211 protein-coding genes and 1 other RNA gene (2 of these 212 only partly in view) are annotated in these 230,686 nt (G+C 45.0%); 65 read left to right on the forward strand and 147 right to left on the reverse strand.

Features of this window, described 5'->3' with window-relative positions:
- The 3 genes from OW491_RS14265 to OW491_RS14275 all read right to left on the reverse strand — a co-directional run.
- Positions 1-100, reverse strand: the 5' end (the start) of a protein-coding gene (locus OW491_RS14265; RefSeq protein ID WP_075171573.1) for a carbohydrate ABC transporter permease. 734 nt of this gene lie to the left of the window's left edge; the window shows 100 of its 834 coding nt (coding positions 1-100); it begins with the start codon at positions 98-100; the stop codon falls past the left edge of the window.
- 16 nt (positions 101-116) lie between these two features.
- On the reverse strand, positions 117-959 hold the full coding sequence (locus OW491_RS14270) for a sugar ABC transporter permease (RefSeq protein ID WP_290036873.1): 843 nt from the start codon (positions 957-959) through the stop codon (positions 117-119).
- Positions 960-1,152: 193 nt separating this feature from the next.
- Positions 1,153-2,469: a sugar ABC transporter substrate-binding protein gene (locus tag OW491_RS14275; RefSeq protein ID WP_290036596.1), complete on the reverse strand. Its 1,317-nt coding sequence runs from the start codon at positions 2,467-2,469 to the stop codon at positions 1,153-1,155.
- 460 nt (positions 2,470-2,929) lie between these two features.
- On the opposite strand from OW491_RS14275, the gene OW491_RS14280 reads away from it, so the two are divergent.
- The 6 genes from OW491_RS14280 to OW491_RS14305 all read left to right on the forward strand — a co-directional run bounded on the left by OW491_RS14280 (position 2,930) and on the right by OW491_RS14305 (position 9,182).
- On the forward strand, positions 2,930-3,130 hold the full coding sequence (locus tag OW491_RS14280) for a DUF2788 domain-containing protein (RefSeq protein ID WP_075171570.1): 201 nt from the start codon (positions 2,930-2,932) through the stop codon (positions 3,128-3,130).
- A gap of 43 nt (positions 3,131-3,173) precedes the next feature.
- Complete coding sequence (locus OW491_RS14285) at positions 3,174-3,752, forward strand: LemA family protein (RefSeq protein WP_290036597.1); 579 nt, start codon at positions 3,174-3,176, stop codon at positions 3,750-3,752.
- 1 nt (position 3,753) lies between these two features.
- Positions 3,754-4,635 (forward strand): GIDE domain-containing protein, encoded by an 882-nt coding sequence (locus OW491_RS14290; protein ID WP_290036599.1) that lies wholly within the window; start codon positions 3,754-3,756, stop codon positions 4,633-4,635.
- A gap of 138 nt (positions 4,636-4,773) precedes the next feature.
- Complete coding sequence (gene kdsA / locus OW491_RS14295) at positions 4,774-5,619, forward strand: 3-deoxy-8-phosphooctulonate synthase (protein WP_075173419.1); 846 nt, start codon at positions 4,774-4,776, stop codon at positions 5,617-5,619.
- 110 nt (positions 5,620-5,729) lie between these two features.
- Positions 5,730-7,709, forward strand: a complete 1,980-nt coding sequence (locus OW491_RS14300) for an SUMF1/EgtB/PvdO family nonheme iron enzyme (RefSeq protein WP_290036600.1) — start codon at positions 5,730-5,732, stop codon at positions 7,707-7,709.
- A 60-nt stretch (positions 7,710-7,769) separates the two neighbouring features.
- Complete coding sequence (locus OW491_RS14305) at positions 7,770-9,182, forward strand: hypothetical protein (protein ID WP_290036601.1); 1,413 nt, start codon at positions 7,770-7,772, stop codon at positions 9,180-9,182.
- Positions 9,183-9,199: 17 nt separating this feature from the next.
- On the opposite strand, the gene OW491_RS14310 is transcribed toward OW491_RS14305, so the two are convergent.
- The 3 genes from OW491_RS14310 to OW491_RS14320 form a co-directional block, all read right to left on the reverse strand.
- Positions 9,200-9,664, reverse strand: a complete 465-nt coding sequence (locus tag OW491_RS14310; protein WP_215150009.1) for an SEL1-like repeat protein — start codon at positions 9,662-9,664, stop codon at positions 9,200-9,202.
- Positions 9,665-9,727: 63 nt separating this feature from the next.
- Entirely contained in the window at positions 9,728-11,869 is a 2,142-nt protein-coding gene (locus OW491_RS14315; RefSeq protein WP_290036602.1) for an EAL domain-containing protein, read from the reverse strand.
- A 10-nt stretch (positions 11,870-11,879) separates the two neighbouring features.
- Entirely contained in the window at positions 11,880-14,615 is a 2,736-nt protein-coding gene (locus tag OW491_RS14320) for an ATP-binding protein (protein WP_290036604.1), read from the reverse strand.
- A gap of 200 nt (positions 14,616-14,815) precedes the next feature.
- Between OW491_RS14320 and cysK the strand changes: the two genes are divergently transcribed.
- On the forward strand, positions 14,816-15,784 hold the full coding sequence (gene cysK, locus OW491_RS14325; RefSeq protein WP_075178795.1) for a cysteine synthase A: 969 nt from the start codon (positions 14,816-14,818) through the stop codon (positions 15,782-15,784).
- A 69-nt stretch (positions 15,785-15,853) separates the two neighbouring features.
- Here the strand turns inward: cysK and OW491_RS14330 are convergent, their stop codons facing one another.
- From OW491_RS14330 to OW491_RS14345, 4 genes are all read right to left on the reverse strand, one after another.
- Entirely contained in the window at positions 15,854-16,426 is a 573-nt protein-coding gene (locus OW491_RS14330) for a YfiR family protein (protein ID WP_290036605.1), read from the reverse strand.
- Positions 16,427-16,440: 14 nt separating this feature from the next.
- The gene (locus OW491_RS14335; protein ID WP_290036606.1) at positions 16,441-18,624 is read right to left on the reverse strand and encodes a TonB-dependent receptor; all 2,184 of its coding nucleotides are present in this window, start codon (positions 18,622-18,624) and stop codon (positions 16,441-16,443) included.
- Positions 18,625-18,886: 262 nt separating this feature from the next.
- Positions 18,887-19,801, reverse strand: coding sequence for a Dyp-type peroxidase (locus OW491_RS14340; RefSeq protein ID WP_290036608.1), 915 nt, complete (start codon positions 19,799-19,801; stop codon positions 18,887-18,889).
- 147 nt (positions 19,802-19,948) lie between these two features.
- Complete coding sequence (locus tag OW491_RS14345; RefSeq protein ID WP_290036610.1) at positions 19,949-21,226, reverse strand: tryptophan--tRNA ligase; 1,278 nt, start codon at positions 21,224-21,226, stop codon at positions 19,949-19,951.
- Between the two features lie 238 nt (positions 21,227-21,464).
- Between OW491_RS14345 and yaaA the strand changes: the two genes are divergently transcribed.
- The gene (gene yaaA / locus OW491_RS14350; RefSeq protein ID WP_290036612.1) at positions 21,465-22,241 is read left to right on the forward strand and encodes a peroxide stress protein YaaA; all 777 of its coding nucleotides are present in this window, start codon (positions 21,465-21,467) and stop codon (positions 22,239-22,241) included.
- 60 nt (positions 22,242-22,301) lie between these two features.
- Here the strand turns inward: yaaA and OW491_RS14355 are convergent, their stop codons facing one another.
- The 4 genes from OW491_RS14355 to OW491_RS14370 are packed head-to-tail and all read right to left on the reverse strand — an operon-like array spanning position 22,302 to position 26,197.
- A complete protein-coding gene (locus OW491_RS14355) occupies positions 22,302-23,183 on the reverse strand; it encodes a TIM44-like domain-containing protein (protein ID WP_290036614.1) in 882 nt (293 codons plus the stop codon).
- Between the two features lie 7 nt (positions 23,184-23,190).
- Positions 23,191-24,087: a DMT family transporter gene (locus OW491_RS14360; protein ID WP_290036616.1), complete on the reverse strand. Its 897-nt coding sequence runs from the start codon at positions 24,085-24,087 to the stop codon at positions 23,191-23,193.
- Between the two features lie 31 nt (positions 24,088-24,118).
- Entirely contained in the window at positions 24,119-25,813 is a 1,695-nt protein-coding gene (locus OW491_RS14365) for a potassium channel protein (protein ID WP_075171555.1), read from the reverse strand.
- Positions 25,814-25,816: 3 nt separating this feature from the next.
- On the reverse strand, positions 25,817-26,197 hold the full coding sequence (locus OW491_RS14370) for a DUF6394 family protein (protein ID WP_075171554.1): 381 nt from the start codon (positions 26,195-26,197) through the stop codon (positions 25,817-25,819).
- A 238-nt stretch (positions 26,198-26,435) separates the two neighbouring features.
- On the opposite strand from OW491_RS14370, the gene OW491_RS14375 reads away from it, so the two are divergent.
- On the forward strand, positions 26,436-29,246 hold the full coding sequence (locus tag OW491_RS14375) for an insulinase family protein (RefSeq protein ID WP_290036620.1): 2,811 nt from the start codon (positions 26,436-26,438) through the stop codon (positions 29,244-29,246).
- Positions 29,247-29,302: 56 nt separating this feature from the next.
- Here the strand turns inward: OW491_RS14375 and OW491_RS14380 are convergent, their stop codons facing one another.
- On the reverse strand, positions 29,303-29,788 hold the full coding sequence (locus OW491_RS14380; protein ID WP_290036622.1) for a hypothetical protein: 486 nt from the start codon (positions 29,786-29,788) through the stop codon (positions 29,303-29,305).
- Positions 29,789-29,843: 55 nt separating this feature from the next.
- Positions 29,844-31,298 (reverse strand): exodeoxyribonuclease I, encoded by a 1,455-nt coding sequence (gene sbcB, locus OW491_RS14385; RefSeq protein ID WP_290036623.1) that lies wholly within the window; start codon positions 31,296-31,298, stop codon positions 29,844-29,846.
- A gap of 129 nt (positions 31,299-31,427) precedes the next feature.
- Between sbcB and OW491_RS14390 the strand changes: the two genes are divergently transcribed.
- Together OW491_RS14390 and OW491_RS14395 are read left to right on the forward strand one after the other, a co-directional pair.
- Positions 31,428-31,853 carry a YchJ family protein gene (locus OW491_RS14390; protein WP_075171550.1) on the forward strand — a complete coding sequence of 142 codons (426 nt, stop codon included), beginning with the start codon at positions 31,428-31,430 and terminating at the stop codon, positions 31,851-31,853.
- A gap of 107 nt (positions 31,854-31,960) precedes the next feature.
- Positions 31,961-34,798 carry a DUF349 domain-containing protein gene (locus OW491_RS14395; RefSeq protein WP_290036625.1) on the forward strand — a complete coding sequence of 946 codons (2,838 nt, stop codon included), beginning with the start codon at positions 31,961-31,963 and terminating at the stop codon, positions 34,796-34,798.
- Between the two features lie 65 nt (positions 34,799-34,863).
- On the opposite strand, the gene phbB is transcribed toward OW491_RS14395, so the two are convergent.
- The gene (phbB, locus tag OW491_RS14400; RefSeq protein WP_075171548.1) at positions 34,864-35,613 is read right to left on the reverse strand and encodes an acetoacetyl-CoA reductase; all 750 of its coding nucleotides are present in this window, start codon (positions 35,611-35,613) and stop codon (positions 34,864-34,866) included.
- 179 nt (positions 35,614-35,792) lie between these two features.
- Positions 35,793-37,139: an MATE family efflux transporter gene (locus OW491_RS14405; RefSeq protein WP_290036627.1), complete on the reverse strand. Its 1,347-nt coding sequence runs from the start codon at positions 37,137-37,139 to the stop codon at positions 35,793-35,795.
- A gap of 100 nt (positions 37,140-37,239) precedes the next feature.
- On the opposite strand from OW491_RS14405, the gene OW491_RS14410 reads away from it, so the two are divergent.
- The 3 genes from OW491_RS14410 (at position 37,240) to OW491_RS14420 (ending at position 40,873) form a co-directional block, all read left to right on the forward strand.
- Positions 37,240-37,968 (forward strand): 16S rRNA (uracil(1498)-N(3))-methyltransferase, encoded by a 729-nt coding sequence (locus OW491_RS14410; RefSeq protein ID WP_290036628.1) that lies wholly within the window; start codon positions 37,240-37,242, stop codon positions 37,966-37,968.
- Between the two features lie 113 nt (positions 37,969-38,081).
- Entirely contained in the window at positions 38,082-39,110 is a 1,029-nt protein-coding gene (locus OW491_RS14415; protein WP_075171545.1) for a Fe(3+) ABC transporter substrate-binding protein, read from the forward strand.
- 98 nt (positions 39,111-39,208) lie between these two features.
- Entirely contained in the window at positions 39,209-40,873 is a 1,665-nt protein-coding gene (locus OW491_RS14420; protein WP_290036629.1) for an iron ABC transporter permease, read from the forward strand.
- Between the two features lie 24 nt (positions 40,874-40,897).
- Here the strand turns inward: OW491_RS14420 and OW491_RS14425 are convergent, their stop codons facing one another.
- Together OW491_RS14425 and ampD are read right to left on the reverse strand one after the other, a co-directional pair.
- Positions 40,898-41,941, reverse strand: coding sequence for an ABC transporter ATP-binding protein (locus tag OW491_RS14425; protein WP_290036630.1), 1,044 nt, complete (start codon positions 41,939-41,941; stop codon positions 40,898-40,900).
- 119 nt (positions 41,942-42,060) lie between these two features.
- Positions 42,061-42,615 (reverse strand): 1,6-anhydro-N-acetylmuramyl-L-alanine amidase AmpD, encoded by a 555-nt coding sequence (ampD, locus tag OW491_RS14430; RefSeq protein WP_290036876.1) that lies wholly within the window; start codon positions 42,613-42,615, stop codon positions 42,061-42,063.
- Between the two features lie 197 nt (positions 42,616-42,812).
- Here ampD and nadC point away from each other — a divergent pair, with 197 nt between their 5' ends.
- Positions 42,813-43,652: a carboxylating nicotinate-nucleotide diphosphorylase gene (nadC, locus tag OW491_RS14435; RefSeq protein WP_290036631.1), complete on the forward strand. Its 840-nt coding sequence runs from the start codon at positions 42,813-42,815 to the stop codon at positions 43,650-43,652.
- Positions 43,653-43,771: 119 nt separating this feature from the next.
- Positions 43,772-44,161 (forward strand): 3-phosphoshikimate 1-carboxyvinyltransferase, encoded by a 390-nt coding sequence (locus tag OW491_RS14440; protein ID WP_075171541.1) that lies wholly within the window; start codon positions 43,772-43,774, stop codon positions 44,159-44,161.
- A 95-nt stretch (positions 44,162-44,256) separates the two neighbouring features.
- Here the strand turns inward: OW491_RS14440 and OW491_RS14445 are convergent, their stop codons facing one another.
- From OW491_RS14445 to OW491_RS14455, 3 genes are all read right to left on the reverse strand, one after another.
- Positions 44,257-44,604, reverse strand: coding sequence for a hypothetical protein (locus OW491_RS14445; RefSeq protein WP_290036632.1), 348 nt, complete (start codon positions 44,602-44,604; stop codon positions 44,257-44,259).
- A gap of 13 nt (positions 44,605-44,617) precedes the next feature.
- Positions 44,618-45,973 (reverse strand): sulfatase-like hydrolase/transferase, encoded by a 1,356-nt coding sequence (locus OW491_RS14450; RefSeq protein ID WP_290036633.1) that lies wholly within the window; start codon positions 45,971-45,973, stop codon positions 44,618-44,620.
- A 64-nt stretch (positions 45,974-46,037) separates the two neighbouring features.
- Positions 46,038-46,484, reverse strand: a complete 447-nt coding sequence (locus OW491_RS14455) for a pilin (RefSeq protein ID WP_290036634.1) — start codon at positions 46,482-46,484, stop codon at positions 46,038-46,040.
- 241 nt (positions 46,485-46,725) lie between these two features.
- On the opposite strand from OW491_RS14455, the gene pilB reads away from it, so the two are divergent.
- The 5 genes from pilB to OW491_RS14480 all read left to right on the forward strand — a co-directional run bounded on the left by pilB (position 46,726) and on the right by OW491_RS14480 (position 51,474).
- Positions 46,726-48,438 (forward strand): type IV-A pilus assembly ATPase PilB, encoded by a 1,713-nt coding sequence (pilB, locus tag OW491_RS14460; protein WP_290036635.1) that lies wholly within the window; start codon positions 46,726-46,728, stop codon positions 48,436-48,438.
- Between the two features lie 14 nt (positions 48,439-48,452).
- On the forward strand, positions 48,453-49,676 hold the full coding sequence (locus OW491_RS14465; protein ID WP_290036636.1) for a type II secretion system F family protein: 1,224 nt from the start codon (positions 48,453-48,455) through the stop codon (positions 49,674-49,676).
- 2 nt (positions 49,677-49,678) lie between these two features.
- Positions 49,679-50,560, forward strand: coding sequence for an A24 family peptidase (locus OW491_RS14470; protein WP_290036637.1), 882 nt, complete (start codon positions 49,679-49,681; stop codon positions 50,558-50,560).
- Positions 50,561-50,584: 24 nt separating this feature from the next.
- Positions 50,585-51,184, forward strand: a complete 600-nt coding sequence (gene coaE, locus OW491_RS14475) for a dephospho-CoA kinase (RefSeq protein WP_290036638.1) — start codon at positions 50,585-50,587, stop codon at positions 51,182-51,184.
- A 68-nt stretch (positions 51,185-51,252) separates the two neighbouring features.
- Entirely contained in the window at positions 51,253-51,474 is a 222-nt protein-coding gene (locus OW491_RS14480) for a DNA gyrase inhibitor YacG (protein ID WP_075171534.1), read from the forward strand.
- Here the strand turns inward: OW491_RS14480 and OW491_RS14485 are convergent.
- From OW491_RS14485 to rsmI, 22 genes are all read right to left on the reverse strand, one after another.
- On the reverse strand, positions 51,455-52,426 hold the full coding sequence (locus OW491_RS14485) for a Nudix family hydrolase (protein WP_290036639.1): 972 nt from the start codon (positions 52,424-52,426) through the stop codon (positions 51,455-51,457). The two genes, OW491_RS14480 and OW491_RS14485, sit on opposite strands and share 20 nt — an antisense overlap.
- Before the next feature lie 54 nt (positions 52,427-52,480).
- Positions 52,481-53,698: a bifunctional glutamate N-acetyltransferase/amino-acid acetyltransferase ArgJ gene (gene argJ / locus OW491_RS14490; protein ID WP_290036640.1), complete on the reverse strand. Its 1,218-nt coding sequence runs from the start codon at positions 53,696-53,698 to the stop codon at positions 52,481-52,483.
- Between the two features lie 112 nt (positions 53,699-53,810).
- Positions 53,811-56,561, reverse strand: a complete 2,751-nt coding sequence (secA, locus tag OW491_RS14495; protein WP_290036641.1) for a preprotein translocase subunit SecA — start codon at positions 56,559-56,561, stop codon at positions 53,811-53,813.
- Between the two features lie 180 nt (positions 56,562-56,741).
- Positions 56,742-57,662: a UDP-3-O-acyl-N-acetylglucosamine deacetylase gene (gene lpxC / locus OW491_RS14500; RefSeq protein ID WP_075178768.1), complete on the reverse strand. Its 921-nt coding sequence runs from the start codon at positions 57,660-57,662 to the stop codon at positions 56,742-56,744.
- Positions 57,663-57,768: 106 nt separating this feature from the next.
- A complete protein-coding gene (gene ftsZ, locus OW491_RS14505) occupies positions 57,769-58,932 on the reverse strand; it encodes a cell division protein FtsZ (protein WP_290036642.1) in 1,164 nt (387 codons plus the stop codon).
- Between the two features lie 72 nt (positions 58,933-59,004).
- Positions 59,005-60,327, reverse strand: coding sequence for a cell division protein FtsA (gene ftsA / locus OW491_RS14510; protein ID WP_075171528.1), 1,323 nt, complete (start codon positions 60,325-60,327; stop codon positions 59,005-59,007).
- 4 nt (positions 60,328-60,331) lie between these two features.
- Entirely contained in the window at positions 60,332-61,144 is an 813-nt protein-coding gene (locus OW491_RS14515; protein ID WP_246813245.1) for a cell division protein FtsQ/DivIB, read from the reverse strand.
- Between the two features lie 3 nt (positions 61,145-61,147).
- Positions 61,148-62,092 carry a D-alanine--D-alanine ligase gene (locus OW491_RS14520; protein ID WP_290036643.1) on the reverse strand — a complete coding sequence of 315 codons (945 nt, stop codon included), beginning with the start codon at positions 62,090-62,092 and terminating at the stop codon, positions 61,148-61,150.
- Positions 62,089-63,534: a UDP-N-acetylmuramate--L-alanine ligase gene (gene murC / locus OW491_RS14525; protein WP_075171526.1), complete on the reverse strand. Its 1,446-nt coding sequence runs from the start codon at positions 63,532-63,534 to the stop codon at positions 62,089-62,091. The genes OW491_RS14520 and murC overlap by 4 nt, the downstream gene beginning before the upstream one ends.
- Complete coding sequence (gene murG / locus OW491_RS14530; RefSeq protein ID WP_290036645.1) at positions 63,531-64,610, reverse strand: undecaprenyldiphospho-muramoylpentapeptide beta-N-acetylglucosaminyltransferase; 1,080 nt, start codon at positions 64,608-64,610, stop codon at positions 63,531-63,533. Before murG ends, murC begins: the two co-directional genes overlap by 4 nt.
- Positions 64,607-65,902 carry a putative lipid II flippase FtsW gene (gene ftsW, locus OW491_RS14535; protein ID WP_083610053.1) on the reverse strand — a complete coding sequence of 432 codons (1,296 nt, stop codon included), beginning with the start codon at positions 65,900-65,902 and terminating at the stop codon, positions 64,607-64,609. The genes murG and ftsW overlap by 4 nt, the downstream gene beginning before the upstream one ends.
- Before the next feature lie 41 nt (positions 65,903-65,943).
- Positions 65,944-67,293: a UDP-N-acetylmuramoyl-L-alanine--D-glutamate ligase gene (gene murD, locus OW491_RS14540; RefSeq protein ID WP_277253299.1), complete on the reverse strand. Its 1,350-nt coding sequence runs from the start codon at positions 67,291-67,293 to the stop codon at positions 65,944-65,946.
- Between the two features lie 12 nt (positions 67,294-67,305).
- Entirely contained in the window at positions 67,306-68,388 is a 1,083-nt protein-coding gene (gene mraY, locus OW491_RS14545) for a phospho-N-acetylmuramoyl-pentapeptide-transferase (protein ID WP_075171523.1), read from the reverse strand.
- Entirely contained in the window at positions 68,389-69,771 is a 1,383-nt protein-coding gene (gene murF, locus OW491_RS14550; protein WP_290036646.1) for a UDP-N-acetylmuramoyl-tripeptide--D-alanyl-D-alanine ligase, read from the reverse strand.
- The gene (locus tag OW491_RS14555) at positions 69,768-71,270 is read right to left on the reverse strand and encodes a UDP-N-acetylmuramoyl-L-alanyl-D-glutamate--2,6-diaminopimelate ligase (RefSeq protein WP_290036648.1); all 1,503 of its coding nucleotides are present in this window, start codon (positions 71,268-71,270) and stop codon (positions 69,768-69,770) included. The genes murF and OW491_RS14555 overlap by 4 nt, the downstream gene beginning before the upstream one ends.
- On the reverse strand, positions 71,267-72,985 hold the full coding sequence (locus OW491_RS14560) for a penicillin-binding transpeptidase domain-containing protein (protein ID WP_075171521.1): 1,719 nt from the start codon (positions 72,983-72,985) through the stop codon (positions 71,267-71,269). Before OW491_RS14560 ends, OW491_RS14555 begins: the two co-directional genes overlap by 4 nt.
- Positions 72,975-73,370, reverse strand: a complete 396-nt coding sequence (gene ftsL, locus OW491_RS14565) for a cell division protein FtsL (protein WP_290036650.1) — start codon at positions 73,368-73,370, stop codon at positions 72,975-72,977. The genes OW491_RS14560 and ftsL overlap by 11 nt, the downstream gene beginning before the upstream one ends.
- A 16-nt stretch (positions 73,371-73,386) precedes the next feature.
- Complete coding sequence (gene rsmH / locus OW491_RS14570; protein ID WP_290036651.1) at positions 73,387-74,337, reverse strand: 16S rRNA (cytosine(1402)-N(4))-methyltransferase RsmH; 951 nt, start codon at positions 74,335-74,337, stop codon at positions 73,387-73,389.
- A gap of 42 nt (positions 74,338-74,379) precedes the next feature.
- Entirely contained in the window at positions 74,380-74,832 is a 453-nt protein-coding gene (mraZ, locus tag OW491_RS14575) for a division/cell wall cluster transcriptional repressor MraZ (protein WP_075178762.1), read from the reverse strand.
- 295 nt (positions 74,833-75,127) lie between these two features.
- The gene (locus OW491_RS14580; protein ID WP_290036653.1) at positions 75,128-75,976 is read right to left on the reverse strand and encodes a hypothetical protein; all 849 of its coding nucleotides are present in this window, start codon (positions 75,974-75,976) and stop codon (positions 75,128-75,130) included.
- A 137-nt stretch (positions 75,977-76,113) separates the two neighbouring features.
- An RNA gene (rnpB, locus tag OW491_RS14585) (RNase P RNA component class A) lies at positions 76,114-76,467 on the reverse strand.
- 33 nt (positions 76,468-76,500) lie between these two features.
- On the reverse strand, positions 76,501-77,337 hold the full coding sequence (gene rsmI, locus OW491_RS14590; protein WP_290036656.1) for a 16S rRNA (cytidine(1402)-2'-O)-methyltransferase: 837 nt from the start codon (positions 77,335-77,337) through the stop codon (positions 76,501-76,503).
- Positions 77,338-77,370: 33 nt separating this feature from the next.
- Between rsmI and OW491_RS14595 the strand changes: the two genes are divergently transcribed.
- Genes OW491_RS14595 through OW491_RS14610 form a run of 4 tightly spaced genes read left to right on the forward strand, consistent with a single transcriptional unit; the run spans position 77,371 to position 80,756 of the window.
- Positions 77,371-79,194, forward strand: coding sequence for a penicillin-binding protein activator (locus OW491_RS14595; protein ID WP_083609919.1), 1,824 nt, complete (start codon positions 77,371-77,373; stop codon positions 79,192-79,194).
- 10 nt (positions 79,195-79,204) lie between these two features.
- Entirely contained in the window at positions 79,205-79,564 is a 360-nt protein-coding gene (locus OW491_RS14600; protein ID WP_075171515.1) for a YraN family protein, read from the forward strand.
- Between the two features lie 15 nt (positions 79,565-79,579).
- Positions 79,580-80,167, forward strand: a complete 588-nt coding sequence (locus OW491_RS14605; RefSeq protein ID WP_075171514.1) for an SIS domain-containing protein — start codon at positions 79,580-79,582, stop codon at positions 80,165-80,167.
- A 4-nt stretch (positions 80,168-80,171) separates the two neighbouring features.
- Complete coding sequence (locus OW491_RS14610; RefSeq protein ID WP_075171513.1) at positions 80,172-80,756, forward strand: BON domain-containing protein; 585 nt, start codon at positions 80,172-80,174, stop codon at positions 80,754-80,756.
- Positions 80,757-80,870: 114 nt separating this feature from the next.
- On the opposite strand, the gene OW491_RS14615 is transcribed toward OW491_RS14610, so the two are convergent.
- The 17 genes from OW491_RS14615 to OW491_RS14695 all read right to left on the reverse strand — a co-directional run bounded on the left by OW491_RS14615 (position 80,871) and on the right by OW491_RS14695 (position 95,075).
- A complete protein-coding gene (locus OW491_RS14615; protein ID WP_290036659.1) occupies positions 80,871-81,278 on the reverse strand; it encodes a ClpXP protease specificity-enhancing factor in 408 nt (135 codons plus the stop codon).
- Between the two features lie 79 nt (positions 81,279-81,357).
- The gene (locus OW491_RS14620) at positions 81,358-81,990 is read right to left on the reverse strand and encodes a glutathione S-transferase N-terminal domain-containing protein (protein WP_075171511.1); all 633 of its coding nucleotides are present in this window, start codon (positions 81,988-81,990) and stop codon (positions 81,358-81,360) included.
- A gap of 96 nt (positions 81,991-82,086) precedes the next feature.
- On the reverse strand, positions 82,087-82,848 hold the full coding sequence (locus OW491_RS14625; RefSeq protein ID WP_075171510.1) for a cytochrome c1: 762 nt from the start codon (positions 82,846-82,848) through the stop codon (positions 82,087-82,089).
- Positions 82,848-84,095, reverse strand: coding sequence for a cytochrome bc complex cytochrome b subunit (locus OW491_RS14630; RefSeq protein ID WP_075171509.1), 1,248 nt, complete (start codon positions 84,093-84,095; stop codon positions 82,848-82,850). The genes OW491_RS14625 and OW491_RS14630 overlap by 1 nt, the downstream gene beginning before the upstream one ends.
- Positions 84,095-84,694 carry a ubiquinol-cytochrome c reductase iron-sulfur subunit gene (gene petA, locus OW491_RS14635; protein ID WP_075171508.1) on the reverse strand — a complete coding sequence of 200 codons (600 nt, stop codon included), beginning with the start codon at positions 84,692-84,694 and terminating at the stop codon, positions 84,095-84,097. Before petA ends, OW491_RS14630 begins: the two co-directional genes overlap by 1 nt.
- Positions 84,695-84,960: 266 nt before the next feature.
- Positions 84,961-85,353, reverse strand: a complete 393-nt coding sequence (gene rpsI / locus OW491_RS14640) for a 30S ribosomal protein S9 (RefSeq protein ID WP_075171507.1) — start codon at positions 85,351-85,353, stop codon at positions 84,961-84,963.
- A gap of 14 nt (positions 85,354-85,367) precedes the next feature.
- The gene (rplM, locus tag OW491_RS14645; protein WP_075171506.1) at positions 85,368-85,796 is read right to left on the reverse strand and encodes a 50S ribosomal protein L13; all 429 of its coding nucleotides are present in this window, start codon (positions 85,794-85,796) and stop codon (positions 85,368-85,370) included.
- Between the two features lie 203 nt (positions 85,797-85,999).
- The gene (zapE, locus tag OW491_RS14650) at positions 86,000-87,106 is read right to left on the reverse strand and encodes a cell division protein ZapE (RefSeq protein WP_290036663.1); all 1,107 of its coding nucleotides are present in this window, start codon (positions 87,104-87,106) and stop codon (positions 86,000-86,002) included.
- A gap of 97 nt (positions 87,107-87,203) precedes the next feature.
- Positions 87,204-87,914: an LrgB family protein gene (locus OW491_RS14655; RefSeq protein ID WP_290036664.1), complete on the reverse strand. Its 711-nt coding sequence runs from the start codon at positions 87,912-87,914 to the stop codon at positions 87,204-87,206.
- Positions 87,914-88,309, reverse strand: coding sequence for a CidA/LrgA family protein (locus tag OW491_RS14660; protein ID WP_290036665.1), 396 nt, complete (start codon positions 88,307-88,309; stop codon positions 87,914-87,916). The genes OW491_RS14655 and OW491_RS14660 overlap by 1 nt, the downstream gene beginning before the upstream one ends.
- A 56-nt stretch (positions 88,310-88,365) precedes the next feature.
- Positions 88,366-88,956, reverse strand: a complete 591-nt coding sequence (locus OW491_RS14665) for a TMEM165/GDT1 family protein (protein WP_290036666.1) — start codon at positions 88,954-88,956, stop codon at positions 88,366-88,368.
- Between the two features lie 190 nt (positions 88,957-89,146).
- Complete coding sequence (gene moaB, locus OW491_RS14670; protein ID WP_075171501.1) at positions 89,147-89,659, reverse strand: molybdenum cofactor biosynthesis protein B; 513 nt, start codon at positions 89,657-89,659, stop codon at positions 89,147-89,149.
- A 16-nt stretch (positions 89,660-89,675) separates the two neighbouring features.
- Entirely contained in the window at positions 89,676-90,344 is a 669-nt protein-coding gene (locus OW491_RS14675; RefSeq protein ID WP_075171500.1) for a hypothetical protein, read from the reverse strand.
- Positions 90,344-91,072 (reverse strand): CpsB/CapC family capsule biosynthesis tyrosine phosphatase, encoded by a 729-nt coding sequence (locus OW491_RS14680; protein WP_075171499.1) that lies wholly within the window; start codon positions 91,070-91,072, stop codon positions 90,344-90,346. The genes OW491_RS14675 and OW491_RS14680 overlap by 1 nt, the downstream gene beginning before the upstream one ends.
- Complete coding sequence (locus OW491_RS14685; RefSeq protein ID WP_290036667.1) at positions 91,072-93,276, reverse strand: polysaccharide biosynthesis tyrosine autokinase; 2,205 nt, start codon at positions 93,274-93,276, stop codon at positions 91,072-91,074. The genes OW491_RS14680 and OW491_RS14685 overlap by 1 nt, the downstream gene beginning before the upstream one ends.
- A gap of 26 nt (positions 93,277-93,302) precedes the next feature.
- Entirely contained in the window at positions 93,303-93,836 is a 534-nt protein-coding gene (locus OW491_RS14690) for a polysaccharide biosynthesis/export family protein (RefSeq protein WP_075171497.1), read from the reverse strand.
- A gap of 36 nt (positions 93,837-93,872) precedes the next feature.
- Positions 93,873-95,075 (reverse strand): outer membrane beta-barrel protein, encoded by a 1,203-nt coding sequence (locus OW491_RS14695; protein ID WP_290036669.1) that lies wholly within the window; start codon positions 95,073-95,075, stop codon positions 93,873-93,875.
- A 237-nt stretch (positions 95,076-95,312) separates the two neighbouring features.
- On the opposite strand from OW491_RS14695, the gene galU reads away from it, so the two are divergent.
- The 3 genes from galU to OW491_RS14710 all read left to right on the forward strand — a co-directional run bounded on the left by galU (position 95,313) and on the right by OW491_RS14710 (position 99,169).
- Positions 95,313-96,200 carry a UTP--glucose-1-phosphate uridylyltransferase GalU gene (gene galU, locus OW491_RS14700; RefSeq protein WP_075171495.1) on the forward strand — a complete coding sequence of 296 codons (888 nt, stop codon included), beginning with the start codon at positions 95,313-95,315 and terminating at the stop codon, positions 96,198-96,200.
- A 117-nt stretch (positions 96,201-96,317) separates the two neighbouring features.
- Positions 96,318-97,904, forward strand: coding sequence for a glucose-6-phosphate isomerase (pgi, locus tag OW491_RS14705; protein WP_246283348.1), 1,587 nt, complete (start codon positions 96,318-96,320; stop codon positions 97,902-97,904).
- Positions 97,901-99,169 carry a nucleotide sugar dehydrogenase gene (locus OW491_RS14710; RefSeq protein ID WP_290036671.1) on the forward strand — a complete coding sequence of 423 codons (1,269 nt, stop codon included), beginning with the start codon at positions 97,901-97,903 and terminating at the stop codon, positions 99,167-99,169. The genes pgi and OW491_RS14710 overlap by 4 nt, the downstream gene beginning before the upstream one ends.
- Here OW491_RS14710 and OW491_RS14715 read toward each other — a convergent pair.
- From OW491_RS14715 to OW491_RS14785, 15 genes are all read right to left on the reverse strand, one after another.
- Positions 99,144-99,506: a VanZ family protein gene (locus OW491_RS14715; RefSeq protein WP_075171492.1), complete on the reverse strand. Its 363-nt coding sequence runs from the start codon at positions 99,504-99,506 to the stop codon at positions 99,144-99,146. The genes OW491_RS14710 and OW491_RS14715 overlap by 26 nt on opposite strands.
- Positions 99,499-100,857: an MBL fold metallo-hydrolase gene (locus tag OW491_RS14720; RefSeq protein WP_290036673.1), complete on the reverse strand. Its 1,359-nt coding sequence runs from the start codon at positions 100,855-100,857 to the stop codon at positions 99,499-99,501. The genes OW491_RS14715 and OW491_RS14720 overlap by 8 nt, the downstream gene beginning before the upstream one ends.
- Before the next feature lie 40 nt (positions 100,858-100,897).
- Positions 100,898-101,908, reverse strand: a complete 1,011-nt coding sequence (galE, locus tag OW491_RS14725) for a UDP-glucose 4-epimerase GalE (RefSeq protein WP_075171490.1) — start codon at positions 101,906-101,908, stop codon at positions 100,898-100,900.
- Between the two features lie 261 nt (positions 101,909-102,169).
- Positions 102,170-103,504 carry a hypothetical protein gene (locus OW491_RS14730; RefSeq protein ID WP_290036676.1) on the reverse strand — a complete coding sequence of 445 codons (1,335 nt, stop codon included), beginning with the start codon at positions 103,502-103,504 and terminating at the stop codon, positions 102,170-102,172.
- 163 nt (positions 103,505-103,667) lie between these two features.
- The gene (locus tag OW491_RS14735; protein WP_290036678.1) at positions 103,668-104,654 is read right to left on the reverse strand and encodes an acyltransferase; all 987 of its coding nucleotides are present in this window, start codon (positions 104,652-104,654) and stop codon (positions 103,668-103,670) included.
- A gap of 21 nt (positions 104,655-104,675) precedes the next feature.
- Positions 104,676-106,085: a mannose-1-phosphate guanylyltransferase/mannose-6-phosphate isomerase gene (locus tag OW491_RS14740; RefSeq protein WP_290036880.1), complete on the reverse strand. Its 1,410-nt coding sequence runs from the start codon at positions 106,083-106,085 to the stop codon at positions 104,676-104,678.
- A 141-nt stretch (positions 106,086-106,226) separates the two neighbouring features.
- Complete coding sequence (locus OW491_RS14745; protein WP_290036679.1) at positions 106,227-107,393, reverse strand: nucleotide sugar dehydrogenase; 1,167 nt, start codon at positions 107,391-107,393, stop codon at positions 106,227-106,229.
- Positions 107,394-107,402: 9 nt separating this feature from the next.
- A complete protein-coding gene (locus OW491_RS14750) occupies positions 107,403-108,626 on the reverse strand; it encodes a polysaccharide pyruvyl transferase family protein (RefSeq protein WP_290036680.1) in 1,224 nt (407 codons plus the stop codon).
- On the reverse strand, positions 108,610-110,016 hold the full coding sequence (locus tag OW491_RS14755) for an oligosaccharide flippase family protein (RefSeq protein WP_290036681.1): 1,407 nt from the start codon (positions 110,014-110,016) through the stop codon (positions 108,610-108,612). Before OW491_RS14755 ends, OW491_RS14750 begins: the two co-directional genes overlap by 17 nt.
- Positions 110,017-110,026: 10 nt before the next feature.
- Positions 110,027-110,890 carry a glycosyltransferase family A protein gene (locus OW491_RS14760; RefSeq protein WP_290036682.1) on the reverse strand — a complete coding sequence of 288 codons (864 nt, stop codon included), beginning with the start codon at positions 110,888-110,890 and terminating at the stop codon, positions 110,027-110,029.
- Positions 110,883-111,788 (reverse strand): hypothetical protein, encoded by a 906-nt coding sequence (locus OW491_RS14765; protein WP_290036683.1) that lies wholly within the window; start codon positions 111,786-111,788, stop codon positions 110,883-110,885. Before OW491_RS14765 ends, OW491_RS14760 begins: the two co-directional genes overlap by 8 nt.
- On the reverse strand, positions 111,782-112,705 hold the full coding sequence (locus OW491_RS14770; RefSeq protein WP_290036684.1) for a hypothetical protein: 924 nt from the start codon (positions 112,703-112,705) through the stop codon (positions 111,782-111,784). Before OW491_RS14770 ends, OW491_RS14765 begins: the two co-directional genes overlap by 7 nt.
- Positions 112,686-113,888: a hypothetical protein gene (locus OW491_RS14775; protein ID WP_290036685.1), complete on the reverse strand. Its 1,203-nt coding sequence runs from the start codon at positions 113,886-113,888 to the stop codon at positions 112,686-112,688. Before OW491_RS14775 ends, OW491_RS14770 begins: the two co-directional genes overlap by 20 nt.
- Positions 113,885-114,595 carry a WecB/TagA/CpsF family glycosyltransferase gene (locus OW491_RS14780; RefSeq protein ID WP_290036687.1) on the reverse strand — a complete coding sequence of 237 codons (711 nt, stop codon included), beginning with the start codon at positions 114,593-114,595 and terminating at the stop codon, positions 113,885-113,887. Before OW491_RS14780 ends, OW491_RS14775 begins: the two co-directional genes overlap by 4 nt.
- Positions 114,595-116,046 (reverse strand): undecaprenyl-phosphate glucose phosphotransferase, encoded by a 1,452-nt coding sequence (locus OW491_RS14785; RefSeq protein ID WP_290036689.1) that lies wholly within the window; start codon positions 116,044-116,046, stop codon positions 114,595-114,597. The genes OW491_RS14780 and OW491_RS14785 overlap by 1 nt, the downstream gene beginning before the upstream one ends.
- Before the next feature lie 210 nt (positions 116,047-116,256).
- On the opposite strand from OW491_RS14785, the gene OW491_RS14790 reads away from it, so the two are divergent.
- The 3 genes from OW491_RS14790 to OW491_RS14800 all read left to right on the forward strand — a co-directional run bounded on the left by OW491_RS14790 (position 116,257) and on the right by OW491_RS14800 (position 119,026).
- The gene (locus tag OW491_RS14790; protein WP_075171472.1) at positions 116,257-116,547 is read left to right on the forward strand and encodes a hypothetical protein; all 291 of its coding nucleotides are present in this window, start codon (positions 116,257-116,259) and stop codon (positions 116,545-116,547) included.
- Positions 116,548-117,056: 509 nt separating this feature from the next.
- A complete protein-coding gene (locus tag OW491_RS14795) occupies positions 117,057-117,611 on the forward strand; it encodes a hypothetical protein (RefSeq protein WP_290036690.1) in 555 nt (184 codons plus the stop codon).
- A 68-nt stretch (positions 117,612-117,679) separates the two neighbouring features.
- Entirely contained in the window at positions 117,680-119,026 is a 1,347-nt protein-coding gene (locus OW491_RS14800; protein ID WP_290036691.1) for an O-antigen ligase family protein, read from the forward strand.
- 77 nt (positions 119,027-119,103) lie between these two features.
- On the opposite strand, the gene OW491_RS14805 is transcribed toward OW491_RS14800, so the two are convergent.
- The 7 genes from OW491_RS14805 to pdhR form a co-directional block, all read right to left on the reverse strand.
- Complete coding sequence (locus tag OW491_RS14805) at positions 119,104-119,694, reverse strand: PEP-CTERM sorting domain-containing protein (protein ID WP_290036692.1); 591 nt, start codon at positions 119,692-119,694, stop codon at positions 119,104-119,106.
- 169 nt (positions 119,695-119,863) lie between these two features.
- Positions 119,864-121,048, reverse strand: a complete 1,185-nt coding sequence (locus tag OW491_RS14810; RefSeq protein WP_290036694.1) for a DUF1501 domain-containing protein — start codon at positions 121,046-121,048, stop codon at positions 119,864-119,866.
- Positions 121,049-121,063: 15 nt separating this feature from the next.
- On the reverse strand, positions 121,064-122,455 hold the full coding sequence (locus OW491_RS14815; protein WP_290036695.1) for a DUF1800 domain-containing protein: 1,392 nt from the start codon (positions 122,453-122,455) through the stop codon (positions 121,064-121,066).
- Positions 122,456-122,586: 131 nt separating this feature from the next.
- Positions 122,587-123,591: an NAD-dependent epimerase gene (locus OW491_RS14820; protein WP_178968269.1), complete on the reverse strand. Its 1,005-nt coding sequence runs from the start codon at positions 123,589-123,591 to the stop codon at positions 122,587-122,589.
- Between the two features lie 199 nt (positions 123,592-123,790).
- Positions 123,791-125,764 (reverse strand): pyruvate dehydrogenase complex dihydrolipoyllysine-residue acetyltransferase, encoded by a 1,974-nt coding sequence (gene aceF, locus OW491_RS14825; protein WP_290036696.1) that lies wholly within the window; start codon positions 125,762-125,764, stop codon positions 123,791-123,793.
- Positions 125,765-125,817: 53 nt separating this feature from the next.
- The gene (gene aceE / locus OW491_RS14830) at positions 125,818-128,478 is read right to left on the reverse strand and encodes a pyruvate dehydrogenase (acetyl-transferring), homodimeric type (RefSeq protein ID WP_249263562.1); all 2,661 of its coding nucleotides are present in this window, start codon (positions 128,476-128,478) and stop codon (positions 125,818-125,820) included.
- A gap of 299 nt (positions 128,479-128,777) precedes the next feature.
- Positions 128,778-129,539: a pyruvate dehydrogenase complex transcriptional repressor PdhR gene (pdhR, locus tag OW491_RS14835; protein ID WP_075171465.1), complete on the reverse strand. Its 762-nt coding sequence runs from the start codon at positions 129,537-129,539 to the stop codon at positions 128,778-128,780.
- A 382-nt stretch (positions 129,540-129,921) separates the two neighbouring features.
- Here pdhR and OW491_RS14840 point away from each other — a divergent pair, with 382 nt between their 5' ends.
- From OW491_RS14840 to OW491_RS14860, 5 genes are all read left to right on the forward strand, one after another.
- A complete protein-coding gene (locus OW491_RS14840; RefSeq protein ID WP_075171464.1) occupies positions 129,922-130,986 on the forward strand; it encodes a TRAP transporter substrate-binding protein in 1,065 nt (354 codons plus the stop codon).
- A 126-nt stretch (positions 130,987-131,112) separates the two neighbouring features.
- Positions 131,113-131,667: a TRAP transporter small permease subunit gene (locus tag OW491_RS14845; RefSeq protein ID WP_075178727.1), complete on the forward strand. Its 555-nt coding sequence runs from the start codon at positions 131,113-131,115 to the stop codon at positions 131,665-131,667.
- Positions 131,657-133,042, forward strand: coding sequence for a TRAP transporter large permease subunit (locus tag OW491_RS14850; RefSeq protein ID WP_075171462.1), 1,386 nt, complete (start codon positions 131,657-131,659; stop codon positions 133,040-133,042). The genes OW491_RS14845 and OW491_RS14850 overlap by 11 nt, the downstream gene beginning before the upstream one ends.
- Before the next feature lie 104 nt (positions 133,043-133,146).
- A complete protein-coding gene (dld, locus tag OW491_RS14855) occupies positions 133,147-134,877 on the forward strand; it encodes a D-lactate dehydrogenase (RefSeq protein WP_290036700.1) in 1,731 nt (576 codons plus the stop codon).
- 156 nt (positions 134,878-135,033) lie between these two features.
- A complete protein-coding gene (locus OW491_RS14860) occupies positions 135,034-135,927 on the forward strand; it encodes an AEC family transporter (RefSeq protein WP_290036701.1) in 894 nt (297 codons plus the stop codon).
- A gap of 81 nt (positions 135,928-136,008) precedes the next feature.
- On the opposite strand, the gene pyrF is transcribed toward OW491_RS14860, so the two are convergent.
- The 10 genes from pyrF to gyrA all read right to left on the reverse strand — a co-directional run bounded on the left by pyrF (position 136,009) and on the right by gyrA (position 148,504).
- The gene (gene pyrF, locus OW491_RS14865; RefSeq protein ID WP_075171459.1) at positions 136,009-136,719 is read right to left on the reverse strand and encodes an orotidine-5'-phosphate decarboxylase; all 711 of its coding nucleotides are present in this window, start codon (positions 136,717-136,719) and stop codon (positions 136,009-136,011) included.
- A 60-nt stretch (positions 136,720-136,779) separates the two neighbouring features.
- On the reverse strand, positions 136,780-137,967 hold the full coding sequence (lapB, locus tag OW491_RS14870) for a lipopolysaccharide assembly protein LapB (protein ID WP_290036702.1): 1,188 nt from the start codon (positions 137,965-137,967) through the stop codon (positions 136,780-136,782).
- 1 nt (position 137,968) lies between these two features.
- Positions 137,969-138,274, reverse strand: a complete 306-nt coding sequence (locus OW491_RS14875) for a LapA family protein (RefSeq protein ID WP_290036703.1) — start codon at positions 138,272-138,274, stop codon at positions 137,969-137,971.
- Between the two features lie 41 nt (positions 138,275-138,315).
- Positions 138,316-138,609, reverse strand: coding sequence for an integration host factor subunit beta (locus tag OW491_RS14880; protein ID WP_075171456.1), 294 nt, complete (start codon positions 138,607-138,609; stop codon positions 138,316-138,318).
- Positions 138,610-138,724: 115 nt separating this feature from the next.
- A complete protein-coding gene (gene rpsA / locus OW491_RS14885; RefSeq protein ID WP_290036705.1) occupies positions 138,725-140,401 on the reverse strand; it encodes a 30S ribosomal protein S1 in 1,677 nt (558 codons plus the stop codon).
- A gap of 44 nt (positions 140,402-140,445) precedes the next feature.
- Positions 140,446-141,132 (reverse strand): (d)CMP kinase, encoded by a 687-nt coding sequence (gene cmk, locus OW491_RS14890; protein ID WP_277252900.1) that lies wholly within the window; start codon positions 141,130-141,132, stop codon positions 140,446-140,448.
- A complete protein-coding gene (locus OW491_RS14895) occupies positions 141,132-143,348 on the reverse strand; it encodes a bifunctional prephenate dehydrogenase/3-phosphoshikimate 1-carboxyvinyltransferase (RefSeq protein WP_290036707.1) in 2,217 nt (738 codons plus the stop codon). The genes cmk and OW491_RS14895 overlap by 1 nt, the downstream gene beginning before the upstream one ends.
- A 90-nt stretch (positions 143,349-143,438) precedes the next feature.
- On the reverse strand, positions 143,439-144,536 hold the full coding sequence (pheA, locus tag OW491_RS14900) for a prephenate dehydratase (RefSeq protein WP_290036709.1): 1,098 nt from the start codon (positions 144,534-144,536) through the stop codon (positions 143,439-143,441).
- Positions 144,537-144,552: 16 nt separating this feature from the next.
- Positions 144,553-145,635: a 3-phosphoserine/phosphohydroxythreonine transaminase gene (gene serC / locus OW491_RS14905; RefSeq protein WP_075178721.1), complete on the reverse strand. Its 1,083-nt coding sequence runs from the start codon at positions 145,633-145,635 to the stop codon at positions 144,553-144,555.
- A 211-nt stretch (positions 145,636-145,846) separates the two neighbouring features.
- Entirely contained in the window at positions 145,847-148,504 is a 2,658-nt protein-coding gene (gyrA, locus tag OW491_RS14910) for a DNA gyrase subunit A (protein WP_290036710.1), read from the reverse strand.
- Positions 148,505-148,746: 242 nt separating this feature from the next.
- On the opposite strand from gyrA, the gene ubiG reads away from it, so the two are divergent.
- The 3 genes from ubiG to OW491_RS14925 are packed head-to-tail and all read left to right on the forward strand — an operon-like array spanning position 148,747 to position 150,953.
- Positions 148,747-149,466, forward strand: a complete 720-nt coding sequence (ubiG, locus tag OW491_RS14915) for a bifunctional 2-polyprenyl-6-hydroxyphenol methylase/3-demethylubiquinol 3-O-methyltransferase UbiG (protein ID WP_178968240.1) — start codon at positions 148,747-148,749, stop codon at positions 149,464-149,466.
- A gap of 5 nt (positions 149,467-149,471) precedes the next feature.
- Positions 149,472-150,161: an HAD-IA family hydrolase gene (locus OW491_RS14920; protein ID WP_178968238.1), complete on the forward strand. Its 690-nt coding sequence runs from the start codon at positions 149,472-149,474 to the stop codon at positions 150,159-150,161.
- Positions 150,162-150,209: 48 nt separating this feature from the next.
- Entirely contained in the window at positions 150,210-150,953 is a 744-nt protein-coding gene (locus tag OW491_RS14925; RefSeq protein ID WP_075178717.1) for a YciK family oxidoreductase, read from the forward strand.
- An 82-nt stretch (positions 150,954-151,035) separates the two neighbouring features.
- Here OW491_RS14925 and rluB read toward each other — a convergent pair whose 3' ends face one another.
- The 4 genes from rluB to OW491_RS14945 form a co-directional block, all read right to left on the reverse strand.
- Positions 151,036-151,878 carry a 23S rRNA pseudouridine(2605) synthase RluB gene (gene rluB, locus OW491_RS14930; protein ID WP_075171446.1) on the reverse strand — a complete coding sequence of 281 codons (843 nt, stop codon included), beginning with the start codon at positions 151,876-151,878 and terminating at the stop codon, positions 151,036-151,038.
- A 74-nt stretch (positions 151,879-151,952) separates the two neighbouring features.
- Positions 151,953-152,345 carry an H-NS family nucleoid-associated regulatory protein gene (locus OW491_RS14935; protein WP_075171445.1) on the reverse strand — a complete coding sequence of 131 codons (393 nt, stop codon included), beginning with the start codon at positions 152,343-152,345 and terminating at the stop codon, positions 151,953-151,955.
- Between the two features lie 95 nt (positions 152,346-152,440).
- A complete protein-coding gene (locus tag OW491_RS14940; RefSeq protein WP_290036713.1) occupies positions 152,441-153,061 on the reverse strand; it encodes an L-threonylcarbamoyladenylate synthase in 621 nt (206 codons plus the stop codon).
- Between the two features lie 13 nt (positions 153,062-153,074).
- Positions 153,075-153,920, reverse strand: coding sequence for a PHP domain-containing protein (locus tag OW491_RS14945; protein ID WP_178968236.1), 846 nt, complete (start codon positions 153,918-153,920; stop codon positions 153,075-153,077).
- A gap of 69 nt (positions 153,921-153,989) precedes the next feature.
- Here OW491_RS14945 and OW491_RS14950 point away from each other — a divergent pair, with 69 nt between their 5' ends.
- The 3 genes from OW491_RS14950 (at position 153,990) to OW491_RS14960 (ending at position 155,615) form a co-directional block, all read left to right on the forward strand.
- Positions 153,990-154,535, forward strand: coding sequence for a septation protein A (locus tag OW491_RS14950; protein ID WP_075178715.1), 546 nt, complete (start codon positions 153,990-153,992; stop codon positions 154,533-154,535).
- Positions 154,536-154,538: 3 nt separating this feature from the next.
- Complete coding sequence (locus tag OW491_RS14955; RefSeq protein ID WP_075178714.1) at positions 154,539-154,838, forward strand: YciI family protein; 300 nt, start codon at positions 154,539-154,541, stop codon at positions 154,836-154,838.
- A 174-nt stretch (positions 154,839-155,012) separates the two neighbouring features.
- The gene (locus OW491_RS14960; protein WP_075171440.1) at positions 155,013-155,615 is read left to right on the forward strand and encodes an OmpA family protein; all 603 of its coding nucleotides are present in this window, start codon (positions 155,013-155,015) and stop codon (positions 155,613-155,615) included.
- Between the two features lie 172 nt (positions 155,616-155,787).
- Here the strand turns inward: OW491_RS14960 and purL are convergent, their stop codons facing one another.
- Positions 155,788-159,690 (reverse strand): phosphoribosylformylglycinamidine synthase, encoded by a 3,903-nt coding sequence (gene purL, locus OW491_RS14965; RefSeq protein ID WP_075178713.1) that lies wholly within the window; start codon positions 159,688-159,690, stop codon positions 155,788-155,790.
- A gap of 93 nt (positions 159,691-159,783) precedes the next feature.
- Between purL and mltF the strand changes: the two genes are divergently transcribed.
- Complete coding sequence (mltF, locus tag OW491_RS14970; protein WP_075171438.1) at positions 159,784-161,286, forward strand: membrane-bound lytic murein transglycosylase MltF; 1,503 nt, start codon at positions 159,784-159,786, stop codon at positions 161,284-161,286.
- Between the two features lie 36 nt (positions 161,287-161,322).
- Here the strand turns inward: mltF and tadA are convergent, their stop codons facing one another.
- Positions 161,323-161,844 (reverse strand): tRNA adenosine(34) deaminase TadA, encoded by a 522-nt coding sequence (tadA, locus tag OW491_RS14975; protein ID WP_178968233.1) that lies wholly within the window; start codon positions 161,842-161,844, stop codon positions 161,323-161,325.
- A 234-nt stretch (positions 161,845-162,078) separates the two neighbouring features.
- Here tadA and OW491_RS14980 point away from each other — a divergent pair, with 234 nt between their 5' ends.
- Both OW491_RS14980 and OW491_RS14985 read left to right on the forward strand, forming a co-directional pair.
- Complete coding sequence (locus OW491_RS14980) at positions 162,079-162,525, forward strand: MarR family transcriptional regulator (RefSeq protein ID WP_075178711.1); 447 nt, start codon at positions 162,079-162,081, stop codon at positions 162,523-162,525.
- 178 nt (positions 162,526-162,703) lie between these two features.
- Entirely contained in the window at positions 162,704-163,909 is a 1,206-nt protein-coding gene (locus OW491_RS14985; RefSeq protein ID WP_290036718.1) for an MFS transporter, read from the forward strand.
- 136 nt (positions 163,910-164,045) lie between these two features.
- Here the strand turns inward: OW491_RS14985 and guaA are convergent, their stop codons facing one another.
- The 10 genes from guaA to OW491_RS15035 all read right to left on the reverse strand — a co-directional run bounded on the left by guaA (position 164,046) and on the right by OW491_RS15035 (position 174,615).
- A complete protein-coding gene (gene guaA / locus OW491_RS14990; RefSeq protein ID WP_075171436.1) occupies positions 164,046-165,626 on the reverse strand; it encodes a glutamine-hydrolyzing GMP synthase in 1,581 nt (526 codons plus the stop codon).
- A 101-nt stretch (positions 165,627-165,727) separates the two neighbouring features.
- Positions 165,728-167,200, reverse strand: a complete 1,473-nt coding sequence (gene guaB, locus OW491_RS14995) for an IMP dehydrogenase (RefSeq protein ID WP_290036720.1) — start codon at positions 167,198-167,200, stop codon at positions 165,728-165,730.
- Positions 167,201-167,479: 279 nt separating this feature from the next.
- Positions 167,480-168,403: a biotin-dependent carboxyltransferase family protein gene (locus OW491_RS15000; RefSeq protein ID WP_075171434.1), complete on the reverse strand. Its 924-nt coding sequence runs from the start codon at positions 168,401-168,403 to the stop codon at positions 167,480-167,482.
- Positions 168,393-169,103: a 5-oxoprolinase subunit PxpB gene (gene pxpB, locus OW491_RS15005; protein ID WP_290036723.1), complete on the reverse strand. Its 711-nt coding sequence runs from the start codon at positions 169,101-169,103 to the stop codon at positions 168,393-168,395. The genes OW491_RS15000 and pxpB overlap by 11 nt, the downstream gene beginning before the upstream one ends.
- Entirely contained in the window at positions 169,103-169,855 is a 753-nt protein-coding gene (locus OW491_RS15010) for a 5-oxoprolinase subunit PxpA (protein WP_290036725.1), read from the reverse strand. The genes pxpB and OW491_RS15010 overlap by 1 nt, the downstream gene beginning before the upstream one ends.
- A 15-nt stretch (positions 169,856-169,870) precedes the next feature.
- A complete protein-coding gene (locus tag OW491_RS15015; RefSeq protein WP_215150185.1) occupies positions 169,871-171,175 on the reverse strand; it encodes a TRAP transporter large permease subunit in 1,305 nt (434 codons plus the stop codon).
- 4 nt (positions 171,176-171,179) lie between these two features.
- A complete protein-coding gene (locus OW491_RS15020) occupies positions 171,180-171,695 on the reverse strand; it encodes a TRAP transporter small permease (protein ID WP_215150187.1) in 516 nt (171 codons plus the stop codon).
- Positions 171,696-171,745: 50 nt separating this feature from the next.
- Complete coding sequence (locus OW491_RS15025; RefSeq protein ID WP_277252414.1) at positions 171,746-172,708, reverse strand: TRAP transporter substrate-binding protein; 963 nt, start codon at positions 172,706-172,708, stop codon at positions 171,746-171,748.
- 95 nt (positions 172,709-172,803) lie between these two features.
- The gene (locus OW491_RS15030) at positions 172,804-173,604 is read right to left on the reverse strand and encodes a putative hydro-lyase (protein WP_215150191.1); all 801 of its coding nucleotides are present in this window, start codon (positions 173,602-173,604) and stop codon (positions 172,804-172,806) included.
- Positions 173,605-173,718: 114 nt separating this feature from the next.
- Positions 173,719-174,615, reverse strand: a complete 897-nt coding sequence (locus tag OW491_RS15035; protein WP_075171427.1) for a LysR family transcriptional regulator — start codon at positions 174,613-174,615, stop codon at positions 173,719-173,721.
- A 144-nt stretch (positions 174,616-174,759) separates the two neighbouring features.
- On the opposite strand from OW491_RS15035, the gene xseA reads away from it, so the two are divergent.
- From xseA to OW491_RS15055, 4 genes are all read left to right on the forward strand, one after another.
- Positions 174,760-176,226, forward strand: a complete 1,467-nt coding sequence (xseA, locus tag OW491_RS15040; RefSeq protein WP_290036728.1) for an exodeoxyribonuclease VII large subunit — start codon at positions 174,760-174,762, stop codon at positions 176,224-176,226.
- The gene (locus OW491_RS15045) at positions 176,223-177,083 is read left to right on the forward strand and encodes a peptidoglycan DD-metalloendopeptidase family protein (RefSeq protein WP_075171425.1); all 861 of its coding nucleotides are present in this window, start codon (positions 176,223-176,225) and stop codon (positions 177,081-177,083) included. The genes xseA and OW491_RS15045 overlap by 4 nt, the downstream gene beginning before the upstream one ends.
- Positions 177,084-177,137: 54 nt before the next feature.
- The gene (locus OW491_RS15050; protein ID WP_075171424.1) at positions 177,138-177,764 is read left to right on the forward strand and encodes an FKBP-type peptidyl-prolyl cis-trans isomerase; all 627 of its coding nucleotides are present in this window, start codon (positions 177,138-177,140) and stop codon (positions 177,762-177,764) included.
- A 120-nt stretch (positions 177,765-177,884) separates the two neighbouring features.
- Positions 177,885-178,658, forward strand: a complete 774-nt coding sequence (locus tag OW491_RS15055) for an alpha/beta fold hydrolase (RefSeq protein ID WP_277252417.1) — start codon at positions 177,885-177,887, stop codon at positions 178,656-178,658.
- A 14-nt stretch (positions 178,659-178,672) separates the two neighbouring features.
- On the opposite strand, the gene OW491_RS15060 is transcribed toward OW491_RS15055, so the two are convergent.
- From OW491_RS15060 to bioB, 7 genes are all read right to left on the reverse strand, one after another.
- A complete protein-coding gene (locus OW491_RS15060) occupies positions 178,673-179,542 on the reverse strand; it encodes a putative metalloprotease CJM1_0395 family protein (RefSeq protein WP_290036730.1) in 870 nt (289 codons plus the stop codon).
- A 39-nt stretch (positions 179,543-179,581) separates the two neighbouring features.
- Positions 179,582-179,827 (reverse strand): hypothetical protein, encoded by a 246-nt coding sequence (locus tag OW491_RS15065; RefSeq protein WP_075171421.1) that lies wholly within the window; start codon positions 179,825-179,827, stop codon positions 179,582-179,584.
- A 182-nt stretch (positions 179,828-180,009) separates the two neighbouring features.
- Positions 180,010-180,696: a dethiobiotin synthase gene (gene bioD, locus OW491_RS15070; protein ID WP_075178698.1), complete on the reverse strand. Its 687-nt coding sequence runs from the start codon at positions 180,694-180,696 to the stop codon at positions 180,010-180,012.
- Positions 180,696-181,511, reverse strand: coding sequence for a malonyl-ACP O-methyltransferase BioC (gene bioC, locus OW491_RS15075; RefSeq protein WP_178968206.1), 816 nt, complete (start codon positions 181,509-181,511; stop codon positions 180,696-180,698). Before bioC ends, bioD begins: the two co-directional genes overlap by 1 nt.
- Positions 181,511-182,329, reverse strand: a complete 819-nt coding sequence (locus OW491_RS15080) for an alpha/beta fold hydrolase (protein ID WP_290036733.1) — start codon at positions 182,327-182,329, stop codon at positions 181,511-181,513. Before OW491_RS15080 ends, bioC begins: the two co-directional genes overlap by 1 nt.
- Positions 182,326-183,486, reverse strand: a complete 1,161-nt coding sequence (gene bioF / locus OW491_RS15085; protein WP_290036735.1) for an 8-amino-7-oxononanoate synthase — start codon at positions 183,484-183,486, stop codon at positions 182,326-182,328. The genes OW491_RS15080 and bioF overlap by 4 nt, the downstream gene beginning before the upstream one ends.
- Before the next feature lie 83 nt (positions 183,487-183,569).
- Positions 183,570-184,613 (reverse strand): biotin synthase BioB, encoded by a 1,044-nt coding sequence (gene bioB / locus OW491_RS15090; protein ID WP_075171417.1) that lies wholly within the window; start codon positions 184,611-184,613, stop codon positions 183,570-183,572.
- Positions 184,614-184,756: 143 nt separating this feature from the next.
- On the opposite strand from bioB, the gene OW491_RS15095 reads away from it, so the two are divergent.
- From OW491_RS15095 to OW491_RS15115, 5 genes are all read left to right on the forward strand, one after another.
- Entirely contained in the window at positions 184,757-185,470 is a 714-nt protein-coding gene (locus OW491_RS15095; RefSeq protein WP_290036736.1) for a double zinc ribbon domain-containing protein, read from the forward strand.
- Positions 185,471-185,616: 146 nt separating this feature from the next.
- Positions 185,617-186,360, forward strand: coding sequence for a sulfite exporter TauE/SafE family protein (locus OW491_RS15100; protein ID WP_290036737.1), 744 nt, complete (start codon positions 185,617-185,619; stop codon positions 186,358-186,360).
- 8 nt (positions 186,361-186,368) lie between these two features.
- The gene (gene tsaA / locus OW491_RS15105; RefSeq protein ID WP_290036738.1) at positions 186,369-187,070 is read left to right on the forward strand and encodes a tRNA (N6-threonylcarbamoyladenosine(37)-N6)-methyltransferase TrmO; all 702 of its coding nucleotides are present in this window, start codon (positions 186,369-186,371) and stop codon (positions 187,068-187,070) included.
- 51 nt (positions 187,071-187,121) lie between these two features.
- Positions 187,122-188,444 (forward strand): adenosylmethionine--8-amino-7-oxononanoate transaminase, encoded by a 1,323-nt coding sequence (gene bioA, locus OW491_RS15110; protein WP_290036739.1) that lies wholly within the window; start codon positions 187,122-187,124, stop codon positions 188,442-188,444.
- 101 nt (positions 188,445-188,545) lie between these two features.
- Entirely contained in the window at positions 188,546-188,977 is a 432-nt protein-coding gene (locus OW491_RS15115) for a thioesterase family protein (RefSeq protein ID WP_075171412.1), read from the forward strand.
- A gap of 95 nt (positions 188,978-189,072) precedes the next feature.
- On the opposite strand, the gene dnaB is transcribed toward OW491_RS15115, so the two are convergent.
- The 4 genes from dnaB to rpsF form a co-directional block, all read right to left on the reverse strand.
- Entirely contained in the window at positions 189,073-190,461 is a 1,389-nt protein-coding gene (gene dnaB, locus OW491_RS15120; protein WP_075171411.1) for a replicative DNA helicase, read from the reverse strand.
- A gap of 234 nt (positions 190,462-190,695) precedes the next feature.
- On the reverse strand, positions 190,696-191,145 hold the full coding sequence (rplI, locus tag OW491_RS15125) for a 50S ribosomal protein L9 (RefSeq protein ID WP_075171410.1): 450 nt from the start codon (positions 191,143-191,145) through the stop codon (positions 190,696-190,698).
- Between the two features lie 125 nt (positions 191,146-191,270).
- Positions 191,271-191,498, reverse strand: a complete 228-nt coding sequence (gene rpsR, locus OW491_RS15130) for a 30S ribosomal protein S18 (protein WP_075171409.1) — start codon at positions 191,496-191,498, stop codon at positions 191,271-191,273.
- Positions 191,499-191,518: 20 nt separating this feature from the next.
- A complete protein-coding gene (gene rpsF / locus OW491_RS15135; protein WP_075171408.1) occupies positions 191,519-191,938 on the reverse strand; it encodes a 30S ribosomal protein S6 in 420 nt (139 codons plus the stop codon).
- Between the two features lie 188 nt (positions 191,939-192,126).
- On the opposite strand from rpsF, the gene OW491_RS15140 reads away from it, so the two are divergent.
- Entirely contained in the window at positions 192,127-192,471 is a 345-nt protein-coding gene (locus tag OW491_RS15140; RefSeq protein WP_075171407.1) for a DUF4124 domain-containing protein, read from the forward strand.
- Positions 192,472-192,505: 34 nt separating this feature from the next.
- On the opposite strand, the gene OW491_RS15145 is transcribed toward OW491_RS15140, so the two are convergent.
- The 10 genes from OW491_RS15145 to OW491_RS15190 form a co-directional block, all read right to left on the reverse strand.
- A complete protein-coding gene (locus tag OW491_RS15145) occupies positions 192,506-192,913 on the reverse strand; it encodes an OsmC family protein (RefSeq protein ID WP_075173409.1) in 408 nt (135 codons plus the stop codon).
- 16 nt (positions 192,914-192,929) lie between these two features.
- Positions 192,930-193,739, reverse strand: a complete 810-nt coding sequence (gene trpC / locus OW491_RS15150; RefSeq protein ID WP_075178692.1) for an indole-3-glycerol phosphate synthase TrpC — start codon at positions 193,737-193,739, stop codon at positions 192,930-192,932.
- 3 nt (positions 193,740-193,742) lie between these two features.
- On the reverse strand, positions 193,743-194,765 hold the full coding sequence (gene trpD / locus OW491_RS15155) for an anthranilate phosphoribosyltransferase (protein ID WP_178968192.1): 1,023 nt from the start codon (positions 194,763-194,765) through the stop codon (positions 193,743-193,745).
- Between the two features lie 17 nt (positions 194,766-194,782).
- Complete coding sequence (locus tag OW491_RS15160; RefSeq protein WP_290036743.1) at positions 194,783-195,361, reverse strand: aminodeoxychorismate/anthranilate synthase component II; 579 nt, start codon at positions 195,359-195,361, stop codon at positions 194,783-194,785.
- 173 nt (positions 195,362-195,534) lie between these two features.
- Positions 195,535-196,047, reverse strand: coding sequence for a deaminase (locus OW491_RS15165; protein WP_290036744.1), 513 nt, complete (start codon positions 196,045-196,047; stop codon positions 195,535-195,537).
- An 11-nt stretch (positions 196,048-196,058) separates the two neighbouring features.
- Positions 196,059-197,129: an ABC transporter ATP-binding protein gene (locus OW491_RS15170; RefSeq protein WP_290036745.1), complete on the reverse strand. Its 1,071-nt coding sequence runs from the start codon at positions 197,127-197,129 to the stop codon at positions 196,059-196,061.
- Positions 197,130-197,155: 26 nt separating this feature from the next.
- The gene (locus OW491_RS15175) at positions 197,156-197,944 is read right to left on the reverse strand and encodes an ABC transporter permease (protein ID WP_277252858.1); all 789 of its coding nucleotides are present in this window, start codon (positions 197,942-197,944) and stop codon (positions 197,156-197,158) included.
- The gene (locus tag OW491_RS15180; RefSeq protein ID WP_290036747.1) at positions 197,941-198,843 is read right to left on the reverse strand and encodes an ABC transporter permease; all 903 of its coding nucleotides are present in this window, start codon (positions 198,841-198,843) and stop codon (positions 197,941-197,943) included. The genes OW491_RS15175 and OW491_RS15180 overlap by 4 nt, the downstream gene beginning before the upstream one ends.
- Before the next feature lie 14 nt (positions 198,844-198,857).
- Positions 198,858-200,009 (reverse strand): extracellular solute-binding protein, encoded by a 1,152-nt coding sequence (locus tag OW491_RS15185; protein WP_075178687.1) that lies wholly within the window; start codon positions 200,007-200,009, stop codon positions 198,858-198,860.
- Positions 200,010-200,275: 266 nt separating this feature from the next.
- A complete protein-coding gene (locus tag OW491_RS15190; protein WP_290036749.1) occupies positions 200,276-200,944 on the reverse strand; it encodes a flavin reductase family protein in 669 nt (222 codons plus the stop codon).
- A 209-nt stretch (positions 200,945-201,153) separates the two neighbouring features.
- Here OW491_RS15190 and OW491_RS15195 point away from each other — a divergent pair, with 209 nt between their 5' ends.
- Positions 201,154-201,882 carry a GntR family transcriptional regulator gene (locus OW491_RS15195; RefSeq protein ID WP_075178685.1) on the forward strand — a complete coding sequence of 243 codons (729 nt, stop codon included), beginning with the start codon at positions 201,154-201,156 and terminating at the stop codon, positions 201,880-201,882.
- A 239-nt stretch (positions 201,883-202,121) separates the two neighbouring features.
- Here OW491_RS15195 and ugpC read toward each other — a convergent pair whose 3' ends face one another.
- The 5 genes from ugpC to OW491_RS15220 form a co-directional block, all read right to left on the reverse strand.
- Positions 202,122-203,189: a sn-glycerol-3-phosphate ABC transporter ATP-binding protein UgpC gene (gene ugpC / locus OW491_RS15200; RefSeq protein ID WP_290036750.1), complete on the reverse strand. Its 1,068-nt coding sequence runs from the start codon at positions 203,187-203,189 to the stop codon at positions 202,122-202,124.
- A 63-nt stretch (positions 203,190-203,252) separates the two neighbouring features.
- Positions 203,253-204,131, reverse strand: a complete 879-nt coding sequence (locus tag OW491_RS15205; protein WP_290036751.1) for a carbohydrate ABC transporter permease — start codon at positions 204,129-204,131, stop codon at positions 203,253-203,255.
- Positions 204,131-205,213 carry a sugar ABC transporter permease gene (locus OW491_RS15210; protein WP_075171401.1) on the reverse strand — a complete coding sequence of 361 codons (1,083 nt, stop codon included), beginning with the start codon at positions 205,211-205,213 and terminating at the stop codon, positions 204,131-204,133. The genes OW491_RS15205 and OW491_RS15210 overlap by 1 nt, the downstream gene beginning before the upstream one ends.
- A 75-nt stretch (positions 205,214-205,288) precedes the next feature.
- Positions 205,289-206,551 (reverse strand): extracellular solute-binding protein, encoded by a 1,263-nt coding sequence (locus OW491_RS15215; protein WP_075171400.1) that lies wholly within the window; start codon positions 206,549-206,551, stop codon positions 205,289-205,291.
- Positions 206,552-206,661: 110 nt separating this feature from the next.
- Positions 206,662-207,708, reverse strand: a complete 1,047-nt coding sequence (locus OW491_RS15220; protein WP_290036752.1) for a LacI family DNA-binding transcriptional regulator — start codon at positions 207,706-207,708, stop codon at positions 206,662-206,664.
- 144 nt (positions 207,709-207,852) lie between these two features.
- Here OW491_RS15220 and OW491_RS15225 point away from each other — a divergent pair, with 144 nt between their 5' ends.
- Positions 207,853-209,286 (forward strand): glycoside hydrolase family 32 protein, encoded by a 1,434-nt coding sequence (locus OW491_RS15225; RefSeq protein WP_290036753.1) that lies wholly within the window; start codon positions 207,853-207,855, stop codon positions 209,284-209,286.
- Between the two features lie 74 nt (positions 209,287-209,360).
- Here OW491_RS15225 and OW491_RS15230 read toward each other — a convergent pair whose 3' ends face one another.
- On the reverse strand, positions 209,361-209,993 hold the full coding sequence (locus OW491_RS15230; protein WP_290036754.1) for a TetR/AcrR family transcriptional regulator: 633 nt from the start codon (positions 209,991-209,993) through the stop codon (positions 209,361-209,363).
- A gap of 235 nt (positions 209,994-210,228) precedes the next feature.
- Here OW491_RS15230 and OW491_RS15235 point away from each other — a divergent pair, with 235 nt between their 5' ends.
- From OW491_RS15235 to OW491_RS15245, 3 genes are read left to right on the forward strand one after another with little or no spacing between them, the layout of a single operon-like run.
- Positions 210,229-211,428 carry a multidrug effflux MFS transporter gene (locus tag OW491_RS15235; RefSeq protein WP_075171396.1) on the forward strand — a complete coding sequence of 400 codons (1,200 nt, stop codon included), beginning with the start codon at positions 210,229-210,231 and terminating at the stop codon, positions 211,426-211,428.
- Between the two features lie 53 nt (positions 211,429-211,481).
- Complete coding sequence (locus OW491_RS15240) at positions 211,482-212,168, forward strand: response regulator transcription factor (protein WP_246813250.1); 687 nt, start codon at positions 211,482-211,484, stop codon at positions 212,166-212,168.
- Positions 212,152-213,423: a HAMP domain-containing sensor histidine kinase gene (locus tag OW491_RS15245; protein ID WP_290036755.1), complete on the forward strand. Its 1,272-nt coding sequence runs from the start codon at positions 212,152-212,154 to the stop codon at positions 213,421-213,423. Before OW491_RS15240 ends, OW491_RS15245 begins: the two co-directional genes overlap by 17 nt.
- On the opposite strand, the gene OW491_RS15250 is transcribed toward OW491_RS15245, so the two are convergent.
- Together OW491_RS15250 and OW491_RS15255 are read right to left on the reverse strand one after the other, a co-directional pair.
- Entirely contained in the window at positions 213,420-214,316 is an 897-nt protein-coding gene (locus OW491_RS15250) for a D-alanyl-D-alanine carboxypeptidase family protein (RefSeq protein ID WP_290036756.1), read from the reverse strand. The genes OW491_RS15245 and OW491_RS15250 overlap by 4 nt on opposite strands.
- Positions 214,317-214,385: 69 nt before the next feature.
- Positions 214,386-215,801 (reverse strand): AAA family ATPase, encoded by a 1,416-nt coding sequence (locus OW491_RS15255; protein WP_215150245.1) that lies wholly within the window; start codon positions 215,799-215,801, stop codon positions 214,386-214,388.
- A gap of 296 nt (positions 215,802-216,097) precedes the next feature.
- On the opposite strand from OW491_RS15255, the gene OW491_RS15260 reads away from it, so the two are divergent.
- Complete coding sequence (locus tag OW491_RS15260; protein WP_290036757.1) at positions 216,098-216,946, forward strand: ATP-binding protein; 849 nt, start codon at positions 216,098-216,100, stop codon at positions 216,944-216,946.
- Between the two features lie 34 nt (positions 216,947-216,980).
- The gene (locus OW491_RS15265; RefSeq protein ID WP_075171390.1) at positions 216,981-217,727 is read left to right on the forward strand and encodes a GAF domain-containing protein; all 747 of its coding nucleotides are present in this window, start codon (positions 216,981-216,983) and stop codon (positions 217,725-217,727) included.
- Here OW491_RS15265 and OW491_RS15270 read toward each other — a convergent pair.
- The 6 genes from OW491_RS15270 to OW491_RS15295 form a co-directional block, all read right to left on the reverse strand.
- Positions 217,719-218,816, reverse strand: a complete 1,098-nt coding sequence (locus OW491_RS15270) for a nucleotidyltransferase family protein (RefSeq protein ID WP_290036759.1) — start codon at positions 218,814-218,816, stop codon at positions 217,719-217,721. The genes OW491_RS15265 and OW491_RS15270 overlap by 9 nt on opposite strands.
- Entirely contained in the window at positions 218,803-219,717 is a 915-nt protein-coding gene (locus OW491_RS15275) for an HprK-related kinase A (protein ID WP_075171388.1), read from the reverse strand. The genes OW491_RS15270 and OW491_RS15275 overlap by 14 nt, the downstream gene beginning before the upstream one ends.
- Before the next feature lie 3 nt (positions 219,718-219,720).
- Positions 219,721-219,972 (reverse strand): hypothetical protein, encoded by a 252-nt coding sequence (locus OW491_RS15280; protein WP_215150253.1) that lies wholly within the window; start codon positions 219,970-219,972, stop codon positions 219,721-219,723.
- A gap of 14 nt (positions 219,973-219,986) precedes the next feature.
- Positions 219,987-220,751 carry a hypothetical protein gene (locus OW491_RS15285; protein ID WP_075171386.1) on the reverse strand — a complete coding sequence of 255 codons (765 nt, stop codon included), beginning with the start codon at positions 220,749-220,751 and terminating at the stop codon, positions 219,987-219,989.
- 254 nt (positions 220,752-221,005) lie between these two features.
- Positions 221,006-222,313, reverse strand: a complete 1,308-nt coding sequence (locus OW491_RS15290) for a nucleotide sugar dehydrogenase (protein ID WP_290036763.1) — start codon at positions 222,311-222,313, stop codon at positions 221,006-221,008.
- A 78-nt stretch (positions 222,314-222,391) separates the two neighbouring features.
- Positions 222,392-223,414, reverse strand: a complete 1,023-nt coding sequence (locus OW491_RS15295) for an SDR family oxidoreductase (RefSeq protein WP_075178678.1) — start codon at positions 223,412-223,414, stop codon at positions 222,392-222,394.
- A 151-nt stretch (positions 223,415-223,565) separates the two neighbouring features.
- Between OW491_RS15295 and prsK the strand changes: the two genes are divergently transcribed.
- Both prsK and prsR read left to right on the forward strand, forming a co-directional pair.
- Positions 223,566-225,629, forward strand: coding sequence for an XrtA/PEP-CTERM system histidine kinase PrsK (prsK, locus tag OW491_RS15300; RefSeq protein WP_290036764.1), 2,064 nt, complete (start codon positions 223,566-223,568; stop codon positions 225,627-225,629).
- 38 nt (positions 225,630-225,667) lie between these two features.
- Entirely contained in the window at positions 225,668-227,038 is a 1,371-nt protein-coding gene (prsR, locus tag OW491_RS15305) for a PEP-CTERM-box response regulator transcription factor (RefSeq protein WP_075178676.1), read from the forward strand.
- 63 nt (positions 227,039-227,101) lie between these two features.
- Here the strand turns inward: prsR and OW491_RS15310 are convergent, their stop codons facing one another.
- Both OW491_RS15310 and OW491_RS15315 read right to left on the reverse strand, forming a co-directional pair.
- Positions 227,102-228,598, reverse strand: a complete 1,497-nt coding sequence (locus tag OW491_RS15310; RefSeq protein WP_170870311.1) for a TIGR03013 family XrtA/PEP-CTERM system glycosyltransferase — start codon at positions 228,596-228,598, stop codon at positions 227,102-227,104.
- 196 nt (positions 228,599-228,794) lie between these two features.
- Positions 228,795-229,550, reverse strand: a complete 756-nt coding sequence (locus OW491_RS15315; protein WP_290036765.1) for a PEP-CTERM/exosortase system-associated acyltransferase — start codon at positions 229,548-229,550, stop codon at positions 228,795-228,797.
- Between the two features lie 172 nt (positions 229,551-229,722).
- Here OW491_RS15315 and prsT point away from each other — a divergent pair, with 172 nt between their 5' ends.
- Positions 229,723-230,686 carry the 5' end (the start) of an XrtA/PEP-CTERM system TPR-repeat protein PrsT gene (gene prsT / locus OW491_RS15320; RefSeq protein ID WP_290036766.1) on the forward strand. The gene runs 1,637 nt beyond the window's last position, so the window shows 964 of its 2,601 coding nt (coding positions 1-964); its start codon is at positions 229,723-229,725; the stop codon falls past the right edge of the window.

The raw sequence follows: 230,686 nt of genomic DNA on the forward strand, positions 1-230,686 counted from the left end.
TCATCCAAAAAATAGGGAAGAAAATGATCAGCGCAACCAACCAACCTAATGTGCCTAATAGAACCGTACGTAATTGACGGGCTTGTTTAAGTGTTAACATGTTTAGTCTCCCCGCCTTATTGCTTATCAGTTAAGTTTTTGCCAATGATGCGAATCAAAATAAACGCGGCAATATTGGCAATAATGACAGCTACTAGACCACCGGCAGACGCCATACCCACATCAAATTGCAGCAAGGCTTGGGTGTAAATTAAGAAAGCCAAGTTTGTCGTTGCATAACCAGGGCCACCGCCTGTTGTAGTGAAGATCTCGGCAAAGACTGATAGCAGGAAGATCGTTTCAATCATCACAACAACAGCAATTGGACGCATTAAATGCGGCAAGGTGATATGCCAGAAAATAGCCAGCGGTCCGGCACCATCCAAGCGTGCTGCATCCTTTTGTTCTTGATCCAGTGACTGCATAGCGGTCATCAATAACAAGACGGCAAATGGAACCCATTGCCACGACACAATCATTATGATGGCACCCATGGGGTACTCTGCGAACCAGTCAACGGGCTGGGCTCCAAAGAACCGCCAGACGGCAGCAAACACCCCAGAAACCGGGTGTAGCAGTAGGTTCTTCCATACCAACGCAGTCACGGTAGGCATGATAAAGAAAGGTGATATCAACAGGACTCGAACAATGCCGCGTCCCCAAAAATCATGATCTACTAGCACAGCAATGAGTACGCCAAATATCACACTAATCGCTAGCACTGACAAAACCAGATACAAGGTATTGAATGCCCCTGCTGCAAAGCCTTCGTCAGTCAAAAAGTAGTAGTAGTTTTCTAACCCAACGAATGGCTCATCGCCTGGGTAGAGTAAGTTATAACGGATTAGCGAGAAGTAAATCGTCATGGCCAATGGAACAATCATCCATACCAGCAAGACCAGTACCGAAGGCGATACCATCGCTAAGCTGATCCGGCTTTTTTGACGATTTTGGCTTTTTACAGACGAAGCAGACCCTTCTGCACCTGTCGCTTTATCGACTTGCAGGTTTGAAATACTCATAGCATGTGCTCTTAAGATTCTTATTGTGTCAGTGAAGTCAGGTAAGCGATCTACCCAACCTCACTGCAAAACGCTTTGTGCTTATTGACTATTACTTGTAATAGCCAGCACGCTTCATTTGACGATCAGTGGTCGATTGAGCGCTTTTCAACGCGTCATCAACTGACATTTGCCCTGCTAATGCACCAGCAAACACTTTGCCAACTTGCGTACCTATCGCCTGGAATTCAGGGATTGCAGCAAATTGAACACCAATGTACGGCTTAGGCTTGAGCGTTGAGTTAACCGCGTCCGCCTTGTTCATTGATTCTAAAGTCATGGCAGCAAAACTAGCGGCTTCCATGTAATCTTTATTTTCATAGGTTGAATGACGCGTGCCCGGCGGGATACTAGCGATGCCATATTTTTCGGCAACTAAGTCGCTATACTCTTTAGATGTAGCCCATGTCATAAATGACTTTGCAGCCTCTTTTGCATCTGAGCTTACTGGCGCAGCCAAAGCCCATGACCACAACCACCCCGCACCGCGCTCTGTAACTTGCTTAGGCGCCAACGCAAAACCTACATTATCTGCAATATTACTTTGCGCTTTATCTGTTACAAATGATCCCGCTACGGTGGCATCAATCCACATAGCACACTTGCCAGAGTTAAATAACGCTAAGTTTTCGTTAAAGCCATTAGAAGATGCTCCTGGAGGGCCATAATTGCCTAGCAGATCCACATAGAAGCTCAATGTATTTTTCCAATCAGCACCGTCAAATTCTGGTTTCCATTCTTCATTAAACCAGCGAGCACCAAACGCATTAGACATTGTTGAGATAAGGGCCATGTTCTCGCCCCAACCCGCTTTACCGCGCAGACAGATACCGTATTGTTCTTGATCTGGTTTGTGCAACGTTTTAGCGAAGGTCATCATTTGATCCCAGCTAGGACGTTCAGGCATTTCCAAACCGGCTTTTTCAAACAAATCTGTACGATAGTACGTCATTGAACTTTCAGCATAGAAAGGCAATGCAAACAACTTTCCATCAGCGGTTAATCCGTCTTTTACAGACGTGAAAATATCATCTACATCGTATTCAGCAGGTAGCTCTCCAACAGGCTCCAACCAACCTTTGGCTCCCCAGATTGGCGCTTCATACATACCAATTGTCATCACATCAAACTGACCACCACCTGTGGCAATGTCCGTTGTGAGGCGTTGACGCAAGACGTTTTCTTCGAGTACTACCCACTCCAGCTTGATATCTGGATATTTAGCTTCAAACGCAGGCGATAACTCTTGCATACGAATCATGTCACCGTTATTTACAGTACCAATTGTTACTGTAGTGGCAGCAAAAGAAGATGCAGAAGCCATAGCGATAGCCGAGGCCATAAGGGTAGGAATCATATAGTTTTTCATTAGTAGTCTCTCCATTACTGACAACTAAGCCAGTGGATTTTTATATTTTTTGTAACTCCTACGAAGCGCTCTTATAAACACTTCAGAAGTGAGAGCAAGCCCATTACACTCCTCAAACCAAATAGAAACAAATCCAAAATTTACCTATCAAAGATACTTTTTTGCACTATAAAGCAGAGGAAATATGAGAGGAAATACATAGCTACTACAAAATAACATTAAAAAACAACAAGTTATTAAAAAACCCTGTTTTTCCCACCTCTATAGAATGTATAGATCTAAAACTTCTATTTCACAATTAATTCGTATCTATCCACACTCGACTACACTAGACCTTTTCAAGACAACCTTCTACTAGGCAATGAAATACCACAGCGAATCACCTATAATCTTTCAGCATTTCGGTAGCGTTAGCTCACCGTTTTTCACAAAAGCAATTAAATAAAATACGAGAGTTTACATGCGCTTAGCTGACTGGGAAGGTTTGATGCTCAATATCGGCATTTTTGTTTTTGCCGCTTTTGTTTTTTTTATTATTTACGACTTAGCTAAACGATCCAATGCCGGAAAATTCGGAACTATTATTTTGTTTTTAGCGCTAGGCTTAGGTTTGGCTGCCTTTGTTATAAAAACCATTATTGTTGAACTGATGGGTATTTAGACGTAAAAGCTCTAACAAATCACACCGCCAAGGAACCAATTAGATGACGATTAGCACTTGGGTTACGTTAGCTATTTCCATTCTAGTCTTACTTTATGCCATTTCTATCTATAATCACCTCATTCATTTACGCCATAACGTGGCCCAAGCTTGGTCAAACATCGATGTGTTAATGAAGCAGCGACATGATGAAATACCTAAATTAGTCGACATATGTCGCGAACACATGCGCTATGAACAAGAAACTTTACTCAAAATAACACGTGCTCGCGCCCGCGTGAGTGATGCAGCGAACGCAGAAAATATGGTGGCCTTGGGGGCAGCGGAAACAGCCTTACGAGGAGGTTTAGATGAGTTATTTGCTGTAGTAGAAAACTATCCTGATCTAAAAGCCAACGAGTCCTTCCAGCACCTTGAAAGTCGCATCACGGGCCTAGAAAGCAGCATTGCCGACCGCCGTGAGTTCTATAATGCATGCGTCAACATTTATAACATTCGTGTAGACCAGTTTCCGGATATTATCATTTCCAAGGCTTTTAGCTTCAAGCATAAAGAGTTGCTGGTATTTAGTGACTTGGAAACCGCGGATGTAAATATCCACCAGCTATTCAAACGCTCATAAAATGATCTGGCTAACGCTCCTATTATTATTTAGCTTAGTTGCCACAACGTGGATAGGCTTTCGTTTTTTAAACCACTATCGTTTAATTACCGGAACACCAACCTCCCTAATACGCTCAGCCCATCAAGGGTATGTCGAAGTAATCGGCCACATCCAAGACGGTGAAGGAGACATTTTACGAGCACCGCTCTCCAATATGGAATGTGTCTGGTACCGTTTTAAAGTAGAAGATCTACACGAAAAGAAAACGGGACCGGTAAACTCTGGCGAATCGCAGCAGTGGTTCCAAGTTTCTGATTCCAGTGGGACATGCTTGGTTGATCCGAACGGGGCAAGAGTAAAACCAGACTATACCCGCACCTGGCACGGCAACACCTTAAACCCCAGAGACGAAACCTACCACCACACCAATACGACAAGCCGAAGCCTGCTGACTAAAGAATTATCTGGGCCGCGTTACCGTTACACTGAAAGCTTGTTAATGCGACACGAAAAAGTCTATTTACTCGGGCAGTTTCGCAGCGTAGGTGGTGGTCGGCATGTAGAATCCGTAAAAGATCTGACAAAAGAAGTCATCACCGAGTGGAAAGCGAATTATACCGCTTTGCTCGAGCGCTTTGATGAAAACGGCGATAATAAAATCGACATGACGGAATGGGATGCCGTTCAAAAAGCAGCAGCGGTAGAAGCCAATGAGCGTCGGCGCTCTCAAATAAACAGCCCTTCAATGCACGTCATGATCGCCCCAAACAACCCAGCTCAACCTTATTTGATATCTACCCTAAACGAAGAAACCTTAGCGCGCCGTTACGGCCTTTACTCACTCGGCTGCCTCGTGGCCATTACAGCGGAGATTTACGGTTTATTGTACCTCTGGTATTAACCGGTCTTCTCGCAGCGGTTTCGTACTCCACATCTCATCTGATTCGCGTATACTTTGCGCTTTAATCAACGAGCAAGTAATCCTGCTTACTCGTTGATCATTAGCTTTCGTTAAGCGTAACCGACAGAGATTTAAATGATGGAACAGAAAACAATTCAGGTAGGCGCGTTAGAAGTCTCTAACGACAAACCCATGGTGCTGCTAGGTGGCATGAACGTTTTAGAGTCGCGTGATTTAGCTATGAAAATTGCTGAAACTTACGTAGAAGTCACCACTAAACTGAATATTCCTTACGTTTTTAAAGCCTCTTTCGACAAAGCTAATCGCTCATCTCTAACGTCTTATCGTGGACCAGGCTTAGACGAAGGCTTGCGAATACTGGAAGAAATCAAAAATACGTTTAACGTGCCTTTAATTACCGACGTCCATGAGCCCTTCCAAGCGGCGCCAGCTGCTGAAATATGCGATATCATCCAACTTCCTGCTTTTTTGTCGCGCCAAACAGACCTTGTTGACGCTATGGCGAAAACAAAAGCGGTTATTAATATTAAAAAGGCTCAATTCTTAGCTCCCCACGAGATGAAGCATATCCTCCATAAGTGCGAAGAAGCCGGTAACAGCAATCTAATCCTCTGCGAACGCGGTACAAGCTTTGGCTACAATAATCTAGTGGTAGATATGCTTGGCTTTAGCGTAATGAAAGAGTTTGGCTACCCTATTGTCTTTGATGCTACACACGCACTTCAATTACCCGGTGGACGTTCAGATTCAGCGGGTGGTCGCCGAGCCATGGCCGCCCAATTGGCCCGTGCAGGTATTTCGCAAGGGATAGCAGGGTTATTCTTAGAGGCCCACCCAAACCCTGCCGAAGCAAAATGCGACGGTCCATGTGCACTGCCACTCGACAAACTTGAGCCATACCTAGCCCAAATGAAAGCAGTGGATGAGCTTGTAAAAAGCTTCGCACCACTACAAACAGACTAACTCGCTGTATTTATTAAAGAGTGGGTAAAGATCTCAAGTAGAGTATTGCCCGATCTTGTCTATTATTAGTGATATTGTATATGACTAGTTTCAATGGATAGGTTCGGGTAATGCCATCACAACCAAACACGCTGTATCAATCACTTAGCAAAGATCAAATTTTAGGCCCTGAGCATCGCCGTTTTAAGCTAGACACCCTGCTAGGGAAGCACTTATTAGGACAGCTTTGGTCTGCCACAGACCTTTCTCATGCTAATGCTCCCGTTGCGGTGGTGGTAATTAGCCCAGAATTAATGGCCGACAAAGGCTTTCAAGAAGCCTTAAAAAAACAAGTCATTATTGCACGTAAGTTAACCCATCCTCATTTACTAAAAACCCTTGGCTTTTTTGTACACCGTGCCGGGCTGCTACTGTTAGCCACCGAGCCTGTTGATGGGCTTACCCTTCAAGGGATGATCGAAAAGAAACACATCAAAAAACTTAAACCCAGTCAACAACGCGGATTATTGATGCAAGTCGCTGCTAGCATCGATCATTATCACGAAAAAACTCGTCTACCGTATGGGTCATTAGCGCCCGATCAAATTTTTATCAATCGCCAAGGCGGAGTTAAGGTATGGCCGCTTTCCAACAAAGTGCTGCTTGAGGCGTCTAATTCCGCGTTAACTGGCGACTACATCGCCTACCAGTCTGAAGAAAACTTCCACCCTAATCTATTACCAATCAACAGTGACACCTATGCTGTAGCGACGATTGCGTATACGGTCTTGAGCGGAAAAAGCCCATTTACCCAAGCACAAGGGCCTGATTCACGACTTTCCGCTTCTTGGAAGGCACCGCAAGGCCTTGAGCCCCCTCAATGGGACGCCCTACTAACAGGGTTAGACAACGATAGCGTACAACGCCCTGAGTCATCCGCAGAATTGATTTCCGCTATTTTTGCCGAAGCTGACAAACCGGAACAGCCGGAAGCAGCCAGTGATGATCCCGAACCAAACGAACCACCCTTGGTTAATACAAAAGCGACCTCTAAACAAACCAATGATAATACGCCCAAAAAGTCCAGAAGCGTCTTGCCTAGTTTTCGCTTTCACTGGATAAAAGGAGCCGGTTTGTTTACAGCGGGTCTTCTCCTTGGATTATCGTTAAGCCTTTGGTTTTTTCTGCAACAGCAACAACTTAATCAGCAAATCAATGCGTGGAAGGAGCAAGCGTTTGCTTTGAAAGAAAGTGCACAAGCCAATGCATTAGTTAACGAAAACTTACAACAGCAGTTAAACCAACTTCAGGAGAAGCCTACAGCGCTTGATACTGCCCAGCCCCCTAAAGCCCGTGATGCTGCAGAAGCTGATGCCAACTTTGCGCACTTCCAAGACCAATTAAGCACAGGCGTTTACGGGCCAGAAATGGTTAGCTTACCGGCCGGACGGTTCTTTATGGGAGACCAACATGGTCTGGGTGATGACAATGAACGCCCCGTCATTGAAGTGGTTATAGACAAACCTTTCGCTCTAGCTAGACACGAAGTCACCTTTGCTGAGTATGACCGTTTCGCCACAGCCACCAACCGTACTATGCCGGATGATAATGGCTGGGGCCGCGACAATCAGCCGGTGGTTAATGTCTCATGGCTTGACGCAACAGCCTATGCAGCCTGGCTTTCTAAGGAAACAGGGCAAAATTATCGGCTCCCCAGCGAAGCAGAATGGGAGTACGCAGCCCGCGCGGGAACTAATACAGCCTATTGGTGGGGCGATGAACTTTACCCCAATCGCGCAGTCTGTGATGGATGTGGGACGCAATGGGATGCCCAACAACCTGCACCCGTTGGCTCTTTACCAGCAAATCCATGGGGGTTACTGGACATGAATGGCAACGTAGATGAATGGGTGCAAGATTGCTACCTAGAAAATTATCAAAACTACCCAAAAGATGGTTCAGCCTACAGTGAACCTCGCTGCGCCTACCGGAGTATGCGCGGTGGCTCATGGTTTGATATTGACCGCGTTGTTCGATCTGCTAGCCGTTACCGCCATCCAGCAGACACGTCACGCAATGCATGGGGGTTTCGTGTCGCACTAGATTTGTAGGTTTACATTAGGATTGATTAGGCCACGGCGCCTTTACACTGTTAAGAAAGGATGACTTTTATGCGTTTCACCTCATTTAGCGGAGCACTGTTTCTGTCGTGCTTACCGGTATTTACACAAGCAGCTACTCACCTGCGCGCTGACCAACAAACGCAACTCGATGTCACTTTATACACCGACAACCTAGGGCTGGTTCAAGAGACTCGCTCCCGCCCTGCTTTACCCGCTAATCAGCCGGTCTACCTCGAAGACATCAGCCAGCAAATGCAAACAGAGACACTACGTTTAAACAAGGTGGGCCGCATCAAAGAGCAAACGCTCAACCAAGCCGTACTGAATTTAACCACTTTATTAGATAACGCTATTGGTAATAATATTATTTTAGCCAGGCGCGGCGCAGACGGACAAGAGTTACAGCAAACCGTTCGTTTATTAAGCGCGCAAGGTAATACCTTAATGATAGAACATAACGGGCGCATTGAGACTATTACACGGGGAGATGAATGGCGCATTATATTCCCTGATATGCCTGATAACCTTGTGCTCAAACCCAGTCTTCAATTCACTACTGCAGGTGCACCTAAAGCTGGCGAAGCCGACATTAGCTACTTAACGGCGGGCCTGAGCTGGCAAATGGATTATGTGATGACACTTAACACCGCCAGAGACGCCATGCAATTACAAGGGATGGCATCGTTACAAAATATGACAGGTACCGATTTTAAAAACGCGCGTATCAAATTACTTGCGGGTAACGTAAATCAAGTACAGGGCAATGGGCGCATGTATGCCAAAGAGGCCATGATGCGAGCAACCATGGACGCACCGATGGCTTCAGCCGTATCTGAACAGCAATCGTTAAGCGATTACCAACTCTACACATTAGAGTCACCTGTAAACCTACTGGATCAACAACGTACGCAAGTTCCTTTTATATCCCAAGAGGATGTTAGCGTAGAGCCCGTTTTAACTTATCGCTTTAGAATTGGAGCCAACCCAGAGCAACAAACAACAACACTCAAGCCCAACTCAGTTATTCGGTTTTACAACAACCAACATCACGGAATCGGCAAACCATTGCCAGCGGGAAATGCGCGTTTTTTCATACCGGATAATGACGGACAGCTCCAATACGTAGGTGCCGCTCACTTACAACAAACGGCTATTGGCGATCGAGTCGAACTACCGATGGGACAAGCCTTTGACCAATCAATTGTGCGCAAACAAACCGACATTCAAGAAGCCTTCGATGGAACCGTAGTCGCGCATGAGCTTTTACTACGCAACAATGCGAAAGAAAGCCGCGTTTTCGAAATCAGTACCGACTTTTACCAACCTTGGTCCATAGTGAGCAGCACCATAGACCCAACTGAAAAAACCGGCGGGAATGCTGTATGGCGAGTAACCGTACCCGGCAATGCCGAAACTACGCTCAATATGCGTATTCGATTGCGTACGGAAAAGAAGCAATAGACAAGCTCACGCAAAGATTATGCTTTCTGCCCTTGCCAGTAAAGGTATTGGGCAGTATCTACTGGCTGCGATAACTCTCCGTGCTGATAGATCGCAGCCAGCCTTGATATAGCTAAACCATGGCCTTGCTCTGCAGCTAGCCTATAAAAAGCCAAGGCCTTAGTGGGTGAAGGCATGAAATAATTCTCAAACCCAGATTCATAAACCCGTCCCATTTGATACTGAGCCTTACTGTCTCCTGCAGCGGCTGCACGCTCTAAATATATCCCACCTTGTATTCGGTTTTGCTGACCATCCCCTTTATAAAACAACAGGTGTCCGTATAGGGAGAGAGCCCGAGTACTTCCATTATCAGCCGCTACACGAAAAACCTTCATGGTAAAGTTATGAACAGCTTTAGAACGACGAGCAAAAGGAGATCTAAAGAGAAAGTAACCCAAGTAAAAAATAGCCGGAGCTATGAGCTTTAGGACCAGACGCATAACTTTGCCCAATGGATAATTAAGATAAATCTAATATATCAAACATTACACCACCAAACTACATTAGGCGCGACTAGGCAGTGCAGTATGATTTGGCTTGTTAGGCCAGCTGGTCAGTAATTCGGTAAATGCCTCAGCGCTAATTGGCTTAGAAAAAAGAAAGCCTTGAAACTCATCACACGACTTTTCCAACAAAAAAGACGCTTGCTCTTGCAGCTCAATTCCCTCGGCCACTACTCTTAAATTTAGCGACTGTGCCATTGCTATAATGGCTGTCGCTAATGATTTATCTTCATCATTCGTGGTTAAATCTCGAATAAAGGCGCGATCAACTTTCAGCGTATCAAGTGGGAAGCTGCGTAAGTAACTTAACGATGAGTAGCCTGTTCCAAAATCATCAACAGCGATACGTAACCCCATCTCTTTTAAAACCATGAGCGTGGCTTGCGTTTGGGAGACGTCTTCCATGATGGAGGTTTCTGTTAGTTCAACTTCTAATGTGCTTGGGTGGATACCTGCATTTTGTATAACGTCCCGCACTTCTTGCGCTAGACGAACATCGCGAAACTGTACAGCACTCAAATTGACAGACATAACAAATTCGTGATGCCCCATGTCTTGCCATATTTTTAACTGTTTACACGCCTCCCTAAATACCCAAGCACCAATATTATGAATCAACCCCATTTCTTCGAGTAAAGGAATAAACTCAACCGGAGAAACGAGCCCTAGCGTCGGATGCTGCCAACGCAGTAAAGCCTCAGCCCCTACAATAATGTTTTTAGCCGCATGGATTCTCGGCTGATAGTGTAAATACAGCTGATTTTCTTCCAACGCCTTTTGAAGGTCTCCTTCTAGTAAAACCCGACGTTCTGACGCCTGGCTCATTCCCGAATGATAGCAATGTGCCGAGTTTCGTCCTTGACGCTTAGCGTGGCGTAACGCCGTTTCAGCATTCCGGACAAGAGTATCTGTATCTGCAACCCGATCAGATACATGGGCATAGCCAATACATCCCGTTAGCGACACTTCATGACCATTAGCCGATATTGGTTCTACGAGGGTCGCTAACAAGGCTACGGGTATTTCGCCTGACTGATCTGATGAACGCTTAGCATGAACAGCCACACCATAAATATCACTGCCCCAGCGGCAAATTTCCGTACCGACATATTTATCGCTTTTCGAGAACGTTCCCAAGCAGTGTTTTAAACGACTAGCAACTTCAATTAAGACATGATCACCGGCGGTATGACCAAAGATATCGTTTATTCGCCCAAACCGGTTAATATCCAGCAACACCAGTGTTACCACGCCCCCTAAACCTTGATATAAGCGGATCATGCCGTCTAAAGAGCGTGCAAACGATTCTCTGTTTTGAAGATGCGTTTTCCGATCAAAGTGGGATAAAAAACTAATTCGCTCTTCTGCGTTAACGCGCTCGGTCACATCTTGCACAGTTCCATGAATAGCAATCGCCTCCCCTTGCAGGTCACACTCCAAGCTCGATTGCACGTGCATAGTGCGCTTTCCTTGCTGACAGACCAATATGTGCATGAAAAAGTCGGTAGGAAAACTGGTGGGTAACGTCTGGGCTAAAGAGATAACTTGACGCAAGTGCTCTCGATCTTTAGAAACGACGGCATCCAAAATACGATCGACTGAATCAATCTGGGTACTCGGGGATTTAATTATTTCTTGCAGCTGTTGCGACAGCGTTAGCACCTTCCGCTTTAAATCCCAGTGCCAATACCCCAACTTAGCAATGTCTTGCGCCTTGGCCAATCGAGCCTCACTATCAGACAGCTCTTTAATAGCAGTGGTTGCGCGCAGCATAAACTTCAAACGCTGTTTGAGTAATGTCCAGTTCACAGGCTTGGCAATAAAATCCGTTGCCCCTACTCTATATGCCTCTTCTATAGAGCTATTGCCTTCAAGTCCCGTCATCATCAAAATAGGTAAGTTTTTACAAGACTCGAATTCACGAATACGCTTACATGCCTCAAAGCCATTCATGGTAGGCATATCAACGTCTAATACAATGAGATCAGCCTCGTACTCAACAAGAAGCTCTAATAGGCGATGGCCGTTTTCGGCTGTAACTACCTCATAACCTTCTTTGCGAAGATGAGCCGCAGCTACCATACGCAAAGTAGGGTCATCATCTGCCAATAGCACTGTTTGCGCTTTTTTATAGACTTCCAATTAAAGCTCCTTACATCCACTCTGGCAGGCTGACTAACCCCACAAGCTCTTCGTTAGCCTGCCGACACGCGTTAGCAAGCAATACGATCTCATCGTCAGCTGCATCGACATTTCCTCGTTGGCACCTTAATTCGATAGATCGCGATAATTGCGTTACTTCACTTAAACCTAAATTGCCGCTACTCGATTTCAAGCTGTGAGCCAAACGGCGTATTTCTTCAAAGTCTTGCTGCTTTGCAGCCTGCTTGAGATTGGCCAAAATCTCATCCGCATTTTTAATATAAATATCTATCAAACCCCGAATCAATGGCTGCCCATCTTCATCATAAAGCTGCTTTAAGTGCTCTAAATGAGCATAGTCAATAATTTGTGTTGGCTCGCTGCTGTATTGATCACTTTCTTGCTCAAGATCACTGAATGCAGAACTTCCATCACTCAACCAGCGAGTCAGCGTCTTATGTATACCCGCTCGGCTAAATGGCTTGCTTAAGTAATCATCCATTCCATTGCTTAAGTACAGTTCTCTATCACCGTCCATTGCGTTTGCGGTAACAGCAACAATTGGCGTGTAAGCCTGCTGCCCGGCTATTTCAGCTTCGCGAATTTCAGCTGTAGCAGAAATCCCGTCTAAAATAGGCATTTCGATATCCATTAAAATGATATCAAAGCGATCATTCCTCCACTTTTCAACGGCTTCTCTACCATTGTTCGCAATCACAAATTCATAACCGATAGAACGCAATAAGCCTGAAGCAACTTGTTGGTTGACCAAGTTATCTTCGACCAAAAGAACACGGCCATTTAAGTGTTCATGGTCAGTTTCATCAAGGTTATTAGCATCACCTGTGGGCTGAGTGCCCCCAAAAGAAAGAGAGTCAGGAGCTAACATTCCTGACAAGGTATCCAATAAAACAGAGGGGCGCACTGAGTCTGAATGTTTGAAAATCACCTTTGCATTGGTGGGTAAACAGCTATAACTCTGCTCGGGAGTACTCACCAATAAATAGGCAGGTTCGCTGAGGTTCGCTCGCCGTTTCACCGATTGCATTAAAGAGATACTTTCTCGTGCTATACCTTCCCGATCGATGATCATCACATCGAATGATTTACCCCGTTCGGAAGCCATTTGAAGCTTCTGCTCTGCCATATGAACTGAAGCCGCTATATCGACATACACATCCCAACAGTGAAGTTGCTCTTTCAGCTGTTGCGCAAAGGTACTGTCCAATGACACAACCAGCATTCGATAACCGCCGAGTAAAGTCGCGCCATCATGCCCTTGCTGAATATCCGACTGTTCTACCGGTAGCTCAAACCAAAAAGTAGCGCCATCCCCGGGAACGCTCTGCACACCAATACGCCCTGACATGCTCTCCACTAACTGTTTACAGATCGCCAAACCTAGGCCGGTGCCTCCATATTTACGGGTAATGGATGAGTCGGCTTGCGAAAAAGACTCAAAAATACGCTCTTGAGCTTCAGGAGAAATACCCGGCCCACTGTCAATGACATCAATTCGAATAAACGGTGAATCGTCTGAGAAGAAGCTACGTACTTTGATGACTATAGAGCCGTCCTGAGTAAACTTAATCGCATTACCCACCAAATTAATGAGCACTTGGCGGATACGAGTAGAGTCTCCTTTTAAGTGCCCACTAAACTTAGGGTCGTATTCGGTGTGAAGCTTAATCTGCTTATTGTGTGCAGACTCGCCAAGCAGCTCGAGCACATGATCTATCTGCTCATACATATCTAAACGAATCGATTCCAGCTTAAGCTGCCCGGCTTCAAATTTAGAGTAATCTAATATGTCGTTAATAATACTTAATAACGATGCGCCTGAGCTATGAATCGTTTGGGCGTAACGTAACTGCTCTTCATTCAGCGGTGTGCTCATTATCAGCTCAGCCATGCCGAGCACCCCGTTCATAGGTGTACGAATTTCATGACTCATTGTCGCTAAAAAGCGTGACTTTGCGTGGTTGGCCTGCTCGGCAACATCCCTAGCGTGTTTTAGCTCGGCGTCCCGGTTTTGAATTTGAGCCAACATGTTGTTAAAGCCTTCAACGAGCTGACCAAGCTCGTCTTTTGAACGGTAACGCACACGGCTGCTGTAATCGCTAGACTTAGCTACCTCGCTCATCGTGTTTACCATTTTATCAAGCGGCTTAATAATAAAGCGCTGCAGCCTTAACGAGATAAAATAGCCGACTAATAAGACGAGGAATAAAATACCTACACCGTATAACACCCAGCGCCGAATACTCTCTTGGTAGTTCTCTAAACTCACCGCAACCCCGAGCATACCTATCAAGCGTTTCTCAACCATGACTGGCTGCTCAATGATTAAGTAATTATCAATAAAGTCGTAGCTCCAATCGGTGCTCTGAACAGACATAAAGTTTTCGAATTGAGTTTTATCTTGAGGTGAGAGTAAATCACCGTATCCCGCAAAGAAGGCGCCTTCTACATTTTGCAGCACGGCATACTCAACATTAGGGTTGGCATTGAGTGTGTTAAGGATTTCTGTTGCCGTTAAGCTATCATCAAAAATCACCGCCGCTGATACGTTCGCGCTAACGGCTTTCGTAAGCGTATGAAGCGACTCAACCAGTTGATCTCGACTGGTCAGCCAAAAATTCACAATAAATATAGAGTAAGACAGCATAACAACCGCTAATGCAGTTGCCATTACGATAGCAGATAACTTGTGGCGAACAGGTAGGTCGTACAGTAACTTTTTCAAATATCACCAATTTCAATTCTCAAAGTTTAAGCCAGCAAAGCGACTATGGTTGGGTCTTACACTGTCCCTAGACTCTTTACCTAATTAAGGGCATACGCTTTATTCATTAGATAATATAGATATAGCAAAGGAATCTGTGAAAACAAACTTATCGGCAGGTACACTACAAATTAAAGTACATTTTCGTTATAGGAGGCACTATGAAGGCTTTTTCAGACAATTCCCTTAGTATTGGCAATACCCCACTTGTTCGCTTGGCTCGTCTTGCTCCAGACGCAGAAATTTACGCCAAAATAGAATCTCGTAACCCAGCCGGTTCAATCAAATGCCGCATAGGCGCCAGCATGGTATGGGAAGCAGAGAAGTCGGGAAAACTAAAACCCGGTGTTACACTTGTTGAACCAACAAGTGGGAACACGGGCATCGCCTTAGCCTTTGTCGCTGCATCACGAGGCTACAAACTCATACTCACGATGCCTTCTTCAATGAGTATCGAGCGTCGCAAACTAATGAAGGCATTAGGGGCTGAAATTGTACTGACACCGCCTGAAAAAGGCATGAAAGGTGCTATTGAGCAAGCGCAGTCAATTGTCGATGCCGATCCAGACAATGTCATTATGCTCCAACAATTTCAGAACCCAGCCAACCCGGCCATCCACGAAAAAACAACCGGACCAGAAATCTGGGAAGATACGGAAGGTGAAATTGATATTTTGGTGGCCGGTGTCGGTACAGGCGGTACGATAACGGGTGTTTCGCGCTATATTAAAAACACTAAAGGTAAGGCTATCAAAAGTGTAGCTGTCGAGCCTACAAGTTCACCTGTCATCAGCCAAACTATCAACGGCGAAGAAGTAAAACCGTCTCCGCATAAAATCCAAGGTATTGGTGCCGGCTTTGTGCCTGGCAATTTAGATTTATCTTTAGTGGATCAAGTTGAACAAGTCAGTAACGAAGACGCTATCGCCACTGCACAACGTTTAATGAAAGAAGAAGGTATCTTAGCAGGGATATCATGTGGTGCGGCCACAGCAGCAGCACTAAGGGTAGCGGCTTTACCTGAGAACGCTGGTAAGAAAATCGTTGTTATATTACCTGACTCAGGTGAACGTTATTTATCTACCGCTTTATTTGAAGGCGTCTTTACTGAAAACGAAACTCAACAGTAAAAGCGTCTAAATCACCTAAGCCCTATCAAATGATGGGGCTTAGGCTTACTAAAACGTTTGCTAGACCGATTAACGTTCAATCCGCACTACGCGCAGCAACTTAGAACTCACTTTAAAGCCTGCATTTTCCATCGCCGTTAAATTCATAGCTACTCGCACCTTACGGCCCCGAGTCTCAAAAGCAACCATGCCCACGCCGTTGGAAATAAAGTTGTTCTTGTCACTCACCAATAGCGCATTACTCGCCTTCAGTTGCGCAAGCTCTGCATCACTTATTGGCATGCCGGCTTGCCAATAGACAAGATGGCACCCGCGTATATCACTCTCTAACATGCGCATGCTTATGGGTCGCCCCTCGATTTGCTCACCACTTACAACAGCCGCGATACGCTCATACATAGAGCGCTGAGCAACAATGCATAACTGGTAGTGATCATCTTGAGGCTCAGGCCAATCGATAAATGATAAAAAGTTAAAGATATAAACAGACTTGATATCATCCAACGGGTTAGAAACTTCCTCTGCGCGTGCCGTTGAATGGTACATAAATAGCATCGCCAACAAGATTAACGTCAATCGCGGCAAAGCACGTCTTTGAGGAAGGTGGCGCCCAATTTTTAAGGTTTTGAGTGTAGACATCATTTTCATCTCCACCCCTAAAACCGCAATGTGAATTTAGCAGAAACACTGCGCTTCACATCGGTGTTTTCAGAAACACCTCCGACATTGATGGGCGATGAAAAAAACTCCTCATGTGTGCTATCAAAAAGGTTTTGTCCAATTAAGCTAATTTCTGCTTGAGGTGACAGTTGCCAACCTAGCCTTATGTCCGTGCGCAAGTAGCTATCGATTGAGTGTTCGTTACCGAGTAATATTTGCGACCCTGATTCGCCAATGTCTGATACATAGTAAAGACTAACATCAAGCTCAACATCCTCGGTGACATCCCAGTAGGAGCGGAGGCTCCACTGTTGTTCGGCCGACTTCTTGGTCGAGATGATTGATTCAATATTAGAAGCCAAGCGCTTTTCGTTCTGAGAAATCCAGCTATAAGACGCCTGTAGCTTCCAACTAGGAACCACTTGCCAGTCGACTGCCAACTCTGCTCCATAGGCATCCACCGCTGCATCATTACCAAACGTTAGCTCACCAGGGGTGCTCGCAATAGGATCAAACGCCCGTAAGATTACTAACGAGGTAAGGTTTCGATACCAGTACTTATAAGCCGATAGGTCGATAGACAGGTTATTGGTAAAACTGTGTCGCAGCCCTAACTCTAATGAGCTGAGCTGCTCTTCTGCATGATCACCATTTGTTTCGACCCTATAAGCAGAGTTAGCAATTGCGCCCGTTTCAATTCGCGAAGCGGTACGCGAAGAGAAAGACATAGCACTCCACAATTGTGTGTCAGGAGTAACACTCCATAACCCTCTTATGGTCGGTTGCCATTGCACACCTGTTTGGCTTGAATATTCATAACCTAAACCCGATAAAATCCGAATATCATCAGTTAATTGATACGAATTTTGTATAAACAGGTTAACTATATTATTTCGACTATTAGATGGGTTTAACTGTAGTACTGGTGTAAACGAGCGATTAGTTTTAATTGAATCATCGGTTGAACGAAATCCGGCTCCTATCGCAAAATCACCCAAATCCGAATTCCAACCATGCTCTAAATCGATATCAAGTGACAAAGCCCTTTGCTTAATCTGATACTCCGACCTTTCTACATAATCTACATAGGCTTGAATGCTATACCACTCTTTCCCCGAAACTTGCCGCCATTTACCCAGTAGATGTGCACCTTCATAGGTTTGCTCATCGCGGATATCATAGGTGCAGTGGCTTGTTAAGCAATCCCAACCTAGAGACGAATCCCCATTTTCATCTAATAATAATGAGGTGAACTCGTTAGTATTTATTAAACCTTGTTGAAAGAGCCCTAGAATATTGTAAAGCTCTAGCCCTCTATATTGCTGATACAGGGCAGGGTCGGTTATTTGGTTTTCTTCAGCAACGAACATCCGCTGCTCTGACTTTCCTCTAAAAACGCCAGCTTCTAACATAAGAGAAGAGCCCTTACCGAAATCGGTATCGGTTCTAAAGTTTAGCCGGCCTTGCGAGGATTCGTCCTCAGCCAATTTCTCTCTAAAGCCAAGTCCAGAGGTTTGAGTCGGGCTATTTTGCTCGGTGGACTGCACCTTACCACTAACTCGGTAAGTGGTATCAGTGTTTAATTCACCACCATAACGTAAACTCAATTCATTCCGTTGATTACCAAGGGTTGTACTGACTTCCCCTCCTTGAGCGTTGAAACTTGAACGGGTAATGATATTAATTACTCCGTTCATCGCGTTAGCTCCCCACACGGCAGAACCTGGACCGCGAATGACTTCAATACGTTCAATATCCTCTGTACGGATATCGTTCATATCCCAGTAAACACCACCAAATGTCTGGTTATATAAGCTACGACCATCTAGAAGGACTAAGAATTTATTCGAAAATGTTTCTTGGAAACCGCGCGAATTAATAGCCCATGAGTTTCCTGAAACAGATCCGACATTTAAACCCGGAACCATTCGCAATGCTTCCGCTACGCTGCTGTGGCCAGAGCGTCGGATATCTTCTGACGTTAGTACATATACCGCTGCCGGGGTTTCTTCTACTTTTGTGGGTATTTTGGAGGCGATACCTACTTCAATTGAAGATAACTCTTCAATGTCCATACTTTTGAGTTGCTCAAGGCTGAGGCTATCAGCAGCTAAACTGCTTTGGCTTGCAAAGAATAGAAATAAACCAGCACTCTTCCTGATATGTCGGCTAAACAGCATAGGATGAAAAACTCTCCGCTAAAATGATGAACCAACCCTAAACTTTATGGCTTACCTTCAGTATAGAAACGAATGCTGAAAACGCCTTATTTAATAAAGTTTTTTCGTATCTAAGGTTAGTTGAACAATGTTAAGCGAGCTATCGGCCAGTAGACGTAAAGCTTGTGGGGTTTTTTATGGAATTGAATGATTTTCTAAACAAATAAAAAAGCACTGGTAGTTGCCAGTGCTTTATTTCTAGAAACGCCGCTGCGCATTATAGCTAGCCGTTGGTTTTCAACCATTGAGGCGATGGCGCAAAAAAAGCCTGCCCAGTCACAGCACGTGTAAATTGCAGCATTCGATCTGTATGGCCATGCCCATCACCGTCAACCATACTCTTCAAGATCAAATTGAAATTGTCAGGTGTACGACAATAACTAGCGAACATCAAACCTGATTCTTTAACGCCTCCATAAGGTAGGCTCTGCCTCAACAGTTCCAAAGATTGCCCTTGGGCATTCTTGATAGACGCACGTTTAGTATGCGCTGTTAATGGTTTATCAGCCGATGCATATTCAATGTTATCGTCTTGAGTTCGGCCGTATGTATCCTCTTTTTCTTTTAAACTTTGAGTAGACCACTTCTTCATATTGTGGACATATCGCTGTAGGTGTAAATATGATCCGCCCACAAACTCAGCGTCCTCGTCACCAACCAACGCCACGCTTAAACGGTCTTCACCTTGCGGATTTTCTGTCCCATCGACAAAGCCGGTCATATCTCGGCTTTCTAAGAAACGGAAACAGAATATTTCTTCTACCACATCTACATATTCAGACAGCGGCTTATACAAGGCTTCTTCTAATAAGTGAGTGATATCACGACGATCAGAACGAATGTGAAGCAAAAGATCAACAGGTGTGTTGGGCATTACTCCGGGAGTTTCAAGCGTCGGGAACGCTTGTAAAAGCGCAGGCTTTGTATCATATAGCCTACCCCATACCTCTGAACCAATCGCCACAACTGCATGAGGATTCACATCACTATAGCGTGCCGTAAACTCAGTGATAACCTGAGGTAACAAAGCAAGAATAGATTTTACAGCAGGCTCATTTCCCGCCTTGATAGACAAGGTCAAAAAACACGCATCAACGGATGCTTCTGCAACAATGCCTGTTTGGAATTGATTAGCCATTACTGCATCTCCTTAACGTTTCTAGAGCTAATTTTGGCGGAATTGACTACATCTAAAAATTTAGCTCACTTCTAAGCTAGCGACCAATAACATATATCAACCTTATTAATAGCAAGGCCTTATCAGTGAGCGTTAATCACGCAAATCTTAAAAAAACTTAGCCAACTCCTCTTTTAAGATATCCAGTTCGTTTTGTGCTTTTTGCTTCGCTTTTTTCTTTAACTGCTCCACTTCCTCTGCTTTTTCAGCCAGCACTACCGCTGCTTCTTTCGCTTTATCAGCAGCCGAATCAATACGTTTAAATACCGGCGTTAATTGCATAAGGATCGCTCGTCGACGACCTTCCTCAGCACGCGCCGAGTCTTGGGCTGGCTTTTCTTTGGTTTCAGTTTTTACTTCTTTAGCGACAGGCACATAATTAAGCGGGCGTATTCCCGCAGCGATGCGCACTTTTTCCATAAAAGGTTCTGAAACAGCTTTGGCTTTCTCTGCACCTTTTTGCAAAATAGCCTCTACGGTGCCTAAATCGTTCATTAGCTCGTTATAACGATTACGCGGCTGCGTAAGCTGACTATCCAAAAATTCAAAAAGCTCTTTTTTGGCATCGCCCCACCCTATACCTTCTAAGAAGCGCTGGCGCATAACTGATGCTTCTTGCTCGTTAGCAAATAAGCTGTATAACTGGAACAAGGTGCTGTTATCAGGGTCTTTTGGTTCACCTGGGGCTTTGATGTCCGTTACAATTTGGTTAATGAGCTTACGTAGTTGATCTGATGAGCAAAAAAGCGGAATCGTATTATCATAGCTTTTTGACATTTTACGGCCATCTAACCCCGGAATGAGCTGAGTTGCTTCATCTACTTGGGCTTCTGGCAAGGCAAACAAAGGCTCATAGGCGTGATTAAAGCGCCCTGCCACATCACGAGCCATCTCAATGTGTTGAATTTGATCTTTACCAACCGGCACAATATCCGCATTAAACATCAAAATATCGGCAGCCATTAAAACAGGGTAGCTAAACAACCCCATGGTAACACCGTCATCTAAATCTGGATTACCTGCATCACGATTCGCATCAACCGAGGCTTTATAGGCATGCGCACGGTTCATTAAACCCTTAGAAGTCAAGCACGAGAGAATCCATGACAACTCCGTTATCTGAGGAATATCCGTTTGGCGATAAAACGTCGCTTTATCCGTATCTAGGCCTAATGCTAGCCAAGTTGCTGCTATTTCACGAGAAGATTGCGCTACACGAGCCGGGTCCTGACATTTAATCAATGCATGGTAGTCCGCCAAAAAAAAGAAGCTCTGAAAAGCATCATTTTGGCTAGCATTGATTGCAGGCTTGATAGCACCCAAGTAGTTACCAATATGTGGGGTACCTGAGGTGGTAATACCGGTTAAAACCGTCTTCTTAGACATAACAGATCGATCCTGAATAACATAAACTCGATAAAAAAACTTTAAAACGAGGCCACATGATACACAAATTTAGCCACTGGTTCGCCTGACATTTAGATCCATTCACGTTATGCCACTCATTACTTTTTTCTAACACGGCAATAGCCACAACTCATAAAGAACCGGTGGTAAATCTGTCAGATGCGTGCAAAATAGTCATCATACTTACTGACCCAGATAACAGAGTTGAGCGATTGTTATGTTAATTGTTATTTCACCAGCTAAAACCCTCGATTACGACACACCACCTACCACCAAAACATCAACGATGCCTCGGTTCTTAGAGCGCTCTAGTGCACTGATAGATGAACTCAAACAGCTATCTGTTCAAGACGTTGCCCAGTTAATGAAGCTAAGCGATAAGTTGGCCAGTTTAAATGTGGCGCGCTACAACTCTTGGGTAAAAGATTACGACGATAGCCAAGGCAAGCAGGCTATTTTAGCCTTTAAGGGCGACGTATACACAGGCTTAGATGCCCAAACCCTCAGCGAAGAAAAACTCGCTTATGCACAAGATCATCTTCGTATGCTGTCCGGCCTCTACGGCGTTTTACGGCCGCTGGATTTAATGCTGCCCTACCGGTTAGAAATGGGAACGAAGCTAACCAACAAAGCCGGCAAAGATTTATACCAGTTCTGGGGCAATGAGCTAACGGAGTCACTCAATGATGATTTAGCAAAGCAAGACAAACCCGTGCTTGTAAACCTAGCATCGAATGAGTACTACAAAGCTGTCAAAGCTAAACAAATAAACGCACAAATTATTACACCAGTGTTTAAAGACCAAAAGAATGGCCACTATAAAATCATTAGTTTTTATGCGAAAAAAGCGCGTGGATTAATGACACGGTTCATTATTGATCAGGCTATTACAGACCCTGAGCAACTCAAACAGTTTGACTACGAAGGCTACTATTATTGCCCTAGTGAATCGGAAGGCGATACTTTTGTGTTTAAACGCGAAGAACAAGCTTAAAACACAAAGTTAATCCACAAAAAAGGCACCTAGATAGGTGCCTTTTAATATGACTAGCCCTTAAGAAGTCTGCTCTTGCTCCATCCCTACGATAAACCAATCTGCGTTTGGCTGAGTCATGTCACGCGTTAAATGCCACACTTCACCAAACTCTTTTGGTTGTTCTGCACGGCTCTCTTTAATCCAACCATAAAAGTGAACACTAGCAACAACATTGCTCTGATTGTCGATAAAGTTAAATAAATCAGCCATCACAGAAACCACTTCGGTTGTTTGATCTGCTGGGTGCTTTGCTCGCTCAGCTTTTAATTCAGCGAGTAGCTCAGGAGTCGTGTAGGTAGCAATTTCTTCCCAATTTTGTTCGTCCCACGCTTTTTGTAAGTTTTCAAAGTGGCTTTGAGCTCCCTTAACAAACGCCGCTTTATCGAACCATGTAGGTGTTTCGGCCTGCCCATATTGACCATGCGATGTCGTCGGGAGTGTATCGACAGACGCATTACTAAGATCTTGCCCATTGCCCGACGGCTGCTCGGGTGCTGTCTCACGATACTGAGCGCCACCCGCCCCCGCATACTGGGCTTGAGACTGCGCTTGCTTCTTACTTGCAAACAATTTGAAAAGCACAAACGCCACCAAGGCAATGAGTAATACATCCATTAACTGGATACCATCGAAAGCACCCCCAAAGAATAAAGCAGACAATAATCCACCTGCTAACAAGCCACCCAGTAAGCCCCCCATCATCCCTGGCTTTTTACCTGAAGCAGCCGTTTGAGTTGGCGTTTTCTGTTGCGTATTACTGGCCGCCGGTGAGCTTTTTTTAGGCGCCGTAAAGGTTTTACCCAGCTTAGCACCGCCACCGAATCGGGCGGCATCAGCTACTGGGGCTGTGATTCCCACAACAAAGAAAGACATTAGTAGAGCAATAAAGAAGTTACGCATAGGTACCTCAAGTAGTTTTTTGAATTCTTTTCAATGCATCCGCAACAACGGCTAGATATATCCCGCCGAAAATAAGAGCCATCCCAACAAAATGGTAGCTACGAATCGCTTCACCTAAAAATATAGCGGACAGCACAATGCCAAATAGCGGCATAAGATGAATAAATAGACCTGCTTTAGGAGCACCAAGTTCCGCGACACCTCGGTTCCAAAAAATATACGCAAGAATAGATGGGCATATCGCCATATACACGATGGTTGCTATTGATTTAATTGACCAAGCTGGGGGCGCTACCGTTTGCAGCTCTAACAAAGATAGGGGCAACAAAACCAGTACGCCTACGACAACCGTTACACCAAAAAACGTAAAACCATCCAATTCAATAGGCTTCCAGCGTAACGAAATCGAATAAAGGGCCCAACTAAAAACGCCTCCCAGCACCCATAAATCACCTTGATTGATCGATAAATGAAGTAACGTTTCCAAATGCCCTGCTGTAATTAGCGTCAGCACTCCCATTAACGAACAGGCCACCCCACCCCACTGACGAAGCGAAACTGGCTCCTTAAAAAACAGACCGGTCACTAGCAAAATAACAATAGGAACCGCCGACTGCAGCAAGGTAGCGTTGGTTGCAGTAGTATGGGTTAAGCCTACATAAATAAGCGTATTAAAGCTTGCAACGCTCAAAACGCCCATGAAAAGTAAGCGTTTCCAATATCGACAAATAACAGACCAATGCAAACGAAGGCGTGGTAATAAGAAGGGCAAAATCAATAAGAGCGCCAAACTCCAACGCATTTCCGCCATTGTTATTGGCGGTAACACCAAGTGCATTGCGCGCCCTAAAACAAAGTTCCCAGCCCAAAAAAGAGCTGTGAAACACAATAAAACATAAGCCATGAGGGATCCCTAGCGACGTTACCGTTTTTTATTATTCAGGCTTTTCCCGAAACCAGCGCGATAGCAAGGTACGGCTCCTGTCCTCTCCGGTTAAAACGTAGTACAGCACATTATAATTATTAATAGTCCATTCAATTTGGCTAAAACTAGTCGTTAGACCACACAGCAGAATTTGATCACCGGCCATGAGCTTATCTAACTCGCCGGGTAGCATATACACCTCGCCACGACGGTACAAGAGTAACGGAAAGACATTCAACATACGTTTGCGTTCTCTTGGATCTTTCATGAAAACATTAAGCTTTAATGATTTCCCTTCATTCAACGCCATCATTAAAGCCGGCGTTTGTTCTTCATTTACAGTAAAGGCCCAGCTATCGACTTCTTGATCCCCAACTACACGGCTCATGCGGTTAAGTAACTCATGTGCCCAAATATCGTTATAAGCATTCATTGATTGAATAAACTTTGCTAGTAACGGCGTTTTTATTTGGGCAAGAATCTGATTAGCAATGATTCCACCCGATTCCATAATGAAGTTTGCCTTAGAGTTAGAAAATATCAGGTGATTGGCGTCTAAATTTTGGCGAACCACTGTAATTAATTTAGGGTTTAATTCCCGTGCCGTCATGATGATCGATAAATTGTCCGCATCATTATTGGTACCCGCAATAATCCCTACTGCTTCCTCAACACCCGCTTCTTTTAAAGTATGAGCTTCTGTACCCACACCCCATACTTGCTGTTGTGTTTTATTAACATTGATAGGGTCTGAGTCGATGATGGTTACCGTAACGCCACAATCACGAAACGCCTTATATAACTGTCGTCCAAAGCGGCCAAAGCCACAAATAATCCAACGACCAACGATTTTTTGATTAGCACTGGACAGAGGCCGGTGTGTGGGGTTGATTAGCCAATCGTATACCAAGTGCTTGTATCGGGCGTTTATTGCCATCGACAAATAACGAGCGTAGGTAACAAAAGGATCAATCACGATATCAGTGCCGAATGACAATAAATTGCCCGTTGTAACATCAGACTCCGTTCGGCTAATGACGAGACGATTAGGTTTGAGCAATTTACTAGCGATAGAAATTGAAAGGTTAGCGTTATCATCGTCAGTTAAAGCCAACACTCCGATGCAGTTATCACGCTGTACACCAGCATCATCTAAAATGTCAGGTAACGCCGCATCAGCGCACAAGCCGGGAACCCTTAAAGGTAAACCACACATATCGAGCTCATCGATGCAGTCTTGGTCCACATCAATGACGACGGTTCTGATATCCCGCAGTGCTAATTTTTCGACCACTATTTTTCCGGTCACGCCATAGCCACACACAAGATAGAAAGGCTCTGTAATAGAAAACACTTCATTAGTGAACGACCGGCGGCGCAGCATGCGACCAAAACCTGGCTCTTGCAAAAGCGCCAGCATGGAACCGATGCTATATAGCCACGAGATAACCGTGGCATAAATCATAATAAGCGCCCACATGCGTTGCGCATCAGTAAACGGATAAGGGATCTCACCAAAGCCTATTGTGGACCCCATGAAGGAAACAAAATAAACGGCATGAAAAAATCCCATGCGCCACGGGTTGCCCTCATCATCTTGGCCCGGAATAAGCACAAAGCCCAACACAGAAATTGCATAAATCACAATCAATGTGATGAGCGGCATTCGTAACCGGCGTAGTACCAAATAAATAATATTATTCATGGACTAGCGACGTACCACTACCGTCTCAACCACTAGTAATACAACCGATACCACATTGGCCAAGACGGCCCCACCCGACAATGACACAATACTAGACATCATATGAGGTGTGAGCCCTCCGCTAATTTGCTCAGCAAAGCCCCATAGGAAAGCCGCTATAATAAGCTGCAAATCGGCCACCAAACTGGTCGCCAACATCAGTGCTCCTAAGTGAGTGCGATCACCAAACTTAAGTACGGTACAAATCAAACTGACGACTAAAGCGGCAAACAACTCGAACTCATTGTGATGAATAGGGTCATCGATATCACCGATAAAAAAACCAAAGTTAATGGTTAGCGCTAACACTATAAAAAAAGCAAAGATCACTTTCTCGCGATTCATCAATTCATCCTTTGTCTGTTTGCCACTTATCCCAAGTGAACACCAATTCTTCATTCTAAGGCGTTTAACCAGAAGAACAACCGCATTTAACCAGCGCGAGTCACATATCTGTATATGTACAGGGTTACTGTATTCACGGAACCAGCTAAATAGGATACTGTCTATCCGCTCAATGACCAACTAAGTTAGTAAATTGATTTTCATTGTCTTTTTAAGACTTTTTCTTAAGGAAGTAGCGATGTCAGCCAGATGTGCACGCGTAAAACAGCCATTAGGAGTAATCTACACGATTGCCGTCGTAGCCCTGTCCCTATTTATCTCCCTACCCAGTCAGGCAGCTGCTAACCTCATAAAAAGTCCCAATGATAGCCGGGCCTATCAAGTCCTTACTCTGCCTAATCAACTTGAGGTGCTGCTAATATCTGACCCGGCCACCAGCAAGGCCGCTGTATCAATGGATGTTAATATAGGCTCGGCCGCTAACCCAAAAGGTCGTGAAGGCTTAGCGCACTTTTTAGAGCACATGCTGTTTTTAGGTACCGAGAAATACCCCAAAGCCGGCGAGTATCAGGCCTTTATACAATCTCATGGGGGGGCTCACAATGCCTTTACTGCACTCGAAAACACCAATTACTTTTTTGATATCAATGCGAACGACCTAGCGCCAGCTCTGGATCGTTTTTCACAGTTTTTTATACATCCACTTTTTTCCGAAGAATATACCCAGCGCGAACGTAATGCCGTTCACTCAGAATATCGTGCAAAAATCCGTGATGATAACCGCCGAGTTTATGCAGCTACGCAACAAATAATGAATCCAGAGCACCCTGCCAGCCGCTTCTCAGTTGGAAATTTAGAGACACTAAATAATGAGAACGGCCAACTGCGTAAAGATGTTGTCGCTTTTTATAACCAATACTACAGCGCTAACCAAATGAAACTTGCTATATTGGGCAAGCAATCACTGGATCAACTAGCCGAACTTGCCCAACAATATTTCAGTGCAATACCTAACAAATCGACCCCAGAATTTACTATTAATACGCCTTTGTATGACCCAAGTGATTTACCCATCCAGATTAACATCCAAACGTTAAAGGATGATTATGGTTTAAGTCTGAGTTTCCCCATGCCCAGTGACCGCGACTATTGGGAGACAAAACCGCTTAGCCTTATCAGCAGCATGGTTGGCTATGAAGGAGACGGCAGCCTTCTTGCGTTATTAAAGTCCAAAGGGTGGGCAAATAGCCTTGGGGCTTCTCCGGGGCAATCTTTTGATAATGAATCGGCCTTTAGCGTCTATATTGGCTTAACACCCGAAGGCTTCAATCACAAAGACGAAATAGTCAGCCTATTTTTTAGCTACATTGCATCATTAAAGACACAAGGCATCAGCCAAGCTCTTTTCAATGAAGAAAAACTCCTGAGCCAGCAAGCATTTCAGTTTTTAGATGAAAGAGAACCCATACATTATGTTACGCAACTCTCCCAACGTATGGCAGATCAGACCTACCCGCTAGAAGATTTATTAGTCGCGCCCTATCGGCTCGACCGATACGACTCTGATGTAATTAAACGCTACATAACCCAAATAACGCCAGAAAACATGGTTTTGGCACTACAAGCCAATAGCTTAAACAGCGATCAAAAAGCACCATATTACAATACGCCTTATCAAGTCATCCCATTAACCAGTGAACAACTCGCCACTTGGAGCAAGGCACCGACTAACCCTGAACTTTTTGTTCGTCATACCAACCCTTTCATAGCGACTGATCTTTCGTTGAAGGGCGGCACAAACGAATCAACACAAACTCAGTTAGTCCCAACTCAGCTTGACACCGGTGTCCCTGGGTTAGCTTTGTGGCACTTACACAATACTCAATTCAACGTTCCTAAAGCTGACGTTTGGTTTACCTTGCTATCACCTGTAGCACGCGAAGGTGCTGACGCCTCCGTCGGCCTTCACCTCTATACGGACTTGATTAACGAGCAACTCAATAAGCTGCTTTACGATGCTCAGATGGCTGGGTTATCAACCCAAATATATTCCCATGCTCGCGGAATTAGTGTTCGCATCTCAGGCTATGACCAACAAATCGGCCGTTTACTCACGCCTGTCGTTAGTGCTTTGCGCCATCCAGAATTATCAAGCGAACGCTTTAACCGCGTTAAACAAGACCTTCTACAAAGCTTGAGCAATGCCGACAAAGAAACACCCTATAACCAATTATTTTCTGCCGGCTATGATTTCTTATTACACGACCCGAACCTACATGAACAAACCGTCGCGGCTCAGTCGTATACACTTGAAAAGCTCTCAGCGCTCATTGATCGCTTTTATCAATCAGTTGAGGTGCGTGTCCTAGCTAACGGCAATTTGCTTGCTCCACAGGCTCTAAACCTTACCCGCACCATTGAAACGCAGCTTTCGCCTGTTTCATTAGGAGAAGTAGCGCCCGATACTTCCATTGTGAAAATCGAAAGCGAAGAACAATTTACCCAGGCAGTACCGGTTAAACACAAAGACCATGCCGTTGTGCAGTATTTACAAACCGCCAACGCGACAGAAAAAGAAGCGGCGGCCGTCACGCTAATTAACGAGATTTTCTCAGCGCCTTTTTACTCTCAGCTAAGAACCGAACAGCAGTTAGGTTATATCGTTTTTGCATCGCCTATGACAATCCGTAAACAGCCTGGTATGGCACTGGTAGTGCAGTCCCCTTCGACGGATATCCAAGTCATTAAAGAGCGTATGGACGCCTTTATGCAGGCATTCACTCAGCAACTTAGCGAGTTAGATGAGACAACGTTAAATCGATTTAAAGCCAGCGTACTCTCCCGCATCAACGACCAAGACCGTCAGCTATCCGACAGTACTAATCGTTTTTGGCGTGATATTGATAATCAAGCATTAAGCTTTGATAAAAGAGAACGGTTATCGGCTTACATATCAGCCCTAACGGCTCCAGAATTAAAAAGCATTTATGAGGAAATGATTACGCGCCGTCTCATACTGCAGACACTGTCTACTGATCCAGATTTATGATGGGAGTAAGGGGTAACACGAAATACCAACTGTATTGGAAAGGGTAAAAAACCTGATTAGCGAGGAGCGGGAGCTAGATCGCCAGAAGAAATAAACTGACGATTTTGCTTCTTCTCCTGTTCTTCTTGTTCACACGCTTGTCGATTAAGCACACAACGATCAGCCTCCTGGTCGTCATAGATACGCTGAAATACCGCATCTTCACCGGTGAGGTCTGATTTACTAGCTACCTTCCCAGCTTTAAACTCAAATACCGCTGGCGAAGACGATGGCGCTATGATTGTCGGTGGCGGTAAATCAGAAGGCTTATCTATTGGCTGAATCACAGTCATTGGCTCGCTATCAAAGTCTCCTCTGCGCTTACTGGCATAGGCTGTCGCGCCGTTGTCCGTCCCTTCAGCGTAACCGTTTGGGTAAACTAGAGTATACGGCATAGGCTCGTCAACGGCTGCCGCCAAACCACTAAATAACGAGCACACAACGAGTAACCAACGAGCGCCCTTAGCCCCGACAATTTGACAGCGCAAAGTATTATTTTGCATTACCCTGCTCCTTAATTGGTTACTGGTTGCTCAGCATTAAGCTAGCAATGCTAACTTAATACGTGTCATCCATAGGGATAATCGATTCAGCGTATATGGCCAGTTCCTCTAGCAACTCACGCTGGTTTTGATCCAATTCGGGCGATCCATACAATGTATTTAAACGCTCATAAAATGCCTTCATGGTCATCAAATTACGCTTATCAGATTTCATAAGTTTATCGGTACGGTACTGCTCCCATTGCACCTGCTCATCACTACTGAGGGTATACGGGTAATTTCGCGCACGGTAACGAAACAGCATTTCTTCTAAACGTGGATCTTGAAATGCTAAGGATAGGTCGGCTAATTCCTCAGGGTGTGCTTCGCGAATCTGAACCATCGCTTGCTTATCGGCTTCTTTGAAAAAGTCTGACCCATACAGCATATGGTCAGGATCACCATCCGACTCCATTGCATCATCAGTCATGATATCGGCCAGTTTAGATTTTAGATCAGTAAAACCTCTCAGCATGGTTAAATGTGCTCGACACTGATCCCCATTAATCCGAAACCGAGCCGCTTCTTCTGTATTCAACATACCGGCGGGCGCTAAAATTGGGCTTTTATTAGCATGCACCTGCTTTAGCGCTATTTTAGGGTCGTTTTCACATCGCTGATCGGCGGGTAAGTACATCAAACGTTTGATTTCATCCACAGGCAAATCAAACAAAGGGGTTGGATCCACACGTAAATCCCAAACCAATGTGCTGTTTCGGTTAACCGGATGGTTCGCTAAAGGAGCAACAACGGCAAGATTGCCCAACTCTGCTGGATAACGAGATGAGACATGTAAAACCGGCTTCATGGTCGTCACATCCAAAAGGCGCTGTGCCGCCGCCTTAGTTCGATTATTTATGACGTACTCATATAATTTGGGCTGTTTTTCCTTTACTAACTTTGCCATCGCTATGGTGGCATACACATCCGATAAAGCATCATGTGCATGGCCATGATCTATATTGTTTGCTTTGGTTAAATCCTCTAAGCGCAAACTAGGCGAGCCATCTTCATAAGTAGGCCACACAATACCTTCGGGACGTAATGCTCTGGTTAGGCGCAACATATCGATAATGTCCCATCGCGAGCAATTATTTTGCCATTCCCGCGCATAAGGATCATAAAAGTTACGATACAGCGTGTAGCGTGTTACTTCGTCATCAAATCGAATACTGTTGTACCCCACACCACAAGTGCCTGGGCGCGCTAACTCATCATGGATAACCTTAATAAATTCTGCCTCGCAGACACCTTCTCTCATCGCATGCTGAGGTGTAATACCAGTAATAAGACAAGCATCTGGATTAGGCAGTACGTCATCAGCCGGCTTGCAATAAAGCATGACTGGCTCTTCGATAATGTTAAAGTCAGCATCAGTACGCACACCAGCAAACTGTACGGGACGGTCACGCTTTGGATCTGCCCCAAAGGTTTCATAGTCATGCCAGAAAAAAGTTAGCGGTGGAGTCATATAAGGATATTCCATGAAAAAGCTAAGTTGAACAGGCTATAATACGGATAACAGACGTGCTCTTAAAGCCTTGACCTTTGGTGAACACCTTCTGCGAATAACGATAACAACAAGTGAGGATCTTCAGCCATGTTGACAACACCTTCATCAGATCAACACTGCCCTTGCGGTTCTGGATTACTTTTTGATAAATGCTGTAAATCCTACATAGAAGGCGCACAATTAGCTCCTACCGCTCAAGCGTTAATGCGAAGCCGTTACACGGCCTTTGCCTTAGGTGCTGTGGATTATTTAATTGATACGACAGCGCCCAGCAAACGTCATGCTGACGATCACTCTGTGATTAGCGAACAAGTTAAAAATACACAATGGTGCGGCCTAACCATTCGGCAATGCAAGCAAGGCCAAGCGAAAGACTCGACTGGCGAAGTCGAGTTTGATGCATATTTTATAGCGAACGGCGAAGCCGGTGTTTTGCATGAACGTTCGCGATTTTATAAAGAGAATAACCAATGGCTATACATCGATGGCGACGTATCATTTGATAAAGAGTAGCCAAAAAGCAACTGTCAAGCCTTAAAATTGCACGACAAGCCCGCTAGAATAACCCACCCACTTTTGCTGGATGATTGACAGCCAGCTCGTAGAACAAGTAAACGTTGATGTTATCGAAGCTTTTTAGACCTAAATGGCAACATGCTGATCCTAGTGTTCGCGCGGCTGCAGTGCGCAAATTACGAGAAGACAATCCAGCTCACATAGAAATCCTAACGCAGCTAGCCACTCAAGACCCCGCTGCTGACGTCCGGCTACTAGCCGCCGGAAAAATAACGGATATCGATCAGCTTATTAATCTATTGAACGAGGAACAGGCTCATTTATCCGCTATCGAGCAACAACTCATTCATCAGCTAGGACAAACGAATAACCCTACATCCGCGTTTGATAGACTCATCAATGGGCAAAATAACGAACGCGCTTTTCAAATTGTTTGCTCAAGCGGCCATGGTGCTCTACTGCAGGACCATCTACATCAAGCCAATCATCAACAATTACTCGGCATTGTTTTATCCAACGCTCCTATTCAGCTTCGTAAAGAAGCCGCTGAAAAAATAACCTCACCCACTGATATAGAAACGTTGCTTAAAGAGACCCGTCAAAGCGATAAAACCATCCATAAAATTATGCGCGACAAGCTAAATGCGCTTAAAGAACAAGAAAGGTTAACTAAACAGCAAACCGAGTTAGCTCACGATATTTGCAGCCAGATGCAACAATTGAGTAAAGGCGAATGGTTTCCTCTTTACCCAGCTAAGCAAGAGTCACTATTGAGCGCATGGGAGCAATTGGATGAACGCTTGCCGATCGACTCACTTAAAGAGACCTTCGCACAAGCCCTGCAACAAAGCCAACAACGGATTGATGAGCATCAAGCGACATTAGAGGCACAAAAACGCGAAGTCGAGCGACAAGAACAAGCGCAGCAAAAAGCCATAGAGTTACTCGAACAACAAACACTACTCGTTGCTCAAATTAACGACAACTATGCATTGGTTAGCGAGTCCGATTGGGCTCATATCAAACAAGCTTGGTCCCACATCAGCCCTACTCATGAAGGGCAAAAAGCAATATTCTCTCGTCAATCGCTTTTATTAGATGAATACTTTACTCATCTTTCTATGCGCGACCAGAAGATTAGTGAGGCACAAGAGTATGTATCGGCTTTACTACCCTCAGAGCTTTCAGCACTTGATAACCGTGCTTTAAAAGCGCTCCGCTCGGCACTAACAAAAGCCTTGAGCACGTTAAACTGGCCTGAGCAAGATGCCCAGCCAGAACCCGTAACGCAGCTAACCGAGACTCTCAACACAGTTGAAAACCTCTTGCGCCAAGAGCAACAACAGAAATCCGCCACACAACAACTTATTCAACAACAGCTGGATGAACTGAACCGGTACATAAAAGCCGGCGAGGCGAAACAAGCGGATAAGTTTGTGAAAAAGTTAAATGACTCTTTTAGGTCCAATCAACAAAAGTTGTCCACCGCTCAAGAACAGCATTTACGTCAACTCCAAGCACAGCTACAAGAACTTAAAGATTGGCAGGGCTACGCGGTAACGCCTAAAAAAGAGCAACTCTGCGAAGAAATGGAGCAATTAGCTGCGCAAGATTCGATGCCTGCTCCTGAGAAATCACAACGTATTAAGGAGTTGCAGCAACAATGGAAACTTCTCGACTCTACCGACCCTATTCATTCCTCATTATTGTGGAAACGCTTTAAAGCCGCATCTGATACGGCTTATGAGCCTTGCGAAGCGTATTTTAGCCAGCAAAGAGAGCTACGTGCCTACAACTTATCTCAACGTGAAATGATCGTAGCTGAAGTGTCACAGTACTTAAACACTGTAAACTGGGACGAAACCTATTGGCGAGATATTGAAACCGTTATTACCGCCGCTAAACGAGAATGGCGTCGGTTTATTCCAGTAGACCGTAACCCAGGACAAAAAATACAACAGGCATTTAATGAACTGATTGTCTCTACTGAAGCTCGCTTCAAAGTCATTAAAGAAGCCGCTCTTCAACAAAAAGAAGCGATCATTAATGATGCTCACCAACTCGCCCAATCTGATGACCCAAAGGCTGCTGCCGAACAAGCTAAGCTGCTACAAGAGCAATGGAAAGAAGCTGGCCCAACCTTCCACAGCCAAGAACGCAAGCTATGGAAGCGCTTTCGTGTCGAGTGTGACGCCATCTTTAACCGATTAACAGAGCACCAGCAAGAGCAACGCAGCATTATCAACCCACGCACTGAGCTACTTGCACACACTCACACCTTGCAACACTTTTCAGTTAAACCTTTGGCATTAAAAACGGCTGTAGCTGCTCACCATGCAGGCTCCGAAATTATTGACAACTTCCCTGCTATATCGGCACGCGATAGCCAACAGTTTCGCAAGGCCGCACACCAGCTAGAGGAACAACTGCAACAGTTAAAACGGCTAGAAGCACAAGAAAGCACTCATGCTTTTATCGCGTTAACCAAAGAGCTCGATCAGCTTGAAGAGCAAATTTTATCAAGCAAGCCAACGACCGCCATTACCGTTAATATAAACGATTGCAAAGGCAGCCTGCCTGATAGCCTGATTAATGCTATTAAAGCTCGCCAGAGCGCTGTAGAAGCCGTTATATCAAGCTCGGCGAGTGACATTGACGATCTATTATGGGCGCAAAGTGACAGATCGTTACGAGAGTTGTGTATTCGCCTTGAGATCGCTCTTGGAGAAAGCACTCCTGAATCTGATCATGCACTTCGCATGGAATATCAAATGCAGAGGCTGCAACAGGTACTAGATCAACCATTGCAAGTAACGACCTTACTTGATATCCGCTTACTGGAACTTGAGTGGAGCACTGTTGCATTTAATCAAACATTCGACACGCTTTGTGAACGCTTTGAGGCTTTAACACATGCCGTCTTCGAAGGAATGCCTGCATAACAATACAGGTCTGCAAAACTAAAAAAGCCTGCAAATATGCAGGCTTTTTGATTAATTACACAAGCTTAGTGCATGTGTAAACCACCGTTTATAGACATGTCTGCGCCGGTGATGTAGCCCGACTCATCTTCTGCCAAGAAGGTTACAATACGACCAATTTCTTCTGGTGTACCAAAACGCTTAACCGGAATGGTTGAACAAATTTTATCTTGGATCTCTTCTGCGATCTGCGCCACCATTGGCGTCATGATATACCCTGGAGAAACCGTGTTCACGGTCACGCCTTTTGCAGCAACTTCTTGAGCCAGAGCTTTAGTAAAACCGTGTATGCCGGCTTTTGCTGCCGAATAGTTACATTGCCCAAACTGACCTTTTTGAGCGTTAACAGATGAGATATTAATGATGCGACCAAACCCTTTCTCGATCATTGGGTTGATCACTAGGCGTGTCATATGGAACATGGAATCAAGGTTAGCGCTGAGTACTTCATCCCATTGCTCCCATGTCATTTTCTTGAACTGACCATCCCGGGTAATACCTGCATTATTGATCAAAACATCAATATTTCCGCCGGTCATTTCCTCTACTGATTGAATGCAGGATTGACAAGATTTATCGTCTGTGACGTCACCGTACGCTACTAAAATATCATAACCATCGGCACGTTGAGCTTCCTGCCATGCCTTGGCTTTTTCGTGGTTTCCGCCACTGTTATAACCAGCAACTACAGTGAAGCCTTTATCGACTAATGAACGACAAATTGCAGCGCCTAAACCACCAGTACCACCCGTTACAAGAGCAATTCGTTTACTCATTTTCACATCCCCGTTTTTCCATTTCAGTTTGGTAGTGCTACTGAATTATTAATTTTTATGTTTCAGATCCGTTCTAATTTGACGGATTTTATAGCCTCTTCTCACACCGCGTGTGATGCAACAACATCAAGCATACAACTACTTTATGAAAGCTTAATGTCTATTCAATTTATGCCTATTCAGTGGAGAGAATCAAGCCCTCTTTTCAATTGTTGCCGGACTAAGTAGAAAGCAACTGACGCAGCGCAAGTATTTGCCACCACAAAAGCAATAAACATCGCTTGTAAACCTAACAGCATATTAGCCCCCCAAGCAAGGGGAATAAAAAAAACAAACAAGCGTATTAAACTAATCCGCAGCGCCCGTAATGGCTGGTGTAACGCGTTTAAAGTGGATGCACTCAAAAAGATCACAGCTTGCATACCAAAGCCTAATGGAACCACCATTAACCACATCGACAATGGTACTTTCACGGCATCTGTATCCGTAAAAATATCCACAATTGAACCGCGATTTAGCAGCAATAAAACAAAGATCAGGAGCTGCCATACCAAAGCAAACTTTACCGCCCCATAATAAGCAATTTTTACCCGTTCAAACTGTCCGGCTCCCAAATTCTGGCTCACAAAAGGCGGCAAAGTCATTGATAAAGCCAAGCAAACTAATAAGGAAAGCGATTCCAAACGGTTTCCTACACCAAAGGCGGCAACGGCTTCTGCACCATGCGCCGCGACCATAGCCGTTAAAAAACCGCCGGCAATAGGCGTCATAATATTAGACAGCGCCGCAGGCAGACCTATTTTCATCACCCGACGCCAGTTGGAAATAATCCGCATCAAGTCTGGTTTAATCAAAACGATTAATTGGTACTTTTTGTATAACACCCACACAAGCACCAAAAAGACACATCCCCATGAAATCACGCTCGCCAAAGCCGCTCCTGATATACCCATTGCAGGTACAGGGCCCCAACCAAAGATCAAAATAGAGTCCAAAAAAACATTTAAAATAGAGGATGTCGCCATCACTATTCCAGGCGTTTTAGTATCCCCACGAGCACGCAAGCTACTACTAGCAACCATATTGGTTACCATAAATGCAGCACCAAACCACCAAATCCCCATATAGTCGATAATAAAAGGGAGCTGTTCAGTATCAGCACCTAACCAATGATAGAGAGGTGTTATTAGCGCATGGGCCAGCGTGCTAACACACAACACAACGATTAGCGTCATGAGGAGATTGTCCGTTGTAAGCACAGCGGCTTCTTCATGGCGCCCACTACCAATCAATCTAGCTAAGATAGCTGAAGTCCCTATACCAAAACCAATCGCCAAGCTTACAACCGAAAAAGTGACAGGGAACGTAAATGCTAAAGCCGCCATTTCCGTTGCCCCTAACTGGCCCACAAAATATATATCAGCCAAGTTAAATAGCATTAAGCTGACGATACCCATCATCATAGGAAGGGTCATTTTTATAAGCGCGGTTCGAACAGGGGTAGTTAGTAAATCAGAGCTCGACATTGAATCATCTTCTTGAAAGGGTGCCACATCCTAACGGGAGAATATGAAAAGAAAAACCGTCATAATGGAAAGAATAATTTCCAAAGACAGTAAACTATAAATGAACCTCATCATTTTTTCTGAGAAAGACATCATAGCCAACAGCGCTAGCACAGTAAGAATCCAGTTAGGCGGGCGACAGCTAAATCATCTTTTATCAGTCCATAAAGCCGAACCTAACAGCATATTGAGAGTTGGCCAGTTAAATGGAAAGCTGGGGCAAGGCCGAGTTGTCAGCATAAACGAGCAAGCGGCCATGCTTGATGTAACGCTCCATCAAGCTCCACCTACTCCTTTACCCTTAACGTTAGTACTCGCTTTACCTCGCCCTAAAATGATGAGGCGCATCATAAATAGTATCAGCATGTTAGGTGTTAAAGACCTGTACCTTATCCATAGCTATCGCGTTGACAAAAGCTATTGGTCGACACCTTTCTTGCAGCCCGAAGCACTGCATGAACAACTCTTACTAGGCCTTGAGCAAAGCATTGACACGCAGCTGCCTAACATTCATCTACGTAAGCGTTTTAAACCCTTTGTAGAAGATGAGCTACCTTTACTGTGCAGTAATAAAAGAGCGTTAGTAGCCCACCCCTACGACGCACAACCATGCCCCCCTAGCTCTTTAGAAGAAAGCATATTGGCCATAGGCCCAGAGGGCGGATTTATTCCTTACGAGGTCGACAAACTACAAGAAGCCGGTATGCAAACAATTGAAATTGGTCAAAGAATACTGCGTGTTGAGACAGCCGTGACTGCTTTGCTATCACGCTTATTTCCAGTGATTTAACATCATACACATGAAAACAAACGCAATTGATAATAAATCTCATGTGCATTGACATTAAGAATGCATCACTGAATAATTACCACCTACAATAAATTGACAATAGGTTAGTGTACATGTTGCGTAAAACTCTACTCACTTTAGCCACAGTAACTTCTGCTTTCTCATTTGCTCCCGCTTATGCTGAAGGTGAGGTCAATGTTTACTCTTATCGCCAACAATTCTTAGTGGAGCCTCTTCTACAAGCTTTCACGAATAAAACAGGCATAAAAGTCAATATTGTTTACTCCAACAAAGGTTTGTTAGAGCGATTAGAACAAGAAGGTCGCAACTCGCCAGCCGATGTTATGCTTACCCCAGATATCGGCCCTATGTATGATGGCGCTGAAAAAGGTCTGTTCGCCACAATCGACAGCGCTACAATTGAGCGCAATGTCCCAGAGCATTTTCAAGACCCTGAAAACCGTTGGGTTGGCCTGACCTCTCGAGCGCGTGTTATTTACACTTCTAAGGAGCGTGTAAAAGAAGGCGAGATTAAAACATACGAAGACCTAGCTGACCCTAAATGGAAAGGTCGTGTTTGTACACGCAGCGGCAAGCACACATATAACATCTCTCTTATTGCAAGCATGATTGCCCACGACGGTTTAGAAGCCACTGAAACTTGGCTACGTGGTGTTAAAGATAACTTAGGGCAAAAACCGCAAGGTAACGATCGCGCTCAAGCAAAAGCGATTAAAGAAGGCATCTGTGACGTAGCTCTTGGCAACTCTTACTACTTTGGCCATATGTTAACTAACGAAGAAGAGCCAGAACAAAAAACTTGGGCCGAAGCCATCAACCTGGTCTTTCCTAACCAAGATGGACGCGGCGCTCACATGAATATTTCTGGCGCTTCGATCACTAAATACGCTCCACACCCGCAAGAAGCACTCGAACTTATTGAGTTCTTAACGGAACGTGACGCGCAGTATTTATACGCAAACGCTAACTTTGAATTCCCGGTTCGCCCTAAAACAAAGCGCTCTGATATCATCAAGAAGTATATGGGTGACTTTAAAGGCGATGAAATCAATCTGACCGAAGTAGGCGCTCTGCGTAAAGAAGCCGCGAAACTGGTTGATAAAGTCGGCTTTGATAACTGATTACAATCATTTAATCGACAAATCTGCTCACAAACGGTAGTCTCTTGGCTGCCGTTTTTTATTGTCCGACATGTAGTATTTTGTTGTAAAGAGCCCTCATGCAAAGCACACCCTTCGCTAAGAAAACCACTAACAACTGGCTTGTTAGCAGCTGGGCAATTGCCCTCATCGTCGCTTTGCCAATTTTATCCGTTTTTTACATTGCCCTTTTTCCAGAGGAAAATATCTGGAAGCACTTATACGATACAGTTTTACCTGTTTACATCATCACGACCCTAAAGCTCTTAGCTGGTGTTGGTTTTCTTTCAGTTATTTTGGGCGTAGGCACTGCATGGTTGGTCACTATGTGCCAGTTCCCTGGAAGGCGCTTTTTTGAATGGGCCTTACTGCTTCCGTTTGCGGTACCCGCCTATGTTATCGCCTACGTGTATACGGATATTTTAGAATATTCGGGCCCTGTTCAAGGCTTTTTACGCGATCTCTTTGGATGGCAAACGCCTCGAGATTATTGGTTTCCAGAAATCCGCTCTTTAGGCGGCGCCATCACTATGCTCACGCTAGTCCTTTACCCGTACATTTATTTAATGTCTCGTGCCGCTTTCCTAGAACAATCTGCTAGCCTAAAAGACGCTAGCCGCTTACTAGGGTGCAGCCCATTACAGAGCTTTTTCCGTATATCACTACCCATTGCACGACCAAGTATCGCCGTTGGACTCTCACTCGTATCCATGGAAACACTCAATGATTTTGGCACGGTAGATTTTTTTGCTGTAAAAAGCCTAAGTGCCGGAATTTTTGATACTTGGTTAAATATGGGGAATTTAGGAGGGGCTGCCCAAATTGCATCATTAATGATGATTTTTGTGGTCTTTCTCATCGTGGGCGAGCGTATGAGTCGCTATAAGCAGCAGCAGTTTCATAACCAAGATAGATTTAAAGCGCTGGCCACTTACCCTTTAACAAAAGGCAAAGCAGCATTAGCATTCCTTGCATGTTTTGTTCCTCTGTTAGCCGGTTTTTTAATTCCGGTTGGTTTACTCCTTTTTTATTCTCTCAATTATACTAAACAATTTTACACAGAAGACTTTCAAAGCCACGCCCTGCATAGCTTTACGCTGGCAATATCCGCCTCGGTGGCATGCCTTATTATTGCGGTTTTGCTCGGCTATGCCCAACGACTAAATCCCAATAAACGATCACTCAAAATAGCCATCAACTTTTCTAGCCTTGGTTATGCTCTCCCTGGAGCCGTCCTTGCGTTAGGCGTGCTTGTACCCCTCGCCCACTTCGATAACAGTGTCGATGCTTTTATGCGCAGTCATTTTGATTACTCAACAGGCTTATTACTCAGCGGAACAGTCTTCGCTGTCATCTTTGCTTATTGCGTTCGCTTTTTAGCAGTATCAGCTGGGGCAGTTAGTAGCTCATTAAACAAAGTAACCCCTTCGATGGATATGGCCTCTCGCTCATTGGGCATGACTCCGATGGGGACATTACTTCGTGTGCATTTGCCGCTTATCAAAGGCGGTCTTTTGACATCACTATTAGTCGTGTTTGTGGATTGCATGAAAGAGCTACCAGCCACGTTGATTTTACGGCCGTTTAACTACGATACGCTAGCCACCTTTGTCTACCAATATGCGTCAGATCAGCGCTTAGAGCAGTGCGCCCTTGCTGCACTACTCATCGTGGCCGTTGGGATTGTACCTGTTATTCTACTCAGCCGATCAATTACCAGTAGTCGAGACATCAAGCCAGCTTAAAGAAACCGCTGACTAAGTAGAATATTAGGTAAATAGAATAGGGTTTTGAGTAGTTACCGAAATCCCTACATGATCACCTGGCTTAAAGTCTAAGCGCTCATGACACGTCGAGGTAATCACTCGCCCACTAGGCAGGGCTAGACGAAAACGTACAGTATCCCCCATAAATTCCCGCGACATCACAGTAGCTTCTACGGACGTATCAACAGAAATAATCGGCTTAATTTCGGATGGCCTCACAAACAACTGAATACTCTGCGCTAAAGGACAACTTTGGTTGTTAGCAACAGATAAGACACCCAGCTCCGTTTCAAAAGCATCCGCTGATATACAACGAGCCTCAAACAATTCCCCCTCACCCACAAAGCGAGCTACGGTTAAGTTTTTTGGGCGGTAATATAAGGACTCTGCGCTACCCCATTGCTGCAGCCTGCCTTGCGATAACACGCCAACAGCATCGCTAATCACAAAGGCTTCATCTTGATCATGCGTTACCATAATTGCTGATAAACCCTGCTCTTTTATTATATCTCTCACTTCAACTGATAATGACTTGCGCATCTCAGTGTCCAAGTTCGAAAAAGGCTCGTCCATAAGTAACAACGAGGGCTTAGGAGCCAGCGCACGCGCCAAAGCAACACGCTGCTGCTGCCCTCCCGAGAGTTCATGAGGATAACGTTGTGATAAGTCTGGCAAACGTACTAATTTAAGCACTGATTTAACAGCTTCACGGCGTTGTCCAGAAGACAGGTTCCGCAACCCAAAACCGATGTTATCGGCAACTGTAAGATGAGGAAATAAGGCATAATCTTGAAACACCATTCCCATGTTACGCTTCTCGGGAGAAAGTGTACGGTTTAAAGCCGAGATAGTCCGACCATTCATAATTATCTGGCCGCCAGAAACATCATTGAAGCCAGCTAGCGCACGAAGGATTGTCGTTTTTCCGCAACCGCTCGGGCCTAGCAAACATGCTATATCGCCTTCTTCAATCGCAAAGTTAACATCCTCAACAATAGATTGAGTTCCATAAGCACAGGCAAGTGATTCAACCGATAACAAAGACATGTATTACAACCGCATCAGATTTATAACCACATGATAAATAAAAACGATTCTCAGTTGTAGTTATCTATCAACATTTATGAACAAAGTGCTGTATTCGCTTAATAAAATGGCTACCGCTCTTAACGACCTAAAGATGCTCGGTATCGCAGCCAATCAAAACAAGGGCCAGGATCCGTTTTACGTCCCGGTGCAATATCGCTATGGCCAGTAATACGATGCGAATTTATTGACGGATAAGCCTCCTGAATGAGCTTAGTCAGCGAGGTTAAACTCGCATATTGCTCATCAGTAAAGGGGATATAGTCAGTCCCTTCAAGTTCGATTCCAATCGAAAAATCATTGCATGACTCCACGCCATCAAAACAAGAAACACCCGCATGCCAAGCACGATCATTTAAGTTTACAAACTGCGTAACAATACCTGATCGGGCAATCAACAAATGAGCCGAAACCTGCAGGTGTGCTATTTCAGAAAAATAAGGGTGGTCTTGCGCCACCAAGCGATTTTGAAAAAAAGCCTCTACATAGCCGTTTTCAAACTCACCAGGCGGCAAACTGATATTATGTACCACCAATAAATCAATGTTAGTCGCTACCGGACGTTCATTAAAATTAGGAGAAGCGAGCCATCTAGCCCCAACGACTAAACCATTTTCAATGGATGACAACGTCAATGTCTCATCATCAGAATGTTTACTGGTATTATTTATCAATGCTAACTACTCGCGACAGAGCTAATCCGTTAAAATTCCATCATACCAGCAACATGATGCCAGCTTAACGTCTTTAGCACCTTCTCTTTGCTTAGGATCAACCGCTGTGTAAGATTGCTTTCTTCAACCAGCCAGCGATGGAACCTAAGCGGAATATTATGTTATCAATCGACACTTTACGCCCTACTATCGAACAAAACGTGAAAACCGCATTACAAGAAGATATAGGCGACGGTGACATAACGGCCCGGCTTATCCCCGAAAGCGAACAAGCAACAGCGCGTGTGATCTCACGTGAACATGCGACGATTAGCGGCACCGCATGGGTAGACGAAGTATTCAGACAGGTTGACGCTGGGATGGATATCAGCTGGAACGTAAAAGATGGCGACCACGTCACGCCTAATCAAGCGTTATTTACCGTTACCGGGTCGGCGCGCTCCATACTGACAGCAGAACGTGCAGCGCTTAACTTTTTACAGACCCTTTCTGGTACAGCCACCGTTAGCCAGCAGTATGCCGATAAAGTCGCGACGACCAAAGTCAAACTATTAGACACCCGTAAAACAATACCAGGCTTACGCCTCGCTCAAAAATATGCAGTTACGTGCGGATCTTGTTACAACCACCGGATTGGCCTGTACGATGCGTTTTTGATTAAAGAAAATCATATTATGGCCTGCGGCGGTATCAAAGCCGCCATAGAAACAGCACAAAAAACCGCGCCTGGTAAACCCGTTGAAATTGAAGTGGAGACGCTAGAGCAGCTCCATGAAGCGCTCGCCGCTGATGCCGATATCATCATGCTGGATAATTTCACTTTAGAGCAAATGCGCGAAGCCGTCGCCATCACCAATGGTAAAGCAAAGCTAGAAGCCTCAGGCAACATTACTGACGAAACCCTAGTCCCTATTGCAGAAACCGGTGTGGATTACATTTCTATTGGTGCGCTAACCAAACATTGCCGCGCTGTGGACTTATCTTTACGGCTCATTTAGCCACGAGGTACGCGCGAGCTTTAGAGAACCATCAAAAAAATAATACTCCGGCCGATAGATAAGCCTTATAACCGCTAATTAAAGCAAAAAAAGCATAAACGTTTAGGCCGGAGCAATTCATGGAGCACGACCCTTTTATAAAAGGACTCAAAGAACGCCTTCCAGATGATCTGAAAGACTCCTTCACCAAAGAGCAGCTAATGGCCTTAAAAGTTGCCTTTGGCGCAAGGCAATGGGGCCAGCACCCCTTAGATTTACGCGGCACGTTCAAACTTTGGCGCTGGCGATATTATTTCGTGCTACTCGCTGGCCGAAACCGCCGAGATCTCAGCCGAACCGAACGAAACCTATCTCGTGCCGCAACAGCCGCCTCATTGGCTGTATTTCTCCTAATGTGCACCGTACTAGGTCTGCTTGCTCTATACCTCATAAAATCGGCTTTGGGCATTAACATATTCCCCAATTTCTCGTTTGGTATCTGGGGTTGGTTTAAAGACACCATGATGTAGCCGGATCATGTTAAAAAGGTGTAATCTCAGACACAAAAAAGCAGCCTTCGCTGCTCTTAGTTATCTTATTATTTACCACTCAAGGTGTAACTAGCTTACTCACACACGGCAAAGCCCAACAAGCTCCACTCATCTTCATTCTGAATTTTAAGCACATCATAAACCTCGATACGCAGCCCAGACACAGGGAGTTGCTCAGCAACCAATAAATCACACGCCGTTTGTGCAGCAGCGTCACCTGTAGATGAATCAGGAAGAATACCAACGGCTAAGATTTTGCCATCACTCCACCAAACTGGCCGAGCGGGAAAGAGATTATTATCCAACAAGACATTTTCTGCGGATCTCTTTTGATTATCATTTAATATCTGACTTGTAGAGCTAACGTAATAAGCTACCAAGCCAGATAAAACAACTAAGATGATAAAAATAATACGTTTCATAAAGTGAGCCACTCTATCGTTTTAATATTAAGACGGGAACCTTTCCTAACTTAAAATCTTCATGGACCGTACTTTTGTCAACTATTCTTGGCTCATGATCTCCAACCACGACTACTAATATATCTTTTTTATCTTTGAGATAAACAGAAAGGTTGTGAAAAAACTGTTTTTGGAGTTTTAGATTTCTACAAAATTCATGCCCAGATATCTTAAATATCTCACAATCAAAAAGATCTTTATCAAGATCACGCATGTCATATGAAGCGTGGGTATTCAAGGTAAGCCAATAAATGAATTTTTTTTCGTCGCTTCTATGCAGACTCTCAATAACGCTAAAAATATCCGAATCACATGCACCAGGAAATGAATAACATCTACGATCCAAACTCATATTCTCATAAAAAATAGCTTTATCAAACCCTACTTTTGGATACCAATAAGCTCTATCATACATATTTCCAGTTGCACCATGAATCGCATAAGTTTTATATCCCTTCAGTTTTAAATTTGAAGGTAAACACCCAGAAAAATCATTATCATCAAGAATTTTTAGATTGATATTAGCTACGGACTTCCTACATAGCTCTCTCATTTCTCCTTGAACGGTGTAACCAGAAAAATTGATTTCGTGAACTTCGACTTCAAAATCTTTAAACGAGTCAATTGAAACGATTTCTTTTTGAACTAGATCATTTACTGGGACTCCCCAAGACTCGTTGATTACGAATAAAATATTTTCATATTGATCAATGGTTTCAGACAAAAAGTCTATAGCTGCAATACCTTCATACTCTGAAGCACTATTAGATTCTGTATTGAATCCTTCCGCAAAACCAACAAACCTATATTTTAAAACATACTCAGTCACGCTCGAGATCAGCTTTCCTTTAGCGACTTTCCAATACTTGTCTCCATCATAGTAATCAGGAATTAACTGCCTCATTACAGCAAAAGAAAAAACAACAATATTGAATATAATGAAAACTTTAATTTTACCAAGCAGCTCTGATGACAGATAAAACAAATAAATAATAACAGGAAATAATAATAACGAGAATCCCATAACCATAATATATGGAAAGGGCGCATCAAAAGTGAATTTTGAGAGATATATAAAATCGCTAAATCTTACAAATGGAAAGACCTGACCTATAAGCGCAAAAAACTCGAACAACAAGAAAACTGAGCATAAAATAATTGCAATAAAACGCAAACCAAGAGCATAAAAAAACAAAACTAAAAAATAGTCAAAATTAATATAAGGCCTACCTAAACCAAAGTAACTAGAACCCAAAAAAAACAAGCTATTAATAATTAAAATTATTAGCACGCCATAAAAAAAATTCTTATTTGATTTTTTTTTCAACACTGAAATTTCACTTATTGCAAAAAAATACCCTGCAAGCAGGGTATTTATAGATCAAAATATTCTATTAACTACCGCGGCATTCTGATGGGCGATATTGATCTTCCAAAGTACCACCAGTACAGCTCCAAGAAATAGAACCTGTTGGAGGTGTTCCTGCAGCAAGGGCGTTACCACCACTAGTAGGAGTCATAAGTATAGTGTTAGCTGTAGAAGGAGCTACACGAGTGGTGTAAGTGATCGTAATCGCACCTGTAGTACCATTGATGTCTACACTAGAAACGCTATCTGTAGAGTCAGGTTGCGTCCAGCCAGCACCTAGAGCTGCTGCGCCCGTAGAAGCATTCTCTGATACCGTCGTTTTAGCTGCTGCTGCAAGAGTTAATCCCTCTGTTACACGCGCTCGTACCGTATAGTCTTGGTAAGCAGGCAACGCAATCGCAGCCAAAATACCAATGATCGCTACCACGATCATTAATTCAATCAATGTAAAACCTTGTTGTTGCTTTTTCATCTAATTTTCTCTCCAACGAGTTGGTCATTTAGAAACGAATGTGGATTTCAAAGCGTCTTCCCTGTTCAGTGGCAGCGCTCGGATTTCATTCTAGCCGAACTTCGCACAATTTCCACTACAAGGATAAGATTGTTTGAAATTTAAGTTTGCGTACATTTTCAAAAGGTTACGCTGGTGCTATTGTGTACATATATGATGAACGCTCAGTGAACATCTAACATTTATTTTTTAAGGAGTGGGCGTGCAGACTCAACAACCCCTTAGTGGTCTTGCTCGGCGCTTAGTGAAAGACGGTATTTTTTCGGCCGAAGTAGCTCGCGATGCCATCGAAAAAGCGCGTGCCGCACAAGTACCCTTTATCAGCCATATTATCGATGAAAGGCTCGTCAGCCCTCACCGTGCAGCCACGGCAGCCTCGGATGAGTTTGGCTTACCCCTCTTTGATTTAAGCTGCGTCAACGCCTCATCAGTGCCACAAGGTCTAGTCAGCGATCAGCTCATCAACAAACATCACGCTATTCCGCTGGCCAAAAAAGAAAATAGAATTTTTGTTGCGCTTTCAGACCCTACTAACATTCAAGCACTAGACGAATTCAAGTTCCATACGGGTATCACCACCGAAGGCGTCATTGTTGAAGAAGATAAACTACGGGCTTTTATCGATAGCTTCATGGATAACCAAGGGTCCATGTTGGATGACTTATCCGATAGTGACCTCGATAATTTAGAAGTTGATGACGGTAATCAACAAAAAGAAGAAGAACAAACCAGCGAAGATGCCGCTAAAGATGCACCCATAGTACGTTTTGTAAACAAAATTCTATTGGACTGTATCAAGCGTGGGGCCTCAGATATTCACTTTGAGCCTTATGAAAAGGCCTATCGCATACGTAGCCGTATTGATGGTATTTTGCAAGAAATTGCTCGCCCACCCAATAACTTATCTTCACGCTTGTCCGCTCGTTTAAAAGTTATGTCCCAAATGGACATTTCCGAAAAACGTATGCCTCAGGATGGCCGTATTAAGATGAAGATATCTAAAAATAGAGCCATCGACTTTCGTGTTAACACATTGCCTACCCTTTGGGGGGAGAAGATTGTACTGCGTATCCTTGACCCTTCTAGTGCCAAAATGGGGGTTGATGCGCTCGGTTTTGATCCACAGCAAAAAGAACTCTATATGGGCACGCTGCACAAACCACAAGGGATGATCTTGGTTACCGGCCCTACTGGTAGCGGTAAAACAGTATCGCTCTACACTGGCTTGAACATCCTTAATACTGAAGAACGTAATATATCCACAGCAGAGGACCCAGTAGAGATTAACTTAGAAGGCATTAACCAAGTACACGTGAATGCCAAAGTGGGCCTTACCTTTGCGGAAGCCTTGCGTTCATTCCTGCGTCAAGACCCAGACGTGGTCATGGTAGGTGAGATTCGGGACTTAGAAACAGCCGAAATTGGTATTAAAGCCGCACAAACAGGCCATATGGTGCTATCCACATTGCACACCAACAGTGCGCCTGAGACACTCACCCGTTTACGTAATATGGGGGTACCGTCTTTTAACATCGCAACATCAGTCAGCTTAATCATTGCCCAACGCTTAGCGAGGCGTTTGTGTGAGTCTTGTAAAGTCCCTTCGAATATACCGAAAACAGCACTCATTGAAGAAGGTTTTTCCGAAGAGCAAATATCTAATCTACAATTATTCGAAGCCTCATCAGAAGGCTGCCCAAAATGTAACAAAGGCTACAAGGGTCGTGTTGGTATCTATGAGATGCTACCTATGTCCCAAGAAATCGCGGAAGTGATTATGAATAACGGCAACTCGTTGGATATTATTCGAGTGGCGAAAACCCAAGGCTTTAGAACACTGCGGCAAACCGGTTTGGATAAAGTTGCCGAAGGCATTACCAGCCTAGAAGAAATGAATCGTGTGATTAAAATTTAAGGATAACTGCCTAGATGGCTAAAAAAGAGAAAAAGCCAGTTACCTATAGCTGGCAAGGAAAAGATAAAAGCGGCAACACAAGCAAAGGTAAAATTGATGCCCCTGACGTAGCCACCGCTAAAGCATTGTTGCGCAAACAAGGAATATTGCCCGGCAAAGTAGCCAAACAATCGTCAATTTCTCTTTTTAGCAAGAAGAGCCAACCTATCAAGCCTTTGGATATCGCTCAATTTACAAGACAAATGGCAACCATGATGAAATCCGGTGTCCCGCTATTACAAGGCATGGAGATTGTGGCTAATGGAGTAGAAAAAACTAAACTAAAAGACATGATCTACGAGATTCGTAGTTCGGTTAATGGTGGGCAAGACTTCGCCAAGTCTCTTGAAAGCCATCCTAAATATTTTGATGATCTTTTTTGTAGTTTAGTGGAAGCTGGTGAGCAATCAGGCGCACTCGAAACCATGCTCGACCGCATCGCCACCTATAAAGAAAAGGTAGAATCACTCAAAGCAAAAATCAAAAAAGCGATGACTTACCCTATCGCGGTTTTAGTCGTTGGCATTATCGTTTCAGTTATTCTGTTGCTCAAAGTGGTACCACAGTTTGAAAGCATCTTTTCAAGCTTTGGCGCGGACCTGCCAGTCTTTACAAGAATGATCTTAAATCTATCAGAAACCGTTCAAGCTTATTGGTTTTACATGCTTGTAGGCTTTATTGTCGTAGGTTATATCTTCAGCTATTTCAAACGAAAATCTGTCAAGTTCGCCAACGCCCTCGACCGTTTTGTTCTAAAAATTCCTGTGTTTGGTGCCATTCTACAAAAAGCTGCTTTAGCTCGTTTCGCTCGCACCCTGTCTACAACATTTGCTGCGGGTGTTCCACTGGTAAACGCTTTAGACTCCGCCGCTGGGGCTTCCGGTAATGTCGTATATCGCAATGCCATTATCCAAATTCGTAATGGTGTATCTACGGGCCAGTCCCTGAATAATGCGGTTACCATGACTGGTGTGTTCCCAAATATGGCGATTCAAATGATTGCAATTGGCGAAGAAGCCGGATCGTTGGATATGATGCTTGATAAGGTCGCCTCATTTTATGAAGAAGAAGTGGACAATGCGGTAGACAATATATCTAGCTTAATGGAACCCTTTATCATGGTTGTTTTAGGCACCTTGGTTGGCGGCTTGGTTGTTGCTATGTACTTGCCTATATTCCAGCTGGGTAATGTGGTTTAGCCATGACAGAGTTATACTTTTTTTTACAATCTCATACCTGGGTTGCATTGGGCTTTACGTTTATTTTTGCCTTGTTAGTGGGCAGCTTTCTCAATGTCGTTATATACAGATTACCAGTAATGATGGAGAGAGAATGGCAAAGCTCTATTGAAGATTATCAACAAGATGCTCAGGAAACGCAGACACCTGCTCTGGATGATACACGCTTTAACCTAGCGACGCCGGCGTCTCGATGCGGACAGTGCAATCATCAGATTCGCTGGTTTGAAAATATTCCGCTCATTAGTTATCTCGTGCTGCGAGGGAAATGTAGTCAATGCAAAACCCAGATATCTTTACGCTACCCAACTATCGAACTACTGACTGCACTGCTGTCTGTCGCCGTCATATTTGTATTTGGTTTTAATGTAGCCGGCTTATCAGCTGTTGCATTTACATTTTGCCTAGTCAGCCTTACTTTTATCGACATTGACCACCATCTGCTGCCTGACCGAATTACACTACCACTGTTATGGTTAGGCTTACTGGTAAATACACAGAATATATTCACGAGCTTAGAGTCTGCTGTGTGGGGAGCGATTTTAGGGTATCTGTCCTTATGGTCTGTTTACTGGGCATTTAAAATTATTACGAAAAAAGAAGGTATGGGGTATGGCGACTTTAAGCTTTTAGCGGCACTAGGCGCTTGGTGTGGAGCAATGGCGCTCCCTCTGATCATTCTGCTTTCTTCAGTCGCTGGTGTAATTATTGCCGTTGTATTGATGGCCACCAAAAAGCACCACTCAGGAAACCCACTCCCTTTTGGCCCTTACTTAGCCATCGCCGGCTGGGTAGCGCTTCTATTTGGACAAAGTATTATAGGAGCCTATCTTGGTAGCTTCTAAAACAAACATCTGTTTGAGCCCGCTATGATAGTGGGCTTGACTGGAGGTATTGGTAGCGGAAAAACCTCAGCTAGCAACCAGTTTATGGCTCTGGGCATTCCCGTCATTGATAGCGATGTTATAGCTCGGGAAGTTGTATTACCCGGAATGCCAGCGCTAAGTGCAATAAGCGAGCACTTCGGCACCGCCATAATCCAAGACGACGGCCAGCTAAATAGAGCAGCGTTACGCCAAAAAATATTCCAGGACAACCATGAAAAACAGTGGTTAGAAAGCTTATTGCACCCGTTAATACGGGAACGCACTATTAATCAACTGACAGAAGCAAGTAAAGGTAAGCCTTATATTATTCTGTCCTCCCCGCTCTTACTAGAAACCGATCAGCACACCTTGTGTGATGTCATCGTAATCGTTGATCTGTTAGAACAACAACAAGTAGAACGCGCTACACGGCGTGATAAAAATAGTACAGAGCAAATTAAGCGTATAATAGCTGCACAAATATCCAGAGAAGAGCGATTAACTAGAGCAGATTATATTCTTGATAATAGCGGAAGCTATGAGCAACTAATTGAGCAAGTAAACAGCCTGGATACATTATTGCGCTCTAAACATCTAAGCTAAATGCTCTTTATTATTATATGATTAAAATGAGCTCTTAAACTCTTGGCCGACTTAGTGAACAGTGAACGATGAAAAAAAACATTGAATGCCCGACTTGTGGCGAAGCAAGCGAATACTCCCCAGAAAACCCGAACCGCCCGTTTTGCAGTGAGCGTTGCAAACTGATTGATTTAGGTGAATGGGCAAGCGAGAGTTATCAAATTCCCACTCAACCTAGCCTTGAAGACTACGAAGATTTTAGTACAGGCATGGAATCCGCTCTCAATTCGTCTAAGTCCACAGTGCACTAATAGCTGCAATCCCCTGAGCACCAGACTTTTTCGCCTGCTCTCTATCCTGTGACGACACCCCCCCTAACATATAGATAGGTAGCGGGCTTTGACCTGCTAAATCAGCTGCTTTGCCCCACCCAAGAGGGCTCGCCAAAGGATGAGAATTGGTTTTCTGTACCGGTGATAATGTCACAAAATCACAACCCGTCTGCGCCGCTATATCTAGCTCTTCTTGATTATGACAAGAGGCACTTAACCAACGCCCAGAAAATTCACTCCGAGACGTTAATCTCTTTAAACGGGACGAGCTCAAATGAACAGCTGGCGCTTCTAACTGATTCGCAAGCTCTAGTGAGCTATTGATTATTAATAACGGAGCTCTTTTCCCCGCCTTGCCGCCATCCATGGAAAATATTCGATCTTGACGAATGCTTTGAAACCATTGAGATAATACCATGTCACTTAACTGCGGCTGTCGAAGCATTACAGCAGACACCTTATGTGTCTGGACTGATTTTTTTATCCCCAACAAACAACTTTCGAGACTATCGCACTCAGGTGTAATCAATAACACATCCGGTAGTAACACAGCATTTAAAATGGGCCGATTAGCCGCTGGAAACGGATAACTATCAAGATCCTTTTTATCAACCCATGCCGTTTTCTGACCTTCAGCGCCCCACGCCTCACCAGAAAACTCTGTTACATGGTACACATCTAATAAAACTGACTTGTCTGGGTAATGGTAAGGTACTGTGATCAGCGGTTTAGCAGATATAACCGTGATGCCTATCTCTTCCAGCAGCTCGCGCCTCAAAGCTTCTGCTGCTGTTTCACCTATTTCAACCTTACCGCCCGGAAACTCCCACAAACCACCTTGATGCTTATCATCTGGGCGTTTGGCTAAAAATACCAAACCGTTTGAATCTTCAATAACAGCGGCTGCAACGTGAACGAGTTTTCGGGTCATAAGGCTAATAGGCACTTCTTAGTAAATAAAATTAACGATATTTAGCTACGATATTTAGCTACGATAGTCTGCATTGATAGTCACGTATTCATGCGACAAGTCCGTTGTCCACACTGTTTCATTCACGTCACCACGGTTTAACACTATACGAATTAAAATGTTTTCCTGATTCATGACAGCCTGCCCTGCATCCTCAGTGTAAGACGCTGCTCGACCACCATTTTCCACAATGCAAACATCATCAAGATAAATTTTAAGCGTTTCCAAATCAAAGTTTTCGATTCCCGCTCGCCCTACGGCTGCTAAAATGCGCCCCCAGTTGGGATCACTAGCAAACAGAGCCGTCTTAACAAGCGGCGAATGAGCTACCGTGTAAGCGGTTTTAAGCGCTTCTTCTTGTGTTCCTGCTGATTCAACACTAACCGTGACTAACTTTGTCGCCCCTTCTCCATCCTTAACAATGGCCAATGCAATCTCCAGCATGACCTCATTAATTGCCTCGACAAACAGATTCAAAGCTTCCGTATCACTTGAACTAACAATAGCGCCAGACCTGCCAGTCGCAATCAGCATGCATGAATCGTTAGTCGAAGTATCCCCATCAATAGTAATGCGATTAAAAGACTTGTTAGCAGCGTCTGTCAAAATTTCTTGCAGTAGCTGTGGCTCCACAGCCGCATCGGTTCCTATAAAACCTAGCATGGTTGCCATATTTGGCATGATCATGCCGGCACCTTTAGAAATACCGCTGATGGTTACAGTTTGACCATCGATCTCAATTTGTTTAGTAGCCCCTTTAGGACGAGTATCGGTCGTCATGATACCGCTCGCTGCCGCTTCCCATTGGTAAGCTGATAGATTTTCAACGGCCTGAGGGATAGCAGCGGCAATTTTAGCCACAGGAAGAGGCTCACCAATAACCCCCGTAGAAAAAGGCAAAACAGCGCTACGCGTAAGCCCTACTTCGGCAGCCAGTAAATCACAGCACTCGTAAGCATCAGCTAGCCCTTGCTTACCGGTTCCCGCATTAGCATTACCCGTATTAATCAAAAAATAACGGACCTTGCCCTGAGCAAGATGGTCCTTCGAAATAACAACGGGTGCAGCACAAAAAGCGTTTTTGGTAAACACGCCCGCAACACTCGCGTCTTCGCAAACCTCAAATACAACAACATCTTTGCGGCCTGGCTTTTTTATACCAGCCGAGGCAACACCAATACGAATACCATCCACTGAATACATGCTAGGAAGCGTTGCAGGACCTACAGCCATTTTTTCACCCTCTAAACGAAAAGAAAGGCAGCTCTAAGCTGCCTTCTCTAAAAATGTATATACAAAAAAAACCGATCAGGCTGCTTTAAAGAGCAACCTGATTGCAATTATTTTATGACAATTTACCGTGACATTGCTTATATTTTTTACCGGAACCACAAGGGCAAGGATCATTACGGCCCACCTTTGGTGTGTCTCTAACAAATGTATCAACTGATGCGTTTTGTTCATCGGTTGCCACCTGCTCTTGAGACTCATCTTCGTTTAAGCCCGAATCTGATGCGTGCTCATAGCTCATCTCTTGTTGCGAAGCTTGCTCACGACGTTGCTGTTCCATTTCCTCAACTTGCTCAGGCTGCTGCACCTGTACATGGCTAAGTACTTTAATGACATCGCGTTTAATGTTTTCAAGAAGTCCTTGGAACAACTCAAATGCTTCACGCTTATATTCTTGTTTCGGGTTTTTCTGAGCATAACCTCGCAAATGGATACCTTGTCGTAAATGATCCATCGTTTGCAAGTGCTCTTTCCACAGGGTGTCCAACACTTGCAGCATAACTTGCTTTTCAAACATGCGAATAGTTTCACTGCCGGCAAGCGCTTCTTTTTCTGCGTAAACTCCAGCCACTTGATCTTGAATTTTTTGGCGTAACGATTCTTCATGCAATGTGCTGTCTTCGTCTAACCATTGTTGAATAGGCATCGTCATTGCAAACTCAGCTTCCAGTGCTCGTTCGAGTGCTGGAATATCCCATTGCTCTTCCAAACTTTGTGGAGGAATGTGATTGCTCACCGTTGTGTTGACGATATCTTCACGAATCGACTGGATCGTTTCAGAGATATCATTAGACGCCATCAACTCATTACGTTGTTCATAAATGATAGTCCGCTGGTCGTTAGCGACATCATCATAATCAAGTAAAGATTTACGAATATCAAAGTTGCGCTGCTCTACTTTACGCTGCGCTTTCTCGATCGCATTAGTTACCATTTTATGCTCAATGGCTTCACCTTGCTCCATCCCTAAAGCCTGCATAAAGCCACGAACACGATCAGAAGCGAAAATACGCATCAAATCATCTTCTAGCGATAAGAAGAATCGAGAAGCACCAGGGTCACCTTGACGGCCAGCACGCCCTCGCAACTGATTATCGATACGACGCGACTCATGGCGTTCGGTACCAATAATATAAAGGCCACCCGCCTCAAGCACTTGATTATGACGTTTTTCCCAATCAGCACGCGCAGCAGCGACTTTCTCATCGGTTGCATCTTGGATTTGCTCAAGCTCTAGCTCTAACTTACCACCCAACTGAATGTCGGTACCACGACCGGCCATATTCGTGGCAATTGTTACTGCGCCGGGGCAACCAGCATTTGCAATAATGCTAGCTTCGCGTTCGTGGTTCTTCGCGTTTAACACATTATGCGGGATATTAGCTTTTGTCAGGTATTGAGATATTAATTCAGAAGACTCTACCGAAGCAGTACCAACTAAGACCGGCTGTTTACGCTCTTGGCTTTCGCGTATTTCCTTAATGATGGCCTCATACTTTTCCTGCATGGTTAAGTAAATTAGGTCATTATAATCTTTACGGGCAATATCACGGTTAGTTGGGATAACGATTACATCTAGGCCATAAATTTGACGTAATTCAACCGCTTCCGTATCGGCTGTACCCGTCATGCCCGACAAATTGTTATATAAGCGGAAATAGTTCTGGAACGTCGTAGAGGCTAATGTTTGGCTCTCTAACTGAATCTCGACATTTTCTTTCGCTTCTACAGCTTGATGAAGGCCTTCAGACCAGCGACGGCCAGGCATTATACGGCCAGTGTGCTCATCCACGATAACAACTTGGTTATCTTGCACAATGTAGTCTTTATCACGTTGGAACAAATAATGCGCTCGCAAACCCGCCAACACATGATGAAGCATATTCAGGTTATGAGGTGCATATAGACTTTCACCTTCTTCTAATAACCCTTCTTTATTTAGCATTTCCTCAATTAACTGATGGCCTGCTTCTGTTAACTCGATGGTACGGTTTTTCTCATCGACAACAAAATGCTCATTAATTTCTTGATCCGCATCTTTAGGGTCAATCTCACCATCAAATCGTTTTAAATGAGGAATCAAGGTATTGATTCGCTTGTACATAGCCGAGCTATCTTCTGCCGGGCCGGAAATGATTAATGGTGTACGCGCTTCATCAATTAAAATGGAGTCAACTTCATCAACTACCGCAAAATTGAAGTCTCGTTGAACCTTCTCATCCAGGCTAAACGCCATGTTATCGCGCAAGTAATCAAAACCAAATTCGTTATTTGTGCCGTAAGTGATATCCGCGGCATAAGCGGCGCGTTTCTCTTCAGGTTGCTGACGAGACAAAACAACCCCAACGCTCATGCCCAAGAATTCATAAAGTGGGCGCATCCATTCAGCATCACGGCTAGCGAGGTAATCGTTAACAGTAACAACATGCACCCCTTTGCCAGATAGCGCATTCAAATAGACAGCCAGTGTTGCCACTAACGTTTTACCTTCACCTGTGCGCATTTCAGCAACGCCGCCATTGTGCAGCGTCATGCCACCGATTAGCTGTACATCGAAGTGTCTGAGCCCTAACGTGCGTTTAGAAGCCTCACGAGCCACAGCAAAGGCCTCATTTAAGATATCATCCAGCGTTGCACCTGCTGCGAGACGTTCTTTAAACTCATGTGTTTTAGCTTGAAGATCGGTATCTGATAGCGAGCTGATCTCATCTTCCAGAGCATTGATAAGCTTAACCTGCTTACCCATACGTTTTAGTTCACGATCGTTTTTACTTCCGAAGATTTTTTTTACTAGTGAGGTCAGCATGCTTAAGTGTCTTTCCGTCTTTCCAGAAGCTGTATGCAACTGCGCAATTGGTTGAAGGTCTATAATATCTTTATATGGGCTGTATTGAGAATCCCAAGAGCTTAACAGATTCTTTTTACAGTGCTATTTCGCCCGGATATGAAAATGCCGGGCTAGCCCGGCATTTTAAGATGATCTATCTTAGATAGCGAGCGCTGGTTGCTGATAAGCAACAGGAGCCATATCTAGAGATTCTTCTCCTTCAAAAGTCACAACTTCATACGCGTCTGGCGTATTTAGCAACTCTCTAAGGAGCATGTTATTCATATAATGGCCTGATTTATGGCCATAGTACTCACCGATTAAACTTTTACCCAGCAAATACAAATCACCAACGGCATCTAATACCTTGTGTTTTACAAATTCATCATCGTAACGCAGGCCGTCATCGTTCAGGATTTTATAATCATCAACAACGATCGCGTTTTCTAAGCTTCCGCCTAAAGCGAGATTTTGAGAACGTAAATATTCAAAGTCATTCATAAAGCCAAATGTACGAGCCCGGCTTATCTCACGAATAAAAGAAGTGGTAGAGAACTCTAAGGCCGTCTCTTTGTTGCGCCCTTCAAATGCAGGGTGCTCAAATTCGATTTTAAAACCAACTTTAAAACCATCATAAGGTTTGAATGTTGCGCTTTTACCTTCAGACTCGAACGTGACTTCTTTTTTAATGCGGATAAACTTTTTAGGCGCATCTTGTTCTTCAATGCCAGCAGACTGCACTAAAAAAACAAAAGGTGCTGCACTGCCGTCCATGATAGGCACTTCTTCAGCACTCAATTCAACCACAGCATTATCAATACCAAGACCTGCCAACGCAGACATCAAGTGCTCGACGGTAGCAACGCGCACATCACCCTCACCCAAGTTAGTCGATAAAGTCGTGCTCACTACATTAGTAGCAAAGCCTTCGATATCAACAGCTGGGGTTAAGTCAGTGCGTCGAAATGTAATACCCGTATCGATAGGAGCAGGTTTTAATGTCAAATAGACTTTTTGACCAGTATGCAGGCCAATACCTGTCGCCTTAATGCTGTTTTTAAGGGTACGTTGCTTAATCATTTGTCCGCCACATAAAATTCGTAAAAATATCGCCAAATTGTAACAAATACCCAGTTTTGCAACAACTAAGTACCCGCTCAATCGGCGTTATCTACATTGCTATCAATTAATCAGCTTGACGACGAAGGTACGTCGGAATATCCAAAAGATCGACATCTTTATCCGTTGCTTTCGTCACTGTCCGTTTCTCACCTGGCTCAAGTAGAGCCTCTTGTTTTTGACGACGAAGTACAGAAGGAAGTTCAATTTGTTCTTTAGGCTGCCCATCAATACGCTGACTATTTTGATGGTTATCTGGCTTTACCGGTTCAGCACGTTTATCAAAACCTGTTGCTACAACGGTCACGACAAAATCATCAACCATATCAGGATCAATCACGGTGCCAATAACGATAGTCGCGTCATCCGATGCGTACTCTTCTACGATATTACCAACTTCAGTAAACTCACCTAAGCTTAGATCCATACCGGCTGTGATATTAACCAAAATACCACTCGCCCCTTTCAAATCAACATCTTCTAGCAAAGGGCTGTTGATCGCCGCTTCGGCCGCTTTAGTGGCGCGATCTTCACCGCGGGACTTACCAGTCCCCATCATCGCCATACCCATTTCAGACATCACGGTACGCACGTCTGCAAAGTCGACGTTGATCATACCCGGGCGGATAATTAAGTCGGCGATACCTTGAACAGCGCCTCGTAACACATCATTCGCGGTATTAAAAGCGTTGAGCAAGCTGCAATTACGCCCCATAACCTGCATGAGTTTTTCGTTAGGAATAATGATGAGAGAATCAACGTGCTCACGCAGTTCTTTAATACCTTCCAACGCAATTTTCATGCGCTTCTTGCCTTCAAACGGGAAAGGCTTGGTAACAACAGCAACTGTCAGTATCCCCAAATCACGCGCAACAGACGCTACAATGGGAGCGGCACCAGTACCTGTACCACCGCCCATACCGGCCGTGATAAACACCATATCAGCGCCTTTTAGCATTTCTGCAATACGTTCACGATCTTCAATTGCAGCTTGACGACCTACATCTGGGTTCGCGCCTGCCCCCAAGCCTTTGGTCGTTTCACCACCTAACTGAATTACTGTATGCGCTGACATATTCACTAATGCTTGTGCATCCGTATTGGCGCACATAAAGTCCACACCATCCAGCTCACTCTTGACCATGTGCTCGACGGCGTTACCGCCACCACCACCCACACCGATCACTTTGATCACTGCACTCTGTGGAACACTATCTAATAGGTTAAACATAATACTCTCCTGTCGGGTTCCACGCCTTTAACTGCATTCCGGCGATCTTATCCGAATCCTTTCACCAAAGTCCTAAAAATTACCTTTTAACCAGTCTTTACACCGGCTCAATAAACCCGGCCCTTCCCTTTTCGGTTTAGGCGGCTTTACTTTTCGTTCTTTAATTTCTTGCTTTTGCACAGGCTGTTTTTCAGCAACAATGCGCTCCTCACTACGCATAGGAACATGCGCTGTCGTCGCACTGCGGCCTACATGGCCACCCTGCGCCGCATAATGCAACAACCCCATCCCTGTAGAGAAAATAGGATTTTGCAAAATATCGTCCATTCCTCTAACACCTTGTGGCATGGCTAAGCGAACGGGCATATGAAAAATTTCTTCTGCAAGCTCTACTACGCCTTCCATCTTTGCTGTTCCGCCGGTTAACACAACACCTGCCGGAATCAAATCTTCAAACCCACTGCGACGCAGCTCACTTTGCACCAATGTAAACAGCTCGTCATAACGCGGTTCTACCACCTCTGCTAACGCTTGGCGCGATAAATCACGTGGAGGTCGATCTCCGACACTTGGTACTTTGATAGTTTCATCTGCATTAGCTAATTGCGCCAATGCACAGGCGTACTTAATTTTTAATTGATCCGCATGCTGCGTAGGTGTGCGCAACGCCATAGCAATGTCGTTTGTGACCTGATCACCAGCAATCGGGATTACGCCTGTGTGGCGAATAGACCCGCCTGTAAAAACGGCAATATCCGTTGTGCCACCACCGATATCCACCATGCACACACCCAGGTCTTTTTCATCTTCTGTGAGCACGGCATAACTTGAGGCTAACTGTTCAAGTACAACGCCATCGACTTCCAAACCACAGCGACGGACACACTTTTCAATATTCTGTATGGCATTGGTTGCGCCAGTCACCAGATGCACTTTGGCTTCTAACCGAACCCCAGACATACCTAACGGTTCTTTAATTCCCTCTTGATGATCAATTAAATACTCTTGAGGAAGAATATGAAGAATTTTTTGATCGGCGGGGATAGCAACAGCACTAGCAGCGTCAATAACACGCTCTAAATCATGTTCGGTTACCTCTCGGTCTCGCACAGCCACGATTCCGTGAGAGTTCATACTACTAATATGGCTACCAGCAATACCGACTGTAACGGAATGGATTTTACACCCAGCCATTAGCTCCGCCTCTTCGACGGCACGCTGAATTGAGCTGACAGTTGACTCGATATTAACGACAACCCCACGCTTCAGACCACGAGAAGGGTGCGAGCCTATTCCTACTACTTCTACCTGCTCGTCTGGTAAAACCTTCGCAACCAAGCACACAACCTTTGATGTGCCTATGTCCAGTGCGACGATCATATTTTCTTCTGCCATTAAATTAGCCTGCCTTTGCCTTATCGTCCTGTGTGCGCCATGTAACCGCTGCACCATTGGTGTATCGAATATCAACTCGTTCTATATCAGCTGCTCTCGCGGCTAATTGCTGATCGTAAATTTGTAAAAAGCGCTTAAGACGATCACGTAGATGTTCACGCCCAACAATAACTTCAATACCGTTATTTAATTCCAGCGTCCAAGCACCTCGCGCTTCCATGGTTAACCCAACCATACGTACATCGGCTTCCTGAAACAGCACACTCAAATTGTGATATTGCTCCATCAAATACTGTGTTTCTGTTGCTGGTCCTTTTAGGACGGGTAAATCCTTATATTCGCCGCCTTTCTCGGGCCAGAAAATGTCTCCTTGATGGTTCAACAATCCCTTATCTCCCCAACGGGCAACAGGAATTTGCTCATCAATAACGACCTCGATAGCAGGAGGCCATTCCCGACGAACCTGAGCCGCATGTACCCAAGGCTCTTCCAATAATTTTTCGCGAAGTTGGCTGATATCTAAATGAATCAATGGCGCATTGATCCCAGCAGCCAACTTAGTGGCGACTTCCGTTTTATTGAGATACTTAGTATCTCCCAGTACCCGAACCTCCGACACAGGCTGGTCTAGCCAACCAATAAATCGCTGATACCCAGAGGCCATTGCCGCACAAAAAACAAATGCCGCCGTTAAAATAATAATAGGGCGCCAATACCAATCTGGCTCAGAAGCCGCAACCATCTCTTCGTCAGACACCTGCGCTTTAGGCAGATCTTTCTGGTCGAAGACTTTGAGCTTTTGTAAGCCAGTTGACATCCTTTACGCCTCACTCACAATTTCAACAACCAATTGCTCGAAGCTAATTCCGGCTTCTTTAGCCGCCATTGGGACCAAACTATGATCCGTCATACCCGGTGCAGTATTCACCTCTAGCAGATAAAACTGGCCCGCAGCATCTTGCATGACGTCAACCCGCGCCCAATCTTTGCAGCCTAGCGCTTTAAAAGCTTTTTCTGACAACGTGTGCAGATCTTCTTGTTGTTCAGCACTTAATTCATTATCAAACATGTAACGTGTATCGTTCGCTTGGTACTTCGCATCAAAGTCGTAGAAATCATGCGGCGTTTCTAAACGAATGGCGGGTAATGCTTTATTGTTAAGAACAGCAACGGTAAATTCTGAGCCTGTTATCCACTGTTCTGCAATGACACAACTGTCATACTGACAAGCATCTTCCCATGCTTCTGTGAGCTCTGCTCGATTACGCACTTTGTGCATACCTATGCTAGAACCCTCATGGGCGGGTTTGATCATCATTGGATAATCTAGTTCCACTTCACAACGGTTTAAATCGTCATCTGTTTCCAGAACAACGAACGGCGGTGTCGGTAAATTAGCGCCAACAAACAATTGCTTACTGCGTAACTTATCCATCCCTATGGCCGAAGCTGACACGCCACTACCGGTGTAAGGTAAATTCATCATCTCTAGCAGGCCTTGCAAAGTACCATCTTCACCACCGCGACCATGCAAAATCAAAAACACACGATCAATCTTGTGTTCGCTGAGTTGTGCGATAGGGTTAAGCGCCCCATAAGGGCCAAAAAGATCAATACCAAATGCGTCAACACCCGCACGCAGTAATGCTTGCAAAACAGCTTCACCACTTTTTAAAGACACAGGACGCTCTGCCGAATTACCTCCATATACGACGGCTACTCGACCGAGTGCTTGGGCTTGTTCCTCAGAGACTCGATAGCTCATGGCTTATCTCCTGTTAAATCTATGTCCGCTAACTGGTGGGCCAGCGCAGTAATGTTACCTGCCCCTTGCGTCAGCAAGATATCACCTGGTTGTAACAAATTACTGATAACGCTAGGCACTTCCTCTGGCGTTTTAACATACACAGGATCAAGATTGCCGCGCTGACGAATACTGCGGCATAAACTCTTACTGTCAGCCCCAGCAATTGGCTCCTCACCAGCCGCGTATACCTCCATTAACAACAAGGTATCTACTTCGGATAACACTTTTACAAAGTCTTCATACAGATCGCGCGTTCGGGTATAACGGTGCGGTTGGTAAATCATAACTAGACGTTTCTCAGGCCAACCCGCCTTAACCGCTTTGATAACCGCTTCTACTTCACGAGGGTGATGCCCATAGTCATCCACTAGCATCGCGGCGCCTCCGTTCACTGGGATATCACCCAACACTTGGAAACGTCGACCCACACCAGCAAATTTCTCCAGCGCCACACAAATAGCTGTATCGTCAATACCTTCATCGGTTGCAACGGCAATAGTCGCCAAGGCATTTAGCACATTGTGAACACCTGGCATATTGACCGTAATCGCCAAGTCTGGCTTACCATCAGGACGTTTAGCCGTAAAATGAGTATGCATTCCGTTTTGACGAATATCGACGGCACGATAGTCCGCCGCTTCGTTCAACCCATAGGTTAAAATAGGACGGCTAATATCAGGCAGAATTTCACACACCACCGGATCATCAGTACATAGAACCGCCAAGCCGTAAAATGGCAAGTTATGCAAAAATTCGATGAAAGTACGTTTTAAAACATTAAAATCGCCGCCATAAGTATCCATGTGATCTGCATCGATATTCGTCACAATCGATACCATTGGCTGCAAGTGCAAGAAAGAAGCATCGCTTTCATCCGCCTCTGCGATCAGATAGCGGCTAGCCCCCATGCGAGCATTTGTTCCGGCACTGTTTAAGCGACCACCAATTACAAAAGTCGGATCGCGATCACCTTCTGCAAAAACCGAAGCCAACAAACTCGTTGTCGTGGTTTTACCATGAGTGCCGGCAACAGCCACCCCATGACGATAGCGCATCAACTCGGCTAACATTTCCGCCCGACGTACAACTGGGATACGCTGCTCACGTGCTGCTTTTACCTCTGGGTTTTCATCATTAACCGCACTGGAGATAACCACCACATCAGCGCCGTCGATATTCGATTCTGCATGCCCAATATGAATAGTGGCTCCCATTTCAACAAGGCGGTCCGTAGTTGCTGATGCGCGTATATCTGAGCCAAGTATTTGATAGCCTTGGTTACATAAAACTTCAGCTATCCCGCACATGCCCACACCGCCTATCCCCACGAAATGGATAGTGCGGATTCGGCGCATTTCAGGAACTTCGTACACCGTAGGTGCGCGGTCTTTACTACTCATTTCATCATCTCCAGACATATATCAGCAACACGCTGACTCGCCGCAGGCTTACCCACTGCACGCGCTTTTTTAGCCATATCTAACAAGCAATCTCTGCCTGTATTCTCAGTTAACCGTTTTATAATATCGTCGACTGTTAAGTCTCGTTGTTGGATTATGGTGGCTGCGCCAACTGACTCTAAATACTGTGCATTCGCCGTTTGGTGATCATCAACAGCAAATGGAAAAGGCACTAGCAACGAAGGCACCCCGGCAATCGCCAACTCGCTCACTGTCAGTGCTCCTGATCGGCAAATCACAATATCTGCCCACCCGTAAGCTTCATCCATGCGCTCGATAAACGCATCGACTCGCCCTTCTAAACCGTGTTCTTGATATAACGCACGTGTGGCATCAATATGCTGTTTACCGGTTTGGTGCCATACATCAGGGCGCGACTCCGCGGGCATGGCCGCTAGGGCTGCAGGGATGATTTCATTGATCGCTTTTGCCCCTAAACTGCCACCAACAACTAACAACCGGATCGGCCCAGTTCGCTTATCAAAACGCTCTTGTGGGGGAGATAAACTCAGGATATCACCACGAACAGGATTACCAGTCTGCTCTACATTAGCCCGCTGCCCAAAAGCACCAGAAAAAGCCTCTAACACTCGATTTGCTATTTTGGCCGATATTTTATTTGTCATACCCGCCGTAGCATTCTGCTCATGGATCACTAAAGGAATACCCAATAGCTTCGCCGCTACAGCACCAGGCCCAGACGCGAAGCCTCCCATACCCAACACCACATTAGGCTTCACCTTTTTTACAACATGATAAGCCTGCGCCACCGCTTTAATGAGTCTAAACGGAGCAAGTAAAATACTGAGACGCCCTTTGCCACGAACGCCCTGTACGTCGATGGTATGCAAGGGAATATCAGCATTAGGGACAACACGGGATTCAATACCTCGTTGAGTCCCCATCCAATGCACGGCAACACCCTGAGCGCGCAAACAGTCAGCCGTCGCTAGAGCAGGAAAAACATGCCCACCCGTTCCTCCGGCCATAATGAGTGCTGTTTTAGTTTGGCTCATGAGAAACTTCCTTCGGCAAAGTCTTTTTTAGCAGGCCCTGAATTACGTGGGGCCTCCTTATCCTGATCTACGGTGTTAGCAGGTTTCACCTTTTTTTGAGGGCTTTTTACTGCCAAAACTGTCGTTTTATCAAAGGCTCCTTCAGCAAAGCGCATGCGCTTTAACTCAACGTCTATGCGCAAGACTAAGGCAATCATAGCCGTACATACTAACAAGCTACTACCACCATAACTTAGCAAGGGCAGAGTCAAACCTTTAGTCGGCAATGCGCCCACATTAACACCAATATTTATCAACGCTTGACCTGCCAAAATAAAGCCAAATCCATAAGCCACATAGCCCATAAAAAACTGGCGTTGCTTTTCAGCTTGTCGCCCAATAAGGAAAATGCGTGTAATGAGAATGGCATACAGAATTACCACGGCTATGGCACCTATAAAGCCAAGTTCCTCCGCTAATACCGAATAAACAAAGTCTGTGTGTGCTTCTGGCAAGTAAAAGAGCTTTTGCACACTATTACCTAAGCCTTCACCAAACCAATCGCCACGCCCAAAAGCGATTTGAGCTTGTGATAATTGGTAGCCAGCGCCAAATGGATCTGCCCACGGATCCTGAAAGGACTTTAATCGAGCCATGCGGTAAGGCTGAATTACCCCCATCAGACCAACAAAGCCCACGGCACTCACTAAAATGAGAATAAATTGGCCAAACTTCATGCCACTTAAAAAAATCATTCCCATCACGCAGCCCATCAAAACAACGGCTGCGCCATAGTCGGGCTCAAGCAATAGCAATGACACAAAGAAAGCCAGTGGCAAACCCGGCTTTACAACACCTTTCCAACTGGTTCGGACCTCAGCTAAACGGCGTACAAGATAACCACCGAGATAGATAACCATGCAAAATTTTGCAATTTCAGACGCCTGCAAGTTCAGCGGGCCAGCACTAATCCATCGACGGCTACCATTAACTTCGCGGCCAATGCCAGGAATAAGCACAACCACCAGCAGTAAAAAGCCAGCCAATAGCAGATAAGGCCCCGAGCGCTGCCACAAAGATAACGGTATTTTATAGGTGATTACCGCACCAATAATGGATAGCAAAATAAAGATGCCATGACGCTGCGAAAAGAAAAATGCTCCACCAAACTTTTGCGCCGCCACATCCATCGAAGCCGAAGTAATCATAACAAAGCCCGTCAACACTAAAGCGACTGCCGTTGCTAACAACCACGGATCAAACGGCATAACAGCATCGCCCGGCAAAGAAAACCAGCGCGGTATACTTTGCATAGAAGCATTCGGTAACGGTGGCGTTTGCTTTACCTGGCTATTCACAAAGCCTCCACAGCGGCAACAAACACATTGCCACGTTCTACATAGTTCTTAAACATATCGATGCTGGCACACGCAGGGGACAACAAAACTAGATCCCCCTCCTGTGCTTTGGAAACGGCCAATTCAACGGCTTGCTCTAATGTATTCGTGATATCACTAGGACAATCCGATAAGGTTGATTGGATAGCAGAGGCATCTTGGCCAATTAAAACGAGATGGCGCACATAACGGGTAACGGGAGCCAACAAATCATTAAAGGCAGCCCCCTTTCCATCGCCCCCAGCAATAAGAACAATACGCTGACCTTCGGCTAAATCAGGCCCTAAGCCGTCTAGTGCAGCAACTGTAGCGCCTACATTCGTGCCTTTGGAGTCGTTGTAAAAAGTCAGCCCCGCTTTTTCAGCAACCCACTGGCAACGATGCTCAAGCCCACCAAAGGTACGTAGTGTTGCTAACATGGCATCCATTGGAATATGCACAAGATGCCCTAAAGCAAGAGCCGCCAGTGCATTAGCCACATTGTGGCGACCCGGCATGCGAATATCAGATACAGGCATTAAGTTATCTTGCGCTAGGGCTAGATACTCAATGCCCGCCTCTTCGCGTAAACCAAACACACGAAAATCGGGCGCGCCTAATCTAAAGCCCCACGGCTTCATCCCCATGGGCAATAAAGGATGAGTAAGTGGATCATCTTTATTTTCAACGGCAAATTTACAGCCCCGATAAACACGGTGCTTAGCGCGGTAATACGATTGCATATCTGGATAACGATCCATGTGATCCGGGCTAACATTGAGCACTGTGGCAACTTCTGCCCGCAAATCATGAGTCGTTTCTAATTGAAAGCTGGATAGCTCCAGTACATACAGTTGCTTTTCCCCTTCAGAAAGCATCTCTAGCACCGGAGTACCCAGGTTACCTCCTACGCCCACTGATAGGCCGGCCGTTTCGGCCATAGCGCCAACCAATGTCGTTACTGTACTTTTAGCGTTAGATCCTGTGATTGCTATAATTGGCGCGTTTACTTCCCGGCAAAACAAATCGATATCGCCTATCAACTGCACGCCATTTTCGATTGCAGCCACGATAGCCGGCGTACTTTGTGCCACGCCCGGACTTAACACAATTTCAGAAGCCGAAGATAAGAAAGCAGCATCCAATGCGCCTAAACGAATATCAACGTCAGCAAACTCTTTACGGACAAGGTCTATTGACGGCGGGTTTTCACGAGTATCAGCGATCGCAAAACGAATGCCCTTACGTTGTAAATAACGCGCACAAGACAGCCCGGTTTTACCTAAACCGATAACAATGGTGAGCTGATCAGATGCTATTAACGACATATTCGTTTCCTGTTATCGAATCTTGAGCGTGGCCAAACCGACCAAGACCAAAACCACAGTGATAATCCAAAAGCGCACAATTACACGAGGCTCTGGCCAGCCTTTTAACTCAAAATGATGATGAATAGGTGCCATTCGGAAAATACGACGTCCCGTGAGCTTGTAAGACGCTACCTGCAAAATAACGGACACGGTTTCCATCACAAACACACCACCCATAATAACAAGCACCAACTCTTGGCGAACAATCACAGCCACCGTACCTAGCGCCGCCCCTAGAGCAAGAGCACCAACGTCTCCCATGAAAACTTGTGCTGGGTAAGTGTTAAACCACAAGAAGCCTAAACCGGCTCCCACAATAGCGCCGCAAAAAATAATAAGCTCACCCGACCCTTGGATATAAGGGATCAACAGATAGTCAGCAAAGCGAATATTACCGCTCAAGTACGCGAATATAGCTAACGCCCCAGCCACCATCACAGTTGGCATGATGGCTAAACCATCCAAACCGTCCGTCAAATTCACAGCATTGGAAGTACCCACTATCACGAAGTAGGTGAACACAACAAAGAAGATACCCATATCCAAAGCCACATCTTTGAATATAGGTACGATCAACTGTGTTTCTGCAGGGCTTTGTGCCGTAAAGTACAAAAACAAGGCTGCCCCTAAACCACCAACAGATTGCCAAAAATATTTCCAACGGGCCGGTAAACCACGCGAGTTTTTCTCAACCACTTTGCGCCAATCATCTACCCAGCCAACAGCACCAAAAATAAAGGTCACGATAAGCACAACCCATACGTAGCGATTATTCAAATCTGCCCACAACAAGGTACTCACACCTATTGACAACAGAATCAACGCACCACCCATCGTAGGCGTGCCAGCTTTACTCAGGTGAGATTGAGGCCCGTCATCACGTACCGACTGCCCAATCTGCTTCGTCTTAAGAAAATCAATTAAGCGAGGTCCGATAAACAATGACATGCCCAAGGCGGTTAACACGCCCATAATGCCGCGCAAGGTTAAGTATTGAAAAACCGAAACCGCTGAAAAATACTGCGACAGGTAATCGGCCAAAATCAGTAACATCTATTTATCTCCAACGGTCAAACCCGCAACGACTGACTCCATTCCTGCACTTCGGGAGCCTTTAACTAATATTTTAAGATCACTATGCAACAAAGGCTCCATAGCTTTCAGTAAACTGTCCTTATCCGCGAAGTGAGCCACAAGCTCACCTCCCGACGTTTGATACCCCTGTACCGCCTCTTTACACAAATCCCCTACCGCGAAAAATCGATCAATTTTCTGTTCAGCCGCGTATTGGCCTAATGCGTAATGGATAGATTCGGCATCAACACCGAGCTCACCCAAATCCCCTAAAATAAGCATGCGTTCACCCGGTAGCTCTGCCAAGGTATCAATAGCCGCCATCACAGAGCCTTGATTAGCGTTATAGGTGTCATCAATCACCAACGCCCCCGCCAAACCCGCCACTGTACACAATCGTCCCTTAACCGCCTTGAAACGTGACAAGCCATCGGCAACCACATCTAGCGAAAAACCAGCAGCTAACATTAGCGCAGAGACCGCCGCTGCATTGGCAATATTATGTGCACCTAATACCTGCAAAGTAACCGTAGCGCTCGCTGCACCATGCACAATATCAAACGCGAAACAGCCATTTAGCTGACGGCTTACATGGCGCACATACAAATCAGCTTTTTCATGCTTTACACTAAAACCAATCCGAGGTTTATCGCCAATACGTGCAAGCCACTGCTTGGCCGCCGCATCATCAAGATTGACAACCGCCGTGCCCACCGAAGATAGCCCATCATAGATCTCACCTTTAGCGTCGATAACCCCTTGTAAAGAGCCAAACCCTTCCAAGTGCGCTGCCATTGCATTATTAACAATGGCAATATGCGGGTGGGCTAACGCAACTGAATAAGCTATTTCACCGGCACCACTGGCACCCATTTCGATCACAGCATACTCATGCTCAGGCGACAGCCTAAGCAAAGTTAATGGCACACCAATATCGTTATTCAGGTTTCCCAAGGTAGCGAGCGTATTACCACAATTAGCCAATACGGTTGCCAACATCTCTTTTACCGTTGTTTTTCCGCTGCTACCGGTAATAGCGAAGAGCAATCCTGTAAAAAACGAGCGATTATATTCAGCTAGCTTCCCTAAAGCGATACGCGTGTCGCTTACAATAAGCTGAGGCACATCAACGGGCAGTTCTCGTTCTACCAGTAAAGCAGAAGCACCAGCATCGATAGCCTGCTCAACAAAGTCGTGCGCATCGAAACGCTCACCTTTTAAGGCAATGAACAAATCTCCAGATTTCACAGCGCGTGTATCGGTTGTAACACCCGTAATACAATTTATTTCGCGCTCGCAAGGAGCTAAGCGCGCATCAAGAGGCGCTAACAGTTCATTTAGCGAAAACTCAGGCTTCATCATAATTGCGATTCCTCTACTAACTGTTTCGCTAACTCGCGGTCACTAAACGCAAGCTTCTTGCCCATCACTTCTTGGTAATCTTCGTGACCTTTACCAGCGACTAGCACCCAATCGTCATCATTCGCATGGGCATATGCATACTCAATCGCCGCTCTACGGTCTTCAAAAACTACCGCTGCGCCGGGCGAACTTAGACCATCGACGATCATGCTGATAATAGTCAGTGGGTCTTCAGTTCGTGGGTTATCGCTTGTAATGACGAGTTGATCAGCATGTAACTCTGCAATAGTCGCCATTTCAGCCCGCTTACCAGTATCGCGATCACCACCGCAACCAAACACAACCCATAACTTACCGGAGCAATGCTCACGACAAGCCGCCAAAGCCTTTTCCAAAGCATCCGGTGTATGAGCATAATCCACCACCACAACAGTACCGCGCGAAGCAATATAAGACTCCATTCGCCCCGGCACCGCTGTGACACAAGACATAACCGTTGCAATCGCCTCCCCCTTCCAATCAAGGCGACATAAAACAGCAACGGTTAGTAAAAGGTTGGCGACATTGAAGCCACCCACAACAGAAGAAGAAAACGAAATAGTATCCAAAGCAGGGTAAGAGACATCCACGCTTAAACGTATACCGGCTGATGAGAGCTCACTAACACCAGGCAATACATCCGCTTTGTTATTGCCTATCGCACTATAGCCGCAGCAATCTATACCCTGATCTTTTAGGCGCTGATATAACTGCTGACCAAACGCATCATCCAAATTAACAACACGCTGCTTAACCGAATAGTCAGTAAATAATCGTGCTTTAGCTTCGCCATATGCGACCATCGTTTTGTGATAATCCAAATGATCACGGCTCAAATTTGTAAACGCGGCTACAGCAAACTCAACTCCAGCAATGCGCCCTTGATCCAACGCATGGGAGCTTACCTCCATAACAACAACATTAGCCCCTTGAGCGACATAACCCGCCAATAGCTCATGCACTTTAACCACATCTGGTGTGGTATGTGTTGCTGGCGACAACTGGCCTACAAATCCATTGCCAACCGTACCAATCAGAGCTGTTTTCTGACCTAAATGAGTTAACGCCTGCGCCAAATAATGGGCGCATGATGTTTTACCGTTTGTTCCCGTAATACCAATAACGCGCAACTGCTGGCTAGGGTTCCCAAACCACGTACTGATTATTTCACCCGCACGCTGCTGCAAGTTTTCAACCACAACAACTGGAATTGAAAAAGCACTGAGATCCAGACCAGAAGACGATGCACTATCAAGCAAAGCCGCTACGGCACCCTGCTGGGCAGCTTGCTCTATAAAATCTGCACCACGATGGGAAACCCCGTCGCGCGCGATGAACAGGTCGCCCTCTCTGACTTGACGGCTATCAACACACACTCCCTTTACAAGGCAAGATGCCGCACCATTATCTGGGGCGGCAATACCAAGTTCTGTTAGTGAGCGAGGTGTTAATGTCGTCATTTCATCACCACCGTCGTACTCGGTTTTTCAGGCCACTGATCAGGAGCCACATTCAACATACGCAAAGCATTGCCTGCCACCCGAGAGAAAACCGGTGCGGCTACCTCACCGCCATAATATTCTTGCCCTCTGGGATTATTCACCATCACAGCAATAACTAAGCGAGGATCCGAAATAGGCACTACGCCTGAAAAAACCGAAATATACTGATCACCTGAATAGCCACCGTTCATCGCTTTATGAACCGTTCCAGTTTTCCCGGCCACACGATAACCATAAACAGCCGCTCGACGCCCCGTACCTATAGGGCTAATCACGGTTTCCATCATTTCGAGAACAGAATGCGCTACGTCAGCCGGCATAACACGTTTACCCGTAGCAGGCTCATCTAACTTCAATAAGCTAACCGGAAGTGCGACACCATCATTCGCTAACGGAATATAAGACTGAGCAAGCTGTAACGGCGTAACTGACAGACCGTACCCATAAGACATAGTGGCACGTTCAACAACACGTTTTTCAGGGTAATAAGGCAAGCTACCAGCTCGTTCGCCAGGGAACCCGCTTCCGGTTGCCTGCCCAAGCCCTACATTTTCATATAAATTACGTACCGCATCCGCATGCATACTCAGCGCAAGCTTCGTAATACCCACGTTGCTAGATTTTGTAATAATCCCGGTTAAATCCAGCTTTCCGTAATCACGATGATCACGAATAGTCCGCCCTTTAACGCGGATATAACCTGGCGTCGTATCAACAACACTGTCAACCGTATACTGGCCAGACATTAGCGCTGCGGCGATAGTTAACGGCTTGACCGTAGAGCCGGGCTCAAACAGATCGGTTACGGCACGGTTTCGCAACCCTTTAGGGTCAAGATGCGAACGATCATTTGGATTGTACGAAGGCTGATTAACCATCGCCAATACTTCGCCCGTACGCGCATCCAACACCACGGCCGATGCAGAATCAGCATGATGCGATTGCACCACCGCTTTTAGTTCTCGATAAGCCATATATTGCAGGTGCAAATCGATGCTTAATTGAACATCACGCCCCGGCTTAGCTTCATCCAAAGATTTGATATGCTTAATAGTGCGGCCCAAGCGATCTTGCATGACTAACTTTTTGCCTGGATGGCCTGTTAATGCTCGCTCATAGGCTAGTTCCATCCCTTCTTGGCCACTGCCATCAATGCCCGTAAAGCCCACTAAATGCGTAGTTACCTCGCCCGCTGGGTAATAGCGTTTATACTCACGATCAACATGAATACCACCAATATTGAGCTGATCGATTTGTTCCGCTAATTCAGGAGTGACTTGACGTTTAAGGTAAATGAATTGCTTGGTTTGATGGTTCTCTAGACGAGACACTAACTCTTGACGCTTCACACCCAACAAAACAGCCAAACGATCCAGCTCGGGAGCGAAGCGATCCGTACGCGATGGATTGGCCCAAATAGTAGCCACAGGAGCACTTACCGCGAGCGGCTCGCCATTGCGATCTGTTATCAGGCCACGGTGCGCAGGTGTGAGCGTTGTGCGTAATGAGCGCGCATCCCCTTGACGTTGTAAAAATGCTTGGTCAAGCGTGTAAAGCGAAACGAGCTTCGAAACAATGCCAGCCGCTACAACTAACAACAAAACGAAGATAAGAATAAGCCGCCAGCTGCGGCCCGCTGATTGTACGATACGATCTTGGTTACTATCGCTCATATTGCACAATCTCTATCATATTAGTTTCAGGCGACATCATAGCCAGCTGTTTAGACGCAACCCGCTCAACACGGTTATTAGCACCTAATGCACTTTCCTCTAGCAACAATTGCCCCCACTCCACTTGAAACTCATCCCACTGAGTCACCAAAACCTGCTGACGATTAAATAAATCTCGGTATTCAAAAGCCGAATAAATCACACTCAAAGCACTGGCAGTAATAGCAATAACAAGCACTACAGAAATACAAATTGGACGCGCAAGCTCTTCACCCGTCATTAAACGAGTCATTTCTGGCGCCTTTGCTTTTTCTTTTTTCAGCTTGGCCGCCTTTTTGGGAGCAGGCGCTGCTTCAGGCTGCTTTTGTTTTCGCTTAAACCACACGACTTTTACAATTCCCTTACTTTAATTTAGTGGCCACACGCATCACGGCACTGCGTGAACGAGGGTTCTCTTCAACTTCCGCTGTTGACGCTTTAGACATTTTTCCTTCAGCTTTAAGACGCTGATCCAACATATCTTGTGTAAAAGGAATTCCCCGCGGCAGATGCTCATCACCCTTTACATATTTGCGAATAAAGCGCTTAACTATGCGATCTTCTAGTGAATGAAAACTAATAATGACCAATCGCCCGCCCACTTTTAAAGAATCTAATGCGCGGTCTAAACAGCGCTCTAAATCCTCTAATTCACGGTTGACATGAATACGAATAGCTTGAAAGGCACGCGTAGCAGGATGCTTACCTTTTTCCCAGGAAGGGTTAGCCTCGGAAATGATTTTGGCTAAGCGAGCCGTCGTTTCGATTGGAGCTATTTCGCGTTCTTTAACGATAGCTTTCGCCATACGACGACCAAACTTATCTTCTCCGTAGGTGAAAATAACATCTGCTATTTCGGCCTCGCTGGCATGACTTAACCATTGCGCGGCACTTTCGCCTTGCGTTGTGTCCATACGCATATCAAGAGGGCCGTCATGCTGAAAGCTAAATCCTCGCATAGGATCATCTAACTGCGGTGAGCTAACACCTAAGTCCAAAAGGACGCCGTCAACTTTCTCAAAAAAACCGCGTTCAGTAACAAATTCTCCTAATTGCGCAAACGACCCATGAGCAATATCAAAACGTGGTTCATCCGCAAACCGCTTACCGGCATGCGCTATTGCTTCTAAATCTTTATCGATCGCCATTAAGCGACCTTTATCTGATAGCTGCTCCAACACAAGAGCCGAGTGACCACCACGACCAAAGGTACCATCCACATAAAAGCCATCTGGATTTTGCACCAGGGCCTGCACCGCCTCATTTAGCATGACGGTTATGTGCTGAAAGGTTTCGCCGTTCTCGTTACTCACTCGCTTGTCCTGTTTTGGCACCCCTAAACGGGCATGCATCTATCAAAGGGATAAATCTTGTAAACCGTCAAAATTGCCGCTGGCATCATCAATTTGGAGATACTCTTCACGCGTTTCATTCCACGCTGCCTCATCCCACAACTCAAATTTGCGACCTTGTCCTAGCAAAATGACTTTTTTATCCAAGCCCGCATACTCTCTCAGCAGCGATGGGATCAACAATCGACCATTACCATCCATATCCAGATCAGTCGCATGACCGATCAACAAACGCTGCAAACGTCGCGCGGCAGGGTTAAAACTTGGGAGTGCATTCACTTTTTCTTGAATCTCTTCCCAGTCATCAATGGGGTACAACAACAGGCATCGCTCCTCAGTATCAATCGTCAACACCATATGCCCAGAACACTGCACCGAGATTTGATCTCGGTAGCGCGCCGGTATGGCAAGACGCCCTTTGGCATCTAAATTGACTTGATTAACCCCGCGAAACACCGTCTGTATTTCTCCACTTGAGCAACACCTCAACTCACAAAGCGCCACTTTTACCCACATTTACCCACTACCGCACACTATAGGAACTAACCACCCCCTTTGCAAGTTTGAGACAGAGGTATTCACTCACTAACTAAAGGGTGTATTAGCAAAATTGATCTAAGCAAGAGCAGAAAAACGAAAGAAAACAATCGGCTTTATATAAAACAAAGACTTAGGGATAAAAAGAGAAATGACATCCAAGACAATGCTGGGATGCTGATTGAATAAAACGACAGATCAAAAAGCGCGCAGACTAACTGTACAAGCGGCACAAACCAGGAATCAAGGATCGGCCATCTTGCCGCGCATAGCGCAATCGTAAATGCTGTAAATTACTAGCGATCACATCTGATGACACACCTTCGAAAGCCCCCTGCAGTACCTGCTCAAAGATTTCACGACCTCGCTGCGCGTTCTGCGTACTACGTTGATCATTTTTCACATCCGTTAAGAAAGTAAAATGATTCCATCGCACACCGTACTCTTCAGCAAAAATAAAGTGAAACTTAGGGTGCTGCATTACCCGGCTAGACAACAAAGAAGGATCAGGTCGTAATGGCATATAACGATTAGACAAGATCACAAAGACCTGCTTTAAATGAGCACTATCAGGATTGATTCGCTTTTCCAGCAGCCCCAAAGCGAAAGGATCAACCATAATGGCTGAATACTGCGTGTCAACACCATGCTCGCTCGACACCTGCGCCGCTGCATCAACGGCAGCTTTCAACACCTTGGGCGCGCCACCCATACTGTAGTGGATACCCACGTAATCACCGCCGCCGTCTTTCACCATCTGCTCAAGCATTGGCGCCTTCATTCGCGAGCGAACTTCTAAGATACGCTCAGCATAACCTTGCTCCACCAATGAATGCCCCACATCCAAAGCCCGCTGACCACCCCAATCAACCAAAAGCAGCAACCCAGGGTGTACCATAATAGTATTTTGAGTGGCCGAGACGTGAGGGATTGACGGCTGAAAAGGCAAAGGAGGTGCTAAACACATAGGCAAATGCTCGTCAGCAACTGACGAACGCAATCCTGAAGAAGAGCAACCAGCCAAAATAAAACATGAAAATACGAGCAAGGAAAGATGACGCATTACGCACCTATTGGATTTACACCTTTCCCTAGGCTAGATACAAACAATATGTCGGAAAAAGATAAAGCAGCATAGCAAGACAGTCAACAGATGACGCCATATAGAAACAGAAAGATTATGAAGGGAAAGTAGAAAAGAGTCTGAGTTCGCCTGTAAGCCGGGTTCTGTCGAGGACAGTCATTCATCTAGTATGTACATCGCTATACATCTCAAGCGACCTACCCGGATCCGATGCGGGCCACACCTAATGGATCCCTATTTGGTCTTGCTCCTGGTGGGGTTTACCATGCCGTGGAATGTTGCCACCCACGCGGTGCGCTCTTACCGCACCCTTTCACCCTTACCGGTATCCGAAGATACTTAGGCGGTATACTCTCTGCTGCACTGGCCGTCGGCTCGCGCCGCCCAGACGTTATCTGGCACCTTGCCCTATGGAGCCCGGACTTTCCTCCCTCTAGCTAGTGCTAAACGGCGACTGCCCGGCGAACTCAGGCGCGCATCATATCAAAAACTATTCCCAGACACTACTTACGATTAAGCGCAATCTGATAAAGCGCATTCTTCTTCTCACCTGTGATTTTTGCAGCCAGCGCAGACGCCTGTTTAACCGGCAGCTCCTCTAAAAGCACATCTAGCACTTTTAACGCCTCGGGCGAGGGTCCGTCACTACTTTCAAGCTCCACACCTTGAACCAACAAAACAAATTCACCTTTTTGCTGATTATGATCAGCAGTGATCCACTCAATAACATTATCCAACGTATCGCCATGAATCGTCTCAAACGTTTTAGTCAGCTCACGAGCCACCACCACATAGCGATCTTCACCCAACACATCGCGCATATCAGCCAATGAATCCAGTATGCGATGAGTAGATTCATAAAAAATAACGGTTCGCTCTTCCGCAACTAGCGCTTCAAATTTTTGCTTACGCCCCACCCGTTTAGCTGGTAAAAAGCCCTCAAAAACAAACTTATCAGTAGGCACACCAGACGCACACATTGCCGTGATAACAGCACAAGCTCCCGGCACAGGAACGACTTTAAAACCGGCTTCACGTACAGCACGGACCAAAATAAAGCCCGGATCGGAAATTAATGGCGTTCCAGCGTCAGAAATCAACGCGATAGAGTCGCCAGCGGCCAATTTATCCAGTATTGTTTGCAGTCTTTGCCGTTCGTTATGATCATGCAATGAAATCATGGGCGCTTTAATGTTAAAGTGCGCCATTAAACGGCTGCTGTGGCGAGTGTCCTCTGCCGCAATAAGAGCAACGGACTGCAGAACCTCCACCGCTCGTGGCGTCATATCACCTAAGTTACCAATAGGTGTCGCCACAACAAATAAAACTGCATCAAACATAACAATCCATCCATCATCAGGGTGCTAGAGTATATGATGAATTTGAAACGCCTGTCTCTAACTGTTGCTTTATCGGCATTAATTGCCGGCTGCGCTATGCCGCCTATGCAAAGCCCAGATGTTGTGGACAGAAGTGGTAATACCAATACACAGCAATCAGGCATGCAGATGCCGGTTGAGTCACTGATTGATCAAGCCAATAGTGCTCCCCCTATTCAATCAGCCCAGCTCAAACTTGAAGCAGCGAAGCAGCTCATCGCACGAGGCGAAGAAGATCGCGCGCTGAGCTTGCTGGACGGCATTGATACTGACATTTTACCGCCAGCATTGCGCTTCGATATCTTAAGCCTTCAGACTCAACGCGCCATACAAGCCAATGATGCAGAACGCGCATTAAGCTATCTTGCTTATATGCCAAGCCTGAGCACTCTTCCCGAGGAAGACGTCTTATTATCCGAGCAACTGTATGCCGACGCCTTTAACCTCAACGGTCAGGCACTAGAAGAAGCCAAGATCCTTATTGAAAGCACTCGCTATGTGCACGATGAAGCCCAATTACAGGCTTATCATGACCAAATATGGGCCGCGCTTCAGCAACTAAATAATCAAGAGCTATACCAAGAACTGCAACAGCCCAACAACGATTATATCTTGCAGGGTTGGCTAGAACTGGCTCAATCAGCGCGTCAAGTGATTGATGTTCGCACATCAGAAACCAACATTGATAACTGGTTGGCTGTATGGCAAGCGCACCCGGCGGCACAAATTATGCCTCAGGATCTCATTACCGGTGGCAGCGCTAATATTGAAAATGTAGCGCGTATCGGCATACTGCTTCCGCAATCCGGCGCCCTAGAAAACGCTGGCAGTGCTATCACCGAAGGCATACTCAAAGCCCAAGCCAACGCACAAGCCAACGGCTTTACACCCGAAATCGTATTTATCGATAGCGCACCATTGAATACAGCCGAAGAAATTCTCAGCGCTGTTACAAACCAAGGGCTAGAAATGATTATTGGCCCGCTAGATAAAGACAAGGTCAACGCACTCGCCAATTACAACGAGCTACCTTTACCTTTTTTAGCGCTTAACTATGCAGACACCAGTGCATTCAACCTCTATCAATTTGGCCTATCCGCCGAAGACGAAGCTCGGGATGCAGCCACAACAGCTATCAATGCTGGCAAATACAGTGCTTTAATTATTGCTCCCGATTCAGATTGGGGTCGTCGCGCCCATACTGCATTCACCAACACCTTTACCGAATTAGGCGGCAGCGTTGCTGATTCGCTTCTCTTTGATAGCAGCAAACTATCACAACAGATCCCGCAACTGCTGCGGGTAGATATCGGACGCTTACGTGCTAACGAAGCACGACGCCGCAAAAAACAAAGCTACAGCTTCGCCAACGTTCGCCGTAATGATGCCGATGTTATTTTATTAGCCGCCCGACCTCAGGATGCTCGGCTTATCAAACCCTTCCTGAAGTTCTATTTTGCGAATAATATTCCTGTGTATGCTACCTCTCAGGTCTATGGCGGCTCCCCTGACCCCAAAGCCGATATCGATTTAAATGGCGTTATGTTTGGTGATATCCCATGGATTCTATCTCCACCATCGGCTTTACAGCGATCTATTGCCAGCACCAAAAACAACACCCAAACGCGCTATGGCCGTTTATACGCACTTGGAGCAGACGCATACAACCTGTACCCTTATCTACAGGAGCTGAGCATGACTCCTGGTGCGCAACTCAACGGTGAAACAGGGCAATTATCGGTCAACTCAAACAATAAAGTAATGCGACATTTACAATGGGCTGTGTTTAAACAAGGCATCCCTGTATTAATGGAATAATTGTAAACGTATGGACAAACGCACAATCGGCAAGGATGTTGAAGACAGGGCATGGCATTGGCTTATTAAGAAAGGTCTTCGCCCTGTAAAGCGTAACTATTTTTGTAAAATGGGTGAAATAGATCTCATTTTACTCGAAAGCAACGTGCTGGTATTTGCCGAAGTTCGCTATCGCAAAAGCAAACAGTTTGGAGGGGCTGCGCTATCAGTCACCCCCAATAAACAAAACAAGCTAATAAAAACAGCTCAGCATTTTTTGATGACTCATCCCAGTTTTCAAAATTATAACTGCCGTTTTGACGTATTAGCCTATGAATCCTCACCTGAAGACAGTCAGCCAATATGGTATAAAGACGCCTTCAGACTTTGACTCCGGAAAGCGTTAATGGAACTTGAAGATCGCATTATTAATCTGTTCCACAACTCAATGGACACAAATGCCCATACCATTGAGCAATACACACCGTTAATAGCTCACGCCAGCGAACTCATTATGGCGAGCCTAGCCAGTGAGCTAAAAGTATTGTGTGTAGGCAATGGCGGATCCGCTGCATTGGCGCAGCATTTCTCATCACTCCTCCTCAACCGTTTTCGCCACGAACGTCCGGGGCTACCCGCCTTGACGATTGGAACCGATAGCGCCGCACTGACAGGTATAGCGGAAGAAGGCAGCTTTAGTGATGTTTACGCCAAACAGATACGCGCAATAGGACAACCGGGCGATGTACTCTTGGTTATATCAAACCAAGGCAAATCAAACAGCCTAGTCCAAGCGATCCAGTCAGCCCACGATAGAGACATGTCCGTGATTGCCATTACCGGCTCACAAAGCAGCAACATCTCCGCACTTTTACGACCCGACGAGGTCGAAATATGCGTACCATCAGAAGACAATGCGATGATCTACGGTGCGCACCTTTTGGTTTTACATTGTTTATGCGACCTAATTGATTACCAGTTATTTGGAGCCTGATTACATGAACACAACATCAATCAAACTGATTTCTACCCTATGCCTGATAGGCACACTATCAGGCTGCGCCTCACTCATTAGCGCCACACGAGAAGAACCCATCCAAGAAGACTCCGGCAAGCGCACACTTGGGGCTTACGTCGAAGACGAACTGATCGAAAACAAAACGCTCGTCAACATCAACAAAGGCTCAAAGGCCGTAAATAGCGCCCATATCGGCGTTACAAGCTACAACGGCATCGTATTACTCACAGGCCAAGTACCCAGCGAAGCGGCTAAAACAGAAGCCGAGCAGATAGCCATGCAAACTCGCAAGGTCCGTAAAATCCATAACGAACTTGAAATTGCAGGCCCGACATCAGGTATTGTCCGCACTAACGATGCCTACTTAACCAGCCGCATCAAATTACAACTACTGGCCACAGAAAACATCGATGGCGGCCGCATTAAAGTCGTTACCGAAAACAGCTCTGTTTACCTCATGGGGCTAGTAACCGAACAAGAAGCAAATCTTGCGATTAGCATCATCCGCACTGTGCCAGGCGTTCAACGCATCGTAAAAGTCTTTGAATACATCCCTAAGCGCTAACAACTAGACCTTCTCTAGATGTAACCCAAAAAAAAGCCACCAGATCTAATTAAACCTGGTGGCTTTTTTATATTATCAACTCTAACTACACGACCATTACCCTGCCGATATCGACTATTTCACGACCTTAAGCGATGGGCGTGCTGCCTTTTTTGGCTGCTCCGGTTCTGGCGGCTCAGGATCGTAATCATCACTCGCATACAGCTCTGCACCCGGCTCTTGACCAAACCCCATCCCCGCGCCAGTTTCCCGCGCGTAAATAGCTAAAACAGCACTCATTGGCACATACACATTCATTGGCATACCACCAAAACGCGCGCTAAAACTGACAGCATGATCATCAATAGCCAGACCCACAACCGCCGACGGACTGATATTTAAAACAATTTGTCCATCCGAGATAAACTGCTCAGGGACCATTACCCCCTTCACAAAAGCGTCTACAGCAATATGCGGCGTTAAATCATTATCAATAAGCCACTCGTGAAGGCCTCGAATAAGATAAGGACGACTCGGGTTCATATCCTAACCACTCCCAACATTCCAAAAAAAAAGGATGACAACGCATCCCTTTTTAATAATACAGGCAAATTACCAAATACTAGTCGCGCATTTCGCGCTCACCATCCGATAGGCTATCACGGAAAGATTCACGCTCGAACAAACGATCCATATAAGCAAGTAAATGCTTACATTGCGCTTCAGGCAATTCAATACCCAAAGACGGTAAACGCCACAAAATTGGCGCAAGACAGCAATCGACTAACGTGAACTCATCGCTCATAAAGAACGGCTTTTCACCAAAGATTGGCGATATAGCTACAAAGCTATCACGCAAGTCCTTACGTGCTGATTCTAACTCAGCTTCACTGCCTTTGCCCGAAACCAAAAGATCAACATGCTTACACCAATCGCGCTGGATTCGGTACATAAACAAACGGCTTTCAGCACGCGCTACAGGATAAACTGGTAACAATGGCGGATGAGGAAAACGCTCATCAAGGTATTCCATCATCACATTTGATTCATATAGAACCAGTTCCCTATCCAAAAGCGTTGGCAAGCTGTTGTATGGATTCAAACCCGCCAGATCTTCTGGCAAATCTTCAACATGACAATCGATCACATCAACAGCAACACCTTTCTCGGCCAGCACGATGCGTACGCGGTGGCTGTAGTGATCACTACCATCAGAGTAAAAGGTCATGGAAGAACGCTTCGCCACAACTCCCATCAATATATCCCCATATAACTTACCGCTAAAAATAAACAAACGCGGCCTTTAACAGGCCGCGCGAAAGAAGCATTCTAACAGATTTTTTCGATTAGATCAGTGTACATCTCTCCAATATTCTTTCTTAAGCGCATAAGCGATAAAGAAGAATATGAACAAGAAGATTAACACCTTAGTACCAATGCGATGAGAATCGAGTTTTGAAGGCTCCCCAATGTATGCCATAAAGTTAACCAAGTCATAAATGGTGCGGTCAAACTCAGCTGGCGTTTGTAAACCCGCCTTGCTGATGGTTAAGCAGCCACCCATTTCTTGACCGGTTAGCGGGTCAATTTTCTTCTCCGCATGCATCAGTTCTTCAGGTGTACAGTGATTAACTTGCTCACCTTGTAAGTATTCCAAAACGTTTGGCATACCTACATCAGCAAAAACAACGTTATTCACACCCCAAGGACGAGACTCATCTTTATAGAAGCTACGTAAATACGTATAAATCCAATCAGGTCCACGCAAACGCGCTTCAAGCGTTAAATCAGGTGGTGGGTTACCAAACCACTTGCCGGCATCAGCTTTTTGCATAGCAATAGTCATTTGATCACCTATTTTTTGGTCACCTAACAACAAATGCTCTTCAACCAACTCATTCGGCATACCCAAGTCATTCGCAGCACGCTCATAACGCTGATATTGGGCAGAGTGACAACCCAAACAGTTATTTACAAACGTTTGCATACCACGCTGAAGCGACGCCTGATTCTCTAGGTCTATTTCAATGTGATCTAATTTAACCCCTTCTGTAGCTGCCATAGCCACAACCGGGAACAACGACATAACGAAAGCGATTACAAATTTTTTCATTACCCTGTCACCCTTTCCGGAACTGGTTTAGTTTTCTCCAAACGCGTGTAAATAGGCATTAAGAAGAAGAACGCGAAGTACAGACCTGTACAGATCTGAGCAACCAGCGTACGACCCGGTGTAGAAGCAACAACACCTAAGTAACCCAAGATCACAAAGCTTACAGCAAAGATAGCCAAAGCCACTTTACTCATCCAGCCTTTGTAACGGATAGACTTAACAGGGCTGCGATCTAACCAAGGCAACACAAACAAGATAGCAATCGCACCACCCATCACTACCACACCGGGGAACTGGGAAGCAGCAATTGGCGGAATAGCACGCAACATGGCATAGAAAGGCGTGAAGTACCAAACAGGCGCAATATGCGGTGGCGTTTTCAGCGGGTTAGCTGGCTCAAAGTTTGGCGCTTCAATAAAGTAACCACCCCCTTCAGGGAAGAAGAAGATTACGGTACAGAAGACAAACAAGAAGACCACAACACCCACAATATCTTTAACAGTATAGTAAGGGTGGAACGGGATACCATCACGTGGCACGCCATTTTCGTCTTTGTTTTCTTTAATTTCGATACCATCTGGGTTGTTAGAACCCACTTCATGCAATGCAATGATGTGCAGAACAACCAAAGCTAACAGCACGATAGGTAAAGCGATAACATGCAGCGCAAAGAAACGTGTTAGCGTAACACCAGAAATCAGGTAGTCTCCACGAATCCACTCAGCTAAATCAGGGCCAATAAATGGCACCGCCGAGAATAGCGATACAATAACCTGCGCACCCCAGTAAGACATCTGACCCCAAGGCAACAAATAACCCATGAAGGCTTCAGCCATTAGCGCCAAGTAGATTGTCATACCAAAGATCCACACCAACTCACGCGGCTTACGGTACGAACCATAAAGCATGCCACGGAACATATGCAGATACACAACACAGAAAAATGCAGACGCACCCGTAGAGTGCATATAGCGCAACAGCCAACCGTAGTCGACATCACGCATGATGTATTCAATAGACGCAAACGCCCCTTCTGCTGAAGGGTTGTAGTTCATCGTTAACCAAATACCAGTAATAATCTGGTTAACCAAAACGAGCATGGCTAAAGAGCCAAAGAAATACCAAAAGTTAAAGTTTTTTGGCGCGTAGTACTTGGAAAGATGATCTTCCCACATAGCCGTTGCTGGGAAACGGTCATCGACCCACCCCATGAAACCGCCTTTACCCTTATTGCGATAGCCAGCCATTACACAGCCTCCTGATCGATACCGACGACGAGAATATCGTCATCCTCAAACGTATAAGGAGGGATCACAAGATTTGTCGGCGCTGGGGAACCTTTAAGCACACGACCAGACAAATCAAAACGAGACCCATGACATGGACAGTAATAACCGCCCACCCAATCAGCACCTAAGTCAGCAGGCGCGACTTCTGGACGATACGTAGGAGAACAACCCAAGTGCGTACAAATACCCACCAACACCGAAATGTCATCGCGTATTGCACGGTAAGCGTTTTTAGGAATGTAATCAGGCTGCTGCGGTACGCTTGAAAGCGGATCAGCTAAACGACTAGGATCCAGCGCTTCTAAATTTTTTAATGCTTCTTGGCCACGTTTAACAACCCAGACTGGCTTTCCGCGCCATTCTACGATCATTTGCTGCCCAGGCTCTAGCTTACTGATGTCTGCTTTCGCAGGTGCACCCGCCGCTTTAGCCTTAGCGCTCGGATTCCAAGAAGCTACAAACGGTACTGCAGCCCCCACAGCACCTACTGCCCCAACGGCAGAAGTAGCACCGATCAGTAGGCGACGCCGACCCTTGTTCACGCCGTCATTGCTCATCAAGTTCTCCCCCACATTCAGCCCCGCCTTTATTTTTATAAAAAAGATCACCGGCCGAAAAGTATAAAGCTACAAAATTCGGTTCTTTAAAATCGCGAAAATAGTAAAGAATATAACCCTATGATACAAGGTGAATTAATAAATTACCCCTACATTTAGACTAAGTATTGATATAGCACAAGATTATATAGCAGACATAAAAAAACGCCCGAGCCGTGAGGCTTCGGGCGTTTTTCTGAATTGCTTGCCAGTAAACTGGCAGACAATTAACGCTTAGAGAATTGTGGTTTCTTACGTGCTTTACGCAGACCAACTTTCTTACGTTCAACTTCACGAGCGTCACGGGTAACAAAACCAGCTTTACGCAGTGAAGGACGAAGCGTTTCGTCGTATTCCATAAGTGCACGAGTAATACCGTGACGGATAGCACCAGCTTGACCGAAGCCACCGCCGCCTTTAACCGTAGCAAACACATCAAATTTTTCTAACGTTTCAGTCAGTTCTAGTGGCTGACGAACGATCATGCGAGCAGTTTCACGACCAAAGTACACATCAAGAGTACGATCATTAACAGTGATAGTGCCTGTACCTGGACGCAAGAAAACACGGGCAGTAGAAGTTTTGCGACGACCTGTACCGTAATACTGAGTAGTTGACATAATCTACTATCCCCTTAAATTTTCAATTCTTGAGGCTGCTGAGCCGCATGTGGATGTTCGTTACCTGCGTACACTTTCAATTTAGTGTACATAGCACGACCCAAAGGACCCTTTGGAAGCATGCCTTTAACCGCTAGCTCAATAACTTCAGCTGGCTTGCTGTTGATCATGATTTCAAAGTTAGCCTGCTTCAAGCCACCTGGGTAGCCTGAGTGACGGTAGTACATTTTATCTTTACGCTTATTACCCGTCACGTTTACTTTCTCAGCATTGATTACAACAATGTAATCGCCTGTATCTACGTGAGGAGTGTATTCTGGCTTATGCTTACCGCGTAAACGGCGTGCGATTTCAGTAGCCATACGACCCAGAGTTTTACCCTCTGCATCAATTACATACCAGTCGCGTTTTACTTCGGCTGGTTTAGCAACAAAAGTAGTCATCTATTGTTCGCCTATATAAAAAATTAAGTCTTAACGAGGCTTTCAAAAAGCCGTGCCGACTTACCTTATAATTATTAGTTGTCGCCCATTCATTACTGAAAAAACCACAACAATCGAACCTCAACAATTTGAGGAGCGCGGATTATAGACAAAAAGACTCGCCAATGCGAGTCCTTTGCTATAAAAAACCACTAAATTTTAGCCTATGCTTTGTGCTCGCGCGACAGGTATTCATGCGATTGCATTTCCAGCAAACGACTCTGCGTTCTGGCTATCTCAAACGACAAACGGCCTTCTGTATAGATGTTAGCGATGCTCACTTCAGCAGAGATTATCAATTTGACGCCGCAGTCATAAAACTCATCTACCAAATTAATAAACCGACGTGCCGAATCATCATTCGAACGCCCTAACTGAGGTACATTAGATAACAAAACAGCATGGTATTCTTTTGCTAATTCGATGTAATCATTCTGAGATCGCGGCCCCTCGCAAAGTGCTTTAAAATCAAACCAAATCACATCTTCACAACTGCGGCGTGACACGATTGAACGGCCATTCACCTCAATTGGTTTAGCCACTTCAGCACTTGCGATATCCGGTGCTAATGCTTCAAAGCTTTTAGTTAAGCTCGCATCGGCTTCAGGGCCCAACGGATAATGGAATAGCTCAGCCTGTTCTAACGTACGCAAACGGTAATCCACGCCACCATCAACATTCACGACTTCTGTATGCTTATTCAACATTGCAATGGCTGGCAAAAAACGAGCGCGCTGCAAACCGTCTTTGTACAAACCATCAGGCACGATGTTAGATGTTGCCACCAATGAAACGCCGTTCATAAACAGCTTTTCAAACAAGCCACCTAAGATCATGGCATCAGTAATATCAGAGACAAAAAACTCATCAAAACAAATAATGCGCCATTCTTGAGCATAACGCTTCGCCAACTCTTCTAACGGGTTTTTAGTCCCATCAAGCCCTCGCAAATCAGCGTGTACACGCTGCATAAACCGATGAAAGTGCGTCCTGTTTTTACGAGTAAAAGGTAAGCTATCGTAAAACACATCCATTAGGTATGTCTTACCGCGTCCAACGCCACCCCAAAAGTACAACCCTTTAACCGGCTCGACTTCTTTTTTCTTAAAGCGACCACTCAAGCGGCCAATAAACGAAGAAGGCTGCTCGCGCTCAGCGGCTAACAGATCATCATACAAGCGCTGCAAGTGCGTAATCGCTAACTCTTGGGCGGGGTCATAGGCAAAATCATCACGTTGCAGATCTTGTTTATAACGCTCTAATGGAGTCATTCTCTGACATACCTTTTTAATCGAAGACAAAAACAGTGGCGCACTTTACAGCGCATATACATGAGAAGCAAACGCGCTAAAAAGATAAGTTAGCGAACTAACCAATCCCAAGCACAGCAACCACAACCGGAACTAAAAATGCGGTCATCAAGCCTGTAATACCCATAGCCAAACCAGCAAAAGCACCCGCCAGCGCGCTCATTTCAAAAGCGCTAGCCGTACCAAAACCATGAGCAGCCAAACCCAACGCAAAACCTTTTACGGCATCATCTTTGATGCCCAATACACGAAACACAAACGGCGCCATCAAACACCCCATCGCGCCGGTAATTAATACAAAGCCAGCGGCCATAGAGGTAATACCCCCAATTTTTTCCGCAATGCCGATCGCTATTGGAGTTGTAACGCTCTTCGGAGCTAACGTCAGCAGCAACTCGCCAGGCAGACCAAACATCATAGCCACCAACAACACAGACACCATGGCAACCAAAGCACCCGTAAAGCACGCAATAAATATCGACAACCACATTTCGCGAATACGCTTAAAGTGATCAAACAGAGGCACAGCCAATGCGACCGTGGCCGGGCCAATCAAAAAATGGATGAACTGAGCGCCTTCAAAATAGGTCTTGTAATCGGTCCCTGTGAACACCAAAAACACAATGATGATAAACATGGACACTAACACTGGATGCAATAAGGGACTGCCATTCGCTCGCCGGTTAACCCAACACGCAAAGATAAACACACTGGTCGTCAATATCACCCAAAACAAAGGCTTAGCAGCGAAATAAACCCAAAAGTCCATTACGCACTCTCCTCTTTCGCTTTATGACGAGATTTATCCAGCTTAGCCGCCAACTTAAATACGGCAGCGGTCAAGAACAAGGCTAAAAACGTACTGACCATCAACGCAATCGTTAACGGCAACCAATAATCAGCCAGCAGTTTCGCGTGAACCATCAGCCCCACACCCGCAGGCACATACAAAAACGCTAGGTAACGCAACAAACCTTCAGAAACAAGGCGTACATCCGCCGGTGTCCGCTTTAAAACAGCCAATAGGACTAACAGCAACAACATGCCAATCACTGGCCCTGGCACCGGAACTCCGGAAGCCATAACGGCTAATTCGCCTAAGAATTGGCAGACTAACAACACCAAAAAACCGTTTAGCAACTCAACATCCTCATCATCGCCCACCCACTTTCATCACTTACATTCGCGATAGGAGGTAAATAGTCTACCTGAGCTATTTTTTATGCCAACGCGACAAATTGCTCATACGCTTGATACAAAGCGACTAACCCCATCACCAAAAACAACACTCCGCTGCCTCGGTGAATCCATACTAAAGGCATTTTTTGCAACAACTTACGTCCAACCTCTACCCCAAGAACTGTCGTAACACCCAACGCCAAGGTCGAACCTAACCAAACCAACCAAGGGTTTTGCAAACCACCCAAAGCCGCCACTGCCAGCTGAGTTTTATCCCCTAACTCAGCAAAGAAAATCAGCATAAAAACGGAAAGGATCAACTGACGACCGACTTTTACCTGATCCGCATCATCACCCTCGTCCTCTTCAAAAAACAAAGACTGCAAACCAAAATAGATAAACAACACAGCCACAATCAAAGCGACAAGCCACATTGGCAACCAATGGCTAACCGTCGCACCAAATACAACCGCCAGGAGATTTAAGACAGCAAACGCCGAAATCGAACCGATAATAATCGGCCAATGCTTATAACGGGCTGCTAAGGTCATAGTGACTAACTGGCTCTTATCACCAAACTCAGCCAGCAATACCAACACAAACGTCTCAAACAGCGGAGACAACGATTCCATAACATGCCCTAGAAAAGTGCGTATCTACTTTCACAAAACAACACGCATAAAAAAGCCAGCATTATAAGCTGGCTTCACACTTGAAAATACCCGGAAACACGCTGTTTCCGGTATAAAATTAACGTAAGTGGCTTAATTCTGCTTACCCTATTACAAAGCAAGCATTACGCCAATCCAATGGCCAAGAGCACTAACCGCGCTGCAACACCATCTCAACAAAATTACAAGGACGATGCCGACGATCCAGCTGTTCAGCAATAATCTTGTTCCAAGCCGTCTTGCATGCACCTGTAGAGCCAGGCATACAAAATATAACTGTACGGTTAGCCACACCCGCCACCGTACGAGATTGAATAGTAGAAGTACCAATCTCATCATAGGATAAGCTTCTAAATAGCTCACCATAGCCTTCTATCTGCTTATCAAACAACGGGATCATAGCCTCTGGAGTACTGTCTCTTGCCGTAAAACCCGTACCACCTGTAATCAGCACAGCATGGATAGCATCACTAGCAATCCACTGCGAAACCACGGAACGGATTTGATAAATATCATCCTTCGCAATAGCCCTAACCGCCGCCACATGCCCTGCTTGCTCGACACATGCTTGCAAGGTATCACCAGATTTATCCGTTTCAGACGTTCGTGTGTCAGACACAGTAAGAATGGCGATATTAAGGGGGATAAAAACAGCTTCAGACATAGCGACTCCTAGCGGCTTAACGGCACGCTTTGACTTGCTGCTCGCCACGAGACATACGAGCACAAATGGGATATTTCATACTATAGCGATTAAGCAATTCAGCTACTGATTTAGGTCGATGTTCTGCACCCCGCTCAGCCGCTGCAACCACCAAGCTGATAGTACTTTCATCCAGCCTTTGCCAGCCAATCAACCCGGCTTCCAACAAAGACAAATTAACAGACAGCTCCCAAGGCCCTAAACGACTAGCCTCTTTAAAGCCCTCAAAATAAACGGCATCAAACTCACCCAAGTAAGCCTTCACTAACGAACGGCTTGCCCAGCTGTAAGGCCAATGCGGCCTCAATTCAATTGCCTCTTGGTGCAAAGCTAACGCATTATTAACACTGGATAAGAAAACGGGAGTACCAAACCCCATGATGGCACGATACAACTGCAAACGGGCTTTTAGCTCCACATATTCCGCATTCTGAGGCCACCAACCAATAGCCGAATCGATTTTTTCTTCAGCGGCATCCACCGTTTCCAAGGTCATCGGTGCTTTGCCACTATCCATATCTTCAACCGCATACTTAACACTGTAAGCGGCGATATCAGCCATAGCAAAGCGAAACGAAAAATAAAAAACAGGTAGGCTTAGCAAACAAAGAACAGCAAATAAGGCTGTTTTTTTTGAAGATGACATTACAAACAAGCACCCGACTCAACGATAGATTTGGGCGTACTCACAAACAGCTTATCCGCCACGTCCGCACCATAAACAGACTCAACCACCTGCCGCGCCTTTGATAATACGGGCGGCCGACGATCAACATTGTGCGCATCCGAAGCAATTAACGTCACCCAATCACGCTCTAACAATTGATGCGCCCGCTCATGAGCAATACCACCAAACTCATTGGTAACCGACATAGCCGTCACCTGAAAAAGGCATCCCATTTCCACAAATGGAGTAATCTTCTCAAGCGAATTCATAATATCTTTATTACGCTCAGGATGGGCGATCATAGGCACAATATCGCGACTCATTAGCCACTTAACCAACTTATCGCTTCCCGGAGGGATATGACTATGCGGAAGCTCAAGCAGCATCACTTTTTTGCCTTCCCACACACCTAAGAAAGGCAGATCATCCATAGCCGCCATCTGTAAGATTTCAGCACTTAACCTGACCTCTCCCGCTAGCGACACCGTCAAAGGTAATCCTTCTTCCTTTAACCGCGCAGAAAAAGCCGCAAAGTGCGGCTCTAAAGATGTACGCGTATTGTCATAACGGCCGGGATGCACATGCGGCGTTAGCACCATATGTGAGATGCCATCGTCAATAGCTACCCGAGCCAACGCTAACGCATCTTCAACTTCAGCCGCGCCATCATCAACACCAGGTAACAAGTGACAATGCAAATCAAACATTACTTCGCTCCAGAATATCCGTAAACGTCATAATAACCGCCATATTGCTCAGCGCCATACTTAGCGGTCTTTTTGACATCTACCTGATTCAACACGACGCCGACGATAGGCGCTTTTGCTTCATGCAAGCGCTTCAATCCACTGCGCGCCTGCTGATGCGGTGTCGAGTCAGATTTAACCACATAGATCATAGCCCCTACTTGGGATGCTAAAATCATGGCATCACTCACCGCTTGACAAGGTGCGGAGTCAATAACAATCCGATCATACTTAGTTTGCAACAACTCAAGCACGCTCGCAAAACGTTTTGATGACAGCAACTCAGATGGGTTAGGCGGAATAGTACCAGCACTTAACACATCAATATTGCCTTCCTCATAACGCTGAATACACTCAGACAACTGTGCGGTACCGGCCACCAAATTAGATAAGCCCGCATGAGACTTGTCTAACCCCAATGCACGAGACACCGCAGGGCGACGCATATCCGCATCGATCAGCAAAACATTTTCCATCTGGCCTGTCGCAAACGCCAAACCAAGAGAGAGCGTTGTTTTACCTTCGCCCGGCACACTGGACGTTACCGACACAATTTTATTGTCTGCATCCAGCGCAGATAAGATCAAGCCCGTACGTATGGTTCGCAACGCTTCCGAATAAGGCGACTGTGGCATATCCAAAAAATGACGATAACTTTGGTTAGGGTTTTTACGGCGACGCGGCAGCAATGGCAAAAGCCCAAGCATCGTTTCGCCCAATCGACTCTCCACCTCTGCTGGTGTTTTCACCGTGTTGTTCAGCGCTTGCAACAAGAAGGCAAACATCACCCCAAATAACGAACTCACCACAAAAGCCAGGGCAACAATCAGCTTTTTCTTTGGCTTTGCCGCTTCAATAGGCACAACAGCAGGGTCAGAAATCCGTGCATTTGCAGAACTTAAATCGCCAGTCGCCGTAGTCTCATTAAAACGATTTAAAAAAGTATCAAAGACCGCTCGTTTAGCATCAACATCTTGTTGCAGCTCGCGCAACCGGTATTCTTTACGGCTCAGGCTTTGAATATTGCCTTTAGTACCATCCAGCGAGCCCTGCAAAGATCGCTCATTAGCCAACGCCACTTTGTAAGTGGTTTCAATTCCATTGACCACAGATAAAATCTGTTTATTAAGTGCCTGACGGGCATTATTTAATTCAGAGTTTACAGCTTGCATATTTGGGTGTTTAGGGCCATAGCGTTTCGCCAACTCAGAACGCTTCTGCTCAACCTGCGCATAGGCTTCTTTCATTCGCTGCACTAAAGGATGCTGTAACACCCCCGGCACCAACTCAAGGCGCGTAGGATCACTTTTCCCGATAGCCCTAATCTGCTTGTATAAGCTCTCAGATTCAAGACGATCACGGCGAGCTTCCACCAATTTAGTCGCTACCAACTCTAATTCTTGGCTCGCAATATCTAAACCACCACGCTCACCCACGATTTTTTCTTCTTCGCGGTATTGTTGTAAACGCTGCTCAGCAGCTGACAGATCGGAACGCAGCCCTTCCAGACGACCACTCAACCAAGAAGAGGCCTTCAACGTCAGTTCAAGTTTTGCTTCCAAGTTGCTTTCGATATAAGCCTCACCCACGGCATTTGCCACATCGGCGGCTAACTGCTTATCGGGTGACTCGTAACTAATTTTTACCAACTGAGATTTTCGCACAGGCTCAATGCTCAAGCCGGACATAAACGCATCAACAACTTTTCTGCGTTTATCGAGCTCAGTCGCTTCTTGCTCAGCACCGGGCAACTCAACCGGAATCCAATCTCGCCAATTCAAATCGAATGGCAAAAGCGGCTCTTTAGGCTGGTTGTACAGCGGGTGCTCAACTAAATTAAGGCGTTCAACGACTTTCTCAGCCAGCATACGAGATTTTAAGATCTCAAACTGCGTCGTAAAATACTCTGATTGCGCGCCTTCTAAACCGTAAACTTCTTCGATGGACACCACATTGGCCTGCTGCGATTCAATCAACAACGTCGCCGTAGCGCGGTAGATAGGCGTCAACGAATAGACAGCCAAGGTGGTTAACAAGGTAACAACAAAAGCAAACCCAATAATGCCCCACTTGTGACGCATAATAGTTTGCCAATACTGTCTTAGATCAATTACGTCATCTTGCAGTAGGCGATCAAGCGCTCCCTGCTCTTTTTGAATATCCATTATAACTTCCGTTCAAATAGCAGAGATCAGAAAAAACTTTCTTCAATAGTTATTACATCGCCGGGCTGTATGGGAGCCGTCAAACTGATTTTACTCGGTTTGTTGCTACCACTACCTTCTCGAACTACAAAGAACTTGCTAGAAGAAGCTCGTTCAGAAAAGCCACCCGCTAACGAAACAGCACGCTGCAATGTCAAACCAGGCTGGTACGCGTAGCCCCCGGGCTGCTTAACAGCACCATCAATAAAGAACTCGCGGTACTCCAAAACACTCACGCTAACACTAGGGTCAACTAAATAGCCATCTTGAAGCCGCTCCGTTAGCAGGCCACTCAAGCCTCCGGTTGTCATTCCCAGAACTTGAAGCTCACCGAAAAAAGGATAAGAAATTGTACCCGCATCCGACAAACGTACTTCTGTACTTAATTCATCTTCGCCGTACACCTGTATCTTTATTAGGTCTCCGACGCTCATCCTGTAGTCAGATAACCCTTCTGCATTCACGTTTTGCGTTAACATAACAGCAAATGCTGCAATCAGATAAAACAGTTTTCTCATCATCCCTCTTCCACGTATAGGCTTAATAAAGAAGGGCCCTTATAGGGAGCCCTGCACTTTAAAGACAATCGTATTACTGTCGTAATCAGCATCCGGCTGATTCGAATCAAACGATACATGAGACACGTCAACACCGAGTGTTAACCAACGACGCATGTCGTAGCTAAGACCCACTGTAAATGTGTCAGTATCATCGTCGGTGCCGCTAGGGTCACCTACGTAATCTTCATTTAACGAATTATAACTTACACGGCTTGCAACTACATCTGTCCACTCGTGAGACCAACTTAAAGTCCAGCTAGTCGTATCAATGTAGTCCGCTGCCCCGCTTGATTCTTCAGCTTCACGGCTGGTCGATAAATCAAACATAGAGTACGTTCGTGGCGCCCATGTTACACCGACTTCCCAACTGGATCCGGAAAAATCATCACGTGCGTTGTTATCAAAGTCTTTACGCGCGTAACCAATCTTGGCCAGACCGGATGTTTTTGCAGTCGCATCCCACTCAACACCCACCAACAATTTCTTTGTATCGCTATCTAACGTAACCGATGACAAATCATAGTCTACATCTTTATAGCGCCCTTCGACCAACATACGCGTTTTTGGCGCTACGCGATAAAAGAAGGTACCACTCACACTTTTTGTTTGACGGTCTTTCGAAGCCGTAAAATCTCGAAAGTTATCATACTCTTTATCAGAGATATCACCTTTTACGATGATTTGGCCAGTGGAACGCGGCGTACCATAGGTAAAGGTAGCGCCTAAGTTTTTCATGGTATAACGGCTAGCTTTCGATGCCACATCAGTACTCAGCGCATCACCCGAACCGCTGTCACTTCGTGCGTCATGCAGCTTTAGGTACTCGGCCAATAAATCCAACTTTTTACGGCTATCAAACTCTACCGTAGCATAGGCAGACACACCTTTATCAGTGTAATCATCTGCACGGCTGCTATAGTAAACACCATGTTCCAAAGAAGCATTCACCCCCGCGGTCAAACCACCTTTAACCCCCTGCAGGTTGAAATTAGGACGAACCCTACTAAACCAAGTACTTTTTTCATCACTTACCGAATCAAAAAAGTTGTCAGTATAGCCTGTGGTAAGATCAACAGTCGGCGTTAGCGCAAGATTCCCCACGGGAACTGAAGCAGGCTCTGTAGCCAAAGCATGAGTCGTAAGAGAAGAAGCAAAAAGCGCTACGTATAGCTTTTTCGCATATGCGTTTGAAGTATCCATGAAAACAGCCTCTGTCCTTAGGAGTTCTATAGTAAACTCCTATAAAATTAGCGCTTACAAAATCAAAATACAGCATAATGATCTTGCACTGCAAAATAATTACACTTAATTTTATCCTTGTAAGTCATAAATTAATAGCTTTGTGTTATAACAAACAGACACAAATAAATTATTAATCTTGGTTCACTTGTTTAAACTACAACTATTACCTTTTCATATGGAGCTTTGGAATAAAGGATGTCTAAACTTACTAAAATTGTAATCCCCGTCGCAGGCCTTGGCACCCGTGTTTTGCCAGCCAGTAAAGCTATCCCAAAAGAGATGCTAACGGTTGTAGACAAACCCGTTATCCAGCATGTGGTTGAAGAAGCCGTAGGGGCAGGATTCACAGAAATCATCCTCATAACCCGCAGCAGCAAGCAAGCCATCGAAGATCACTTTGATGTTCACTACGAACTGGAAACCGAGCTAGAACGCAAAGGTAAAGATAGCATTCTTAACGATGTAAAAGGCATCTTACCCGCGGGCGTTTCTATCTCTTCTGTACGTCAAGGCCGCGCCCTTGGCTTAGGCCACGCGGTGTTGTGCGCCGCACCATTGGTTGGTAACGAGCCATTTGCCGTTATGCTCCCAGACATGCTGATCCACAACCCGAGTAATGGCAGCCAAGACCTAGCCGCTATGGTGAAGGACTTTAACGAAACCGGTGCCGCACAAATCATGGTGGAAGCCGTACCCGAAGAGCACGTTGAGCGCTACGGAGTAGTCGATTGCGATGGCAAACCACTCAACGCCGGTCAAGGCCAACCTATTATCGGCATGGTCGAAAAACCACCGCGCGACAAAGCACCGTCTAACCAAGCCATTGTCGGTCGTTACATCTTACCTGCTCGTGTCATGGAGCTATTAAAAGACACCAAACCCGGCGCCGGTAATGAGATCCAACTGACCGACGCGTTAGACGCTCTCATTAAAGAAGCACCTATGCGCGCATACAGCATGGTGGGTAAAACCTATGATTGCGGTAACAAGTTAGGATTTGTACAGGCAAACATGGCTTTTGCGATGAGCCATCCGGATCTTGGTGAAGACTTTATCGCCTTCATCAAAGAAGCCATTGCCTAAACAAGCTTCGGCTTTGATCAACCTGAACAAACGTGATCAGATTGCTTCAATGGAGAGAACATTTTGAGTGTGACCGATACGTCAGCTTGGAAAGCTCTTGAAGAACATGCCGCTACCATGCGGCATGTTCATTTAAAAGAGTTATTCCAACAAGATCCCAACCGCTTCCAAACCTACAGCATGCGTAACGAGCAGCTACTGCTCGACTTTTCTAAACAACGCATCACTCCAGAAACCCAGTCTTTATTAAAAACACTCGCAGACACCTGCCAACTGGATACCTGGAAGTCGCGCTTACTCTCAGGGGATGCAATCAACACCTCCGAGAACCGCCCTGCCCTGCACACTGCACTGCGCCAACCACAAGGCAGCGAGCTACTTTTAGACGGCCACAACATCGTGGACGATGTGCAAGCCAACCTTGCCCACATGAGCGATATTGTTAACCGCATTCACTCAGGGCAATGGCGAGGCTACTCAGGCTTACCCATCGATACCATTGTTAACATTGGTGTAGGCGGTTCTGACCTAGGGCCCTACATGTCATGCCGAGCGTTATCTGATGCACAACTGGCCTCAGGTAAAAAGCTAAACGTCCATTTTGTCTCCTCCATGGACGGCAGCCAAATTGCCGACTTGCTCGACACCTTACTGCCCACCAGCACCCTGTTTATATTGTCATCTAAATCATTTACGACCATCGACACCTTATCTAACGCTAATACGGCGCGTGAATGGTTACGCAATGCCAGCGGTGCCAGCGACGACATTCTAAACCGTCGTCACTTTATAGGCGTCTCGGCTAATGCTCCTAAAATGACAGAATGGGGTATCCCCGAAAACAGCCAACTCAACTTCTGGGATTGGACCGGTGGCCGTTACTCCATGTGGTCAGCCATAGGGCTACCCATTGCACTGCGTATTGGTATGAGCCGCTTTAAAGAAATGCTCGCCGGTGCCCACGCCATGGACGAACACTTTAGAACAGCCCCCTTCGAGAGCAATTTACCGACACAACTGGGTATGATCGGCGTATGGAATATTAACTTCCTCGACATCCACGCTCACGCTATCCTGCCGTATGACGGGCGTCTCAGCCATTTGCCCGCGTATCTAGAACAGCTAGAGATGGAAAGCGACGGCAAAAGTGTCAGCCGCCAAGGGAAAGAAGTTGATTACCGCACGTGCCCAATCATTTGGGGTGAAGTCGGCCCTAACGCTCAACATGCCTTCTACCAGCTGCTGCACCAAGGCACAGAGTCGGTCATGTGTGATTTTATAGCACCTGCGCGCCGCTACCATGACACCGACAATGCCGATCTACAGCAACAACATACGCTAACCCTAGCCAACTGCTTAGCGCAGTCACGCATTCTGGCGCTGGGCGATTCTGTACTAGAAGATAACGAGTCCGCACCGGTTCACATGCGCTATCGCGGTAACCAACCCAGCACCACTGTGTTAATGGACGAGCTAACACCGTTCTCGTTTGGCCAATTGATCTCGCTGTACGAGCACAAAACCTTTGTGCAATCGGTTATCTGGGATATCAATCCATTCGACCAATGGGGTGTAGAGCTGGGCAAAAAGATGGCCACTAACCTGCTTAAGCCACTGATGAAAGAAACAGACGGAGCCGATCTAGACGGTTCATCAAAAGGCTTGCTCGATACCATCCACGCCCTGCAGGAGGTCAACGCATGAAAATAGCGATATGGGGACAAGAGCTCACCGCTTGGGTGGCTGCCGGTACTCTGGCACATGCGGGTAACGATGTACGCATCGTCAATGACAGTACCGACCAAGACCCAACCCTGCGTATGGGCACTAACATTCTCAACGAACCCGGCTTAAAAGATCTCATTTGTGATGAGTTTGCTAAGGGTCGATTGCAATTTACCACCAGCGGCGGCGCAACACAGTTCGACATCCACCTGCTATGCATGAACCCCAGCGAGTTTGAAGAAGCCAAGCAAATAGTCAGCAAGCTCGGCAAGTTCACCCAAAACAAGCTCCTTGTCATCAACCAAAGCTTATTTGGTGTTGGCTGCACCGACGAACTACAAGGCCTGCTTAACAAGGAGAACAACCAGATAGCGGCTTTTCTGACAGAAAACATTGCAGAAGGTGAAGCGCTCAACAATATGCGCCACCCCAAAGCCATTACGCTAGGCTGTGATAACCCGTGGGCCAACATGATGATCGAATCATTACTGCGCCCATTTACACGCCAGCTTGATCAAATGCTCATCATGAGCACCCGCGAAGCGGAATTCGCCAAAATGGCAACCACCGGCATGCTAGCACTGCGCATTGGTTACATTAACGAACTAGCCAACCTGGCGGAGCAGCTAGACGTTAACATCGATGTTATTCGTCAGAGCATGGGAGCCGACCCGCGCATTGGCCATCACTACCTATCACCTGGGTGTGGCTTTGGCGGTAATAGCTTCTCGCAGAGCATAAAAGGATTAGCCGACCTGCTATCCGAAAAACGGAACTCACAGCTCCTGGACACAGTTTTACGTGAAAACGAAAAACAGAAAGAGCAATGTTTCCGTAAATTATGGCGACACTACAAAGCCGACATTAGCGGCCTGCAGATTGCGGTATGGGGGGCATCTTTCAAGCCAGGATCATCATCGCTCGACGGTGCGCCCAGCTTAAAAATCATTGAAGCCATTATCGCCCAAGGGGCAACAGTGCGCATTCATGACCCCGAAGCACTCGACAACATTGAGCGTTTGTACGGTGGGCACCCGCAAGTCATCACTTGCAAGGACAAATACGAAGCCTTAGCCAACACCGATGCCTTGCTCATACTAACCGAGTGGGACGAGTACTGGTCGCCAGACTACGAGGCGCTGTTAGAACAAATGCGTCAACCAGTCATTGTCGACGGACGCAATGTACTTAGCCGTGATTTACTCGAAAGCCTCGGTTTTACTTACTACAGTATCGGGCGATAACCCAACACACAGCAAAACCAATAGCTACGCCACACAGGTTGGCGTAGCTATCTTCTAAACTGAATGTCCTAAGCGGCAGCCAAACACCCTGCAAGTATTCCAGCACAAATGCTGCCAGTGCCAGCACGGGCCAAATAAACCATTGCAAACGGTTGGGCAGCGCCAAACGCGCCGTTATCCCCAAAGCAGCAAACGCCAGAAAATGGCCTACTTTATCTGAGTTATCAAACAGCATCTCTGGCGGTACCGGCCTAAAAATCCCATACATCACCGCCGACACACACGCGACAAAAACCAGCCATCGCAACCAAACCGGGCACAACTCCGCATTACGCATCAGGTATTAAGATCCTCGCCTCAGGCACCAACTGTTTAAATTTTTCTGCCAAAGCAGCCTTAGCCTCATCATCACCGTGCACAATACGGATTTCAGACGGCTTACGATAAATACGCTTCACAAAATTTACTAAATTACCTTGGTCGGCATGCGCCGAATATCCACTAATAGTGTGCACGCCGGCTTTAATATCAATGCGTTCGTTATCCAAATACACATACCCGCCGCGCGGGCCATACTTCTGAATATCCCGGCCCGGTGTACCCTGTGCTTGATACCCCACAAACAACACATCAGTTCGAGGATCAGGCAGCAATGCTTGTAAATAGTTTTGGATACGGCCTCCCGTACACATACCACTCGCCGCAATCACAATGGCAGGGTGTCCCGACTGTGCTAACTGCTTAACCATCTTTAAGTGATCGCCATGACTATCAATCGTCACCAACTGATCAAACGATAATGGGTGACGCCCAGCACGCAATTTCCGTTTCGATTCTTTATCCCACAAGCTTTTCAAATCACGATAATGGCCGGTAAATTTAGCGGCCAGCGGCGAATCAACAATGACCGCTAAATGCTCCCAATCGCCCTTTTGACGATGAATAATCTCTTCGATCTCGTACAGCAGCTCTTGGGTACGGCCAATACTAAACGCAGGGATCAGTACCGTGCCTCTGTCTTGTAAACAGCGCTTAATCGTATCGCGTAACAGCCTACGGCGCGCTTTACGGCCTTCGTGTAGCTTATCGCCATACGTGCTTTCGATAACCAAGGTATCGGCTTTATAAGGCGACTTAGGTGCTGGCAACAACGGCGAATAAGTCGCCCCCAAATCGCCCGAAAAAACGACACGCTCGCCCTGTGCATTCAACTCAACATAAGCCGAACCCAATATATGCCCTGCTACCCGAAACTTAGCTGCGGTTTGAGGTAAACCTTCAACATCAAACCACTGATCATAAGGAATTGGCACTAACAACTGATCAAGGCGCTTTAACACCAGAGTAATCAGTTTCTCATCACGAGAAACGCCCACTTTAACCGCATCCTCAATCACCAAAGACAATAAACGCGCGGTGGCTTCGGTTGCATAGATTTTACCGCTAAAACCCGCTGCCAATAAGAATGGGATTCGCCCTACATGATCAAGGTGGCAATGCGTCACAATTAACGCCTTAACCTTATCCAATGGGAAATCGATCTGCGTTTCGCCCAGCTCGCGATCCACTGATTCAGCACCCTGAAATAGTCCGCAATCAATGAGTACAGCCTCGCCGGTAGGCAACGACATTTGATGGCACGAGCCAGTGACTCCTTTCACAGCTCCGTGGTGTGCAATTGTAACCATAACTTATTCCTTTAAGTTGTCATCCTTTAAGTTCGCCGTATTATTCAAACCCATCCGGGTTTTCGCTTTGCCAACGCCAATGATCTTCTACCATTTGTGCTAAGCCTGATTGTGCACGCCAGCCGAGCTTTTCTTGGCTGTGAGCAGGGTCTGCAAAGCAGGTCGCAATATCGCCCGGGCGACGATCAACAATTTGATACGGGATCTCACGATTAGACGCTTGCGAAAACGCCTCAACCACCTCAAGGACGGAATAGCCTTTACCTGTGCCCAAATTATAAGCTTGGCAACCATGGTTAGCATTCAACACATTAAGCGCTTTTAAATGCCCATCAGCCAAGTCCATCACATGAATATAATCACGCACGCCAGTGCCATCTGGCGTTGGATAATCGCCACCAAACACACTTAACTGCTCACGACGGCCAATGGCTACTTGTGCCACAAACGGCATTAAATTATTAGGGATACCATTAGGATCCTCACCAATCAGCCCGCTAGGATGAGCGCCCACCGGGTTAAAATAGCGCAATAAAGATATTTCCCAAGTACCGTCCGCCTTTGCTAAATCGTTGAGTATATTCTCAACCATCAACTTAGACTGGCCATACGGGTTTGTCGCCGACAACGGAAAATCCTCACGAATAGGCACCGTCTCTGGGTCGCCATACACAGTTGCCGAAGAGCTAAAGACAATCTTTTTACACCCATTAGCCGCCATAACTTCTAGCAAATTGAGCGAGCCTTCCACATTGTTTTGGTAATAGCGTAAAGGTTCAGATACAGACTCACCCACAGCTTTTAATCCAGCAAAGTGGATAACAGCATCAATATCAAACTGATTAAACACACGCTCTAACGCTGCTTTATCGCGCATATCGCCTTCAACAAACGCAACGGGCTGTCCGGTAATTTTAGCAACACGGTTAAATACTTCTGGATGGCTGTTACACAGGTTATCGAACACAACCACCTCATGCCCTGCTTCCTGCAACACGACAGATGTATGACTTCCAATATAGCCGGCTCCGCCGGTAACAAGCACAAGCATGAGGATATCCTTAATCTAAACACACTAAATTGACTAAACAGTTAAGTACAATAGAGTTTACAGGATCAAATAGGTCGAATCGATTGAATTTAAAAAGAGGATTGGACAAGCTTATTAAACCGAGCAGGATCTCCTCTCTCTGCTATCTGCAAAGCACTCGACAGTTGCTCAAGTACAGCGCCATCGGCAGCAGGCACCATCCTAATCAACGTCGATAGTGCTTTATCACTAAGCCATCCAACTACAGACGCTCGATAACGCTCAAGAAGCCAAAGGCTCGTTATCCTTAGGTGCTTCGCCCCACTCATAAAATCGTTCGGCGTTTTCCAAAGGTTTATCCATAAAGGCCGCCATCTCCTGCGCTTGCTGCAAGGATTTGAATCGATCGGCGGATCTTATAATGCCTAATTTATCACCGGATCGCAGGATAAAATTCACTTCAAACTCGACCACTTGATAATGACGAACCTGGCCACTGTTGTTTTTACTGGTTTTATTAACCAAGCGATCATAAAACTCTACTTGCTTGATATCGTTAAAATTGCCGTTAATGCGGGGAGCTTTTGACGCGCCCAAAGGAAAAAACGGATGGGTAGACAAGGAGTTTTTCCCCTTATCGACAATGATGGTATGAACATGCGCATTCAATTTCCACAACCCGTATAGCAGGGCTGCAGCCATAAAAGCAGCATTTAGATAGTCCTTTTCCCAAATATAAAAAATTGGAACAAGCAGCACCCATTTATAATAACGCTGAACAAAATCAGCTTTTTTTACGAATAAACGATCCCCCTCTACCGCTAATCGAACACCAAATGCATTAGACAGCCGACTACTCCATATTCCTAATCGATTAGTGGCGACAGCCAATTCAGGAAATTCAGAAAACTGCCCTGCAGTTCGCTGCTCTGAAGTGTTTTGGTCAGAAGCACCCTGCCCAACAGAGGTGGTTTCAGGTACTACCTCGTGCGCATCAATGACCTGGCGATAGGGCTTTTCAGGCTCTGGTGATTGCACAAACTTAGTGCCAACACGTAAAAACTTGGACAGCTCCATCAGTATTTTTTCAGCGTGTGCTTTATCTCTTACCTGCACGATATTCTCACGGCGGCCATCAAAAACCAGATTAATTTCATAGCTAGATACCGGATTTACTTCAACCCCTGCGGCATCACTGCGACGAACTGAAAAATCTCGCTCCTCTAATAATTGCAAGCCAGTGCATCCCTGCAATGAATACCGCCCCCCCCCAAAGCTTATAAAGGGGATGACCGCTCGTATGACATAACTTTTTTTAGCACGATCGAACACCACACACTTTACGCTAGTCCACAAAGCATAATTGACCAAAAAGAAAACAGCTAACATAAGAGACATAGCCAGCGCTGGGGGCCAACCAAAATCTTTATAGAACTGCGGGATCATAATACCCAGCATAATCGTTGGTACAATCAGCATCACCCCGCTGACTAGGATCATCAAACCCGGCGGTTTAGCCGTCAATTTCGCTTTATCTTTCGATATTTTAATACGGGTAAAGTTATTGCCATTACGCCCTTCTATAACAGGCGTTATTTCAGCACGGTGTAGAGACATATTCATCCTTGTTTAAAAAATAGCATCCTAGCTATGTACCGATCGATATGTTAGAAATTAAAAACCAACTAAATACTTAACTTTTATCAAAAAACATCCGTCCTTTTATAAAAAAAATATTTTTTAGTTTTACTTTAAAACAACACCTAACAAAGCATTAAAATCATCTACAACGGGGAAACCTTTCAAGGAAATAAATACCCATTTCATGAAGTATGATCACAGCAATTAAAGGAAAAACCAATCCAGAGAATACACCTACAAACAAATGCACCCAAAAATCAGTAATGTTTAATAATTTATCTAAAAGAACACGAGCACCGCTACCAGCAAGAATATGCGCTAAATATATAAACATCGAATAACGCCCGAGTAACGCCAACGATCGTATTTTATTAATTTTTGATAGATAAATAATAAAAACAATCATGACCATCGAAAAAATCAAGGTAGAAAACCCTCTAGACAAGTAACTAATATCAAAATATAAAACAAGAAAAAAAACGAGAGGAACAAGCAAAAAAGTAAACAACCTCCCCCAAAACAAAGAAAACTCCAAACCAATTATTTCATCTTTAAAGCAAACTCCAAATAGAAAAAAAACAGAGAAAGATGAGAAATATTGATAAATAAAATTATTAGTAAAACCACTACCAAACAAATAAAGGGATAAAGAAAGAACCACACAAAAAAACAAAAACAGTTTACTTCTATTGAGGTTCAGTAAGAAACCAAACATACAAAAGAATATGAACAAGGCATACAAGAACCAAAACTGTGCTCGCGGTATAAATAGCGACCCAAAAACTTCACTAACAGATACACTACCATTGGTGTAGTTACTCAAAAAAGCTTCAATCCCTCCTTGCAGAAGGGACCAAAGCACAAAAGGGTACAATATGGTTTCAAGTTTATTAAAAACAAGCCCCTTATAACCGTATTTATCAAATGAGTTTAATAAAAACAGTCCAGACAGCAAAAAGAATAAAGGCATATGAAACATATAGATAAAGTTATCAACCATATTTAATTGATATACATATCCACCAGAAATAGAAGCCTCAACCAAACCTCGTGCCACATGTCCATAAACAACAAGCATAATACCTATGCCTTTAGCTGAGTTTATCCATTCTATTTTATTCGTCATAAGCCTATTAGCCCTTTTGAATTAAGCGCGTCCGTAATTGTCCTTAAAACGGACGATATCATCTTCTCCTAGATAGGAGCCAGACTGCACTTCGATCATTTCCAGCTCAACTTTACCGGGGTTTTCCAGCGCGTGGACTTCACCCAGCGGGATGTAAGTTGATTGGTTTTCTGTCACCAAGAATGTTTTCTCGCCGCAGGTAACGCTGGCGGTGCCGCTTACAACAATCCAGTGCTCAGCACGGTGATGATGCATTTGTACAGACAGCTTTTCACCCGGCTTAACCGTAATACGTTTTACCTGATAACGCTGGCCGTTGTCGATAGAATCGTATTTACCCCAAGGGCGATACACTTCACGATGCTGAAAATGCTCATTACGGCCTTGGGCTTTAACAGCCGCCACTAGCTTTTTAACATCCTGAACCTTATCTTTGTGCGCTACCATGATCGCATCTTTGGTATCCACAATAATAAGATCATTCACACCCAGTGTAGTCACCAAGCGCTCGCCACCAACAACCATTGAGTTACGCGTACTCTCGGCAATTACATCACCTTGCAGCACATTACCTTGCTCATCCTTTGGCTTAATTTCCCACAAAGCCGACCAGCTACCCACATCGCTCCAGCCAGCATCCAGCGGGATAACTGCGGCTTTGTCTGTTTTTTCCATCACCGCATAGTCGATAGACTCATCAGGGCAGGCTTCGAAAGCGGCTTTATCCACACGGATAAAATCAAGGTCCGGCGTAACGGTTGCCATCGCATGTTGGCACGCCGACAAAATATCAGGACGATGCTTACCCAGCTCTTCGATAAAACGATCAGCCGTAAACATGAACATACCGCTATTCCAATAATAATCGCCCGCATCAATATACTGTTGTGCGGTGTCTGCATCTGGCTTTTCAACAAAGTCGGCCACGACATACGCATCGCACTCGGCACCGGCTAACGGCGTACTTGCCGCTTTAATATAACCATAACCCGTTTCAGGCTTAGTCGGCACAGTACCAAAGGTCACTAGATAACCCGCTTTGGCTAAAGGCTCCGCTTGAGCAACCGCCTTAGTAAACACCTCCGCTTGATCAATCACGTGATCAGAAGAGAGCACCAACAAACACTCACCGCCGTTACCTTTGCTAATCGCATCTAGCGCTGCCAAAGCAATGGCGGGTGCCGTATTACGGCCAACAGGTTCTAAAAAAATAGAACACGCTTGCTTAATTTGACGCATTTGCTCGGCCACTAAAAAGCGATGCTCTTCATTACAAATCACACTCACATCCGACACATCGCCCAAACGTGCCACCGTCTCTTGCAACATAGTGAGGTCAGAATTAAGCGGCAAAAACTGCTTAGGATATTGAGTACGGGATAACGGCCACAAACGAGTACCGGAACCACCGGATAAAATTACGGGGATCATCATCTATTCCTTTACGTTATTTCTGATCGCTTTATTCATCAACTGATATACAGGTTACTTGCACACGGTATTTTTTATCACAGCTACATTGCTATCCGTTTTCAGATAACAAAATAGCTTGCTAGCAACTAGTAATACGCACTAGTCGCTACCAAAAAGATCACGGGTATAGACTTTATCCGCAACATCCGCCAGCTCATCGGTACGGCGGTTAGCAACAATCACATCCGATAACGCTTTAAACTCAGCCAGATCATTAATAACACGCGAATTAAAGAAGCTCTCTTCAGTAAACACCGGCTCATAAATAACCACTTCAATGCCTTTAGCTTTAAGGCGCTTCATAATGCCCTGGATGGCCGAAGCCCTAAAATTATCCGAGCCAGATTTCATCACCAATCTAAAGATCCCCACCACCGCAGGGTTACGCTTGAGGATAGCTTCGGCAATAAAGTCTTTGCGCGTGGTGTTGGCATCGACGATAGCGCGCACCATATTGCTAGGTACATCTTGGAAGTTAGCCAATAGCTGTTTTGTATCTTTAGGTAAGCAATAACCACCATAGCCAAACGATGGATTGTTATAGTGATTACCAATACGCGGATCTAAGCCCACACCTTCAATAATCTGACGGCTATCTAGCCCGTGCGTTTCGGCGTAGCTATCTAGCTCATTAAAGTACGCCACACGCATTGCCAAATACGTATTGGAGAACAACTTAACCGCCTCGGCCTCAGTCGAGTCGGTAAACAGCACATCGATACCCGTTTTAATGGCGCCCTGCTCTAACAAGCCGGCAAACACTTTAGCGCGCTCAGAACGTTCACCCACAATAATACGAGAAGGATGCAGGTTATCGTACAAAGCCTTACCTTCACGCAAAAACTCAGGCGAGAAGATAATGTTATCGCAGCCCATCTCTTCCTTTATTTGGCGTGTATAACCCACCGGCACTGTGGATTTGATAATCATAACGGCGTTAGGGTTAATCGCCATTACGTCACGGATAACTGCCTCAACAGAGCTGGTATTAAAGTAGTTAGTGATCGGGTCGTAGTCTGTAGGGGTCGCGATAACTACGAATTCTGCATCGCTGTAAGCTTCGGACTTATCCAAAGTCGCTGTAAAGTTAAGCGTTTTGTTGGCTAAAAAATCTTCAATTTCAACATCCACAATCGGCGATTGCTTGTTGTTAAGCATCTCAACCTTTTCAGGGACGATATCAACGGCCACCACTTCGTTGTGCTGTGATAGTAACATGGCATTTGATAAGCCTACGTAACCAGTTCCTGCAATAGCAATTTTCATTATAAACCTTCACATTAGATTCATTTTAGATAGTTTCTTTATATTCGGTAAATTTTCATGAAGATCTTTTGAAATATGATCAATATTTAAAACAAACTGGTTTACCTTATCAATCATATCGTCAAGAGAAGCATCTGGAGGAATTACAACATCATTAGGATCCACACCAATAAGTTGAGCTAGCCCTTCTTGCTTACCTTGATACCCGAACATTAAAGACGGTATACCTGTAGACAATGCTCCAATGGCAAAATGCATACGACCAGTTATAACAAAATCCACATTGCTTGCGATATATTTAAGCTCAGCAGCATCCATAGACTCCTTGACAAGAAATACATTTTCCAGGCTCAGTTTATTAAGAGCGTCTTTGGCCATTGAATAATCTGAAAACCCCGAAAAATCTCTATCATCATGGGATATAAATACAATAGAATATCTTTCTGATATCAAATATTTAAAAAGAGAAATAATTTTTGAATAAAACCCATCGTAACGCTGATGTATAGCATTTATATTCACGCATATTACGGACCGCCCGATATTTTTTTGATCACTAATAAATTCTAGTGATTTATTTATCTCATCAACATTTCTTACTATCCTAGGTTTTAGCATAAAAGCCAGATCTGCAACTGACTCACATTTTATCCCTCTACTAACCAACCTATTAGCAGAAACTGGATCTCGAGAGAAAATTTTTGCAGAACGTGACAAATTCATTATACCGGAAACACATTTAACACTTGGATCTTCATTAAAACTAAAGCCTAGCAATCTCACGTCATCACATGAAATAGTGGACAATCTTAAGAGATAGGTACGAAGCAATGATCTATTCTCGGAATAATACCCATCCATTACATCAGCGCCAATGAGATAAACAGAAAGAGGTTTATATTGATTTATAAACTTAACAAATTTAAAAATCGTCTGTGGCCTTTGAAAATTATCCCACAAAGGCACACATCGAACGTCTAAACCATATGATTTAAGTTTTTCAGACCAAGATTTTTTTATTCCGTTGAGAACAATTAATTCAGAGTATTTTTTTGGATCAATATTACTAAGAACAGAAACAATCATTGCCTCATCACCGAAGCTTCCTTCATCCGTTGGAGGAATTAAAATCAGAGGCCCCATATCAGAACCAGATTTTTTTCCTACAAAAAACTGAGACATAAAAAAAGAAGCAGAATTAGCAAAGTATAACAATTTACTTTTGTATTTCATTTTTCACTCCAAACTTAGAAATGGCAAAAGAAACCACCCCTAAAGAAAAAACAAAGGCTAGGCAGTACAAAACAACTCTTATCAGAAAATCACTAGACGCGTAATCCGCAACATAACTGGAAAAAAATGAAACAGAAAATATGAAAAATATCGCTATTGAGCTTGTACTAAAATACTGATATATAGAAATTTCCGGTACAATTTTTTTCAAAAATAAAAATAAAGATAATAATGAAATAAGCCCCTGAACTATCAATTGAAGAATTGTAAAGTTTTCAATATTCAGAAAGAAAGCCCCCAGTATCAGTGAAACTAAAAGAAAAGGTGTAACAAACAATGACCATCTTAGCTCAACTTTGGTCTTACCTAAAGCTTGCGCTAAAGAACTTTGTACCCCACCAACAGCAAGTCTCAACAAGAATGTTAATGACATCACAACCAATATTAAATTTGCATCGGTATAATCAGTGCCACCGATAAATAATAAAATATCATTCGAGAAAAAGATTAGAAATGTAAACATAGATGACACTGATAGTGTTACCCATAGATTTACCTTTCGTATCATATCCAACAGTGATTCAGTACAGTGCTGTGATTTTGATAAACTCGGAAGAACTATTCTTTGCATTAAAGGTCTTATTATCTGAGCAGGCATATTAACTACTTGCTTTGCAATCGAATAAATACCTGTCAAATGTGGTCCAAAGAAAACTCCAACAACTACGATATCAGCTTGATATCTAAATGATCCTAAAAGCTGCGAACAAACAAGAGAAATTGAATAGCTTCTAAAATCATGATCAATGTTAAAAGATAGCGGAGTTCGCAACCTAAGAAAAACCAAGAAATTTAATAATAAGCTTCTCAAAAGCCAGTATAGAGAATAGGAGATCCCTGCTGCAAGAAGACCATAACTTTCAATTGTTAAATAAAGAAAAAAAACACTAATTAACTTAGCTAACACATCTACTAGAGCAACTAAACCTTGTTTCTCATTAATCAGCAATACTGACTGTGCAACAGAACCAAGTGCACAAAAAGGCAAGGACAACATCACAAAAGGTAAAACAGAGGAAAAGTCATCGAAAGAGAAAACTATTGACCATAAAGGTACCATTAAAGATACAATAGAAAAGGTAATTAAAGACACGATAAAGCAAAAAACCAACAATCTGACATGATATACATTTTTCTGCTTATGTACAGTATAACTACCAAGACCAGAATCACCGAGTATCATTAAAATAGTAAAAAACACAACAGAAATTGAGTACCCACCAAACTGTGTAACACTCACTGAACTTGTAATCAATTTCAATTGAACAAACTGCATTAGCAAAAGTGAAACTGTTGAAGTAAATTGAAATATTATTTTCTTTATACCCATAAGAATTAAATCAACCTTGATCTGGGCGAAAAAAGAGTACTAGTTTATTAATATATCGTCTCAACCTATAGAAAGACATAAGAGGACACGTCAAAAAAGACATTAAGAAATAGTATATAAATTTCAAATTACGTTCTCTTAAAGACAATTCAAACAAACGTATATAGTTGAAAGACTTTACTCTTAGTCGTTTTCCAAGCGAAAACTCTTTTTTTAAAAAAATAAATTTATCATCCAATAGATTTATGCCAGATTTAACATTAGCGTAACTTGGAGATCCAGAATTAATCTTCTTAAAAAGTGGATGTTTAACGAATATAGGGGACTCACTCAGAGATGCTCTTGTGAAAAACTCTACATCTTGTTTTCGAGGAAAGCTCTCATCAAACCCTTTAATAACATCAAATAACTCTCTACTGATCATAATCGCAGACGAACTAACAATGTCATTCTTTCCTGACAGCAAACCGAAAGGAAAATCACTTTCATTCAAAAAGCCAAGCTTATTCCCTAATTCATCATGAGCACAACAAAATGACAAATCCTTTCCAGAAACTAACATTTTATTAAGTTGCTTTTCAACTTTGTCTCTGTAAAACAAATCATCTGAATCTAAAAATGAAATAAACTTTCCTTTCGATGCTAAAACCCCAGCATTCCTTGCTGCACTTCCGCCTTTATTACTATCAAAACAAACTAGATTTACACGGTCACCAAATTTTTTGCATACATTAATAGTATTATCACTAGAGCAATCATCAACAACTATTACTTCAACATTAGAGTAACTTTGATCTAATGCAGACTTTATTGTCTCCTCAATCCTATCCTCACAATTAAATGCCGGTATAACAATAGAAACTAACTCATCCATAATAAACGCCTCTTATAGCTTTACGCCCAGACAACTTACACAAAGCGTTTAAAACATCTGATGACTCATAGCCAGCATGATCAGAATCTTGGGTAATGCCTATCAATTCAGGATCGTACTCAGAGGCTAACTTATCTCCTGAAATTAAAACCGAACCACCTAGTGACAAAACATGATAAACGGCGCCTGAAATGATTGACGTTGCGCCATCATTCGAAACATAATTCAATTTACAGTTAAGAATTAAGCTATTCAAATAGCTTTCATCCAAAAACTTATCTTCAATTAACACATCAAGACCCAATTCCTCAATGCAATCTTGAATTTCTAGTTTGTACTTGGAATCAAAAGATCCTGCTATTAAAACTTTTTCGCCTTTCAAATCAATCAAAGCCTCAATTACTTTTTTATAAGGCTTAATTCTTCCAAATATCAATATATAATCTCTCAGGTCTTCGTCAAAATCTACAAAATTATTATTCCTATATATAGGATGGGGCAAGTATATATAACCCAACTCTTTAGCTGTGGAGTAACCATGACAAAAAACCTTATCAGTATTTTCTTCCAAGTACTCAATCATCTTTACATTTAACGCCACTTGGCTAGGTTTCAAATCATGGCTTTTAAAATTGTGACGTACCCAAAAAACTTTAAACCCAAAATGTTTACTTAAATTCACAAAGATCCTTACCATCAGATAACCGAGAAAACCACGCTGCCTTGTCTGATTCTCTATCCAGTTCAGCAGAATAGCTTTATCAGCACGAAAAGCAGATCTCATAAAGACAAAAAAACTAAAAGGAATGCATTCATGTCCGTCGCCGTTCAAATCATTAATCAGATTTTCAATATAACTATTATTATTTGTTTTCCCTGGCAATATTAATGTTAACATACAACACGGCTCGCATATTTTTGTAATAACTCTCTATTTTCATCATCGAGGTCTTTAAATAGTTTTTTTGTTTCATAAGAAACACTAGACAATTCAGAATTATTCTTCTTAGCTTTAGGTGATATAGACATAAAAAAGTTGAATAATTTCCTAGTGACTTTATTGTCTATTAGTTCTGGGTTTAGTTGCCTAATTTTTTTCAACACTTTTCTAATCCACCTAAGCAAAGGATTCGATAAAGATGTACTTCCATTTTCATATATAGCAAAATCATAATCTATGCTGTCTAAGTCTAAAAAACTCTCTATTGCGCTTAACACTTCTTTCGAATATAAATCAGATTTTTCAATATCAATTATTAGAAAACTTTCCTTACCAAAAATTTCATTAATTTCATTAACCAACGGGGTTAATCGTGAGCCAGCAAAGTACCCTTTTAGCAGCCACTCAGAAGTAACACCTTCAACCTCTTCATTTAAAGCACTTTGAAAGTCACGATACTCTTCACCTCTACTTTTGGAGAATAAATAATGAGAATATGCTCTAGACAAAGCTGAACGATATAAGATAACAAATTTAGGAGCATTAAAATACTTTGCAATCTCTTTTATTGATTCTGGATAAGCCGAGTATAGTGTACTAGCATCAACAAAGTATTCCTCATTTACTAGCATCTTATAGTTAGCAATATACGATGATTCAGTTTCACAAAAACCTAACTTTTGAAAAGGGGTTTTCTTTCTTCCATCAAATGAATAAATTTTCTCTTTATCCTTGGCTGGTATAAAATAATGTGGCTCTTTTTGAATTCCAACACCAATTTCATTTCTCTGACCGATAACATTCACGAGCGAAGTGGTTGCGCATCGAGGCAAACCAGGAATAAATAAAGCTTTTTTATCTTGAAGGTGTTTCATTTTCTTTTATCCCTGAAATCATCAACATTAGCCAACCTATCCATATAGAGTCATGCCATTGATCTACGATACACATCAACGCAAAAAATACCACTATAACCCAAGCTTTCCTGTCCTTGAATCCGAACTTAAAGCTTCTTTTTATAAACATATATATAAGGAATAGAGTTAGCGGGAGCCCTATTTCAGCCAACAGCGATGACAAAGAAGTATAAGGTTTATTAGCGGATGAGCTTATAGCCCAAATATTCGAGAACAAGAGCGCATTTCCCATATACTTCTCATGAACATCACTCATATGAAAACCGGGCAGTCTTATTTTTTCATGTGAGCTCAGTTCGGCCATGTATTCACTAGCCCATAATGCACTCGTGCTCGAAAACTGCCCTAGCCCAACTCCAGTTAAGAGTGTTGATGGATTGTTTTCCAAAACACTTAAAACATTTAAATATGCAAAAACCTTCGGATGATACCCAGTAGTTTCGGAAAATTCATTATTAATGTTATCTGATCTATCAATTGCGTATGGCCCTACAATGGGAACTAAAAAAAGTAATAACAAAGCGGCATATAGAAGTGTTTTAACATTTTTAAAATAATATATACTTATTGCTAATGTGCCCATAAGCACACCTAAAAGATAGCTAGGAAATATAAAGTTCATCAAGCTTGAAAAAAGAAATATTTTGCTTTTATTTTCTGCCCACATCAACTCTACAGCCAAACCATAAAAACCAATAACAGTTACTATTTTAGCACCACCAAGTCCATAAAAACCGCCATACGCATCAGGAAGAAAGTGAACATAAGGTAATTTAGCCGGGAAACCATAATTAATTATCATATTCGCAAAGCTTAAAAACATCACAATAATATTTATATTTCTGAGTGCATAAATACATGAGGCTTTCGAAAACCTAACCTTAAAATCAAAAACATATAACATTATAGGTGTAATCAAAACCAACTCCAAAACAAACGCAGTTATAGAAACATATCCACCCATTGCCTTAAAAATATAAAAACAGATTACAACAAACAAAAAAGAAACGTATCTAAAAATAGGCTGAATATCAAATATTCTTACTGACAGAAGAGCCGATAAAAAATAAAAAATATAGCTTACTGACATCCTCGGCAAAACCAACAAAACAACCGGAAGAATAACTTTATTAATCTTCATACAATTACAATCTTTTCCTTTTCAACTATCGCTGTCTTAATTACTAACAAAGCGTTTCGAGGATAATCAATACAATATCTTTTTATTGTATGTGGTTCTCGGTACATTCTATAAAACGCACGAAGATTAAATTTATCAATCATCTTAGGATAATACACTTCAGATTCAGACATCGCAGTTTGACTAATAAACCCACCGCAAGTAAACAAATGTCCTTTAAAACCTTGATGATATAAATCACTAATAAACTTCTCTTGAAGACCACCACCCATACCAGCCACTATATACCCAGCGTCAGAACAAGAGAGACGTTTAATAACATCATCATACTGTTCATCAAAAACATAACCGTGCATACACTTAATTTTCAGACTCGAATATTTACCTTTTATTTTTCTTTTAAAATCTTCAGACTCGTTAGCTTTTCCACCTACAAAAATTATTTCTCTTTTTTCTTTAAGTGCTTTTGAGATTACGCAATCTGCAATTGATGTAAAGTCAAAACTTATTCGTTCAACTTTCTTAAAATAAATCATTCCTAAAAGTACATTCAGCAAAAAACCGTCACCTGAATATATCACAACCTTATTTAGAGCCTGCATCTTAAGAACTTGCCCAACAGAATACAGATTGACAAATGACATAACTACTTGCTGATCTGCGTCGAGTAATTTAGCAAGATTAAATTTAGACGATAGGATTTTCATTAATATATATCTTTAGAAAAAAGAGAAGATGGCGTCTTAAATAAAATTTTCACATCCAGCATTAACGACCAGTTATTGATATACGCCAAATCAAACTCTACTCGTTTTTCCATCTTATCTAACGTTTCAGTCTCCCCCCGATAGCCACTAATTTGCGCCAATCCAGTAATGCCCGGCTTAATACGGTGGCGCGCTAAGTACGCGTTGATCTTATCGCTGTAATAATTATTATGAGATACGGCATGCGGCCTTGGCCCTACTAGAGACATGCTTCCATCCAGTACGTTGAACAACTGCGGTAACTCATCGATGGATGTACGGCGTATAAACTTACCCACTTTGGTAATGCGCGGGTCTTCTTTGCCGGCCTGCTGCACCACTTCTGCATCTTGATGCAGCTTCATGCTGCGGAACTTCCAGACTTTAAATACCGTGCCATCAAAGCCTGTACGGTCTTGTTTAAAGAAAACTGGCCCAGGGGAGGATCGCTTTACAGCCACTGCTATTGCAATAAACAATGGGGACAAACAGAGCAAAGCGATAGCCGCTATGCTGCGATCCATGATGGCTTTTAAGGCCATGGACACGCGCGATGAGGTTAACGGGCTTTCGTTTAACGAGATAATAGGCGTGCCGGCCACCTCCCTTACAGAGTGGTTTAGCAAACGCATGGCGGATATATCCGGCGCCCAGATCACATCTACGTTCATGTCTAGCAAATCGATATGCAGGCCTTGTATTTGCTCGCTCTCTTCCATAGGTAGTGCGATGTAAATGCGCTTAATTTTGTGTTCGCGTATTAACGGGCGTATCCCAGCAATGTGGCCGAGCAATGGCACTGATAGATTTGCCGCCACGGATAAATCTGGCAAGCCGCCATCACCGCGTACAACCCCAACCACCTTGTCTGGTAACCAGCGGTTGCCATTCAAACTTTGGATAAGGTGCACGGCAGTTGCGCCATCACCTATCACCAAGGCTTTAAGGTGTTTGCCGTAGGTTTCTTTATAGCGTTTTATGCCCATACCAATGGCCACATGGTTGGCTATTTGTAAAAACAGCGCTAACGGCGCCCATAGCAAAATAATTTGGCGGGAGAATAGCTCGGTGGTTTTGGTCACAAAGCCCACCAACATAACGGCGCATAAACACACAAACCAGGCCACCGTTATACGCATTACATTTTTAGCATGGGTAGAGGCTTGGCGGTAAATACCGCGGCTTACGTATATGCCGCACATAGACAGCCCCGTAATTACCATTAAAAAACGGTAATGCGGATTGAACTCTCCGGTCTTGAAGAGTGTCAGAAGGTATAGAGAGAAAAAAACCACGCCGATATCAGCACCCAGCTGCACCCAAAAAGCGAAGGTTTCGTGGTTTTTAAGTAAACGTTTATTACGTGCCATTGAAGAGGAGACAGGCAGTCGCGGTGAGGTCTTTATATTCACGTGTAAGTCCATCTTTAGTGGCCTATCCTTGAAGCAGTGTCCATTATCTGCAGCAGTATTCCATCCAATTGTTACAATTGCTGCACTGCATCGCTAATACTAGAGGCGCTGTCGTTTATGCGCAACATCTAATTTTTTCTTTAAGTTTAAACAATGGGTTGATAGCATGGTTAGTGCTTGAATAATCAAGCTAAGCAAGGAGCATGCCTTATGCAAAAATACATTGCAGGTGTAGTTCTGGGGGTAGCCTTACCCGCAGTCTCTGCACACGCTGGCTTTGTAGATACCTTAATGTCGGGCAAGTCATTGACGACTATAGCGTTTCCTGCCAGTGCCGTAAGCACAACAACGATACTACCTTCTTACATCCGTAATCAGGGTATCGCTAATAGCTTTACAGGTAGCTTACAATTTAGCCCTACGCTTTCCCTTTCGTTTAAACTCCCTCCACTTGGTAGCAGTAGTGGTGGCGGTGGCGGCGGAAGTGCTAGCCCTAGCTAAGTTACAGCCTGTATTGTGACCTAAACAAAGGCACGTTAACGGTGCCTTTTTTAGGCGCCAGATAACGACATGTCTCCTAAAAAAGACGCTATTCCTTTTACGCATCAAAACTATTATTTAACTGAACATACGAAATAAACCTGCACCGCAAACCTTATGTTATTGTGCAACGCAGCGCGCTATATAAACGCACCACCAGCCATAACGCACCAAATTAGCCCATTAATTATACATTACTTCACCAATTGGTGTATTATTTTGCCCAAAAACACACTCCAGAGTTACTGATTAGCTACAGATCTGTGTACGTGTGTTGTTTACTATTTTTTTAGCACGCACTTAACCCCTACTTTTTACGTATTAACTTTATTAATTACAGTAAGATAGGGTTGCATCGGGCATTAAAACATACACACTTCATACAAGTGTTTACTTTTTAGACTGTTGCCTAATAAATACACTGTTGCTAAACTTAGACACATTATTATATTGCTTGCAAGGAGCACTCTATGCGCCACGTGATGTTAGGTGTACTGGTAGGTTTAGCCTTACCGATTTATTCTGCACAGGCTGCCGTTTCGGATGATATTTCCGCGGGTATGCCAATGGATCAAGTTGTTGCTAATGCACTAGCAACTAATGCGTCTATGTCTGATGTGTTAGCTCAGGTGTCTGCAGCCGACCCATCACTGGTTGCCAGCGCTGTTGCCGCCGCTGTTGCTGCCAACCCTAGCGCCGCTGCTGATATTGTAAGCGCTGCTATGGATGCTAACCCCGATGCAGCAGAAAGCATTGTTGATGCCGCTATGCAAGCCGCGCCTGAACAAGCCGGTGCTATTATTTCAGCGGCCGTTGCTAAAGGTGCAAACCCGGATGCCATGACAGCTGTTGCCCTTGCCAACCCAAACGTTGACCCAACAGCGGTCACCGAAGCTACCGCAGCGGGTAACCCGCAAGGCCCGGCATCATCATCTGCACCTGGTTCTACGGGCATCCCTTCTTCCCTGCCTGCTTTTGGTTCAAGCAGTGGCGGTGGCGGTGGCGGTTCTGCTAGCGCAAGCTAATCGTATTCATGTATATTCTAAAGGCATCCTTGGGGTGCCTTTTTTATGGCTGCTAAAAGATGAATTACATGGAAAGTTCTCCGTACTTTAAAACTTCTGCACCTGCATCTGCCGACCAGCCGCTTTTTTGGGGCTTTTTAGCATTATTAGTGTGGGCTCCAATGCCACTTGGTAGCAACCGCGTATGGTCTATTTCGATACTCACAGCCAGTGCCTTAGCATTGTTATTAGGCTGGCTTTGGCTGTATACCCGTAACCGAGTGCAACTTACCCCAACAAGCAAACGCGCTTGGCCTATTATTGCTTTATTAGTAACCGCTAATGGTTGGCTGGGTGTGCAGTTAAGCCCGATAGGCTTTACCTTATCGGCTGCCGATACCGCACAAGAGTTTTTACAAGGCTGGGGGCTTATTGCTCTGTTTGTACTAGCTTTGGTGCTCTTATCTAGCCAGCAGCGAATACGTTGGACTATCTATGTGGTGGTTGCTAGCGGTGTTTTCCAAGCCATTTATGGCAGTTTAATGACGTTAAGCGGCACAGAGTTCACCTTTCTAATCCCCAAAGATGCTTACAAGGGCGTAGCCACCGGCACCTTTATTAACCGTAACCATTTAGCAGGGTACTTGGTGATTTGCTTATCTTTGGGGATAGGCATGATGATCGCTTCTTTAAAAAGCACGCCTTCTGGCACCTGGCGCAACCGCTTACGCCGTTGGATGACTGCGTTATTGGGTGCTAAAGCACGCTTGAGGATTGCCTTAGTTATTATGGTGATCGGTTTAGTACTTACCCATTCCCGCATGGGTAACTCCTCGTTTTTTATCGCTATGATGTTCACCGGTGTGGTAGCACTCATTTTAGGCCGCAAAGCGAGCCGTTCCACTATCATTTTATTGGCTAGCTTATTAGTCATTGATATTTTTATTGTGGGCACTTTTTTTGGCGTCGAAAAAGTTGTAGACCGATTAGAAAACACCTCCTCCCACCGTGAAACTCGTGATGAAGTGGACCAATACAGTATTAGCTTATTGAATAATCACCTACTGGATGGCTCCGGCGCTGGTACATTTTATACCAGCTTCCCTGAATACCGCGGACATGATATCCGCATTTTTTACGACCACGCACACAACGATTACATAGAGTTTTTATCCGAGCGCGGTGTCATAGGGATGATCCCACTCTTGCTGGTGATATTAGCGACTTATATCGCGGCTTTTTGGGCGCAATGGAAACGGCGCAACCCATTAATGCGGGGGTTATCGTTTGGTTGCATTATGTCAATGACAGCTATGGCCTTACATGCCACGGTTGATTTCAACCTCCAGATTCCAGCTAATGCAGCCACTTTTATGCTGGTACTGGCGCTGGGGTGGATCTCGCTGTTTCATAAAAAAGAGAAAGGCGACACATAGCGACAAATAGCAAAATCCGGTTAAAAAGAGCAAAAAAAAGTGCCAAAAATGGCACTTTATTTGGGGCAGTCTAAAACTTACGCTTTACGCTGCTTAACCCGATAGCCACCCACGGCTAACAAACCCAAAGACATTAACAACAAAGAAGAAGGCTCTGGTACATCAAATGCAGCTACATTTGATAAGTTACCTTCTGTGTAAGTTGCTACCGTCCACATACCACTTTCGAGCGGGCCGTAAGTATCAGTTACATAGGTATCTGTCCAAACGGTAAACGCTTCTTGGCCACTTGCTTGCCAACTAAGAATGTCTGTCCACGCAATCTCGATGAGGTTGTTGTCAACAATCGTTCCTAGTGGGTCATACCAAACGGCATGCCATGAGAAGGTATCTGCAGAACCGTAAGCTTCGTCCGCTACCGAATCGATCGCTGTTAGATCAAACATTTCGGCAACACGGATAGCATCTGTGCTGTTGAATAGTGTTTGAGCTGAAACAGTCGAACCAGCTTGGAACGGAGTTGGCCACCCGTCAGCGTCACCAATATAACTAACAACTGGCGCGGTTACCGCGGGGTTTTGTGTCACGTTGATAATGTCTGCCGAGGCAGTGCTTGCCAGACCTACCAACATGGTTGATAGCAATGCGCGCGTTGCTGTGCGATTCATATAGAACCTCCATGTAGTCAGTGTAGTTTGCCAAAACTCGTACCTACTGCTCCATCTGATACGCTGAGGCAAACACCTTGAATATATCGCTTTCTGATGACAGTTTCGAGCGTAAAGCGTTTTTTTATTTCGTTTGTTGACTGATATTTAGCGAAATAACGGTATTTTTTTAACTTAATAGTGGTATTTGCTTATAGCGTTGATAATGTGAACTTAGGGGTAAGCCTAACCACTGCTCGGTAACAGAAGCATACAAGGCACGAAAATCTTGGTGGTATTGTAAGTCTTTATCCACCAAATCTGTCACCGAAGGCACTACCGATTTAATGCCACCGGCGACTTTACCACCTACCATAAAATGCGTGGCGGCCGTGCCGTGATCAGTACCCTGGCTTCCATTTTCGCCCACACGGCGGCCAAATTCTGAATAGGTCATCACAAGCGTTTGCTCCCAATGGCCAGACTCCGTTAACGAGTCACGCAATTGCGCTATACCTTGAGCCAGTGATTTTAGTAACTTTTGGTGCTGCGTTTTTTGGTTCAAATGCGTATCAAAGCCGCTTAAGGCTAATTTAATAACAGGCGCACCATAACCGGCTTGTATAATCGCGGCGGCCTCTTGCACGTCTACCAAAAAGCGATCGGCATTGGACTTTTTACCTTTGTCTTTGCTGGCTTCTTTTTTCGCGCTTTCAAACCCCATACGTAACACTTCGCCACCCCGGCGGGCATCTTTATGTACATTCAGTAAATGCCGCAAAGTAGGGTTTGCGGTACTGGCTAGTATTTTATCTAACTGTTTAGACTCACGTATAAAACTGGCTTGGTTACGCATGACCAAGGTTTTAAGCCCTTCCCCCATCAGCGGTGCAGGGTTACGACCAATCACAATCCCATGAGCGGCTAGGTGCTCGTCTAGCATTACTTGTTTAAGTGATTCTGACAGCCAGCCATCACTCAGGTATTCATCACTGTTAGAGGCCGTATCCCATATCTCGATAGAACGAAAGTGCGAACGGTTAGGCTCTGGGTAGCCAACCCCCGGAATAATCGCCAGCTCGCCAGCTGCCCATAAGTTTTCGAGCGGGGACATTACCCCATTTAACGCGAGTTCTGGTGATAAAATGATATGCTGATCTTTTGGTATCGCTAAGCTTGGCCTGGCTGCATAATAGCCCTCTTGATTATGCGGAATACACATGTTGAGGCTATCATTACCGCCGTGCAACTCGATTAAAATAAGATACCGCGGTTTATCCGAATTAGTTGCCCATGCGGGCATAGCCAATGGCATCGACAAGCCAGCCACCGATAAACCCGCTGATAGTTTTAGCATTTGTCGGCGTGTAATCATGAGGTGCTCCCTGCATTATTTAAGTTGATAAACGGGGTCGTTTAGTAAGTTGCGTAACGTACGTATCGGCCGGTTTCCCTCAACATCGGTGACGGGTTCCATAGCGAGTAGCCAGTCTTTTTGATAGTTAAACTGCTCACTTTGCGCCCACGTGTTAGCCGCCTCGTATAACATTCCCTCGTCTTGTTGCTTGCTGTTCATTTCTTTTGCGCGCATAAACCGGTTAATTGCGTTTTGTCGCTTTAGTAAACTGGCGGTGTCAATCCATTCGGTAGAGGCTATTGGCCAGCCTTTAACGTTAGGCGGTGTCAACAAATCTTGACCTAACTGCCTAGCTTGATTCACCATAATCTTGTACGGGGCAGTGTCAGTACCCACCTGGCGATACAAGCCCACCACCATCTCAACGGGGGATTTAACTAGCACAGCTCGGTTTTCTTTAGCCCAAAACGCATCGTCCATTAGTAGCTGCTTCAGGAGCCTGCGAATATCGTACTGGTGGTTTTTAAACGCTGTTGCCAGCTCGGCTACGCGCTCTTGATTTGGCGTTGGCGAGATAAACTGCTGCCACAGCTTAGTGGTGATGAGCTGAGCCGTTTCTGGGCGCTGCAATAGCAAATCGAGTACTTGCGGCATAGTAAAACCGCCACTCTCCCCTAAAATAGTTTTACGACCATTATCATGCTGTTTTGCCTTGAGACGAAAAGATCGACTTAGATTGTCAGTGCTCCAACCAGTTAACGCACGCGCCGTTTCTTTAATGTCTTTTTCGGTATAATTCCCTTCCCCTAAGGTATATAGCTCTAACAACTCCCTTGCCAAATTCTCGTTAGGTTTGCCTTTTTTATTTTGGCTGTTATCCAAGTAATTCAGCATAGCTGGATCTTGCATCACCAACCGTAACATCAAATCAAAGCGACCTAACGATTGATTACGCAGCAACTCATGTTGCTGAAACAGCAATATCGGATCACCTACCTTTTGACCTGATGTAGTAAAATGGTTATGCCAAAACAAGAGCATTTGCTCTTGCAGCGGGGCTTGCGTGGTGATCATACGCTCCATCCACCATTGTTTTAACCTTTGGCGCTGCTGGGCTTTATGTTTGTTCAAATCCCTTTTTTCTTCTTGCGATAGCTCTGTATATTGTGGCACCTGCTCAGGATTAACAACAAACTCTGGTGGCTCGACGGGGTTTGGCTCAACCCGCGTCATCACGTAATCGACGGCTTCTTCTCGCGATAGCGGCAGTAGCGCATTCATTAAATCGGGGGAGGCAGCAAAGCTGGTGCGTAGAGCTAGGTGCTTGGCATCATCAACGGATAAAGCCCAGCCTACTGGTGTAAAAAAAGTACAAACACTCAGCACCAGTGTTGACAATAACCGGCTAACTGATTGATTTTTCATTAAAGCGAGCATAACGGTATCCAATCCCTGAACATTATTTATACAAACAACTGCTAACTTAGGGGACAGGAAAACAAGATAGTTCCGAAATTTTATACATTGGCGCAGGCGGGTTTACTCAAGCCCAAAACCTAACGGTAATAACGTTTAAACCATGCGGCAAACCGCTCTACCCCCGTGGCAACGTCTACTTGTGGGGCGTAGCCAATCACATCAAACAGGTTGTTGGTATTAGCCCAGGTTGCTTGGACATCACCGGGTTGCATATCCATGTAGATTTTTTCTGTGGTGCCACCCATGGATTTTTCGATGCATTCTATAAAGGTCAGTAGGTTAACAGGCTTACCGCAACCAATGTTGTACACACGGTACGGTGCTGAGCTTTCGTTGCTTTTACCGGCTTCGACACTCCAGCCTTCTACTGGCGCTGGCTGCTTGGGAATGAGCCTAACCACGCCCTCTACGATGTCATCTATGTAGGTGAAATCGCGGCTCATGTTTCCGTGGTTGAACACTTTGAGGGGCTGCTGATTTTTTATGGCGGTGGCGAATAAAATTGGCGACATATCAGGACGCCCCCACGGGCCATAAACGGTGAAAAACCTAAGGCCGGTTGTAGGCAAACCGTATAAATGTGAATAGGTATGAGAGAGCAGCTCGTTCGCTTTTTTGGTGGCTGCATACAATGAAACAGGATGATCAACTGAGTCGGCTTCGTTGAACGGCATCTGTTTATTTAGGCCATATACCGAGCTTGATGAGGCGTAGATTAAGTGTTCTACCTTGTTATGGCGGCAACCTTCTAAGATGTTTACATGCCCAATCAAATTTGAATCTACATAGGCATGCGGGTTTTCGATGGAGTAACGCACGCCCGCTTGTGCCGCCAAATGGACTACATGGGTAAATTGCTCTCGCTCAAATAACGCGGCTACTCCTTCCCTGTCGGACACATCCAGCTGGATAAATTGATGAGACGCAAAAGGCTCAAGCTGTTTTAGCCTTTCGTGTTTGAGGTTAACGTCGTAATAATCGTTTATGTTGTCGATACTCACAACGTTTACACCATCTTCTAGCAACCTTTTAGCAACGTGAAACCCTATAAACCCTGCTGATCCCGTTACTAAAACTTTCATGCGTGACGCTTCCTAATAGATCTGTATGTTGGCTCACATTCTAGGGATTTTTGCAGGTTAAATCTTCCCTTTATACGATAAACAACCATTAACCCATCACTTAGCTACACCTAGTACCACGCAGTACCATGCAGCACCCACAAAAAAGGGCCTCATAAAGAGGCCCAATTGGGTATAGCCTTCTAATCCCGAGGGATTATTACAGTGTTAAGCGACGGATATCACTTAACAGGCTGTTGATGTAGGTTAAGAAGCGACCTGCATCACCACCGTTAATGGCACGGTGATCGTACGATAAGCACAATGGCAGCATAGTGCGTGGCTCAAACTCTTTACCATTCCAACGCGGCTTGATGTCGGCTTTGGAGATACCCAAAATACCCACTTCTGGCGCGTTTACGATTGGCGTAAAGCCTGTTCCGCCAATGCCACCTAAGCTAGAGATGGTAAAGCAGGCGCCTTGCATCTCGTTTGGCTTGAGCTTGCGGTCTTTCGCTTTACCTGCCAGTTCTACCGCTTCGAGTGATAGCTCGTAGATTGATTTTTTATCCGCATCTTTGATGACAGGAACCATCAATCCGTTTGGCGTATCTACCGCCAAGCCAATGTTGATGTACTTCTTGTAAACGATGTGTTCACCATCGGCATGCAGTGAAGCATTAAATTTAGGATTAGCTGCCAGCGCTTTAGCTACGGCTTTAATCATAAACGGTAATGGTGTGAGCTTAACGCCAGATTTGAGCGCTTCCTCTTTCATTTGCTTACGGAAGATTTCCAGCTCAGTGATGTCGGCTTCGTCAAACTGAGTTACGTGCGGAATATTCAACCAGCAACGAGCCATGTTATCGCGGGTTACTTTCGCGATTTTGCTCATTTTTTCCATTTCAACTTCACCAAACTTGCTGAAGTCGACGGCTGGAATAGCTGGGATACCTGAGCCTGCCGTTACGGCCGCTGCTGGCTTGTTTTTAAGCTGCTGTAGGGCCGATTTAACGTAGGCTTGTACGTCTTCTTTAACGATACGCCCTTTACGGCCTGTACCGGTTACTGAGGACAGATCTACACCAAATTCACGCGCTAAGGCACGTACTGCTGGGCCTGCATGAGCGGCACGGTTTTTCTTCTCTAGCTCTACGCCTGATAAATTGCTCGTTGCAGCTGGTGCTGTCGGAGCCGCCGCTTTAGCTGGCTCTGGCTTAGGTGCAGGTGCGCTAGCCGCTGGAGCACTCGGTGCGGCAGCAGGTGCAGCCGTTGGAGCAGGAGCAGCACCAGCCACTTCCAAGACGACGATTACATCGCCTTCGTTGACCGTTGCGCCTTCGCTGATCTTAACATCAATGACTTTACCGCCTTTAGGGGCAGGTACTTCCATGGATGCTTTGTCGGTTTCGAGTGCGATAAGGCTGTCGCCTTCTTCGATCACGTCGCCTACTTTTACCATCACTTCGATAACGTCTACATCAGTAGCGCCACTTAAGTCTGGAACTAGTACGTCTTCTTTACCGCCTGCTTGAGCCGGTGCTGGTGCCGGTGCAGCCGCAGGAGCCGCCGCTTCTTGTGCAGGGGCCGCTGCCTGCTCAGGAGCGGCGCTTTCAGCAGCCGACCCGCCTACTTCCAATACGATAAGTAGGTCACCTTCATTACAGGTGCTGCCTTCGGCGATCTTAACTTCAAGCACTTTACCGCCTTTAGGCGCTGGTACTTCCATCGACGCTTTGTCGGTTTCAAGTGCGATAAGGCTGTCGCCTTCTTCGATCACATCACCCGCTTTAACCATGACTTCGATAACGTCTACATCGGTAGCGCCACTCAGATCAGGTACGAGTACGTTTTCTTGAGTTGTGGCCGTTGCAGCCGCTTGTGGTGCCGGTGCGGCAGCCGGAGCAGGTGCGACTTCTGCTGGCGCTTCTTGCGCTGGCTCTGCCGCTTCGCTAGCGCCTGTTTCCAGCGTTAAGATAACGTCGCCTTCGTTACAGGTATCGCCTTCTTTAATCATCACTTCGACGACGGTACCGGCTTGTTCAGCAGGTACTTCCATCGATGCTTTGTCGGTTTCTAGCGCCATTAGGCTGTCGCCTTCTGCTACTGTATCGCCAGCTTTGACTAGCACTTCAATAACATCAACATCTTCTGCGCCGCTTAGATCCGGAACTGTAATTGTGATTGTGCTCACGTTGTTGTCCTCTATTCGTTAATACTAAAAAGTCAGTTCATCCAAGGGACGGTTTACACCGTCCAAGGCGCCGGTTTTTCCGGGTTGATGTTGAACTTCTTCATAGCTTTAGCGACGACTGATCCTTCGATCTTACCTTCTTCTTGTAGTGCTTTAAGCGCGGCTACTGTTACGTAGTAGCGATCTACTTCGAAGAATGAACGCAACTTAGTACGTGTATCAGAACGACCGAAGCCATCTGTACCCAATACTTTGTAAGTTTTAGGAATGTAAGCACGTAGCTGGTCTGCAAAGATACGCATGTAATCAGTTGAGGCAATCACAGGACCGGCACGGTCTTTTAAGCACTCAGTTACATACGCCACTTGTGGCTCGGCTTCTGGGTTGAGCATGTTATTACGCTCAACTGCCATGGCATCACGACGCAGTTCGTTAAGTGATGTTGTGCTCCATACGTCGGATTCAACACCAAACTCTTCGCGCAGGATAACTGCCGCTTCACGCACTTCGCGTAAAATAGTACCGCAGCCCATCAGCTGTACTTTAAGATCGGCATCTTTGCCTTCTTCTAGTAAGTACATACCTTTGATGATGCCTTCTTCAGAACCGGCAGGCATATCTGGGTGCTGGTAGTTTTCGTTCATGGTGGTGATGTAGTAGAAGCGGTTTTCACCTTCTTGGTACATGCGACGCAGGCCATCTTGAACAATAACGCTTAGCTCGAATCCGTATGTTGGATCGTACGATACGCAGTTAGGGATCATTTGCGCCATTAAGTGGCTGTGGCCATCTTGGTGCTGCAAACCTTCACCGTTCAACGTGGTACGTCCAGACGTTGCACCAATCAAGAAGCCACGTGCTTGCATATCGCCCGCAGCCCAGATCAAGTCCATTACACGTTGGAAACCAAACATGGAGTAGAAGATGTAGAACGGCACCATAGTGCAGTTGTTGTTGGTGTACGACGTTGCACAGGCAATCCATGCAGACATAGAGCCGGCTTCGTTGATCCCTTCTTCTAGGATCTGGCCTGTTTTAGACTCTTTGTAGAACATGATCTGATCGCGGTCATGTGGCGTGTAACGCTGACCAACCGATGAGTAGATACCCAACTGACGGAACATACCTTCCATACCAAAGGTACGAGCTTCGTCAGGCACGATAGGTACAACACGGTTGCCCATGTTTTTGTCTTTAACCAAGGTGCTAAGGAAGCGGTTAAGCGACATTTGCGTTGATAGCTCACGCTCGCCACTGCCTTTTAGGTTGTTAGCAAAAGTATCCAGTGTTGGAATTTCGAGTTTTTCGAACTCTGTACGACGCGTTGGGTAGAAGCCACCTAGCTTTTTACGACGCTCGAACATGTACTTCATCTCTGGTGAATCTGGAGATGGACGGTAGTACGGTACTTCTTTTAGCTGCTCGTCATCCAGTGGGATGTTAAAACGATCGCGGAAGTCTTTAAGGTCATCAATGGCAACCTTCTTCATGGAGTGCGTATCGTTTTTCGCCTGGCCTGATGCACCTGTGCCGTAACCTTTAACGGTTTGCGCTAGGATTACTGTCGGCTGACCTTTGTGGTTCATTGCAGACTCGTACGCCGCGTATACCTTGTATGGGTCATGGCCACCACGGTTGAGGTTCATGATGTCATCGTCTGACATATCCTTAACCATTTCGAGCAATTCTGGGTATTTACCAAAGAAGTGCTCACGCGTGTAAGCGCCGCCGTTAGCTTTATAGTTTTGCAGTTCGCCGTCACAGACTTCGTCCATGCGCTTTTGCAGCAGACCTTTGTCGTCTTTTTCGAACAATGGATCCCAGTGGCGACCCCACAAGCATTTAATAACGTTCCAACCTGCACCACGGAACACGCCTTCGAGTTCCTGAACGATTTTGCCGTTACCACGTACAGGGCCGTCTAGTCGTTGTAGGTTACAGTTGATAACAAATACGAGGTTTTCTAACTGCTCGCGGCCTGCTAATGCGATAGCGCCTAGTGACTCTGGCTCATCACACTCACCATCACCCAGGAACGCCCATACTTTACGGTCGCCACGGTTGATTAGGTCACGCGCTGATAAGTAGCGCATTACGTGTGCTTGGTAGATCGCTTGGATTGGACCTAAGCCCATAGATACCGTTGGGAACTGCCAGAAATCCGGCATTAACCATGGGTGTGGATAAGAAGACAGACCTTTGCCGTCAACTTCACGGCGGAAGTTATCGAGCTGATCTTCTGTTAAACGGCCTTCTAAGTAGGCACGTGCATAAATACCTGGTGAGATGTGACCTTGGAAAAATACCATGTCGGCATCTTGGTCACCTTCGTTACCACGGAAGAAGTGGTTAAAACCAATATCATATAACGTCGCTGACGACGAGAAGCTGGCGATGTGGCCGCCTAAGCCTTCTTTGTTATCGTTAGCACGCATAACCATTGCCATCGCGTTCCAGCGAATAAACGAACGGATACGGCGCTCTACAAATAGATCGCCCGGCATGCGCGCTTCGTCTTTTGGTGCAATGGTGTTGCGGTATGGTGTGGTTATCGAACCCGTATTACCCATACCGATGTCGGATGCTTTGCGACCTAATTGTTGTAATAAAAACTTAGCTCGATCGTTGCCTTCATTTTTGGCGACAGATTCGAGTGCGTCGATCCACTCTTGCGTTTCTACTGGGTCGATATCATCAATAATATGATCTTGCACGTTGCCTCTCCACTAATGCCTTGTAAGCATCATCCCTAGGTTAGATTTTTATACCCTGACTTTTGGTCTTGCGAGGAATTTTCACCGTTTTTGGCTGCTTGGCGCAGCTCTCGGATATTCCTTCTATTCATTTTGTAGTAATACTACAAAAGTTTATAATTTTGGTCTAGATAATCGCAGCATTTTGCTGGATTTACGTTGCTTTATGTACATATTGTAGTTTTTATACATAATTTTTTGATGTGTTAGTCAAAAAAAGCCTATTGGCTTTTACCACACCCACTTTTACTGCAATCGCTTTAGATTGTTTGATTTGTCCTCCTTAATGATCGCTCTAGTCGCGTATTTTCCCTTCCTTGTTCTAACAATGCCTCTTCAACATACGCTAAATGATCATGTGCAGCGTTGCGCGCTTGCTCTGGCTCGCCCGCTAAGACCGCATTTAGTAGCTTGGTATGTTGATGATGAATTTTGTCGCGGTAACCCGGCTTTGGATAAATATTTTGTAGGTTATCGTTTATATGCTGGCGCAATAGGCTAAACATAGCGCGCATCATGTGTAGTAACACCATGTTGTGTGTGGCCGCTGCAATAGCGAGATGAAAATCAACATCAGCGGAGACCTCTTTATCAAAGGCTTTAATATCATGGAAACTTTGAAGCTCGTCGTACTTGGCTTGGATGGCCTCTTTGTCCGCTTGCGTACTACGCAGCGCCGCATAGTAAGCCGTGACCCCTTCAAGTGCGTGTCGGAACTCTAACAAGTCGTATTGCGCTTCGGGGTGCGTGCGAAATAAATCCAGCAATGGATCAGTGAAAGACCCGCCTAAATCTTCGGACACATAAGTACCGCCGCCTTGGCGACTATTGAGCAAGCCTTTGGCCGCTAGCTTTTGCACCGCTTCACGAAGTGAGGGCCTTGAGACATCAAACTTTTTAGCCAATTCCCGTTCCGGCTGCAATTTTTGGCCCGGTTGTAAGGTCCCTTCTAAGATCATCTCTTCCATACGTTGAGCTATGACATCGGAAATCTTGGGTTGTTTCACCCGCTGGTAAGTCATCTGGTGTTCTATCTCTTACATCTACTGCTGGGGATAACATTAGGCGCTTTTTATTATGTTCGACTCAGTAACAGCCTGAATCTTCGCCTACACATTCTTTCAGTGTAACCGCATCATCTGTGCATTTGGTATGACCAATTGACAGAAAATACCTTATACAAAGGTCTAAGGCTAGTCACTTTCTTTAGCCTTTGTTCAATTTCTACGCTTAACTTAGACACTAATCAATTAAGTTTTTGAAAAAACATTGACCCCCTTGCTCAAAAAAAATACAGTACTGGCTTAGCGATCTGGTAAATTGGTCTTACCAATTAATCAGTTTCGATTAGATCGAGCCCCACTCAGGGCTAATTACAACAACAAAAACATTTGAGGATAAGAGATGAAACTCTCGAAGACCGTGATCTCATCAGCCATTCTTACGGCCACTTTTGCTGCCACTTCTTTACCGGCTGCTGCTGCAGATAAAATCTTACTGAAAACCCCGATTGCATTTGGCTCGCACTTGCCAGCGTTGGGCACCCCTATTGCATGGGTAGCCGATCAGCTTAAGCTGGTTTCTGACGGTGCTATCAAAATGAAAATTTACGAGCCAGGTAAATTAGTTAGCCCTCCTGAAATCTTAGATGCCGTATCTTCAGGCAAAGTCAATTCTGGTTATGCCACGGCCGGTTACTGGCAAGGTAAGATGCCAGCAGCTGCTTTATTCTCGGCTGTACCTTTTGGCCCCGAAGCGGGCGAGTATATGGCGTGGTTGTACTACGGTAACGGCATGAAGCTGTATCAAAAAATGTACGACAATGCTGGTTACAATGTACATGTTATTCCTTGTGCAATTATTTCCCCTGAAACATCCGGCTGGTTCAAAAAACCAATCGATAAGCCAGAAGATCTACAAGGCTTGAACATGCGCTTCTTCGGTTTGGGTGCATCTGTCATGGAAAAACTGGGCGTATCCACTTCTCAGATCCCTGGCGGCGAGATCTTTGGTGCGTTAGAAAAAGGGGCTATCGATGCCTCTGAGTTCTCTCAACCAGCTATCGATAAGAGCTTGGGCTTCCACAAAATTGTTAAGTACAACTACTTCCCTGGCTGGCACCAACAAGCCACTATCTTTGAGTTGTTAATCAACAAAGAAGCATGGGGCAAGATGTCTGAAGGCCAGCAAGCTACCGTTGAAAACACTTGTAAAGCGTCTATCACTAACTCTATTGCTGAAGGTGAAGCGATGCAGTTCCCAGTGATGCGTGATGCGGCTAAAAATGGCGTTGAGATCCGTTACTGGAACGACACCATGCTAAGCACCTTTGAAGACAAGTGGAACGAAGTTGTTTCTGAAAAGACAGCGGCTGATCCGTTCTTTAAAGAAGTATGGGACGATTTAAGCACCTTCCGTGAAGGTTACGATCTATGGGAAGCCAACGCTTTCTTACCACGCAGTAAGTAATCCCGGCGTGTTTAGCAGGCGATACCTAAACGGTGTCGCCTGTTTTATCTTTTACCGAATTAGCGCGACTTATAACAATAAATAGAGACGCTAAGACAACGACAATTGACTTCAAGGGTGCCCTTTGTGACCAGCAACGATGCTCTTCCCTCTGTGCCGTTGGCAGACGCCATCGATCGATGTATACAACGACTTTGTACCACCGTTGCGTGGACTTATGTACTCTTGGTACTCGTTATTATTACGCAGGTTGTGCTGCGTAAAGGCTTTTCGAGTGGCTTAATTATTTTAGAAGAACTCCAATGGCATTTGTATGCCACGGGTGTGATGTTTGGCCTAGCGTATTCGCAGACCACTAACTCCCATATTCGTGTCGATTTGCTGTACGGGCAGTTTTCGCAAAAGACACGCTATGTGGTCGAGATCCTTGGCATTTTGATCTTAGTCATGCCTTTTTTAATCATTATGTTTATGCACAGCTTGGACTTTGTTTACGACTCTTATCGAATTAACGAAAGCTCCTCCTCGCCTTCTGGCTTACCTTTTCGCTGGATTATTAAGGGTGTTATTCCCATTACCTTAGGTTTATTAGCGTTAGCGATGGTGTCGCGTTTGTACCGTGACACCATGCTGTTGTGTGGTAAAGGTGTTGTAGTAGAGGAGAACCACCATGGAAGCTAATGAAATCATGGTTATTGCGATGTTCTTATCGTTCATCGTGCTGTTGTTTACTGGCTTCCCTGTTGCCTGGGTTTTGGCAGGTGTCGGTATTATTTTTGCCTTTATTGGCCAGTTTGCTGACAGCTATTTAGACACCATGACCGGGCTTGATTACACCACATTGGGGTTAGTCGTTAACCGGTTGTGGAAAATTATGGACAACTGGATTTTGGTTGCCCTGCCCATGTTTATTTTTATGGGTAATATGCTCGATAAGTCGGGGGTTGCTGAAAAGCTAATGCATTCCATGCAGGAGCTATTTGGCCATGTCCGCGGTGGTTTAGCGGTTACGGTTACAGCAATTGGTATCATTTTGGCCGCTTCTACCGGCATTATAGGCGCATCTGTTGTGCTACTGGCGGTAATGTCTTTACCGTCCATGACTAAACAAGGCTACTCGATGCCTTTAGCCTTGGGCACGATTGCCTCGGCAGGTACGTTGGGCATTTTGATCCCACCTAGCATTATGCTGGTTATTATGGCTGATCAGCTGGGCCTCTCGGTTGGCGATCTCTTTATGGGTGCGGTGATACCCGGCTTGATGCTGGGGGCGATGTATATCCTCTATATCTTAATTTACGGTTGGTTAAAGCCGTCGGCGGCTCCGGTGCCTTCGGATGCTAAGCCGGTTAGTTTCAAAATTGTCCTTAATGCACTTAAAGCCGTGTTCCCTACGCTGCTACTGATTTTTGTGGTGCTGGGATCTATTTTTGCGGGCTTTGCTACGCCTACGGAAGCCTCGGGTGTCGGCGCATTAGGGGCGACCTTGCTCGCTATTTACAACCGCAAGTTTAGCTTACGTGTGTTAAACGATGTGGTTAAAGGGACGATGAACACCACTTCATACATCTTCGCTATCTTTATTGGTGCGACCTGCTTTGCTTTAGTGCTACGTGAGCTAGGCGGTGATGAGTTGATCGAGTCCTTTTTAACCGGATTACCGTTTGGCCCTTACGGCATTATCTTCTTTATTTTAGGTGTGATTTTCTTATTGGGCTTCTTCCTCGATTGGATCGAAATCACCTTGATCATTCTGCCGTTGTTAGCCCCGGTTATTTCAGCTTTAGGCTTGGATATTGATGGATACGGTATTGTCGATAATCCTGAGTTGGTGTGGTTTGTCATGCTGGTCGCTATGGCCTTGCAAACATCCTTCTTAACGCCGCCGGTTGGGTTTGCGCTCTTTTACCTCAAAGGCGTTTGCCCACCTAACGTAAAACTAACCGATATTTATAAAGGCGTTATTCCCTTTATCATTTTGCAATTACTTGCACTTTTGTTGCTGGTCTTCATGCCGCAACTGGTACTTTGGCTACCAGCCGTTGCTTACGGCTAAGCGTGGCCCGCAATACCTGCTAAATAAGGCGTATATGCCTTGTTTAGCAGGCTTGGTTATTTAGCTATGTGTTTATTATTCGTGTCCATAAGAGCAACCTGAACATGTCTACTTCTGCTTTGATTCAGCAACTGATTTCTCTCGTCGGCGAGCACCAGGTGCTCACTAATGAGCGCCAAACCGAGCATTACCGCACGGGCTTCCGCTCGGGCCAAGGCTCGGCTATTGCGGTGGTTTTCCCCACGACCCTGCTGGAACAATGGCAGGTGCTCAATGCCTGCATTAAAGCTAACACCATTGTTATTATGCAGGCGGCTAATACAGGCTTAACCGAAGGTTCTACGCCAAGCGGTGATGATTATGATCGTGAAATTGTCGTAATTAACACTACCCGCATGAATAAAATCTATCTGCTAGACGGCGGCAAACAAATTGTAAGTTTTCCGGGTTCAACCCTGTTCACTCTCGAAAAGATGCTCAAGCCGCTTAAGCGCGCGCCGCATTCGGTGATTGGATCGTCTTGTATTGGCGCTTCTATTATTGGAGGTGTAGCCAATAACTCTGGCGGAGCCTTGGTTAAACGCGGCCCGGCTTACACCGAGCTTTCTTTGTTTGCACAACTGAATCAAAACGGCGAATTAGAGCTGGTTAACCACTTGGGTATCAATTTAGGCTCAACCCCTGAAGAGGTCCTGACGAATCTAGAAAACCACTCTTTTACTGAAAGCGATATTGATTATGGCTCTCAGAAAGCCTCGGCTAATGACTACGCAGAAATACTGCGTGATGTGGATGCCGACACCCCTGCCCGTTACAACGCCGACACCCACCGCTTGTACGAGTCTAGTGGCTGTGCCGGTAAACTGGCGGTTTTTGCCGTGCGCTTAGATACCTTCCCCGTGGCAGAACGTGAACAAGTATTTTACATCGGCACTAATGATCCCCATCAACTAACGGAATTACGCCGCCACATATTGACTCACTTTACTCATCTGCCCGAAGTCGCTGAGTACATGCACCGTGATGTATATGACATTGCAGAAAAGTACGGTAAAGATGTCTTTTTAATGATCAATTACTTAGGCACTGATCCATTACCTAAGTTGTTTGCTATTAAAGGCCGCATAGCCGCTTATCTTAATAAAATTCGTTTTCTTCCGTCTGAAATTCCAGATCGAGTTATGCAGCTGGCAAGCCGTTTTTGGCCATCTATCTTGCCTAAGCGCATGAAAGAATACCGCAAACAGTATGACCATTATCTGATACTCAAAATGAGCGATGGTGGTATTGAAGAAGCCGAGCAATACCTCAATAGCTTTTTTAATGACCCGCGTGTGGGTGACTTTTTTAAGTGTGATGCGGACGAGGCAAAAAAAGCCTACTTGCATCGCTTTGCCGCTGCAGGCGCCGCTATTCGTTACCAGATTATCCACCAAAGCGAAGTAGAAGATATATTGGCGTTAGATATTGCGCTTAAACGTAACGATACGGAGTGGGTCGAAAAACTGCCGCAAGAGATCAGCCAGCACATTGAGCACTCGCTATATTACGGCCACTTTATGTGCCATGTTTTCCATCAGGATTACATCCTCAAAAAAGGGTCGGATGGGAAAAAGATTAAAGCAGCCATGCTCAAATTACTCAGTGAAAAAGGCGCCAAGTACCCAGCCGAACACAATGTGGGGCATTTGTACGAGGCAGAGCCTGGGTTAAAAGAGTTTTACCAAGTGCTAGACCCGACCAATACCTTTAACCCCGGAATTGGTAAAACTGCAAAGCAAGCGAACCGTTCAGCAAGCGCGGCTCATTCATCCGGATGTGGTTGCGGACATTGATGAGCTTGGGTAGGCGCCTGATCACAGATCGCCTACCCAAGCTTTTTGTACCATTGCATTGTTGTAAATTTGCAAAACTGTACAGGGGTTATTGACGGCGACGCTTACTAAAGCAACCATACACGTCCTCTACAACAGCATTCATTAAGGAAAGCAATGGACCATTCAACACTGGCGTTATTGGAACGTATTTTCGCCACCGTTTTCCCCTTAGTTGCGATTGTCACTGTTGGTTTTTTATACGCTCGTAAAAAACATACAGACATGTCCGCAGCCAATGCGCTCAACATTGATGTTTTTGTTCCGGCCTTATTGTTTTCTGTGTTATCTGCTAAATCATTCGACCTAATGCGCTTTCAAGAGCTAGCAATTGGCGGAATTATCGTTGTCATTGGCTCAGGGCTCATTATTTGGCCCGCTTGTAAGCTGCTAAAGGTCAACCCGAAAACCTTCATCCCGCCTATCATGTTTAACAATAGCGGTAACTTAGGTCTACCGTTAGCGGTGCTGGCCTTCGGAGAAGAAGCACTCGCGGCTGCAGTGGTGTTGTTTTTGGTGGAAAACACTCTGCATTTTACGGTGGGGCTGTACATTTTGGATAAGAAGACCAACCCCTTCCAAGTGTTGCGTATGCCGATTATTTTGGCTTCTATTTTGGGCCTCACTTGGAGCGGCTTTCATCTTCCGTTACCCACGCCAATTGCGACCTTTATTGATATGCTGGGAAAAATATCGATCCCGCTTATGCTGTTTGCTTTAGGGGTACGTATGACGAGTGTGGATTTAACACACTGGAAACTTGGCGTATGGGGCGCTATTTTATGCCCGCTGAGTGGCCTGCTCATTGCGGTTCCACTGCAAAGCGTTTTACACCTTGAACCAATACAATTTGCTTACTTGCTGTTATTTGCAGCCCTGCCACCGGCTGTACTCAACTACATGCTTGCGGAGCGTTACCAGCAAGAGCCACATCAAGTAGCTTCTATTGTTTTACTCGGCAATATCAGCAGCTTGCTGTTTATTCCGGCTACCTTGTATTTCATTTTATAACTTGTAGCCCGCCGCTAACTATCAATAATCCAGACACAAAAAAGCGCCTTCAAAAGGCGCTTTTAGGTCGCGTTAAACGAGTTAGACTAAATCGGCTATCTCATCTTCAATCAATTGTAGCGCGGTAATTGGGTGCTCGTGTTGTGTAATAGGACGGCCAATCACCAAGTATGTACTGCCACTTTTTAGCGCATCAGCCGGTGTCATAATCCGGCGTTGATCACCGGCAGCTGCGAATGCTGGACGAATACCAGGCGTTACCAAGCTAAAGTTGTCTGAAATAATGCTACGCAATGGCTCTACTTCTTGCGCTGAGCATACAACCCCGTCTAAACCACATGACTCTGTGAGCGCAGCCAAGCGCTTAACATGCGTTAACGGCTCGATATCTAAACCAACTTCTTTAAGGTCGGACTGCTCCATACTGGTGAGTACTGTAACCGCAATAAGCTGAGTCGTATTATTAGCAACTTGCGCTAGCTCTTCTCGGGCTGCTTCCATCATGCGTCGCCCGCCTGAGGCATGAACATTCACCATCCATACTCCCAGCTCACCAGCTGCACGAACGGCTTTGGCGGTCGTATTCGGGATATCATGGAATTTTAGGTCTAAGAAAATCTCAAAACCTTTGTTTTGCAGCGCTTCAACAATAGCAGGGCCACCGCGGGTGAATAACTCTTTGCCTACCTTTAAGCGGCAACGCGCTGGATCTAGTTGGTCAGCCATAAACAGAGCTTGCTCGACGGTTGGGTAATCCAGTGCGACGATAATGCGTTTAGAATCGGTAATCACGTTGAGCCTCTCTGTACTTGTTTGTATAAAATGCGTTTGGGCTTTGTAGAATACGAACGGCTATTCGCCTTCAAGCCCTTGAATGGGACGAATACTGCTCCAGTTTTTACACGATGGGCAATGCCAAGCTAGCTGCTTAGCCGCATAACCACATTGGTAGCATTGATATTGAGGTTTAGATTCCTCAAGTGCACTGGTTAAGCTTTTTAACGTTTGTAAGCTTTCTTTAGCGCTCGCGCTGCCATATTCAAGATGCAGATCAATAAGGCGATTAAACCCCTTGATCGACGGGCGATGCTTTAGCTCTTGGGTTAAGAATAAACCAGCCGCTATTGCGCCCTGCTGCATAAACACCAGCTCTGTTAGCGCCAAGATGATGCTTGCCGACGGCGTATGACTTAAGCAGTCCCGCAGGTATTGTTCATAATCTGACAGTTTATTCAACGATTGATAGCAGCTTTTTAAATAAGGTAGTGCTTCTGACACAAAATAACGGTCTTGTGTTTCAATTTGACGAAGCCTGCTAATTGCCATTTTCCACTGTTGCTGGCTGCTAAAGATCTCGGCCATCATCAAACTAGCACGTACGCAGTTAGCATCATAGCTAAGCGCCGTTTTTAAATGAGCCATCGCCTGTTTTGTGTTGTTTTGCTGATAAGATTGCTCTGCCAACTCGCAAGCGTAATGCGCTGCGCTTTTCTTGATAAGTGCATTTTGGTCTTTGCCCAAACATTGCGTTGCTTGCAAAGCCGAATCCCACTCTTGCTCTTTTTCATACAACTTAATGAGCTTAGTTAACGCACGTATACGGGTGGCATCAGGAAGTGGCTCTTTTAACACATCAACCAGCAAGTGCTCACTGCGGTCTAGTAAACCTATTGAATCATAATCAAGTGCTAACGCCATTTGCACGCGTAATTGATCTTCTCGACTCAGGTCAGGACGAGCCAATAAGTTTTGGTGCATTTTAATGGCACGCTCTACATCGCCTTTTTTACGAAATAGCCGTGCTAGTGCTAAATGAGCGGGAAGAGTATCGCTATTAATTTCTAATGTGCGGATAAAGCTTTCGATTGCTTCGTTAGGTTGGTCACTGAGAAGGAAGTTAAGGCCTTGAAAGTAATCACGATTTAGGCCGGTCTCTTGTGACGCTGGCCTATATCGCTGTTTTTGCTTGCTCCATCGCCCTAAAAACCAACCAATAGCAATGGCTAGCATTAGCAGCAATATGAAGCGGTAATCCAACATGCTAGCCTGGGTCTTTAACCGTCGCTGTTCGAAGTACGGCTAATTCTTTATCGGCTGATTCTGATTTTTTACGCGCACGTTTAAGGCGTGCTTTAAGTGCAATAAGCGCCACACTGTTGAGTAAAAAACCAATAACACCACCAATGGCCATCGCTATAACAAGCCACATACCAATTGATAATTCAAATGTCTTAAAGAACACAAAGTCTAATGCTATTTTGTCTGTGTTATTGATAGCAAAGAGCACGCCAACAAACAGTATTAACAAACATAGCAAAAGCACTAAAATTTTAATGAGGAAACGCACGTGTTTCTTTCTCCGTCCTGTGTAGCGATATAAAGTACTGGTTAGTACTTATCGATACTGTCATTCACCTGTTCACGCAATTCCTTGCCAGGTTTGAAGTGAGGTACATATTTAGCCGATAGCGGAACCGAATCACCTGTTTTTGGGTTACGCCCCATTCTAGGTGCTCGGTAGTGCAGAGAAAAGCTACCAAAACCACGAATTTCGATACGGTCGCCATCTGATAGCGACTCAGTCATATGATCAAGCATTGTTTTAACTGCTAGCTCAACATCTTTAACAGACAGTTCGGGGTGTCGATCAATCAGATGTTCTATCAGCTCTGACTTTGTCATCGTACTCTCTCCATTTTTAAACTGAATATTTAATCGAGCGCTTCCAAGCTAGATTCAGAAGCACTAGCCCCGTTATTTACTTAACGGTGTTTAGTGCTTCTGTTGTACCTAGGAATCATTTTTTGTTCATTTGCTGCTTGATCAAGTCACCAATAGTGGTCGGCCCTGCCGAATCGACACTTTGCTGCTGAACATTTTGCAATGCTTCGCGCTCTTGTTTTAACTCCATCTGTTTAACAGAAAGGTTAATTGTACGATTTTTGCTATCCATCGAGATGATAACAGCATCAACCTGATCACCTACTTTAACTTCGTTGGTCAGATCATCAGTACGCTCACGAGACCACTCAGTTACTCGTAAGCTTGCTTCAACCCCGTCGGCTATTTCTATCGTCGCCTGACGAGCATCCACTTCGGTTACGGTTCCTTTGACGATGTCACCTTTTTTATGCGCCGCCAAGTACTCTGCTAACGGGTCACCATTGAGCTGTTTGATACTCAGAGCGATACGTTCACGCTCGACATCAATAGAAACAACGACGGCTTCAACTTCGTCGCCTTTATTAAATTGTTTGACGGCTTCTTCGCCTGGAAGATCCCAAGACAAGTCAGATAAGTGAACCAACCCATCAATATTGCCATCCAAGCCTACAAAGACACCAAAATCGGTAATAGATTTAATTTTACCGGTAATTTTTTCGCCTTTTTGATGGCTTGCTGCAAACGCATCCCATGGATTTTGCTGGCACTGCTTCATGCCGAGCGAAATACGGCGGCGATCCGTATCGATGTCTAAGACCATGACTTCGACTTCTTGACCAACCTGCACCACTTTAGATGGGTGTACGTTTTTGTTGGTCCAATCCATTTCGGATACGTGAACTAGGCCTTCGATACCTTCAGCGATTTGCGCGAAACAGCCGTAATCCGTCAAGTTAGTCACTTTCGCGGTGGTTTTGTCACCCACGTTGAATTGCTTAACTTTTTCATCCCACGGGTCGGCTTTCAGTTGTTTAATGCCCAAAGACACGCGTGTTTTTTCGCGGTCATATTTGAGGACTTTAACGTCTATTTCGTCACCAACACTGAGTACTTCGCTTGGATGCTTAACACGCTTCCACGCAATATCGGTAATATGAAGCAAACCATCAATACCACCAAGGTCGATGAAAGCACCGTAGTCAGTGATATTCTTGACGATACCCTTAAGAACAATGCCCTCTTCTAGGGTTTCGAGTAGTTTTTCACGGTCAGCACTATTGAGCTCTTCCAGCACCGCTCGGCGAGAAACGACAATGTTATTGCGCTTAACGTCCAGCTTAACCAGTTTAAACTCAAGCTCTTTACCTTCGAGGTGTGAAGAGTCACGAAGCGGTCGAATATCTAACAGGGAACCCGGCAAGAATGCACTGACAGCGCCTACAGCGACAGTAAAACCACCACGCACTTTGCCCGTGATTTCACCTTTAATAATTTCGCCATTTTCGAAAGCAGTTTCAAGGACGGCCCACGCCTCAGCGCGTTTTGCTTTCTCACGAGAAAGCTGAGTTGCACCAAATCCGTCTTCTACACTTTCCAGTGCTACCTTAACCTCATCACCTACAGCAATAGTTAGCTCACCTTGCTCGTCGATGAATTGTTCCCTTGGTATAACGCCTTCTGATTTTAGACCTGCATTGACTATGACAAAATCATTTTCAATCGCGATTACAGTCCCAGTAACGATTGACCCAGGCGCCATATTCAACTCTTGCAGACTCTCTTCAAAGAGATCAGCAAAACTTTCGCTCATAATCCAACCATCCTCGCAACTCAGTTGCCCGTGTCTAGCCTGTTTTATCGCAGCCCTCGGTGGCGTGCCTCTTCTAGCACCGCGTCAAGAACTGCCTCTATTGTCATTTGAGTAGAATCCAAAATAATGGCGTCTTCTGCAGGCTTTAGCGGGGCTACTAGTCTGTTCATATCACGAGCATCCCTTGCTTGCAAATCAACCAATATACTTTCAACACTAGCACTGAGCCCCTTATTAATCAACTGGTTATAACGGCGCTGTGCGCGCTCTTCTACAGAGGCATCTAAATAAATTTTAAGACCCGCTTCTGGGAACACCACCGTACCCATATCTCGGCCATCAGCAATCAGCCCTGGCGCTTCGGCAAATGCTCGTTGGCGCTCCAATAAAGCGGCTCGTACAGAGCCAATTGAAGCGACGACCGACGCGTCGTTTCCGACATTTTCTTTACGGATAACTTTGGTGACATCTTCGCCTTCTAGAATCACCTGCACGTCGTCATCCCGGCTAACAAATTGCACATCTAAATGTGCGGCCAAGGTGACTAATGCCGTTTCATCTTCTAGGGCAACCCCATGATGACTAGCCGCTAACGCGGTTAAACGGTACAAAGCGCCACTATCGAGCAAGCGCCAATTTAAGTTTTCTGCCAGTAACCGACAGATGGTGCCTTTACCCGATCCACTTGGCCCATCGACTGTAATTACAGGTACTGGTTTGTAGTGAGACATCACGTCTCCTCCTTTTGTAAACGTAATCCTATTTTTTGTGCGATCTCTACAAAGTCAGGAAAAGAGCTCGCGACATGATCACACCCGGTAATAAGTACATCACCGTGTGCTTGGGAGCCGGCTATAGACAACGCCATTGCGATACGAGGATCGCCAAAACTATCGACCTTAGCTCCTATAAATTCTCCACCTGTTATCGATATTTGACCGTTTTTATTATCGATAACTATGCCCATTTTACGTAATCCATCCGTCATGGCTTGGACTCGATTTTGTTCTTTACCTCGCAGCTCGGCTGCCCCCTTAAGTAAGCTCTCACCTTGAGCGCACGCAGCGGCGACAAACACTAATGGTAGTTCGTCACTAAAGGCTGATAAACATTCTGCGGGGATGGCAATACCTTGTAACGGCGCATATTTTACATGGATATCAACCACTGGTTCGCCATTGAGATCCGCGGCATTAGTACAGTCAATATCAGCTCCCATTAGGCGTAAAATATCAATCAAACCTGAGCGCCCAGGGTTGATGCCTACCTGCTCAATCACGACATCCGAGTTAAAGGATATGGCCGCCGCAACGATAAAAAATGCCGCACATGACATATCACCGGGCACATTAAAATCGGCTGCTTTTAACGTCTGCCCAGGATTAATCGATACGGTGAGCCCATTACGCTGAACGTCTACACCAAAGTGCTGCAGCATTCGCTCGGTATGATCACGTGTCATGACTGGCTCTGTAATAGTTGTTTTACCTTGAGCGTATAACCCTGCCAGCAATAACCCCGATTTAACTTGAGCACTAGGGACCTGCATAGTGCAATCTATACCTTGCAGCGACTCTACCGCGTAAATATTTACTGGTGGTACTCCACCGTCTGCCGTATCAACCTGCGCTCCCATCATCCGGAGTGCTTGCGTGATGCGCACCATGGGTTTTGTCATAAGCAGGTCATCACCTAGTAGGCACGAGTCAAACTCTTGAGCGGCTAGTATTGCGCTGAGTAAACGCATACTAATATCCGAACTGCCCAAATATAAATCCCCCGGAGGCGGACATAACCCATGCAAGCCCACACCGTAAATTTTTACCTGCCCTTGGTGAGGCCCTTCGATAACCACGCCCATATCACGAAATGCCTGTAACGTAGCGAGGCTATCTTCACTTTCTAAAAAACCACGAATCAGGGTAACGCCTTCGGCGAGCGCTCCCATAATCACCGCCCGATGTGAGATAGATTTGTCACCAGGTACGCGGGTATTCCCTTGGATAGCCATCGCCTTTCGCACGCGGAAGGTTACGTGATCCTGATGACGGTTCAATGAATATGCACTTCGGGTCAGCATCCGGTTGAAATGCTCACGCGCGGCTTTTGCACGTGTAAAAACTCCCGTCATTGCTTGGCTATCCGTGTGCTCTATTGCCGTGCGCAATTCGGCTAAACCAGCCGTGAAGTTATCAATCTGGTTGAGCAGCTGCTGTTTATTGGCGATACAGATGTCATGCCACATGGTCGGATCGGAAGCGGCAATACGTGTAAAGTCGCGGAAACCTCCTGCGGCATAGCGGAAAATTTCAGTGCTATCCTGCTCACGAGCAAGTGTATCGACTAAAGAGAATGCCAATATATGCGGCAAATGACTGGTGGCTGCTAGCACTTCATCATGGCGTTCAACTGCCATTTGCAACACTTCGGCACCTGTTGCTTGCCACATACGCGCGACTTGCTGAACCGCACTTGGGTCTGATTCTGGTAGTGGTGTGAGGATGATTTTATGCTTTACAAAAAGCTGGTCGTCCGATGCGATAACACCGCTTTTTTCAGACCCTGCTATTGGATGCCCAGGAATAAAACCACTAGGAATAGTACCAAATACATCTCTTGCAGCGGCAACCACGTTCGCTTTAGTGCTACCCACATCTGTGATAATAGTATGAGATGATAACAATGGTTTGATTTGTTCAAGTACTTGATGAGTCGCCTTGACCGGAACGGCCAACACAATCAGGTCGGCAATAGGCACACATGCAGCGAGCTCGTTAAAGCCTTCATCTATGACATCTAACTCTAGGCCTTGGCGCACCTCATCAGGGCTCATATCAAAACCAGCTATTAGCGTCGCAAACTGCTTACGCTTCAGTGCTTTAGCTAATGAGCCACCAATAAGCCCTAAGCCAATTACAAGGATCCGATTAATCTTGTGGTAACTCACAACGAAGCTCCAACTGTAAACTGAAACACGCTAACGCCGACGAAGAAGGCAATTTTTGCTTCTTTGCCTTTAACACACCGCAACATCGTCTTAAATAACCGCTTTGGGATACGAGCCTAACAGCTTTAACTCCGTTGACTGCTGCTCTAATTCTGTTATCACGAGCTTAACATTGTCATCATCACAATGACCTTCAAAATCGATATAGAACAAGTAACTCCAAGCACCTTGTCCAGCCGGTCGCGTTTCAATACGGGTAAGGCTAATACCGTGACGATGAAATGGCTCTAACAAAGTATAAAGTGCGCCCGGCTTATTATGAGCGGCTAGCAGCAACGAGGTTTTATCATCACCACTAGGGCCTACATGCTGTTTCCCCAACACAAGAAAACGGGTGGTATTGTCGGGTGAGTCTTCGATATTACGTTCGATAATATCCAGGTCGTATAAATCTTGCGCCATGTCGCCTGCAATAGCCGCGGCACCTACTTCAGACATAACACGCTTTGCCCCTTGCGCATTTGAGCTAACAGCAATGTGCTCTGCATCGGGGTAATGGCTTTCTAGCCAACTGCGGCATTGCGCAAAAGATTCTTGATGGGCATAAATCTTAGTGATGGGCGTTGCGGTTTCATTTTTAGCAACCAGCAAGTGTTGATGGATACGCAGCTCTAATTCACCACAAATTTGTACATTATGGCGGCGGAATAAATCTAACGTGTGTGTAGCCATTCCTTCGGTTGAGTTTTCGATCGGCACAACGCCGTAGTTAGCAGCCCCGGCTTCAACTTCACGGAAAACATCATCCAGTAGATTCATGGGCGCACTGACTGCCGAGTGCCCAAAATGCTTAAAGGCCGCTTGTTGTGTAAAAGTGCCCTCAGGCCCTAAAAACGCCACACGCATTGGCTTTTCTAACGCTAAACACACCGACATTATCTCACGAAATAGCCGAGCCACTTCTTTTGCGGGAAGCGGCCCTTGGTTACGCTCCATGACTCGACGCAGTACTTGAGCTTCACGTTCTGGCCGATAAAAGACGGCGTCCTGCTTGCCTTCGAAAGACTCCTTCACCTCAGCGACTTCTTGCGCACATTCTGCACGTTTATTAAGAAGCACCTGAATCTCTTGGTCAATGGTATCAATCTTATCGCGCAGAACTCGCAGCGCTTTTTCTTGTTCAGTCATGGATCGACCTTTTTAATTATCCGTGTGTTCGTTCAAATTCATTCATAAATGCAATTAACGCATCAACCGCTTGCTCGTTGACCGCATTATAGATACTTGCGCGCATGCCTCCGACCGAACGGTGGCCTTGCAAGTTTAATAACCCTGCTTTTTCTGATTCAGCAATAAAGGTGCTATCCAGATTTGAATCCGCCAAGATAAATGGAACATTCATCCATGACTGATTACGCTTAACTACTGGGTTTGAGAAGAACTTACTGTCAGCAATTGCTTGGTATAGTTTTTCTGCTTTACGACGGTTAGCTACTTCCATAGCTTCAACGCCACCTTGTGCCTTTAACCACTTAAAGACAAGCCCGGTGAGATACCATGCTAACGTCGGAGGAGTATTATTCATGGATCCAGCCGCTGCGTGCACCGCGTAGTCATACATGGTTGGCGTGCCTGCTAAAGTGTCGCCTAGTAGATCTTCGCGCACGATAACAACGGTCAAACCGGCAGGTCCGATATTCTTTTGCGCACCCGCATAGATTAAGCCGAATTTAGAGACATCAAACGGGCGGGATAAGATATTAGAGGACATATCTGCCACTAACGGCACATCCCCTGTGTCCGGAATGTAATCAAACTCTACACCGCCAATAGTTTCGTTGGGGGTATAGTGCACATAGGCTGCGTCTGGATTGAACACCAATTCGTCTTGCGTAGGTGCAGAGGTGAACTGAGTAGACTCTGTTGTTGCTACTACATTAACATCGCAATAGCGCTTTGCTTCAGCAATGGCTTTTTTAGACCAGACCCCTGTATTGATATAATCAGCCGTTGTTTTACCACGCAATAAATTAAGCGGCACCATTGCAAACTGACTTGTTGCTCCGCCTTGCAAAAACAGTACTTTGTAATTGTCAGGGATGTGCATTAAATCACGTAGATCTTGCTCGGCTTGCGCGGCAACCGACATAAACTCATCGCTACGATGGCTCATCTCCATGATCGATAAACCACAACCGTGCCAATCAAGCATTTCTTGTTGGGCTGTTTTTAAAACTTCTTCAGGAAGAGCGGCTGGACCCGCACTGAAATTAAAATGACGGCTCATCTGTATCTCTCAATAATCAAATGCGAAGCATTGCATATAAGGTTGAACAACTCGGTCTTTATGTCACATTGAAGCTATGATACTGCATGAACGAGCCAAGCAAAGCACCCGTTAGCTTACCTCTAGCTTTTAGCTATTTTATAGCGATAGAGAAAGTGCGGCTATTGCCGCACTTTCTGTTTACCTCTTCGTTGTTAATGTGAGTAGTGAGTTACTCATCATCACCAGCGGTTTCGGCATCATCAACAGCTTCCGCATCAGCTACCTGAGCGCCACCTTCTTCAGGTGACTCTGCTGTGGCTGTGGCTGCATCAGCATCGACTTCTGCTGTTTCTTCGGGCTCTTCTGGTTCTTCGATACGCGCAAGGCTAACGAGGTTTTCATCGCTGGCGACCTTAATCAAAGTAACACCTTGAGTATTACGACCCAGCACCGAAATTTCTGAAGTGCGAGTCCGTACCATGGTGCCCTGATCACTGATCAGCATGACATCATCCCCTTCAAACACCTGAACTGCACCAGCAAGGTAGCCGTTACGTTCTGTGCACTGCATGCCGATAACACCCTGGTTACCACGGCCTTTACAGGGGAAATCTTCAACCGGTGTTTGCTTACCGTAACCACGGGCCGAAGCCGTTAATACGTTACCGCCAGCTTTTGGAATGATCAGTGAGATGACCACTGCATCATCCTTCATTTTTACACCTTTAACACCACGAGCCGTTCGACCCATAGGGCGCACATCTGATTCATGGAAGCGCGCCACTTTACCGGCGTTAGTGACCAGCATGATGTCGTCTTCACCTTCGGTAATCGCTGCGCCGATTAGGGCATCATCATCCAACAGATCAACCGCAATCAAACCCGATGAACGTGGACGAGAGAAATTAACCAATGATGTTTTCTTAACGATACCGCTCGCTGTTGCCATGAACACAAAACGGTCTTCGCTGTATTCATTAACAGGCAAAATAGTCGAAATGCGCTCACCTTCTACCAACGGAAGAATGTTAACGATAGGACGACCACGAGCAGTACGGCTAGCTTGAGGGATCTCGTAGACTTTCAGCCAATACACTTTACCCATGTTGGTAAAGCACAGGATGGTGTCATGAGTACTGGCTATTAATAGATGCTCGACAAAATCTTCGTCTTTAACCGCGGTTACCGAACGGCCTTTACCGCCACGACGTTGTGATTGGTAATCCGTTAGTGGCTGAGTTTTCGCATAACCACCATGAGAGATAGTAACAACCATGTCTTCTTCGGTAATTAAGTCTGCAACAGTCAAATCTTGGCGTGAAGCAATGATTTCGGTCTTGCGCTCGTCGCCATATTCTTCTGTTACCGCTTCTAACTCTTCACGAATCACTTCCATCAATCGAGTATAAGAACCCAGTATTTCAAGCAGCTCGGCAATTTTAACTAATAACTCTTTATATTCGCCGATCAGTTTTTCATGTTCTAAACCCGTCAGGCGATGCAAACGCAAATCGAGGATAGCCTGAGCCTGAACCGGTGACAAATAGTATTTGCTATCGTGCACACCATATTGTGGTTCTAGGTCATCTGGGCGGCATGCATCATCACCAGCCTGTTCAAGCATCGTGCTCACTGTGCCTAAATCCCACGCACGCGCAACTAAGCCTTCTTTAGCTTCGGCAGGCGTTGGTGATTGGCGAATCAGCTCGATAATCTCGTCGATATTGGCCAGCGCAATCGCTAAGCCTTCGAGTACGTGTCCACGCTCACGCGCTTTGCGCAGTTCGAAAACAGTACGACGGGTAACGACTTCACGACGGTGACGAATAAAGTTTTCGATCAACTCACGAAGGTTAAGAATTTTAGGCTGACCGTCAACTAACGCAACGATGTTGATACCAAATACGCCTTCCATTTGCGTTTGGGCAAACAAATTGTTGGCGATTACATCTGGCATTTCGCCACGACGAAGCTCGATCACAATACGCATGCCGTCTTTATCAGACTCATCACGTAGCTCAGTGATACCTTCTAGCTTCTTCTCTTTAACCAACTCGGCAATCTTTTCGATTAAGCGCGCTTTGTTAAGTTGATAAGGAATCTCGGTGACTACAATAGAAGCTTTACCACGGCTGTCTTCTTCAACATGGTACTTGGAGCGAATGTAAATACGACCGCGCCCTGTACGATACGCCAACAAAATACCAGCACGACCATTGATGATCGCACCTGTTGGAAAATCTGGCCCTGGAATATGCTCCATCAAGCCATCAACATCGATGTCAGGGTTTTCGATCATCGCCAAACAACCTGCAACGACTTCGCGCAAGTTATGTGGCGGGATATTCGTTGCCATGCCCACAGCGATACCTGATGAACCGTTAACCAACAGGTTAGGTACACGTGTGGGAAGGACATCAGGAATCAACTCGGTGCCATCATAGTTAGGCACAAAATCGACGGTTTCTTTCTCTAGATCCGCTAATAAGTCATGCGAGATCTTTTTCATGCGAATTTCGGTGTAACGCATAGCGGCGGCGGAGTCACCATCAACGGAACCGAAGTTCCCTTGACCATCCACAAGCGTATAGCGCATTGAGAAATCCTGCGCCATACGAACGATTGTATCGTAAACCGCACTATCACCATGCGGGTGGTATTTACCGATTACATCACCAACAACACGTGCCGATTTTTTGTACGGTTTGTTCCAATCGTTGCTCAGCTCGTTCATTGCAAACAGCACACGACGGTGAACAGGCTTTAACCCGTCACGTACGTCTGGCAATGCACGGCCGACGATAACACTCATAGCATAATCGAGATAAGATTGTTTCATCTCATCTTCGATATTTACTGGCAAAATTTCTTTGGCTAAATCACCCATGGGTTTCAGCTTTCCTTGATCCGGTCTGCTACAAAGCTCGCGACTGCACCTCGATACATGCCGTCTGCAGACGCCAGACTTTTTATAATTTAATCGAGATACTCGAGCCAGTTTTTAACCGGACGATTATACCAGACAAATATAAAAGTTTCCCGCAAAATGAATATGTTGGACTTGGTTTAAGCCGTTAAGCTGCAGTGATAGAATAAAGCTTGATGATTTTTTCTAGGAAAGACGCTTTTATGAGCCATTCAGCCTCGCAAGCCAACATAGATCCCGAAGAAATAGCTAAATTTGAAGCACTGGCCAGCCGCTGGTGGGACAGGGATAGCGAGTTTAAACCTCTGCACGATATCAATCCATTGCGCGTAGGCTACATTGATCGCATAGCTGATTTGGCTGGCAAGCAAGTATTAGATGTTGGCTGTGGCGGCGGAATCCTTTCGGAGTCGATGGCACACCGTGGCGCTACCGTTACAGGCATTGATATGGGTGAGGCTCCTTTAAAAGTAGCCAAGCTGCATGGCCTTGAAAGCGGGGTTAAAGTGTCTTACCAGCAAATCACAGCCGAAGAGATGGCGGCGCAGAACCTGCAAGCGTTTGACGTGGTAACCTGCATGGAAATGCTAGAGCACGTCCCCGATCCATCATCTATCGTTCGCGCTTGTGCCGCTATGGTTAAACCGGGTGGCTACGTGTTCTTTTCTACAATTAACAGAAACCCTAAAAGCTATTTATTTGCCATTCTTGGGGCCGAACGTATTTTAAAATTAGTACCTGCGGGCACACATGATCATAAAAAGTTTATCCGCCCGTCTGAGCTTGCTAATTGGACACGCTCCGCTTCTCTGAACACGCTAGATATTACCGGCATGACTTATAACGTACTGACACAGCAGTATCGCCTGGATACTAACGATGTTGATGTAAACTATATGATCGCCACGCAAAAGCTCGGCTAAGCCAGATGACCACGCCTACTCGCGCAGCCGTGTTGTTTGATTTAGATGGCACACTGCTTGATTCAGCTTTGGACTTTCATGCTATCGTCAATGCGCTTTTGATTGAACACAACCGCTCACCTGTCACGTATGAGTTCTTAAAAAGTGAAGTTTCTGAAGGTGCGCGGGCTATGCTATGCCATGCTTTTGCACTGCCGGCTGATGATGAGCTGATTGAAGCACTTTTAGTTGAGCTGCTTGCCCGCTATGAAACACAGGTCTGTGATCATGCAATGATGTTTCCTGGCATGGACGAGCTACTACTGCACTTAGAAGCTGCGGGTATCCCTTGGGGCATAGTCACCAACAAACCTCGACGCTTTTCTGAAACCATTCTTCATAAACTCGCACTGCATTCTCGCTGCTCAGTGCTTGTTTGCCCTGAAGATGTAACACACACAAAACCCGACCCTGAGTCTCTGTATTTAGCATGCAGACTCACACATACCTGCACCACAAGTAGCATTTATATTGGCGACCATTTACGGGATATCGATGCAGGAAATCGCGCCAACATGTTCACTATTGGTGCTTTATACGGCTATATTAGAGCTAACGAAAACACAGCGACATGGAATGCTGATCATTACGTCACGGATGTAGAGCAAATTTGGCCGGTTATACGAGAGCAAACGGGTCTCAATCTCTGCACATAAAACACGACATTTATGTAAGCTAAGAGTCAACCAGCAAAGGATTAATTTATGTTTGATTACCAAGCACCTGAGTCACTTCTTGCAGATCGCTATATTGTCGTTACAGGCGCTGGCGATGGAATAGGAAAAGCGGCCGCGATAGCTTATGCAAAACATGGCGCGACGGTTATTTTGCTGGGCAGAACTACTGAAAAACTCGAACAAGTTTATGATGAAATTGAGAATGCAGGCGGCCCCCAACCAGCCATTGTCCCGCTCAATCTAGAGACTGCAACCGAACACGATTACATTGAAATCACCAACATTATCGACCAAGAGTTTGGTCGCTTAGATGGCATTTTACATAACGCCAGCTTACTAGGCTTGCGCACCCCTCTTGAATCTTACGATCCGGTTACTTGGCAACAAGTGATGCAGGTAAATGTAAACGCGCCATTTTTACTTACCCAAACATTAATGCCGTTACTGCACCGCTCAGAAGACGCGTCTATCATTTTTACCTCGTCCAGTGTTGGACGCAAAGGACGTGCGTACTGGGGGGCTTACAGCGTCTCTAAATTTGCGACAGAAGGCATGATGCAAGTCATGGCCGATGAAGTCAGCTCAACCAGCAATATCCGAGTTAACTGCATTAACCCCGGCGCAACCCGCACCGCAATGCGTGCTTATGCTTACCCGGCAGAAGACCCAACGAATAACCCAACACCAGACGCCATTATGCCGTTATACCTTTACCTGATGGGGGCTGACAGCAAAAGCGTAAACGGCGAATCCATGGATGCACAAGCATAAGAACATCATTACCCATAACAGCAAAGCCATACGCTAGAAACTAAAAAGCAGCTTTAAAAGCTGCTTTTTTTAATGCTATCTATTACTTTGCATGCTTTGGCCCAACAGCATGACGAACTTGCTGACGCTTATAGCGTCGCTTATATGATTCACGCTCTAACGGCTTCATTTTTAGTTTCTGGCGTGGCGTAAGTTCCATTTGCGCACCTAATGCTTTTACTTCTTTAAGCGTTAGCTCTTTCCACGTACCCGCCTTTACATCACTTGGCAAAAAGATAGACCCGTAACGAACTCGTTTTAAGCGGCTAACCTGAAAACCTTGCGACTCCCACAAACGACGCACTTCACGGTTGCGACCTTCCATCACCACACAGTGATACCACTTATTGGCGCCTTCTCCATCAAAGAACTGCACATCAGAGAACTTTGCCATGCCATCATCTAGGAGCACGCCTTCTTTCATTTGGTTCATTTGTGCTTCGCTTACATCGCCCAAAACACGGACCGCATATTCGCGATCGATATTAGCAGACGGATGCATCATCGTATTAGCCAGCTCACCATCTGTCGTGAAAATAAGCAAACCCGTAGTGTTAATATCCAAACGACCAATCGCAATCCAGCGGCCCTGCTTAAGCGGTGGCAAGTGATCAAACACGGTAGGACGCCCTTCTGGGTCATGCCTTGTAGACACCTCACCCAGCGGCTTGTTGTAAATGAGTACACGGCGAGGGTTTTCAGCCTCAGACATTAAATTTGCCTCTTTGCCATCTACTACTACTTTATCTCGAGAGGTAACACGATCACCCAGCTTAGCTCGGGCGCCATTGACGGAGATTCTGCCCTCATCAATCCAGCGCTCCATCTCACGACGTGAGCCATAACCTGATCGCGCCAACACTTTTTGTAACTTTTCATCTGACATGTGACGCTTCCTGTAAAAAATAAAAAAGCCCCTCAGTAAACTGAGGAGCTTTTATTATAGATAAAAAACAGCGTTTACTTAATAGCAACCGCTTCTTTGTCTACACCATGCTTATCAAAGTAGGCTTGGAAAACAACCGGCGTACGGCCACGACCAGACCACTCGTGCGTATTACCTTCTTCATCAGTAATGCGGTATTTAGCTTCTACTTTCTTTTTAGGTGCTACTGAAATTAAATCTTGTAGATCGTTAAAATCTATACCTGCATCCTGCATGGTTTTACGGATCATTTCGATTTTTTCGTTCTTAGCTTGATTTTCTGCAGCAAGCTTTTGCTCTTCTTCCTGCTTTTCAGCCAAGATGTCCGTAAGATCTGCTATAACTTTTTCAACATCCGCTATTGATAGTTCTTGGCACTGCTTACGCAGCGAGTTTTTGCGTGTTAATACTTTTAAGATGTCAGACATTATATAACCCGATGGATTTTGGATTTAGATATACTTGAAGCCATTATCGTCAAAAAAAGATTAAATTCAAGAAAAGTAAATATAAAATTTATTTTTTATTTAAAAAAATCGACATCACCAGCACCTTCTCGAACAATTTCCGGTTCATCTTCTATTAAATTAATAACGGTTGTTGCTTCCATACCGCAATATCCACCATCAATAATGGCATCAATATTGTGTTGCAGTAGATCACGGATATCATAAGGGTCGGTCAAAGGCTCTGTTTCACCCGGCATAATTAAAGACGTACTCATAATAGGCTCACCTAAAACATCTAAAAGAGCATCAACAATTTTACTGTCGGGTATACGAATACCTATCGTTCTGCGCTTAGGGTGTAGCAAGCGGCGAGGCACTTCTGTGGTCGCTTTTAAAATAAAAGTATAAGCCCCTGGAGTATGCGCCTTAAGCAACCGGTAGATTTGATTATTAACTTTAGCATAAGTACCTATTGTACTTAGATCACGGCACACTAACGTAAAGTTATGTTTATCATCTAACTGACGCAAGCGTTTAATTTTCTCTAATGCCGACTTATCACCTAGATGACACCCTAATGCGTAACCGCAATCAGTTGGATAAACAATAACCCCACCTTGTTTAATGATATCAACAGCCTGCTGTATTAAGCGCTTTTGAGGATTATCAGGATGGATTTGAAATAACTGACTCATAAACAGCCCTCATCTAATTTAAAAATCGCTCAGTAACACGTGACAGACCTAAAGGAATTGGCGGGTAAGCTCCTAGACGTGTCCATGTTTGTTCAGGATCATGAAAATCACTTCCCATTGAAACAGCCAACTCGTGTTTAGCTACTAATATTGACAATGACTTTTGTTGATCTTTAGAAACTCCGGGATAACTAATTTCAACCGCATCCCCACCTTGCTCGGCAAACGCGGCTAATAAATAACGTATTTTATTTAACGTTAGATTATATTTAGTCGGGTGCGCCAAAACACTTACCCCACCGGCGTTATGTATTAAAGTAATAACCTCACTTAACTCAGGCCATTCTACTTTAACATCTCCGGGCTTCCCTGCGCCTAGGTACTTTTTAAATGCTTTTGCCATTGAATCAACTAAACCTAAGCTTACCATTGCTTGCGCAAAGTGCGGACGCCCAATTTGGCCTCCTTGGGCTTTTTCATAAGCGGCCGTTAATAAATCAGGAAGCCCCAATTTGACTAAACGCAACGCAATAGTTTGCGCCCGCTCATTACGCAAGGTTTCGAGCTTATTCATGTGTATTTGAATCGCCTCTGAGGCAATATCAATATTCAACCCCACTACATGCAAGACCTGCTTACCATACTTGCAGGTGAGCTCAACACCATTGATAAGTCTGAAGTCCTGCGGCAAAAGGTCATTGTTATCCCTTAGCCACTCACACCCTTTAACCGTATCGTGATCTGTTAGTGCTAATGCCTTTACTCCTGCTTGGTAAGCTTGCGCCACCAACTCTTCTGGTGTGTAGACACCATCCGATGCACTGGAGTGCGTGTGTAAATCAAACTCATTAGTAACCATTAGCTTCCCGGGGTTTATATAGAGGTTAGGCGTCTATATACTAGCGACACCTCAACAGATTATACGACTATGAAACTACTTCTCGACTTTTTCCCTATTATAATTTTCTTTGCCGTTTATAAATACACAGACGACATGATTATTGCGACTGCCGTACTTATACCCGCTACCATTCTCCAAATGGCCTACACTTGGCTTAAAGAGCGCCGCATTGAAAAAATGCAGCTTGTTACTCTTATTCTAGTGATCGTTTTTGGTGGCGCGACCGTACTACTACAGGACAAGACTTTCATCCAGTGGAAACCAACTGTGGTGAACTGGCTGTTTGGTCTAGCTTTCTTAGGCAGCCACTTTATAGGCAAGAAGCCTATAATTGAGCGCATTATGGCCGCTAACATAGACTTACCCCAACCTGTTTGGAAAAGTCTAAGCTTTGCTTGGATCGGTTTCTTCTTTTTTGTAGGAGCACTCAACCTTGTTGTGGCCTACAATTTCTCAGAAGATATCTGGGTCGATTTTAAGCTTTTTGGCATGCTAGGCCTAACAGTTGTATTCATTATTTTGCAAAGTCTGTTTTTGTCAAAGCACATTAAAAGCAGCGATCAGGAATCGTAAATTATGTACTACGCTATAATGGCAGAAGATCATAGCAACAGCTTAGAAGCTCGTTTATCGGCGAGACCCGCACATTTAGAACGCTTAGCAACGTTAAAAGAAGCAGGCAGACTACTGGTAGCCGGCCCTCATCCAGCGATTGATTCTGAAGATCCAGGCCCAGCAGGCTTTACGGGAAGCTTAGTAATTGCTGAATTTGACTCGCTTGAGGACGCAAAAAGCTGGGCAAATGACGATCCTTACGTGTCTGCAGGCGTGTATAAAAATATAATTATCAAGCCATACAAGAAAGTATTGCCTTAGACGCTGTTTTACCTCATTATTTTTCTTGGCGGATGGTTCCAAACTTGCGACAGTCCAAGTAAAATGATAGTTACTTATGTATATGTATTGTTAATTAGGTTATAAAGGCACCCAACTAACAATCATGTTATATTTTAAGAATGCAACAACCCACAATTCACAAGGATATTTGATATGAAAAAGCTCGCTATGACCGCAGGTTTCGCTCTGGCGATGGGCATGTCAGCAGCTGCTATGGCTCATCCGACTAACAGCGGTTACGTTACTGACTCTGAAGACACTGTATGGCGCAATAGCTTCGGCGAATGCTGGCACACAGGTTTCTGGAGCAAAGACGACGCTACAGTTGAAGGCTGCGATGGTTATGTTGCATCAACGACTGCTGCTCCAGCACCAGCTCCAGCTCCAGCACCAGCACCGATGCCAGCAGCAATGACTGACAAAAAATTCGCTGTATTCTTCGATTTCGATAGCGCTGTTGTAGATAGCGTTTCTGATATCGCTACATACATCAAAGGCATGTCTTCTGTAAGCTCTGTTCGTATGGTTGGTAACGCTGACCCGATCGGTTCTTCTGCTTACAACGATGCATTGTCTAAGCGTCGTGCTGAAAACGTTGCTGCTGCACTTCGTGCACAAGGCGTTTCTGGTAACGTAATGACTGTTGACTACTTGGGTGAAACTGCTCCTGTAGCTCAGTGTTCAGGCCGCGGTGCTGCTTTGATCGCTTGCCTACGTGCTGACCGTCGTGTAGACGTTCAAATCACTGGTAAATAATATATTTACTTTTTGATTCAAAAAGCCGACCTAGTGTCGGCTTTTTTGTGCCTGAAATTTACGTAAACGCACTCAGTTACAGCAACCTACAACCTCCTAGACCAGTACAACACCTCTTCCTATTAAACATAAAAAAAGCAGCCGAAGCTGCTTTTACAAAGAGGTTAATGAGTTAGCCAACCCATACACGTGCATTACGGAACATCCGCATCCAAGCCCCATCTTCAGACCATTCGTCTGGCGCCCACGAGTTTTGAACAGCGCGGAAGACACGCTCTGGGTGAGGCATCATAATAGTCACGCGACCATCAGGTGTTGTTAAACCAGTGATCCCTTGTGGCGATCCATTCGGGTTAAGCGGGTAAGTCTCCGTAATATCGCCATAGTTATCTACATAACGTAAAGCGACATTCCCTGAAGTATTTACACCGTTAAGATGATCGTCTGATTCAAACTCAGCACGCCCCTCACCATGAGCAATAGCGACCGGTATACGAGAGCCTTCCATACCTTTTAAGAAGATAGAAGCGCTGTCTTGTATTTCAACCGTTGCTACACGTGCTTCAAACTGTTCTGACATATTACGAACAAAATGAGGCCACTGTTCAGCACCTGGGATAAGTTCATGCAAGTTAGATAGCATCTGACAGCCGTTACATACACCCAGCGTAAACGTATCTTCTCGTTTAAAGAATGCGCTAAATTCTTCACGCGCCCGAGTGTTGAACAAGATAGACTTAGCCCAACCTTCACCAGCACCTAAGACATCACCGTATGAGAAACCGCCGCAAGCTACCAAGCCTTTAAAGTCAGCCAAGCTGATACGACCTTCTAAAATATCACTCATATGGACATCTACGGCAGTAAATCCTGCGCGATCAAACGCCGCAGCCATTTCCACTTGGCCATTTACGCCTTGCTCACGCAAAATCGCTACGCGAGGACGATTCCCCGAAGCAATCAAGCTAGCGGCTACATCCTCATTGATATCAAAAGTCAGTGTCGGCTGCAGACCCGGATCTTCTTTATCTAATAAGCGATCAAATTCTTGCAACGCACATTCAGAGTTATCCCGCATCGCTTGTACACGGTAAGAGGTTTCTGACCACCACCGCTGCAGCTGAACACGCGAAGCACTGTAGATTTCTTCTTCATCAAAATGCAGACAAATAGAGTCATCGAGGTTTGGCGCTCCAATCACCGATGCTATCTCGCCTAAGCCTGCAGCATTGAGTTCAACTAAGATCTCTTCGGTTTGTGAGCGTTTTACTTGGATAACAGCCCCAAGCTCTTCATTAAACAAACCAGCCAACCACTCTGATTTATCCTCAGCAACCATATCAAGATTAACATCAATACCGACGTGGCCAGCAAACGCCATCTCAACTAACGTGGTGAACAAGCCACCATCAGAGCGGTCATGATACGCCAGCAGCATGCCTTGATTATTAAGCTCCTGAATTGCAGCAAAGAAAGCAGCCAACTGATCGGCATTATCGACATTAGGAACGTCTTGACCCACTTCATTATAAACCTGAGCTAAAGCCGATAACCCCAAACGGTTCTGACCATTACCAAGGTCTAGCAAAATCAGGTCTGTTTCGCCCATATCTGTGCGTAACTGTGGCGTTAATGCTTTGCGTGTATCCGTAACCGGCGCAAAACCAGAGATAATGAGCGACATAGGCGCCGTCACGCTCTTCTCTTCATCTCCATCTTGCCAAACCGTACGCATGGACATGGAATCTTTGCCCACAGGAATAGTAATACCTAACTCTGGGCACAGCTCCATACCAACAGCTTTAACGGTATCGTATAGCTTTTCGTCTTCGCCCGGATGACCGGCCGCACACATCCAGTTAGCGGATAACTTAATATCCGTTATATCTGCGATAGGCGCACATGCCATATTGGTAATCACTTCACCGACCGCCATACGACCAGAAGCTGGGCCATCAACTAAAGCAAGCGGCGTGCGCTCACCCATCGCCATCGCTTCACCCGCGTAGGTATCATAAGCGGCTGTTGTAACAGCACAGTCTGCAACAGGAACCTGCCAAGGCCCTACCATTTGATCACGAGCAACCTGCCCTGTTATGGAGCGGTCACCAATGGTGATTAAGAAAGATTTAGACGCGACTGACGGTAATTTAAGTACACGTTCTACGGCATCTTCTAAATCGATAGAATCGGTATTGAACTCGGCTACTTGATATTCGGCTCGCTCAATAGAACGGTGCATTTTGGGTGGCTTGCCAAAGAGAACGCTCATCGGTAGATCGACCGGCTTGTTCTCGAAGTGCGTATCACCCAATGTCAAATGATGTTCTTCAGTTGCTTCACCCACTACCGCATAAGGGCAGCGCTCACGCTTACATAACTCTTCGAAACGCGCTAAATCGACAGGGTTAACGGCCAGCACATAACGCTCTTGCGCTTCATTACACCAAATCTCCAGAGGAGACATTCCGGGCTCATCGTTATTGATGTTGCGTAGGCCAAAATCACCACCACGACCACCATCTTTAACCAACTCAGGGAAAGCGTTTGATAAACCACCCGCACCCACGTCATGAATAAACGCAATCGGGTTCTCGTCACCTAGCTGCCAGCAGCGATCGATCACTTCTTGGCATCGACGCTCAAGCTCTGGATTACCACGCTGAACCGATGCAAAATCTAGATTTTCTGATGAACTGCCCGACGACATAGAAGAAGCAGCACCACCACCTAAGCCGATCAACATAGCTGGGCCGCCCAAGCAGATTAGCTTAGCGCCTACCGTTATCTCGTCTTTTTCGACATGATCTTCACGAATGTTACCCATACCACCAGCGATCATGATCGGCTTATGATAGCCACGTACTTCTTCCCCAGCGGCTCCGTTTACACGCTGCTCGAAAGTACGGAAATAACCCGTTAAGTTAGGTCGACCAAACTCGTTATTAAACGCGGCTCCCCCAATAGGACCTTCGATCATAATGTCCAGCGCCGTTACAATACGCTCAGGCTTACCATATTTCGATTCCCACGGCTGTTCAAAGCCGGGAATATTCAAGTCGGAGACAGTAAAACCAGATAAACCGGCTTTTGGCTTACCACCACGCCCAGTTGCACCTTCATCACGAATCTCACCACCCGAGCCTGTAGCCGCACCTGGGTGCGGTGCAATAGCCGTAGGGTGGTTATGCGTCTCAACTTTACAGAGAATATGGATATTTTCTTGTTGCGCTTGATATTCAGCACTGCCCGGCTGCGGATAAAAGCGGCCTGCTTTGCTACCTGCTATAACAGCGGCGTTATCTTTATAAGCTGATAACACATTCTCGCCACCCAATTCATTGGTGTTACGAATCATAGCGAACAATGATTTTTCTTGTGCTTCGCCATCAATATCCCACGAAGCATTAAAAATCTTATGACGGCAGTGCTCTGAGTTAGCTTGCGCAAACATCATCAGCTCAACGTCTACCGGGTCACGACCTAGCTCTTTAAAGCTTTCAACAAGATAATCAATTTCATCATCTGCCAACGCTAGGCCTAACTCGCTGTTAGCGGCCACAAGCGCATCACGACCGCCAGATAGAATAGCTACCGTGCTAAGTGGCTTGGGATCTGTATGAACAAATAATTGCTGCGCCGAATCTATATCCGGAAAAACAGCCTCTACCATGCGGTCAAACAGTAAAGCGCAAGCTAGTTTAATGTGCTCCGCCGTTAACTCTTTTTCGCTTTCAATCGAATAAGCGATACCACGCTCGAGACGATTAACTTTGCCAAGACCACAATTTCTGGCAATATCTGTAGCCTTGCTTGACCAAGGTGAGATAGTACCGGGACGGGGAACCACCAGCTGGAGTAAACCAGCAGGCTCTTTTACCTCCGACTTCGGACCGTACTTGAGGATGCGTGTTAATACTGATTGCTCCTCTTCGGTCAGGGGTTCTGAGATATCAGCGAAGTGATAGAATTCACCATAAACATCTGTAACTGTTGGTATTACAGCCTGCAATGCAGACAAAAGTTTATCGTGACGGAAGGCGGATAGAGCTGGCGCTCCACGCATTACTAGCATGTGATCTCAAGCCTCTTGAATGAGCCAAAAACGATAGGAAAATTAAGCCGCTATTTTAGCCGAATTTAGCCCTTGAGTACCAGAAACGACCGTATGTTATTTTCTCTGAAAAAAAGAACACTAAAAAAACGAATAGATGTTCTCCACCTGCTGACGCTGATTGTCATTCTCAGCTTACCGGCATTGGTGAGCTATAACGCGAAGTCACAACTTCAGGTCATTCAAGACAAAGGGGTACTGCGTGTTGCCACACGAAACACCCCAAACTCCTACTTTATTGATACCGATGGACCCGCAGGTTTTGAGTACGAATTGGCGCAAGCTTATGCCAACTATCTCGATGTTACATTGGATATTATTGTCCCTAATGATATTAAAGGGCTATTCGAAGCCGTCGAAAACCGTGATGCACACATAGCGGCCGCTGGCATTACCGTTTCAGATATACGTGAATCTAAGTATGATTTTTCCCGACCGTATTCTGAAAGCGCCTCCACAGTCATTTATCGCGTCCGCCAGGGTGTCCCTGCGCCTGTCAGCGTTGAAGACTTAATTGGTAAAAAGGTACTGATCCTAGCCAACTCAATTCAAGCCGAACAACTGAGCCGCCTAAAAGAAAGCTTCCCCGAATTAGCCTGGGAAGCGACAGACGAGCTAACTAATACCGATATTCTCGATAAAGTATTTAATGAAGAAGTCGACTACGCCATCGTTGACTCTACGGTTTATGAATCACAAAGCTCTTTTTATCCGGGGCTTTCTGATGCGTTTGTCATTGGCCGCACCCGCCCCATAGCTTGGGTATTAACGCATAACCAAGACGGGTCAATTAAAAAGTCTGTTGATAAGTTTCTAGGCTTGGAAAGCACAAAAGTCCTCATTACCGAACTCAAAGCCAAATACTTTAGCAAAGAAAACCCGCTCAACTTTTTTGATACAGTTACCTTTAAATCCGATTTAGAAACACGCCTACCGGCACTCGAACCCTACTTCAAAGAGGCCGCCATTCGTTATGATTTTGACTGGAAGTTCTTAGCAGCTATTGCTTACCAAGAATCACATTGGCGAGCCGACGCCGTATCCCCCACGGGTGTCAAAGGCATTATGATGCTTACGCAAGCCGCGGCCAAAGAGGTAGGCGTTGAAGATAGAACAGACCCTGTCGAGAGTATTTTTGGTGGCGCCCAGTATCTTATTAACGTGAAAGCTAAGATTCCTGAGCGCATCAAGGATCCCGACCATACTTGGTTCGCACTCGCCGGCTACAATATAGGCTTTGGCCATCTAGAAGATGCTCGCATCCTAACCCAACGTGCAGATAAAGATCCTGACAAATGGGAAGATGTTAAAGAGTTCTTACCTTTGTTATCGAAACAACGTTACTACCAAACGGTAAAATACGGTTATGCACGGGGCCAAGAGCCGGTGCAGTATGTAGAGAATATTCAGAAGTATATGGATTTATTAGAGTGGGAAAAACAAATCCAAGAAATCAGAGAAGCCCGCGAAGAGGCCATGCGTGCCATACAAGATGCCGAAAACCAATCAGCGCCTAACGGTATTATTTTACTGGACAATATGCCAGATACGCTTTAGAGCACTCCATAAATTAACGCGGTTTTAAAAACGGCTTTAGTTATCCGTTTTTTGTTTAGCGCGTTTCTTTTCTTCACGCCGACGCTGAAAAAACGCACTAATAGTTTGCCCACACGCTTGCGCTAACACGCCTCCTGTCCATGCAACACGATAGTTTAACCAGCTATTATCTAAAAATTGCTGCTGGCTTTGAATTACGCCGGCTTTAGGCTCAGCCGCGCCATAAACCACACGCCTAACACGACTATGCACAATAGCCCCCGCACACATGGTACACGGCTCTAAAGTAACGTATAAATCAGCGCCCACTAAACGATAGTTATTGATACGTTGAGCGGCATCACGAAGCGCTATTATTTCGGCATGAGCCGTTGGATCATGACCACTGATTGGCTGATTCCACCCTTCACCCAATACTTTGCCATCTTTAACTACAACTGCCCCAACGGGCACCTCCCCTAATAACGCGGCCTTATCAGCTAAAGTTAGCGCATAACGCATCCAGCGCTCATCATCTTCGAGCGTTGTGGGAGCAGCCTCATTAGGATTAGGTGGCATATAAAATTCCCAGATAAAACAAGAATTTTAGCATGGAACAAACACTAAATAGCTATGAATCTCACGCACAAAAAGTTTCACTGGCAGGCCAAGACACCACGGCCATTAAGCATTAATGAATTGAACCTAGCCTAATGAAAAACTGAATTTGATTCACTCACGCTCTATATTGCAAGCAGCTCTACCTAGCCGTATAGTTGTTAATACCAACTAAAAACCTAAAAAAGCAATGCTATGCCTTCTGACACACAACGCGCAAAAGAACTTTACGAAGCCGTTAACCAGCTCATTCGTGTCCATCAATTTCGCGATAGAGACTACATATGCTGCCACGATGTCTCAGTCGCTCAATGTTATGCTCTTGAGACACTCGTCAAGCGCGGTCCACTGAGGCTGCAAGCATTAGCAGACGAAATGTATTTAGATAAAAGTACCGCAAGCCGTGTTGTTGATTCTTTATTACGCAAAAAATATGTATTAAAGACTCCAGACCCTTCTGATCAACGTGCTGTTCAACTATCACTTACACCGGAAGGTGAAGCGCTCTATCAAACCATCCACCAAGATCTTGTATCAGAGGAAGCGCTAATGATTAAAGATGTACCACCAGAAATAGTCGATGGCGCGTTAACGCTCATCCGACAACTCACCCAAGCGGCGCGTAATCGTTTAGGCCCTTAGGTTTTTTTAAATCATAAGTTGTTACTAACAACCTTTAATTAATATGAGGATGTTGTATGCACCAAACACCAAAATGGAGTAACTCCGTAAATTTCACTACTTGTCTTGAGCGAGGTACGGCTTTAAACACGGCCACGCCGGCACACTTAGACCGGCTAAAGCGACACTGGGCGCTCTCTTGTCTCTAACAAACTCAGCACCGAGGCAAAAAGGCTGTATTACGGCGCTTGGTATTGGCCAATTGGTATCATGGGGAACCTTGTATTACAGCTTTCCGCTCATTGCTGAGGCTATGGTTAATGATTTGGGCTGGAGCCGAGCCGACCTGTACGGTGCAGCAACCCTCGGTCTTTTAATATCAACATTAGCCGCCTGCCCTATTGGCGCGCTAATTGACCACGGCAAAGGTCGCTTTATTCTGGTGGGCGCCACGCTAGCAGCATCACTTGCCTTGATAGCCTGGTCTTTTGTGGAAACATTAGTCACATTTTACTACATCGTGATAACAGTAGGCATACTACAAGCCGCTGTCTCGTATGAACCCGCTTTTGCAGTAGCTGTTCAGCAATTAAAGACGCAAAGCTCCCGCTCAGCTATAACAACCATCACCTTATGGGCAGGTTTTGCAAGTACAGTTTTTGTGCCACTACTACACTTTATGATTGATGAGTTAGGATGGCGTGGCGCACTGCTTGGCTTTGCCGTTATTAATACAGCAATTGCGGGGCCTCTATATCTCTGGGCTACTCGCGCCACTAGCGCAGCCAAACAACCAATAAACGAAGCCAGTGAGCATAAAGAACACGTTAAACCTATTTTATACAGCTTACGATTTTATCTTTTGACTGCGTCTTTCTGCGTTTACATGGCTCTTTTTTCAGGCTTTACGTACCACATATACCCCTTACTCAGCGCCTTAACAACAGACACCCAGACGGTCTTATTCGCGATAGCGCTGATTGGGCCAGCCCAAGTTGGCGGACGTGTTTTACTCTTATTATTTGAAGATGTCTCCATTAAACACCTTGGTCTGCTGGCAGGCGTCTCCTTCCCAATTGCCATACTCATGTTAAAAGCACCGCCATCAGTTTTTACATTCGCCAGTTTGTGCGTGCTCTATGGAGCCGCAAATGGAATTTTTACAATAGTACGCGGCATGGCCGTTCCAGAACTGCTAACCCAGCACAATTACGGCACTATTAATGGAATAATGCTAACACCTATGTCGCTTGCACGTGCAGCAGCGCCATGGGCAATCGCAGCCTATTGGACTTACTCAGGAACCCCCTCTGGCGCACTTAATGTATTGTTAGCACTAGCAATATTAATCCCAGTGCTTTTTGGGTTAGCCATCTGCACCAAACATTCCCACCACACCCGCTAGAAACAACCACTAAGCTAACCACGCCAACAAATTGAACGCCACCTGCGCTTTTTGCCCAATAAAAAATGCCAGTCAGCAAAACTGACTGGCATTTAAACGTTTACGCATAGCTTACATTAGCGCTATCTGTGTTTCTTTATTCCCACTCAATAGTCGCCGGTGGCTTACTTGACACATCGTAAGTCACGCGGGAAACCTGGGCGATTTCATTAATTATTCGGCCTGATACCGTTTCTAACAACTCGTAAGGCAGGTGAGCCCAGCGTGCTGTCATGAAGTCGATCGTTTCTACGGCACGCAGAGCAATCACGTATTCGTAGCGACGCCCGTCACCAACAACACCTACTGATTTTACCGGTAAGAAAACAGCAAACGCTTGGCTAGTTTTATGGTACCAGTCCGCTTTGTGCAGTTCTTCGATGAAGATAGCATCCGCTTCACGCAAGATGTCAGCGTATTCTTTTTTCACTTCACCTAAGATACGCACCCCAAGACCTGGCCCTGGGAATGGGTGACGGTAAACCATATCGTATGGCAAGCCTAGCTCTAAACCGATCTTACGGACTTCGTCTTTAAACAATTCGCGTAGCGGCTCAACAAGGTCCATTTTCATATCGTCAGGCAATCCACCGACGTTATGATGTGATTTGATCACATGCGCTTTACCTGTTTTAGCGGCTGCTGACTCAATAACGTCTGGGTAAATTGTTCCTTGTGCTAGGAAGTTAACGTCTTTGAGCTTGGTCGCTTCTTCATCGAATACTTCGATAAACGTGTTACCAATAATTTTACGTTTTGTTTCAGGGTCACTTTCACCTAACAAACGCGATAAGAACATGTCTTCAGCGTCTGCACGGATCACTTTAACACCCATGTTCTTAGCGAACATGTCCATGACCTGATCGCCTTCTTTTTTACGCAGCAGGCCATTATCTACAAAAACACAGGTTAACTGATCGCCAATAGCCTTGTGCAGTAACGCAGCAACAACCGAAGAGTCAACGCCGCCGGATAAGCCTAATAAAACTTTCTGATTACCGACTTGCTCACGAACTTTTTCGATTTGGTCACTAATGATATTAGCCGCTGTCCACAACGCATCCGTACCACAGATTTCACGGATGAATCGCTCTAAAATTCGACCGCCTTGCTTAGTGTGCGTCACTTCAGGATGGAACTGAACACCAAACAGTTGTTTAGCCGGGTGGCACATTGCAGCGATGGGTGCGGATTCGGTTGATGCGATAACAGAGAAACCTTCCGGCAGCTCTGTGACCTTATCGCCGTGACTCATCCACACATCCAAAGACAGTGAACCGTTGTTAGCAATATGATCATCGATCCCTTCAAGCAAACGACTTGGGCTATCCGCTAAGCGTACACGCGCATAACCAAATTCACGGTGCTCGGAGCCTGATACCTTGCCACCAAGCTGTTCAGCCATGGTCTGCATGCCATAGCAGATACCCAACACAGGTACGCCTAGATCAAAAACGATTTGCGGGGCACGCGGTGAGTCTAGCTCGGTAACAGACTCAGGGCCGCCGGCTAAGATAATCCCTTTGGGATTAAATTCGCGAATCTCTTCTTCAGTCATGTCCCATGCGCGAATTTCGCTAAAGACACCGATCTCGCGCACGCGACGTGCGATCAATTGCGTATATTGAGAACCGAAGTCCAAAATAAGAATACGTTGTGCATGAATATCTGTTGTCATGTTCAGTGGCTCCACCGAATGGCTGTTGACAGCCTATAAACGAAAATGGGGCACTATGGCAGCACCCCATTTATTAAGTAAAACGTTAGCTAAAATTTATATTAGCCAACGCGGTAGTTAGGCGCTTCCTTAGTAATGCTAACGTCGTGGACATGGCTTTCGTTCATGCCGGCATTAGTAATACGAACGAACTGAGGCTTAGTACGCATTTCATCAATAGTCGCACTACCTGTATAACCCATTGACGCGCGTACACCACCCATTTGCTGATGGATAACACCGGCCATTGGTCCTTTACAAGCAACACGACCTTCAATGCCTTCTGGCACCAGTTTCTCTGCACCTTCATTGGCATCTTGGAAGTAACGGTCAGATGAACCGCTGCTTTGAGCCATCGCGCCGATAGATCCCATACCTCGGTATGATTTGTAAGCACGACCTTGGAATAACTCCACCTCACCCGGTGCTTCATCCGTACCCGCTAGCATAGAACCAACCATGATAGCATGAGCACCCGCTGCAAGCGCTTTAGCGATATCACCTGAGAAGCGAATACCGCCATCTGCAATCAGAGGCACTCCACGATCTTTAAGCGCTTCTGCTACGTTCGCAACGGCGGAAATTTGTGGCACACCAATACCAGACACAATCCGTGTAGTACAAATTGAACCAGGACCGATGCCGACTTTAACTCCATCAGCGCCAGCATCAGCTAACGCGATAGCCGCTTCAGCCGTGGCTATATTACCGCCAATGACTTGAACGTCTGGGTAGGTTTCTTTGACCCAGCGTACGCGGTCGATAACACCTTTAGAGTGTCCATGTGCCGTATCAACAATAATGACATCGACACCTGCTTTGACTAACGCATCAACACGTTCTGGCGTTTCTGGACCCGTACCTACAGCGGCGCCAACAATCAAACGGCCTTTAGAGTCTTTTGCCGCATTGGGAAAAGCCTCTGCTTTGTACATATCTTTAACCGTCATCATGCCTTTAAGGCTGAAGCTATCATCGACGACCAAGATTTTTTCGATGCGATGCTTACGTAACAAATTACGTACTTTATCTTTATCAACGCCTTCTTCAACCGTCACTAGGCGGTCTTTAGGCGTCATAATCGATTCTACTTTAGCGTCTAGGTAGTTTTCGAAGCGCATGTCGCGGCTAGTCACTATACCGACTAGCTCGTTATTGCTATCGATAACAGGAAAACCAGAAAAGCCTAAACGCGATGCCATCTGACGAAGCTCGCCAACCGTCATTTCTGGGCTGCAAGTAATTGGATCACTGACAACGCCAGCTTCGTATTTTTTAACTTTACGAACTTCAGTCGCTTGCTCATCCACTTTTAAGTTTTTGTGGATAATGCCAATACCGCCTTCTTGTGCCATTGCAATCGCCAAGCGGGACTCTGTCACGGTATCCATCGCTGCTGACACTAGCGGGATATTTAGGGAAATCTTTTTAGTAAGACGCGTCGCCAAAGAAACATCTTTAGGCAGCACTTCCGAGTAACCCGGCATAAGCAATACATCATCAAACGTGAGTGCTTCTTCAACGATTCGTAACATGATTTAACAGCCTGTAACTTGGAAAATTTAAACCCCGAATTATACAGATTTCACGCCCTCCAAACAATCTGAAACTAAAATGATCGTTAAAATTATTATGTTCGAGGGAGAGTATAGATCAGTCACTATGCTAAGCCGGTAAATTCATACTAAACACACGGCTTAAGTCTGGTATTGCAAGCAGGCAAATGGCTAATAAATCATTAGATTGGAAGGGTAGCAGACGTCAAAAAAACACCTAGCAGCAAGCTAAAGCCGCTAGGCGTTTTAACAATACCGTTAACGCCATTGGGCAATGCGCGCCAAATCCAAATGGCGCTTTTGCTCGGCCTGGTCAATAGACACGCTCTGAAATCTCAATGAATCGCCCGGCTTTTTTTGAGCCAACAATCCCCCTCCAAAGCCGGTCACACAGCCCATTTTGGGATAGCCTCCAATAGTTTGACGGTCTCGCAACAATACAATGGGCTGCCCATCATTAGGGATTTGGACAGCACCGTATGCTATACCTTCCGAAACAATTCCTTGTTGATTACTCAAAATCGGCCGACCATTGAGGCGATATCCCATACGGTCACTTTGCGGTGTAATTGTAAATTCGCTGCCGAAGAAGTTGGCTCTATCCAACCCTGAAAAGTAGTTAGATTGATAGCCCATCACTAATGGGATATCTAAGCTCGTGTAATCAGGTATTGCCAAACGAGGCACACTGCGTGAACGGTGGGTATGTGTAGCCTGATACGGAATGATGTCACCCTGTTGAAGCTTTTCTCCGTTTCCGCGAACGCCCCCTAACTTCTCCCTCAATACGGTTGCACAGCTCCCTAACACGGGCGCTACTTGTAAACCACCTTTCACAGCAAGATACGCTCGCAAGCCATAATTAGCCTGTTTAAAAGAGAGTACATCTCCCTTTTTTACTGCGTACGTTTGCCACGGGTATATAGTGCAGCCATTTAAGGTTGCTCCAAGATCAGCGCCGGTGAGCGCTATACTGGTTGCCGCCTGCGCTTCAAGCGTTAACATGCCAAATGTGATCTCAATTTGAGCCGCGTTTTCGTTATTATCAAGCAGCGCATTCGCCCACCGAAATGCCAACTCATCCATTGGCCCTCCCGTGGTTACACCAAGATGTTGATAACCATGACGGCCTAGATCTTGAACCAACGCTAATATCCCAGGCTTAATCACATTAAAAGCCATCTAACGTCCCCCCCATAGCAATGAATTCAGCGCGAGATATAGGGGTAAACCGAACAGTATCACCCCCTTGTATTAACGCTAAGCTTTCACTGCTCCAATCAACCAAGGTAACGGGCGTTCTGCCAATTATTTGCCAACCGCCCGGTGTTACACTGGGATAGACGGCAGTTTGTCGCTCTGCAATCGCTACACTGCCTAACGGCACTTTTAAACGCGGAGTATTTTTGCGCGGCACATGCAGTACTTCGGGGGTGTTGCCCAAAAAAGCAAAGCCGGGGGTAAACCCGATAGCGTAAGCTCGATAAGACGTGTCACTGTGCAAAGATATAATCTCATTTACAGATAACCGACAGTGCTGAGCTACTTCGTCTAAATCGGGCCCCACTTCAGGCCCATAGTAAACAGGAATAACGACTTCGCGCACAGCGGACAGCTGTTTTTCATCATAATCAAGCTGCTCAATCAGTTGTCTGATCCGCGCTACGATAGCAAAACGATCATAATGATCAGCATCAAAAACAGTTAACAACGTGGTGTATGACGGTATCAGATCAACGATACCGGGCAGCTCTCGTAAGGCTTTTGCCACAATGCTAATTCGGTCAGCTGTTTCATTATTGACGGCATCAGAAAACCTCAACAAGCAAGCACTCTCACTCACTAAGTCTACCTGAGGACGGTTATAAAAGAGCTCGCTCATTAGTTACGCAACCTACCAGCTACATCATTCACTACGGTACGGATACGCTTAACGGCTTCTAAAGCATGAGCGCCATCACCATGCACACAAATAGTATCGGCATGCACCGCCAGGTGTTTGCCCGTTTCTGTTGTTAGGGTTCCTTGCTCACTTAACTCGACCACTTGTTGCTCGATGCGATCAAAGCTTTGATGCACAGCATTGGGCTGCTTGCGGGGTGTTAATCGTCCTTCATCCGTATACAAACGGTCTGAAAAGGCCTCGAACCATAAGGTCAGTTGATACTTTTGAGCCAGCATTTTAACTTCATCAGCTTCGGGAACTGCCATCACCATGAGCACTAAAGAGCTATCTAATTCACTCACCGATTGCATAACCGTCTCTAAAACACCGAAGTCTTTCATCATAGTGTTATATAGAGCCCCATGAGGCTTAACATAGGTTACTTTTACTCCTTGAGCGGCGCAGATACCCTGTAGAGCAGCTACTTGGTACTGAATAATCGCCTTGAGCTCCTCTGGTGCGATATCCATGTTACGACGCCCAAACCCAACTAAGTCTGGGTAGGCCGGGTGTGCACCTATGGTTACATTGTGTTGCTTAGCCAAGGCGACTGTTTTGCTCATGGTTAAAGGGTCCGAAGCATGAAATCCGCACGCTATGTTGGCTTGATCAACAAAGGGCATAATTTGTTCATCCAACCCCATTGTCCAATTACCAAAAGCCTCACCCATGTCACAATTTAACTTCATCTTAAACTCCTCTGATTATTGAGACATTGTGGTTGGGAGATACGTTACGATCCCAGGAAACAAAGTAACCAACACGATGGCTAATGCGATTAGCAAAAAGAAAGGCAAGGCAGCACGCGCTACATAGAGAATATTTTTGCCGGTCAGTCCTTGAATCACAAATAAATTAAAGCCAACTGGCGGCGTAATTTGCGACATTTCTACGACCAAGACAATGAATATCCCAAACCATAGCAGATCGATCCCAGCCGCTTGGACGATGGGCAGTACAACGGCAACTGTCAGAACAACAACGGAAATACCATCCAGAAAACACCCTAAAACGACAAATAAAACCGTCAAATAAAGAATTAGCTCGGTTGCCGTTAAATCATAGCTACCAATCCAAGCAGCCAGCTCTTTTGGTATGCCTAAGAACCCCATAGCCAGTGTCAGAAAATGCGCGCCAATAAGAATAAAGGTAATCATGCATGAGCTTTTAACGGCTCCTAGCAGACTATCCATGAAGCTGGCCATATTCAAAGAACCCGTCAAAGCGGCGATCACCAACGCTCCCGTAACACCTATCGCAGCCGCTTCAGTGGGTGTGGTTAAACCACCATAAATTGAGCCTAGAACAAAGCCAATCAACCCCATCACCGGAAGCAGTTGCTTTAGCGCTTTAATACGCACACGCAAACTGGCCGATTCGCGAGTCGTTTGCGGCAACTCATCTTTATGCATCATGCCCCAAATCATGGTAAAGCCCATAAAAAGGGAGACAAGTAATAACCCTGGCAACGCTCCTGCAATAAACAAACGAGCAATTGAAACATCAGCAGCAACACCATAAACAATCAATATAATTGAAGGTGGTATCAACAAACCCAACGTACCTGAGCCAGCAAGCGTTCCGATAGCCATCCGCTCGCTGTAGCCTTGTTTTTTTAATTCAGGCAGTGTCATTCGCCCGATCGTCGCGGCGGTTGCCGCTGAAGAGCCTGAAACGGCGGCAAAAATACCACAGCTCAAAATATTGACATGTAACAATCGGCCCGGCACTGAGGATAACCACGGAGATAATCCCTTGAATAGGTCTTCCGAAAGCCGAGTCCGAAAGAGTACTTCGCCCATCCATATAAATAGTGGCAAGGCCGTTAAAGACCATGCTGTGCTAGCTCCCCAAGCTGACGTCGAAAACAACAACCCTACTTGATAGTTTTCGGATAGAACTAAGCCAATACCACCCACAATGATTAAGGTAAACGAAACCCAGACGCCAAAAGCAAGCATCACCAGCATGGTCAGTGCCAAAATAATTGAAATAACGGTTAAATCCATGATGTCACTCCTCTAACGAAAGTTCGTTTTCGTGGGTTATATATTCTGGAGTGCGACCACGAATGGCGCTGAACCAAGCATCAAAAACAGCGAGTGCCAGAGCGATAGCACCGATAGCAACTGACAGCTGAGGAATCCACAAAGCAACGGGAACATATCCGTATGAGACTTCATCATAAATATATGACTCGTAGACCATATAGCAGCAGGCGTACGCTACAAAAATGGATAACACTAAACTGAGAGTCAGAATAATAGCTTCTTGAACTTTACGAGGGCCAACGGCAAAGCGTTGTATAACCAAGGTAACGCGAATGTGCCCTCCTTCTCGAAAAGTATATGCAAGCCCTAAAAAAGTAGATGATGCGAGAGCAAAACCGGCAAAATCTTCAGCAGACGGCACGATAAAACCAAACAAGCGTCCTACTATTTGAGCCAGTAGTAATAAAGTAATGATGACAATACACAGCCCTGACAGCCAGCCACACAATTGATAACCAATGTTCTTAAAATTTTTCATAGCGTGTACTCTTGGCGGGAAGCCGCCTCCTCAAAGAGGAGGCAGACTGTTTACGGATTATAGCGATCTAAAATAGCACCCACCTCTTTAGGGTCTTCGGCTTTCCACTCAGAGATCATCGTTTCGCCAATGGTTTGCAGTTCACTGATTAATTTTTCAGAAGGCTCACTAACGTTCATGCCATTTTCAACCAATAAGGCTGTATCCTTATCTGCACGCTCAGCGACTTTGCTCCAGCTCTGCTCTTGGGCATGCTTAGCCGCTTCTAAAACAATACGTTTAGTTTCTTTATCCAACCGACCAAAAGCCCGCTTATTCACGACCACAATATTTTTTGGAATCCATGCTTTCACGTCGGTGTAATAGTTAACGTAATCCCATGCTTGGCTATCTACACCTGTCGATGGGGAGGTAATCATCGCTTGGATAATTCCGGTACTAAATGCTTGTGGGATATCAGGCACCTGAATTGTGGTGGGAGTTGTTCCCATTAAATCCGCTAACCGAGACGTGGACGGGCTGTAAGCACGCATTTTAGCGCCAGATAGATCGCTCAGTTGCTCTACTGGCATTTCGGTGTACAAGCTTTGAGCTGGCCAAGCCACTGTATAAAGCAACTTCATACCACTCTTATCTAATTGCTTTTCTACCGCCGGTTTTGCCGCCTCCCACAGCTGCTTCGCTTCATCGTATGATGTTGCTAAAAAAGGGATATTGTCATGTTTAAAAATAGGGTCTTCATTACCTAAAATCCCCATAAACACTTCCCCCATCTGTACTTGGCCAGACTTCACAGCTTTGGGAATTTCAGTGTGTTTAACTAGCGAACCTCCAGAGTGAACAGTAATGTCCAGATCTCCACCGGTTTTTTCTTTTATCTCTGCAGCAAAACTATACGCTATTTGAGTGGGTAAATTCCCATCCCCATAAGGCGTTGGCATGTGCCATTTATCAGCGAAAGCGGAGGTGGAAAGCAAGCTACTAAACACAAGAGCCGAAGTGAGTTTTTTCATTGATCCTGTCCTATTCCTGTGGAGTGGTTGTCTTATTGTTGGTTATTGAGATACACCACACCCTCACCAAGGCTTAGGCATGGTAAAGCAAAAACTTAAAACACCGCCAAATCAGTATCGAGAACATCCGTCACCAGCATTTTTCCGGGAGCATGCGTAATACACAGTGGGGGTTTGGCATTTCGGATAGCCAGCTGAGGCGTTACACCGCAGGCCCAAAAAACTGGCGTCTCTCCCTCGCGTATCGCTACAGGGTCACCAAAGTCTGGGGCGGCTAAATTGTTGATACCGATAAGGGTTGGATCCCCGAAATGTAAGGGCGCACCATGCGCCTTGGGAAATCGGGTGGTAATTTGGATAGCACGAATTGCATCTTTAGGCACATAAGGTCGCATTGTGACCACTGTATTGCCAAAAAAGCGGCCAGCTGGGACCGTAGGGATACTAGTTTCATACATTGAAACGTTCACACTTTGCTCAATGTTGCGCGGTGTCAAACCCGCTTGAGTCAACGCATGTTCAAATGAAAAAGAGCACCCCAAAACAAAAACAATAAAGTTGTCTTGCCATAGGTCTTCTATGCTTTCACGACTCTCAACTTTTTCACCGTCTCGATAGATATAATACTCGGGAAGGTCAAAGCGCATATCGATATCAGCCCCCAACGAAGGGAGCGCATAGTTCCCCATTTCGGAGACGCCAATCAGAGGGCAAGAAACAGGATTAGACTGGCAGTAAAGTAAAAATTCATTGGCGTAATCCGCAGGAAGGATAACTACGTTGCCTTGCATAGCGCCGGTTGCTAAACCGCTGGTTGGCCCTCGGTGCTCCCCTTGGCGAATGGACAATCGCAAATCAGCAGTTTGTTGCAATAATGGTGTGACCGACTGAGACATATAGGTTTCCTAAATAATGTGTTCACTTCCTTGCTTATAGAGATTAAGAGTTGACGCCATAAAAAGTCTAATCGTGTTTTTTTGGGCTATTTGATCAATTATTTTTATCAAACATTAGGATTCTTTATAAAGCTCCGCTATCTCGACCGCTATTTCTGCTGCTTTTTCAGCCACTGGGTTAAACACATCATCCGAGTAAGACGCGGTAAATTTCAAGGCGCTAGGCAGCCAAATAGAACGAATTTTATGGAGCTCTCCTGCGGCCAGCTCTTTGGTAATTAAAATATCTGGGAGGGTAGCAACACCTACGGCATCAATGGTTAAGCTTCGACATGCCGCGAGTGATGCCGAAGCAAAAAAGCGTGCTGATGGCCCCTCTAAACTACGAAACCTTTGATTAATTTCTGCGTAGGGCTTGGTGTTTCGAGCATACGTAATAATGGGCCACTGAGCTAACTCTTCCAAATAAAGCAGACGACGAGGTAGTTTTAATTGCGGGCTTGCCACCCAAGACAAGGTATACGTACACAAGTCTAAATTAACAATATTGGGTTCAGATATAGGCCCCATTAATAAGCCTAAATCAATCGAGTGATCCTTAATTCCCGCAGCAATCGAACTGGTTACATCAACGGTTAGCTCTACATCAAGCTTGGGCATATCGGTGTGTATTTTTGCCAAAAAAGCGGGAAGCCACGTATTGACGATTGTTTCTGATACTCCCAAACGCAATAGCCCTGAATAGGCTGTTGAAACCTCTGCTCGACGGCGCAGCTGCTCAGATTGATACAGAATCTTTTCGATATAAGGCAGTAACTCTTTTCCTTTTGGAGTGAGCGCTATCGGACTAGAACCTCCTTCCCGTGTAAAAAGCTTAACGCCAAGCTCTGATTCAAGTGCTGAGATGCGAGCGGAAATTGCTGGTTGCGTTGTATGCATCAACTCCGCCGCTTTGCGAAAGTTACCTAACTTAGCTACCCGAATAAAAGTTTCTAGACGTTTGTAATTCACATTGAGGTCTCCTATTTACTCAGCCAGATTAACACCCTTCACATAATCGACAAGTATTGAATAGACAAGGTTTCTCTACTTAACGTCTACCATTTGGCTACTAATCTCATAGCTCCGTTTGTATGCTTGGTTTAAGATAGCTTCATGCAAAGTACAATTAATCGTCAAAAAACTGCACTGACTGTCTCGCAGCTCAACCGTGAAGCTAAGTCATTGTTAGAATCATCCTTTTTCCAGATCCGAGTGCTTGGCGAGCTATCTAGCTTTTCCCGCCCTGCATCTGGCCATTGGTATTTCACACTCAAAGATGACCGTGCACAGGTTCGCTGCGCCATGTTTCGTAATCGCAATATGAGTGTGCGTTTTTCGCCTAAGGAAGGCGATCAAGTCATCATCACAGGTAAAGTTAGCCTGTACGAAGGCCGTGGAGACTTCCAGCTCATTGTTGATTCAATGGAATCCGACGGCGAAGGTAAACTACAGCAAGCCTTTGAGGCCTTAAAAGCCAAGTTATCTTCGGAGGGGCTTTTTAGCTCGGCTCACAAAAAAAGTATCCCCGCGCACCCAAACCATTTGGCGGTGATCACCTCTCCAACCGGTGCGGCCGTGCACGATATATTAAGCGTGTTAAAACGGCGCTTCCCTAGTTTACCCATCACTATTTATCCATCTGTAGTGCAAGGTAGTGAAGCCCCTCAACAATTAATCCAAGCACTTCAGGCTGCTATTCATCACCAAACGGCTGACTTAATTATTATTGGCCGCGGTGGAGGCTCTCTAGAAGACTTATGGCCTTTCAATGACGAAGCGCTCGCCCGTGCCATCTTCGATTGCCCTATTCCTATCATTAGTGCTGTCGGGCATGAAGTAGACTTTTCGATTTCTGATTTAGTAGCGGATCTACGCGCTCCTACCCCTTCAGCGGCTGCCGAGCTGATCAGCCCGGATCAAGATGCGCTGCGCATCCAAATAGACAGGCTCAGTGCGCGCCTCGAAAGGCAACTACGCATATCGCTCAATCAACGCCAAGATCACCTCAACGCTCTGAAAAAACGCTTGCGTCACCCTGGTGAGCGTTTAAGGGAGCAGCGCAGCCGACTCGATTTTGCCGAAAAGCGTCTCCATGCGCTGATACAAAAGCAGCTCACCAAAGCACGATACCAAACAGACATAGCGGCCCGTCAACTCGAGCGTCATCATCCAGCGCGTCAAATAGAACACATGCGTGAACGTTTAAACCGAGCTGACGAAAAACTCCGTCGAGCTATGGTTAACCAAACGGATCGTCAGCGCTATCAACTGGGAAATTTACTCACCCGGCTAAATGCGGTAAACCCTTTAGCTACTTTGGAGCGTGGCTATGCCATTGTGCAAGCGGTAGACGTCGACAAGCGTTCACCCTCCGGTGTAGCGAACGGGCCAGTCATCACCCATGCTAATGACGTTAAAATTGGCGATCAAGTGATTAACCGTTTACGCCATGGCAACCTTATTTGCCGTGTTGAAACAATTAACTCTCAAGAATCGATAAATAGTGATGAAGCAATAACAACTTCACACAATCTGAATTCACCTGCAAACACAGTACGCAACGATAAGGAACCATCATGATCACCCTGCTTTCAGGATTACGTTTTTCAGTCAAAGTTTGGATGCTAAGTGCTGCCGCTCTTATTGCTACGGCTTCAGCAGCCAGTTTGCCTGAAGAGTCACGCACCCCAGGTGGAATTGCGATTATTCCACTAGAAGGCACCGACATGAATAAACGACCGAATGCCTGGTACCGAAGCCACCGGGTGATGGTTACACCAACCCAAGGCACGTATTTGCAGAACAAAGCGCCTTGGGCGGCCGTCATAGGGCTACCACTCAACATAAAACCAGCTGACTCCCAACACATGGTAGCAAACGGCAAAGACTATTATTTTTCAGTGGAGCCTAAAGAATACAAAGCACAATATCTGACGATTAAGAACAAAAAGCACGTTAATCCAGACCCAGCTCAAGTGGAACGCTGGAAGGTAGAAAAAGCGGAAATGACAGCCGCATTTACAGCATGGCGTGACGCTAACCCCATTACCGAATTTATTTTGCCTGCTAAAGGCCGGTTTAGTAGCCCCTTTGGTTTGAAGCGTTTTTACAACAATCAAGCCCGCAACCCACATAGCGGTTTAGATATTGCTGCGCCTCAGGGCGACCCAATTTGGGCACCGGCGCCTGGAGTAGTTACGGCGGTCGGGAACTATTTTTTTAATGGCAATACCGTTATTTTAGATCACGGAAACGGCCTCACGACTATGTATTGCCACATGAGCAAAATCAACGTCAAGGTCGGCGATAAGGTTAATACGCTCGACAACCTTGGCTTGATCGGTAAAACAGGGCGGGTTACGGGTCCGCACTTGCATTGGAGTGTTAGCTTAAACAATACACGTGTCGATCCTTTACTCTTCGTCAAGGAGCATTAAGCCATATCCTGTGGTACGATTTCCCGCTCATTTACTAGTGTTAAGAGTTAATTAATGTCTGAATTAAAGTTTGAAACAATGGAGCAGCACGCCAGCTATGGCATTGGTCGCCAAATGGGCGATCAGCTCGCTCAAAACGGTTTTGAAGGTATCGATCTTAATGCCGTTGCTGCTGGTATTAAAGATGCTTACAACGGCGAAGCATTGGCAGTTGAAGTGGCTGATATCCAAGCCGCGTTTGATGAGCTAAATAAACGCATTCAAGCGGAACGTGAAGCACAAGCCAAAGAAGCGAGCGCAGCCGGCGCCGCATTCCTAGCTGACAACGCTAAGCGTGAAGGCGTTACTGTTACCGAGTCAGGTTTACAATACGAAGTGGTAGAAGCTGGCGATGCGACATCAGCAAAACCAACAGCCGATTCTAAAGTACGTGTGCATTACCACGGCACCTTTACCGATGGCAAAATTTTCGATAGTTCTGTTGATCGCGGCCAACCTGCTGAGTTCCCAGTAGGCGGTGTTATTGCAGGCTGGACAGAAGCACTTCAATTGATGAATGTAGGTGCTAAGTGGCGCTTAACCATTCCTTTTGATTTAGCTTATGGCGCTCAAGGCTCACCAGGTGGCATTCCTCCATACGCTACTTTGGTTTTTGATGTTGAGTTACTCGACATTCTGTAAGCCGTGCCACGACCTAACCTAGGCGTTAAAAATCTGGGTTAGGTTCTTCCAATCAGTTCTGCAATCTATCTCGCGCTTATCTTAGCCTCTCAACCTTGCTCGCCATGAAGGATTTTATCGATGAAACTACACTATCAAACTCTCGGTAACGGCCAACCACTCATTATCTTGCATGGCTTATTTGGGACGTTAGAAAATTGGGGGAGCCAGATCAAGACGCTTAGTGAATCGTTTAACGTTATTGCTGTGGATCTTCGTAACCATGGTCGTAGCCCTCACAGTGATGAGATGAACTACTCCGTCATGGCAGACGATGTTATTGAGCTAATGGATGATCTTGGCTTAAAGACTGCTAAATTGATGGGCCACTCAATGGGCGGTAAAGTTGCTATGCAAATGGCATTAAACCACGCTGAACGCATTCAGCAGCTAATCATTGTTGATATCGCACCTGTACATTACGAACGCCATCATGATGATGTGCTTAAAGGTTTAAACACCCTAGACTTGCCTAACATAAAATCTCGTTCAGATGCCGACGCCTCATTAGCTCACTTTATTAGTGATATAGGTGTTCGCGCTTTCTTACTAAAGAATCTATACCGAAATAGTGAGAAACAGTTTGCTTGGCGTATGAACCTACCCGTGTTAACTCAACAGTATGATGAAATAAGCAAAGCCCCTACAGCATTAGCTGGCGCCCAGTTTACAAAGGACACGCTATTCATCAAAGGGGCTAATTCAGACTACCTCATTGCCGAGTACCAAGCGGCTATTATGGGCTTTTTTCCAAAGGCGAGTTTCAAAATCATCCAAGGAGCAGGCCACTGGCCTCATGCAGAAAAAGCCGTGGCATTTTCGCGGATGGTAATGAGCTTTTTAAGTAAGGAATAAATCAAGCATGGTACTCAGACCGACTTGTCGATTACGGAACCTTCGGGGAACAATTTAGAAAAAGCGCCCGTTTCTACTAACACTGAGTTCATTCGTCGCATCGCCATATTTATGTCGTTGAGGCGCTCGTTAAAAGCTTGGAACTGCTCAGCAACACTGGTTTGCACTTCGTTTTGTTGTTGCTGAGCTTCGTTTAGTGCATCAGCCATGTCTTCATCTTGCTGTGCTTTTTCTTGCTCCACTTCTGAAACAGCTTCATCGTCTGGCTCTTTTGCAGCTTCAGTCCCTTGTTCGTTAGATTCTATTCGGAGTATCTCAGCACGCGCTTCTGCCGCCATGGCCCTTGCGTCTGCTGCCACTTGTCGATCAGCCGTAGATGGCTCAGCTACTGACAGTGCCGCACGCATAATAACCTCGGCTTTTTCTAATGTTGCTTGCGGATCATCAGCCACGGGGGAAGTATCGATCCGCACTTCACCTTCAACCGCATATTGTTGCCCATCTGGACCTCGTTCGTAGCTATACGAAGGGGATGATGCATGCTTCCCCCCAATCGATGCATGTATTTGCTCATGCGTTCGGACTTCGCGATCACGCTCTGCAAGTGCTTTTATCTCGGCTTCGATTTGCAGGTCCGCCTCGGTACTTTCATTAGTGACCGCAGCGCTACCTTGAACTTGGTTAACGGATTCCGCACCAGAAGCGGCAGTTGAAGAGTCACTCGCTCCCGATTCAGGAACACCTGAAATGGAATGAGGAGTTACAGGTTTGCCCAACGCCTCGTTTTTCTGGCTGCTGAGCGAATTCGACACCGAATCAGCGTCTGGGCGCTTTGTCGCCGAAGCGGATAAGGTGATGGAAGACGACACCTGTGTGATCATCATAATGCCACCCGCTGAACCGTTTTTATGACACTTAGGCGGTTACGCGCGCACATCGATATTGGTACCCAAAACTTCAGAAGCATCAGTTACCACCTTGGTGGTTGCCGCTTCTGTAGTTGGGGTCACTGTGGTTTGTTGAACAGCATTATCAACATCACGCCCGGATGCCATTTCTGCAACGGCCACTTGACCTGTACCTTGTTGATCACCCGAGGCTTTAAGGTTGTTATCGAGATTACGATTTAAGCCGATCAGACCCGTTTGTAGAGCATTTGAGATATTCATCTGCCGCTCCTTGCTACTATTTAGAAGTTATCAATGTTAGAAATCATCAATGCGCTTTAAAGACTAACTCTAAACACGCCTACCAAAATAAGTGTAGGCAACATACGCCAGTTTACTAGCCGATGAACATGCAATCTTTTCAAGTTCTGATCAATAAACATCCAACTTATAGCATTAACTCATCAGTCTAGCAGCGCTTTGATATCTAAATGCTCAGCCACGCCTTCTGGAGTTACATCACTCAAATGAGGAACCACACCTAATAAAGGAGCATTAAATTTAGCCGTTAATGTTGCTAGGTTTTCATCAAAGCAGCTCATATGTGGGTCAATCGTATTAGCAACCCACCCCACCAGTTGGCAACCATCCCGCACAATGGCCTCTGCCGTTAAGAGTGCATGATTAATACACCCAAGCTTCATGCCTACGACTAAAATGACTGGCATATTTAATAACCGAGGTATATCGGCAAACGTTTCGCGCGCATTCAGTGGGACTCGCCAACCACCAGCACCTTCTATGAGTAAAAAATCACACGGATGCATCATAGAACCGCGGCACATGGCCGCTATCCGATCTGCACTGAGCTTTCGCCCTGCTTGTTCGGCTGCTATATGCGGGGCTATAGGCGGCTCGAAAGCGAAAGGATTTATTTCTGGATAACTTAATACCTGAGTCGCCGCCGCTTGTAATTTGAGTGCGTCATCATTAGCTAAGCCTTGTTCTGTATCTTCACATCCCGCCGATACGGGCTTAAGACCTATCGTGCGTAAGCCTTGTTGATTCGCTTTAACTAATAGCCCCGTGGATACACAGGTTTTACCGGCATCTGTATCGGTTCCTGTCACAAAAAAATGTCGTTTTGCCATCACGGCTTCCTTAAGGTTAGATAATAAACTTCATAGGTTGCCGGTAAAAAACCGTGCTCATTACGCTGCTGTTCGTACGCATGCTTAAACGCTTTAAGCCGCTGAGGAGCCGTTAAGCCTTTAGATTGCCCGGCATTCATATTGTGCGCTCCCAATGCTTTGAGCTCATGCGTTAACTGCTTTAGCTCCGCATACTGAAGCACTGTGTTCGCTACCTTTACTTCACAGGTAAGCGAGGATGCTGCAGCCATTGCATTAATCAATTCCGGAAGATCCGTAAACTGGTTGACGTGGGTAAATGAATCAACACAGGCCCATGCTTCACGCAACTCATACAGTGTATGAGGCCCAAGCGTTGCGATGTGCGCTTCCCCACCCGACACTAAAACGCGTTCTATTTCCTGAAACAGCGCTGGGTAATTTTGACACCACTGAATGGCTAAGCTGGAAAACAAATAATGAACTGCATCACTGGCAAGTGGCAATTGTTCCGCATCACCACATACCCAATTAACCGGCGCGAGCGCACGCATATTGCGGGCGTGGGTTAGCATTCCATGAGCTAAATCAACGGCAGTAACAGCGCCCAATTTAACCGGAGCAGCGCATCTATTGACTAAGTATTCGGTAAAATACCCTGTACCACAGCCTAAATCGCACACGTTCGCGCCCGCCGGAAAGACAGCTGGCAATTGCGTTAACAATTGATGACCTATATCACGCTGCAAAGCCGCTACGCTGTCATAGGTGCTAGCGGCCTTACTAAACGATTCAGCAATACGCTGCTTGTTGATAACTTGCGACTGATTATCCATTACAACACACTCTTACACAGGCATTGAGCCGCAAACTGCCAAACATACTGCACAAACTGGTCAGGATTACTCAAAAATGGCAGATGAGCTGACTGATCAACCGTCCGTATTTGATGATGAGGATAGCTTTCTGCCAAAGCTTCCCTTAACGCGATAGGAACCAACGTATCTTCTGTACCTAACACATGCAAAATAGGCTGCTGAAGTTGATGTAAAACTGGGCGGTTGTCGCAGGTCAGTAACCTTAAGGTTTCACTCAGTTGCGCTGGTGCCGCTTCCGATAACAACTTTTTGATCCTCGTTAGCAGGACGCGTGCATTGGGGTCACCTTTAACTTGCAATAACGCAAAGCGCTGCAACACTTTATCTGGATTTTCTTGGAGTGCCTCGGAAAATGACTGATAAGTCGATTCTGGCATAGCCGTCGGCCAGTCTGGTCGTTCTACAAAACAAGGATTCGAGGCCACTAATATCGCCCCCGTAATATTCTCTGGGTAATCAGCAGCTAGCTGTACTGCCACATTACCTCCTAACGACCAGCCCACAATCATGGCTTTATCAGTCAAAACGGGGGTTAAAGCTTCAAAAAGTTGGCGCGACAAACCAGCCAACGTCAAACCATTTGATGCGAGGGCGGGTTCAGATTGTCCAAGCCCGGGTAAATCAGGTATGACCACCCGAAAGTGCTCACTCAGCTGACTCACGATAGGGTCGAAGATTTCCCCCGTCATTCCCCAACCGTGAAGTAAAACTAACAGTGGATGCTGCACATCACCTGCCACTCTGATATGAACACCGCCCTCTACAAGCACCTTCATACAGCAACCTCTGATAACGCCTCAAGTAACTGCGTAACCTGTGCCTCAGTGTGCGCCGCCGTTAACGTCACCCGTAACCGTGCTCCTCCTTGTGGAACCGTCGGGGGCCGAATTGCCGTTAACCAAATCTCTTTTGCTTTCAACGCGGCGCTAACCTGTAGCGCTTTTTCTGAATCGCCTATCAGGATCGGCTGGATTGGCGTTGGGGAATCCATTAGCTCTAAGCCAAGTTGCTGGCAACCTTTACGAAACTGATCAATTAATAACGCAAGATGCTCTCGCCGCCATTGTTCTTTGATAACTAACTGCAAACTGACCCGCGTTGCAGCCGCTACTGCAGGTGGCATACTGGTGGTGTAGATATAACTACGGGCGTGTTGAATTAATGTTTCTATAAGCGCCTCATCGCCTGCGACAAAAGCGCCATAAGTACCAAAAGCTTTGCCGAGTGTTCCCATTAATACTGGAAGATGGTCAGTATCCAATCCAAAGTGCTCAGCACACCCTCCTCCGGTTGGGCCTAATGTTCCAAATCCATGCGCATCATCAACCATCACCCACGCTTTAGCTGCTTTAGCCGTTTCACATATCGCGGGTAAATCCGCCACATCGCCATCCATGCTAAATACGCCATCGGTGACAACTAGGGTACGACGTGCCGTTTCGCAGCGGCTTAAGCGCTGCTTTAAGCTGCCAATATCATTATGTAAATACCGCTGAAAGCGGGCGCCACATAACAAACCGGCATCCAGTAGCGAGGCATGATTAAGCCGATCATGAAGAACAGCATCTTGCTTATCTAATAACGCATTGATCACACCAATATTGGCCATATAGCCGTTCGAAAAGAGCAAGGCACGTTTTCGCCCAGTAAAAGCAGCCAACTCTTCTTCCAGCGCATGATGATGCACGCTATGCCCACTCACTAAATGCGATGATCCGCCACCCACTCCATATTCATTGGCTGCTTGCTGGAACGCTCGGATTAACTCAGGATGATTCGCTAAGCCAAGATAATCATTAGAACTAAAGGCTAAATAGGATTGGCCATCAATAACCGCTTCTGGTTGCTGAGGGCTTTGTAGCAATGCGCGCTGGCGATACAGAGCATCGCTACGACGCTGATCAAGTGAGGCTTGTAACTGATCGAATGACATCGAACATAACCTAAAAAGAAACCGACAGGGGTATTAGCTATCCAACGGCACAGCAAACACCCCCGTGGCTGTAGATGATGGCATTAAGCTTCGTAGAAATGCGAGCTGTCTTGCTGTTTTTGTAACGTATTGATAATCGCTGCTTCTTGCGCTTGATCATCTTCTTCTATCCGCTGCTCAGGATTAATGCCCAAGCGTTTGAACAGTTGCAAATCACGGTGTGTTTCTGGATTCGGTGTCGTTAATAAGCACTCGCCGTAGAAAATAGAATTAGCACCGGCAAAAAAGGCCATCGACTGCATTTCATCAGACATTTTCTCCCGACCTGCGGACAAACGCACATGGGAAGCTGGCATCATAATTCGCGCTACAGCGATTGTGCGGATAAAATCCAGCGGGTCCAAGTCATCCACATTCTCTAGCGGAGTACCTTTCACTTTCACTAACATATTGATAGGAACAGACTCTGGCTGAACATCCATATTCGCTAGCTGGCGCAATAAACCTATACGGTCGGTCGCGGTCTCGCCCATTCCCAGAATACCGCCGCTGCAGATTTTCATACCCGAATTACGTACATTACTTAAGGTATCAAGGCGGTCTTGAAATGAACGAGTGGTGATGATTTTGTCGTAAAATTCAGGAGAGGTATCAAGGTTGTGGTTGTAATAATCTAGACCCGCATCAGCTAATTGCTCAGCCTTATCTTCGGTCAGCATTCCCAACGTCATGCAGGTTTCTAAACCTAATGCCTTGACTTGCTTAACCATCTCAACCACATAAGGCATATCTTTGTCTGCAGGGTGCTTCCAGGCTGCTCCCATACAAAAACGGGTGGAGCCTGACGCTTTCGCTTGCTTGGCTTTCTCGATGACTTTTTCAACTTGAAGCAAACGCTCTTTTTCTAAACCCGTATTGTAATGTCCACTTTGTGGGCAATATTTACAATCTTCAGGGCAAGCACCAGTCTTGATAGAGAGCAATGTGCTCACTTGCACTTCATTGGGGTTAAAGTGCTGACGATGAACAGTCTGTGCTTGAAATAATAGATCATTAAACGGCTGATCAAACAGGGCTTGAACCTCTGCGACTGTCCAGTCATTACGAATTGGTGCGGCGTTGTTCATTGTCTTGCTCCGTTGGTGTTCAGCTTGGCTTGAGCACTATAGAAAACCTTAGGCTGATTAAAATGCTGCTAAGCCAAGCACACTCTATTTTAAGTCGTGCATATATAGACCCATCATAATTCGACAGAAGGAACTGTCAACCAATGTTATCTATATTTAAAAACATCTGTATAAAAAACAAACAAAAATGTCTGCTATGCTCCTTGCCCCACTCTGAAGATAGCGAGCTGTGTAGGCCATGCCTAGAGGACCTACCTTGGGCAAACCTTACTTGCTTCCAATGTGGTTTGCCATTGAATGCACAGCGCTCAGGGTATTTATGTGGGCAATGTTTGCAGCACCCTCCTCCCTATACAAATACGACAGCAGCCTTTTTATATTTATTTCCCATCAATACGTTACTACCTCGCTTAAAAAGCAGTCGAGGCTTGCATCATCACCACTGGATGACCGACTGCCTCATCCGACAAATTAACAATCGACATCAAGCATTACCGGAGATTTTGATCCCTGTCCCTATTCATATTACGAGACGCGTTACACGAGGTTTTAATCAATCAGAATGGATATGCCGGCACTTGAGTCAATCTCTACACATCCCGACAGACTATGTATCACTTACCAAAGTAAAAGCCTCACAAGCGCAGGCACAGCTAGACAGCTTTAACCGACGCCGTAACCTGAAAGCGCATTTCCGGTATCAAGGCCCTGCTTATTCCCATGTGGCCGTGATAGATGATGTAATGACGACAGGTACTACAGCGGCCGCCATTGCCAAGACTCTCCTTTTAGCAGGAGTACAGCAAGTCGATATCTGGGTTTTAGCTCGCACACCTGAGCCTGACTTTCTCGATTAAAGAATATGATAGGCGGACCTATTAGAAGATCCAGGAAGCCTTTAAAAACAGACGGATATAACAACACTCCTTTGCGTATAATGGCTGCCAGCAAAGCAGCCGCACTGCTACAATGCCCCGACATAAGAACCTATAAAGGATGAGTCATGATTACGGATCCGTTTTTTTATGCGGTTGCTATTCCAGCGGTACTAATTACGGCAATATCAAAAGGCGGATTTGGCGGAGGCCTTGGGCTAATAGCGGTCCCTATGATGGCCTTAGTTATCGCACCTCAACAAGCAGCAGCCATACAACTTCCCATACTGTGTTTAATGGATATCGTAGGTATTTGGAAATTTAAAGGCTCGGTTAATAGAAGTCTTCTATTACAACTACTACCCGCCGCCGGTATTGGTATTGTGTTGGGAGCACTTACCTTCAAGTATCTAACAGCAGATCATATACGCATTATTGTAGGCGGCATCTCTCTACTATTTGCACTGAATTTTTGGTTTAAGCCCCAAAACCGCCCAGCTAAAAAACCAAACAAAGTTGCCGGTTCGTTATGGGGGGCGTTAGCAGGCTTTACCAGTTTTGGTATCCATGCCGGTGGTGCGCCACTGAATGCCTATTTACTACCTTTACGCTTACCTCGCGCTGAGTATGCTGGCACAACTATTATCTTTTTTACGGCCATCAATTTTACTAAGCTTGTGCCGTATACCATGCTCGGGCAATTTACTGCTGAAACGTTAAAGACATCTTTAGCGTTAGCCGTGCTTGCTCCCATTGGTGTGTTAATGGGCGTGGCTATCCACAAACGAATTGACGACGTATGGTTCTACAAGGTTTGCTATAGTTTTCTGCTCTTAATGGGTATCAAACTTCTTTATGACGCGTTTACTTAAGGCCAGTGATGAATATTCAACCGATTGCCTTCGTACAGTCTGGATTTAAAGAAAAGTTCGGCATCCCTCGCCAGCCAGGACTGGTTAACACTATGCAGTCACGTATTGTGCTGGAAGCCGCCTATTCGTCACCTGACGCTGTACGCGGACTCGAAGGCTGCAGTCATGTATGGTTGGTTTTTATATTCAGTGAATGCGTAGATAAAGGCTGGAAACCAACCGTACGCCCGCCTCGATTAGGCGGCAATGAACGCCGAGGAGTTTTTGCAACGCGCTCCCCTTTTCGCCCAAACCCTATTGGTTTATCAGCAGTCACGCTCGATAGCATTGAAATAACCGGTCAGCAGGTTAGCCTCCTTGTCAGTGGTGCTGACTTAATGGACGGCACTCCCATTGTTGATATAAAGCCCTATGTCCCTTATTCCGATTGTTTGCCAGAAGCGCACTTTGCACTGGCTGAAAATTATCAGCCACTCTCTTTAGCAGTCAGTTTTTCGCCCGAAGCACAACAACAGCTGAATGAGATAGAGCGTACTCAAGCACTCCCTCTGAAAGCACAAATCACTGAAATTTTACGATGCGATCCTCGCCCAGCCTATCAGCGAGATCCAAACCGTTGTTACGGGATACGATTACATGATTACAATATCCGCTGGTCTATCGATGACATAACGGGAATCTATGTACATACCATCGACCACTGCGCATAAACTAAAACGCACTATTTACGTTACGCCACACGAAATACCTGAGGACATCGAATGAGCAGTTTTGTAAAAGATACGATCACCGACGAGCAAATCCGTTACGATCAAGAACATATCTGGCACCCCTACTCGTCGATGATTAGCCCGCCGCCAGCCTACCCCGTTGTATCAGCTAAAGGCGTTCGCTTAACGCTATCGGACGGCCGCGAACTGATAGACGGCATGGCTTCGTGGTGGTCAGTTATTCACGGTTACCAGCATCCCGAACTTAATGCCGCGGCTCATGAACAAATCGATACTATGGCGCACGTCATGTTTGGTGGCTTAACACACGAACCTGCCATTGAGCTATGCCGCACCTTAGTTGAAATGACTGCCGAGCCTCTACAGAAGGTATTTTTAGCGGACTCGGGATCTGTAGCTGTGGAAGTTGCTATCAAGATGGCAATCCAATACTGGCACGCTGCAGGAAAGCCTCAGAAAAGCAAATTAATCACAATACGTAACGGTTATCATGGAGACACCTTTGGCGCGATGGCCGTTTGTGATCCCGTGAACGGTATGCACGAAATTTTTACCCAAACCTTACCACAGCATTATTTCGCCGACCGTCCAGAAATTGGCTTTTCGGAGCCTTGGAATAATCAGGACATCCTATCCTTACAGGCGCTCATCGAAACACACCATGACCACATAGCAGCACTTATACTAGAACCCATCGTGCAAGGCGCAGGCGGGATGCGCTTCTACTCCCCTGAATATCTTAAGCGAGCACGCACACTATGTGATCAATACGGACTCTTGTTAATCGCCGATGAGATTGCTACCGGTTTTGGTCGCACAGGTGAGCTCTTTGCCTGCGACCATGCGGGGATCACACCGGATATTCTTTGTTTAGGTAAAGCTATTACAGGCGGCTACATGACACTAGCGGCCACCCTTACCACATCAGCCATTGCAGAAATGATCTCTTCTGGCGGAGCTGGCTGCTTTATGCATGGCCCCACCTTTATGGGTAACCCTCTCGCCTGCTCCATTGCCAATAAAAGTCTTGAATTACTGCTAAACAGTGACTGGAAGTCCAATATTAAGCGCATAGAGACGCAATTAACTCAAAATTTAGCACCGGCAAAATCGATAAAAGGTGTGTCTGATGTTCGTTGTTTAGGCGCAATAGGTGTCATCGAGCTAACTGAACCCGTTAATGCCCAGCGGATTCAAAAAATGCTGGTAGATGAAGGGATCTGGGTACGCCCGTTTGGTAAGCTCGTGTATATAATGCCGCCTTATGTGATAGATAATGATTCACTCGATGCACTGACGCTTGGGCTTGTTCGAGTGGTTAAGCAGTACTTAGATCAATACGAGACTGATTAGAATAGGCTAGTCTTTAAGACACCGCATCCGAACCAAAACTGGATGTCGTGATCAACTGACTACTGTAATTGATTGTCGATTTTGCTTAAAAGGAGTTCACTATGGCGCGTATAAAACTTGAAATGCCAGAACACTTTATTTTTTCAACGGTGCTTCCCATTCGCATCAGTGACATTAACTATGGCGGCCATTTAGGTAACGACGCTGTCTTATCGATGATTCATGAAGCGCGCGTTCGCTTTCTGAACAACTATCACTATACCGAGCAAAACATCGACGGACGCGGGCTAATAATGACAGACTCAGCCATCGTTTATCGCTCTGAAGGCTTTTATGGTGATCTTATACAGATAGATGTAGCAGTAGGTGATTTTAATAAATACGGCTGCGATATTTTTTATTTGTTGTCCAATAAGAAAACTGCTGAAGAGCTGGCTATTGCCAAAACCGGCGTCGTATTTTTTGATTACGAAGCCAGAAAAGTAGTCCCCATGCCTGATGGCTTTAGAGCCTCCATGCAAAAAGATACCTAATAAGCGTTCATACAATGTAGTTTTTCGAAGGAAGGCAGCCAGTGCTCAAGCAGCCAAAAACTGTAACTATCGACTGTTAATCACTGGCTCCGCAGCTACTCATCGTAGTCGGTATAGGTACCCGGCGCTAAATTTTCAAAACGGGAATACTTACCAATGAAGGCTAGCTTTGACGTACCAATGGGGCCGTTACGCTGCTTACCAATAATAATTTCTGCTATACCTTTATCCTCTGAGTCTTCGTTATAAACTTCATCTCGATAGATAAACATAATAACGTCGGCATCCTGCTCTATCGCACCGGACTCCCGCAAGTCTGAGTTAACCGGGCGCTTATTAGGCCGGTTCTCCAAACTACGGTTAAGCTGCGAAAGCGCAACTACAGGGCATTCCATCTCTTTAGCTAGTGCTTTTAATGATCGTGAAATTTCAGAAATCTCTTCTGCTCGACTCGCATTTGCCTTACCCGTTTTAATTTGCATCAATTGCAGGTAATCGATCATGATCATGGAAACGGCCCCATGTTCACGCACTATACGCCTTACTCGAGTCCGCATTTCATTCGGGCTGATACCCGAAGTATCATCAATGAACAACGGCTTATCACGCAGCATGTTGACGGCCGTGGTTAACTTTGGCCAATCATCTTCATCTAGCTGACCTGTTCGGATCTTTGTTTGGTCAATACGACCCATAGATGACAACATACGTGTAATCAATTGATCGGCCGGCATTTCCAAACTGAATACCACGACCGGTTTATTAGTGCCCATCAAGGCATTTTCAACCAAGTTCATAGCAAAAGTCGTCTTACCCATGGATGGACGAGCGGCCACTATAATAAGATCCGAAGGCTGAAGCCCCGCCGTTCTGTCGTTTAGATTATCAAAACCGGTTGTTACACCGGTAAGCTCATCACTGTTGTTAAATAAGAAGTCGATGCGATCCACCGCTTTTTTAAGCAATGGATTGATGGGCTCAGGGCCACCTTGATTGGGCCGGCTTTCTGCAATCTGAAAGATCTTTTGTTCCGCATCGTTTAAGATTTCTTCCGAGGCTCGCCCCTCTGTAAAAAAAGCACTGTCGGAAATTTCTTGCGAAACACTAATCATTTGGCGAAGCAATGCGCGGTCACGCACAATTTCAGAGTACGCACGGATGTTAGAAGCACTAGGCGTATTTTTAGCCAAATCAACGAGGTAATCTAAGCCGCCCGCTTTATCTAGCTCGCCGGTTCGATCCAGCTCTTCAGATAGCGTAACCACATCGATCGGCTGTTGATTGTTAACCAGCTTTTGCATGACCCGAAAGATCATTCGATGATCATGGCGATAGAAATGATCTTCCATCAAAATTTCGGATGCTGTATCCCACGTATTGTTATCCAGCATCAAACCACCCAGGACTGATTGCTCTGCCTCTATTGAGTGAGGCGCTATCTTTATCTGCGCTACCTCATCATCTTGCATATCAGCGTAATCCATGGTGATACCAACCTCTTCAACTCAATTTATGACCGATACTACTCACACAGCTGTTACACGTTGTACGAGCAACACGCAACGGCTCGATACCATCCGCTAACTATGCGATTAACACTGTACAAACTGTACACCAGATAACCAAATACCCAGAATAAAATCATGGGCTGTAAACGCAAAAAAGCACGGCGTAGTTTTCTACGGCGTGCTTTTTAGTACTGAAACGTTACTCAGAAATTAGCTTTCTGAAACAACAGTCACAGTGATAGTCGTTGTAACTTCAGCGTGTAACTGAAGAGCAACTTCGAATTCGCCAGTATGACGCAAAGCGCCTTCTGGTAAACGAACTTCGCTTTTAGCAACGTCTTGCCCCGCAGCAACGATAGCGTCAGCAATATCGCGAGTACCGATAGAACCGAACAACTTACCTTCGTCACCCGCTTTAGAAGCGATAGTAACGTTGAAGCCATTCAGTGCTTCAGCACGTGCTTGAGCAGCTGTTAGTGCTTCAGCAGCCGCTTTTTCTAATTCAGCACGACGTGCTTCGAATTTAGTGACGTTATCAGCTGTTGCTGGAACAGCTTTACCTGTTGGGATCAGATAGTTACGACCAAAACCAGCTTTCACAGACACTTGATCGCCTAATGAACCCAGTTTACCAATTTTCTCGAGCAGGATAACTTCCATCTCGTAAACCTCTTTGGGTCTGCAGCTCAACTGCAGTAATAAATCTTGGCTAATAAACAGAGTTATAAAGTCTGCTTACTAACCCCGTATTCACTCATCAGCCTGTCGGAACAGGCACTTTACACTTACAGGTGGCTGTCAGTGTAAGGCAGCAATGCAATAAAACGTGCACGCTTGATAGCTGTTGCCAATTGACGCTGGTAACGAGCTTTTGTACCAGTGATACGGCTTGGTACGATCTTACCAGTTTCGCTTACATAGCCTTTTAGTACTTCAAGATCTTTGTAATCAATCTCTACTACGTTTTCAGCTGTGAAACGACAAAACTTGCGACGACGGAAAAAACGAGCCATCTTTATATCTCCTATTTAAATTATTCAGCAGCTTCAGTAGCAGCAGCTTCTGGCTTCTCTTCTTCAGTTTTTTCTTCCTGACGAGGAGAATCTTCACGACGAGGCTTACGCTCTTCACGGGCTTCAGACGCTTTGATTGGAGATACTTCAGTGATCGCTTCTTTACGACGGATCATCATGTTACGCAATACAGCATCGTTGTAGCGGAACATGTTTTCTAGCTCATCCAACGTTTCTTGTGAACATTCGATGTTCATAAGAATGTAGTGTGCTTTGTGGGCGTTGTTAATAGGGTAAGCAAGTTGACGACGACCCCAGTCTTCTAGACGGTGGATTGTACCGTTAGCACCTTCGATAACGCTGGTGTAACGCTCAACCATTGCTGGTACCTGTTCACTTTGGTTCGGATGAACCATGAATACGATTTCGTAATGACGCATTTTAGCTCCTTACGGGTTGTAGCCTTCGAACCGCTAAATAATAAGGGAACGAAAGCAAGGAGGTTAATAGTATTTCTCAAAAGAGTGCGGCATTTTACAGATTCCTATAATTGTTTGCAATCAACTCTTTCACCAATCGACACCTTGTTCTACTCTTAGAGGAATCTTTGATGAAGGAGCCACATTGAATGCAATACCCCCTATTATGTGCACTTGTCGTATTCGCATTTGGCACGACCAACACGAGCGTTGCGGATACAGTCAAACACGACATAGTCTATACCTGCACTAATGCCGACGGGAGCAAATCCTTCAGCGGCCTTCCCTGCGGCCCCAACGCTAAGCGCTCAGAATATAAAGTAGCAACGCCACCGAAACCTGCTGCCGTGGAAACCCCACCGCCTCGCAGTGGTGAAATTATTAATGAGACTGGGCAACAACAGGCATCTGCCATGAACAAGGGAACGAAGCTCAACCCACAACCCCCAACTGCTCGCAAGAAGCCAAACGACGATCCATCAAAAAAGCCCTGAAAACAGGGCTTTTTAACGTAAAATCGTCGACCATTTAGTCAATAGCGATAATTTCAAAGCTGTGGGTAATATTAACTCCACCCTTTTCTAACATAATAGAGGCAGAGCAATACTCTTCAGCTGATAACTTTACCGCTCGCTCAACCATTTTTTCTTTTAAGTTACGGCCTGTAACGACAAACTTAACATGAATATCCGTAAATACAGCGGGTACGGCGTCGGAACGTTCAGCCGATATTTCAGCTACGCAGCTTTCAACATCCTGACGTGACTTTTTAAGGATACTTACCACGTCATAGCTGGTGCAGCCACCAAGACCCGCCAACAGCAATTCCATAGGGCGCGGCCCTGCTTTTTGATCACCGTCAACTGTAATATTAAAACCTGTACCCGTAGTGGCATTAAAGCGCACATCGCCATCCCACTCTACTTTTGTTGTCATTGTCACAATAACTACCTCAATCAAATAGCGCTTTTAATTTTTCACCCGGATCATCAGCTCGCATAAACGTCTCGCCGACCAGGAAGGTGTGGACATTATGCTCATGCATTAACTGCACATCTTCACGGGTAATAATGCCGCTTTCCGTCACGACTATCCGACTTTCAGGGATATCCTTTAACAGCTCAATAGTCGTGTTCAAACTCACATCAAATGTGTGCAAATCACGGTTATTGATACCAATGAGACGGTTATCAAGATGCAAAGCACGCTCTAACTCTTCGCCATTATGCACCTCTACTAACACATCCATACCCAGCTTTTTAGCAACCTGATTCAGCTCCGCCATTTGAGCATCTTCAAGAGAGGCTGCTATGAGCAAAATACAATCCGCCCCTATCGCACGTGCTTCAAAAACTTGATAGGGATCGACTATAAAATCTTTACGGATGATAGGCATTGAACAGGCAGCTCGTGCTTGCATCAAATAATCTTCATGCCCTTGAAAGAAGTCAGCATCCGTTAATACTGACAGGCAACTAGCACCACCACGCTGATATGACTTAGCGATGGCTGCAGGTTCAAAATTCTCGCGTAAAATACCTTTTGAGGGGCTGGCTTTTTTTACCTCTGCTATCACGGCGCAATGGCGACCAACAATCGAAAAGGCGATACTTTCGGTAAAGCCTCGGGGATCAAAATCTGTCCCCATTTGTTGTTTTATACGTTGTTCTAACGCACCTAAAGTAACGTTGGCACTGCGTTCTTCAACTTCTTCATACTTGCGTTTAATAATCGTTTTTAAAATCGTTGGAACTTCAGACATAGTTTACTCGTTTAAACCTTGGCTAAACTCAGCTAGCTCTGCCATTTTTTTCGCAGCACTGCCTTGCTTCATTGTATCAAGTGCCAGAGCGACACCGGCTTTAATTGAATCGACTTTATCAGCTACATACAAGGCAGCGCCTGCATTCAACGCTATCATTGACATGGCTTTTTCATGTTGCCCGGAAAAAGCGGCATTAATTAACGAAAGGCTTTCTTCTGTACTACCCACCTGAAGACCGTCCAAACTTTGCGCCGATAACCCGGCCATTTCAGGCGTTAAAGTATACTCAGTAACTTCATTATCTTTTAATTCAGCTACATAGGTATTTCCGGCTAACGAAATTTCATCAAGACCTTCAGCCGCATGTACCACCATTGCATGAACAGCTCCCAGGTTTTTGAGCGCCTCAGCCAATGGTTTACATAAAGATCTATCAAAAACACCCAGCAGATAATGTCGAACACCGGCGGGATTGGTAAGCGGCCCCAACACATTAAAGAGAGTGCGCATGGCCATTTCTTTACGTGGGCCTATCGCGTATTTCATGGCACTGTGGTGCTGCGGCGCAAACATAAAACCAACGCCTACCTGATTAATACACTGCGCTATTTGCGAGGCTTGCAGTGACAGGTTAACACCACTGGCTTCTAATAAATCAGCCGACCCAGAGCTCGATGAGACTGAACGGTTCCCATGTTTAGCTACAGTGCCTCCCGCTGCCGCCACTACAAATGAGCAAGCCGACGAGACGTTGAACAAGTTTGCGCCGTCACCGCCAGTGCCCACTATATCGACCGCATCTTTAGCCGTAATCTCCACCGGCAAAGCAAGCTCTCGCATCACGCTGGCAGCGGCTGTAATTTCATCAACCGTCTCACCCTTCATACGAAGGCCCATTAATAGTGCGCCTATCTGCGCATCCGTCGCTTGCCCAGACATAATCTGACGCATAACAGAAGCCATTTGTTCTGTTGTTAAATGTTCACGCTCAGCTACGTGAGCTAAAGCCTGTTTTATATCCATTGTCGCTCCGTCTAACATCAGCGCGTTAAAAAATTTTTGAAAACAGCATGGCCTTCTTGCGTTAAGACGGCCTCGGGGTGAAACTGCACGCCTTCTACATCAAGCGTGCGATGACGCAACCCCATGATTTCATCCAGCTCGCCATTATCCTTTTGAGTCCAAGCCGTTATTTCTAGGCAGTCAGGCAAACAGGTTTTATCAACCACCAGCGAATGATAACGCGTAACATCCACTGGGTTTGGCAACCCCGCAAACACTCCCGAATTTCGATGAAAGATGGGCGAGTTTTTCCCATGCATAACTTGGCGTGCGCGAATTATCTTACCACCAAATACTTGTCCAATGCTCTGATGACCTAAACAGACACCTAAAATCGGAATTTTGCCGGCAAAATATTCGATAGCTGCAAGAGAAATACCTGCGTCGTCAGGGGTACAAGGGCCAGGGGAAATAACTAGATGAGAAGGGGATAACGACTCTATAATAGACAACGTTAGTTCATTATTACGCTTGACCACTACCTCAGCGCCTAGCTCAGTTAAATAATGCGCGACGTTGTAAGTAAACGAATCAAAATTATCAATCAGCAACAACATTCAAAGGGCAACTCAGGCAGTCAAAAAGTTTAATCCCTAGTCTAACATTATGCGGTATTTCAAATCTGCCATCCGATGTTCCTTTTTCTGCTACGGCTACTCAATGAGACAAATGAGAAGCACGCCCTGAGAGTAAAAAGACAACCCACAGAGCGTGAAAACATTAAAAGAGACTACTCTTCAATGCCAGACGCAACTTCCAAAGCCCAGTCATGAATCACTGATAAAGCGGCCTCGGACTCATGTTGAAATGAAGGCATTGCTCTTTCCTCAACTCGCATGCCAACCTGCTTACGCAAATCATCTGTATCTACGTTTTTATAGACAGTGTTTTTTAACGGCTTAAACTTTTCAGTGCAGGCCTTCAAATCCGATGCGTAATAGAGTGCCTCAATACCCACGACATACATTGTCGCCACGCATATAGAGCATGGTTCACACGAGGTATACAGCTCACAACCGGATAGATCTACTGTATCAAGCGTCGCACAAGCATCTCGAATAGCTTCAACCTCACCATGCGCGGTGGGATCCAGCTTACTTAGCACTCTATTAAAGCCTTGCCCCACCACTTTCCCATCTTTCACCACCACCGAGCCAAATGGCTGCCCATGTGACTGGCAAACACCGTCTTTGGATAAGCTAATAGCTTGCAACATAAATTGCTGGTTATACATATTATTCATTTAGCCTCAAATTAAGCTGCTAATAAAAATGCGCTCTGCGCATCCCAAGATAGCGTTAAGTCAGCACCATATTTTAAGTTAAGCGCCTCTACTTCATGCTGTTGCTTCTGCACTTTGAACTCTTGTCCATTTTCAAGCTCAACCAACAGAGTTATCACAGAACCAACGAACTCTTCACCACTGATACGACCACGAACCTTTTGCTTACCTTGGTTATCCAATCGAATACAGTCAGCAGCGATCACCATATGGGCTGAATCACCATTTTTTAATCCCATAGCAGGCTTAGCCTTAAAAAGACCTAAATCTGTTACAACATCGACGGTATCACCGTTACTTTCTACTAATGTGCCGGGTAGTAAATTATTCATGCCAATAAATTCAGCAACAAAGGCGTTTTCTGGTGCTCGATATACCTCTTTGGGAGTCCCCACTTGCTGAATCTCCCCTTTATTCATAATGACAACACGATCGGCCATTGCGAATGCTTCTGATTGCGAATGTGTCACATAAATAAAGGTAATCCCCAGCTCTTTATGTAAACGCGTTAGCTCCGTTTGCATTTTTATACGCAAATGAGCATCAAGTGCGCTTAAGGGCTCATCCAACAGTAAGACACGAGGCTCTGTAACCAGCGCCCTTGCTAAGGCAACACGCTGTCTTTGCCCACCTGAAAGCTGAGCTATACTTCGCTCTGCAAATTCAGACAAACCTAAACGCTCAATCCATTCTGACGCCTTTTTAGCACGTATATCACTTGCTACGCCTTTCATTCGCAATGGAAATTCAACATTTTTTTGTACATTTAAGAAGGGAAATAAAGCAAAGTTTTGCCACACCATCGGCATACCACGATCCTCTATTGGCACGTCTAACTGCGAAGTACCTTCCAACAACATCGATCCTGAAGTCGGGCTATCAAGCCCAGCTATCATGCGAAGCGTTGTAGACTTACCACAACCACTAGGGCCCATAAGGGATATGAATTCTCCTGCCTTAATATCAATGCTTAAGTTACTAACCGCTTTAAATCCAGGGTATTCCATACATATATCATTCAAACTTAGTAATGAAGTGCTCATTAGTGACTCCTAAAATCATTGCAATATTAATGCGCTACACGCTTTCTGCGCATTAACCAAAGAGCACTCACGACTAAGCTAAATGTGAGCGCAAAAACCAATGTGCCAATCGCATTTATACGAGGACTAACCTGCCCTTGAAGCAAATTTAATATTCGTACTGGCAGAGTTTCATTCATGCCACCTACAAACCACGCAATCATGAATTCATCAAATGAAACAGCAAATGATAAAAAGAAAGCAGCCAGAAGCGCATTTCTGCAATAAGGTAAAATAATAAAACACAACCCCTGTAACCGGCTCGCCCCTAAATTCCATGCAGCAGGTTCAATCGAAGCCTCCAGTTCACTTAAACGTAATCGTATAATTGCCATTGCGAATGAGGATGCGATCGCAATATGCGCAAAAGCTACCGCCTTTAATTCACCAAATAAGCCGATACGGGCTAAGAACGCTAGTAATGCAATCCCCATCACAGTCGCCGGAATTGCTGGCGGAATAGCGACCATCAAATTAAAGGCTGTTTTCCCTGTAAATTTGTACCGGTAATCAATATAAGCAGCCAAAAAGCCTATAATCGTCGCTCCTATCGCCGTAGATAAACCGACAATGACACTATTAATGGCGCTATCAATTACCATGGGCTCATTTAAAATTGCTTCATACCAACGCAAGCTAAAACCAGCCCAAGGAAAACCCGGAAACCGATCTTCGTTGAATGAAAAAACAACTATCATCACAATCGGTGTTGCTATGAATCCAAAAACCAACAGCAAATAAGAACTCTCTAATAAAGACCTTATTCCACGACTCATGATCCACCTCCTTTTCTAGACACCACATTGGACAGCAAAAGCATAACGCCAATGCACAGCATCATAATAATCCCTATGACTGAGGCTCTAGGCCATTGAGCGCCTGACTTAACAGTATCAACAATCAGAATACTTAACGTTGGCGGATTACTACCCGACAATAAGAGCGGAGCGATATAATCAGAGAAGGCCAGCATAAAAGTCGTTGTTAAAGCAAGTAACAGGCCATTACGAATAGATGGTAGTAATACATGCCAGAAAACTTGATAAGAGCGACACCCTAAATTTGATGCTGCTTCTAAATGGCTGCGGTCGATACCCAATAAAGCAAAGGTCAAAACCAACACAACCACAGGGAGGCAAAGTGTTAAGTAACCTACTTGTAATGCAAAAGTCCCGCCCAGCATATTTAAGCCATCAATACCTAGCATGCCCAGCACCCAGTTAAACAAGCCCTGCGGACTTAACACTACTTGCCATGCATACGCTCGCAAAACATAGCTGGTAAAAACTGGAACCACCAACAAAGCGATTAAGATTGGTTGGTATTTTTCAGAAACCCGAAACGCCAAAATGCAAGCAGCAGGCAGCGCAATAAGCGTCACTACTAGAGCACTCAGCAAAGACATTTCAAAGGTATAGATCAGAGCCTTTTGGAAAGAGCTAGAACCAATAATTTTCATCCAGTTATCCAACACAAACGCTGGGACTGGTTTATAAAATTCAACCTTCCAAAAAGTCAGTGTAAATAAAAAAATCATGGGTAAAACAAAAAAAATCAACTGCCATATTAGAGGCGGTATAGCGAGCGCTAAAGGAAACCAATGACGACGCCTAGTTTTGAAAGATACCGCCCGAGGAGCACTCTGGGCGATCACGATATTGGATATATTTTCCATACGACCGCCCTCTTTTATGCACTTTTAAAGTCAGTCCAAAGATCATTCCATGCTTCAATAGACTGATTAGAAGGTAGTTGGCGGTACGCTATTTTTTTAGATCGGTATTCATCTATAACATTGGGAGCGTTCAGCTGCATACGCAATAATTGGGCTTCATCTGGCATCGTTTTATTGAGCAACTCCCAACCCGCTTTACTTGGAATACTCTTTTTATTGTCCGGTTTAGTCGCCATTAACACTTGCCCCCTTGGCGAGGTAGTCCATTGAATGAACTTTCTTGCTAGATCTTGCTTGGGAGATGTTTTTAAAATTGACATTGACTCAGTCCATTGAAGCCCTCCCTCTTTCGGAATAACGGTATCAACAGGCACACCACTTTCTCGTAATCCCAATGTAATCCACTCACCAATTCCAGGGATAAGAGACGCCTGACGGTTAGAAAATGAAGAGAAGATATCGGCAATAGTATAAAAGCCTGATGCTTGTCCACGCAGCGACATTAGCTTTTTATTAAGCGCTTCAAATTGAGCACTGCTTAAGTCAAAAGGTGCAGTATTGCCCGCTGATAAGCTGACACACCCCATCGAAGGCAGATAAAAATCAAAAAAACCAACTTGACCCTTCGCTTTTTTGTCCCATAACACATCATAAGATTCAAGCTCTTCTGGACGATACAGCTCAGTATTGTAAGACAGACCTAGATAACCAAAGTCGGTCATTACGGAGTACAAATCACCATCAAACCAATGTAAAGGAAACTTCTGAAATTCAGGCCAAAAGTCCTGAAGCGGGTAATCATCAGGATTTAGCTTTTGCAAAAAGTCACCCTGCTTTAGTAGGTGCATATATTCCGCGTCAGCCATAACCACATCAAATGAACCTGGAGGCGCTTGATGCAAAAGAGCCAGCATCTGATCACCACCTACATATTCTTTGATACGTACCTTTACATTATGCGCTTTTTCAAACTCCCCTATGACATAAGGGTCTGCATTACCAGGCCACGCCAAATAGTTTAGTACAGTGGGAGAACCAGAATCAGCCATAGAAACGCTAGGTAATGATGCAGCTACACCACCTACACCAACGGCGGCACCTAATTTAAGAAAGTCCCTACGTGACCAACGTGACATATTGATAGCTTTATCGTTTTTAACATTCATACCCTAACCTCATTGTATACAATATTTGATTACAAAAAATAAAGCATATGCTGTGCCAACAACCGACAACAAAAGAGCAAGCAAGTAAAAAAGGCTGTATAAACAATAGGATATTTTAAGAAAACAAAAAAACCGTTAAAAAACGGCTTTTAAATTGCGCTAGAATGGATAAAAAAAACGCTGAAATAGAGAAAATCTACTAAAATCGACCAAAAATTGTGCACAAAGCGACATAACAGTGCAGAAAAATACTCATCAAGAAGCGACTATTTATGGTCAGCCCATACGCGTACTTGGTCAACCGTGCCTAGCTCGGACTCCTTTAAAGACTTTAAGTCGAAGTAGTCACGCGTTCTTGCATAGCCTTGCCCTCCCATTCGCCCAACCGCATCTAAGCCAACTTGATCGATATGATAATTGTCTGTATTGACCAAGTTCTCTCCTATATGAGCCATGACTACTTTACCAAGAATAAGATCTCCACGTTCACCCGTTGATTGTTCACTAAATAGCACGCACTCGAGAGCAATCATCGCATTGACTACCCGAGGAGGTCCGATAAGTGTTCCTGCTTGTACGGAAAGCTCAGCCATACAGGTCTCATCAACTGTCTCTTCAAACGGAATTGCACAAATATTCATCAGCTCAACCCAGTCATCCGACACTATATTCACTGTAAATTCTCCGCTTTCGATAATATTCCGATAAGTATCCTTAGGTTCTCCATTAGGTTTTCTTTGGATACCAAAACCAACAAGAGGCGGATCCGCAGCAAGAGCGTTAAAAAAACTAAAAGGTGCCGCATTCACCTGCCCCTTTTTCGATACACTGGTAATTAATGCAATAGGGCGTGGCACCACACTACCCGCTAGAATTTTATATTGCTCATGAGCAGTTATATGTTCAAAGTTAATGCTGCAATGCTTAGTACTCATAAAATAACCTTTTTGTATACAATAAAAGAATACAATTAAAAGCAATTAATATACCAACAAGCGAACATGTCATCATGTCTATTTAAGAAAAGTCTAATTTCATGTATACAATAATTGCATATTAGTATTGATTGATATATACACTACTTATTACTAAAGCCTACTAACTCTTGGCATCTAACCACTCATCTGCGATTGATACAGCATTTATGAACACACCTGCCAAAGCAACTGAAATTCCAAAAGACAACAAGCCTTTAGATAGCCAACAGATTTATGATTTTATTTTTAAAGCCATAGCTGATCGGCAGCTCCCCCCTGGAAAAAAACTTTCTGAAGAGCGTTTAAGCAAGATTTTTAACGTAAGCAGGACACGCTTGCGAGAAGTTTTTTTTCGTTTAGCGCAGGATAAAATCATCACTCTTGAGCCAAACCGAGGCGCATTTGTTGTTAAGCCTACCGTCAAAGAAACTCGTGAGGTTTTTGCTGCACGACGTGCAATAGAGGTAGCTATTATCGAAGAGCTGACCAACAAGGGGAATAGCACAGTATTCAAAGCTTTAGCCAATCACTTAATGAAAGAAGAAACAGCTAGAAAAGCAGGCGATAGGCAAAAACTGAACCAACTCACCGGGGAGTTTCATCTACTGCTTGCAGAGTTAACTAACAACAGTCTTTTTTATGATATTACACGACGGTTGATCGCGCTAAGTAGTGTAATTATCTCTTTATACGATTCACCCACGGCTAACGAGTGTGAAGACTTTGAGCACGAAGCCATTGTTAATGCAATAAAGACCAATAATGCCCAACTCGCTAAAGAGCTACTACTTAACCACCTCAACCACGTTGAGCATTCGTTAGAGATTGATGACAACAGTACCAGTAGCTTTGATGTAGAAGCTGTATTTGAGAACATGATCAAAGCACAGCTGTGAAAACACAGAGGCCTACTTTGATTGTGCTGCTCTGATACAAAAGACGATATATTCATATTAAACAGATGCGGACACTTACTTTACCCGTTACGGACGGTTCGCTAATAGTTAAATATTTCATGCTCTGACCCGATTTCATAAGATCGCGCTTTAAAGCCTGCCTAATTTTGTCTACTCTACAAGCCCCCAAAAAAAAGCCCCTAGAACAGGGGCTTTTTGAATAAGTCTACCAAGACTACTCACTCGGCAAAAATATGCACACACTCTGGGTCGAAGCTTAAACTCGCTTCCTCACCTATATCAAAAACTTCATCTTGACTGACACAAGCGATAACACTTTGCCCGTTGAGCAGCTTAATTTCCAAAACGGTTTCAGTACCTAGGCGCTCGGTCAGTACAATATGCCCGCTGAACGAATTAGCATGACGCTCGTGGTGCGGCTCAATATATTGAGGGCGAATACCAAGCTCTACGTTTTGTCCTTTTGTGTACGATTTTCCTCTGGACGGAATCCAAACCGGGCTTAATTCATCCGACTCTACAAGAACAGCATCGTCTTTAACATCTGCCACCTGCACTGGAATAAAGTTCATTGAAGGTGAACCCAAAAAGCTAGCTACAAAGCGATTCGCTGGGTTGTGAAATAGCTCCATCGGTGCTCCGACTTGCTGGACTAATCCATCTTTGAGCACAACGATTTTATCGGCCAATGTCATTGCCTCAACCTGATCATGCGTCACATAGATCATAGTGGCACCCAACTGCTTATGGAGTTTTGCTATTTCCATTCGCATATCCATTCGCAGTGACGCATCTAAATTTGATAAAGGCTCATCAAAAAGGAACACTTTGGGATGGCGAACAATAGCTCGCCCAATGGCAACACGCTGGCGCTGCCCACCCGACAGCTGACTAGGCCGACGATGAAGCAAATGCTTCATTTTTAAAATTTCAGCTGCTTCATTAACCCGCTGCTCTGTTTCTTTCGCATCGACTCCAGAAATCTTTAAACCAAAGCCTACGTTTTCTCCCACTGTCATATGCGGAAAAATCGCATATGACTGGAAAACCATAGCTATGCCACGGTCCTTAGGCTCTAAATTGTTAACCACATTGCCGTCGATCGACAATTCACCGCCGGATATGGTTTCCAGACCCGCTATCATGCGTAAGAGTGTCGATTTTCCACATCCAGATGGCCCAACAAACACAACGAATTCACCGTCATTAATTTCAATATCAACGCCTTTAATGACGTTAGCCGACCCATAACTTTTTTGTATTGAGGATAAATTTACATGTGCCATTTCTACTAAACCTTTATAAATAACGTCTAAGAGGAGCGAGGTGATCTATGTCTACAATTGCCGCTACCCCTTCACTCCTGTGGATGCTATAGATGCGATAAAGGACCTCTGTAGCACTAAATAAAAAACCAATACTGGCAAGGTTATTAACGTCAAGTACGCCATCACCTCTCCCCAAGCGGTGTTCAGCTGGAAGAAATACTGCAACCCCACCAAAACAGGACGATATTGTTCCTCTTGTGTCACCATGATTGGCCATAGATATTGGTTATACATGGCCAAGAACTTCAAAATAGCGGCGGTAGCAATCACAGGGCCTGATAACGGGATAATGATTGAGCGGTAAATTTGCCACCAACTTGCCCCTTCTACACGCGCCGCTTCAATAAGTTCTTTGGGCAGATCTTTAAAATATTGAACGAACAAAAAGATAGTCAGACCGTCCGCGATAAATGGAATAATCTGAACGTGATAACTGTTTAGCCACCCCCACTCAACACCATCCATCGATAACCAAGGAAGTTTAGACACCAGCAAGAGCATAGGAATAGCAATCGTTTCAAAAGGAATAATCAACGTCGCGATGATGATGGACAACTGAACCTCTCGCCCTCTCCAGCTCAAAAACGTAAACGAAAAAGCCGCTAATGAGCAAAAGAACAGGCTTAATAAAACAGTTATCCCCGTAACAAGCACTGAATTAAACATGAACAAGCCAATGGGCGCCCGTTCAGAAGCATTTTTATAGTTATCAAAACTGATATCACCAACAGGTAAAAAAGCCCGTAACGATGATGTATCTTGCAAGAGCTGCACGTCAGGTTTTAATGACGACACAATCATAAAGATTAATGGAAAAATGAAGATGATAGCGATTAGGATAAGCACCGCATATCGTAGCGCTAACCTTAGGCGATAGTTATCCCCAGCAAGTGTAGCCATTAGTTTTTCTCCCGAGTCAGAAAGCGTTGCAGAAGTGAGATGGACAAAACGATAACGAACAACACGACAGACAAGGTTGAACCTCCTGAGATATCTTGTTTACCGTAACCACGCTCTACTGCTTGGAACACAATCGTTTGTGTACTATCTAATGGACCGCCGTTTGTCATTACATCAATTTGTGCAAATAGAGCAAACGCTTGCATCGTGATAACAATGCCAACCAATATGGCCGTATTACGAAGCCCTGGCCACGTCACATAACGGAAGGTTTGCCAGGACGAAGCTCCTTCTATTTTTGCGGCTTCGTATAAAGTTGGGGAGATTGTTTGCAGGCCAGACAGCCAAATCACCATATGAAAGCCCACGGCTTGCCAAATAGACATCACCATAATTGAGCCCAGTGCCGTATCGGGATTCCCCAGCCAATCTACCGGTTCGAAATGATTAAAGGTCAAACTCGCTAATACCGAGTTCAAGAGGCCATTTTGACCGTCGTATATAAACCGCCATAGAAGGGAAACGACAACAATAGAAACTACCACGGGCATGAAATAAATAGTTCGGAAAATATTAATTCCGCGCAGGCGTTGATTGATCAATAGCGCTAGACACAAAGCTATGAGACTCTGGATTGGTGCAACTACAGCCACAAAGGTTAATGTATTAACCAACGCTTTCATAAAGACCGGGTCACTGGCCAGAACAACTACTTTTTTATGATCCCACTGCCAAGAAAACCACTCTTTCATCCCTTGGATATCCGGATGATCAGGATTGTTACGCGTGAACTTTCTGGTACGGGGATATTTGTACTCACCTTTTGAATCAAGCACCCAGCGGCCTTCATCGTCCTTTATAGGCTCAATGACTAATCCGCCTAATCCTAAAAGGTTTGAATAATTTTCTACACCTATGAATTCAGTAGGGTTAGGAGAAATTAAACGCTGATTTGTTAGCGAGAAAACGATCGCAAAAATAAAAGGGATGACAACAAACATCACCATCAAACCAAAACCTGGGAGGGCAAACAGCCACCCATGTAGGTTTTGACGAGTTAAGCGGGAGCCTTGATTAGCCATGTGCTTTTCCATTCATAGCGGCTTTATGTAGCCAAATATCAGACGAGAGAAGCCTGCTTTCGCAGGCTTTATTACTTAGTGGCCGTAGCCTGCGTTTTTTTGAACATCATCACTGATTTCATCAGCGGCACTATCAAGCGTATCAGCAACATCCGCACCGTCAGCGATGTCGGCCAATGCTTTTTCAAATACTTTAGCTGCCACAACATAGCCAGGGGTTACAGGACGCACGACGGCTTGCTTTTCAGATAGTTCATAAAACACCGCCATAGCGCCGCCGTCTGCATAATGCTCACTGGCCGCTGCGGCTTCTTTCGTAGGCGGAATTAGACCCATGCCGTTAGAAAACGCTGTTAAGTATTTATCTTGCAGTGCGAATTCAATAAATTGCGAAGCCGCCTCGGGGTATTTACTGGAGGAAGAAACACCAAACTGCCAGCTAGCTGCACCGATTTTAGGACCGTTACCAAAATCAGGGGCTGGTAAGAAAAGAGTATCATCGTGTGCTTTAAGCGCATTTAAAGCCGCCCAGTTGCCATTCCACGAAATTGCATATTTGCCATCGGCCAAGCCCGTATCACGGTCTGCCGCATCTTGAGACGTTCCCGGCGCCAGGCCCTCTGCAAATAAGTTCTGCCACCACTCGCCAAATGCAATTGCCTCATCTCCATTGAGTACGCCTTCCGACGAAGCATAGGTCGTGCGATCAATAATATCACCGCCAAAACTTTGCAATAACGGGCTGAATGCATACGGGTACCATTCCCCTTTCCATGCCATCCCTAGATCTAACGGAAAGTCGTATTCACCAGTTGCTTTAAGTTTAGCCAGAATCTGATCAAACTCTTCTTTAGTCCATGGCTGCTCTAACGTGGGTATCCGGATGTCATGCTTTTCTAATGTAGAACGGCGAGTAACCATCGCAACAGCTGCATCCCACAAACCAATCGAATATAGCTTGCCATCCCAATATCCTTTTGTGCCCGGCAAGAAGCCCTCTATTCGCTTTTCATCAATAGAAAGCGGCTGCATGTACCCCGCCCAAGCCCAATTAGGCATCACTGGGCCATCGACATCTAGAATATCTGGCAGGTTACCAGCCAAAGCTGACGCTATTACCGAATCATTATAAGATTCCTGTGGAAAGCTCTGCATCACAACACGCCAATCAGTCTGACTTTCGTTGAAATCAGCAACAATTTGGTTAATGACTTTGGCCTCCGCTGGATTACCCGCGCCGTGGTACCACAAAGACAAATCGGTAGCAGCTAAAGCAGCACCGCTTAAAAATGGGCTAGCAATTAATGTATAAGAGATTGCTTGTAATGTTTTTTTCATTTTTATTCTCATTTTTTACATTCCTATAGTCCATGATCATGCGATCATCTAAATGACATCGATGTCATTTAAGTTACAAAAATCAATTTCCGCTTATCCGAGCTATTTTGTTAACGGATTAATTTGGTTGACCTTCGCCAAACATAACGACTACCTACACGTTTTTTCAGCTCAGAGCCTAAAGATTCACCTTTAATTAGCTTGAGGATTTGCTCAGCCGCCAACTGACCCATTTCAAAATATGGAAGGTTCATGGTGGACAATTCGGGCGATACGCTCTCAGCAATTTCGCGATAGTTATCGTAACCGATCACTGATACATCTTGAGGAACCTCTATACCTCGACTGCGCAACACTCCATACAAAACCAACGCCATCTTATCGTTACCGCAACAAATTGCCGTTGGCGGTGAAGGAAGCGCAAACAGCTTATCCAAGACCTGTTCTAAGTAGCTTTCGGTAATATGGCTTTGTACTTGTTCTCCTGGGCTAACCAAGTTTTCATCAAACTCAATATTCGCTGCAGCCAAGGCTTTCTTATAACCTTCTTTTCGTAACTGCGTTGCGACCATATGATCACTTAATGTGATGTACGCTATTCGAGTATGCCCTTCACTGATCAGTTTACTGACCACGCTGCATTGTCCTTCGCAGTCATCTGGTACCACACAAGGCGTGTTATATTGATCAAAGCAATTGACGAGTACCAAGTTCATCTGTTCTTTGGGTATGTCTAGCTCAACATTTTGATGGTGGTCTGCTACGTAGAGCACTCCTTCGACACGATGCTCTAAAAACGTCTGAATTAAGCCTGGAATACGACTACGATCTCCCCCAGTGTCTGCGATGAGCAAGGTTTTTCCGCTGCCCTGGATGACTTTCTGAATCCCCTGAATAATGAAAATATCTGGCAGACCCGCAGCGGTAGATGAGTGCATAGTATTTAGAGAGATCGCGCCCGTAATCAAGCCTATCAACCCTGATTGCTTTGAACGCATTGAACTTGCCGCGCTATTACGTACATAACCCAGAGCAGAAGCGGACGCTTCAACTTTTATACGAGTTGATTCCGCTACTGATTCACTATGGTTTAGCACCCGTGAGACAGTTTTGGGAGAGACTCCTGCATGTTTTGCTACGTCGTATATGGTTGCCATATTTTTTTCTATTTATACTTTGACATCGATGTCATTTTAGATAGGATGACATCGATGTCAAGGCTTTTTCAATGCAGCAACCCATTTTGAGCCACTAGACATCCGTTTTTTTCTAATAATAAAGGCCTCAAAGGAACCTTGATAATGACACTACCGGCTCCGTACCGACCAAGCATCCACTTTACTCCTGAAACCAGTTGGATTAACGACCCAAATGGCTGCATCTATCATCAAGGCCTCTACCATCTTTTTTTCCAATATTACCCGGATGATATCAAATGGGGGCCTATGCATTGGGGTCATGCGACTAGCCCAGACTTAATCAAGTGGTCTCAACACGATATAGCTTTGTACCCAGATAGCTTACTGGGCGCTATTTTTTCAGGCTCAGCTGTGAACGATAAGCATAATGTGAGTGGCTTATTCGATGACGACAAAGGCCTTATAGCTTTTTACACCTCACATTTAGAGCGAGAGGCTCCTTTAGGGCCATTGCAGCAACAATGCATCGCTTTTAGTAAGGATAATGGCTTCACTTGGGAGAAGTATGAAAAAAATCCTGTTATTACAAACCCAGGCATCCCTGATTTCCGTGACCCGAAGGTCATTTACCACGAGGAATCAGGCCACTGGATTCTCATCGCAGTAGCAGGACAGCAAGTTAATTTTTATAAATCTCTTGACCTGCTCACATGGGAAGATGCCGGAGTTTTTGGAAAGGATCAACACAATGACAGCCTTGTTTGGGAATGTCCTGATTTAATGCAGCTACAAGATCAGTACGGAACCTCCTACTGGGTACTGTTTATCAGCTGCGTATCTAGCCAAGAGAAGCCATTTCCCCCTATGCAATACTTTATTGGTGAGTTCGATGGACACACCTTTATAGAAACGCACCAAGATGACCGAGTCAATGTAGTGGACGATGGCTATGATTTTTATGCGGCGCAAAGCTTCTTTGAAGCAAAATCTGAATCGGACAAGCCTATATGGCTAGCATGGGCAAACCATTGGCCATATGCCAACCTCATTCCAAATAACGGCTGGCGCGGTACTATGTCACTGCCTCGAGAGTTAAGCTTACTTAAAAAAGCTAACGAAATTGCACTAGCACAACAACCTATCAGTGCCGTTTGCGACCACTTTACTCACACAAGCACAGCCTCAGAGAATACTCTAACATTATCTACGGCTGTGGGTACGGTTCATAAGCTATCTGTGCACTTGCCAAATGCAAACCAATCTTCAGCCAACTTTGAAGTAAAAGCAGGAGCAAGCCAATCGGCCATCTTTAATTGGGACAGCTCGTCTAAAACCTTCAGCCTAGATCGCAGCGCTTTAAAGCCAGAGCACTTCCATGACCTTTATGACCAACTGGTAGTAGCCGATCTAAGCAAAGAAATGGCTGAAACTGACACATTAAGTGCAGACATTTATATCGACCAGTCGATTATCGAAGTGTTCTTCTTCGACGGGGAAAGGGTAATGACTTCCCTTGTTTTCCCTAATACAACGTTCAGCTCATTTGTCTCACATACAGAGCAATTGAACACAACGTACTCAATGGTAACTATTTAATAGCGCTTGAAGGCTATTATTGACTTATACCGAGAGAAAGCCATATGGCACGCAAGTGCATATGGCTTTATTTATTAATTAACGACCACTCCTTGCATAAACATAACCACAGCTTGCTGCAAAGATCGTTCAGGCTCCCTCGACTCAATTGGAAACCCAAACTCCGCTTTGTGGTACCAAGGCGACTTGACCATTTCAATAAACTGAGCCGAAGCAATATCCACATCCACGACATTTACCTTACCCAACAACTTTTGACGAGTTAAATAAGCGGCAAGCAGCCGCTGAACACGTCGAGGTCCTTGTTCATAAAATACTTTACGTATAGCTTCGCTATCGGCACTACTCACCGATAAAGCAATACGACGAATAGAGCGAGCTTCAGTCTGGCCTAGCACCTCAAGCAACACCTGCCCAAACTGCAGCAAGGATTCCTCAACATTATCGGTCCAAATATCCGATTCATCTGTGATAGGAAATAAGTCACTGGTCGACTGCATTATCATTGCTTCAAACAAGCCCAGCTTGTTGCCATATAACCGATACAAAGTGCTAATCGACCCACCAGCACGCTGCATGATCTCGTGAATACTCGCGCGCTCGAATCCCTGTTCCAAAAATACATCTCTAGCCGCTTCTAGTATTTTACGTTGACGCTCTTGCCCTTTAGGCGTTAGACCTATTGCAACGGTACTATCATCTCTCATTCGAATATTATTCATCATTGATTATTGTTGTTAACCCATCGAAAAATGCACTCGACAATAATTGTACACCCTCTTTAACAACAATCTGTTGATTGTTTACGATAGATATCAGCCAAAATGTAATGTACATTACACTATAATGTTAAAACCTTTAACTCCAATACCAAATAACGCCTAGCCTTACTGTTTATATTCAGTTTCACGCTTTTATTATTTACACCCAAACCGAGGTTTTATGCACACCACTCCTTCTCATATTCCCGGGCTTATTTTTATTTTGGCTAGCTTAACAGGCATGGCCCCGCTGGCGATTGATGCTTATTTACCAGCCATTCCAACTATTGCCGACTCAATCGGCTCGAACATCCATGCCGTTGAGTTATCAATTAGTATATTTCTCGGTGGCTTTGGTTTAGGCCAACTAATTGGTGGGCCTTTTTCTGATCATTTTGGACGACGAAAGGCCACGTTTACCGGCCTAAGTATTTTTTTCATAGGCTCTCTGGGTATTTGCTTTATTCAATCAGTAGAAATGCTTTGGCTTGCTCGATTTGTTCAAGCTATTGGCGGAGGTATTGCGGTCGTTAACTCCAACGCAATTATCAGAGACATGAGCAGCGGGAGGGAAAGCGCTCGCAACCTATCAAATATGGCGCTCATTTTAATGCTAGCCCCTTTGCTTGCTCCCGTTATCGGAACCTTAATTCTAAAATTCAGTGGCTGGCGAGCTATTTTTGTTTTTCTGTTGGCTTATGCTCTGCTTTTAATCACTTTATTCTATTTTAAAATGCCTGAGACACGCGTTAGACACAGCCAAAAAATTAGCATTATCAAACGCTATTGGATGGTTATTAGCCACCGTCAAGCACTCGCCTATGTCTTCAGCTTAGCGTCGGCACAAGGCGCTTTATTTGCCTTTATCACCGGCTCCCCGTCAGTGTATATGGAGTTTTTTAAGCTACCTGAGACAATTTACCCCATATATTTTGGCGTTAACATACTGGCTCTTATTGCCGCTAATCGTATCAATAATAGGCTTTTGCGTAAGACCTCACCGCATTCCTTACTAACATTCGGACAACTCGCCCAGTGCGTAGCGACTGCTATATTGTTCTTATATGTCATCCTATTTAATGACTTATCGTCATATATTTTCGCAGCGCTTATGATGCTTATATTAAGCTGCCACGGCTTTATAATGAGCAACGGCATGTCTAGTATGATTGAGTTTTTCCCTACCAATAGCGCAACTGCCACGGCCTTATCAGGAGCCTGTGGATTTACCACCGGTGCTGTTACCGGTTCATTAGTAGGTATTTTTGGCGATGGAACCCCATTGCCTATGGCGGTCGTACTTTTAGGTTGCGCTCTGACGGGCATTACGCTTCGCACACTATTACAACGCGGTACTAAAGAGCCATTAACCGCCTCTTAACTGAATTTTGGCTATGCTTACAGCAGAAGTTTATATCTAGATGCGGAGCCATAATGCTAAACACATTACTAATAGAAGATGATTTAGATTTAGCAGAAACGGTTGTTCAGTATTTAGCCCTTGAACAAATACAATGCGACCACGCCAGCAATGGCATTGCCGGCTTACACTTACTGAACAACCATCATTTTGATGTCGTGCTTTTAGATCTTAATCTGCCGCGCATGGATGGGCTTAGTGTGTGTAGCGCCCTACGCAAAGACGGCAATGACACTCCCATATTAATGCTAACCGCACGAGACCAGCTGAGCGATAAACTAGCGGGGTTTGACGCAGGTACAGACGATTACTTGGTAAAACCGTTCGAAATGGAAGAGCTGGTTGTCCGAATAGAAGCGCTTTCACGCCGTCGAAGCGGACAAGTCCAGAAATTAAGTTGCGCAGACCTAATCCTTAATTTAAATGAAAAAACAGCTACTCGTTCCGGACAAGCGCTTAGACTATCGCCGATAGGCTGGAAAATTCTAGAACTCCTCATGAGAGCATCACCCAATACGGTCAGCCGTGATATGCTGGAAAGCAGCATTTGGGGTGATGAAACGCCTGATAGCAACAGCTTAAAAGTTCACCTTTTCAACCTTAGAAAAGCAGTTGATACGCCCTTTAACCAGCCATTAATACATACCATTCAAGGGCAAGGGTTCGCCATAAAAGTACCGGCCAATGAAAAAAAAGCTTAGCCTAAAACTACTCCTCACTCTTTCGGTTATGTTATTGGTTGCTACCTTGGCACTAGCCTATTCGATTCTCAGTGCTCATTTCTTTATACGTGGCCTTGATACATTAACCAGTGCCTATATGGAGAAGGAGCTTATTAAACTGCATGAAAATCAATTAGTGATTCCTGAACATGGGCACATCACGTCAAACGATTTTTTAATTGCACGAAACTGGGAAGATTTCCCAGTAAATATTACACAACATTCTCCACCACAAACGTGGAATACGCTAGAGAAGTTTGATGACGGGAACTGGTTTGTAACGCCAGAAAATATTGTTTTTGCTATGCATTACAATCAACAACAAGACCCCATTTGGATAGTCCATACCCTGGCAAAATCAGAAACATCATCCTTAGTGAAACATAATGCGGGCCAAGCGAAGCAGATATTATTCATCTTTGGCATCACTGCTTTAGCCCTAATTGGCTTAATTATTTGGCTACTCAACCGCCAAGTAACCCGCCCAATCAATTCTTTATGGATGTGGGCTCAATCCATGAAAGAAACAAAAAATCTAAATACAGCCATTCCCGAATTTAAATACCCCGAACTTAATAAGATGGCTTATTTAATTAGAGAGAGCATACAAACCGTTCATAACGCCGTAGAGCGAGAGCATCAGTTCTTACGACATACCAGCCATGAACTTAGAACACCAATAAGTGTTATTCGCAGCAATATCGAGCTATTTAGAAAATTAGAATCGAAGTCTTCCGACAATACTCGTCCCTATTTGCCAATGGTCGACCGTATCGATCGCGCAAGCCTAACCATGAAACATTTAACGGAAACCTTACTCTGGTTGAACAAGGACGACTTGAGTGAACTTCCTGCTAACTCCTTTCGCTTGGGCGACGCCGTCAATTCGTTGGCGCAGGATATGGAATACTTACTTAAAAACAAACCCGTCAGCATTTCACTCAATACAGACGGCACCACCGCTCATCTACCAGAAATTGCTACTCGCATTGTGATTGGCAATTTAATTCGTAACGCTTTTCAGCATACATGGGATGGGGATATTCACATTAAACAATCAGGACACACACTGATTATTTCAAATAATTTAACAACCGAAGATCAAGGTGATGACTTAGGTTTTGGCTTAGGGTTACAACTCACACAACGCTTAACACACAAGTTTGGTTGGCCCTACGATGCCCAAAAACAAAAGGGACAATATACGGTGGAAGTCACCTTCTCTTCACCTTAAAATTGCGCGCAGCCTGGTCGCTCAATGACATACTCAGGTTCGGCTGACAATGGTACGCTTCTTCTAAAAGCCACTAACATAAGCCCAGGGGCATCGGGTGTTAGCTCAAACCCTTCATTCAATAATTGCGTAGTTAGCTGTAAACGCTTTTGGGGGGTTTCAGCACCCAGCACCACTGAAATTAAACGGACATCCCCTTGTTTTGCTGATGCAACAAGATTATACCCCGAACCGCAGGTATACCCTGTTTTAAATCCTTCAGCGCCTTGGTATTGGTATAGAAAAGCATTATGCGAGAGCAACTCTTCTCCGTTATGAGTTAACGCGCGATTAGCAAATACATGATAATACTGAGGATAATTTTTAATAATTGCTTGCGCTAATATTGCCATATCTCGTGCGGTCGTTTGTTGTTTAGCGTCTGGCAGGCCACTTGCATTACGAAATACCGTATCCTGCATTCCGACAGCTTTAGCGGTCTGATTCATAAGACCTGCAAACTTTTTTTCTGAGCCTGCTATATGCTCGGCCAATACAACAGCGGCATCATTAGCCGAAATAGTAGACAGCGCATAGATTGCTTTTTCAACTGATATGACCTCTCCCTTTTCAAGCCCTAACTTTTTATTAGGTTGCTGGGAGGCTTTAAGCGATGTAGTCATTTCTGACGCAAGGGAAAGTTTTTTTTTACTTAATTGCTCAAAAGTCACATACAGCGTCATTAATTTAGTGAGCGAAGCAGGATACCACGGCACATCCGCCTTCGACTCCTGCATCACAGCCCCGCTATCGGCATCGATTATTATATAGGGTGTAATAGCATGCGCATTCGTGGTGAGCCACAAAGACGCCATCCCAGCTAAAAAAGAAAAAACTTCAATCCATCGAGACATCATTAGATCCTTTTAACGTCTTACACTCATTCTACTCGGGCTTTTGTAGGCTAAATACAACAAAATAATCTAAGCCAGTAGCGCATCAATCAGCCCCTTGAGCCGATACACCTGCTCCACAAAACCTTCAGGACTAATCAAAAATAAAACCATAGTAACAATGAGCAGAACGGCGACAACGGATAACAAAATTAAACCAACACTATAATCTTTGTCTTTATACTCTTCAGAATAATGCAGACTATCTGTCAATAGGTGCTCTGGAGCCTCGCGGCTACGGAAAGCATCAGAGTGTTTCGCCGTTCTTATCTCTGGACTAGCCTTCCCCGCTTCCTGGTTCTGCGAAGGAGCATCTTTAAGCTCATTATTTAGCGAGCTGATAGGCAACGGCTTAGATAATGTAGGCACCTCGCTTTCCGGTAACAACGGGTTACTTGCTACTTCAAACGACTCGTCCGGTGCTGGCCCGCTAACTGCTGTCTGAGCAGCGTTTTTTTCTGGAAAAGATTCTTCGATGAGTTCGAAATCTTCGCTACCCGACATCTCTACAGGCGGTTGATATGCATCAACTTCTGCCAAGTCACCTTCTGTTTCCGAAACATCATTAGGCTCGGGCTCGTATGCATCAACAGCATTAAACTCATCGCCGATAACCAGCCCATCAGATAAGAGCTGCTCACTCAACAACTCCCCGATGACTACCTCAGAATCCGCCAAACGAATAGTTTCTAGTTCTTCTATGCTGCCGTATAAAAACAAACGGCTGCAAATCAGATTAATTCGTCGCGGAATACCTTGGCTAAATTTATGGATAACAGGGTAAACAGCCTCGCTAATAACTGGACGGTTTGACCAACCAGCTACTCTAAGACGATGTTGCACAAATGCTTTGGTTTCGTCGAGTTCCAAAGGCTTTAAAAAGCATGTAGCAACCAAGCGTTGATGCACTTGCTCCATTTCAGGACGATGTATCAGCTTTTTTAAGGCCTCTTGGCCTAACAAGAAAATTTGAATAAGTGGCGTGTTGTCCACCTGCAGATTGGTCAGTAAACGCAGCTCTTCCAATGAGTTGATGGTTAACCCTTGCGCCTCATCAATAATGAGCAGTGCTCGGCCTCCCGAACGGTGGTTTTGAGTGAGCATGTTAGTTAACTGCTGAAGGACCTCTGATTTACTCTGACCTAAATCCGTTAAACCAAAATGGTAAGCCACCATTCTGAGCAAATCACTAGAATCCATTTGTGTGGTTACTAGCATTGCGATTTTGACCGGATCTTCAGAATCCAGCGTGTGCGTGAGTTCATTTACAAGAGTCGTTTTACCGGTCCCTGGTTGTCCGGTAATCATGACAAAGCCTTCTGCCCGTTCAAAGGCGTATTGCATATAAGCCTTTGCACGGGAATAGCTTTTATGTCCGTAACAAAAACGATAATCTGAACTTAATCTAAACGGCTCTTCGTTGAGCCCATAAAAAGCTTCGTACATCCGTCATTCCATCAACGACTAATTCGCCTAAACTATCGGGAAAAGGTCCATTATGTGCCTTGCCCGTATTAGCAAAACACCTGATCTCTTATCAAATCAACTTTACCACATTCAACCACTGACTCGACATGAAGATTGTCGAATACCCAAGAAACTTGTATCAACACAAGGGATACAGTAATCTCGAAATACTAGACATATTGTACGTTATCAGTTCAATCTTACGCTGACTAGTATAAATATGTTTTAGTTTAGCAACACTTATACCATGGATAGGTTAGGGTTTCATCGCAGTTATGACAGCGCCAGCATTAACTTCAATTGAAGAATTTTATCAGTTCTCATCCCCACCCTTCAGGTTAACTCCTGATCCTCACTATATCTATCAGACTCAAAGCTTTATTCATGCCAAACGTACGCTGCAGCAGTTTATCACCACCGATGATGGCATCTTATTAATTGATGCTCAGCCTGGCTTAGGTAAAACAATCTTACTGCAGCACTTTTCTGACCTTCCACTAACTAAGATAAAAGCCTTTTTTATTCAGTGCTTTAATTTATCTTCTGATGAGTTATTTGAGACGATAGTTTTCGCCTTACATTTAAAACCCGAAAAAACAAAATCAAAAAATTTAATGCTAATTAGCCTATATTGTAAAAGGCTTAGAAAACAAGGGTTTCATCCTATTCTTATCCTAGATGAAGTTAACTCTCTTCCTAGCGAAACACTAAAAGAGCTTGGCTCATTAATGAGTATAAGTTTATCAAAGTCACCTTTGTTTCAGCTTATTTTGTCAGGCACTCCCCAAATCAACGACAGCCTATCTGAGGAATCTTTACAAATTGTTAAAGATAAAATCCTACACCGAATATCGCTCGGTCCTCTTAAGCGTCAAGAGATACAGGCTTATATTGACCATCGCTTAGCCTTATCCGGAGGAAACCCACCCACACTTCCATCTCAAAAAGCCGGTGACTACCTATTCCGATTTAGCGGTGGCGTTCCAAGAATTATCAATCTCATCATTTATCGACTATTGTTATTAGGCACTCAAGAAAAAAAACATGAACTGGCTTTTATTGATTTTCACAAAGTTATTCATGAACTAAAAAACGAAGGGCTGCTTCCCCACATCAAAAGCTAGGAACAAGCCCTCCCTATCACAAAGAGGGGCTTGTATGACCACCCATTTGACTAACTTCGAAGAACATATCGACAGCTTAACCCGCTTTATTGACCACAACCAAAGCATCGATAATTCCTTACATGAACTCGCGTTATTAGTTGCTTCAACGCTTCACGTATCTAACTGTTCTTTGATGTTCTTAAAAGACAATGCAGACCCATCGACAGGCAAACTGCCTCTTAGACTTCACGCCCACTCTGGTGATATACCAGAAAGTGCATTTACCAGCCCCAAATCAGCAACGGGGATAGCTGAACATGTCATTAGAACAGGTAAAGCCCTGCTGGTAGCCGATATTCTGAAAAGCAGCTTTGCCGAAGGCGCAACACATAAAGGCGGTTTTATTACACTGCCTATTCGTTTTGATGACAAAGTTATGGGGGTCATCAATATTAGCAAACCAATTGACCAACGAACCTTTTCCGATAACGACCTACAGACCGCAACGATCCTTAGTTTGTATCTAGCAAAATCTATTCAGCTCCTTCATTTAGAAGCCATTTTTCATTCGCGCTTTGCTATGGCCGCCTTAGAGAGAGAGCAGGCGAACAGCACTTCTCCTGTGAAAGACTTTACAGGCAACCCTGAAAAGGTCGTGAAAATATTAGCAAAAGGCTTTTATCATGAATTAAAACAAATGGGGATTGGCTCTGATCACATCATTACTGCTGCAACGGAGATGATTGGACTACTCAACGGAGAAATTGGCAACGATCCATCCGAGCACAAGTCAGCTTGATGGTTTTTTCTCTTCAATAAACGGAGCAACAAATGCTTTAAATGACAAATGTCTGATTAATAAATGCGCCGGCATGCGCAAGGCATGACCACGTATGAATAATAGTTTTTTAGCACAATAAGCTCGCAGGCTTGATTGGTACATTGTATGGGGCGGCAATAATACTGGAATAAACAACCAATCCATTATTGTGGTACCTAACTTCGGTGTCCAAGCCTCACTAACCCTAAGCGTTGCTGAATCAGGTATCGGGGTTTCAAACAGTAGTCGGCTGTAACGCATTGCATAATACAAAGGAGGCAACAAATCCAAGCTAGCCGCACGCCCAATGATCTGATCTAGAAGGTCATCATCAGGCTTTAGCTCCCGCATCAAACCATCAAAATCTAATAAATCGCGAAAAGCATGATCAAACTCAGAATCCATAAACAGATGAGTAGCTGTATGTAACACTTGATCTATAGACGAAAGTGTACTGACATGCTCGGAAAAAGCTTGCGCTTCTTTCAATAGCTTATCAGCATCAGGTTTCAAACTGGCCGTTAGCGGCAAAATAGTATGGTGTAAATCTAAAACCGTGCCCCGCTTGGCATGCACCAATGGCGGGAGTTCATGCATCCACTCTCGGTAATAACGCTGATCATAGTCAGAATGATGGCTACTCCCCCACCCAAGCCACTGCAACTGTGATTCTACATAGCTCAAATTAGCTTTAGGGACGAGTATATCGATATCAGAGAAAGTGCGTCCTTTAGCAAACGCTCGCTCACCTAACACATAGGCAGCCCCTTTTAGTAAAATCAAGGGTTGGTCGCAAGCATGAAGAATAGGCCATAGACGTTCAACTTCTTGGACGGCATCTCGCCTGTATTTTTCAGCGATAACGGCTGCCGATGACAAATGCCATTGAACAACGCTAGGGATCTTCGATAGCTCATCCCTAGCGTCTAAGCGATGAAACAAAATACCAAGTACATTAGCACTGCGCGCTAACTGAATTACCGTATTCCACTCAGCAAGTGACAGTTGATGCCCAGCAGCTCGGCCATTAAGCAGCTGACACAAGTTAACGCAATCATGAGGGATCAAAGAGGCACCTCTCAATCTCAACAATAACTGCATCGAGCGAGCTATATTGGACATCGTAAACATCTGAGTTTTTAAGCAAGCGATGTAAAGTGTGGAATCCTTGCTCACCTAATACATGATAGTTAAACGCGTTGTTAACCAAATCAATAAAAGCTGCCCCTTTATCCACAGGTTCGATCAAGACATGAGACCCCGCATCGTACCGTGGAAATATAACCATAGCCGGTTGTGCGCACGTGCGTGACTCACTCATGCTTTCAACCGGAGGTCTAAAATGGGTTACACACCCTTTAAGCGTATCCGTACAGAGTTTGCCCCGCACCGCATCAGGCCAAAAGGACTCAATGACCTCTATAGATTCATTTTTCAAGCTGATAGGTTTAGTAAAAGGCCTCACCAGGCCTGTACTAACATCAAGCAAGGTTAGCTCATCTGACAAAAGTCGCCATCCGCGAGCAACGAGTGCAGTGCACAACGTACTCTTTCCCGACCCAGAAGGCGCAGGTAAGATCAGTGCCTTCCCTCCTTTCTCGACAACCGCAGAATGCAACACTAAATGCGTTTGCACATGTGCAGAAATACACCAATTTATACCCCATTCTAGTAAAGCAGGGGACTGACCAATAGGTAAGGGAGTAAACGGCACACTGGCGTTAAATACAAACTCGGCAAGCGGCTTAAACCAACGCCTCAAACCTGATACAGGACGTACCTCAATGGGAAAATCGATAAATGTGCGGCGTAATTGACATGGAGCTTCAGAATAAAGATCGATAATATGATCACTGACATCATCAATGGAAGATGTTATCTGAAACCAATAACCACCGATTTCTATTCCGACACCTGTCGTTTTAAGATAACGAGTTAGATCATCACGACTACAATCTGAGACAAGCATAATCTATTTAAGCAAACCCTCACTAATCATTGTTTTTATCACAGCGTCAACTTGGCCGTCTGAGCTGTCATTAAGCAAGGAAGTTAATTGATCTACACTATACAGAACGTTCTGCTCAAGTTTTTGTAACGCACTAAGCACACTTGAGGAAACCAAAAGGACTTTATCACTGAAGACGTGATGGAGGATAACAGAGTAATCAAACTCGGCAACTAAAAAGTCATCGAGTTTGATTGCTGTTTGATAATGCTTCATTCCTACGTAGCGTATTAAACGTATGAACCATCAAAGTAATCATACAAGGTAAAGCCCACACCGTTTGGATCGTTAGCCCAATAGACAACCTGACCAGTGCTCATTGTGTAGCCATTACCGTTTAGCAATGCCGTAAATATAGCCAACACTTTATCCACAGCATAGCTCGTAGTTGGCTCACCTAATGTGATTTGACCATCAGCAGCATTTAAAAGAGCAGCAACAGCACTGGCTTCAATATCATTACCAAGCGGGCTGTTTACACCCGTTTTATTACGTAAAACTTCTAATAAGGTAACTTTATCGTCAAAAATTGAAACGTTAAAAATCTGATTAAAGCTGGCTGGGCTGCGACAGAATACAAGGTCTGTGTCTGCATCAACGTAATAACCGTTATCTTCACCCCATGTTGATACCGAAGCCGAGCATTCTAAAATAATATCATCTTCTTCAGCAGAACTTGCCAAGCTTGTTTCATAATCGGCTAGGTACTCGGCAGGCCACAACATAGCGTTATCGCGCCAGTAGGTTGCACTTCGCCCTGCCGCTTCCTGACAAGCAACGGATTCACTTGGGTGATGAGATGCAAAAGTAGCCGAATTAAATGCAGACGGCGCACATAACGCACCACCCCATGCAGTTCGGCTAGACATGGTGAAGATAACGGGCGCAGCTAAACCAGCTCCGAACAATTTACGGCGGCCACGGTTAACATTTTTTGAATGAGTCAAAGGGGTAGAATCTACCTCATTATTACTCGTCTCTTTATGATCCATCATTTGTTAATCCTGTTATCCCACTTAAGATAATATGTATATCTGAAATTTACGGCTCTGGACTCAGATATATACTTAACTTTTAAAGCAAAAAACGCACCAAACAACACAAAAACTCATATTAAACAGTGTGTTATATGTTTAAAAATCAAACCGGCAACATTTCAAACACTAAACATGTAAAAAAGGCTGACAAAACCAGCCTCATATTACACTAAACCTAAGGCAATACCTTTGCTCTATGTAACCAACTTCGACTAGAGACGCCATAGCTCAAGTGTTTTATCAGCAAAATCTTCCCTGCTCATTAGACACTTAACATCAACGACAACGGCATTTTCTTCAGCCAATGAGGCTAAATCATTGGCCGTTAGACGCTTATAATCAGAATGTGCGACGGCTAAAATGATGGCATCAGCTTTAGGTAAATCATCCCACTCAGAAAGCGAAACCCCATATTCATGAACCGCCTCTTCTTTATCCGCTATCGGATCGTGTACAGAAACCTGACAACAATAATCAGACAGTTCATTAATGATATCCTCTACCCGCGAGTTGCGTAAATCGGGGCAATCTTCTTTAAAGGTTAAGCCCAATATGGTGATTTTTGCACCATTCACTGGTTTACCGAGTTTAATCAGGCGCTTAACCGTTTGCTCCGCGATATACTTACCCATGCCGTCATTTGTTTGACGACCTGCCAAGATCACCTGTGGATGATGCCCTGCCTCTTCGGCCTTGAAAGTCAGATAATAAGGATCCACTCCAATGCAATGGCCGCCAACTAATCCTGGACGAAACGGCAGAAAATTCCATTTAGTCCCAGCCGCTTCAAGTACATCAAGCGTATCAATATCTAATTTATGGAAGATTAATGAGAGCTCGTTCATCAAAGCTATATTCAAATCACGCTGAGTATTCTCAATTACTTTAGCCGCTTCAGCCACTTTAACACTGGCCGCACGATGAACACCCGCATCGACAACTAATTCATATAATGTAGCGACCTTATCAAGCGTTTCAGCCGTGTCACCTGATACTATTTTAACAATCGTTTCTAGACGGTTAACTTTATCACCTGGGTTAATTCGCTCTGGCGAATACCCAATGAAAAACTGATCTGTATTTTTTAAAGGCTCTGCAGAGCCCCCCCATGTAAAACCAGACTCTTGTTCCAGTATGGGAATACAAACCTCTTCAGAGCAGCCTGGGTAGACAGTTGACTCAAATACAACAATTGCGCCTGGCTTTAAGTGAGAGCCTACAGTTCGGCAGGCACCTTCCAGAGGCGAGAGATCAGGCCTACGCGCTTTATCTATAGGGGTTGGTACAGCAACAACGATAATATCTGCTTCAGACAGTCGCGAAGGATCACTGGTGTACTCTAGCTTTGTAGCTAACGCTAAGCCGCCGTCTTCGACTTCACCACTTGGATCAAGCCCTTGACGATAATAGTTAAGCTTTTTCTCATCGAGGTCGAAACCGATTGTCGATATCTTTTTACCGAAAGCCACCGCCAGTGGCAAACCAACATAACCTAAACCAACTACAGCAATTTTTTCCATGGTTTATTCCGCTTCCATTCCAAATATCCAAGAGCCTTAATTAGAGCTCTGTAAAAAATACACTACCACACGCTAACACTAGTTACTCGAAAACCATTTCACCGTTTCTGATAAACCATCATTTATTCGATGGGTTGGTTTGTAACCAAGAAGCGTTATAGCCTTAGTTATATCCGCTTGCGAATGCCTAACATCACCCGAGCGAAAATCAGCATAATTAGCAGAAGCTTGGCTGATTTTAGGATCAATCTCTGAAAGCAAGCGCTTTAGTTGAGCGAACAACTCATTTAAGGTTGTGCGATCACCGACAGCAACATTATACACTTGATTTATCGCGGCTGGATCATCCGAAAGTGCTGCAAGCAAATTCATTTGCACGGCATTTTTTACAAAACAGAAATCACGAGACGTTTCACCATCTCCGTTAATCCGACAGGCTTCATGATCTTTTAACGTCTGACACCAACGCGGAATGACGGCGGCATAAGCGCCATTGGGGTCTTGTCGCGGTCCAAATACATTAAAATACCGAAGCCCCATAGTGGGTAGCTGATAAACACGGCTATAGACGTCGGCATAGAGTTCATTAACAAATTTTGTAACTGCATAAGGAGACAACGGGCGACCAATGGTATCTTCTTGTTTAGGCAGTCCTGGATGGTCACCATAGGTCGATGAGGAAGCCGCATATACAAAGCGTTTAATACCGGACAGCCGAGAAGCTTCTAGCATATTCAAGAAGCCGTTAACGTTTGATTCGTGGGTAAGGATCGGGGTTTCAATGGAGCGAGGTACACTACCTAACGCCGCTTGATGCAACACAAAATCAACCCCATCAACGGAATCCTGACAATCGCTTAAACTGCGGATATCACGTTGGTAAAAACTGAAGTTTGACCATAGGGAGGGACCTACAATCTCTTCGACTTCATCTAAATTTGACTGACGACCCGTAGAAAAATTATCAATGCCTACCACCTTCTGGTTCAGCGTTAGTAATTCTTCTAGTAAATGGGAACCGATAAAACCAGCAACACCGGTAACTAACCAAGTGTATTGGCAAGAACTTAATTGATCACGAACCCTGTCAATTGCAGACATGAGACAACCTTTTATCTGATCCTTGATAAGTGCAGACTGCACTTTACTCCTCGAACTCGTTTACAATATTAATGCCTATTCATTACAATTTCACATGAAATTTAAAGCAAAGGTGCTTTATTAGACATTTTCAGGGAATAAATCGCGCTAAATGGATATTACAAGCAGTATCGGCCTTGCTGGCTACGCCCTTTCTTTTTTGCTGTTTTCGCTGTTAGCGCTCACCTGCTTCATTTCTGCCAAAAACGTCAACAGCCAAACTCGACTAAAAGTACTGCTTATCACCTGCTCTATTTGGGCTGCTTCAATTACGAGTGCGTATTTATTCAACTACGCCTCTTTACTCATTATTCACACGACTGAATTACTAAGAAGCGTAACGTGGGTAGTTTTTCTCCTTGCTCTAGCCGCTCCAGAAAATACGCATCCGCCTCAACTGTTTAGCGCTATCACTCAGTCCAAAAAAAATATAACCCTGATTATAGCGACCTTAACTCTGCTCTCATTGGCTCCTCTTTTTATCCCCGAAACAACATTAGCATCCTATCCACAGCTGTTAGAATTACCTGTTATCTTACGCATAATTATGTCTGTCGTTTCGCTACTTCTTATCGAGCAGATATACCGAAACTCGGACCGTGTCCGACGCTGGGCCGTCAAACACTTATGCTTAGGAGCTGGTTTAATCCACGCATATGACTTCTATTTGTTCGCCGACGCCGCTTTATTTAAGCAACTGGATAATAATTTATGGGATGCAAGAGGTGCTATTAACGCTATCGCCATTCCTCTAATCGCACTTTCAATCGCCAGAATGCCCAGCTGGACACTCAAATTACAAATTTCGCGACGCCTAGTATTTCATACTGCCACGTTGTCTGGGGCTGGCATCTACCTTATAACTATGGCTGCAGCTGGATATTTCATCAAATTTTACGGTGGAAATTGGGGCAGCGTCATACAAACCGTTTTTATCATAGGTGCTGCCCTCCTCCTTTTCACTCTGCTATTTTCAGATAAAATTCGCTCAAATATTAGAGTACAACTCAATAAACACTTTTTTTCGTATAAATACGACTACAGGGATGAGTGGCTAAAATTCACTGCCCTACTGTCCGATAATACCAACGACACACCTGAACGAATTTGTATCGCTTTCGCCACCATAACTAAAAGCCCAGGATGCATCCTGTGGAGCCGAAACACCCAGGGTGTCTACGAACGGGTTGCCGACTTCCACATGCCAGAAAGCATCAATTTCCAAGCCAATGAAAGTCTTACTCACTTTTTAGAAACTTCTCAATGGGTTATAGACTTAGACGAGTACAAATCCACGCCACAGCGTTACCCAAACTTGGTCATTCCTGACAACATTCTATCTGTACCGCAAGCATGGCTACTTCTACCATTAGTATTTAATGAAGTCTTGTGTGGCGTGATTCTCATAAAACGCTCATCGTTTATCACTGTTATCAACTGGGAAGACAGAGACCTCCTAAAAATCTCAGGAAAACAAGCCGCCATTCTTTTATCACAACACCAAGCCAGTAAAGCCCTGATAGAGGCTCAACAGTTCGAGGCATTCAATCGTCTTTCCGCCTACATCGTTCATGATTTAAAAAACATATTGGCACAGCAATCTCTCATTGTTACCAACGCTGAAAAGCATAAACACAACCCTGTCTTTGTTGACGATGTCATAAAAACAGTTAAAAACTCAGTGCAACGAATGACAAAGCTGATGGACCAAATGAGAAATGGGATGCGTGGAAAACACCCTAAGCGCCTTGAGCTCAATGTTCTTTGCGAACAAACCTGCCAACGATTTTTACAGAGCCAGCCAACACCACAGTTACTATTAACCGACCCAATTTACATTTTTGCCGACATGGAGCAGCTATCCAACGTGATCGGCCATCTAGTACAAAATGCTATTGACGCGACTTCTAAAGCTGGCGAAGTGGTCATCAAAATTAGCCAATCCCAAACCGAAGCGCTCATCGAAATTATTGATTCTGGTTCAGGGATGGATGCACAATTTATTAAAACACGTTTGTTTAAACCGTTTGATTCTACAAAAGGGCTTACGGGTATGGGCATTGGCGCTTACGAGAGTCGCGAGGTGATACGCGCACTTGGTGGTGATATCAACGTTAGCAGCCAGATAGGCTTAGGATCGCACTTTACTGTCCGTCTGCCTTTAATCATGGAATAATAGGCGTATCGCTCACATTGAGCAAAGGGAAGAATTACGTGAATGGAATATCAAAAAATCTACTCATCGTAGAAGACGACGAAGGTCTACAAAGCCAGCTACGCTGGTGCTTTGATGACTTTGAAGTATCCATAGCAGGTACACGTGAAGAGGCGATTACACACTTACGCCGTAATGAACCTGGTGTTGTGTTACTAGACCTTGGACTACCTCCAGACCCTGGTGGCACCACGGAAGGCTTTGCTACATTACAAGAGATTCTGCGACTCACACCTGAAACTAAAGTTATTGTCATCACTGGTGATAATGACAGAGCGAATGCGGTTAAGGCTATAGCGCTGGGTGCTTACGATTTTTATCAGAAACCAGCTGATCCTGAAATCTTAAAGCTTATAGTTAATCGAGCGTATCAAGTTTTCGAACTTGAGCTTGAAAATAAGCGCCTGCAGTTAAACAGCCATCAATCTATGCCACTAGATGGCATTATCGCAAACAGTGCCAGCATGCTTAAAGCATGCCGTACAATAGAGAAAATAGCGCCATCCGACATCAGCACTTTGCTGCTTGGCGCAAGCGGAACGGGCAAAGAACTGTTTGCTCAGGCCATACATAATCTGAGCAACCGTTCAAACAAAAAGCTAGTCGCGATAAATTGCGCAGCAATCCCTGAAAACTTACTGGAAAGCGAGCTTTTTGGTTATGAGAAAGGCGCATTCACGGGCGCCGTCAAACAAACGATCGGCAAATTCGAAATGGCAGATGGTGGCACTATATTCTTAGATGAAATAGGCGATTTGCCCTACGAGCTTCAAGCCAAGTTATTACGCTTCCTACAGGAACGAGTCATTGAAAGGGTTGGCGGACGCAAAGAAATCCCAATCGATGCGCGAATAATTTGCGCCACCCATCAAAACTTAGCTGAACATATTAAAGAAGGACGCTTCAGGGAAGACTTGTTTTACCGCATCAGCGAAATAACGATAAATATCCCCGCTGTTCGGGAGAGAGAAGGAGACGCTCTGCTTATAGCCAAAGCTTTTCTAACCCGCTTCAACCAAGAGTACGGTAAAAGCTTACGAGGCTTTAGTCCTGAAGCGATTCAGGCAATTGAGTCCTATGACTGGCCAGGTAACGTCAGAGAATTAGAAAGCAAAATAAAGCGCGCCGTCATAATGACTGATGGTTTACTGGTAGAGTCTGACGACCTAGATATAGACGATACAGACTCAACAGATACCCCACCTCTCAATTTAAAACAAATAAGAGAAGAAGCCGAGCGCAAAGCTATCTTACGCGCGCTTCAACATGCCAACCAAAGTATTTCAGACACAGCAAAGCTATTAGGAATTACCAGGCCGACCTTATACAGCATGTTCGAGAAATACGATATCCACCCTAAAAACCAATAAAAAAGCCGCTGCAATAACTACAGCGGCTTAAAGTTCTTTCGGCTAATCCAAGTTACAGGAAGGCTACCGCGATCCTTTTTGGAATAACACGACTTCGACTGTTTGAATTAAAATATACATATCTAAAAAGAAACTATGATTCTTTACGTAATACAAGTCGTATTGAAGCTTCTGCAAAGAGTCCTCATCAGAGGCTCCATAGGGGTAGCACAATTGCGCCCAGCCAGTGACGCCAGGGCTCACTCGATGACGCTCACCATACAGTGCATTCAAATCATTCAGATGATCAACAAACTGTGGGCGTTCAGGCCTTGGCCCGACCAAACTCATATCTCCGATTAAAACATTCCATAGCTGCGGCAATTCATCAATGCGAAATTTACGAATAATATTGCCTACACGTGTAACACGTGGGTCGTTTTTCTGTGCCCATTGAACTTTGCCCGAGGATTCAGCATCAGTTCGCATACTTCGAAATTTATATACATCAAAAGGAAGGCCGTTTTTTCCGACCCGTTGTTGCTTGTAAAAGATAGGCCCCTTACCCTTACTTTCAATCCAAATCGCCAAGGCGGTAACTAAGATAAAAGGTGAAAAAAGAGTAATTAAAAACACACTAGCCAAAAGATCAATAAAGCGCTTTTTAATGGCTCTCCACGCATCAGGGTTAAAACCGCGCGAGTAAATCATCCAGCCGGGATTAAACAAATCCAGCTCAATCACCCCTCTCTCACGTTCAAAGAAATCCAACATATCATTGATAGCGATCCCGCTCATCCGACAACGAAGCAATTGATCGACGTGCAACGACTGCCGACGGTCATCCATCGCAATTATAATTTCATCAATATTATGCTCAACCGCCCATTCAGAAAGACAAGCCTGATGAGTTACAACCTTAGCACCATCGACTAAAGCCTCGCCGGTTTCGTGACTTGAGGCCTCAACAAAACCAACTAACTCGAAACCTCTTCGATCAGCCTTTCGGCGCAAACGGTTAATATGGGATGCTCGATGGCCAGTACCGTATACTAATATTCGCCTTTTAAGCAGTATGCCATCGACCCAACGATAGAAGGCAGCCCTGATAAGCAATATAACAATTGCTGAAGCCGCTGCCGCCGTAATGCCAAGCGTGAATAAAGGATACCCTCTAATCCACACGGTAACGACATTGATTAGATATAAGCTAATTGTGGATAAAATTAAAGCAGCGAAAATTCGCTTTAGAACATAAGCAGAATCAGCGCGCTGCCGTGTATCGTAGAGACCTACTGACGACAAGAAAAAGGCTAACATCAAAGGGGGGAATAGCATGCGGATTGCATCGCCTAGCCCCTCAACTTGCCAACCAGATAGAAAACTCATCAACGCCGATAGCGCAACAAACTCAGTGGCCGCCAGCAAAAGAAATTGGCCATGGACGTAATGGTTGAAAAGGCGAAATTTACCAACAAAAAGAGAGCCATTACGCTTTGATCCCTTTTTGTCATTTAAGTTAGCCGCATCTAACGCGATTGAATCTGAACGCGTGTATGCAGAGGCGCTGACTTTTTCCATTACAAACATCCCTGGCTATAAGCCCTTAATCTTTGAAAAGATTAGTGTTTCAACGTGCTCAGAAGCCGAGCTTCTGTACTACATGAACGAATGAAACATCTTTAATCCTTAAAGATGCTACAACAAAAAGACTCGTTTAAGTGGTGTAATATACACCATCACATATGATTTCTAAAGCAACCAATACCAATTTGGCTCAAGCTACTTTGCTATATTTTTCCAAGCTCGGTAATAGTTGTTGGTATACAACATCATAGAGCTCTTTTAACTCAGGTTTTATTCCTTCATAGGCCGCATTAGTTTCAATAACATAAGGGGCTCTCACTCCATGATAGTCCATATTTTCACCCGCTTTTACAAAATTGAAACCAGATCGTTTAAGCAAACGAGGCAAAAAAGGCTCCATCATTGCAAACACCTTCTCGCGCTGAAAATGCTTTGCCAAAACTGTCGTCGCTAAGAATGCTGAGACAGCTATTATAGGAAATAAACGTTTTTCTGCCTCATCAAACTGTAAAGCATACAGGTTACCGAAACGCGCACTTTTTTCACTCTCACGCCGCCTAAAGGTAGCATCTACAGCTAAACGTGAAATTTCTCCCAACCCCACTCGCTCCCCCCCTAAAAGGGCAAGAGATTCATCATTTAGTGCTTTTGAGCAATACTTCTCCAATGGCAAAACTGCCTTTTGGTTATCTCTTAATGTTGCAGGAACAAGCCTTACGCAAGCAGCCGTATAGCCTGAGGAACGGTGAGTAATAAGGCAGTGATACGAAATATCATCAAAGTCATCTTTCTCCATTTCACTGGTGAAATTCTCTTTTTCCTCATACTCAAACTCTTCGCAATACACACGGTAACGCGTCTTATATGCTTCTAGCTTTTCTTCTTCCGTAATAGCTAAGCTGACACAAAAGTATTCATTAAAATTCTCTGCTAGAGATAATGTCATAGTACACCCAGTGTCTCAATATTGAGACAGATAAAAAAACTTAACTCACTTAATATCTCAAGACTAGTTCAAGAACAGAGGATTATCATGAAAAATAATCAAGTCGCATATAATGATTAACACTTACATGGTAAATTGAGCGGGTAAAGTTGACATGGAAATAGAGTCAGTTATGAAGCCCTCTTTTTTAGAAAAAAGCATCATCAGTAAAATACTTTCTGTTGCATTAGCTACAGCTATAATGACAGGCTGTAATTCAAGCGATAAAACTTACGCTGAATATATAGAAGAATCTGAAAAGTATATACAAAACAAAGAATTTAAAAGCGCTGAGATTAGCTTAAAGAATGCTATTCAGAAATCACCCGATGCCCCCGAGTCCCGCTTCCTGTTAGGCAAACTTTACTTTGATACAGGCAATACTCCTATTGCCGCCGTAGAACTTCGCAGAGCTGTGCAGTTAGGCGCCAATTCACCCCAGGCTTTTACTACATTAGGAAAAGCCCTACTGCAGATTGGCGACACTGATACTGTAATCGAGAAGTTCGTCGTTTTCCCTGATGACTCTGAACAACTTAAAGCCATAAAAAAAAGCTTTAGTGGCGATGCACTACTGAGCAATAGGCAAGTAGATAATGCCAAAATAATGTACGACCAAGCTCTCCAATTTGACCCTAATAATGTTCGAGCTCAACTTGGATTGGCCAAAGTCTCTGTTATCAACAATCAGCTTGATCTCGCATTTGAAAAGGTCGATGCGACCATTGAAAGCAACGAATCAGATGCTAGCGCCTGGATTACTAAAGCGGATCTGTACCGTATCCAAAAAAATTCAAGTAACACAATTGCCTCTTTTCAAAAAGCACTCGAGCTTTCACAAGGCAAAGCTCCCGATACCACGTACATTGCTATTCGTAACTTGAGCTATGAATACCTGCATGCTATGGATTTGGAAAAAGCCTCAGCGGTCTTAGAGAAGCTTCCCGCCGCCTATAAGAAACAATCACTCTCCGACCCTATGATTAATTACGTCAGAGCGTTCATTGCATTTGATAACAAGGACATTCCTAAAGCCAAGGAGTATGCTGAAAAAGTACTACCTAGCTCCAAATTTCCTTTCATACTCCTCCTCCTTG

Origin of the sequence: Neptunomonas sp. CHC150 (assembly GCF_030397555.1) — a bacterium.
Lineage (GTDB): Bacteria > Pseudomonadota > Gammaproteobacteria > Pseudomonadales > Balneatricaceae > Neptunomonas > Neptunomonas phycophila.

Bases quoted from the DNA above. Each gene is read 5' to 3' on its own strand.
- OW491_RS14395 (WP_290036625.1), top strand. From the start codon at position 31,961: ATGTTATCGAAGCTTTTTAGACCTAAATGGCAACATGCTGATCCTAGT.
- lapB (WP_290036702.1), bottom strand. From the start codon at position 137,967: ATGTTGGATTACCGCTTCATATTGCTGCTAATGCTAGCCATTGCTATT.
- OW491_RS15015 (WP_215150185.1), bottom strand. From the start codon at position 171,175: ATGGATTTAACCGTTATTTCAATTATTTTGGCACTGACCATGCTGGTG.
- nadC (WP_290036631.1), top strand. From the start codon at position 42,813: ATGTTATCAATCGACACTTTACGCCCTACTATCGAACAAAACGTGAAA.
- OW491_RS14380 (WP_290036622.1), bottom strand. From the start codon at position 29,788: ATGCAAAATAATACTTTGCGCTGTCAAATTGTCGGGGCTAAGGGCGCT.
- OW491_RS15190 (WP_290036749.1), bottom strand. From the start codon at position 200,944: ATGAGTACTAAGCATTGCAGCATTAACTTTGAACATATAACTGCTCAT.
- OW491_RS15295 (WP_075178678.1), bottom strand. From the start codon at position 223,414: ATGTCTGCAATTGACAGGGTTCGTGATCAATTAAGTTCTTGCCAATAC.
- mraY (WP_075171523.1), bottom strand. From the start codon at position 68,388: ATGTTACTGATTTTGGCCGATTACCTGTCGCAGTATTTTTCAGCGGTT.
- OW491_RS15215 (WP_075171400.1), bottom strand. From the start codon at position 206,551: ATGAAAAAAACATTACAAGCAATCTCTTATACATTAATTGCTAGCCCA.
- rpsI (WP_075171507.1), bottom strand. From the start codon at position 85,353: ATGTCAACTACTCAGTATTACGGTACAGGTCGTCGCAAAACTTCTACT.
- secA (WP_290036641.1), bottom strand. From the start codon at position 56,561: ATGCTGACCTCACTAGTAAAAAAAATCTTCGGAAGTAAAAACGATCGT.
- OW491_RS15210 (WP_075171401.1), bottom strand. From the start codon at position 205,213: ATGGCTAATCAAGGCTCCCGCTTAACTCGTCAAAACCTACATGGGTGG.
- OW491_RS14300 (WP_290036600.1), top strand. From the start codon at position 5,730: ATGCCATCACAACCAAACACGCTGTATCAATCACTTAGCAAAGATCAA.
- rpsA (WP_290036705.1), bottom strand. From the start codon at position 140,401: ATGAGCGAAAGTTTTGCTGATCTCTTTGAAGAGAGTCTGCAAGAGTTG.
- OW491_RS15205 (WP_290036751.1), bottom strand. From the start codon at position 204,131: ATGGCTACACTTGCTGGGGATAACTATCGCCTAAGGTTAGCGCTACGA.
- OW491_RS14760 (WP_290036682.1), bottom strand. From the start codon at position 110,890: ATGGATGAGTTAGTTTCTATTGTTATACCGGCATTTAATTGTGAGGAT.
- OW491_RS14370 (WP_075171554.1), bottom strand. From the start codon at position 26,197: ATGAATCGCGAGAAAGTGATCTTTGCTTTTTTTATAGTGTTAGCGCTA.
- ftsW (WP_083610053.1), bottom strand. From the start codon at position 65,902: ATGCAAAGTATACCGCGCTGGTTTTCTTTGCCGGGCGATGCTGTTATG.
- OW491_RS14560 (WP_075171521.1), bottom strand. From the start codon at position 72,985: ATGAGCGATAGTAACCAAGATCGTATCGTACAATCAGCGGGCCGCAGC.
- OW491_RS14950 (WP_075178715.1), top strand. From the start codon at position 153,990: ATGAAACTACTTCTCGACTTTTTCCCTATTATAATTTTCTTTGCCGTT.
- OW491_RS14860 (WP_290036701.1), top strand. From the start codon at position 135,034: ATGGACCATTCAACACTGGCGTTATTGGAACGTATTTTCGCCACCGTT.
- OW491_RS14375 (WP_290036620.1), top strand. From the start codon at position 26,436: ATGTCAGCCAGATGTGCACGCGTAAAACAGCCATTAGGAGTAATCTAC.
- bioA (WP_290036739.1), top strand. From the start codon at position 187,122: ATGAGCAGTTTTGTAAAAGATACGATCACCGACGAGCAAATCCGTTAC.
- OW491_RS14715 (WP_075171492.1), bottom strand. From the start codon at position 99,506: ATGCGTAATGCGGAGTTGTGCCCGGTTTGGTTGCGATGGCTGGTTTTT.
- pdhR (WP_075171465.1), bottom strand. From the start codon at position 129,539: ATGACTTACCAGCGGGTGAAACAACCCAAGATTTCCGATGTCATAGCT.
- OW491_RS14270 (WP_290036873.1), bottom strand. From the start codon at position 959: ATGGTATCGCCTTCGGTACTGGTCTTGCTGGTATGGATGATTGTTCCA.
- OW491_RS14365 (WP_075171555.1), bottom strand. From the start codon at position 25,813: ATGAATAATATTATTTATTTGGTACTACGCCGGTTACGAATGCCGCTC.
- OW491_RS15280 (WP_215150253.1), bottom strand. From the start codon at position 219,972: ATGAAGCATTATCAAACAGCAATCAAACTCGATGACTTTTTAGTTGCC.
- bioF (WP_290036735.1), bottom strand. From the start codon at position 183,486: ATGTCATTCGATCAGTTACAAGCCTCACTTGATCAGCGTCGTAGCGAT.
- OW491_RS14735 (WP_290036678.1), bottom strand. From the start codon at position 104,654: ATGACGAATAAAATAGAATGGATAAACTCAGCTAAAGGCATAGGTATT.
- ftsA (WP_075171528.1), bottom strand. From the start codon at position 60,327: ATGGCAGAAGAAAATATGATCGTCGCACTGGACATAGGCACATCAAAG.
- ftsZ (WP_290036642.1), bottom strand. From the start codon at position 58,932: ATGTTTAACCTATTAGATAGTGTTCCACAGAGTGCAGTGATCAAAGTG.
- OW491_RS14945 (WP_178968236.1), bottom strand. From the start codon at position 153,920: ATGGTTACTAATGAGTTTGATTTACACACGCACTCCAGTGCATCGGAT.
- OW491_RS15260 (WP_290036757.1), top strand. From the start codon at position 216,098: ATGACAGCGCCAGCATTAACTTCAATTGAAGAATTTTATCAGTTCTCA.
- OW491_RS14630 (WP_075171509.1), bottom strand. From the start codon at position 84,095: ATGGCTGGCTATCGCAATAAGGGTAAAGGCGGTTTCATGGGGTGGGTC.
- OW491_RS14695 (WP_290036669.1), bottom strand. From the start codon at position 95,075: ATGGATACTTCAAACGCATATGCGAAAAAGCTATACGTAGCGCTTTTT.
- rsmI (WP_290036656.1), bottom strand. From the start codon at position 77,337: ATGTTTGATGCAGTTTTATTTGTTGTGGCGACACCTATTGGTAACTTA.
- OW491_RS14465 (WP_290036636.1), top strand. From the start codon at position 48,453: ATGGCTAAAAAAGAGAAAAAGCCAGTTACCTATAGCTGGCAAGGAAAA.
- rluB (WP_075171446.1), bottom strand. From the start codon at position 151,878: ATGTCAGATGAAAAGTTACAAAAAGTGTTGGCGCGATCAGGTTATGGC.
- OW491_RS15255 (WP_215150245.1), bottom strand. From the start codon at position 215,801: ATGTACGAAGCTTTTTATGGGCTCAACGAAGAGCCGTTTAGATTAAGT.
- OW491_RS14425 (WP_290036630.1), bottom strand. From the start codon at position 41,941: ATGTCTTTGTTATCGGTTGAATCACTTGCCTGTGCTTATGGAACTCAA.
- OW491_RS15265 (WP_075171390.1), top strand. From the start codon at position 216,981: ATGACCACCCATTTGACTAACTTCGAAGAACATATCGACAGCTTAACC.
- coaE (WP_290036638.1), top strand. From the start codon at position 50,585: ATGATAGTGGGCTTGACTGGAGGTATTGGTAGCGGAAAAACCTCAGCT.
- OW491_RS14800 (WP_290036691.1), top strand. From the start codon at position 117,680: ATGGAAAGTTCTCCGTACTTTAAAACTTCTGCACCTGCATCTGCCGAC.
- OW491_RS15180 (WP_290036747.1), bottom strand. From the start codon at position 198,843: ATGGAAAATATATCCAATATCGTGATCGCCCAGAGTGCTCCTCGGGCG.
- OW491_RS14390 (WP_075171550.1), top strand. From the start codon at position 31,428: ATGTTGACAACACCTTCATCAGATCAACACTGCCCTTGCGGTTCTGGA.
- OW491_RS14470 (WP_290036637.1), top strand. From the start codon at position 49,679: ATGACAGAGTTATACTTTTTTTTACAATCTCATACCTGGGTTGCATTG.
- OW491_RS14960 (WP_075171440.1), top strand. From the start codon at position 155,013: ATGAAAAAGCTCGCTATGACCGCAGGTTTCGCTCTGGCGATGGGCATG.
- OW491_RS15220 (WP_290036752.1), bottom strand. From the start codon at position 207,708: ATGGCAACCATATACGACGTAGCAAAACATGCAGGAGTCTCTCCCAAA.
- kdsA (WP_075173419.1), top strand. From the start codon at position 4,774: ATGGAACAGAAAACAATTCAGGTAGGCGCGTTAGAAGTCTCTAACGAC.
- OW491_RS15115 (WP_075171412.1), top strand. From the start codon at position 188,546: ATGGCGCGTATAAAACTTGAAATGCCAGAACACTTTATTTTTTCAACG.
- galU (WP_075171495.1), top strand. From the start codon at position 95,313: ATGTCTAAACTTACTAAAATTGTAATCCCCGTCGCAGGCCTTGGCACC.
- OW491_RS14940 (WP_290036713.1), bottom strand. From the start codon at position 153,061: ATGAGTCAGTTATTTCAAATCCATCCTGATAATCCTCAAAAGCGCTTA.
- ugpC (WP_290036750.1), bottom strand. From the start codon at position 203,189: ATGGCACATGTAAATTTATCCTCAATACAAAAAAGTTATGGGTCGGCT.
- OW491_RS14420 (WP_290036629.1), top strand. From the start codon at position 39,209: ATGCAAAGCACACCCTTCGCTAAGAAAACCACTAACAACTGGCTTGTT.
- OW491_RS14880 (WP_075171456.1), bottom strand. From the start codon at position 138,609: ATGACAAAGTCAGAGCTGATAGAACATCTGATTGATCGACACCCCGAA.
- OW491_RS14710 (WP_290036671.1), top strand. From the start codon at position 97,901: ATGAAAATAGCGATATGGGGACAAGAGCTCACCGCTTGGGTGGCTGCC.
- OW491_RS15170 (WP_290036745.1), bottom strand. From the start codon at position 197,129: ATGAGCACTTCATTACTAAGTTTGAATGATATATGTATGGAATACCCT.
- OW491_RS15275 (WP_075171388.1), bottom strand. From the start codon at position 219,717: ATGCTTGTCTCAGATTGTAGTCGTGATGATCTAACTCGTTATCTTAAA.
- OW491_RS14745 (WP_290036679.1), bottom strand. From the start codon at position 107,393: ATGAAAATTGCTATTGCAGGAACTGGTTACGTAGGCTTATCAAATGCC.
- phbB (WP_075171548.1), bottom strand. From the start codon at position 35,613: ATGAGTAAACGAATTGCTCTTGTAACGGGTGGTACTGGTGGTTTAGGC.
- OW491_RS15185 (WP_075178687.1), bottom strand. From the start codon at position 200,009: ATGAATGTTAAAAACGATAAAGCTATCAATATGTCACGTTGGTCACGT.
- OW491_RS14485 (WP_290036639.1), bottom strand. From the start codon at position 52,426: ATGACCCGAAAACTCGTTCACGTTGCAGCCGCTGTTATTGAAGATTCA.
- xseA (WP_290036728.1), top strand. From the start codon at position 174,760: ATGCAAAGTACAATTAATCGTCAAAAAACTGCACTGACTGTCTCGCAG.
- argJ (WP_290036640.1), bottom strand. From the start codon at position 53,698: ATGGCTGTAGGTCCTGCAACGCTTCCTAGCATGTATTCAGTGGATGGT.
- OW491_RS14610 (WP_075171513.1), top strand. From the start codon at position 80,172: ATGAACACAACATCAATCAAACTGATTTCTACCCTATGCCTGATAGGC.
- OW491_RS15245 (WP_290036755.1), top strand. From the start codon at position 212,152: ATGAAAAAAAAGCTTAGCCTAAAACTACTCCTCACTCTTTCGGTTATG.
- OW491_RS14355 (WP_290036614.1), bottom strand. From the start codon at position 23,183: ATGCGTAACTTCTTTATTGCTCTACTAATGTCTTTCTTTGTTGTGGGA.
- OW491_RS14620 (WP_075171511.1), bottom strand. From the start codon at position 81,990: ATGGGAGTTGTGGCGAAGCGTTCTTCCATGACCTTTTACTCTGATGGT.
- bioD (WP_075178698.1), bottom strand. From the start codon at position 180,696: ATGGCAAAACGACATTTTTTTGTGACAGGAACCGATACAGATGCCGGT.
- OW491_RS14480 (WP_075171534.1), top strand. From the start codon at position 51,253: ATGAAAAAAAACATTGAATGCCCGACTTGTGGCGAAGCAAGCGAATAC.
- OW491_RS14515 (WP_246813245.1), bottom strand. From the start codon at position 61,144: ATGTCAACTGGCTTACAAAAGCTCAAAGTCTTCGACCAGAAAGATCTG.
- pheA (WP_290036709.1), bottom strand. From the start codon at position 144,536: ATGACTGAACAAGAAAAAGCGCTGCGAGTTCTGCGCGATAAGATTGAT.
- OW491_RS14555 (WP_290036648.1), bottom strand. From the start codon at position 71,270: ATGACGACATTAACACCTCGCTCACTAACAGAACTTGGTATTGCCGCC.
- OW491_RS14280 (WP_075171570.1), top strand. From the start codon at position 2,930: ATGCGCTTAGCTGACTGGGAAGGTTTGATGCTCAATATCGGCATTTTT.
- OW491_RS14690 (WP_075171497.1), bottom strand. From the start codon at position 93,836: ATGATGAGAAAACTGTTTTATCTGATTGCAGCATTTGCTGTTATGTTA.
- trpD (WP_178968192.1), bottom strand. From the start codon at position 194,765: ATGGATATAAAACAGGCTTTAGCTCACGTAGCTGAGCGTGAACATTTA.
- OW491_RS15250 (WP_290036756.1), bottom strand. From the start codon at position 214,316: ATGTCTCGATGGATTGAAGTTTTTTCTTTTTTAGCTGGGATGGCGTCT.
- OW491_RS14415 (WP_075171545.1), top strand. From the start codon at position 38,082: ATGTTGCGTAAAACTCTACTCACTTTAGCCACAGTAACTTCTGCTTTC.
- OW491_RS14770 (WP_290036684.1), bottom strand. From the start codon at position 112,705: ATGAAACACCTTCAAGATAAAAAAGCTTTATTTATTCCTGGTTTGCCT.
- OW491_RS14755 (WP_290036681.1), bottom strand. From the start codon at position 110,016: ATGGGTATAAAGAAAATAATATTTCAATTTACTTCAACAGTTTCACTT.
- OW491_RS15050 (WP_075171424.1), top strand. From the start codon at position 177,138: ATGTCTGAATTAAAGTTTGAAACAATGGAGCAGCACGCCAGCTATGGC.
- OW491_RS15225 (WP_290036753.1), top strand. From the start codon at position 207,853: ATGACACTACCGGCTCCGTACCGACCAAGCATCCACTTTACTCCTGAA.
- OW491_RS14600 (WP_075171515.1), top strand. From the start codon at position 79,205: ATGGACAAACGCACAATCGGCAAGGATGTTGAAGACAGGGCATGGCAT.
- OW491_RS14955 (WP_075178714.1), top strand. From the start codon at position 154,539: ATGTACTACGCTATAATGGCAGAAGATCATAGCAACAGCTTAGAAGCT.
- OW491_RS14520 (WP_290036643.1), bottom strand. From the start codon at position 62,092: ATGAGCTATCGAGTCTCTGAGGAACAAGCCCAAGCACTCGGTCGAGTA.
- OW491_RS14285 (WP_290036597.1), top strand. From the start codon at position 3,174: ATGACGATTAGCACTTGGGTTACGTTAGCTATTTCCATTCTAGTCTTA.
- OW491_RS14815 (WP_290036695.1), bottom strand. From the start codon at position 122,455: ATGAAAAATCAATCAGTTAGCCGGTTATTGTCAACACTGGTGCTGAGT.
- OW491_RS14405 (WP_290036627.1), bottom strand. From the start codon at position 37,139: ATGTCGAGCTCTGATTTACTAACTACCCCTGTTCGAACCGCGCTTATA.
- trpC (WP_075178692.1), bottom strand. From the start codon at position 193,739: ATGTCTGAAGTTCCAACGATTTTAAAAACGATTATTAAACGCAAGTAT.
- OW491_RS14820 (WP_178968269.1), bottom strand. From the start codon at position 123,591: ATGAAAGTTTTAGTAACGGGATCAGCAGGGTTTATAGGGTTTCACGTT.
- OW491_RS15165 (WP_290036744.1), bottom strand. From the start codon at position 196,047: ATGAATAATATGTATAACCAGCAATTTATGTTGCAAGCTATTAGCTTA.
- OW491_RS15195 (WP_075178685.1), top strand. From the start codon at position 201,154: ATGAACACACCTGCCAAAGCAACTGAAATTCCAAAAGACAACAAGCCT.
- OW491_RS14675 (WP_075171500.1), bottom strand. From the start codon at position 90,344: ATGTCATCTTCAAAAAAAACAGCCTTATTTGCTGTTCTTTGTTTGCTA.
- OW491_RS15045 (WP_075171425.1), top strand. From the start codon at position 176,223: ATGATCACCCTGCTTTCAGGATTACGTTTTTCAGTCAAAGTTTGGATG.
- pxpB (WP_290036723.1), bottom strand. From the start codon at position 169,103: ATGAGCGAGCTCTTTTATAACCGTCCTCAGGTAGACTTAGTGAGTGAG.
- OW491_RS14275 (WP_290036596.1), bottom strand. From the start codon at position 2,469: ATGAAAAACTATATGATTCCTACCCTTATGGCCTCGGCTATCGCTATG.
- murF (WP_290036646.1), bottom strand. From the start codon at position 69,771: ATGATGAAGCCTGAGTTTTCGCTAAATGAACTGTTAGCGCCTCTTGAT.
- OW491_RS14680 (WP_075171499.1), bottom strand. From the start codon at position 91,072: ATGTTTGATTTGCATTGTCACTTGTTACCTGGTGTTGATGATGGCGCG.
- OW491_RS14810 (WP_290036694.1), bottom strand. From the start codon at position 121,048: ATGATTACACGCCGACAAATGCTAAAACTATCAGCGGGTTTATCGGTG.
- OW491_RS15025 (WP_277252414.1), bottom strand. From the start codon at position 172,708: ATGAAAAAACTCACTTCGGCTCTTGTGTTTAGTAGCTTGCTTTCCACC.
- dld (WP_290036700.1), top strand. From the start codon at position 133,147: ATGTCTACTTCTGCTTTGATTCAGCAACTGATTTCTCTCGTCGGCGAG.
- OW491_RS14335 (WP_290036606.1), bottom strand. From the start codon at position 18,624: ATGCTGTTTAGCCGACATATCAGGAAGAGTGCTGGTTTATTTCTATTC.
- OW491_RS14980 (WP_075178711.1), top strand. From the start codon at position 162,079: ATGCCTTCTGACACACAACGCGCAAAAGAACTTTACGAAGCCGTTAAC.
- OW491_RS15030 (WP_215150191.1), bottom strand. From the start codon at position 173,604: ATGTCTCAGTCGGTCACACCATTATTGCAACAAACTGCTGATTTGCGA.
- OW491_RS14775 (WP_290036685.1), bottom strand. From the start codon at position 113,888: ATGAAGATTAATAAAGTTATTCTTCCGGTTGTTTTGTTGGTTTTGCCG.
- OW491_RS14790 (WP_075171472.1), top strand. From the start codon at position 116,257: ATGCAAAAATACATTGCAGGTGTAGTTCTGGGGGTAGCCTTACCCGCA.
- rplM (WP_075171506.1), bottom strand. From the start codon at position 85,796: ATGACTACTTTTGTTGCTAAACCAGCCGAAGTAAAACGCGACTGGTAT.
- rpsF (WP_075171408.1), bottom strand. From the start codon at position 191,938: ATGCGTCATTACGAAATCGTATTCATGGTTCATCCGAACCAAAGTGAA.
- OW491_RS14925 (WP_075178717.1), top strand. From the start codon at position 150,210: ATGTTTGATTACCAAGCACCTGAGTCACTTCTTGCAGATCGCTATATT.
- guaA (WP_075171436.1), bottom strand. From the start codon at position 165,626: ATGACAACAGATATTCATGCACAACGTATTCTTATTTTGGACTTCGGT.
- yaaA (WP_290036612.1), top strand. From the start codon at position 21,465: ATGTTAATTGTTATTTCACCAGCTAAAACCCTCGATTACGACACACCA.
- rplI (WP_075171410.1), bottom strand. From the start codon at position 191,145: ATGGAAGTTATCCTGCTCGAGAAAATTGGTAAACTGGGTTCATTAGGC.
- OW491_RS14455 (WP_290036634.1), bottom strand. From the start codon at position 46,484: ATGAAAAAGCAACAACAAGGTTTTACATTGATTGAATTAATGATCGTG.
- OW491_RS15285 (WP_075171386.1), bottom strand. From the start codon at position 220,751: ATGATGGATCATAAAGAGACGAGTAATAATGAGGTAGATTCTACCCCT.
- OW491_RS14655 (WP_290036664.1), bottom strand. From the start codon at position 87,914: ATGGACTTTTGGGTTTATTTCGCTGCTAAGCCTTTGTTTTGGGTGATA.
- prsK (WP_290036764.1), top strand. From the start codon at position 223,566: ATGGATATTACAAGCAGTATCGGCCTTGCTGGCTACGCCCTTTCTTTT.
- petA (WP_075171508.1), bottom strand. From the start codon at position 84,694: ATGAGCAATGACGGCGTGAACAAGGGTCGGCGTCGCCTACTGATCGGT.
- bioC (WP_178968206.1), bottom strand. From the start codon at position 181,511: ATGGATAATCAGTCGCAAGTTATCAACAAGCAGCGTATTGCTGAATCG.
- OW491_RS14780 (WP_290036687.1), bottom strand. From the start codon at position 114,595: ATGAAAATCCTATCGTCTAAATTTAATCTTGCTAAATTACTCGACGCA.
- guaB (WP_290036720.1), bottom strand. From the start codon at position 167,200: ATGTTACGAATCGTTGAAGAAGCACTCACGTTTGATGATGTATTGCTT.
- OW491_RS14605 (WP_075171514.1), top strand. From the start codon at position 79,580: ATGGAACTTGAAGATCGCATTATTAATCTGTTCCACAACTCAATGGAC.
- OW491_RS15145 (WP_075173409.1), bottom strand. From the start codon at position 192,913: ATGACAACAAAAGTAGAGTGGGATGGCGATGTGCGCTTTAATGCCACT.
- OW491_RS15310 (WP_170870311.1), bottom strand. From the start codon at position 228,598: ATGGAAAAAGTCAGCGCCTCTGCATACACGCGTTCAGATTCAATCGCG.
- OW491_RS15240 (WP_246813250.1), top strand. From the start codon at position 211,482: ATGCTAAACACATTACTAATAGAAGATGATTTAGATTTAGCAGAAACG.
- OW491_RS14805 (WP_290036692.1), bottom strand. From the start codon at position 119,694: ATGAATCGCACAGCAACGCGCGCATTGCTATCAACCATGTTGGTAGGT.
- OW491_RS15000 (WP_075171434.1), bottom strand. From the start codon at position 168,403: ATGGCTTTTAATGTGATTAAGCCTGGGATATTAGCGTTGGTTCAAGAT.
- ubiG (WP_178968240.1), top strand. From the start codon at position 148,747: ATGAGCCATTCAGCCTCGCAAGCCAACATAGATCCCGAAGAAATAGCT.
- OW491_RS15140 (WP_075171407.1), top strand. From the start codon at position 192,127: ATGCAATACCCCCTATTATGTGCACTTGTCGTATTCGCATTTGGCACG.
- purL (WP_075178713.1), bottom strand. From the start codon at position 159,690: ATGCTAGTAATGCGTGGAGCGCCAGCTCTATCCGCCTTCCGTCACGAT.
- OW491_RS14445 (WP_290036632.1), bottom strand. From the start codon at position 44,604: ATGAAACGTATTATTTTTATCATCTTAGTTGTTTTATCTGGCTTGGTA.
- moaB (WP_075171501.1), bottom strand. From the start codon at position 89,659: ATGTCTGAAGCTGTTTTTATCCCCCTTAATATCGCCATTCTTACTGTG.
- sbcB (WP_290036623.1), bottom strand. From the start codon at position 31,298: ATGACTCCACCGCTAACTTTTTTCTGGCATGACTATGAAACCTTTGGG.
- galE (WP_075171490.1), bottom strand. From the start codon at position 101,908: ATGCTTGTGCTTGTTACCGGCGGAGCCGGCTATATTGGAAGTCATACA.
- OW491_RS14625 (WP_075171510.1), bottom strand. From the start codon at position 82,848: ATGAAAAAATTTGTAATCGCTTTCGTTATGTCGTTGTTCCCGGTTGTG.
- OW491_RS14340 (WP_290036608.1), bottom strand. From the start codon at position 19,801: ATGGCTAATCAATTCCAAACAGGCATTGTTGCAGAAGCATCCGTTGAT.
- zapE (WP_290036663.1), bottom strand. From the start codon at position 87,106: ATGACTCCATTAGAGCGTTATAAACAAGATCTGCAACGTGATGATTTT.
- OW491_RS15175 (WP_277252858.1), bottom strand. From the start codon at position 197,944: ATGAGTCGTGGAATAAGGTCTTTATTAGAGAGTTCTTATTTGCTGTTG.
- OW491_RS15315 (WP_290036765.1), bottom strand. From the start codon at position 229,550: ATGACATTATCTCTAGCAGAGAATTTTAATGAATACTTTTGTGTCAGC.
- cysK (WP_075178795.1), top strand. From the start codon at position 14,816: ATGAAGGCTTTTTCAGACAATTCCCTTAGTATTGGCAATACCCCACTT.
- OW491_RS14795 (WP_290036690.1), top strand. From the start codon at position 117,057: ATGCGCCACGTGATGTTAGGTGTACTGGTAGGTTTAGCCTTACCGATT.
- murC (WP_075171526.1), bottom strand. From the start codon at position 63,534: ATGAGTAGTAAAGACCGCGCACCTACGGTGTACGAAGTTCCTGAAATG.
- OW491_RS14750 (WP_290036680.1), bottom strand. From the start codon at position 108,626: ATGAAATACAAAAGTAAATTGTTATACTTTGCTAATTCTGCTTCTTTT.
- gyrA (WP_290036710.1), bottom strand. From the start codon at position 148,504: ATGGGTGATTTAGCCAAAGAAATTTTGCCAGTAAATATCGAAGATGAG.
- OW491_RS15290 (WP_290036763.1), bottom strand. From the start codon at position 222,313: ATGGAAAAAATTGCTGTAGTTGGTTTAGGTTATGTTGGTTTGCCACTG.
- OW491_RS14345 (WP_290036610.1), bottom strand. From the start codon at position 21,226: ATGTCTAAGAAGACGGTTTTAACCGGTATTACCACCTCAGGTACCCCA.
- OW491_RS14685 (WP_290036667.1), bottom strand. From the start codon at position 93,276: ATGGATATTCAAAAAGAGCAGGGAGCGCTTGATCGCCTACTGCAAGAT.
- OW491_RS14440 (WP_075171541.1), top strand. From the start codon at position 43,772: ATGGAGCACGACCCTTTTATAAAAGGACTCAAAGAACGCCTTCCAGAT.
- OW491_RS14615 (WP_290036659.1), bottom strand. From the start codon at position 81,278: ATGAACCCGAGTCGTCCTTATCTTATTCGAGGCCTTCACGAGTGGCTT.
- OW491_RS14410 (WP_290036628.1), top strand. From the start codon at position 37,240: ATGAACCTCATCATTTTTTCTGAGAAAGACATCATAGCCAACAGCGCT.
- tadA (WP_178968233.1), bottom strand. From the start codon at position 161,844: ATGCCACCTAATCCTAATGAGGCTGCTCCCACAACGCTCGAAGATGAT.
- OW491_RS14765 (WP_290036683.1), bottom strand. From the start codon at position 111,788: ATGTTAACATTAATATTGCCAGGGAAAACAAATAATAATAGTTATATT.
- OW491_RS15100 (WP_290036737.1), top strand. From the start codon at position 185,617: ATGATTACGGATCCGTTTTTTTATGCGGTTGCTATTCCAGCGGTACTA.
- serC (WP_075178721.1), bottom strand. From the start codon at position 145,635: ATGAGCCGTCATTTTAATTTCAGTGCGGGTCCAGCCGCTCTTCCTGAA.
- OW491_RS15055 (WP_277252417.1), top strand. From the start codon at position 177,885: ATGAAACTACACTATCAAACTCTCGGTAACGGCCAACCACTCATTATC.
- OW491_RS14360 (WP_290036616.1), bottom strand. From the start codon at position 24,087: ATGGCTTATGTTTTATTGTGTTTCACAGCTCTTTTTTGGGCTGGGAAC.
- OW491_RS14840 (WP_075171464.1), top strand. From the start codon at position 129,922: ATGAAACTCTCGAAGACCGTGATCTCATCAGCCATTCTTACGGCCACT.
- OW491_RS15235 (WP_075171396.1), top strand. From the start codon at position 210,229: ATGCACACCACTCCTTCTCATATTCCCGGGCTTATTTTTATTTTGGCT.
- cmk (WP_277252900.1), bottom strand. From the start codon at position 141,132: ATGTCTCACTACAAACCAGTACCTGTAATTACAGTCGATGGGCCAAGT.
- bioB (WP_075171417.1), bottom strand. From the start codon at position 184,613: ATGAACAACGCCGCACCAATTCGTAATGACTGGACAGTCGCAGAGGTT.
- OW491_RS14730 (WP_290036676.1), bottom strand. From the start codon at position 103,504: ATGTCTCTACACCGTGCTGAAATAACGCCTGTTATAGAAGGGCGTAAT.
- OW491_RS15160 (WP_290036743.1), bottom strand. From the start codon at position 195,361: ATGTTGTTGCTGATTGATAATTTTGATTCGTTTACTTACAACGTCGCG.
- rpsR (WP_075171409.1), bottom strand. From the start codon at position 191,498: ATGGCTCGTTTTTTCCGTCGTCGCAAGTTTTGTCGTTTCACAGCTGAA.
- OW491_RS15080 (WP_290036733.1), bottom strand. From the start codon at position 182,329: ATGAAGGTGCTTGTAGAGGGCGGTGTTCATATCAGAGTGGCAGGTGAT.
- tsaA (WP_290036738.1), top strand. From the start codon at position 186,369: ATGAATATTCAACCGATTGCCTTCGTACAGTCTGGATTTAAAGAAAAG.
- OW491_RS15020 (WP_215150187.1), bottom strand. From the start codon at position 171,695: ATGAAAAATTTTAAGAACATTGGTTATCAATTGTGTGGCTGGCTGTCA.
- OW491_RS14310 (WP_215150009.1), bottom strand. From the start codon at position 9,664: ATGCGTCTGGTCCTAAAGCTCATAGCTCCGGCTATTTTTTACTTGGGT.
- pgi (WP_246283348.1), top strand. From the start codon at position 96,318: ATGCGGCATGTTCATTTAAAAGAGTTATTCCAACAAGATCCCAACCGC.
- OW491_RS15010 (WP_290036725.1), bottom strand. From the start codon at position 169,855: ATGAAGTTAAATTGTGACATGGGTGAGGCTTTTGGTAATTGGACAATG.
- OW491_RS15060 (WP_290036730.1), bottom strand. From the start codon at position 179,542: ATGATGATCACACAGGTGTCGTCTTCCATCACCTTATCCGCTTCGGCG.
- OW491_RS14330 (WP_290036605.1), bottom strand. From the start codon at position 16,426: ATGATGTCTACACTCAAAACCTTAAAAATTGGGCGCCACCTTCCTCAA.
- OW491_RS14290 (WP_290036599.1), top strand. From the start codon at position 3,754: ATGATCTGGCTAACGCTCCTATTATTATTTAGCTTAGTTGCCACAACG.
- murD (WP_277253299.1), bottom strand. From the start codon at position 67,293: ATGTCGTTAATAGCATCTGATCAGCTCACCATTGTTATCGGTTTAGGT.
- OW491_RS14850 (WP_075171462.1), top strand. From the start codon at position 131,657: ATGGAAGCTAATGAAATCATGGTTATTGCGATGTTCTTATCGTTCATC.
- OW491_RS15230 (WP_290036754.1), bottom strand. From the start codon at position 209,993: ATGAGAGATGATAGTACCGTTGCAATAGGTCTAACGCCTAAAGGGCAA.
- murG (WP_290036645.1), bottom strand. From the start codon at position 64,610: ATGAGCCAAACTAAAACAGCACTCATTATGGCCGGAGGAACGGGTGGG.
- OW491_RS15095 (WP_290036736.1), top strand. From the start codon at position 184,757: ATGTTATCTATATTTAAAAACATCTGTATAAAAAACAAACAAAAATGT.
- OW491_RS14740 (WP_290036880.1), bottom strand. From the start codon at position 106,085: ATGATCCCCGTAATTTTATCCGGTGGTTCCGGTACTCGTTTGTGGCCG.
- OW491_RS15065 (WP_075171421.1), bottom strand. From the start codon at position 179,827: ATGAATATCTCAAATGCTCTACAAACGGGTCTGATCGGCTTAAATCGT.
- lpxC (WP_075178768.1), bottom strand. From the start codon at position 57,662: ATGATTAAGCAACGTACCCTTAAAAACAGCATTAAGGCGACAGGTATT.
- OW491_RS14665 (WP_290036666.1), bottom strand. From the start codon at position 88,956: ATGGAATCGTTGTCTCCGCTGTTTGAGACGTTTGTGTTGGTATTGCTG.
- OW491_RS14580 (WP_290036653.1), bottom strand. From the start codon at position 75,976: ATGCGTCATCTTTCCTTGCTCGTATTTTCATGTTTTATTTTGGCTGGT.
- OW491_RS14720 (WP_290036673.1), bottom strand. From the start codon at position 100,857: ATGGTTACAATTGCACACCACGGAGCTGTGAAAGGAGTCACTGGCTCG.
- dnaB (WP_075171411.1), bottom strand. From the start codon at position 190,461: ATGGATTACGCTGATATGCAAGATGATGAGGTAGCGCAGATAAAGATA.
- OW491_RS14920 (WP_178968238.1), top strand. From the start codon at position 149,472: ATGACCACGCCTACTCGCGCAGCCGTGTTGTTTGATTTAGATGGCACA.
- OW491_RS14305 (WP_290036601.1), top strand. From the start codon at position 7,770: ATGCGTTTCACCTCATTTAGCGGAGCACTGTTTCTGTCGTGCTTACCG.
- mltF (WP_075171438.1), top strand. From the start codon at position 159,784: ATGTTATTTTCTCTGAAAAAAAGAACACTAAAAAAACGAATAGATGTT.
- OW491_RS14595 (WP_083609919.1), top strand. From the start codon at position 77,371: ATGATGAATTTGAAACGCCTGTCTCTAACTGTTGCTTTATCGGCATTA.
- OW491_RS14935 (WP_075171445.1), bottom strand. From the start codon at position 152,345: ATGTCTGACATCTTAAAAGTATTAACACGCAAAAACTCGCTGCGTAAG.